The organism is Sphingomonas swuensis, from assembly GCF_039538045.1.
Classification (GTDB): domain Bacteria; phylum Pseudomonadota; class Alphaproteobacteria; order Sphingomonadales; family Sphingomonadaceae; genus Sphingomicrobium; species Sphingomicrobium swuense.
This window is the reverse complement of the sequence record NZ_BAABBQ010000001.1, coordinates 1,772,838-2,003,523: the sequence shown is the minus strand read 5'-3', so window position 1 is coordinate 2,003,523 and position 230,686 is coordinate 1,772,838. Positions and strand designations below refer to the sequence as shown.

General features: G+C 64.5%; 188 protein-coding genes and 1 tRNA gene (2 of these 189 only partly in view). 111 read left to right on the top strand and 78 right to left on the bottom strand.

Annotation, left to right across the window (positions count from 1 at the left end):
• The 6 genes from ABD727_RS09845 to ABD727_RS09820 form a co-directional block, all read right to left on the bottom strand.
• Positions 1-79, bottom strand: partial view of an enoyl-CoA hydratase/isomerase family protein gene (locus ABD727_RS09845; RefSeq protein WP_344707236.1) — the 5' portion only. 977 nt of this gene lie to the left of the window's left edge; the window shows 79 of its 1,056 coding nt (coding positions 1-79); the start codon lies at positions 77-79; its stop codon lies off the left edge, out of view.
• Positions 76-1,218: an acyl-CoA dehydrogenase family protein gene (locus ABD727_RS09840; protein WP_344707235.1), complete on the bottom strand. Its 1,143-nt coding sequence runs from the start codon at positions 1,216-1,218 to the stop codon at positions 76-78. Before ABD727_RS09840 ends, ABD727_RS09845 begins: the two co-directional genes overlap by 4 nt.
• A gap of 51 nt (positions 1,219-1,269) precedes the next feature.
• Positions 1,270-1,833: a hypothetical protein gene (locus ABD727_RS09835; protein WP_344707234.1), complete on the bottom strand. Its 564-nt coding sequence runs from the start codon at positions 1,831-1,833 to the stop codon at positions 1,270-1,272.
• Positions 1,826-2,218 (bottom strand): RidA family protein, encoded by a 393-nt coding sequence (locus ABD727_RS09830; RefSeq protein ID WP_344708065.1) that lies wholly within the window; start codon positions 2,216-2,218, stop codon positions 1,826-1,828. Before ABD727_RS09830 ends, ABD727_RS09835 begins: the two co-directional genes overlap by 8 nt.
• A complete protein-coding gene (locus ABD727_RS09825; RefSeq protein ID WP_344707233.1) occupies positions 2,215-3,441 on the bottom strand; it encodes a hypothetical protein in 1,227 nt (408 codons plus the stop codon). Before ABD727_RS09825 ends, ABD727_RS09830 begins: the two co-directional genes overlap by 4 nt.
• 119 nt (positions 3,442-3,560) lie before the next feature.
• Positions 3,561-5,060, bottom strand: coding sequence for a CoA-acylating methylmalonate-semialdehyde dehydrogenase (locus tag ABD727_RS09820; RefSeq protein WP_344707232.1), 1,500 nt, complete (start codon positions 5,058-5,060; stop codon positions 3,561-3,563).
• An 80-nt stretch (positions 5,061-5,140) separates the two neighbouring features.
• Between ABD727_RS09820 and ABD727_RS09815 the strand changes: the two genes are divergently transcribed.
• The 5 genes from ABD727_RS09815 (at position 5,141) to ABD727_RS09795 (ending at position 10,689) form a co-directional block, all read left to right on the top strand.
• Positions 5,141-6,544 (top strand): M28 family peptidase, encoded by a 1,404-nt coding sequence (locus tag ABD727_RS09815; RefSeq protein ID WP_344707231.1) that lies wholly within the window; start codon positions 5,141-5,143, stop codon positions 6,542-6,544.
• Between the two features lie 66 nt (positions 6,545-6,610).
• Positions 6,611-7,483, top strand: coding sequence for a DMT family transporter (locus tag ABD727_RS09810; RefSeq protein WP_344708064.1), 873 nt, complete (start codon positions 6,611-6,613; stop codon positions 7,481-7,483).
• Positions 7,484-7,492: 9 nt separating this feature from the next.
• Positions 7,493-9,730, top strand: a complete 2,238-nt coding sequence (gene rnr, locus ABD727_RS09805) for a ribonuclease R (RefSeq protein ID WP_344707230.1) — start codon at positions 7,493-7,495, stop codon at positions 9,728-9,730.
• Positions 9,731-9,738: 8 nt separating this feature from the next.
• Positions 9,739-10,338 (top strand): NADPH-dependent FMN reductase, encoded by a 600-nt coding sequence (locus ABD727_RS09800; protein WP_344707229.1) that lies wholly within the window; start codon positions 9,739-9,741, stop codon positions 10,336-10,338.
• Positions 10,339-10,371: 33 nt separating this feature from the next.
• The gene (locus ABD727_RS09795) at positions 10,372-10,689 is read left to right on the top strand and encodes a hypothetical protein (RefSeq protein ID WP_344707228.1); all 318 of its coding nucleotides are present in this window, start codon (positions 10,372-10,374) and stop codon (positions 10,687-10,689) included.
• Here ABD727_RS09795 and dcd read toward each other — a convergent pair whose 3' ends face one another.
• Positions 10,690-11,244: a dCTP deaminase gene (dcd, locus tag ABD727_RS09790; RefSeq protein WP_344707227.1), complete on the bottom strand. Its 555-nt coding sequence runs from the start codon at positions 11,242-11,244 to the stop codon at positions 10,690-10,692. It abuts the gene before it with no gap.
• 125 nt (positions 11,245-11,369) lie between these two features.
• On the opposite strand from dcd, the gene ABD727_RS09785 reads away from it, so the two are divergent.
• The 5 genes from ABD727_RS09785 to ABD727_RS09765 all read left to right on the top strand — a co-directional run bounded on the left by ABD727_RS09785 (position 11,370) and on the right by ABD727_RS09765 (position 15,838).
• Positions 11,370-12,854, top strand: a complete 1,485-nt coding sequence (locus ABD727_RS09785) for a replicative DNA helicase (RefSeq protein WP_344707226.1) — start codon at positions 11,370-11,372, stop codon at positions 12,852-12,854.
• Positions 12,855-12,987: 133 nt separating this feature from the next.
• On the top strand, positions 12,988-13,569 hold the full coding sequence (locus ABD727_RS09780) for a NifU family protein (protein WP_344708063.1): 582 nt from the start codon (positions 12,988-12,990) through the stop codon (positions 13,567-13,569).
• A gap of 25 nt (positions 13,570-13,594) precedes the next feature.
• Positions 13,595-14,770: an acetyl-CoA C-acetyltransferase gene (locus tag ABD727_RS09775; RefSeq protein WP_344707225.1), complete on the top strand. Its 1,176-nt coding sequence runs from the start codon at positions 13,595-13,597 to the stop codon at positions 14,768-14,770.
• Positions 14,770-15,219: a copper chaperone PCu(A)C gene (locus ABD727_RS09770; RefSeq protein WP_344707224.1), complete on the top strand. Its 450-nt coding sequence runs from the start codon at positions 14,770-14,772 to the stop codon at positions 15,217-15,219. Before ABD727_RS09775 ends, ABD727_RS09770 begins: the two co-directional genes overlap by 1 nt.
• Entirely contained in the window at positions 15,209-15,838 is a 630-nt protein-coding gene (locus ABD727_RS09765) for an SCO family protein (protein WP_344707222.1), read from the top strand. Before ABD727_RS09770 ends, ABD727_RS09765 begins: the two co-directional genes overlap by 11 nt.
• Here ABD727_RS09765 and ABD727_RS09760 read toward each other — a convergent pair.
• Positions 15,835-16,695 (bottom strand): alpha/beta fold hydrolase, encoded by an 861-nt coding sequence (locus ABD727_RS09760; RefSeq protein WP_344708062.1) that lies wholly within the window; start codon positions 16,693-16,695, stop codon positions 15,835-15,837. The two genes, ABD727_RS09765 and ABD727_RS09760, sit on opposite strands and share 4 nt — an antisense overlap.
• Before the next feature lie 44 nt (positions 16,696-16,739).
• Between ABD727_RS09760 and ABD727_RS09755 the strand changes: the two genes are divergently transcribed.
• Positions 16,740-18,104 (top strand): protein adenylyltransferase SelO family protein, encoded by a 1,365-nt coding sequence (locus ABD727_RS09755; RefSeq protein WP_344707221.1) that lies wholly within the window; start codon positions 16,740-16,742, stop codon positions 18,102-18,104.
• Between the two features lie 48 nt (positions 18,105-18,152).
• On the top strand, positions 18,153-19,580 hold the full coding sequence (astD, locus tag ABD727_RS09750; protein ID WP_344707220.1) for a succinylglutamate-semialdehyde dehydrogenase: 1,428 nt from the start codon (positions 18,153-18,155) through the stop codon (positions 19,578-19,580).
• Here astD and ABD727_RS09745 read toward each other — a convergent pair.
• From ABD727_RS09745 to ABD727_RS09735, 3 genes are all read right to left on the bottom strand, one after another.
• Positions 19,577-20,803, bottom strand: a complete 1,227-nt coding sequence (locus ABD727_RS09745; RefSeq protein WP_344707219.1) for a glycosyltransferase — start codon at positions 20,801-20,803, stop codon at positions 19,577-19,579. The two genes, astD and ABD727_RS09745, sit on opposite strands and share 4 nt — an antisense overlap.
• 108 nt (positions 20,804-20,911) lie before the next feature.
• Complete coding sequence (locus ABD727_RS09740) at positions 20,912-21,529, bottom strand: hypothetical protein (protein ID WP_344707218.1); 618 nt, start codon at positions 21,527-21,529, stop codon at positions 20,912-20,914.
• Positions 21,530-21,724: 195 nt separating this feature from the next.
• A complete protein-coding gene (locus ABD727_RS09735; protein WP_344707217.1) occupies positions 21,725-22,579 on the bottom strand; it encodes a hypothetical protein in 855 nt (284 codons plus the stop codon).
• 241 nt (positions 22,580-22,820) lie between these two features.
• Between ABD727_RS09735 and ABD727_RS09730 the strand changes: the two genes are divergently transcribed.
• Positions 22,821-23,078, top strand: coding sequence for a hypothetical protein (locus ABD727_RS09730; RefSeq protein WP_344707216.1), 258 nt, complete (start codon positions 22,821-22,823; stop codon positions 23,076-23,078).
• Between the two features lie 78 nt (positions 23,079-23,156).
• Here ABD727_RS09730 and ABD727_RS09725 read toward each other — a convergent pair whose 3' ends face one another.
• Positions 23,157-23,471 (bottom strand): hypothetical protein, encoded by a 315-nt coding sequence (locus tag ABD727_RS09725; RefSeq protein ID WP_344707215.1) that lies wholly within the window; start codon positions 23,469-23,471, stop codon positions 23,157-23,159.
• 115 nt (positions 23,472-23,586) lie between these two features.
• Between ABD727_RS09725 and ABD727_RS09720 the strand changes: the two genes are divergently transcribed.
• Positions 23,587-24,351, top strand: coding sequence for a DUF2726 domain-containing protein (locus ABD727_RS09720; RefSeq protein WP_344707214.1), 765 nt, complete (start codon positions 23,587-23,589; stop codon positions 24,349-24,351).
• A 318-nt stretch (positions 24,352-24,669) separates the two neighbouring features.
• Positions 24,670-26,454 carry a hypothetical protein gene (locus ABD727_RS09715; protein ID WP_344707213.1) on the top strand — a complete coding sequence of 595 codons (1,785 nt, stop codon included), beginning with the start codon at positions 24,670-24,672 and terminating at the stop codon, positions 26,452-26,454.
• 29 nt (positions 26,455-26,483) lie between these two features.
• Here ABD727_RS09715 and uvrA read toward each other — a convergent pair whose 3' ends face one another.
• The 3 genes from uvrA to ABD727_RS09700 all read right to left on the bottom strand — a co-directional run bounded on the left by uvrA (position 26,484) and on the right by ABD727_RS09700 (position 31,079).
• Entirely contained in the window at positions 26,484-29,546 is a 3,063-nt protein-coding gene (gene uvrA / locus ABD727_RS09710) for an excinuclease ABC subunit UvrA (protein WP_344707212.1), read from the bottom strand.
• A 282-nt stretch (positions 29,547-29,828) separates the two neighbouring features.
• Positions 29,829-30,356, bottom strand: a complete 528-nt coding sequence (locus tag ABD727_RS09705; protein WP_344707211.1) for a PRC-barrel domain-containing protein — start codon at positions 30,354-30,356, stop codon at positions 29,829-29,831.
• A gap of 75 nt (positions 30,357-30,431) precedes the next feature.
• Entirely contained in the window at positions 30,432-31,079 is a 648-nt protein-coding gene (locus ABD727_RS09700; protein WP_344707210.1) for a hypothetical protein, read from the bottom strand.
• A gap of 106 nt (positions 31,080-31,185) precedes the next feature.
• Between ABD727_RS09700 and ABD727_RS09695 the strand changes: the two genes are divergently transcribed.
• From ABD727_RS09695 to lexA, 3 genes are all read left to right on the top strand, one after another.
• Positions 31,186-32,031 (top strand): energy transducer TonB, encoded by an 846-nt coding sequence (locus tag ABD727_RS09695; protein ID WP_344707209.1) that lies wholly within the window; start codon positions 31,186-31,188, stop codon positions 32,029-32,031.
• A gap of 38 nt (positions 32,032-32,069) precedes the next feature.
• Positions 32,070-32,909, top strand: a complete 840-nt coding sequence (locus tag ABD727_RS09690; RefSeq protein WP_344707208.1) for an energy transducer TonB — start codon at positions 32,070-32,072, stop codon at positions 32,907-32,909.
• Positions 32,910-32,998: 89 nt separating this feature from the next.
• Positions 32,999-33,664 carry a transcriptional repressor LexA gene (gene lexA / locus ABD727_RS09685; protein WP_344707207.1) on the top strand — a complete coding sequence of 222 codons (666 nt, stop codon included), beginning with the start codon at positions 32,999-33,001 and terminating at the stop codon, positions 33,662-33,664.
• Between the two features lie 49 nt (positions 33,665-33,713).
• On the opposite strand, the gene ABD727_RS09680 is transcribed toward lexA, so the two are convergent.
• A complete protein-coding gene (locus ABD727_RS09680) occupies positions 33,714-34,304 on the bottom strand; it encodes an anthranilate synthase component II (protein ID WP_344707206.1) in 591 nt (196 codons plus the stop codon).
• Between the two features lie 138 nt (positions 34,305-34,442).
• Between ABD727_RS09680 and ABD727_RS09675 the strand changes: the two genes are divergently transcribed.
• A complete protein-coding gene (locus ABD727_RS09675; RefSeq protein WP_344707205.1) occupies positions 34,443-35,105 on the top strand; it encodes a hypothetical protein in 663 nt (220 codons plus the stop codon).
• A 51-nt stretch (positions 35,106-35,156) separates the two neighbouring features.
• Here the strand turns inward: ABD727_RS09675 and ABD727_RS09670 are convergent, their stop codons facing one another.
• A complete protein-coding gene (locus ABD727_RS09670; RefSeq protein ID WP_344707204.1) occupies positions 35,157-37,094 on the bottom strand; it encodes a peptidylprolyl isomerase in 1,938 nt (645 codons plus the stop codon).
• A 119-nt stretch (positions 37,095-37,213) separates the two neighbouring features.
• On the opposite strand from ABD727_RS09670, the gene tpiA reads away from it, so the two are divergent.
• The 8 genes from tpiA to trxB all read left to right on the top strand — a co-directional run bounded on the left by tpiA (position 37,214) and on the right by trxB (position 44,235).
• Positions 37,214-37,957: a triose-phosphate isomerase gene (tpiA, locus tag ABD727_RS09665; protein WP_344708061.1), complete on the top strand. Its 744-nt coding sequence runs from the start codon at positions 37,214-37,216 to the stop codon at positions 37,955-37,957.
• Between the two features lie 85 nt (positions 37,958-38,042).
• Complete coding sequence (gene secG / locus ABD727_RS09660) at positions 38,043-38,447, top strand: preprotein translocase subunit SecG (RefSeq protein ID WP_344707203.1); 405 nt, start codon at positions 38,043-38,045, stop codon at positions 38,445-38,447.
• 133 nt (positions 38,448-38,580) lie between these two features.
• Positions 38,581-40,209: a CTP synthase gene (pyrG, locus tag ABD727_RS09655; RefSeq protein WP_344707202.1), complete on the top strand. Its 1,629-nt coding sequence runs from the start codon at positions 38,581-38,583 to the stop codon at positions 40,207-40,209.
• A 76-nt stretch (positions 40,210-40,285) separates the two neighbouring features.
• Positions 40,286-40,990 (top strand): MauE/DoxX family redox-associated membrane protein, encoded by a 705-nt coding sequence (locus tag ABD727_RS09650; RefSeq protein ID WP_344708060.1) that lies wholly within the window; start codon positions 40,286-40,288, stop codon positions 40,988-40,990.
• Between the two features lie 31 nt (positions 40,991-41,021).
• Positions 41,022-41,339 carry a hypothetical protein gene (locus tag ABD727_RS09645; RefSeq protein ID WP_344707201.1) on the top strand — a complete coding sequence of 106 codons (318 nt, stop codon included), beginning with the start codon at positions 41,022-41,024 and terminating at the stop codon, positions 41,337-41,339.
• Between the two features lie 93 nt (positions 41,340-41,432).
• Positions 41,433-42,929 (top strand): hypothetical protein, encoded by a 1,497-nt coding sequence (locus ABD727_RS09640; RefSeq protein WP_344707199.1) that lies wholly within the window; start codon positions 41,433-41,435, stop codon positions 42,927-42,929.
• A 96-nt stretch (positions 42,930-43,025) separates the two neighbouring features.
• A complete protein-coding gene (locus tag ABD727_RS09635) occupies positions 43,026-43,256 on the top strand; it encodes a hypothetical protein (protein ID WP_344707198.1) in 231 nt (76 codons plus the stop codon).
• Between the two features lie 34 nt (positions 43,257-43,290).
• The gene (gene trxB, locus ABD727_RS09630; protein WP_425566809.1) at positions 43,291-44,235 is read left to right on the top strand and encodes a thioredoxin-disulfide reductase; all 945 of its coding nucleotides are present in this window, start codon (positions 43,291-43,293) and stop codon (positions 44,233-44,235) included.
• 73 nt (positions 44,236-44,308) lie between these two features.
• Here trxB and ABD727_RS09625 read toward each other — a convergent pair whose 3' ends face one another.
• The gene (locus ABD727_RS09625) at positions 44,309-44,587 is read right to left on the bottom strand and encodes an acyl carrier protein (protein ID WP_344707196.1); all 279 of its coding nucleotides are present in this window, start codon (positions 44,585-44,587) and stop codon (positions 44,309-44,311) included.
• Between the two features lie 62 nt (positions 44,588-44,649).
• Here ABD727_RS09625 and ABD727_RS09620 point away from each other — a divergent pair, with 62 nt between their 5' ends.
• Both ABD727_RS09620 and ABD727_RS09615 read left to right on the top strand, forming a co-directional pair.
• Positions 44,650-46,113, top strand: a complete 1,464-nt coding sequence (locus tag ABD727_RS09620) for an AMP-binding protein (protein WP_344707195.1) — start codon at positions 44,650-44,652, stop codon at positions 46,111-46,113.
• Positions 46,110-47,324: a pyridoxal-dependent decarboxylase, exosortase A system-associated gene (locus ABD727_RS09615; protein ID WP_344707194.1), complete on the top strand. Its 1,215-nt coding sequence runs from the start codon at positions 46,110-46,112 to the stop codon at positions 47,322-47,324. Before ABD727_RS09620 ends, ABD727_RS09615 begins: the two co-directional genes overlap by 4 nt.
• Before the next feature lie 120 nt (positions 47,325-47,444).
• On the opposite strand, the gene ABD727_RS09610 is transcribed toward ABD727_RS09615, so the two are convergent.
• Positions 47,445-48,326: an alpha/beta fold hydrolase gene (locus ABD727_RS09610; RefSeq protein ID WP_344707193.1), complete on the bottom strand. Its 882-nt coding sequence runs from the start codon at positions 48,324-48,326 to the stop codon at positions 47,445-47,447.
• Positions 48,327-48,415: 89 nt separating this feature from the next.
• Here ABD727_RS09610 and radA point away from each other — a divergent pair, with 89 nt between their 5' ends.
• From radA to ABD727_RS09585, 5 genes are read left to right on the top strand one after another with little or no spacing between them, the layout of a single operon-like run.
• Positions 48,416-49,777 carry a DNA repair protein RadA gene (radA, locus tag ABD727_RS09605; RefSeq protein ID WP_344707192.1) on the top strand — a complete coding sequence of 454 codons (1,362 nt, stop codon included), beginning with the start codon at positions 48,416-48,418 and terminating at the stop codon, positions 49,775-49,777.
• A gap of 49 nt (positions 49,778-49,826) precedes the next feature.
• Entirely contained in the window at positions 49,827-50,336 is a 510-nt protein-coding gene (locus tag ABD727_RS09600) for a CvpA family protein (protein WP_344707191.1), read from the top strand.
• Positions 50,333-51,640, top strand: a complete 1,308-nt coding sequence (gene cysS, locus ABD727_RS09595; protein ID WP_344707190.1) for a cysteine--tRNA ligase — start codon at positions 50,333-50,335, stop codon at positions 51,638-51,640. The genes ABD727_RS09600 and cysS overlap by 4 nt, the downstream gene beginning before the upstream one ends.
• Complete coding sequence (locus ABD727_RS09590; protein WP_344707189.1) at positions 51,637-52,050, top strand: iron-sulfur cluster assembly scaffold protein; 414 nt, start codon at positions 51,637-51,639, stop codon at positions 52,048-52,050. The genes cysS and ABD727_RS09590 overlap by 4 nt, the downstream gene beginning before the upstream one ends.
• The gene (locus tag ABD727_RS09585; protein WP_344707188.1) at positions 52,047-53,786 is read left to right on the top strand and encodes a cation:proton antiporter domain-containing protein; all 1,740 of its coding nucleotides are present in this window, start codon (positions 52,047-52,049) and stop codon (positions 53,784-53,786) included. Before ABD727_RS09590 ends, ABD727_RS09585 begins: the two co-directional genes overlap by 4 nt.
• On the opposite strand, the gene aroB is transcribed toward ABD727_RS09585, so the two are convergent.
• The gene (gene aroB, locus ABD727_RS09580; RefSeq protein WP_344707187.1) at positions 53,783-54,853 is read right to left on the bottom strand and encodes a 3-dehydroquinate synthase; all 1,071 of its coding nucleotides are present in this window, start codon (positions 54,851-54,853) and stop codon (positions 53,783-53,785) included. The genes ABD727_RS09585 and aroB overlap by 4 nt on opposite strands.
• Positions 54,850-55,410, bottom strand: coding sequence for a shikimate kinase (locus ABD727_RS09575; RefSeq protein WP_344707186.1), 561 nt, complete (start codon positions 55,408-55,410; stop codon positions 54,850-54,852). The genes aroB and ABD727_RS09575 overlap by 4 nt, the downstream gene beginning before the upstream one ends.
• Positions 55,411-55,459: 49 nt before the next feature.
• Between ABD727_RS09575 and ABD727_RS09570 the strand changes: the two genes are divergently transcribed.
• The 5 genes from ABD727_RS09570 to ABD727_RS09550 all read left to right on the top strand — a co-directional run bounded on the left by ABD727_RS09570 (position 55,460) and on the right by ABD727_RS09550 (position 59,409).
• Positions 55,460-55,615, top strand: coding sequence for a hypothetical protein (locus ABD727_RS09570; protein WP_344707185.1), 156 nt, complete (start codon positions 55,460-55,462; stop codon positions 55,613-55,615).
• Positions 55,599-57,404, top strand: a complete 1,806-nt coding sequence (locus tag ABD727_RS09565) for a hypothetical protein (RefSeq protein WP_344707184.1) — start codon at positions 55,599-55,601, stop codon at positions 57,402-57,404. Before ABD727_RS09570 ends, ABD727_RS09565 begins: the two co-directional genes overlap by 17 nt.
• Positions 57,405-57,420: 16 nt before the next feature.
• Entirely contained in the window at positions 57,421-58,326 is a 906-nt protein-coding gene (locus ABD727_RS09560; protein ID WP_344707183.1) for a tyrosine recombinase, read from the top strand.
• 14 nt (positions 58,327-58,340) lie between these two features.
• Complete coding sequence (locus ABD727_RS09555; RefSeq protein WP_344707182.1) at positions 58,341-59,282, top strand: acetyl-CoA carboxylase carboxyltransferase subunit alpha; 942 nt, start codon at positions 58,341-58,343, stop codon at positions 59,280-59,282.
• Between the two features lie 52 nt (positions 59,283-59,334).
• Positions 59,335-59,409 (top strand) — tRNA-Val (locus tag ABD727_RS09550).
• A gap of 697 nt (positions 59,410-60,106) precedes the next feature.
• Here the strand turns inward: ABD727_RS09550 and ABD727_RS09545 are convergent.
• The 5 genes from ABD727_RS09545 to ABD727_RS09525 form a co-directional block, all read right to left on the bottom strand.
• Entirely contained in the window at positions 60,107-63,811 is a 3,705-nt protein-coding gene (locus tag ABD727_RS09545) for an AAA family ATPase (RefSeq protein ID WP_344707181.1), read from the bottom strand.
• A complete protein-coding gene (locus ABD727_RS09540; RefSeq protein WP_344707179.1) occupies positions 63,812-65,032 on the bottom strand; it encodes an exonuclease SbcCD subunit D C-terminal domain-containing protein in 1,221 nt (406 codons plus the stop codon). It abuts the gene before it with no gap.
• 267 nt (positions 65,033-65,299) lie between these two features.
• Positions 65,300-66,253 (bottom strand): sigma-70 family RNA polymerase sigma factor, encoded by a 954-nt coding sequence (locus tag ABD727_RS09535; protein ID WP_344707178.1) that lies wholly within the window; start codon positions 66,251-66,253, stop codon positions 65,300-65,302.
• Positions 66,243-66,713 (bottom strand): carboxymuconolactone decarboxylase family protein, encoded by a 471-nt coding sequence (locus tag ABD727_RS09530; RefSeq protein ID WP_344707177.1) that lies wholly within the window; start codon positions 66,711-66,713, stop codon positions 66,243-66,245. Before ABD727_RS09530 ends, ABD727_RS09535 begins: the two co-directional genes overlap by 11 nt.
• Positions 66,714-67,362: 649 nt before the next feature.
• The gene (locus tag ABD727_RS09525; protein ID WP_344707175.1) at positions 67,363-68,769 is read right to left on the bottom strand and encodes a hypothetical protein; all 1,407 of its coding nucleotides are present in this window, start codon (positions 68,767-68,769) and stop codon (positions 67,363-67,365) included.
• A 307-nt stretch (positions 68,770-69,076) separates the two neighbouring features.
• Between ABD727_RS09525 and ABD727_RS09520 the strand changes: the two genes are divergently transcribed.
• The gene (locus ABD727_RS09520; protein WP_344707174.1) at positions 69,077-69,664 is read left to right on the top strand and encodes a MucR family transcriptional regulator; all 588 of its coding nucleotides are present in this window, start codon (positions 69,077-69,079) and stop codon (positions 69,662-69,664) included.
• Positions 69,665-69,684: 20 nt separating this feature from the next.
• Here ABD727_RS09520 and ABD727_RS09515 read toward each other — a convergent pair whose 3' ends face one another.
• Positions 69,685-73,353 (bottom strand): MobA/MobL family protein, encoded by a 3,669-nt coding sequence (locus ABD727_RS09515; protein ID WP_344707173.1) that lies wholly within the window; start codon positions 73,351-73,353, stop codon positions 69,685-69,687.
• Positions 73,354-74,048: 695 nt separating this feature from the next.
• Here ABD727_RS09515 and ABD727_RS09510 point away from each other — a divergent pair.
• Positions 74,049-74,777 carry a hypothetical protein gene (locus tag ABD727_RS09510; RefSeq protein ID WP_344707172.1) on the top strand — a complete coding sequence of 243 codons (729 nt, stop codon included), beginning with the start codon at positions 74,049-74,051 and terminating at the stop codon, positions 74,775-74,777.
• 412 nt (positions 74,778-75,189) lie between these two features.
• Here the strand turns inward: ABD727_RS09510 and ABD727_RS09505 are convergent, their stop codons facing one another.
• Entirely contained in the window at positions 75,190-76,923 is a 1,734-nt protein-coding gene (locus tag ABD727_RS09505) for a class I SAM-dependent methyltransferase (protein ID WP_344707171.1), read from the bottom strand.
• A gap of 950 nt (positions 76,924-77,873) precedes the next feature.
• On the opposite strand from ABD727_RS09505, the gene ABD727_RS09500 reads away from it, so the two are divergent.
• From ABD727_RS09500 to ABD727_RS09485, 4 genes are read left to right on the top strand one after another with little or no spacing between them, the layout of a single operon-like run.
• Positions 77,874-78,281: a TPR end-of-group domain-containing protein gene (locus ABD727_RS09500; protein ID WP_344707170.1), complete on the top strand. Its 408-nt coding sequence runs from the start codon at positions 77,874-77,876 to the stop codon at positions 78,279-78,281.
• A gap of 25 nt (positions 78,282-78,306) precedes the next feature.
• Positions 78,307-79,839: a hypothetical protein gene (locus ABD727_RS09495; RefSeq protein ID WP_344707169.1), complete on the top strand. Its 1,533-nt coding sequence runs from the start codon at positions 78,307-78,309 to the stop codon at positions 79,837-79,839.
• Complete coding sequence (locus tag ABD727_RS09490) at positions 79,809-81,824, top strand: hypothetical protein (RefSeq protein ID WP_344707168.1); 2,016 nt, start codon at positions 79,809-79,811, stop codon at positions 81,822-81,824. Before ABD727_RS09495 ends, ABD727_RS09490 begins: the two co-directional genes overlap by 31 nt.
• A gap of 19 nt (positions 81,825-81,843) precedes the next feature.
• Positions 81,844-82,539 (top strand): hypothetical protein, encoded by a 696-nt coding sequence (locus tag ABD727_RS09485; protein ID WP_344707167.1) that lies wholly within the window; start codon positions 81,844-81,846, stop codon positions 82,537-82,539.
• 78 nt (positions 82,540-82,617) lie between these two features.
• Here ABD727_RS09485 and ABD727_RS09480 read toward each other — a convergent pair whose 3' ends face one another.
• Entirely contained in the window at positions 82,618-83,484 is an 867-nt protein-coding gene (locus ABD727_RS09480; RefSeq protein WP_344707166.1) for a hypothetical protein, read from the bottom strand.
• A 272-nt stretch (positions 83,485-83,756) separates the two neighbouring features.
• Between ABD727_RS09480 and ABD727_RS09475 the strand changes: the two genes are divergently transcribed.
• Entirely contained in the window at positions 83,757-84,443 is a 687-nt protein-coding gene (locus ABD727_RS09475) for a thermonuclease family protein (protein ID WP_344707165.1), read from the top strand.
• 183 nt (positions 84,444-84,626) lie between these two features.
• Here the strand turns inward: ABD727_RS09475 and ABD727_RS09470 are convergent, their stop codons facing one another.
• From ABD727_RS09470 to ABD727_RS09450, 5 genes are all read right to left on the bottom strand, one after another.
• Positions 84,627-86,513 carry a DEAD/DEAH box helicase family protein gene (locus ABD727_RS09470; protein WP_344707164.1) on the bottom strand — a complete coding sequence of 629 codons (1,887 nt, stop codon included), beginning with the start codon at positions 86,511-86,513 and terminating at the stop codon, positions 84,627-84,629.
• Positions 86,510-86,776: a hypothetical protein gene (locus ABD727_RS09465; RefSeq protein ID WP_344707163.1), complete on the bottom strand. Its 267-nt coding sequence runs from the start codon at positions 86,774-86,776 to the stop codon at positions 86,510-86,512. Before ABD727_RS09465 ends, ABD727_RS09470 begins: the two co-directional genes overlap by 4 nt.
• A 165-nt stretch (positions 86,777-86,941) precedes the next feature.
• Positions 86,942-87,502 (bottom strand): hypothetical protein, encoded by a 561-nt coding sequence (locus tag ABD727_RS09460; RefSeq protein ID WP_344707162.1) that lies wholly within the window; start codon positions 87,500-87,502, stop codon positions 86,942-86,944.
• Between the two features lie 70 nt (positions 87,503-87,572).
• Positions 87,573-88,400 carry a hypothetical protein gene (locus tag ABD727_RS09455; RefSeq protein WP_344707161.1) on the bottom strand — a complete coding sequence of 276 codons (828 nt, stop codon included), beginning with the start codon at positions 88,398-88,400 and terminating at the stop codon, positions 87,573-87,575.
• 313 nt (positions 88,401-88,713) lie between these two features.
• A complete protein-coding gene (locus ABD727_RS09450) occupies positions 88,714-89,247 on the bottom strand; it encodes a hypothetical protein (protein WP_344707160.1) in 534 nt (177 codons plus the stop codon).
• Positions 89,248-89,279: 32 nt separating this feature from the next.
• On the opposite strand from ABD727_RS09450, the gene ABD727_RS09445 reads away from it, so the two are divergent.
• The 3 genes from ABD727_RS09445 to ABD727_RS09435 are packed head-to-tail and all read left to right on the top strand — an operon-like array spanning position 89,280 to position 92,832.
• A complete protein-coding gene (locus ABD727_RS09445; RefSeq protein WP_425566786.1) occupies positions 89,280-90,689 on the top strand; it encodes a DUF6946 family protein in 1,410 nt (469 codons plus the stop codon).
• Complete coding sequence (locus tag ABD727_RS09440) at positions 90,673-92,166, top strand: ADP-ribosylglycohydrolase family protein (protein WP_344707158.1); 1,494 nt, start codon at positions 90,673-90,675, stop codon at positions 92,164-92,166. The genes ABD727_RS09445 and ABD727_RS09440 overlap by 17 nt, the downstream gene beginning before the upstream one ends.
• 24 nt (positions 92,167-92,190) lie before the next feature.
• Positions 92,191-92,832, top strand: coding sequence for an HD domain-containing protein (locus ABD727_RS09435; protein ID WP_344707157.1), 642 nt, complete (start codon positions 92,191-92,193; stop codon positions 92,830-92,832).
• A 978-nt stretch (positions 92,833-93,810) separates the two neighbouring features.
• On the opposite strand, the gene ABD727_RS09430 is transcribed toward ABD727_RS09435, so the two are convergent.
• Positions 93,811-94,959, bottom strand: a complete 1,149-nt coding sequence (locus tag ABD727_RS09430) for a cysteine desulfurase family protein (protein ID WP_344707155.1) — start codon at positions 94,957-94,959, stop codon at positions 93,811-93,813.
• Between the two features lie 94 nt (positions 94,960-95,053).
• Between ABD727_RS09430 and ABD727_RS09425 the strand changes: the two genes are divergently transcribed.
• The 5 genes from ABD727_RS09425 (at position 95,054) to ABD727_RS09405 (ending at position 102,858) form a co-directional block, all read left to right on the top strand.
• Positions 95,054-96,031 (top strand): DUF4007 family protein, encoded by a 978-nt coding sequence (locus tag ABD727_RS09425; protein ID WP_344707154.1) that lies wholly within the window; start codon positions 95,054-95,056, stop codon positions 96,029-96,031.
• A complete protein-coding gene (locus tag ABD727_RS09420) occupies positions 96,028-99,354 on the top strand; it encodes a hypothetical protein (protein ID WP_344707153.1) in 3,327 nt (1,108 codons plus the stop codon). Before ABD727_RS09425 ends, ABD727_RS09420 begins: the two co-directional genes overlap by 4 nt.
• Positions 99,351-100,181, top strand: a complete 831-nt coding sequence (locus ABD727_RS09415) for a phosphoadenosine phosphosulfate reductase family protein (RefSeq protein WP_344707152.1) — start codon at positions 99,351-99,353, stop codon at positions 100,179-100,181. Before ABD727_RS09420 ends, ABD727_RS09415 begins: the two co-directional genes overlap by 4 nt.
• Before the next feature lie 69 nt (positions 100,182-100,250).
• Positions 100,251-100,826: a hypothetical protein gene (locus ABD727_RS09410; protein WP_344707151.1), complete on the top strand. Its 576-nt coding sequence runs from the start codon at positions 100,251-100,253 to the stop codon at positions 100,824-100,826.
• A gap of 13 nt (positions 100,827-100,839) precedes the next feature.
• Positions 100,840-102,858: a DNA sulfur modification protein DndB gene (locus tag ABD727_RS09405; protein ID WP_344707150.1), complete on the top strand. Its 2,019-nt coding sequence runs from the start codon at positions 100,840-100,842 to the stop codon at positions 102,856-102,858.
• 435 nt (positions 102,859-103,293) lie between these two features.
• Here ABD727_RS09405 and ABD727_RS09400 read toward each other — a convergent pair whose 3' ends face one another.
• On the bottom strand, positions 103,294-104,502 hold the full coding sequence (locus tag ABD727_RS09400; RefSeq protein ID WP_344707149.1) for a hypothetical protein: 1,209 nt from the start codon (positions 104,500-104,502) through the stop codon (positions 103,294-103,296).
• Positions 104,499-105,746 carry a coiled-coil domain-containing protein gene (locus tag ABD727_RS09395; protein WP_344707148.1) on the bottom strand — a complete coding sequence of 416 codons (1,248 nt, stop codon included), beginning with the start codon at positions 105,744-105,746 and terminating at the stop codon, positions 104,499-104,501. The genes ABD727_RS09400 and ABD727_RS09395 overlap by 4 nt, the downstream gene beginning before the upstream one ends.
• Before the next feature lie 87 nt (positions 105,747-105,833).
• On the opposite strand from ABD727_RS09395, the gene zorA reads away from it, so the two are divergent.
• The 6 genes from zorA to ABD727_RS09365 all read left to right on the top strand — a co-directional run bounded on the left by zorA (position 105,834) and on the right by ABD727_RS09365 (position 116,833).
• Positions 105,834-107,780, top strand: a complete 1,947-nt coding sequence (zorA, locus tag ABD727_RS09390; protein ID WP_344707147.1) for an anti-phage ZorAB system protein ZorA — start codon at positions 105,834-105,836, stop codon at positions 107,778-107,780.
• Between the two features lie 11 nt (positions 107,781-107,791).
• Positions 107,792-108,589: an OmpA/MotB family protein gene (locus ABD727_RS09385; protein ID WP_344707146.1), complete on the top strand. Its 798-nt coding sequence runs from the start codon at positions 107,792-107,794 to the stop codon at positions 108,587-108,589.
• Positions 108,589-109,989, top strand: coding sequence for an EH signature domain-containing protein (locus tag ABD727_RS09380; protein ID WP_344707145.1), 1,401 nt, complete (start codon positions 108,589-108,591; stop codon positions 109,987-109,989). The genes ABD727_RS09385 and ABD727_RS09380 overlap by 1 nt, the downstream gene beginning before the upstream one ends.
• Complete coding sequence (locus tag ABD727_RS09375) at positions 109,986-112,910, top strand: DEAD/DEAH box helicase (protein WP_344707144.1); 2,925 nt, start codon at positions 109,986-109,988, stop codon at positions 112,908-112,910. Before ABD727_RS09380 ends, ABD727_RS09375 begins: the two co-directional genes overlap by 4 nt.
• 339 nt (positions 112,911-113,249) lie before the next feature.
• Complete coding sequence (locus ABD727_RS09370) at positions 113,250-115,346, top strand: ATP-dependent DNA helicase (protein WP_344707143.1); 2,097 nt, start codon at positions 113,250-113,252, stop codon at positions 115,344-115,346.
• Entirely contained in the window at positions 115,346-116,833 is a 1,488-nt protein-coding gene (locus tag ABD727_RS09365) for a DUF7017 domain-containing protein (protein ID WP_344707142.1), read from the top strand. The genes ABD727_RS09370 and ABD727_RS09365 overlap by 1 nt, the downstream gene beginning before the upstream one ends.
• 97 nt (positions 116,834-116,930) lie before the next feature.
• On the opposite strand, the gene ABD727_RS09360 is transcribed toward ABD727_RS09365, so the two are convergent.
• The 4 genes from ABD727_RS09360 to ABD727_RS09345 all read right to left on the bottom strand — a co-directional run bounded on the left by ABD727_RS09360 (position 116,931) and on the right by ABD727_RS09345 (position 122,319).
• Entirely contained in the window at positions 116,931-118,514 is a 1,584-nt protein-coding gene (locus tag ABD727_RS09360; protein ID WP_344707141.1) for a hypothetical protein, read from the bottom strand.
• Positions 118,515-118,763: 249 nt separating this feature from the next.
• On the bottom strand, positions 118,764-119,537 hold the full coding sequence (locus ABD727_RS09355; protein WP_344707140.1) for a hypothetical protein: 774 nt from the start codon (positions 119,535-119,537) through the stop codon (positions 118,764-118,766).
• Positions 119,534-120,223 (bottom strand): hypothetical protein, encoded by a 690-nt coding sequence (locus tag ABD727_RS09350; protein ID WP_344707139.1) that lies wholly within the window; start codon positions 120,221-120,223, stop codon positions 119,534-119,536. Before ABD727_RS09350 ends, ABD727_RS09355 begins: the two co-directional genes overlap by 4 nt.
• 17 nt (positions 120,224-120,240) lie before the next feature.
• Complete coding sequence (locus ABD727_RS09345) at positions 120,241-122,319, bottom strand: AAA family ATPase (protein ID WP_344707138.1); 2,079 nt, start codon at positions 122,317-122,319, stop codon at positions 120,241-120,243.
• 64 nt (positions 122,320-122,383) lie between these two features.
• Between ABD727_RS09345 and ABD727_RS09340 the strand changes: the two genes are divergently transcribed.
• Genes ABD727_RS09340 through ABD727_RS09310 form a run of 7 tightly spaced genes read left to right on the top strand, consistent with a single transcriptional unit; the run spans position 122,384 to position 132,221 of the window.
• Positions 122,384-123,388 carry a helix-turn-helix transcriptional regulator gene (locus ABD727_RS09340; protein WP_344707137.1) on the top strand — a complete coding sequence of 335 codons (1,005 nt, stop codon included), beginning with the start codon at positions 122,384-122,386 and terminating at the stop codon, positions 123,386-123,388.
• The gene (locus tag ABD727_RS09335) at positions 123,375-124,046 is read left to right on the top strand and encodes a hypothetical protein (protein ID WP_344707136.1); all 672 of its coding nucleotides are present in this window, start codon (positions 123,375-123,377) and stop codon (positions 124,044-124,046) included. Before ABD727_RS09340 ends, ABD727_RS09335 begins: the two co-directional genes overlap by 14 nt.
• Before the next feature lie 50 nt (positions 124,047-124,096).
• Complete coding sequence (locus tag ABD727_RS09330; RefSeq protein ID WP_344707135.1) at positions 124,097-125,587, top strand: DUF2779 domain-containing protein; 1,491 nt, start codon at positions 124,097-124,099, stop codon at positions 125,585-125,587.
• Positions 125,584-126,651 carry a PD-(D/E)XK nuclease family protein gene (locus ABD727_RS09325; protein WP_344707134.1) on the top strand — a complete coding sequence of 356 codons (1,068 nt, stop codon included), beginning with the start codon at positions 125,584-125,586 and terminating at the stop codon, positions 126,649-126,651. The genes ABD727_RS09330 and ABD727_RS09325 overlap by 4 nt, the downstream gene beginning before the upstream one ends.
• On the top strand, positions 126,648-129,674 hold the full coding sequence (locus ABD727_RS09320; protein WP_344707133.1) for an McrB family protein: 3,027 nt from the start codon (positions 126,648-126,650) through the stop codon (positions 129,672-129,674). Before ABD727_RS09325 ends, ABD727_RS09320 begins: the two co-directional genes overlap by 4 nt.
• The gene (locus tag ABD727_RS09315; protein ID WP_344707132.1) at positions 129,671-130,978 is read left to right on the top strand and encodes an McrC family protein; all 1,308 of its coding nucleotides are present in this window, start codon (positions 129,671-129,673) and stop codon (positions 130,976-130,978) included. The genes ABD727_RS09320 and ABD727_RS09315 overlap by 4 nt, the downstream gene beginning before the upstream one ends.
• Positions 130,968-132,221, top strand: a complete 1,254-nt coding sequence (locus ABD727_RS09310) for a hypothetical protein (RefSeq protein ID WP_344707131.1) — start codon at positions 130,968-130,970, stop codon at positions 132,219-132,221. The genes ABD727_RS09315 and ABD727_RS09310 overlap by 11 nt, the downstream gene beginning before the upstream one ends.
• 568 nt (positions 132,222-132,789) lie before the next feature.
• Here ABD727_RS09310 and ABD727_RS09305 read toward each other — a convergent pair.
• Positions 132,790-133,935, bottom strand: a complete 1,146-nt coding sequence (locus ABD727_RS09305) for a hypothetical protein (protein WP_344707130.1) — start codon at positions 133,933-133,935, stop codon at positions 132,790-132,792.
• A gap of 113 nt (positions 133,936-134,048) precedes the next feature.
• Here ABD727_RS09305 and ABD727_RS09300 point away from each other — a divergent pair, with 113 nt between their 5' ends.
• Positions 134,049-135,050 carry a helix-turn-helix transcriptional regulator gene (locus ABD727_RS09300; RefSeq protein ID WP_344707129.1) on the top strand — a complete coding sequence of 334 codons (1,002 nt, stop codon included), beginning with the start codon at positions 134,049-134,051 and terminating at the stop codon, positions 135,048-135,050.
• On the opposite strand, the gene ABD727_RS09295 is transcribed toward ABD727_RS09300, so the two are convergent.
• The 4 genes from ABD727_RS09295 to ABD727_RS09280 form a co-directional block, all read right to left on the bottom strand.
• Positions 135,047-136,108 (bottom strand): hypothetical protein, encoded by a 1,062-nt coding sequence (locus ABD727_RS09295; RefSeq protein ID WP_344707128.1) that lies wholly within the window; start codon positions 136,106-136,108, stop codon positions 135,047-135,049. The genes ABD727_RS09300 and ABD727_RS09295 overlap by 4 nt on opposite strands.
• Positions 136,098-138,179, bottom strand: coding sequence for an AAA family ATPase (locus ABD727_RS09290; protein ID WP_344707127.1), 2,082 nt, complete (start codon positions 138,177-138,179; stop codon positions 136,098-136,100). Before ABD727_RS09290 ends, ABD727_RS09295 begins: the two co-directional genes overlap by 11 nt.
• A gap of 40 nt (positions 138,180-138,219) precedes the next feature.
• Positions 138,220-138,624, bottom strand: coding sequence for a hypothetical protein (locus ABD727_RS09285; protein ID WP_344707126.1), 405 nt, complete (start codon positions 138,622-138,624; stop codon positions 138,220-138,222).
• A 79-nt stretch (positions 138,625-138,703) separates the two neighbouring features.
• The gene (locus ABD727_RS09280; protein WP_344707125.1) at positions 138,704-139,168 is read right to left on the bottom strand and encodes a hypothetical protein; all 465 of its coding nucleotides are present in this window, start codon (positions 139,166-139,168) and stop codon (positions 138,704-138,706) included.
• Positions 139,169-139,377: 209 nt separating this feature from the next.
• On the opposite strand from ABD727_RS09280, the gene ABD727_RS09275 reads away from it, so the two are divergent.
• The 4 genes from ABD727_RS09275 (at position 139,378) to ABD727_RS09260 (ending at position 141,930) form a co-directional block, all read left to right on the top strand.
• The gene (locus tag ABD727_RS09275; protein ID WP_344707124.1) at positions 139,378-140,124 is read left to right on the top strand and encodes a hypothetical protein; all 747 of its coding nucleotides are present in this window, start codon (positions 139,378-139,380) and stop codon (positions 140,122-140,124) included.
• 14 nt (positions 140,125-140,138) lie between these two features.
• On the top strand, positions 140,139-140,621 hold the full coding sequence (locus ABD727_RS09270; RefSeq protein ID WP_344707123.1) for a hypothetical protein: 483 nt from the start codon (positions 140,139-140,141) through the stop codon (positions 140,619-140,621).
• A 1-nt stretch (position 140,622) separates the two neighbouring features.
• Positions 140,623-141,459, top strand: coding sequence for a haloacid dehalogenase-like hydrolase (locus tag ABD727_RS09265; protein WP_344707122.1), 837 nt, complete (start codon positions 140,623-140,625; stop codon positions 141,457-141,459).
• A gap of 75 nt (positions 141,460-141,534) precedes the next feature.
• On the top strand, positions 141,535-141,930 hold the full coding sequence (locus tag ABD727_RS09260) for a hypothetical protein (RefSeq protein ID WP_344707121.1): 396 nt from the start codon (positions 141,535-141,537) through the stop codon (positions 141,928-141,930).
• Positions 141,931-142,040: 110 nt separating this feature from the next.
• On the opposite strand, the gene ABD727_RS09255 is transcribed toward ABD727_RS09260, so the two are convergent.
• From ABD727_RS09255 to ABD727_RS13970, 5 genes are all read right to left on the bottom strand, one after another.
• Complete coding sequence (locus ABD727_RS09255) at positions 142,041-142,742, bottom strand: 3'-5' exonuclease (protein ID WP_344707120.1); 702 nt, start codon at positions 142,740-142,742, stop codon at positions 142,041-142,043.
• Entirely contained in the window at positions 142,742-145,903 is a 3,162-nt protein-coding gene (locus ABD727_RS09250) for a UvrD-helicase domain-containing protein (RefSeq protein WP_344707119.1), read from the bottom strand. The genes ABD727_RS09255 and ABD727_RS09250 overlap by 1 nt, the downstream gene beginning before the upstream one ends.
• Positions 145,904-148,600 carry a PD-(D/E)XK nuclease family protein gene (locus tag ABD727_RS09245; protein WP_344707118.1) on the bottom strand — a complete coding sequence of 899 codons (2,697 nt, stop codon included), beginning with the start codon at positions 148,598-148,600 and terminating at the stop codon, positions 145,904-145,906.
• Between the two features lie 716 nt (positions 148,601-149,316).
• Positions 149,317-149,637 (bottom strand): hypothetical protein, encoded by a 321-nt coding sequence (locus ABD727_RS09240; RefSeq protein ID WP_344707117.1) that lies wholly within the window; start codon positions 149,635-149,637, stop codon positions 149,317-149,319.
• An 86-nt stretch (positions 149,638-149,723) separates the two neighbouring features.
• On the bottom strand, positions 149,724-150,053 hold the full coding sequence (locus ABD727_RS13970; protein WP_425566784.1) for a recombinase family protein: 330 nt from the start codon (positions 150,051-150,053) through the stop codon (positions 149,724-149,726).
• A 724-nt stretch (positions 150,054-150,777) separates the two neighbouring features.
• On the opposite strand from ABD727_RS13970, the gene ABD727_RS09235 reads away from it, so the two are divergent.
• Entirely contained in the window at positions 150,778-152,124 is a 1,347-nt protein-coding gene (locus tag ABD727_RS09235) for an MFS transporter (RefSeq protein ID WP_344707116.1), read from the top strand.
• A 7-nt stretch (positions 152,125-152,131) separates the two neighbouring features.
• Here the strand turns inward: ABD727_RS09235 and ABD727_RS09230 are convergent, their stop codons facing one another.
• The gene (locus tag ABD727_RS09230) at positions 152,132-154,411 is read right to left on the bottom strand and encodes a glycoside hydrolase family 3 N-terminal domain-containing protein (protein ID WP_344708059.1); all 2,280 of its coding nucleotides are present in this window, start codon (positions 154,409-154,411) and stop codon (positions 152,132-152,134) included.
• A gap of 123 nt (positions 154,412-154,534) precedes the next feature.
• On the opposite strand from ABD727_RS09230, the gene ABD727_RS09225 reads away from it, so the two are divergent.
• Together ABD727_RS09225 and ABD727_RS09220 are read left to right on the top strand one after the other, a co-directional pair.
• Positions 154,535-155,512 carry a LacI family DNA-binding transcriptional regulator gene (locus tag ABD727_RS09225; RefSeq protein ID WP_344707115.1) on the top strand — a complete coding sequence of 326 codons (978 nt, stop codon included), beginning with the start codon at positions 154,535-154,537 and terminating at the stop codon, positions 155,510-155,512.
• Positions 155,509-156,915, top strand: a complete 1,407-nt coding sequence (locus ABD727_RS09220) for a glucoamylase family protein (protein ID WP_344707114.1) — start codon at positions 155,509-155,511, stop codon at positions 156,913-156,915. Before ABD727_RS09225 ends, ABD727_RS09220 begins: the two co-directional genes overlap by 4 nt.
• Here ABD727_RS09220 and ABD727_RS09215 read toward each other — a convergent pair.
• From ABD727_RS09215 to ABD727_RS09195, 5 genes are all read right to left on the bottom strand, one after another.
• A complete protein-coding gene (locus ABD727_RS09215; protein WP_344707113.1) occupies positions 156,912-158,726 on the bottom strand; it encodes a discoidin domain-containing protein in 1,815 nt (604 codons plus the stop codon). The two genes, ABD727_RS09220 and ABD727_RS09215, sit on opposite strands and share 4 nt — an antisense overlap.
• A 58-nt stretch (positions 158,727-158,784) precedes the next feature.
• Positions 158,785-161,739 (bottom strand): TonB-dependent receptor, encoded by a 2,955-nt coding sequence (locus tag ABD727_RS09210; RefSeq protein ID WP_344707112.1) that lies wholly within the window; start codon positions 161,737-161,739, stop codon positions 158,785-158,787.
• A gap of 167 nt (positions 161,740-161,906) precedes the next feature.
• Positions 161,907-162,296: a hypothetical protein gene (locus ABD727_RS09205; RefSeq protein ID WP_344707111.1), complete on the bottom strand. Its 390-nt coding sequence runs from the start codon at positions 162,294-162,296 to the stop codon at positions 161,907-161,909.
• Positions 162,293-164,884, bottom strand: a complete 2,592-nt coding sequence (locus tag ABD727_RS09200) for an ATP-binding protein (protein ID WP_344707110.1) — start codon at positions 164,882-164,884, stop codon at positions 162,293-162,295. The genes ABD727_RS09205 and ABD727_RS09200 overlap by 4 nt, the downstream gene beginning before the upstream one ends.
• A gap of 99 nt (positions 164,885-164,983) precedes the next feature.
• On the bottom strand, positions 164,984-165,739 hold the full coding sequence (locus ABD727_RS09195; protein ID WP_344707109.1) for a Crp/Fnr family transcriptional regulator: 756 nt from the start codon (positions 165,737-165,739) through the stop codon (positions 164,984-164,986).
• Between the two features lie 203 nt (positions 165,740-165,942).
• Between ABD727_RS09195 and ABD727_RS09190 the strand changes: the two genes are divergently transcribed.
• Entirely contained in the window at positions 165,943-167,052 is a 1,110-nt protein-coding gene (locus tag ABD727_RS09190) for a hypothetical protein (RefSeq protein ID WP_344707107.1), read from the top strand.
• On the opposite strand, the gene ABD727_RS09185 is transcribed toward ABD727_RS09190, so the two are convergent.
• Entirely contained in the window at positions 167,004-167,519 is a 516-nt protein-coding gene (locus ABD727_RS09185) for a helix-turn-helix transcriptional regulator (protein ID WP_344707106.1), read from the bottom strand. The two genes, ABD727_RS09190 and ABD727_RS09185, sit on opposite strands and share 49 nt — an antisense overlap.
• 296 nt (positions 167,520-167,815) lie before the next feature.
• Here ABD727_RS09185 and ABD727_RS09180 point away from each other — a divergent pair, with 296 nt between their 5' ends.
• Both ABD727_RS09180 and ABD727_RS09175 read left to right on the top strand, forming a co-directional pair.
• On the top strand, positions 167,816-168,574 hold the full coding sequence (locus ABD727_RS09180; RefSeq protein WP_344707104.1) for a LuxR C-terminal-related transcriptional regulator: 759 nt from the start codon (positions 167,816-167,818) through the stop codon (positions 168,572-168,574).
• Positions 168,575-168,602: 28 nt separating this feature from the next.
• Positions 168,603-170,585, top strand: coding sequence for a glycosyltransferase (locus ABD727_RS09175; protein WP_344707103.1), 1,983 nt, complete (start codon positions 168,603-168,605; stop codon positions 170,583-170,585).
• Here ABD727_RS09175 and ABD727_RS09170 read toward each other — a convergent pair.
• The 3 genes from ABD727_RS09170 to ABD727_RS09160 are packed head-to-tail and all read right to left on the bottom strand — an operon-like array spanning position 170,582 to position 174,932.
• Positions 170,582-171,958: an O-antigen ligase family protein gene (locus ABD727_RS09170; RefSeq protein ID WP_344707102.1), complete on the bottom strand. Its 1,377-nt coding sequence runs from the start codon at positions 171,956-171,958 to the stop codon at positions 170,582-170,584. The two genes, ABD727_RS09175 and ABD727_RS09170, sit on opposite strands and share 4 nt — an antisense overlap.
• A gap of 1 nt (position 171,959) precedes the next feature.
• Positions 171,960-174,218, bottom strand: a complete 2,259-nt coding sequence (locus ABD727_RS09165) for a GumC family protein (RefSeq protein ID WP_344707101.1) — start codon at positions 174,216-174,218, stop codon at positions 171,960-171,962.
• Positions 174,219-174,236: 18 nt separating this feature from the next.
• Positions 174,237-174,932, bottom strand: coding sequence for a polysaccharide biosynthesis/export family protein (locus tag ABD727_RS09160; protein ID WP_344707100.1), 696 nt, complete (start codon positions 174,930-174,932; stop codon positions 174,237-174,239).
• 377 nt (positions 174,933-175,309) lie between these two features.
• Here ABD727_RS09160 and ABD727_RS09155 point away from each other — a divergent pair, with 377 nt between their 5' ends.
• The 4 genes from ABD727_RS09155 to ABD727_RS09140 all read left to right on the top strand — a co-directional run bounded on the left by ABD727_RS09155 (position 175,310) and on the right by ABD727_RS09140 (position 180,352).
• Entirely contained in the window at positions 175,310-176,077 is a 768-nt protein-coding gene (locus ABD727_RS09155; RefSeq protein WP_344707099.1) for a sugar transferase, read from the top strand.
• A complete protein-coding gene (locus tag ABD727_RS09150) occupies positions 176,074-177,603 on the top strand; it encodes a lipopolysaccharide biosynthesis protein (protein ID WP_344707098.1) in 1,530 nt (509 codons plus the stop codon). The genes ABD727_RS09155 and ABD727_RS09150 overlap by 4 nt, the downstream gene beginning before the upstream one ends.
• 1 nt (position 177,604) lies before the next feature.
• Complete coding sequence (locus ABD727_RS09145) at positions 177,605-178,606, top strand: NAD-dependent epimerase/dehydratase family protein (protein ID WP_344707097.1); 1,002 nt, start codon at positions 177,605-177,607, stop codon at positions 178,604-178,606.
• Positions 178,607-178,864: 258 nt separating this feature from the next.
• Positions 178,865-180,352, top strand: coding sequence for a calcium-binding protein (locus ABD727_RS09140; protein ID WP_344707096.1), 1,488 nt, complete (start codon positions 178,865-178,867; stop codon positions 180,350-180,352).
• Between the two features lie 62 nt (positions 180,353-180,414).
• On the opposite strand, the gene ABD727_RS09135 is transcribed toward ABD727_RS09140, so the two are convergent.
• Entirely contained in the window at positions 180,415-181,854 is a 1,440-nt protein-coding gene (locus ABD727_RS09135) for a hypothetical protein (protein ID WP_344707095.1), read from the bottom strand.
• A 339-nt stretch (positions 181,855-182,193) separates the two neighbouring features.
• On the opposite strand from ABD727_RS09135, the gene ABD727_RS09130 reads away from it, so the two are divergent.
• Together ABD727_RS09130 and ABD727_RS09125 are read left to right on the top strand one after the other, a co-directional pair.
• Positions 182,194-185,226 carry an Ig-like domain-containing protein gene (locus ABD727_RS09130; protein WP_344707094.1) on the top strand — a complete coding sequence of 1,011 codons (3,033 nt, stop codon included), beginning with the start codon at positions 182,194-182,196 and terminating at the stop codon, positions 185,224-185,226.
• 72 nt (positions 185,227-185,298) lie between these two features.
• Positions 185,299-185,508, top strand: a complete 210-nt coding sequence (locus ABD727_RS09125; RefSeq protein ID WP_344707093.1) for a Rieske (2Fe-2S) protein — start codon at positions 185,299-185,301, stop codon at positions 185,506-185,508.
• Positions 185,509-185,532: 24 nt separating this feature from the next.
• Here the strand turns inward: ABD727_RS09125 and ABD727_RS09120 are convergent, their stop codons facing one another.
• From ABD727_RS09120 to ABD727_RS09110, 3 genes are read right to left on the bottom strand one after another with little or no spacing between them, the layout of a single operon-like run.
• Positions 185,533-186,921, bottom strand: coding sequence for an efflux transporter outer membrane subunit (locus ABD727_RS09120; RefSeq protein ID WP_344707092.1), 1,389 nt, complete (start codon positions 186,919-186,921; stop codon positions 185,533-185,535).
• Positions 186,918-190,124, bottom strand: coding sequence for an efflux RND transporter permease subunit (locus tag ABD727_RS09115; RefSeq protein ID WP_344707091.1), 3,207 nt, complete (start codon positions 190,122-190,124; stop codon positions 186,918-186,920). The genes ABD727_RS09120 and ABD727_RS09115 overlap by 4 nt, the downstream gene beginning before the upstream one ends.
• A gap of 3 nt (positions 190,125-190,127) precedes the next feature.
• A complete protein-coding gene (locus ABD727_RS09110) occupies positions 190,128-191,345 on the bottom strand; it encodes an efflux RND transporter periplasmic adaptor subunit (protein WP_344707090.1) in 1,218 nt (405 codons plus the stop codon).
• A 192-nt stretch (positions 191,346-191,537) separates the two neighbouring features.
• Between ABD727_RS09110 and ABD727_RS09105 the strand changes: the two genes are divergently transcribed.
• The gene (locus tag ABD727_RS09105) at positions 191,538-191,990 is read left to right on the top strand and encodes a tRNA (cytidine(34)-2'-O)-methyltransferase (protein ID WP_344707089.1); all 453 of its coding nucleotides are present in this window, start codon (positions 191,538-191,540) and stop codon (positions 191,988-191,990) included.
• Between the two features lie 3 nt (positions 191,991-191,993).
• Here ABD727_RS09105 and thrC read toward each other — a convergent pair whose 3' ends face one another.
• From thrC to ABD727_RS09090, 3 genes are read right to left on the bottom strand one after another with little or no spacing between them, the layout of a single operon-like run.
• Positions 191,994-193,292: a threonine synthase gene (gene thrC, locus ABD727_RS09100; protein WP_344707088.1), complete on the bottom strand. Its 1,299-nt coding sequence runs from the start codon at positions 193,290-193,292 to the stop codon at positions 191,994-191,996.
• A complete protein-coding gene (locus ABD727_RS09095; RefSeq protein WP_344707087.1) occupies positions 193,289-194,236 on the bottom strand; it encodes a homoserine kinase in 948 nt (315 codons plus the stop codon). Before ABD727_RS09095 ends, thrC begins: the two co-directional genes overlap by 4 nt.
• Positions 194,233-195,159: an L-threonylcarbamoyladenylate synthase gene (locus ABD727_RS09090; protein ID WP_344707086.1), complete on the bottom strand. Its 927-nt coding sequence runs from the start codon at positions 195,157-195,159 to the stop codon at positions 194,233-194,235. Before ABD727_RS09090 ends, ABD727_RS09095 begins: the two co-directional genes overlap by 4 nt.
• A 52-nt stretch (positions 195,160-195,211) precedes the next feature.
• On the opposite strand from ABD727_RS09090, the gene ABD727_RS09085 reads away from it, so the two are divergent.
• The gene (locus ABD727_RS09085) at positions 195,212-196,888 is read left to right on the top strand and encodes an acyl-CoA dehydrogenase family protein (RefSeq protein WP_344707085.1); all 1,677 of its coding nucleotides are present in this window, start codon (positions 195,212-195,214) and stop codon (positions 196,886-196,888) included.
• Positions 196,889-196,939: 51 nt separating this feature from the next.
• Here the strand turns inward: ABD727_RS09085 and ABD727_RS09080 are convergent, their stop codons facing one another.
• Positions 196,940-197,293 carry a GntR family transcriptional regulator gene (locus ABD727_RS09080; protein WP_344707084.1) on the bottom strand — a complete coding sequence of 118 codons (354 nt, stop codon included), beginning with the start codon at positions 197,291-197,293 and terminating at the stop codon, positions 196,940-196,942.
• Positions 197,294-197,335: 42 nt separating this feature from the next.
• Positions 197,336-197,923, bottom strand: a complete 588-nt coding sequence (locus tag ABD727_RS09075; RefSeq protein WP_344707083.1) for a nitroreductase family protein — start codon at positions 197,921-197,923, stop codon at positions 197,336-197,338.
• A 120-nt stretch (positions 197,924-198,043) separates the two neighbouring features.
• Here ABD727_RS09075 and ABD727_RS09070 point away from each other — a divergent pair, with 120 nt between their 5' ends.
• Genes ABD727_RS09070 through thiD form a run of 7 tightly spaced genes read left to right on the top strand, consistent with a single transcriptional unit; the run spans position 198,044 to position 205,956 of the window.
• Positions 198,044-199,690, top strand: coding sequence for a peptide MFS transporter (locus ABD727_RS09070; protein ID WP_344707082.1), 1,647 nt, complete (start codon positions 198,044-198,046; stop codon positions 199,688-199,690).
• A 4-nt stretch (positions 199,691-199,694) separates the two neighbouring features.
• Positions 199,695-201,086, top strand: coding sequence for an amidohydrolase (locus ABD727_RS09065; protein ID WP_344707081.1), 1,392 nt, complete (start codon positions 199,695-199,697; stop codon positions 201,084-201,086).
• 32 nt (positions 201,087-201,118) lie between these two features.
• Entirely contained in the window at positions 201,119-202,495 is a 1,377-nt protein-coding gene (locus ABD727_RS09060) for an amidohydrolase family protein (protein ID WP_425566808.1), read from the top strand.
• On the top strand, positions 202,492-203,160 hold the full coding sequence (locus tag ABD727_RS09055; RefSeq protein WP_344707080.1) for an NnrU family protein: 669 nt from the start codon (positions 202,492-202,494) through the stop codon (positions 203,158-203,160). The genes ABD727_RS09060 and ABD727_RS09055 overlap by 4 nt, the downstream gene beginning before the upstream one ends.
• Positions 203,161-203,178: 18 nt before the next feature.
• A complete protein-coding gene (gene glmM / locus ABD727_RS09050; protein WP_344707079.1) occupies positions 203,179-204,519 on the top strand; it encodes a phosphoglucosamine mutase in 1,341 nt (446 codons plus the stop codon).
• Entirely contained in the window at positions 204,519-204,722 is a 204-nt protein-coding gene (locus ABD727_RS09045; protein ID WP_344707078.1) for a DUF1272 domain-containing protein, read from the top strand. The genes glmM and ABD727_RS09045 overlap by 1 nt, the downstream gene beginning before the upstream one ends.
• A gap of 28 nt (positions 204,723-204,750) precedes the next feature.
• Positions 204,751-205,956 (top strand): bifunctional hydroxymethylpyrimidine kinase/phosphomethylpyrimidine kinase, encoded by a 1,206-nt coding sequence (gene thiD, locus ABD727_RS09040; protein ID WP_344707077.1) that lies wholly within the window; start codon positions 204,751-204,753, stop codon positions 205,954-205,956.
• Here the strand turns inward: thiD and ABD727_RS13965 are convergent.
• On the bottom strand, positions 205,878-206,243 hold the full coding sequence (locus ABD727_RS13965) for a JAB domain-containing protein (protein WP_425566807.1): 366 nt from the start codon (positions 206,241-206,243) through the stop codon (positions 205,878-205,880). The genes thiD and ABD727_RS13965 overlap by 79 nt on opposite strands.
• 359 nt (positions 206,244-206,602) lie before the next feature.
• On the opposite strand from ABD727_RS13965, the gene ABD727_RS09030 reads away from it, so the two are divergent.
• From ABD727_RS09030 to ABD727_RS08985, 10 genes are all read left to right on the top strand, one after another.
• Positions 206,603-206,725, top strand: coding sequence for a hypothetical protein (locus tag ABD727_RS09030; RefSeq protein WP_344707075.1), 123 nt, complete (start codon positions 206,603-206,605; stop codon positions 206,723-206,725).
• Between the two features lie 12 nt (positions 206,726-206,737).
• Positions 206,738-208,594, top strand: coding sequence for an asparagine synthase-related protein (locus tag ABD727_RS09025; protein WP_344707074.1), 1,857 nt, complete (start codon positions 206,738-206,740; stop codon positions 208,592-208,594).
• 61 nt (positions 208,595-208,655) lie between these two features.
• Positions 208,656-208,928, top strand: a complete 273-nt coding sequence (locus tag ABD727_RS09020) for a hypothetical protein (RefSeq protein WP_344707072.1) — start codon at positions 208,656-208,658, stop codon at positions 208,926-208,928.
• 72 nt (positions 208,929-209,000) lie between these two features.
• The gene (gene parC / locus ABD727_RS09015) at positions 209,001-211,235 is read left to right on the top strand and encodes a DNA topoisomerase IV subunit A (protein WP_344707071.1); all 2,235 of its coding nucleotides are present in this window, start codon (positions 209,001-209,003) and stop codon (positions 211,233-211,235) included.
• 51 nt (positions 211,236-211,286) lie between these two features.
• On the top strand, positions 211,287-213,308 hold the full coding sequence (locus tag ABD727_RS09010) for a S9 family peptidase (RefSeq protein ID WP_344707070.1): 2,022 nt from the start codon (positions 211,287-211,289) through the stop codon (positions 213,306-213,308).
• A 65-nt stretch (positions 213,309-213,373) separates the two neighbouring features.
• Entirely contained in the window at positions 213,374-214,165 is a 792-nt protein-coding gene (locus tag ABD727_RS09005; RefSeq protein WP_344707069.1) for a thioesterase family protein, read from the top strand.
• Positions 214,166-214,252: 87 nt separating this feature from the next.
• Complete coding sequence (locus ABD727_RS09000) at positions 214,253-215,167, top strand: DUF4349 domain-containing protein (protein ID WP_344707068.1); 915 nt, start codon at positions 214,253-214,255, stop codon at positions 215,165-215,167.
• A 79-nt stretch (positions 215,168-215,246) separates the two neighbouring features.
• Positions 215,247-216,029, top strand: coding sequence for a phosphoribosylaminoimidazolesuccinocarboxamide synthase (gene purC, locus ABD727_RS08995; RefSeq protein WP_344707067.1), 783 nt, complete (start codon positions 215,247-215,249; stop codon positions 216,027-216,029).
• A gap of 227 nt (positions 216,030-216,256) precedes the next feature.
• Positions 216,257-216,811, top strand: coding sequence for an outer membrane protein (locus ABD727_RS08990; protein WP_344707066.1), 555 nt, complete (start codon positions 216,257-216,259; stop codon positions 216,809-216,811).
• 115 nt (positions 216,812-216,926) lie between these two features.
• Complete coding sequence (locus ABD727_RS08985; RefSeq protein WP_344707065.1) at positions 216,927-217,097, top strand: hypothetical protein; 171 nt, start codon at positions 216,927-216,929, stop codon at positions 217,095-217,097.
• Here the strand turns inward: ABD727_RS08985 and ilvC are convergent.
• Together ilvC and miaA are read right to left on the bottom strand one after the other, a co-directional pair.
• Positions 217,094-218,068 carry a ketol-acid reductoisomerase gene (gene ilvC, locus ABD727_RS08980; protein ID WP_344707064.1) on the bottom strand — a complete coding sequence of 325 codons (975 nt, stop codon included), beginning with the start codon at positions 218,066-218,068 and terminating at the stop codon, positions 217,094-217,096. The genes ABD727_RS08985 and ilvC overlap by 4 nt on opposite strands.
• Positions 218,062-218,985, bottom strand: coding sequence for a tRNA (adenosine(37)-N6)-dimethylallyltransferase MiaA (gene miaA / locus ABD727_RS08975; protein ID WP_344707063.1), 924 nt, complete (start codon positions 218,983-218,985; stop codon positions 218,062-218,064). The genes ilvC and miaA overlap by 7 nt, the downstream gene beginning before the upstream one ends.
• Between miaA and serB the strand changes: the two genes are divergently transcribed.
• Positions 218,978-219,850, top strand: a complete 873-nt coding sequence (gene serB / locus ABD727_RS08970) for a phosphoserine phosphatase SerB (protein WP_344707062.1) — start codon at positions 218,978-218,980, stop codon at positions 219,848-219,850. The two genes, miaA and serB, sit on opposite strands and share 8 nt — an antisense overlap.
• 6 nt (positions 219,851-219,856) lie before the next feature.
• Here serB and ABD727_RS08965 read toward each other — a convergent pair whose 3' ends face one another.
• A complete protein-coding gene (locus ABD727_RS08965; protein WP_344707061.1) occupies positions 219,857-220,747 on the bottom strand; it encodes an SPOR domain-containing protein in 891 nt (296 codons plus the stop codon).
• Positions 220,748-220,867: 120 nt separating this feature from the next.
• Between ABD727_RS08965 and ABD727_RS08960 the strand changes: the two genes are divergently transcribed.
• The 3 genes from ABD727_RS08960 to ABD727_RS08950 are packed head-to-tail and all read left to right on the top strand — an operon-like array spanning position 220,868 to position 223,633.
• The gene (locus ABD727_RS08960) at positions 220,868-221,587 is read left to right on the top strand and encodes an AAA family ATPase (protein WP_344707060.1); all 720 of its coding nucleotides are present in this window, start codon (positions 220,868-220,870) and stop codon (positions 221,585-221,587) included.
• A 20-nt stretch (positions 221,588-221,607) separates the two neighbouring features.
• On the top strand, positions 221,608-222,306 hold the full coding sequence (locus ABD727_RS08955; RefSeq protein WP_425566806.1) for a hypothetical protein: 699 nt from the start codon (positions 221,608-221,610) through the stop codon (positions 222,304-222,306).
• Positions 222,307-222,310: 4 nt separating this feature from the next.
• On the top strand, positions 222,311-223,633 hold the full coding sequence (locus ABD727_RS08950) for an SPOR domain-containing protein (RefSeq protein ID WP_344707058.1): 1,323 nt from the start codon (positions 222,311-222,313) through the stop codon (positions 223,631-223,633).
• 15 nt (positions 223,634-223,648) lie between these two features.
• Here the strand turns inward: ABD727_RS08950 and ABD727_RS08945 are convergent, their stop codons facing one another.
• From ABD727_RS08945 to ABD727_RS08930, 4 genes are read right to left on the bottom strand one after another with little or no spacing between them, the layout of a single operon-like run.
• Complete coding sequence (locus ABD727_RS08945) at positions 223,649-224,521, bottom strand: aspartate carbamoyltransferase catalytic subunit (protein ID WP_344707057.1); 873 nt, start codon at positions 224,519-224,521, stop codon at positions 223,649-223,651.
• A gap of 11 nt (positions 224,522-224,532) precedes the next feature.
• Complete coding sequence (gene ruvX / locus ABD727_RS08940) at positions 224,533-225,006, bottom strand: Holliday junction resolvase RuvX (protein WP_344707056.1); 474 nt, start codon at positions 225,004-225,006, stop codon at positions 224,533-224,535.
• A complete protein-coding gene (locus tag ABD727_RS08935) occupies positions 225,003-226,127 on the bottom strand; it encodes a DUF3089 domain-containing protein (protein ID WP_344707055.1) in 1,125 nt (374 codons plus the stop codon). Before ABD727_RS08935 ends, ruvX begins: the two co-directional genes overlap by 4 nt.
• 45 nt (positions 226,128-226,172) lie before the next feature.
• A complete protein-coding gene (locus ABD727_RS08930) occupies positions 226,173-226,706 on the bottom strand; it encodes a DUF4334 domain-containing protein (RefSeq protein WP_344707054.1) in 534 nt (177 codons plus the stop codon).
• Between the two features lie 118 nt (positions 226,707-226,824).
• On the opposite strand from ABD727_RS08930, the gene ABD727_RS08925 reads away from it, so the two are divergent.
• From ABD727_RS08925 to gatB, 4 genes are all read left to right on the top strand, one after another.
• Positions 226,825-227,457: a hypothetical protein gene (locus tag ABD727_RS08925; RefSeq protein ID WP_344707053.1), complete on the top strand. Its 633-nt coding sequence runs from the start codon at positions 226,825-226,827 to the stop codon at positions 227,455-227,457.
• Between the two features lie 66 nt (positions 227,458-227,523).
• Positions 227,524-227,826: an Asp-tRNA(Asn)/Glu-tRNA(Gln) amidotransferase subunit GatC gene (gene gatC / locus ABD727_RS08920; protein WP_344707052.1), complete on the top strand. Its 303-nt coding sequence runs from the start codon at positions 227,524-227,526 to the stop codon at positions 227,824-227,826.
• A complete protein-coding gene (gene gatA / locus ABD727_RS08915) occupies positions 227,826-229,307 on the top strand; it encodes an Asp-tRNA(Asn)/Glu-tRNA(Gln) amidotransferase subunit GatA (RefSeq protein WP_344707051.1) in 1,482 nt (493 codons plus the stop codon). Before gatC ends, gatA begins: the two co-directional genes overlap by 1 nt.
• Positions 229,307-230,686 carry the 5' portion of an Asp-tRNA(Asn)/Glu-tRNA(Gln) amidotransferase subunit GatB gene (gene gatB / locus ABD727_RS08910; protein ID WP_344707050.1) on the top strand. It continues 96 nt past the right edge of the window, so the window shows 1,380 of its 1,476 coding nt (coding positions 1-1,380); it begins with the start codon at positions 229,307-229,309; the stop codon falls past the right edge of the window. Before gatA ends, gatB begins: the two co-directional genes overlap by 1 nt.

The following is a 230,686-nucleotide window of genomic DNA, read 5'->3' as shown; positions in this document are numbered from 1 at the left end:
GCGCATGGATCGCCTTGGGCCGGTTGAGCCGGATCCGCCCGAGCGGACCGTCGACCAGGGTGAGGACATCGCTGGTCACTGGCGCAGCATCTCGCGGGCGGTGATCATCCGCATGACCTGGTTGGTGCCCTCGAGGATCGAGTGGACGCGAAGATCGCGCCAGAAGCGCTCCACCGGATAGTCCATCAGATAGCCGTAGCCGCCGTGCAGCTGGAGCGCGCGGTCGGCGATGCTCGATCCCGTATCGGTCGCCAGCCGCTTGGCCATCGCGGCGAAGCGGGTCTTGTCGGGCGCATTGTCGGTGACCTTGGCCGCTGCGAGGTAGAGGAGGGCGCGCGCCGCCTCGAGCTCGGTGCCCATGTCGGCAAGCATGAACTGGGTGTTCTGGAAGTCGGCGATGGCATTGCCGAACTGCTTGCGTTCCTTGGTGTAGGCTACCGCCTCGTCGAGGCAGCGCTGGGCGCCGCCGAGGCTGCAGGCGCCGATGTTGAGCCGCCCGCCATCGAGCCCCATCATCGCGATTCGGAAGCCTTCGCCCTCGCCGCCGACGCGGTTCTCGACCGGCACCCGGACCTCGTCGAAGTTGACCTGGGCGGTCGGCTGGCTGTGCCAGCCAAGCTTGCGCTCCTGCGCGCCGAAGCTGACCCCCGGCATGTCCTTTTCGATGACCAGGCAGCTGATGCCCTTGGGTCCGTCCTCGCCGGTGCGGACCATGGTGACGTAGATCTCGTTCTCGCCGCCACCCGAGATGAAGGCCTTGCTGCCCGAGACGACATAATGGTCGCCGTCGCGGACCGCGCGGGTCTTGAGCGCCGCCGCGTCCGAGCCGCTCGACGGCTCGGTCAGGCAATAGGAGCCCAGCCGCTCCATCCCGATCATGCTCGGAAGATACTTCTGCTTGACCGCGTCGGAGCCGAAGCGGTCGATCATCCACGCCGCCATGTTGTGGATCGAGATGAAGGCGCTGGTCGAAGGGCAGCCGTAGCTCATCGCCTCGAAGATCAGTGCCGACTCAAGCCGGCCGAGCCCGATTCCGCCGCTCTCCTCCGACACGTAGATGGCACCGAAGCCGAGCTCGGCCGCCTTGACGATCGTGTCGCGCGGGAAGTGGTGCTTCTCGTCCCACTCGGCGGCATTGGGGGTGATCTCGGCGGCGGTGAACGCCCGCGCCATTTCCTGGATCTGGCGCTGGTCGTCGGTCAGGTCGAATTGGGACATGGGCAAGCCCCTAGCGAGAGGTACGGCGAACTTCCAGCGTCCGCGACCGCTCTATCGCGTCGGGCAGGCGCTGTAGGTGAGGTCGACCGGCCCTTCCTCGCCGCCCTGCTCGACCCGGCGAAGCTTGCCGGCGGTGCGGGTGAAGGTGATCTCCCGCTCCCAGGTCTGGCCTTCGCCGCTGAACCCGTAATTGGCGGTGAAGACATTGGCGGGGCTGTTGGCGACCACCCGGTCGAGGGTCCCGCGGCTTTCGTAGAAGGTCAGGCGGCTGTCGTTGATCGTCAGCAGCCCCTTGGCCGCGGCGTCGCCCTTGCAGTCGGCGGGGACGAGCGCCCAGCGACCCTGAAATTGATCCGGAATGCTGGTCGGAAGCGCGCCATTCGACGGAGCCGCAGCCGGCGCGGGAGAGGCGTCATTCTTCATCCCCTCGTCGATGTCGGCAGGGATCGGACCCTTCTCCGCGCCTCTAGCGACGGAAGCTCCGCTGCGCCCGGTCGGGCGATCGCCGGTGCCGGCCTCGCGAGCAATGGTCTCGCCGGTTTCGGCCTTGTCCCCGGCGGGGGTGCAGGCGGGGAGGACACAGGCGGCGAGCAGCAGTGGGATGATGTTACGCATGAGGCACTAACGCGTCCGCCTCGATCTCGACCCGCCACTCGTCGCGCAAAAGTGCTTTTACCACGACCATGGTCGCCGCGGGGCGGATAGCTGAGAAAATCTCCCCATGCACTTCGCCGATCATGTCGGCATCGGCGGGGTCGGTGATGTACATCCGGGTCCGCACCACGTCTTCCGGCTTGCCGCCGAGGTCTGCGATGGCTGCAAGGATGATCGCGAAGCAGCGTCGCGCCTGCGCCGCCGCGTCGCCCGGCGTGGACGAGCCGTCGGCTTCGACCGGAGCGGTGCCGGAAACGAAGATCCGGTCGCCGTCACGAACCGCGCGGGCGAAGCCGAACGCCTCCTCGTAGGGGGAGGTGCCCGAGCTTCGCCGCCGGTCGGTCAGCGTCCGCCCTCGCTCGACGCCGGAGCGAGCGCCGCGATCTCGGGCGCCCCCGGCCAGTCGAACCGGTCCATGGTCACCGCCGCGCAGCTGTAGGTCGCGCGGTTGGCGACCGCCGCTTCGACGAGCTTGCCGGAAAGCTCGGGCCGAAGCCGGGCAAGCTCGGCCTGCGCCTGCGCGAAGTTGCGGGTGAAGACCATCACCGAGGTCTTCTTGCCGTCGGCGAGCGCGGCGCCCATCACCGGGGTGGCGTCGCCGACATAGGCATATTCGCCGGCCTTCACGCTCACCATCGGAGCGCCGAAGCAGTTGCTGACCTGCGGCGGCATGTTGACGCCGAGGGTCGTGCCGCCGATCACATAGTCGCCCGCGGTCACCGGGATGATCCGGAACTCGTAGACCGCGCGGCGGTCGCCGGCAGGAACGGGCACGACATAGGTCGTCTTGTCGCCCTTCTTCTTCCAGTCGCGCGGCTGGTAGGCGAGGTCGCCCTTCTCGCGGTCGTAGCGGAACATCTGGACGAGGCCGAAGCGATCCTTGGCGGCCGGATTGTTGCGATTGTAGGCGACGACGATCGCACCCTGGCCGGGCTCGAGCACGGGCATGACCGCTTTGGCCGGGTTCTTGTTCAGCCACAGGGTGCCGGTGCCGGCCACGCCCGGAGCGACCTTGAGCGCGGGATCCTCGGGCGGCGAGAAGCGGTCGAGCTTCTCGATCTCGCCCTCGACGCTGGCCGCCCCGACGATCGTGTTGAAGTAGGTCTCCTTGTCGCCATCGGCCATCGCCGCGACCTTGGCGGTCTGCGCGTCGGACAGCTTCACCATCTGCCAGCCCTTGATCATCAGGCAGCGCTTGCGGTTCTCACGCCGCTGCACGCCCTCGGCGATGGCGGCGGCGATCATTCCACCGATCAGCCCGCCGGCACCGGCGGCGACGGGCGAGATCGACGGGTTGTAGATCGCCGGATTGTAGGTCGGGATGGTGCCGTTCGCGAGTCGCGAGCCGCGGGCGATCAGTCGGCACTCCTGCCAGTCGGCGTCATATTGCGCGCGGGTCGCGCCGGGCTTGTTGTAGAAGCGATTGTCCTTGAGGTCGCGGGCGGCGTCCTTGGCGATCTCTTCAGGCGTGTCGTTGTTCTCGATCTTGGGTTGCGCCATCGCCGGCGCGGCAAACGCCACCATGCCCGCCGCGACCGCGACGAGGCTCACGCGCACAATCATGCTCATGCTTGTCTTCCCCCTGTCGGCCGCCCCCGGCCGGATGAGGCGGAAGGAAGCGCAAGCAAGGGGAAGTCGTCAAGGGTCTTGGCAGGGTCGCGCCGACACCGAAGCGTCGGCGCAACAGCTCACCCCATCGTCGGGATGACGAAGGCGTTCTCGTCACCAAGCCCCGAGCCGTCGGGCCAGCGCTGGGTGATCGTCTTGACCTTGGTCCAGAACTTGACGCCCTCCATGCCGTGCTGGTTGGTGTCGCCGAAGCCCGAGCGCTTCCAGCCGCCGAAGGTGTGGTAGGCGACCGGCACCGGGATCGGCACGTTGATCCCGACCATCCCGACATTGACCCGAGCCGCGAACTCGCGCGCCGCATGGCCGTTGCGGGTGAAGATGGCGACGCCGTTGCCATATTGATGCTCGCTCGGCAGCCGCACCGCCGTCTCGAAGTCGGGCGCGCGGACGATCTGCAGGACGGGGCCGAAGATCTCTTCCTGGTAGCTGCGGAAGTGCGGCTGGACATGGTCGAACAGGGTCGGGCCGACGAAGAAGCCCTTTTCCGAGCCCTGAAGGGTGAAGCCGCGGCCGTCGACGACCAGCTCGCCGCCCTCGTCGGCGCAGGTCTGGATCCAGTCCTCGACCCGATTCTTGTGGGCTTCGTTGACCACCGGGCCATAATGCGCCTCGGGATCGCTCGAGACCCCAACCTTGAGCCCCTCGATCGCGGGAATGAGCTTCTCTCGCAGGTTGTTGGCGGTCTTCTCGCCGACCGGAACGACCACCGGAAGCGCCATGCAGCGCTCGCCGGCCGAGCCGAAGGCGGCGCCGGTGAGGTCGCTGACCACCTGGTCGAGGTCGGCGTCGGGCATGACGATGCCATGGTTCTTAGCCCCGCCGAAGGCCTGCACCCGCTTCCCGTTCGCGGTGCCGCGGCTGTAGATGTACTGCGCGATATCGGACGAGCCGACGAAGCTGATCGCCTTGACGTCGGGATGGTCGAGGATCGCGTCGACCATCTCCTTGTCGCCATGGACGACGTTGAGGATGCCGTCGGGCAGGCCCGCTTCCTTCATCAGCTCGGCAAGGCGCACCGGAACGGTCGGGTCGCGCTCGGAGGGCTTGAGGATGAAGGCGTTGCCGCAGGCGATGGCGACTCCGAACATCCACATCGGGATCATCGCCGGGAAGTTGAACGGGGTGATGCCGACGCAGATGCCGAGCGGCTGGCGCATCGAATAGACGTCGATCCCGGGGCCTGCGCCCTGGGTGTACTCGCCCTTCAGCGCATGGGGGATGCCGCAGGCAAATTCGATGACCTCGAGCCCGCGCTGGATGTCGCCCTTGGCGTCGGCGATGACCTTGCCATGCTCGGACGAGAGGATGGCGGCGAGCTCGTCCATGTTCTTCTCGACCAGGGCCTTGAAGTTGAACATGACCCGGGCCCGGCGCTGCGGGTTGGTCGCCGCCCAGCCGGGAAGCGCCTGGTTGGCCGCGTCGATCGCTTTCTGGAGGTCGGTCGGGGTGCCGAGCCGAACGGTGGCCTGCACGTCGCCCTGGCTAGGGTTGAACACGTCGCCTTGGCGCTCGCCGCTGGCGAAGCTGCCGCCGCCAATGAAATGGTCGATCGTACGCATGGGTGATCTCCTTCTTGGCGCTGCCCCTAGCCAAGGGCGAAGAGCGATGCCAGTCAGGACCGCGATCAGGAGACCCGTCGATGCGTCAGTTTGCGTTCCTTGCCCTCGTCCTGGGTGGCACCGCCCATGCGGCCACCCCGGAGCAGCAGATGCAGGCTGCCGCCAGTCAGGTCAGCCAGGCCCGAATCCGTGCCGACATCGCCCGGCTGGTGCGTTTCGGCACGCGCCACACCCTGTCCAGCCAGACCGATCCGAACCGCGGGATCGGTGCCGCGGTGCGCTGGGCCGAGGCCGAGATGAAGGCGCTTGGGCTCGAGACCCTTCAGACCTGCGACACGGTCACCAAGCCGCCGCGCGTGCCGACCCCGACCCGGGTCTGCAACGCGGTCGCCATCCAGCGCGGGACCGAGCGCCCGAACGATGTCGTGATCATCACCGGTCATATCGACAGCCGGGTCACCGACGTGATGAACGCTACCGCCGACGCACCGGGCGCCAATGACGACGGCTCGGGTACCGCCGCGGTGCTCGAGAGCGCCCGCGTGCTGTCGAAGCGCAAGTTCCCCGGCACCATCGTCTATGCGGCGCTGTCGGGCGAGGAGCAGGGGCTTCTGGGCGGCAAGATCCTCGCCGACTATGCCAAGGCGCAGGGCTGGAACGTCGTCGCCAATCTGAACAACGACATCATCGGCAACAGCTGCGGTTCGGACGGTGTGTGCGACGCAAAGACCGTCCGGGTCTTCTCCGAAGGGCCGCGCTGGCAGGGCCGGGACGCGCTCGCCGCCGCCCAGCGCAGCCTCGGCGGCGAGAACGACAGCCCCAGCCGCAACATCAGCCGCTTCCTCGATCGCCTTGCCGAGCGCCTGCCCGGCATCGGCCTCGACGTTCGCCAGGTCTGGCGTAACGACCGCTTCGGCCGCGGCGGCGACCATACCGAATTCCTCAACGCCGGCTTCCCCGCCGTCCGCTTCTCGGTCGCGGTCGAAAACTACAACCACCAGCACCAGGACCTCAGGACCGAGAAGGGCGTCGTCTATGGCGATACGCTCGACAAGATGGACCTGCCCTATCTGACCAAGGTCATCCGCCTGAACACCGCCGCGCTGATGGCGCTGGCGAGCGCCCCTCCGCCGCCCGAGCCCAAGGCGGAAGGCGCGGTCAGCACCGACACGACGCTGACGTGGGGGACGACGTCGGCGCCCAGCTTCAAGGTGGTCTGGCGGCGAACCGACGAGGCGCGTTGGTCGAAGGCATCCCCTGCGCAGCCCGAGTGCATCGTACTGCCAGCCATAATCAAGAACGCGGCAGGAGAAGCGTTGCCGAAGAGTGCCGGGGGGCTGTGCAAGATCGTCTTGCCTCACGTTCGCGTCGACGATTGGGTCTTCGGCGTCTCCGCGGTCAGCAAGGACGGCTGGGAAAGCCCCGTCGCCAGCGCGGTTCCGGGCGGCGCCTTCAAGCCCTATGTCGCGCCTGCCCAGAAGTGACGGAGTAGGACCACGACACTCGACACCGATCGTCCGGCAGCGCAGCGGCCGCTCGCCGGGGTTCTCCTGCGCCTGCTCACCGCCGTCCTCCTCGCGATCATGTTCGCGCTGGTGAAGCTTGCCTCGACCCGCGGCGTTCATGTGGTCGAGAGCCTCTTCTACCGTCAGATCGGATCGGCGGTCTGCGCGACCGGACTGGTGCTTGCGGGACCGGGGCTGGCCTCGCTCCGCAGCCGGCGGGTCGGGGCGCATGTCGGCCGGATGGCGCTCGGGGTGGTCGCCATGGGATTGAACTTCCTCGCCATGATCCTGCTGCCGCTCGCCGACGCGACCGCGATCGGCTTCACCGTGCCGATCTTCGCCACCATCCTCGCGGCCCTTAGCCTCGGCGAGCCGACCGGTCGCTGGCGCTGGGGCGCGGTCGCGGTCGGCTTCCTCGGCGTGCTCCTGATCGTCCAGCCGGGCGGGGGAGGGGTGCCGCTCGGCGGCGCGACGGTCGCGCTGGTCGCCGCCCTGCTCACCGCCAGCGTCACCGTCGTCATCCGGCGCCTCGGCGCGACCGAGCGGGCATCGACGACGGTCTTCTGGTTCGCTTCGAGCAGCCTGGTGCCGCTCGGCCTGCTGATGATCCTCTTCGGCCGTGCGCACGATCCCGCCACCTTCGCCATCCTCTCCGGAATGGCGCTGGCAGGCGGGCTGGCCCAGCTTACGCTCACCGCTTCGCTCCGGCTGGCACCGGTCGCGGTGGTGATGCCGATGGACTATACGAGCCTGCTCTGGGCAACCCTCCTCGGCGCGCTCCTGTTCGCCGAAGTTCCTTCCGCCTCCGTCTGGATCGGCGCGCCGGTGATCATCGTCTCCGGCCTGGTGATCGTCTGGCGGGAACATCATCTCGCCCGGCGCGCTGCCCTCGAGGCGCGCGCCGAAACCTCGACCTAAGGACCCGAATTGCCCCGCACTCCCGCCCCCAAGGGCCTTCCCACCCCCAGGCAGATCCTCGACTTCATCCAGCAGTCCGGCCAGCCGGCCGGCAAGCGCGAGATCGCCCGGGCCTTCGGCCTCCACGGGCACAACAAGATCCTGCTGAAGGCGCTGCTCAAGGACATGGCCGACGAGGGTCTGATCGACAGCGCTCCCGGACGCGCCTTCCACAAGGCGGGCGGGGTCCCCAAGGTGACGGTCCTGCGCATCGTCGCGGTCGAGGATGGGGCCATCGCGGTGCCCGACAGCTGGCAGGGTGAAGGCCCGCCGCCGAGACTGCGCGTGATCGAGCAGGGCCGCCGCTCGGCGCTTGGTTTGAACGACCGGATCCTCGCCCGGACCGAGGAGCGCGGGACCGGCATGGTCGCGCACATGATGAAGAAGCTGCAGCGCTCGGCCGACCTCATCCTCGGCGTGGTCCATGAGGACGAGGACGGGCGCAGGTGGCTCAAGCCGGTCGACAAGCGCGAACGGCGGCTTCTCCCGCTGCCCGAACTGGGCGAAGCGGAGGTCGGCGACCTCGTCCTCGCCGAGCCCTCGGGCAAGCCGCCGCGAGTCTCGGCGCGGGTCGATGCCGTGCTCGGCGATCCGTTCGCGCCGCGCAGCTTCAGCCTCATCGCCATCCACAAGCACGGCTTGCCGCACGAGTTCAGGAACGAGACGATCGACGAGGCGCGGGAAGTCTCCCGGCAGCCGCTCGGATCCGACCGCGAGGACCTCCGCCACCTGCCGATCGTGGCGATCGATCCCGCCGATGCGCGCGACCATGACGATGCCATATGGGCGCAGGCGCGCGACGATGGCGGGTGGGATGCGGTTGTCGCGATCGCCGACGTCAGCTTCTACGTCCGCCCCGGAAGCAGCCTCGACCGCGAAGCGCGCCGCCGCGGCAACAGCGTCTACTTTCCCGACCGGGTCGTGCCGATGCTCCCGCACGAACTGAGCTCCGACATCTGCTCGCTCAAGGAAGGAGCCGATCGCGCTGCGCTGGCCTGCCACCTCCATGTCGCGCCCGACGGATCGCTCAAGAGCTGGCGCTTCTCCCGCGCGGTGATCCGGGTCGCGGCCAACATCGCCTATGAGGACGCGCAGCGCGCGATCGATGGCGACGGAGGGGTGGAACGGAATTTGGTCGAAGCGGCGCTCAAGCCCCTGTGGGCGTGCTGGCAGGCGCTGTTCAAGGCGCGCCAGAAGCGCGAGCCGCTCGAGCTCGACCTTCCCGAGCGCCAGGTGGTGCTCGACGAGAAGGGGCGGATCACCTCGGTTGCACCGCGCGAGCGGCTCGACGCGCACAAGCTTGTCGAGGATTACATGATCGCCGCCAACGTCGCGGCCGCCAAGGCGCTCGAGGCCAAGAAGGCGCCGGTCATGTACCGCGTGCACGAGGCGCCGAGCCGCGAGAAGCTGACCGCGCTCAAGGACTATCTCAAGACCTTCGACCTCGAGTTCGCGCTCGGGCAGGTGATCCGCCCCGGGGTCTTCAACCGCGTCATCGAGCGGGTCGGCAACTCGGACTCGCGGCCCGAGATCATGGAGCAATTGCTTCGCACGCAGATGCAGGCGCGCTACGCCCCGGATCATCTCGGCCATTTCGGCCTGGCGCTGCCGAGCTACGCCCACTTCACCTCGCCGATCCGGCGCTACGCCGATCTGCTTGTCCACCGAGCCCTGGTCAGTGCCTATCGCCTCGGCGAAGGCGGACTGCCGGCCGAGGACGCCACCGCCTTCGCCGAGATCGGCGAGCATATCTCGATGCTTGAGCGGCGGGCGATGGAGGCCGAGCGCGAGACGATCGACCGCTATGTCGCGGCCTATCTCTCCGACCATGTCGGCCAATTGCTCGACTGCCGGATCTCGGGCGTCCAGCCGTTCGGCTTCTTCGCCACCGTCGAGGGGCTTGGCGGCGACGGGCTCCTTCCAGCCGCCGAACTCGGCCAGGAATATTTCCGCTACGACGAGGCGGCGCGCCAGCTGATCGGCGACCAGAGCGGCGAAACCTATCGGGTGGGACAGCGGTTGCAGCTTCGGCTGATCGAGGCGAACCCCGTCAGCGGAGCACTCCGCTTCGAGCTTCCGGAGGGAAGCTACGGGCGCGGGAACGCACCGCGCCGCGACCGGCCGGACAGGAAGGACCGCGTCCGAGGTCCAGCTGGCGGCCGCCGCGGCCGTCCGGCCAACATCCGCCATCAGGGCCGCAAGCGCTAGGAGATCAAATGCCGCATACCATCGCCGTCCTTCGAGGAAGTCCGCGATCCGGGAGCCTGACCGAGAAGCTCGCGACCGCCATCGCGCTTTCCGCTGGTGATCGTCTCGCCTTCAGGGACGTGCCGATCCATCATCTGCCGCTCTATAATCCCGACCTCGAGAAGGACGCCGTGCACCCGCAGTGGGATGCCTTCCGCGCGGCGGTAAAGGAGTGCGATGGCCTGCTCTTCGTCACACCCGAATGGAACCGGTCGGTGCCTGGCGGGCTGAAGAACGCGATCGACGTCGGCTCGCGCCCCTATGGCGAGGGCGTGTTCCAGAAGAAGCCCGCGGCAGTTGTCACCCAGTCGACCGGCGGGACCGGCGGCTTCGGCGGCAACCATCATCTCCGCCAGAGCCTCGTCCACCTCGACGCGCACGTCCTCGGCCAGCCCGAGATGTATGTCGGCAATCTCAGCGCGGACAAGTTCGGCGAGGACGGCCGGATCAGCGACAAGGGCCTGGCCAAGCTGGTCGACGGCTTCGTCGATGCCTTCGTCGAATGGGTCGGTGTCATTCACCAAGGCCGCAAGGCGCTTGCACCCGGTGCTGCCGCAAGTCACACCTAGCGCTCGGACCATCGGCTCGGGGGAAGCGTTACCATGGCAACGGCGGCAGCGGCACTGGCGGCTCGAGCACGCCGCGAGATCCAGCACCATTTCTTCGCCGCCGATGCCGTGCGGCCCGAGCGGGCGGTGTCGTTCGTCCCCGACAACCGCTTCGAGCGTCGTCTGTTCGAGCGCTACCGGACCGAAGGGGTGCTCCACGAGGAGCAGCCCGGCCGCTACTGGATCGACCTGCCGAGCTACGATCGCGCCGTCCGCCGCCGCTTCGAGCGGGTTCGCTGGATCGTGTTCGCACTGCTCGCCTTGCTCGTCCTGCTCGCCGCCATCGGGAGCCTGACCGGGCACGTCCGCTAGTCAGAGGCGGGGCAGGGTCACTCCGCGCTGGCCCTGATACTTGCCCGCGCGGTCGGCATAGCTGACCTCGCACGGCTCATTGCCCTTGAGGAACAGGAACTGGCAGGCGCCCTCGTTGGCGTAGATCTTGGCCGGGAGCGGCGTGGTGTTGGAGAATTCCAGCGTCACATGGCCCTCCCAGCCGGGCTCCAGCGGGGTGACGTTCACGATGATCCCGCAGCGGGCATAGGTCGACTTGCCGAGGCAGATCACCAGCACGTCGCGCGGCACCCGGAAATATTCCACCGTCCGCGCCAGCGCGAAGCTGTTCGGGGGAATGATGCAGACGTCGGTCTTGCGATCGACGAAGCTGTTCGCGGCGAAGTCCTTCGGGTCGACGACCGCCGAATCGACGTTGGTGAAGATCTTGAAGTCGTCCGCCACCCGCGCGTCATAGCCGTAGGAGGAGAGCCCGTAGCTGATGCAGCCGTCGCGCCGCTGGGCCTCGACGAAGGGCTCGATCATGCCGTGGGACTGGGCCTGCTCGCGGATCCAGCGGTCGGATAGGATGCTCATGGGACGAAGGCTTAGCCGCGCGCCGAACCGTTCGTCGATTCCCCCGTGCCGGTTTTCCGCGCCTCCCACGATATCCCCGTTATCCACAGCTTGGCGGCTCGGCCAAAAGGCGTAACAGATCCGCCATGGCCGAGATCCTCAGACATCCGGGTGCCGATGCAGCGCCCGTCCAGCAGCTGCCGCACAACGTCGAGGCGGAAGCCGCGCTGCTCGGCGCGCTCCTGCTCGACAACCGGCTGGTCGAGGAGGTGCAGCTCAAGCTGCGTTCGGACCACTTCTTCGAGCCGCTGCACGGCCGGATCTACGACGCGGTCCTCCGGCTGACCGACCGCAACATGGTCGCCAATCCGGTCACCCTGCGCCCGCTGTTCGAAGCGGACGAGGCGATGAAGGAGGTCGGTGGCCCGGCCTATCTCGCGCAGCTGACCGGCTCGGGCGCGGCGCTGCTTGCGGCGCGTGACTTCGCGGCGCAGATCTACGACCTCGCGCTGCTTCGAAGCCTGGTGGCGGTCGGTCGCGACCTCGTCACGAGTGCGCTCGACACCAGCGAGGACGTCAAGCCGCTCGAGCAGATCGAGCGCGCCGAGACCGAGCTCTACAAGGTCGCCGAGCAGGGCGGGGGCGAAGGCAAGGTCAAGGCCTTCGCCGATGCCAGCCGCGAGGCGCTCAAGATCGCCGAGGCAGCGCTCAACAATGGCGGCGCGCTGTCGGGCATCACCACCGGCTTCTCCGACGTCAACGCGCGGATGGGCGGCATGCACCGCTCCGACCTCATCATCCTCGCCGGGCGTCCGGGCATGGGCAAGACCTCGCTTGCCACCAACATCGCCTTCAACGCCGCCAAGCGCATGCTCCAGGACATGGCCGACGGGATCGACACCGAGCGCTCGGCCGGCGCGGCGGTGGCCTTCTTCAGTCTCGAAATGTCGGCCGACCAGCTCGCCACCCGCGTGCTTGCCGAGCAGAGCAACATTCCGGGCACCCAAATCCGCACCGGTCAGATGAACCTGACCGAATTCCGCGAATTCGCCCGCGTCGCCGGGGAGCTGAACAGCCTCCCGCTGTACATCGACGACACCCCCGGCCTGACCATCGCCGCGCTCCGCACTCGCGCCCGGCGGCTCAAGCGCCAGAAGAACATCGGGCTGGTGATCGTCGACTATCTCCAGCTGCTCTCCGGCAGCGCGAAGGGTGGCGACGGCAATCGCGTGCAGGAGATTTCCGAGATCAGCCGCGGCCTCAAGAGCCTCGCCAAGGAGCTGCACGTCCCGGTGATCGCGCTGTCCCAGCTCAGCCGTGCGGTCGAGCAGCGCGAGGACAAGCGTCCGCAGCTCAGCGATCTGCGCGAGTCGGGCTCGATCGAGCAGGACGCCGACATGGTCTGGTTCATCTACCGCGGCGACTATTACCTGCAGGCCAAGCAGCCGCCCGACGACCATCCGGACCTCGCGGCCTGGCAGGAAGAGATGGCGAAGATCTACGGCACCGCCGAGCTGATCATCGCCAAGCAGCGCCACGGCGCGACCGGCAAGGTCAAGCTCAAGTTCGATGCGCGCATCACCAAGTTCACCGACCTCGTCGAAGAAGGCCACGCGCCCGACTTCCACTGAGCAAGCGGTGAAGTACCCGGGGAGGGGGCCGCGGGCCGGAGGATGATTTCTCCGGCCCGCGAATGCCTTGCCGGCGGCCCACGAAACGTCCGGGATGCTTGAACCTGCAGGGCTGCTCCGCCACATGGGCCCCATGCTGATCGAGACCGCGCTCACCCCCAATCCAGCGACCCGCAAGTTCCTTCCCGGCATGACCGTGATGGAAGCCGGAAGCCGCGACTTCCCCGACGCCGAAAGCGCCGCTGCCTCGCCGCTCGCCGAAGCGCTGTTCCGCACCGGCGAGGTCGAGGGCGTGTTCTTCGGTCGCGACTTCGTCTCGGTCACCGCGGTGCCCGGGGTCGACTGGGCCGGGCTCGAGATCGACGTCGTCCAGCTGATGCTCGACCATTTCGTCGCGGGCGCGCCTTTGTTCGCTCCCGGCAGCGCGGCGGGCATCCATGTCGCGGTCGACGCCGAGGAGGCGAGCTTCGGCGACGATCCCGCCGATGCCGAGATCGTCGCCCAGATCAAGGAGTTGCTCGAGACCCGGGTGCGTCCGGCGGTCGCGCAGGACGGCGGCGACATCGTCTATCGCGGCTTCAAGGAAGGAACCCTGTTCCTCGCCATGCAGGGCGCCTGCGCAGGCTGCCCTTCGTCGGCGGTGACGCTGAAGCGCGGCGTCGAGAACCTCATCCGCCACTATGTCCCCGAGGTCGAGACCGTCGAGGCGGTCTGAGCCCACCGGACACACAGGAGACATCATGCCCGCAGCCTATATTGTCGCCGCCGCCCGCACAGCCGGAGGCAAGAAGGGTGGCGCGCTCAGGGACTGGCACCCCGCCGATCTCGGCGCGCGGGTCCTCGACAGCCTCGTCGAGCGCTCGGGCATCGATCCGGCTGCGGTCGAGGATGTGATCGCCGGCTGCGTCGGCCAGGTCGGCGAGCAGAGCTTCCACATCGGCCGCAACATGGTCATGGCGAGCGGCCTTCCGGACAGCGTGCCCGCGGTCTCGATCGACCGCCAGTGCGGCTCCTCGCAGCAGTCGATCCACTTCGCCGCCCAGGCGGTGATGAGCGGGACGCAGGACGTGGTCATCGCCGCCGGGGTCGAGAGCATGACCCGCGTGCCGATGGGCCTCGCCGTCATGCTCCCGCTGCAGGCGGGGATCGGGACCGGGCCGTGGCCGCAGTCGATCAAGGATCGCTACGGAGTCACCGAGTTCAGCCAGTTCACCGGCGCCGAGATGATCGCGCGCAACTACCAGTTCAGCCGCGACGAGCTCGACGCCTTCGCCCTTGAAAGCCACCGCCGCGGTGCTTCGGCGACGACCCGCGGCGACTTCGCCGACGAGATCGTGCCGCTCACCATCGTCGATGCCGAGGGCAACGAGCATCGCCATGACCGTGACGAGGGTATCCGCTTCGACGCCTCGCTCGAAGGTCTGGGAAGCCTCAAGACGCTCAAGCCCGACGGGGTCATCACCGCCGGCAACGCCAGCCAGATCTGCGACGGCGCCAGCGGAGTCATGGTAGTGAGCGAGAAGGCACTGAAGGACCATGGCCTGACCCCGCTGGCCCGAATCGACCATCTCACGGTCACCGCGGGCGATCCGGTCATCATGCTGATGGAGCCGATCCCCGCGACCCGCCGTGCACTCGAGCGCTCCGGCCGCCGGATCGAGGACATCGACCTCTACGAGGTCAACGAGGCCTTCGCCCCGGTCCCTCTCGCCTGGCTGCGCGAAATCGGCGGCGACCCCGACCGCCTCAACGTCAACGGCGGCGCGATCAGCCTCGGCCACCCGCTCGGCGCGAGTGGGACCAAGCTGATGACCACGTTGATCCATGCGTTGCGCAAGGGCGGCAAGCGCTACGGCCTGCAGACCATGTGCGAAGGCGGCGGGATCGCCAACGTGACCATCGTCGAGGCACTCTGATGATCCTGCGTCATCTCTGCCTGGCCGCGCTGGCCCTCGCTGCACCCGCCGCGGCCAAGGCTCCTGCCATGCACGTCACGGGCTTCGCGCAGGCCGGCCTCGCCAACGCCGCGGCTTACGTCACCGTGCACAATGGCGGACCCGCCGCTGATCGCCTGGTCGGGGTGACCACGCCGGCGGCGCAGAGCGCCTCGATCCACAACAGCGTCCTTGCCGGCGGAATCACGCGGATGCGTCCGGCGGGAGCGCAGCCCATTAGTGCCGGTGGGCAGATCGCGATGCGGCCGGGGGGTCTCCATGTCATGCTGATGGGGTTGAAGGCGCCGCTGCGCCCCGGGACTCGCCTGCCGCTGACCTTGCGCTTCGCGCGGGCAGGCTCGGTGCAGGTCAGCCTTCCGGTGCTCGCCCCCGGCGCGTCTCCCGCCGGACAAGGTCACCATGGCCACTGAGGCGCCCGCGCGCTCGTCGCTGCGCATCGTCCGATGGGCGCTGTGGGCGCTCGTCGCCGTCGCCGCCGTCCTCGCCGCGATCGTCTGGCTTCGCCCGCAGCCCCAGCTTCGCGCCGAGCCCGGAATGCCGGGGTTTACGCTCGGCGGTCCGTTCACCCTGACCGGGACCGACGGCAAGCCCTTCTCCTCGGCCAGCCTCAAGGGCGAGCCCTACGCCATCTTCTTCGGCTTCACCCATTGCCCGGACGTCTGTCCCAACACGCTCGGCCGACTCGCCAAGCTGCGCAAGGAGCTCGGCAAGGGCGACGAGAGCTTCCGCATCCTGTTCGTCTCGGTCGATCCCCAGCGTGACACCGTGCCGGTCGTGCGCGATTATGTCGGCCTGTTCGGCACGCCGATCGTCGGCCTGACCGGGACCGAGGCCGAGGTTGCCGCCGTCGCCAAGGCGCACGGCACTTACCAGAAGAAGGTCGCCGACAAGGATTCGCCCGACGGCTACACCGTCGACCACGGCGCGTCGGTGCTGCTGTTCGACCGCACCGGCAGCTTCGTCTCAACCATTTCGCTGGAGGAAGGCGACGCTCCCGCGCTCGACAAGCTGCGGCGGATTACCGCCTAGCCGATCCGTGCCAGCAGTCGCTCGAGCGCGGCGATGCTTTCGGGCTCGTCGAAGCTCGGGGCGTGGCCGACGTTCGGCACCGTCACCAGTTCGGCGCCGTCGCCAAGCGCGGCGATCATCCGCTCCGCCACGTCGGCCGAGAAGAGGTCGCTGAGTTCGCCGCGAAGCACCGTCACCGGCTTGTCTTTGAAGTGGTCGAGCCACGGCCAGAGGTCGGGCTGGGTCGCGTCATTGGCCTGCGCGAAGGGCTGGGCGATCGCCATGTCATAGTCGAGGACGACCTCGCCGCCCTCTTCGCGGCAGCAGCGGCGGGCGAAACGTTCCCAATCCGCCGCGCTCCAGTCCGGGTAGACGTCGGCCGCGCGCGAGCCCATCGCCGCACCGGCCTCGGCGAAGCTTCCGAACAGCGCCGGCTTGCCGACATAGGTACGGATCCGCTCGATCCCCTCGGGCGAGACCTGCGGCCCGATGTCGTTGAGGAGGGCGCCGGCGATCCGCTCGTCCTCCATCGCTCCGATCAGCATGGTCACGAGCCCGCCGAGCGAAGTCCCGACGAATACCGCGTCGGCAATTCCGAGCTGGTCGAGGAGCTTTATGACGTCGCGGGCATAGGTCGCCGGCATGTAGCGGTTGGGCTCGGGGTCGGCGGCGCTGAGGCCACGGCCGCGAAAGTCGAGAGCGAGCACGCGCCATGCGCCGGTAAAGCGGTCGGCGACCGGCTCGAAGTCGCGGGCGTTGCGGGTCAGGCCGGGAAGGCAGAGGATCGGCGGCTGGTCGGGATCGCCGCCGGCATAATCGCGGTAATGGAGCCTCAGACCGTCGGCGCTGTTATAGTAACGATCCTCGAACGCCGCCACCGGCCACTCCTCTACCCAGCTTTTCCTCACTCTATCCGGGCAAGATGACGCTTCCGCAACCCTATCGCCCCGATCCGCGTATCCTCGAACTCGGCGACGCCTTCTACGATCCCGTGTCGGCAGCCGATTTCCCCGGCTGCACCGAGCGCTTCTGGAACGCGGCCGCGGCGGGAGAGGTGGGGCTCACCGCAGTCGATCGCGCCCGTCATTTCTGCCGGTTCGAGCCGCTCGACGGCAATCTCGGGCAGCCGCTCGCGCTGCGCTACCACGGTCACCAGTTCCGGTCCTACAATCCCGACCTCGGAGACGGGCGCGGCTTCCTCTTCGGCCAGCTGCGCGACGGACGGGGGCGGCTGCTCGACCTCGGCACCAAGGGCAGCGGCCAGACGCCCTGGAGCCGCTTCGGCGACGGCCGGCTGACGCTCAAGGGCGGGGTGCGCGAAGTGCTCGCGACCGAGATGCTGCAGGCGCTCGGCGTCGACACCAGCCGCAGCTTCGCCTTGTTCGAGACGGGCGAGCAGCTCGAGCGCAACGACGAGCCGTCGCCGACCCGCTCGGCGGTGCTGACCCGGCTAAGCCACAGCCACATCCGCATCGGCACCTTCCAGCGGCTCGCCTTCTTCGAGGAGGTCGCCGACCTCGAAGCCCTGGTCGCTTACTGTCTCGAGCATCTCTACGGAGAGCCGGCCGATGCGGGTGCGACGCGCCTGATGGAGCTGGTCACCGAGCGGACCGCGCGCCTTGCGGCTTCCTACCTGGCGGCAGGCTTCGTCCACGGCGTGCTCAATACCGACAACATCAACATCACCGGCGAGAGCTTCGACTATGGGCCTTGGCGGTTCACCCCGACTTGGGACGTGACCTTCACCGCCGCCTACTTCGACCATGCCGGGCTCTACGCCTTCGGCCGTCAGCCCGAGGCGATCCAGTGGAACCTCGCCCAACTCGCCGGCTGCCTCGCGCTGCTGGTCGACGACCACAAGGTGCTCAGTGACCAGCTGCAGCGCTTCCCCGAGCTCTTCCATCGCGCGCTCGCAGACGCGCTGGTGCGACGTCTCGGTATCGAAGCGGGCGCGGAGGCCGAGGATCGCGACCTTGCCCGGGCAATCACGCAGGCGCTCTCCGCCAGCCCTGTCGAGATCGACCGCTTCTTCTTCGACTGGCGAGGCGGGCGGCGAGCGGTCGAGGAAAAGTGGAGCGGCGAGCCCTTCGAGCGGCTGGCGCAGCTGCTCGCCGGGCGGGAGCAGCCTGCGACGCACGCTTACTGGTCGGACCAGAAGCCCTGCTCGCTCCACATCGAGGAAGTCGAGGCAATCTGGTCGGCCATCGCAAGCGATGACGACTGGTCGCCCTTCCACGCGAAGATCGCCGCCATCCGGCGGATGGGCGAGGCAATGGCGCAGGGTTGACGCCGGCAAACGCCTCCTGTCACTGACGCGACCGAAGAGGAAACGAGCTTGACGCATCTGATTTCGACGGAGCCGGCGACCGGTGCCGAGTTGTGGTCCGGCGACGTCGGCGATGCGGCGACGGAAGTGGCGGCCGCCCGCGAGGCCTTTCCGAGCTGGGCCGCGCAATCGGTCACCTTTCGCGCCGAGACCCTGCGGCGCTTTGCCAATGAGGTCCGGGCGGAAGAGGGCAGGTTCGCCGACCTGATCGCGCGCGAGACCGGCAAGCCGCTGTGGGAAGCGAAGACCGAGGTGGCTGCGGTCATCAACAAGGTCGACATCTCGATCAGCGCCTATCTCGAACGAACCCCGCAGCGGAAGCTCGAGGCGGCGCTCGGGCAGAAGATCGCCGTTCGCCACAAGCCGCATGGCGTGCTGGCGGTGCTCGGACCCTACAACTTCCCGGCGCACCTCCCGAACGGGCACATCGTGCCGGCCCTGCTTGCCGGCAACACGGTGGTGTTCAAGCCGTCGGAAAAGACCCCAGCGACGGGCGCGATGCTGGTTGCGCTGATGCATCGCGCCGGCGTTCCGGTGGGCGCGGTGCGCCTGCTCATCGGAGGTCCCGATGAAGGCCGGGCACTGGCAGGCGAGCCGGACATCGACGGCTTGCTGTTCACCGGCTCGGCTAGGGCAGGGCAGGCGCTCCACCGTCAGTTCGCCGACATGCCGCACAAGATCCTTGCGCTCGAACTCGGCGGCAACAACCCGCTGGTCGTGTGGGACGTCAAGGATGTGGAATCGGCCGCGACCATTGCCGTCCAGTCGGCCTTCCTCTCGGCCGGCCAGCGCTGCACCGCCGCTCGCCGCCTGATCGTCCGCGAGGGGGCCGAGGGCGATCGGCTCGTCGCGGCGATCCTCAAGGTGATGAACCGGATCATCGTCGACGAGCCCCACGCCAACCCACAGCCCTTCATGGGCCCGGTGATCGACCTTGCCGCCGCCGATCACCTCCAGACCCAGTTTCTCGACCTGATGATGAAGGGAGCCCGCGTCATCCGCCGGCTCGACCGCCCGTCCGAGACCCGTCCGTTCCTGACCCCCGGGCTGATCGACGTGACCGAAGTCGACGACCGTCCCGACGAGGAGCTGTTCGGGCCGGTGCTCCAGCTAATCCGCGTACCGGACTTCGAGGCTGCCATTCGCGAGGCCAACAACACCCGCTTCGGGCTCGCCGCGAGCCTCGTGGGCGGGGCCCCCCAGCTCTACGATCGTTTCTGGAGCGAGGTCCGCGCCGGGGTCATCAACTGGAACAAGCCGACCAATGGCGCTCCGTCGACCGCGCCGTTCGGAGGCGTCGGCCTGAGCGGAAACCATCGCCCGAGCGCTTTCTACGCCGCCGATTATTGCGCCTATCCGGTCACCAGCAGCGAGGCCGAACTGGCCCGGGCCTCGATCGGCGAAGGGCTTCGCGACCCCAACATGCTCGAGGACTAGGCCGCCAGCGCCTTTGCGCTCCGGTGTCCCGCGGGAGCTGTCGCCAGTCCCGCTTCGGAAGACAGCAGCTCGACATAAGCCGCGGTGGTCCTCGCCAGGTCGAAATCCGCCGCCCGGGCCCTGAGTCCATCGCTGTCGCGCGGTGCCTCGATCCGGCGCCCGATCGCAGCCGCCAGCGCGTCGGGACTCGGCTCGGCCAGTGGTCCGACCCGGCCATCGTCGAGCAGCTCGGCCGCACCGGTCGCGGTACGGGTCGCGACCACCGGGCAGCCGTTCGCCATCGCCTCGAGCGTCGCATTGCTCATCCCCTCGTAACGCGAGCAACAGACGTAGGCGGCGGCGCGTCGGAAATAGGGGTGCGGGTTGGGCTGGAAGCCCTCGAAGCGGATGTCGTCGGCGACCCCCAGCTGGCGCGCCAGCTTTTCCAGCCGATGGCGCCAGGCATTGCGCTCCTCGCCGAGGATCATCAGCCGCAGGGGTCGGGTCGCGCGAAGCCGAGCGAAGGCGGCGATCAGCAGCTCGAAGTTCTTGAACTTGTCGATCCGGCCGACGCCGAGAATGACCGGCGGCGCGCCCGGCGCGAACCACTCGTGCTCGAACGGCTGCTGTGCCTTCTCCTCGATCGCGGTGCGGTCGATGCCGTTGGGGATGACCACGATCTGCTCGGGCGCGCAGTCGGTCTCGCGGCGCAGTTCGCTGGCGATCTCCTGGCTGACGGCGATGAGCCTGGCGGCACGGGCATGGCGCCGCTCGCCCTTCCACTTCTTGTAGTGGAAGCGCATCCAAAGATAGGGATTGAGCGTGCCCTCGGGCTTGGGCAGCAGCCCGGTGCTGATCCGGAGCAGCAGCCGGGTGGGATGGCGGGCGAGCCTGGTCGCCGCCGCCGCGAAGCTGTGGAAGTGGTTGCCTGCCGACAGCAGCAGGCGCGGGCGGCGCTCGTCGATCAGCTCGGCAAGATAGGGAACCGTGGCACGGCCGGCCCGCCGCCGGGCCCCTCGCGAATAGTTGGTTCCGAGCGGATCGCCGAACTCGACCACCGGGATGTTCGCCGGGACCTCGCCCTTCATCACCCCGCTCGCCTGCACCACCCACAGCTCGACCCGCAGCCCGGCACGCGCGCTGGCGGCGGCGATCCGGAGCGCGTTGCGGACCACACCGGTGGGGCCGAAGTCGAACATGACGATCGCCACGTCGAGGCCCGAGGATTGTTCACGCCTATCCATGGCGTTCCTCATAGCACCGCCATCTTGGCAGACTCATGGCAGCCCGAAATAGGTGGCCCTGAGTGCGGGCAGGGGAGCACGGAGCACCGTGCTCCCGAACCTTCCGCTTTAGCGGGTGCGGTTGAGACGGATGTCGGTCACGCGGCCCTGATAGTCGACGTTGCAGCGGAAGCGGAGGTCGCCCTGCGCGCCGTAGCCCGACTGACCGTAGGCCGACTGGCCGTAGCGACCGGTATCGAGAAGGCCGGTAACGCGGAGATTGCCGCGATTGCGACGCTCGACATTGGTGATGGCGGTGACCCGGGCGTAGCCCGCGACCTGCTGGTTGTAGCCATAGGCATTGCCGTAGGGCGACTGGTTGTTCGCCGGGTAGGTCCGCGACGCCTGGGCCGCGGCGGCGCTGGCGCACTGGGTGATCGCGGTCCGGTCGTTCACCGCATAGCGGTTGCCGAGCAGCTGGGCGATGGCGTTGCTGAGCGGCCCGCCCTGCTGCTGGTAGCCGTAGCCCGGCTGCTGGTAGCCATAGCCCGGCTGCTGGTAGCCATAGCCCGGCTGCTGCTGGGGATAGGCGTAGCCCGGCTGCTGCTGGGGATAGTAGCCGTAGCCCGGCTGGCCCGGATAGGGCTGGGGGGCGGGCTGCTGCGGCGCCGGATAATATTGGGCCGCGGCCGGAGCGGCGACGGCGCCGAGAGCGACGGTCGCGGCGATGATGGACAGGGTTCGCATGGGAATACTCCTCGTCTCGCCCGGAACAGTACCGGCGAGTTTCTTGAGGAGGTAACGGCTGAACGCCCCGCCAGTCGCATGAACTGAAAACAACAGCCTGCGGCAGGAAAGCGACAGTTTCAGCCCGGACGAGGCCCGAAGTTCTCGAAGTTCACAGGGTGCGGGGTTTTCGCGGGGCGGCAAAGTTCCCGAAGTTCACAGGGTCGGCCCCTCCGGCGTGGCCGCGGAGCGTGGCGGCGGAAGCACAGCCGCGGGCGGGGGAGCGGCGGCCTCGAGCGCGCGGTGGCCCTTCCTCCGCTCGAGTTCGTCGACCGGCGCATAGTTCAGCGGATCGCGGACCCGCAGCAGATAGCAGCCGAGCAGGTCGTGGTGGACGGTCCTGGTCGCGACCACCTCGCCCTTGTGGACGATCGGCACCTCGTGGCCGTGGATCGCGCGGTCGAACAGCGTGTCGGCGAGGACCACGGTATTGGCCATCAGCGCCTCGTTCAGCGCTGCGGCGAAGGCCGGCGCACGCGGGCACAATTTGTAGACCGAGCGGCGGGTCATCCCCGCGGCCCTTGCGGCGGCGAGGATGCTGCCATGCTCGGCGACCCGCTCGAGGAACAGGATCCGGCGCTCGGCGGTCCAGCCATCGCGGCGGATTCCGGGCGGGACCTCGGCGATGACCGCGGCATATTCGCCCTCGTAGACCCCGCACTCGCCGTCGTCGTCCTCGCCCCTCGGACGCTCGGCGGCAGCGGCGGCGAGCCGGGTCCTGGCCGCCTCGGGCTCGGCCTTGCGGCGCTGCGCCGCGACCCACGCCTCGCGCGCGGCGGCCTCCTCGGCCCTGATCCTGGCGTTGATCTCGATCGAGGCGGCATCCATCGCGGCGACCCGCTCGGGATCGTCGGCGGGGACGTGCGGGATCGGGGTGCGGTCCTTGTGGCCGTCGCCATAGGGGTACCAGCGGTCGTCCCAGTCAAGCCGGTAGAGGAGGTCGTCGAGGACGCTGCGGACGACGTCGCCGGGGTCGGCGGCAAGCGGAAAGCGGTGCGGGTTGCTGCTCATCGACGAGGATAGAACAGGCGAAATCCTACTAGTAAAGACCTCGGGCGCAGGGGAGCATCCGCGCACCGGGCGGCGGCCAGCGCGGCGCGCGGCCGAATGCCGATCGAACCAGAACCGAGCAAGTCGAGGCGCTTCCGCACCACATCGGTGTCATGGTTAACGCGGCTGCGGCGCCTTCGTGGGCAGGATGGCCGGGCCTTCGCCGCCAGATCGTTGGCCGGCCTTGCTCGGGAGCCCCACCATGAAGATGCTGATCACCGCATTGCTGTTCCTGGCGGCGACGCCACTGTCCGCGGCCGACCACGGCCGCCGCCCGCCAGGGGACGATGGCGACGTTCAGGCTTGCGGGACCAACGATCCCGATCCGGAATGCGACGTCTATTGGGTGCGCGGGCAATGGCTGCCGCGCGAATTCATCCTCGACTGGTGCGCGAACCTGCCCGACCAGTCGAGCCAGAACGTCAACGTGCAGATGTGCCAGCGGCTCGGGCTGTTGTGAGGTCCTTTTGAGGCCGGTCGGCGCGAGCAGGAAGCGGCACCCCGGACCCGGTCCGGGGTGCCCCCTTGTAAGCCGTGTTCAGTCGCGGTCCTTGAGGATGTCGACATAGACTTTCTCGGTGCCGCCGCGGACATGGACCTTCACATATTTGTCGGGATCGTCGACGCCGAATTCGGCGTGCCAGCGATGGGGATGGCCCTTCATCCGACCGGAGCCTTCGGTCACCTCGAGGATGACGCCGAAAATGGTGGGGTTGAAGTCGCTATGGTCTTCATGCGCCTTCACCGTCGCGTCGGCGCTATGGGCCATGACCGTACCCTCGACCTTCAGAGTCGTCGGCGAGACCGGCTGCATCCGCGCCTTGGCGGTGAGAAACTTCTCCTGAACATCCATCGATACGCTCCTCGGTTATTGATCGGGTTTATCGACTGGGCATTGGCACAGTGGCACGATGGTGCCGAAAGTCGACCATCAACCCGCTGGTAAGGCGGGCATGGCAGGAGGCGGCATGGACGCGTCTTTTGTTGATTCGCTGCGCGGGGGTTCGCCCCTGTTCGTGCAGCTGGTGCCCTTCATCGTCTTCGGGCTGGTGCTGATCGGCGTGCTGAAGCTGCTCGACGTCGGCGGGCGGATGAAGCGCGAGCATGACCGCGAGGCGTGGAAGCTGCGCAAGATGCGGCGCGGCGAGTGGACTCAGCGACCGCGCAAGGGGCCGCCGCCGGGGTGGCATGGGCCGTGGGGCGCTGCCGCGGAAGGCTCGAACGTCACCAGCATGGAGACCCGGCGGCCGCTGGGCGAGGGCGCGAGCCGGGTGCCCGACGCGGCGGACCAGCTGCGGATCGTCGAGCAGAGCGCGTTCAAGGCCAAGCGGCTCCTGAACAAGGGCGAGGCGCGGGTGCTCGCGGCGCTGGAGCCGATCGTCGCCGAGCTGGAGCCCGGCTGGCGGGTGTGGAGCCAGGTGAGCCTCGGCGAGGTGCTCGACGCCGACAGTGTCGAGGCGTTCAACACGATCAATGCCAAGCGCGTCGACTTCCTGCTGGTCGACGGCCATCAGCAGCCGCGGATGGCGATCGAATATCAGGGGCAGGGCCACCACCAAGGTGCGTCGGCCGCCCGCGACGCCGTCAAGCGCGAGGCGCTGCGCCGCGCGGGCATCGGCTATGGCGAGGTGTTTGCGGGCGACGGCCCGGCGGAACTGGCGCAGGTGGTGGCGCGGGTGATGGCCGGGGCGGGTGTGAAGCAGACGTTTGGGGTGCGCGCCGAGCGCGGGTGACCCGCGCAGCCACCGGGGAGACGGCCGGATGAGCCACGAAACTAGCCAGCCAATGCCGTCGCTGCTGGCACGATCCGAAGTCTTAAGTGCGAAGGTTGGTCGGTTGCGAACTCTGCTTTCTGCTCATTCTTCTCCTTCAAAGCAGACGGCGATCCAACACTCAACCCGAAGAAGCTTGGTACGACATGTGAACTCTACTTGACAACGTCTACCGACCCTCTGGTACCTTTCGGCCGGGTTTTGCAATTGTCGCTCTTGGCCCCTCCAATTTATTTGGAACGGAGCCGATATTGCGACTGCGCTGGCTAGAGGTAATTCTTGCTTTCTCCTCCCATAAATGCGTGGCCAAACACGCCCGAACACGAAAATGCTGTGTTCTTCGCGCAAGCCATTCACGGTTTTCTCAATCAGGGAAGCTTTGAAGGCTTTAGGTCGTACTCTCTCGACACACTTGGCCGCCTTCAAGAAGCCATTCAGGTCTCGAACGCCGTATTAGGGAAGCGGATGAAGGAAGTGGTTCTGCCACCCGTCGTCGCCGAACTCGCGTGGTCTCTAGAGAATGACGAAGCAGCTCTCGCTATATCTCGACCACAAGTGATGCACTTCATCGAGATTTCTAAAGGGCAGAAGATAAAACCTCATGATGTACTATATGCTTCAACTTCTCTTCTGAATAAACTTACGAATAAATACCGTGAAGTACTTACCGGTATTCTGCTAGATGAGATCCGCGTCGGCGGAAGGAAGCACGTAATTCTGAATACGACCGGCTTCCTAGTAAGCAACCTCATCAGCAGCGGATTTGACAGGAACTTTTTGATTGATTGCGTTGAGGACCAGCTGCTTACTAAAGAGATAACTGAAAATGCTTGGGATGTTGTAAAACAATTTACTCGGCAGTTTTCTCTTACAAAAAAGAAATTCAAGGTGATTTATCTCGTAAATCGACCATTGGCTGACATACTTAAAGTCGACTCGGACTGGAGTATTGTTGAAGAAGAACAGCTGCCTGAACATGCGAAGAAGCAGATCAAAGATTGGGGAGAAGTTCGCCCCGCAGACATGGTGATTGCACAATCAGAAGTTGCCGCGGCGGATCCTTTTAGTGCAACAGTTCAAGCATTCTTGGCTCTCGATCAGGCCAAAGCGATCACGGTCTTACAAGTTGAGCAAGAAGAAAATCGACATAGTGACTTTAGCTATGTCTATCTCGCAAAGTCGGCGCGATCAGGTACCGCTTTGCGGATGTACCACGATGTGCCAGGAGTGAAAAAGGTTGACTCTATTGTTTCTGGACACAGCCGAAGAAGTTCACAGAAGATAATTAGCAATCTACAAAAGTCTTTTTCAGAGTCTTCGCGCGAAAGAATTGCTAGGGCGATGGCTACAGCGAACGTTATATCTGAAAGTCGCCAAGACGAAGTGAGTCTCATATCACTGTGGTCTACGATCGAGATACTGTTAGGGGACCCGCCCGACTTTGACTCACGTATCAGTCACTTTCTGAAGCTTCTGGTGCCGCTCGTTGTAGTACGTTATCATCGTCGTATTTTTGCAGCTCTCCACGATCAAATAACTGTAACCTATCCAAAGAGCTTTCAAGCCATTGTCAGAAAACTTAAGATCGAGACTACTGGCACTTCTCATACCTTGTTTGCGAAGCTGATGCTTTTACCAGAGCACGAGGCATTGCGAATGGAGGTGATAGGTTTGCTCGGTGAAAATCCTTTACTTCGTCATCGTCTTGGAAGGGTGCAAGGTCAGTACCGGACGCCAAGGGAAGCGCTAAAGACCGTACAGGGGCACGCAAGTCGAGTTGAGTGGCACCTGAACCGCATATATAGAACTCGCAATACGTTAGTGCATGCAGGAGAGAACCCACCGTACACGGAATCTCTCGTGCAAAATACGCTAGAGTATTTTAGAAGTGCAGTCCTCAACATAATACGAGTGGGATCGAAATCTCCATGCGATGCAGACCTAGACCAAGTTATAGCTGAGATCGGTTTCGACTGGGCAATTGTGCAGCGCCATCTAACTGCTAATCAGAAAGAGTCGGAATTTTCCAACGAACTAGTGACGGCGGTATTTAAGGAACTCTAAGTTTCATCAGAGAACTTCAAAACTGAGCCCTAATTCACCCCCTCAACCACCTTCTTCCGCCGCCCGCGCCTTGGAGCCTCTTCTTTGGCTTCGGCGGCTGGCTTCTCTTCCAAGCCCCCTCCGTCGCTTGCAGCGACACCTCCCCCTAAAGGGGGAGGGGCGAGGGTGGGGGAGCGCTCGAGCAGCGGCTTGAGATAGTGGCCGGTGTAGCTCCGCTCTTCCTTCACCACCTGCTCGGGGGTGCCCTGGGCAACGATCTCGCCGCCCTTGATGCCGCCTTCGGGGCCGAGGTCGAGGATCCAGTCGGCGGTCTTGATGACGTCGAGGTTGTGCTCGATCACGACCACGGTGTTGCCCTGCTCGACCAGCGCGTGGAGGACTTCGAGGAGCTTGCGGACGTCCTCGAAGTGGAGGCCGGTGGTGGGCTCGTCGAGGATGTAGAGGGTGCTTCCAGTCGCGCGGCGGGAGAGCTCCTTGGCGAGCTTGACCCGCTGCGCCTCGCCGCCCGAAAGGGTGGTCGCCTGCTGGCCGACCTTGATGTAGCCGAGGCCGACCTCGGCCAGCATCGCCATCTTGTCGCGGATGCCGGGGACCGCCTTGAAGAACTCGACCGCGTCCTCGACCGTCATGTCGAGCACGTCGGCGATGCTCTTGCCCTTGTGGAGGACCTCGAGCGTCTCGCGGTTGTAGCGCTTGCCGTGGCAGACGTCGCAGGTGACGTAGACGTCGGGGAGGAAGTGCATCTCGATCTTGAGCAGGCCGTCGCCGGTGCAGGCCTCGCAGCGGCCGCCCTTGACGTTGAAGGAGAAGCGGCCGGGCTTGTAGCCGCGGGCCTGGCTCTCGGGGAGGCCGGCGAACCAGTCGCGGATCTGGGTGAAGGCGCCGGTGTAGGTGGCGGGGTTGGAGCGCGGGGTTCGGCCGATCGGCGACTGGTCGATGTCGATGACCTTGTCGAGCTGGTCGAGGCCGGTGACCTTGTCGTGCTTGCCGGCAAGGATGCGCGCGCCGTTCAGGGCCCTAGCGGCTGCGGCGTAGAGGGTGTCGATGGTGAAGCTCGACTTGCCCGAGCCCGAGACGCCGGTGACGCAGGTGAAGGTGCCCAAAGGAATCGACGCGGTGACCCCGGTGAGGTTGTTCTCGCGCGCGTTGTGGACGGTGAGCTTCTTGCCGTTGCCCTTGCGGCGCTTGGCCGGAAGCGGGATCGAGCGGCGGCCCGAGAGATAGTCGGCGGTGAGGCTGCCCTCCTGCTGGAGAAGGCTGTCGAGGGTCCCCGAGTGGAGCACGGTGCCGCCGTGGACGCCCGCGCCTGGGCCCATGTCGATGACATGGTCGGCGGCGCGGATCGCGTCCTCGTCATGCTCGACCACCAGCACGGTGTTGCCGAGGGACTTCAGCCGCTGGAGGGTCTCGAGCAGGCGGTCATTGTCCTTCTGGTGGAGGCCGATCGAGGGCTCGTCGAGGACGTAGAGGACGCCCGACAGGCCCGAGCCGATCTGGCTGGCGAGGCGGATGCGCTGGCTTTCGCCGCCGCTGAGCGTGCCGCTGGTGCGGTCGAGGTGGAGATAGTCGAGGCCGACATTGTGGAGGAAGCCGAGGCGCTCGTTGATCTCCTTGAGGATCGCCCGGGCGATCTCCTGGTGCTGGGGGGTGAGCTTGGCCTCGAGGCTGCCGAACCAGGCATAGGCGTCGGCGACCGAGCGGCGGACGCCCGAGGAGATGTGCTCGCCGGCGATCTTGACCGCGAGCGCCTCGGGCTTGAGGCGAGCACCGTGGCAGGTCTCGCAGGCGTGCGCGGCCTGGTAGCGGGAGAGCTCCTCCTTCATCCACGCGCTCTCGGTCTGCGCCATCCGGCGGTTGAGGTTGCCGATGACGCCCTCGAAGGCTTGGCGGACCTCGTAGCTCCTCTTGCCGTCGATGAAGCGCAGCACGATCGCCTGGCCGCCGGTGCCATGGAGGATGGCGCGCTGGTGGGCGGGGTCGAGGTCCTTCCACGGGGTGGTGAGCTCGAATCCGTAATGGCGCGCGAGGCTCGAGAGCACCTGCATGTAGTAGGGTGAGGGCGGCTGGCTCTTGGCCCAGGGCACGACCGCGCCCTTGGCGAGGCTGAGGTCGTGGTTGGGAACGACGAGATCCTCGTCGAACTCCTGCCGCTCGCCCAGGCCGTCGCAGGCCGGGCAGGCGCCCTGGGGGGCGTTGAAGGAGAACAGCCGCGGCTCGATCTCGGCGATGGTGAAGCCGCTGACCGGGCAGGCGAACTTCTCGGAGAAGCAGATCCGCCCGGGGGGCGCGTTGGTGGCGAGGACGGCGCGGTCCTTGGCCTTCTCAAGCGCGGCGGCGACTCCGGTCTTCTCGGTGCCGGCGGGCTCGACCGGCGGGTCGGCGGGATCGAGATAGGCGAGCCCGTCGGCGAGCTTCAGCGCGGTCTCGAAGCTGTCGGCGAGGCGGGTCTGGATGCCGTCGCGAACGACGATCCGGTCGACCACGACCTCGATGTCATGCTTGTACTTCTTGTCGAGCGCGGGCGCCTCGTCGATCTCGGTGAAGGTGCCGTCGATCCGGACGCGGGTGAAGCCCGCCTTCTGCCACTCGGCCAGTTCCTTGCGATACTCGCCCTTGCGGCCGCGAACCACGGGGGCGAGGAGATAGTGGCGGCTGCCCTCGGGCAGCGCCATGACGCGGTCGACCATCTGGCTGACCTGCTGCGCCTGGATCGGCTCGCCGGTGGCGGGCGAATAAGGGATCCCGACCCGCGCCCAGAGCAGGCGCATATAGTCGTAGATCTCGGTCACCGTGGCGACGGTAGAGCGCGGGTTGCGGCTGGTGGTCTTCTGCTCGATCGAGATGGCGGGCGAGAGGCCGTCGATATGCTCGACGTCGGGCTTCTGCATCATCTCGAGGAACTGGCGGGCATAGGCCGAGAGCGACTCGACGTAGCGGCGCTGGCCCTCGGCATAGATGGTGTCGAAGGCGAGGCTCGACTTGCCCGAGCCCGACAGGCCGGTGATCACCGTCAGCTGGTCGCGCGGAATGGCCACGTCCACGCCCTTGAGATTATGCTCGCGCGCGCCCTTGACGGTGATGTGAGTCAGCATGGGTGTGGTATGTTCCGCTTCTGTTCTGGAGGCAATCCCTCGACTGCACTCGGGACGAGCGATGCGTGGGCGCGAGTGCGCGAAGTGGGTAGCGAAGGGTAAAAAGGCAAGAAGGTGAGGGGGGTTAGGCGAAGGCGTGATGGATCGTGGCAGCGTCCTTCGACCTCGCTCAGGACGAACGAGGATGGGGGCGCTTCGTGACAGGCCCTCCGCCATCCCCTCCCGCGAGGGTGAAGGGAGAAGGCAGGGGCCCCTCCCACGCGCGGGCGGGGTGCCAAAGGCTCAGTAGCGGTCGCGGCGTCCGTTGCGATCGAGGTCGCGGCTGTGTTCGCGTTCGCGCTTGTCGAGGGTGTAGCGGACGTCCTCGCCGGTAAAATCGACGCGGTAGCCCTGGCGGCGCTCGTCGTAGCGGAGGTCGTCCCACTGGACGGGGAAGTAGCGCTCGTCGAGGCCGAGGAAGCCGGTGGCGTGACTCAGCACGGCGTAGCGGACCTGGCCGCGGACCTTGTCGATCATCAGCGTCTTGATGCTGCCGAGGCGCTGGTCGTCGCGGCCGTAGACTGGGGTGCCCTCGACCTTGTTGGAGGCGATGAGGTCGCGGGTCTCGTCGGTCGGGACGGCGACGCGGCTGCTGTCGTCGCGGCCGTAACGGCGGCGGGGCTCGTCGTGATGGCGTTCGCGGTCGTCGCGGTCGCGGGCGCCGAAGAAGCCGCGCCCGGCGGGACGATGGTCGCGGTGACGTTCGTCGCGGATACGATCGCGATCGCGATCGCGGTCGTGCAGGTCGTCGTCGTAGCGGTCGTAGGCCATGGCTCGGGCTCCCTCGGGCAAGTGCCCGGTACCAAAGCGGCAGGCGGTCGAGCGTTCCCTCGCGGTGAAGGGTCGTTATTCGACCCGGAAGTCGGTGACGACGAGGCGCGCGGGGCCGGTGGCGGCGATGCCGTGGCCGAGCCCGTCGCCGCCGCCGAGCACCAGTCCGACCGCGAAGGGCTGGGCGAGGGCTGCGCGGAAGGCGGCGGGGCTCGAGCGGGCGCGCGAGGTCATGATCGCGGTCCAGTCGGCGGTGAGCGGGGCGACGATGGTCCGCTCGCCCGGGTTGCTGGCGTCGAGGGTCTGGGTGGCGAAGCTCGCATACCAGCGGAAGGTCTCGAACGGCCCGCGCGCGCTCCAGTCGTCCCCGGCGCGCTGGAGGTAGAGGGTGGCGAGCGGGGGAAGGCGCGGGTCGGTCACGGGATAGACGCGGACCCCGGGCGCGGCCTCGATGCGATAGCGGATGACGAGGCGGCGGGCGCCGGCGAGGCTCGCCCGGCCGAGCGCCTGCGGAGCGACGGTGAGGCCGTGGAGGCTGCCCGGGCGACCGGGGATCTCGACCGAGATGGCGCGCCCGGCGACGGCGCGGGGCCGCAGCGGGAGCCCGCGCGAGACGCTTTGGCCGCGGACGATCGGACCGACGGTCCAGGCCGAGGCGGGCGGAGGCGCGGCGACGAGCGGGGTGGTCGCGGCAAGGGAGGCAAGAGCGAGGAGGAAGCGCATGACGCGGGTCCTAGCGGGGGTCACGCGACTGCAGCCTGAACGGGGTGGACTGACCGGGACGCGCTGCTAGGCTCCCCGATGTTCAGGGTGGCGTTGCGAGGACGAGATGACGGGGGCGTGGAAGATTGCGGCGGGCGCCGCGGCGGGCGCGATGTTGGCGGGTCTGGCACCACCAACAGCACCCGAAGAGCCGAACCTCGCGAAACCGACATCGGGCTGGCAGGTCGACTTCGGCGAGCAGCGCTGCGTCGCGATGCGCGAATATGCGCTGGGCGAACGCAAGGTTCTGGTGGCGCTCGAGCCCGATCCCGCCAACGACGGTGCGCGCCTGCTTTTCCGGGTGCCGCTAGCCGCGAGCGCCAAGCCGGTCTTCGGCTGGAGCGAGGCCAAGGTGACCGCGGACGGGAAGGCGATCAGCAAGTTCGTCAGCAGCGCCCCGTCGGCCAAGGAAGGGCAGTTGTTCGTCGCCGGCTGGAGCGCCGACACGCTTCCCTCGGCGCCGCCGCTCGCGACGCTCGGTGAGGTCGGGATCGAGAGCAAGGCGCTGACCGGCCGCTTCCCGCTGACGGGCATGGCCAAGATCGACGTGCTGCTTCGCGAGTGCAATCGCGGCCTGCTCGAGAGCTGGGGGATGAGCAAGGCGGTGCAGGCCGAGGTGACCCGCTGGCCGACGCTCAAGGTGCCGGCGGGGCGGCTGTTCAACTATACAGACTATCCGACGGTGGCGATGATCCTTCGCCAGCAGGGCGACGTCCGGACCCGGCTCAGCATCAACGAGAAGGGCCGGGTGACGGATTGCAAGATCCGCTATTCGAGCGGGTTCGACCTGCTCGACAGCGCGACCTGTCGCGGGCTGATCCAGCGCGGGCGCTACGAGCCGGCGCTGGGCAAGGACGGGAAGCCGATGCCGGCGCTGGCCTTCCAGTCGGTGCGCTGGGTGATGCCGGACTGATGGTGGACGGTGGCGAGGGAAGGTCGGGGACGACGATGATGGCGAGATGCAACACCGTCGGCCTGCTGATGGCCGCTGCGACGGTTGCGACGGCGGCCGAGGCCAAGCCGCTCGAGCTTCGCGGGCAGCCGACGGGCTCGTGGACCATCGACTTCGCCGAGGAGCGCTGCGTCGCCCTTCGCGAATATGGCGCCGGGGACAGCAAGCTGCTCCTCGCCTTCGAGCCGGCGCCGCACGGCAAGGACATGACCGTCATCCTGCGCCTGCCGGTGAACGCGCCGCTGGAGAAGGCGATGCGTGTCGATCGTGGCGCGGGGCAGCTAGCGCTCAACGGCAAGAGGATTTCCGACCATCTGGTCTCCCGCCGCCCGGCCGACCCAGGTCTGCTGATCAGCAGCACCTACCGCCCCGCCGAGAGCGAGGCGCCGGCGCTGGACCAGCTCGTCAGCCTCGAGATGCGGTCGGCGAGCGTCGATGCGCGACTGCCACTGTCCGGGATGACAAATCTGGCGCCAGTCCTGGCCAAGTGCAACCAGTCGCTGCTGGCCTCCTTCGGCCTCGCGGAGGCCGATCAGCAGCGGCTTGCACGCTGGCCCGAGTCCAAGGCGCCGATCGTCTCCTACATCGACGATGGGGATTACCCGGCGGATGCGATCCGAAACGAGGAGCAGGGACGTGTGCTGGTCCGCTTCTGGGTCTCGGCGGAAGGGCTGGCGACGAGCTGCGCGGTCCGCCAGAGCAGCGGCTCGGCCCTGCTCGACCGGACGACCTGCGAGATACTGCAACGGCGGGCGCGGTTCGATCCGGCGCGCGACAAGGCGGGGGCTGCGATGGCGGCGCCCTCCTTCGCGGAGATCCGCTGGGTCATTCCACGCTGAGCGGACGCGGAGAGAAATGGGTTGACGGCAACCGAAACGTTCCTTAGACGTTCTCCGTCTGTTCACTGTGCTTCCAGGGGGAGCTTGCCATGCTCACGGCCAAGCAACGCGAACTTCTGACCTATATCGACGACCGGCTGCGTGCGACCGGGGTGAGCCCGAGCTTCGACGAGATGCGCGCGGCGCTCGACCTCAAGAGCAAGTCGGGAGTCCATCGGCTGATCAGCGCGCTGGAAGAGCGGCAGTTCATCCGCCGCCTGCCGAATCGCGCGCGGGCACTGGAAGTGATGCGCTCGCCCGACGGCGGCGGCGTGGCGGCCGCGGCGCACCAGGCGGGGTCGGCGATGCCGCGGCCGGTGGTGGTCGCCAACGACACGATGGAAATCCCGATGGCCGGGCGGATCGCGGCTGGAACCCCGATCGAGGCGCTTCAGGGCAATGACAGCTTCGCGGTGCCCGCCGCTTTGCTCGGCCCGGGCGAGCATTACGCGCTCGAGGTGTCGGGGGACTCGATGGTCGAGGAGGGGATTCTCGACGGCGACTATGTGCTGATCCGCAAGTCGGACACGGCACGCGAGGGCGAGATCGTGGTCGCGCTGATCGATGACGAGGAAGCGACCCTCAAGACCTTCCGCCGCGAAGGCTCGATGATCCGGCTCGATCCCGCCAACCGCGCCTACGAGCCGCAGCGCTACGAGCCGCGCCGGGTGAAGGTGCAGGGCAAGCTCGCCGGGTTGATCCGCCGCTACCATTGATTGAAGGGCGGCTACCGGCGGAAGCGCCGGCGCTGCAAGCCACGGGACTTTAGCTTTGCCGGGCCTCTTCCAGGAAGCGGCCGAGCAGGGTGAGGCCGTGCTCCGAGGCGACGCTCTCGGGATGGAATTGCACGCCGTGGATCGGCGCCGAGCGGTGGCGCAGGCCCTGGATGGTGCCGTCGCTGCCATGCGCGGTCGCGAGCAGCGGTTCGGGCAAATGCTCGGCGACAAGGCTGTGATAGCGGGTGACCGTCAGCGGGGAGGGCAGGCCGGCGAAGAGCCCGCTGCCGTCGTGGTGGATCGGATCGGTCTTGCCGTGCACCGGCGCCGCCCGGACGATCCGTGCGCCTGCGGCCAAGGCGATGGCCTGGTGGCCGAGGCAGACTCCGAGCAGCGGCTTGCCCGTCTCGAGGCAGGCGGCGGCGAGCGGCACCGAGATTCCGGCCTCCTCGGGGCGGCCAGGCCCGGGCGAGATCAGAAGCGGTCCGTCATGCGCCAGTGCATCGGATACGGTGATCTCGGTCGAGCGCACCACCGCCACCTCGGCGCCCAGTTGGCGCAGATAGTCGACCAGCGTGAAGGTGAAGCTGTCGACATTGTCGATGACGAGGACCGCGGGCACCGCCTTGCTGTGGGTCAAGTGCGGCGGGAAGGGAAGCGTCGTCTCACGGTGGGAGCAGGACAGTAGGGGGGCGGGAGGAGTAGGTCCGGTGAGCCTCTCGCGGGGCGCCCCGAAAAGGCGTATGATGCGGGTCGCACGACATTGGAGGATGATGCCATGAGTCGAGTGCGAACCTTGCTGACCCTGACCCTTTGCGGGCTCGTCGGCCTGACGGTCCCGCTGGATGCCGCGGGGGCCAAGTCCAAGACCATCGGAGCTCCCAATTTCGAGAAGGGAGAGTTCAGGCCCGATCGCTGGGCCTTCGCCCGAGACTGGGAGGAGATGCGGCTGGCGCAGGCCGGCAGCTATGGCGACGCGCTCCGCTTCGCCGAGTGCGTCCGGCGCTTCGACCCGGGCATCGCCGCCGAGGTGATGGCGCGGCCGCTCGCCGACCCGGCGCAGCGGACCGACCTCGTCAGGATCGCGCAGCAGTATCGCGGTTGCGGCATGCGGGTGGCGGTGCCGGCCATGCTGGTCCGGGCGGCCTTCGCCGAAGTCGGCCTGCGCGGCGCCACGGGCATGGGCGCACCGGGCTCGGTCGGTGTCCCGGCGCAGATCCGCGATTTCCCGGTGGCGGCGCTCGCCGGATGCCAGCTGCAGGAAGCGCCGGCGCTGGCGATGGCGCTGCTCGCCACTCGGCCGGGAGGAAGCGAGGAGGAAGCGGCGGCGCAGCGGCTGGTCGAGCAGACGCCGCGCTGCGGCGCGCTCGCCCGCGGTTCGATCACGCCGACCGCGGCGCGGCTTGCCGTCATCCAGGCGGCTGCGATGCAACGCCGCTGAGCGGCGGGTCGCAGCGGGCGGCGACATGGTCGCCCGCTGCAGTCGCCGTGATCAGCTGCCCTGCAGGATGCGCTGGCGGGCGGCCTTGATCGCGTCCTCGTTGCGGGTGACCCCGAGCTCCTTCTGAGCCGCCGAAAGCCACTGGACGGCGAGTTCCTCGGCGACCGCACGGTTGAGGACGGTCAGCTGCTGCGCGATCAGGGTCGGGTTGGAGGTGGCGTCGCCCTGGGTCACCCGGTCGAGCTTGACGAGGTAGATGCCCGACGGGCCTGCCGCACGCTGGGCCTTGCCCGGCGTGAGGGTGAACAGGATGCGGAGCGGCGGCGGGACCTCCTGGCCCTGCTGCGCGAACTGCGACAGCGCGCCGCGGCGAAGGTCGATCCCCTCAGGAGCGCGGATGCCGCTGATCCCGGCCGAGCGGACCGCATCGGCCAGCGAGCCGCCACGCGCGGCCGTCTGGAGGATGGTGGTCGCGGCGGCGTTGGCGCGATCGGCGGCGCGCTTGGCGATGAAGTCGGTGCGGACCTGCGCCGCGACGCGGGCGAAGGGCGCCGGTGCAGCGGGGATCACGTCGGTCACGTCGAGGAGGGCGTAGCCACCCTCGTTCGGGAGCGACTCGACCACCGGATCGTCGTCAACGCCGAGATCGAAGCCGAAGGCGGGCATTCCGGCATAGTCGGTGGGCAGCTTGAAGTCGGGCTGGTCGACCGCGATCCCGCTGCGGGTCAGCGCCGGGGTGACGACCACCGGGAGGCGATTGGCCTGCGCCACTTCCTCGAAGGTGCGGCCCTCGCCGAGCTGGTCCTCGACCTTGCCGACGAGGTCGGCGAGCGCTTCCTTGCGCTTGTCGACGGTGAGCTTGGCGACGATCTCGGAGCGGGCCTGGTCGAGCGAGCGGCCGGTCGCGGTCGAGATGCTCTCGACCTTGATGACGTCGAAGCCGGTGCTCGACTGGACGGGGCCGACGACGGTCCCGGCGGGGGCGGAGAAGACCTGGGCGGCGACCGCCTCGCCGGCGAGCGCGGCGAGCTGCTGGCGGCTCTGCGGCCCGAGGCTGACGTCGGCGGCCGAGAAGCCGGCGGGCGCCGCGGCCGCGGCGAAGTTGGCGGCGCCGGCCTTGGCGCGGGCGGCGATCCCGGCGGCGGCGGCCTGATCGGGAAGCGAGGCGCGCGACAGGACGCGGGTCTGCGAGCCGCCGTAGGTCGCCTGGTTGGCCTGGTAGTAGGCCGCGACTTCCTGCTCGGTCGGGGCGATGGCCCCGAGCTGCGCCTCGGTCAGGCGGGCAATGCGGAGCACCCGCCGCTCGGGGATCGTGTAGCGCGCCGCATTCTGGCGGTAGAAGGCGTCGAGCTCCTGCGGGGTCGGTGCAGCGCCGCCGGTGAAGGCCGCGAAGGGCAGCAGGCCGAGCTCGCCCTCGCGGCGCTCGAGCAGCAGGTTGGCGTAGGGACGCGCGAAGCTCTGGCCGAGGCGGGCGTTGGCGGCGACCGGGGTCAGGACCAGCCGCTGCAGAAGGGCGGTCTCGATCTCGCGGCGAAGCTGGGCGTCGGTGATACGCTGCTGCTGGAGGAAACCCTGATAGGCTTCCTCGCTGAAGCGTCCGTCGAGGCCCTGGACGCCGGGCAGCTTGACGATCTCGGCGTCGACCAGCTTCTTCGAGACGGTGAAGCCATGCTTGCGCGCATAGGCCCACAAGGTCCGCTCCTGGATCAGGCTGTTGACGACCGCGTCGAAGTCGCCGGCGAGATCGGCGTAGGTCGCCTGCGGGTTCTGCTGGCGGAGCTGGGCGAGCCGGCGCTGCATCGCGAAGTCGAGCTCGGCCGCGGTCAGCTCGGCGTCGCCGACCTTGGCCAGCGTGTTCTGCGGCAAGGAGCCACCCGAGCGCAGGTTCGAAATGTCCGACACCGCGAAGCTGGCGAGGATCAGCAGCAGGAAGAGGATCAGGATGCCGGTGCCGATCTTCGACTTGGACAGGCGGCGGAAAGACTTCATGTGCGGGGACGATCCTGATCGTGGAACAGCGTGGGAAGGCGCTTTAGGGGCGCTGCCGTCTGGCTTCAAGCGGAGCGCCTTGCTAGGCGCCGCGGCGACAACGCGGAGTGAACGACAAGATGGTCAAGCTGATCGCCGGCAACTGGAAGATGCACGGAACGGCGGACAGCCTGGCCGAAGTGCGGGCGATCGCCGAATGGGCGCGCAAGTTCGAAGGCGGGGTCGAGGTCGCGCTGTGTCTTCCGGCGACCCTCATTCACCGCGCTGCCGAAGCGGTACCGGGCTTCACCATCGGGGCGCAGGACCTGCACCACATGGAAAAGGGCGCGCACACCGGGGACATCTGCGCCGCGATGCTCCACGACGCCGGCGCGAGCATGGTAATCGTCGGGCACAGCGAGCGGCGCGAGGCGCACCGCGAGGCCGATGCCGACGTTCGGGCGAAGGCCGAGGCCGGATTGGCCGCCGGGCTCAAGGTCATCCTGTGCGTGGGCGAAAGCCTCGAGGTGCGCGAGGCCGGGCGGGCGGAGCAGACGGTCGCGGCGCAGGTCGACGCATCGCTTCCCCGGACTGCGGTCGATCCAGCCGTCTTCTCGGTCGCCTACGAGCCGATCTGGGCGATCGGGACCGGCAAGGTCGCCGAGCCGATCGACATCGAGGAAATGCACCGGGCGATCCGCGAGCGGCTGGTCTCGGCCTATGGCGAGGCGGGCACGGGCGTCCGCATTCTCTACGGCGGTTCGGTCAAGGCGAGCAACGCGGCCGAGATCTTCGCGGTGCGCGAAGTCGGGGGCGCGCTGGTCGGCGGGGCAAGCCTGACCGCGGCGGACTTCCTCCCGATCGTCGAGGCCGGCGCGGCCTGATCAAATCGGGTGCGGCGTTGATGTTTGGCACGGCGCTCGCTAAGTGCGCGCCACGCAAATTCCTGCTCTTTCCTGAAAGTCGCCGATGTTCGCCTTCCTGCTCATCGTCCAGAGCCTCGTCACGCTCGGCCTGATCGTCGTCATCCTGCTGCAGCGGTCGGAAGGCGGCGGACTGGGCGTCGGCGGCTCGTCGGCCGGCTTCATGACGGCGCGCGGCGCGGCGGACTTCCTGACCCGCGCGACCGCAGTGCTCGGCGGACTGTTCGTGGTGCTGTGCATCCTGCTGGCGGCGATCGCCGGCACCCGCGACGGGCAGAAGGTCGATGCGAGCATCGCCAACCAGCCGATCCAGCAGGCGCCGATCAGCCCGCTCGAGCCGGGCGGAAACCCGCTGTCGGCGGCGCCGGCCGGGCCGAACAATGCCAAGCCGAACGATGCCGCCCCGGCGACTACGCCGGCGAGCAACGGCGCGGTTCCGCTGGCCCAGTAATTCCGTCCATCGTCCCTGCCCAGGCGGGGACGATGGGCAGCCTTGCTGCGCGCTTTGAAAGGTGCCGGTCTTCGCCGGGACGACGCCTTTTTGCTTGCCCTTTCCCCCCTCACATCCCTAAGGCCCGACTCCCATGGCGCGGTTTGTTTTTGTCACCGGCGGCGTGGTTTCCAGCCTCGGCAAGGGTCTCCTCTCGGCTAGTCTCGCAGCATTGCTGCAGGCGCGCGGTTACGCGTGCCGGATCCGCAAGTTCGATCCCTATCTGAACGTCGATCCGGGGACGATGAGCCCCTATCAGCATGGCGAAGTCTATGTGACCGACGACGGGGCCGAGACCGACCTCGATCTCGGCCATTACGAGCGCTTCACCGGCGTGTCCGCGCGGCAGTCGGACAATGTCACCACCGGGCGCATCTACCGCGACATCATCGCGCGCGAGCGGCGCGGCGACTATCTCGGCGCGACGGTGCAGGTCATCCCGCACGTCACCAACGCGATCAAGGAGTTCGCGCTTGCCGACACCGAGGGCCTCGACTTCGTCATCTGCGAGATCGGCGGAACGGTCGGCGATATCGAGAGCCTGCCCTACATCGAGGCGCTGCGGCAGCTGAGGAACGACCTCGGGCGCGGCAATACGGTCAGCGTCCACACCACGCTGGTGCCGTGGATCAAGGTCGCGGGCGAGCTCAAGACCAAGCCGACGCAGCACAGCGTTCGGGAGATTTCGAGCCTCGGAGTCCAGCCCGACGTGCTGCTGTGCCGCTGCGAGATGCCGATCCCCGAGGCCGAGCGGGCCAAGATCGCGCAATTCTGCAACGTGCCCAAGTCGGCGGTCATCGAGGCGCTCGACGCGCGCTCGATCTACGACGTGCCGCTGCAATATCACCGCGAAGGCCTCGACGACGAGGTGCTCAAGGCGTTCGGGCTGCCGACCGACCCGCGTCCGGACCTCAGCCGGTGGGAAGAGGTGATGGACTCGGTCGATCATCCCGAGGGCGAGGTGACGATCGGGGTCGTCGGCAAATATGTCGGCCTTCCCGATGCCTATAAGTCCTTGCGCGAGGCGCTGGTCCACGGCGGGATCGCCAACCGGGTCAAGGTCAACATCAAGTGGCTCGACGCCGAGCTGTTCGAGAAGGGCGAGGACCTCGCCGGCGAGCTCGAGCCGATGCACGCGATCCTGGTCCCGGGCGGGTTCGGCGAGCGCGGAAGCGAGGGCAAGATCGCGTCCGTGCGCTTCGCCAAGGAGCGCAAGGTGCCGTTCTTCGGAATCTGCCTCGGCATGCAGATGGCCTGCATCGAGGGCGCGCGGGCGGCTGGCTTCGAGGGCGCGTCGAGCACCGAGTTCGGCGACACCAAGGAGCCGGTGGTCGGGATGATCACCGAGTGGATGAGCGAGGAGGGCCTGCAGGAGCGGGCCGCCGGCGGCGACCTCGGCGGGACGATGCGGCTCGGCGCCTATGAGGCGGTCCTCGGCGGCAACAGCCATGTCGCGGCCATCTATGGCACGACCACGATCAGCGAGCGGCACCGCCACCGCTACGAGGTCAATGCCCACTACAAGCCAGCGCTCGAGCAGGGCGGGCTGGTGTTCAGCGGACTGTCGCCGGACGGGCGCCTGCCCGAGATCGTCGAGCGTCCGGATCATCCGTGGTTCGTCGGGGTGCAGTTCCACCCCGAGCTGAAGAGCCGCCCGTTCGAGCCGCACCCGTTGTTCGCGAGCTTCATCGCGGCGGCGGTCAAGCAGAGCCGGCTGGTCTAGGACCTTCGCCCGGGGCACCTATATGGGCCCGGTGAACGCTCCCGCTTCGATCAAGCCGCGCGCGACGCTGGTCCGGATGGTCATGCCCGACCACGTCTGCCCGTTCGGGCTGAAGGCGCTGCACCTGCTCAGGAGCCGCGGCTACGAGGTCGAGGACCGGCACCTGCGCACGCGGGAAGAGACCGACGCGTTCAAGGCGGCCGAGGGGGTAAAGACGACCCCGCAGGTGTTCATCGACGGCGTTCGGATCGGCGGCCACGACGACCTTCGCCGCTTCCTCGGGCTTCGGGTCGCCGAGCCCGGCGCGACGAGCTACCGGCCGGTCGCCGCGCTGTTCGGGATGACGGCGGCGATGGCGATGGCCCTGAGCTTCGCCATGTACGGGACGCCGTTGACGGTGATGGCGGGCGAGTGGTTCATCGGCCTGTCGATGTGCGTGCTGGCGCTCTTGAAGCTGCAGGACATCGAGAAATTCTCGTCGATGTTCCTCAACTACGACCTGCTCGCGAAGCGCTGGGTGCCATATTCCTATGCCTATCCCTGGCTCGAGGGTCTCGCCGGCGTGCTGATGCTGAGCGGCGCGGCGCAATGGCTGTCGGTGCCGATCGCGCTGGTCATCGGCGGGATCGGCGCGGTGAGCGTGTTCAAGGCGGTCTATGTCGACAGGCGCGAGCTCAAGTGCGCCTGCGTCGGGGGCTCGTCGAACGTGCCGCTCGGCTTCGTCTCGCTGACCGAGAACCTGATGATGGTCGCGATGGCGCTGTGGATGGTGGCGCGGTGACCCGGCCTTGCGGGCAGAGCCCGGCGCGCGCATGGGTCCGTTGATGCGGCTGCTGCTCGCCCTTTTCGCTTTCGTCGCGCTTGCCCTGGCCCCGCTCGGGCTTCCGGCAGAGGCGCGCGCGGCCGACGACCATTGCACCGAGATGGCCGGGATGGATCATGGCCGCCAGGCCCCCGACCATTCCGCACCGGCGGGGGTGAAGAGCTGCTGCACCGCGCTTGCCGCGGCACTGCCCGCGAGCCTCGCGGTCGAGCCCAGGCCGGTTCCGAAGGTCGCCGTCATGACGATCGTCCTTCCGGCGCAGCAGGGCGTTCGCCGCGAGGTCGAAGTCCCGCCACCGCGCGGCTGATCCTGAACCAGCGCCGACGCGGCTGTCGCGTCGGGCCGACGAACAGCAGCGGATGCCGACCCCTGGCGTCCGCCGATCAGGATTATGTGACCGATGACCAAGACCTTCCTCCTGGGGGCGAGCAGCCTCCTGACCCTCCTTGCCGCCACGCCGGCTTCCGCCCAGCATGCGGGGCACGCGGGCCACGCCATGCCGATGCCCGCGCCCAAGCCGACGGCGCCGCAGCCCACGCCGCCGAAGCAGGCCGCGCCAAAGCCCGATCGGGCCGCCGCCACTGCGCCCGACCCGCACGCCGGGCATGACATGGCGACTCCGCCAGCAGCCGATCCGCACGCCGGGCACGACATGAGCGCCACGCCGGCAGCGGACCCGCATGCGGGGCACGACATGAGCGCGATGGAGCATGGCGACCATGGCGCGATGACGGGCGCGCTTGGCAGCTATCCCGCGGGCCGCGAATCCTCGGGCACCGCGTGGCAGCCGGATTCGGCCGAGCATCGCGGACTGATGACGCAGGTCGGTGACTGGCACCTGATGGGCCATGCCGACCTTTTCGGGGTCTACAGCAAGCAGGGCAGCCGCCGCGGCGACGACAAGCTGTTCGGCGCGGGCATGATCATGGGCATGGCCCGGCGCCCGGTGGGCGAGGGGACGCTGCAGTTCCGGGCGGCCTTCAGCCCCGACCCGCTGATGGGCAGGAGCGGCTATCCGCTGCTTCTGGCGAGCGGGGAGACCGCGAACGGGGTCGACCGGCTGATCGACCGTCAGCACCCGCACGACTTCGTGATGGAGTTGTCGGCCAGCATTTCGCAGCCGATCGGACCCAGGAGCAGCGTCTTTCTCTACGGCGGACTTCCGGGCGAGCCGGCGTTCGGACCGGGCGCCTTCATGCACCGCGAATCGATCATGGATTCGCCCGAGGCGCCGATCAGCCACCACTGGCTCGACTCGCAGCACATCAGCTTCGGCGTGCTGACCGCCGGGCTGGTGCTCGACCGCTTCAAGGTCGAGGCCTCTCGGTTCAACGGCCGCGAGCCCGACCAGCGGCGATGGAACATCGAGACGGGCAAGCTCGACTCGACCGCGCTCCGGGCCAGCTGGAACCCGACCGACTCGCTCTCGCTCCAGCTCAGCTGGGCGAGCCTCAAGGACCCCGAGCAGCTCGAGCCGGGGGTCGACCAGAAGCGCTGGTCGGCGAGCGGCATCTACGCGACCGACCTCGGCAGCGGCTGGCGCTCGGCGACGACGCTGGCGTGGGGCCGGAAGAGCGCCGAGGGGCACGCTTACGACGCCTTCGTCGCCGAAAGCTCGCTCAAGAAGGGGCTGTGGACGCTGTTCGGGCGCGGCGAGATCACCGAGAACAGCGAGCTGCTGCCGATCGACCACGAGGACGAGGATCATCATGGCGAGGCCTTCCGGGTCGGGAAGATCTCGGCCGGAGCGATCCGCGACTTCGCCATCGCGCCGCAGGTGAAGCTGGGCGTCGGCGGGCTGGTCGCGGTCAACTTCGTGCCGGAGGGCCTGCGCGAGGAATATGGCAAGTCGCGGCCGCTCGGCGGAATGGCCTTCGTCCGGCTGAAGGTCGGCTAGTCGATCGCCTGCGAGAGCAGGAGTCCAGTTCGTCAAACAGCAAAGACGCTGGGCTCCTGCTTTCGCAGGGGAACAGCTTGGTTTAGGAGGATCACCATGATTCAGCTTATTCTCGCGGCGCTGATCGCCGCCGCTCCCGCACCCCCCGCTCCGGCTCCGAAGACCGACCATGCCGGTCATCACGAAGGCATGAAGCACGAGGGTCCCTGCTGCCCCAAGGACGGCAAGCCGATGGACTGCTGCAAGGACAAGCCGATGCCCTGCTGCGAGAAGAAAGCCGAGACGAAGGCTCCGGCCGACGCTGGCGCCCACAATCACGCGCACTAAGTAGGCGACCATGAGCGAGACCATGCACAGCCGGATGATCGTGCTCGGCTCCGGCCCGGCGGGGCTGACCGCGGCCATCTATGCCGCGCGCGCCGGGCTGAGCCCGATCGTCATCCAGGGCATCCAGCCCGGCGGCCAGCTTACCACCACGACCGACGTCGAGAACTATCCCGGCTTCCGCGACGTCATCCAGGGTCCCTGGCTGATGGAGGAGATGCAGGCACAGGCCGAGCATGTCGGCACCCGCATGGTGTGGGATCATATCGACCGGGTCGAGCTCAACGGGCGGCCGTTCCGGCTGCATGGCGACAGCGGGACCGTCTATCTGGCCGACACGTTGGTGATCGCGACCGGGGCCCAGGCCAAGTGGCTGGGCCTGCCGACCGAGGAGCGGATGAAGGGCAAGGGCGCGAGCGCCTGCGCGACCTGCGACGGCTTCTTCTATCGCGGCAAGAAGGTGGCGGTGATCGGCGGTGGCAACACCGCGGTCGAGGAAGCGCTCTACCTCACCAACCACTCGGACGACGTGACCCTGATCCACCGCCGCGACAGCCTGCGGGCGGAGAAGATCCTCCAGGACCGCTTGTTCGCGCACAAGTCGGTCAAGGTCATCTGGAACAGCGAAGTCGAGGCGTTCCTCTCGGGCGGCGAGCCCGAGGCGCTGACCGGGCTTCGGCTGAAGAACCGCCTCACGGGTGAACTCAGCGACCTGATGGTCGATGGCGCGTTCGTCGCGATCGGCCACAAGCCCGCGACCGAGCTGTTCGCCGGGCAGCTCGAGCTCGACAGCGACGGCTATCTCGCGGTCGAGACCGGTTCGACCCGGACCAATATCCCCGGCGTGTTCGCCTGCGGCGACGTGATGGACAAGGTCTATCGCCAGGCGGTGACCGCGGCCGGAACGGGCTGCATGGCCGCGCTCGACGCCGAGCGCTTCCTCGCGGCGGAAGAGTTCGCGGAGCTGCAGGCGGCGGAGTGAATCGGCTCCTGCGCAGGCAGGGCCCAGTGACCTTGGTCTGCGAAGTTACTGGGCTCCTGCCTTCGCAGGAGCGCTAGAGTAGGCGCCCGACGAAGGCGATCAGCGCGCCGTAGGTGGCGAAGTCCTCGGCTTCGACGTCGCTGTCTTCGACCAGCACGTCGAAGCGTTCCTCGATTCCCGTGAGGAGGTTGGCGACCGCCATCGAATCGAACTCGGGAAGTGCGCCGAACAGCTCGGTCTCGGCGGAAAAGCCGGCGACCCGCTCCGGCGCAAGGCCGAGCACCTCGGCGAGCAATGCGCGCAGGGTCTGGTCAACGTCGCTGTCCGACAGGATCTGAGGCTTGGCCGCCATGGTGGCGCGGCCTCTAGGGGAGGGCTGGCCAAGGCGCAAGTTAGGCGGCATTCGGGCGGACCATGACCGGGCCCGATCCGACCCCGCTGCCGCTCGACCGCCTGACGCTGCGCGGGGGCTCGGAGGCGGCTGCGCTGCGGGTGGGCGAGCGGCGCTGGACCTATGCCGAGCTCGAGCAGGCGGTCGGAGCGATGGCGTCGGACCTGCGCGCATTAGGGCTCGAGCAAGGCGACCGGGTCGCGAGCTGGATGGGCAAGACCGCCTTCGCCTGCATCGCGCCGCTCGCCTGTGCCCGCGCCGGGCTCGTCCATGTGCCGATCAACCCGGTGCTGCGCCGGGCGCAGGCCGAGCATATCCTCGAGGACAGCGCCGCGCGGCTGCTGGTGGCCAACCGGGCCCGGCTGGAGACGCTCGAGGTACGGCCGGAACAGGCGATCGCGCTCGAGGAGTGGAAGGAGGGCGGCGAGGCCTTGCCGCCGTCGGACCATGCGCCGGGCACGCTTGCCGCGCTGCTCTATACTTCAGGCTCGACCGGGCGGCCCAAGGGGGTGATGCTGAGTCATTCGAACCTGTGGCTCGGGGCGGTGAGCGTCGCGCATTATCTCGGGCTCGGCGCGGGTGACCGGACCCTCGCCGTGCTGCCGCTGGCGTTCGATTATGGGCAGAACCAGCTCCTCTCGACCTGGTATGCGGGCGGCGAGGCCATCGCCTTCGACTATCTCCTGCCGCGCGACGTGATGAAGGCGGTCGGGCGGACGCAAGCGACCGTGCTCGCCGGAGTGCCGCCCTTGTGGGTGCAGCTGGCCGAGCAGGAGTGGGGAACGGGCGGCGCGAGCCTGCGCACGCTGACCAACTCTGGCGGGCACATGCCCGAGCCTTTGGTGCGGCGGCTGCGGACGCTGTTTCCGCAGGCGCGGCTGCACCTCATGTACGGGCTGACAGAGGCGTTCCGCTCGGCGAGCCTCGATCCCGCTCTGGCGGATGCGAAACCCGACTCGGTGGGGACAGCGATCCCATTCGCCGAGCTGTCGGTTCGGCGGGCGAACGGAAGCGAGGCGGCACCGGGCGAGGAAGGCGAGCTGGTGCATGCCGGGCCGCTGGTGGCGCAGGGCTATTGGAAGGATCCCGAGCGAACGGCGCAGCGCTTCCGCGACGGCGAAGTGTGGTCGGGAGACCGGGCCGTGGTCGGCGCGGACGGACTGCTCCGAATCCGCGGACGCGACGACGCGATGATCAAGGTGTCGGGGCACCGGGTGAGCCCGAGCGAAGTCGAGGAAGCGGCGCTGGCGAGCGGCGCGGTCGAGGAATGTGTCGCGCTTGGGGTGAAGGACGAACGGCTCGGGCAGCGGATCGTGCTGGTGGCGGTTGCGAGGGGTGGCGGGGCCGAGGAGCGGCTGAAGGGCTGGCTCGCGGCCGAGCTGCCCGCGCACCTTCGCCCGAGCGAGATCCGCTGGGTCGAGAATCTGCCGCTCTCGCCCAACGGCAAGATCGACCGGGCGGCGCTGCAGGCGGAGCTGACGCGATGAAGGCGATGGGTCCGGTGCCGGCGGACTTCCAGGCCTCTGCCGACAATTGCCTCATGGTCGGGGACTGGCGTGCTCCGGACCTCGTCGCAGAGCAGGGTGGAACGCCGCTGTTCGCCTACGACAAAGCGGTCATCACCGAACGGGTCAGGCGTTTCCGCGCGGCGATGCCCGACGCGGTCAAGCTCCACTATGCGGTGAAGGCCAATCCCTTCCCCGATTTGCTTCAGACGCTGGCGCCGCTGGTCGATGGCTTCGACCTCGCCTCCTGGAAGGAGATGACGCTTGCCCAGGAGGTCGCGGGGCGCGACTTCCCGCTGAGCTTCGCCGGGCCGGGCAAGCCCGACTTCGCCCCGGACGGCGAGCAGGCGATGGGGGTGACGGTCAACCTCGAGAGCGAGGGCGAGTTCGAGCGCTTCGTCCACGGCGGCTCGAACCGCTTCGCGGTGCGGGTCAATCCGCCGTTCGGGCTCAAGGGGTCGGGCATGAAGATGGGGGGCCTCGCGAGCCCGTTCGGGGTCGATCACGACCGCGTGCCCGCGCTGGTCCGGCGGATCCTCGAGGCGGGCGCCGAGTGGCGCGGGCTCCACGTCTATGCGGGATCGCAGTCGCTGAGCGCCGCGGCGATCATCGAGAGCCAGCGCGCGACGGTGGCGCTGGCGGCCGAGATTGCCGAGGCGGTCGGAGTGACGCCGCCCGAGGTCAATCTCGGCGGCGGGTTCGGCATTCCCTATTTCGCGGGCGACGATTCCCTCGATATCGTGGCGGTCGGCGCGGCGCTCAGGGAGACGCTGGATCAGCGGCCCGCGATCCTTCGCGACACGCGCTTTGTGATCGAGCTCGGGCGCTGGCTGGTGGGGGAGTGCGGGATCTATCTGACCCGGGTGGTCGATCGGAAGGTCAGCCGCGGCAAGACCTTCCTGGTGGTCGACGGCGGGCTTCACCACATGCTCGCGGCGAGCGGCAACTTCGGACAGCTCCTCCGGCGAAACTATCCGGTGGCGGTAGCGGGCCGGTTCGGCTCCGAGCCGGAGGAAGAGGTGAGCGTGGTCGGCTGCCTGTGTACCCCGCTCGACATCCTTGCCGACGAGGTGATGCTTCCGCGGGCCGAGGTGGGCGACCTGATCGCGATCTTCTGCGCGGGCGCCTACGGCCTCACCGCGAGCCCCCAGGCATTCCTGAGCCAGAAGGCTGCGCGCGAAGTGGTGGTCTGATTTCGGGGATTGCTGCCGAAGGCAGTGGTGGCGGGGCCAGCTTTGGAACTGGCCCCTCCGTCAGCGCTGCGCGCTGCCACCTCCCCATCACTGCGTGACGGGGAGGTCCTGCAGTCCGACCTAGCTGTTCAGCGGGATCGCGCTGGCGCTGGTGTCGGCGGTGGTGCCGCGGCTTTCCTGGGTGAGGAAGCCCACGACATCGCGGCAGAAGCGCTCCTTGTCGGTCTCGAAGATGCCGTGCGGGCTGCCGTCATACTCGATCAGCGTGGCATGCGGCAGCGCCTCGGCAAGCTTGCGGCCGGTCCCCTGGATCGGGACGTTCTCGTCGCTGGTCCCGTGCAGGATCAGCGTCGGAATGCCGTCGAAGGCGGGCAGGTCGGGGCGGAAGTCGGTCGTCGCCCAGGCCTCGGCTGCGGCGTAGGTCGGACGCGCGCCGGCCATCATCGCCTGCTGGAAGCCGGCGTCGAGGACCGCTTCGCTGACCGGACGGGCAAGCACGCCCCAGCCGTAGAACTGCTTCAGGAAGGTCTGCATGAAGCCGGCGCGATCTTCCTTCATCTGCGCCGTGATCTGGTCGAGCTTCGACTGCGGGACGCCGTCGGGCCAGTCGTCGCTCTGCACGACCTTGGGCACGACCGAGCTGGCGAACACCGCCGCGCTGACCTTGCCGCGGCCCTGCTTGGAGGTGAAGCGCGCGACTTCGCCGCCGCCCATCGAGAAGCCGACCAGCGCGACCGGCTGGTTGATCTTGGCGTCCTCGAGGATCGCCGCGACGTCGTCGGCGAAAGTGTCATAGTCGTAGCCGTTCCACGGCTGGTCCGAACGCCCGAAGCCGCGGCGATCGGGAATGATGCAGCGCTTGCCGTTCTCGACCAGCTTGACGGCGAGGTCATCGAAGGTGTCTCCGGTCAGCGGCCACCCGTGCATCAGGACCACGGGATCGCCCTGACCCCAGTCCTTGTAGTAGAGCATCGTGCCGTCTTTTGCCTTGGCGTAGGGCATGTTTTCGTCCTTCCGTTGTTTCGGTTGCTTTAACGATACCAGCTTGAAGTCGTTGCGAGGCGGAGCGCCGATCTTTAGGCCTGAACAGGATGGCCAAGCTCAAAGCGCGTTACGTCTGCCAGGCCTGCGGGTCGGTCCAGCCCCGCTGGCAGGGGCAGTGCCCCGACTGCGCCGAGTGGAACACGCTGGTGCAGGAAAGCGGCGCTCCGACGGTCTTCTCGGCCAAGCACGATCTGCAGACCGGCGGGCGGGCGGTCGACCTCGTCGGACTGGACGCGCAGGTGAAGCTTCCCGACCGGGTGGTCACCGGGGTCGCCGAATTCGACCGGGCGGTTGGAGGCGGGCTGGTGCCGGGCTCGGCGATGCTGCTCGCCGGTGATCCGGGCATCGGCAAGTCGACACTGCTGCTGCAGGTGGCGGCGGCGGTCGCGCGGAGCGGCGGCGGCTCGGTCTACGTGTCGGGCGAGGAAGCGGTCGACCAGGTCCGGCTGCGCGCGCTTCGTCTCGGCCTCGCCGGAGCGCCGGTCCAGCTGGCGAGCGTCACCAGCGTCCGCGATATCCTGACCACGCTGAGCGAGGGCCCGGCGCCGGCGCTGCTGGTGATCGACAGCGTCCAGACGATGCACAGCGACCTCATCGAGGGCGCGCCGGGAACGGTCAGCCAGGTGCGTGCCAGTGCCCAGGAGCTGATCCGCTTCGCCAAGGATCGCGGTACCGCGCTGATCCTCGTCGGGCACGTCACCAAGGACGGAAGCATCGCCGGTCCGCGGGTGCTCGAGCATATGGTCGACGCGGTCCTCGGCTTCGAGGGCGAGCGGAGCCACCAGTATCGCATCCTCCGGGCGGTCAAGAACCGCTTCGGCGGGACCGACGAGATCGGCGTGTTCGCGATGGAGGGCGCGGGGCTGGCCGAGGTGCCCAACCCGAGCGCATTGTTCCTGACCCGGCGCGACGATCCGGTCAGCGGGACCGCGATCTTCCCCGCGCTCGAGGGGACGCGGCCGGTACTGGTCGAGATCCAGGCGCTGACCGTGCGGCTGGCGAGCGGTGCGACCCCGCGGCGCTCGGCGGTCGGCTGGGACAGCGGTCGGCTGGCGATGCTGCTGGCCGTGCTCGAGGCGCGCTGCGGGATGAGCTTCGCCAGCGCCGAAGTCTATCTCAACGTCGCGGGCGGCTACAAATTGAGCGACCCGGCGGCAGACCTGGCGGTGGCCGCTGCGCTGGTGTCGAGCTTCACCGAGCGGCCGGTGCCCGCCGAAGCGGTGGTGCTCGGCGAAGTCGCGCTGTCGGGCGAGATCCGCGCGGTGGCCCACACCCCGCTTCGGCTGAAGGAGGCGGCCAAATTGGGCTTCGAGGACGCCTGGGTGCCGGGCGGGGTCGAGGCGAGCGGGATCCGGGTCGCGCGCTTCGGACAGCTCCGCCAGCTGGTCGAACGGGTGGTCGGGAGATAGCGGCCGGTTCTTGGCATTCCGGCCGCTCCCCCGTATCCCGCACCGCAGCATGACCGCGCTCGATATCTTCGTCCTTCTCCTGCTCGGCGGCGGCGCGCTGGTCGGGTTCGTGCGCGGATTCGTGCAGGAAGCGCTGGTGCTCGCGGCCTGGCTGGCCGGCGTCGCCGCGCTGGTGCTGTTCCATGGCAGCGTGTCCGCCGAGCTTGGCGGCGTGGCCAAGGGCGAGGCGGGAGCCGCGGCGCTGGCCTTCGTGCTTCTGTTCCTCCCGGCCTATCTCGCGATGCGCTTTCTCGCCTATCGGCTGGGCAAGCAGGCGCGGACGTCGCGGCTCGGGCCGCTCGACCGGCTGCTGGGCGGCGGGTTCGGGATGCTCAAGGGGCTGGTCGGGGCGACCCTCTTCTTCCTTCTCGCCAACCTTGCCACCAACCTCGTCTATGGCGAGGGCTCGGCACGGCCCGAGTGGATGCGCGACAGCCGGACCTATCCTCTGCTCGACGCCAGCGGCCGGGCGATCGTCGCCAGCTGGGAAGAAGTGAAATTGAAGCGGGTTCAACGATGATCAGGCTCTACGACACGGCTGCGCGCGAGAAGCGCGAGTTCACGCCTCAGGACCCCGAGCGGATCACCATGTATCTGTGCGGACCGACGGTCTACGGCCGCGCGCACATCGGCAACATGCGCCCGGCGGTGGTGTTCGACACGCTCGCCCGGCTGATCCGGCATAGCTACGGGCCGGACAGCCTCGTCTTCGCGCGCAACATCACCGACGTCGACGACAAGATCATGGCCGCGGCGGCGGAGGAGGGCGTCGAGACGGGGGTCATCACCGACCGCTTCGAGCAGCATTACCTCGAGGATACCCGCGCGCTCGGCGTGCGCGATCCCGACATCGCGCCCCATGCGACGCAAGAGATCGGGCCGATGGTGGCGATGATCGAGGGACTGATCGCCAAGGGCCATGCCTATGCGGCGGAAGGCCATGTGCTGTTCGATGTCGCGAGCGATCCCGATTACGGAACGCTGTCGCGCCGCGACCGCGAGGCGATGCTGGCGGGTGCCCGGGTCGAGGTCGCGCCCTACAAGCGTGCGCCCGGCGACTTCGTGCTGTGGAAGCCGTCGACCGCCGAGCAGATCGGGTGGGACTCGCCATGGGGGCGGGGGCGTCCGGGCTGGCACATCGAATGCTCGGCGATGATCCGCGCGCATCTCGGCGAGACGATCGACATCCACGCCGGGGGAATCGACCTCGTCTTCCCGCACCACGAGAATGAGGCGGCGCAGTCGCGCTGCGCGCATGGTGGGGCGAGGCTGGCGAATTATTGGCTGCACAACGGCTTCGTCGATTTCGGCGCCGAGAAGATGAGCAAGAGCCTCGGCAATGTGGTGACCCCGGGCGAGCTTCTCGAGGCGGGCCACAAGGGCGAGGTGCTTCGACTGGCGCTGCTCAGCGCGCATTATCGTTCGCCGCTGCCGTGGACCGAGAGCCTGCTTGCGCAGAGCAAGGCGACGCTCGACGGCCTCTACCGCAAGGTCGGGACGGCGGCGGCGGGCACGATCGATCCGGCGGTGCTGGAAGCGCTTGGCGACGACCTCAACACGCCGCTAGCGGTGAGCCGGCTCGGGCAGATCGACGATCCCGCGACCCTGCGGGCAAGTGCGGCAATCCTGGGCCTGCTCGGCGAGAGCGAGGACGGCTGGTTCCGCGGAGCCGGCGACAGCGGGATCGACGCCAGGGTGGCGGCGCGCGATGCGGCCAAGAAGGCGCGCGACTTCGCGACCGCCGACCGGATCCGCGACGAGCTCAAGGCCGAGGGCATTTTGCTCGAGGACGGGCCGCAGGGCACGAGCTGGCGGCGGGCGTGACTCGCGAGCCGCCCTACACCCTCGACATCCTGCGGCTGGCGGCGTCGCTTCCGGTGACAAGCGAGGTGGAAGGGGCGGACGGCATCGGCGAGGCGCGATCGATCACATGCGGCTCGACGCTTCGCTGCTCGGTCCGGATCGAGGAGGGACGGGTGGCGGCGCTGGGCCAGAAGGTCACCGCCTGCGCCTACGGACAGGCGAGCGCGGCGCTGGTGCAGGGCTGGGCGCCGGGCAGGCTCAAGGCCGAGGTGATCGTGATGCGCGCGGCGCTCAAGGCATGGCTGGAAGGCCGAGGCGATCTGCCTGAGCCGTTCGCGGCGCTCGCACCCGTGCAGGGGCGGAGCGGCCGGCACGGGGCGGTGCTGCTTCCGTTCGACGCGCTGATCGCGGCCTGGAAGGGCAGCGAATGACCGACTGGCTGACCTCGGCCGCGGTGATGCTGGGCGCGGCGCTGCTGTTCGTCGGGCTGTTCCGCAAGCTCGGGCTCGGGGCGACGCTCGGCTATATCGTCGGCGGGATCCTGATAGGGCCCTATGTGCTCGGCCTCGTCGGGGACGCGGCGGCGATCAACCAGGTCAGCGAGATCGGGATCGCATTGCTGCTGTTCCTGGTCGGGCTCGAGCTCCAGCCGAGCCGGCTGTGGCGGCTGCGCAAGGAAATCCTGGGATTGGGGCTGGCGCAGTTGCTGGCGGCGGGACTGGCGCTGTCGGTGCTGGTCTGGTGGGCGCTCGGCCTGCAACCCGCGGTGGCGCTCGCCATCGGGCTGTCGCTCGGCCTGTCCTCGACCGCCCAGGTGCTGCCGATGCTTCGCTCGACCGGCGAGCTCAACAGCCCCTATGGCGAGAAGGCCTTCTCGATCCTGCTGCTGCAGGACCTCGCGCTCATTCCGCTGATCACCCTGTTCGGGGTGCTGAGCGTGCGCCCCGATCCCGAGGCGCCCGGTGGGCTCGAGATGGCAGGGCTGACGATCGCCGCGGTGATCGGGCTGGTGCTTGCGGGCAGGTTCCTGATCGTGCCGCTGTTCCGGCTGATCGGGCGGCTGGGCGAGCGCGAGCTGTTCGTGGTGGCGAGCCTGTTCACCGTGCTCGGCGCGGCGGCGGTGATGCATTCGATGCACCTGTCGGTCGCGCTCGGCGCCTTCGTCGCGGGCGTGATGCTGGCCGAGAGCCCCTATCGCCACGAGCTGGAAAGCGATGTCGAGCCGTTCCGCTCGGTGCTGCTCGGGCTGTTCTTCCTGTCGGTGGGAATGCTGCTCGACCTGAGGGTGGTGGCGGCGCAGCCGCTGACGGTGCTCGGGCTTGCGGCGGCGGTGATCCTGCTCAAGGCGGCGACTCTTTATCCGATCACCCGCGCCTTCGGGGTGCGGCCGGGGCGGGGGATCAGCCTTGCGCTGCTGCTGAGCCAGGCGGGCGAGTTCGGCTTCGTGCTGTTCGCGGCGGGCGCGTCGGGGCGGATCATCAGCACCGAGCAGGCAAGCCTGCTCGGCGCGGTGGTCACGACCTCGATGGTCGCGACGCCGTTCCTGATGCGGCTGATCGGCTGGCTCCAGCGGCGCCGGCCCGAAGCGCATGTCGACCGCGAAGGGCCGGAATTCTCCCCGGAGACCAATGCGATCGTGGTCGGATACGGGCGCTTCGGCCAGACCGTGGCGCAGATGCTGATGGCCAAGCGGATCCCGGTGACGCTGATCGACAGCAAGCCCGACCAGATCGACCTGGCCGGGGAGTTCGGGACCAAGGTCTATTATGGCGACGGGACCCGGATCGACCTGTTGCGCACCGCGGGGGCGGCCGACGCGGAGGCGATCCTCTTCTGCCAGGACGGGGACGCGCTCACCGCCGAGCAGCTCGCGCCGATCCTCGAGGCATTCCCGCAGGCGACGGTCATGGTCCGGGTGTTCGACCGGCGGCATGCGCTTGCGCTGGCCGGGCTCGACGTCGCGCTGCTGCAACGCGAGGTGCTCGATTCGGCGGTGACGATGGGCCGCGCAGCGCTTCAGCGTCTGGGCGTCGGCGAGCGCGAGGCACTTCGGGTCGAACGCGAATATCGCGAGCGCGACGACGAGCGGCTGCAACTCCAGATGGAGAGCGGCGACCTCAAGACCGGCTTCGAGCGGAGCTTCGCCACCACACCGCTCGACGACTAGTCGGCGCGGGCGAGGAAGTCGCCGAGCGTCGCCTCCTCGACCCCGTCGCTGAGGAAGGCGTCGCCGATGCCGCGCGAGAGGACGAGGCGGAGCGCCGCGCCTTCGTTCTTCTTGTCGGTGCGCATCAGCGGGAGGAGTTGCGAGCGGTCGACACCGGTCTCGGCCAGCGTTGTCGGAAGCCCGCTGTCGGCCAGGTGCCGGCGGAGCCTCGCCGAATCCTGGTGCGAGCAGAACTCGAGTTCGGCGGAGAGCGTCATGGCGAGCACCATGCCGACCGACACGGCTTCGCCATGAAGGACCTGGCCGAGTCCTGCGGCGCTCTCGATCGCATGGGCGAAGGTATGGCCGAAGTTGAGCAGCGCGCGAACCCCGCTGCGGTCGGTGACGTCGGCCTCGACCATTCGCGCCTTGGCGGCGACGCTCTGCCAGACGGCTTCCTCGCGATATTCGCGATTGCCGGCGAGGAGCGCGGCGCCGTGATCCTCGAGCCACTCGAACAGGGTCTCGTGGCCGATCCCGCCATATTTGACGATCTCGGCATAGCCGGCGCGGAGCTGGCGGTCGTCGAGAGTCTCGAGAAGGCTGACGTCGGCGATGACCAGCGCGGGCTGGTGGAACATGCCGACGAGGTTCTTCTGGCCGAGGAAGTCGATCGCGGTCTTGCCACCCACCGCGCTGTCGGCCTGGGCGAGCAGCGTCGAGGGCAGGTGGACGACCCTGAGGCCGCGCTTGAACAGGCCGGCGGCGAGCCCGGTCAGGTCGCCGACAGCGCCACCGCCAAGTGCCGCGACCGCGGTCGAGCGGTCGAGGTTGCGCTCGGCGAAGGCGGTCAGAAGCAACTGGAGGTGGGCGAAATCCTTGGCATCCTCGCCGCGGGGGACGAACAATGGCTCGCACGGGATGACGGCGGAGACCCGCTCCCCATGCAGGCTCCACACATGCTCGTCGGTGACCAGCGTGAGGGGACGGCCCCGGGCATGGTCGCGAAGGCGGCTCCGGCAGTCCTCGAGACTGGCGACGAGCACGTCATAGCGGTCGTCGCCGGCTTGCACGGTCAGGCTCTTCACGCTTGCTCCTCGAGATGCCGACCGATCGCGGCGATGATCTTTTCCACCACCTGAGAGTGGCTGCCGCCCTCGCTCGGCACGCGGATATGCGCTTCCGCGTAGGCGGGGCGCCGCTCCTCGTCGAGCCGGCTGAGCGTGGCCGAGCGGTCGCCGTCATTGAGCATCGGCCTGGTCTCGGGACGGCGCGCGGTGCGCTCGGTCAGGAGGCCGACCGGGGCATCGAGCCAGACGGTGATGCAGCGCTGGTTGAGGAGGCTTCGGGTCTCCTCGTTGACGAAGGCCCCGCCACCGGTGGCGATCACCCGCACCGGGCCCCCCGCAAGGCGCGCGACCACCCGCCGCTCGCCATCGCGGAAGTCGCGCTCGCCGAAGCGGCGGAAGACCTCGCCGGCGGACAGGCCAGCCGCGTCCTCAATCTCCGAATCGCTGTCGACGAAGGGCAGGCCGAGCCGGCGTGCGAGCCGCCGCCCGACCGTCGACTTGCCAGCGCCCATCAGCCCGACCAGCACCACCGGCCGGTCGAGCTTGCCATGGAAGGGGGGGGCGCGCCTGGACATGCTTGGCGGGGCTATACAGCGCAGGCCCAAGTCGGCAAAAGCCCGCCTCATGGCGATACGACGCAAGCCGCCGCACCCGGCGCGAGGCCTCATCATCTGGCTGGTGATCCTGCTGCTCCTTGTCGGAGCGGCATGGTGGCTGGCGGATTCGGCGAAGGAAGTCCCGACCCGCCCGATCGAGGTGGACGTTGCCCGCCCGGCCTGACCGCCGGCTGTGGCTGGGCGCGAGCCTGGCGGCGCTGATCGCGCTTCCGGCGCTGGCGCAGGAAAGCCTGCTTCCGCCGGGCTTCAACGAGACCGCGCCGCCGCCCGAGCGCCCCGCCGGCGAGGCCAGCCTGCCCGCCGACAGCAGTGCGCGCGAGGCGGCATCGCGGCGCTCCTCCGGTCCGTCGGAGGGGAGCGGAGTCGTCGAAAGCGATTCGCTCGGCGCCGACGAGATCGCCGAGCTTCCCGCGCCGCCACCGCCGGTCGAGATTCCCGACGCTTCGCGCCGCGACCCGCGCCTGGTGGGCGCGATCGATCCCGAGCAGTGGGGCTTCGGAGCGCAGCCCTGGGGCGCGGCCAACGGCACCTTCCTGTCAGGGCTGATGCGGCGGCTCGACACGCCGATGCCGAGCCGCTGGCTCCACATTACCCTTCGCAACGCGCTGCTGAGCCGGAGTCCGGCGCCGGCCGCGGTGAATCCGGTGGACTGGGTCGCCGAGCGCGCCTGGCTGCTGCTCCGGATGGGCGAGGCCGACGCCGCGGCGATGCTGGTCGCCGGAGTCGACGTCGCCGATTATACCGACAAGATGACCCAGGTGGCGGTGCAGAGCGCGCTCGCCACCGCCGACCCGGCGGCGCTCTGCCCGCTGCGCGAGCGGATGCGGACGATCGAGGCGCGGGTGATCGCATTGACCGACTCGATGTGCGCCGCCTTGAACGGCGAGGCGAGCACGGCGGCAAGCGGGATCGAACAGGCGCGCCGCCGTGGCCGGATCGGCGGGATCGACCTGGTGCTGGCCGACAAGGTGGTCGGGGCGGGCGCCGATACCGGCCGCGCAGTCACGGTCGAATGGGACGACGTGCAGGGGCTGACCGCCTGGCGCTTCGGTCTTGCGACCGCGACCGGCATGGTGCCGCCCGAGCGGCTGATGACCTCGGCACCCGCGCGGGTGCAGGCGTGGCAGGCGCGTGCGCCGCTGCTCAGCGCCGAGCAGAGGCTGGCATCGGCGCGGGTCGCGACCGGGCTCGGGGTATTCTCCTCGGCCGCGCTCGCCGACCTCTATGCCGGCATCTATGATTCGACCGACCCGTCCGAGCTCGCCGGGACCGACGCCTGGCAGCTTCGGCTGGCCTTCACCGGCGATGACAACCGGCAGCGCGTCGGGGCGATGCGGCGCCTGTGGGGCAATGACCGCGACCCGGTGCAGCGACTGGCGGGCGAGGCCCTGGTGTCGCTCGCCGCAAGCCGCATCCGTCCCGATGCCGCGCTCGGCAGCGACGTCCCCAAGCTCATCGCCTCGATGCTCGCGGGCGGTTACGACCGGGCCGCGGGACGCTGGGCGGGGGCGGTCGCAGCGCTCGACGACGATGGCGCGGCAGACCGCTCATGGGCGATGCTGGCGCTCGGGACACGCGCTCCGGTCGACCTCAGCGAAAGCCGGATCGAGGACTTCATCGACCGCGACGAGAGCGCCGACAAGTTCCGCAGCCGGCTGCTGGTCGCCGGCCTTGCCGGGGTCGGGCGGATCGACGGCGCGCTGGCGACGCAGCTCAACGCCCAGTATCGGCTGGGCCTCGGGCGGACCAACGGCTGGACCCGGATCGCGGTGCAGGCGGCCGAGCAGCGCCAGTCGGGCAGCGCGGTGCTTCTGGCGGCGATCGGGATGCAGGCCGGGGCTCCGGATCGGATCCCCTCGGCGCACCTGTTCCGCGCGCTGACCGCCATGCGCCAGTCGGGCCTCGACTATCAGGCGCGAATGGTGGCGGCCGAGATGCTGGCGCGCACCTGACCTTGCCGCGGCCGGCGTGAGGGACAGCGACCGCGCGCTGGTCGACCGTTTCGCCGACATGCTCGCGGCGGAGAGCGGAGCGGCGCGCAACACCTTGCTCGCCTATCGCAGCGATCTCGCCGCCGCCGCCGAGGTGCTTGGCGAGGTCAACAGCGCCGGGACTGCCGAGCTCGCGAAACTGGCGGGCGCCTGGGCCGAACTCAGCCCGGCGACGCTCGCTCGGCGCTCGGCGGCGCTTCGACGCTTCTTCGCCTTCCTCGTCGACGAGGGTTTTCGCACCGACGATCCATCCTCGGCGCTGCCGCGGCCGCATACCGTCCGCCCCCTGCCGCGCCTTCTCGAACGGGCCGAGGTCGACGCCATGTTCGAGGCGGCCGAAGACCGTGCGGCGAGCGGCCAGCCGCTTGCGCTGCGCAACCTCGCGCTCCTCGAGATGCTTTACGGATCGGGACTTCGGGCGACCGAGCTGGTCAGCCTGCCGGCTCGTGCCATGGCCCGGCCCGAGCCCTTCCTGATCCTCTCGGGCAAGGGCGGCAAGGAGCGGCTGGTGCCGATCTCGGACCGGGCCCGGACGGCGGTCGCCGCCTGGCGCGAGACCCTGCCGAAGGGGGCGGCCTGGCTTTTCCCGGGTGGCAAGGCGCACATTAGCCGGGTGCGGCTGTTCCAGCTGATCCGGGCGATGGCGACGGATGCCGGGATCGCGCCCGAGCGGGTCAGCCCGCATGTCCTTCGCCACGCCTTCGCGACGCACCTCCTCGGCAACGGCGCGGACCTGCGCGTGCTCCAGGCGCTGCTCGGTCATGCCGACATCGCCACCACCCAGATCTACACCCATGTCGACAGCGCGAGGCTGGTCGAGCTGGTCAACCGCGCCCATCCGCTGGCACGGGGCGCGCTTGCCAAGCCGGGCGGTCCGTCCTAGCCGCCTCAGCCGATATGTTGACCTTTCTCGATTTTGAAAAGCCGATCGCCGAGCTCGAGGCCCGCGTCGGCGAGCTGAAGGATACGGCCCGTGGCGGCGACCTCGACCTCGACAGCGAGATCGAGCGGCTGGAGGCCAAGTCCGACAAGCTGCTGCGCGAGACCTATTCGCGGCTCACCCCATGGCAGAAGGCGCAGGTCGCCCGGCATCCCGAGCGTCCGCACTTCCGCGACTATGTCGCCGGTCTGACCGAGGATTTCACCCCGCTCGCCGGGGACCGCGCCTTCGCCGACGACCAGGCGATTCTTGGCGGCCTTGCCCGGATCGACGGGCGCAAGGTGATGCTGATCGGCCATGAGAAGGGTGCCGACACCGCCAGCCGGCTGCGGCACAATTTCGGGATGGCCAAGCCCGAGGGCTATCGCAAGGCGATCCGGCTGATGGACCTCGCAGACCGCTTCGGGCTTCCGGTGGTCAGCCTGGTCGACACGCCGGGTGCGTTCCCGGGGGTCCAGGCGGAGGAGCGTGGGCAGGCGGAGGCGATCGCCCGCTCGACCGAGCGCGGGCTGGCGCTCAAGGTTCCCTCGATCGCCGCCATCGTCGGCGAGGGCGGCTCGGGCGGGGCGGTGGCGATCGCCGCCGCCAACCGGGTGCTGATGTTCGAGCATGCGGTCTATTCGGTGATCAGCCCCGAAGGCTGCGCGTCGATCCTGTGGCGGACGGCCGACAAGGCGGCGGACGCGGCCGAGGCGATGAAGATCACCGCCGCGGACCTCCTCGGCCTCAAGGTCGCCGACCGGATCGTGCCAGAGCCGCTCGGCGGCGCCCACCGCGACCCCGCCGCAGCCATCGCCAACCTCAAGGCGGCGATCGTCGAGGAGCTCGACGGACTGGGCAAATTGTCGCCCGACGAACTGCGCGCGGCACGCCGGGAGAAGTTCCTGGCGATCGGGTGACGAATGCGCCTTGCGTGGGGGACATACCCCCGCTAGAGGCCCGTTCCAGCGTGGGCGTGTAGCTCAGTGGTAGAGCACTGTGTTGACATCGCAGGGGTCGCAAGTTCAATCCTTGCCACGCCCACCATTATAAGCCTCGGAAAACCAAACGGTTTTCTGGGGCTTTTTCTTCGCCCAGATGGTCCGGGTGAGAAGATGTCCGGGTGAAATCCGGGTGAACGCCCTTGTTGGGCGAGAACATCGTGAGGACGCGACAGCTTAAACAAGCCAGTGGTCCAGGCGACCAGGCCCCGGCCAGCCTCCTTCGACGACTTCGAGTTGCTCGCCCTTTTGCGTCTCGGCAGGAAAGACCCACTCTCAGACACTCAGGCTTCAATCGTGACTGCCCGTGAGCGGACATTGGTTCATCGGGATGCATCGCGGTCGGCAAGCTCTCGCTTAGTTTGCGCGATGGAACCTATCACGTGCTGACCAGGCTGGGACGCGGTCTCCACGGTATGGCCGGACAGCGGGCAAGGCAGCCGGGCTCAGCAAACTTCTGGGCTGCCAAGCGTTGCCGAAGTAAGCGGAATCTTGTGGAGACATAGGGTCCACTGGGTAAGCGCTGTGTAGCTCGGCCCAGGGTCGATCAGCGCTGGCATGAGCTGTCGCTTCGCGCCATGAGATCGACGCTCGCGGAACAAGGAACAGACCGGGGCGCGATGAAGGCCCGAGTGAGACAGCTGCTTGGGCCGCCCACCTTCCAAACTCCCTGACCTCCAGCGGATGTGACTGGCTGACCGCTCCCGCGCGTACCTGAGCACCTCGCTTGCGCCAATGAGTTCCTAGCTTACGCTCACCTCAATGCGGCTAGTTCCTCTACTTGTGGGTGTCACTTCAATCTTCACGGGAATGCGCTCCTTAAGCTCTTCCACGTGGCTGATGACTCCAACACGCCGGCCACTGGCCTGCAGCTGCTCAAGCAGGGCAATGGCTTGACCGAGGCTCGCTGGATCAAGGGCTCCGAAGCCCTCGTCGATGAACAAGCTCTCGATCCGCACGCCGCTCGACGTCGACATTTCTGCAAGGCCGAGCGCTAGAGCGAGGCTGATCAGGAAGCGCTCACCGCCAGAGAGGTTGTGAAGGCCACGCACCTCTCCAGCCATGTCGTTGTCGACGACTTGGATCAGCATGTCTCCGCCGAAACCCCGCTCAAGCGAGTATCGCGGCTTCAACTCCGAAAGGCGCTCATTGGCGTGCTGGAGGAGAAGATCGAGCGTCAAACCTTGCGCGAAACGGCGGAACGTGCGTCCCTCTCGGTCCCCAATCAAATCCGAGAGCTTGAGCCAGATGTCGGCCGCTGCCGCTTGCCGATCATACTCAGCTCTAAGATCGGCGTTCTGCAATCGCGCATGGTCATCCAAGCGCACCCTCATATCCGCCGCGTGCCGCTGCTCGGCTGCGGCATCCCGTGAAGCGATCGCTTCTGCGACCGCGTCAGCCAGCCCCTCGGTGAGCCGGCCGAAGGCTTCTGCCGCAAGGTGAGTGTTCAAGCTGGACTGACACTGCTCAACCACGGCGCGCCGTTCCGCGAATGTTCGATCAAGGAGGTCCAAGGCCGTCCGCTCAGCATCCAGGGCAGCCTCACCGCGTGCGGCGACATGTGCGACTTCCTCAACGCTCAACGTCGCAGCCTGCAACGCGGCCGCGAGCTGTTCTTGCAGTTGCGTATGCTGCCTATCCAACTCAGCGCGCTGGCTGTTCGCTTCAGTGCAGCGCACCTCTGCTGCCACGCGCGCTTGCTGCGCTTCCTCACGCTTGCCCCGTGCTTCTTGGGCTGCTTGAACAGCCACTTCGCTTGCCGCGGCAAGTCGCGCCTCAGTGTCGGCGACGGTAGCACCGGCGAGGCAGCCTGAGCGTTCCCGAACAAGTCCGTCGTGCTCATTGCGTGTGCCTGACGTAACAGCGTCGGCTTCCTCCTTGAGCGCCTGAGCAGCAGAACGCGCTGCACCGGTGCGCTCACAAGTGGCCCTCAGTGCAGGAAGGGCCTTCTCAGCAGAAGCACGAGCCTGCTCTTGGGTTCGCCAATCGGCCGCTTGCTTGCGGAGCCAGGAAAGAGGATCCTGGATTGCCTTCCAGTCCACCAGGCGACCAAGGCTGCGATCGAGAACAAGTGCATGCCGCTCGACAGTGTCTTGCTGCGCCGAGATACTGCGGGTCAAAGCCTCGCCTTGTAGGACCTCTGCGGCATGAGCTTCGTCCGCCGAATGGAAGGCGGCCTGAGCGCGCTCAACGCTCTGCCGAACCGCACTTTCATGTTGCCGCGCCGCTTCGACCCTACCCTGTGCCCTTCGAGAGTCTTCGATCTGCGTGAGGATCGTTGCCTTTTGTGTGGCGATTTCTGCGCCGAGGTCCTGCCCGACAGCTAAACCGAGGAGGTCGGCGGCCCTGTCCAGCCGCGCCTTCTCGATCTCGTAGCGTTCGTCTGCGGAGCTTCGTCTGCTCTCCCGATCGGCGACTTCTGGTTCAAGGCTGGCAAGCGCCTCAGTGATCGAACGGATGTCAGCCGCGTCCGCAGCAACAGCTTGCTGGAGGCTTTCCACTTCCTGCTGCAGGGCAGCAGCAGCTTCTCTTCGAGCCCGCAGATGGTCACCAAGGCGACCTTCGAAGATCGTCAGCTGATGGGTCTCTGATCCACAGACAGGGCAAGGTTCGCCTTCAACCAAGCTGGCCCTGAGCGCTTCAGCCGCGTCACTTGCCGCTGTTGTGAGAAGCTCCAATTCGCGTCTGGCGTCATCGTAAGCGACGCGTGCAGGCCGGATCTGGCGTTCCTTTTGCTCCTTACGAGCCGTGGCATCGCTAAGCTGCCGCCCGAGCAATGCTCGGCGCTCAGTTGCAGTCTCAAGATCGCGGCGCACGCTACTCAGGACGTCCGCCGCGTTGGCAACGTTGTTCGCAAGGAGAGCCAATTGCCCCAGCGCCTCGCTCCGCTCAGTGAGGTCGCCTAATTGGCCTTCGGGTGGCAGCGATTTCACTGCCTCTTGGCAGGCGACCAGCGCGGCAGCCTGCTCGGCGTTGTGCGCGTCGAGCTCTCGAAGCGTAGTCTCGCGGGTCGTAGTCAGCGCGGTAAGCCGGATCAGGTGCTCTTCTTGCTGGCTCGTCAGCGCCGTGAGGCTTTCGCGCGCTTCAGTCCACATGGTGAGGTGCTCGGCCAACTCCTCTTCCCGCTGTGCGAGTGGCTGGATTGCGGCGTTACCCTCGAGCCAAGCGACATTCTCTGCGAGCTTGCTTTCCGCCGCCGTCAAAGAGGCTCGCGCTTCGGTGTCGGCCTGCTCGGCCCCTCCAAGGCTCGAAAGCCGAGTAGCTAGGTCGGCCTCCAAGCTCGCCAGCCGGCCAGCGGTATTCACAATCTTGGCATCAAGATTGCGGGCTTGCTGCAGCTCCGGCTGGAGCTGAGCTGCTTGAGCGGCAACCGCACTCAGCTTGCTTTGCGCCGCCTCTTCGTCGCCACTGGCTTGAGTTTCTTGTTGGACAGCCTCGGCCGCTTTGCATCGCTCTTCTTCTATGCGCCGTAGGGCGCGATCCAGCGCGCTCGATACATCTCGTAAGGTCGACCAAGCAGCCACGTGCGAAAAGGCAGCACGATCACGAGCAAGCGCATCGCGCCGCGGCGCCGCGCTGGTGACCTCCGCTAGCGCTTGCGATGCTTGCTGTTCAGCGGCAGCAACGCCGTTCTTCAGCTCGTCGGCGCGCTCCTCCCAGCGTTGGACGTGCTCAAGGGCACGCACCTTCTCTGTCGCCGCTGCCTCCGCAGCCCGCGCCTCTGCCGCGGCCAACTCGATTTCAGCACGCTGCTCATCGCCAAGCACCTGATGCTCACCCATCCGGGCCTTGAGACCATCGAGCTGTGCTTGCAGTGCCGCAGCCTTTTCGCACGCCCTTTGTCCCAGCCGAGCGTAGATGGAGGAACCGGTGAGCCGCTCCAGGAGCAGAGCTCGCTCGTCTGGCGCGGCACGAATGAAGGCTTCAAAGTCGCCTTGTGCCAGCAAGACTGCGCGCCCGAACTGCTCTGCGCTAAGGCCGATTACGCGGCAGATTTCAGCCAGCGTCTCCGTTCTCGTTCCGCCTAAGCGCTCGCCGGTATCTAGGCGCTGGAATTCGTGATCGATCCCCTGCAGCCGACCGTCTGCTCGTTCGCGGGCGCGCTTGACCGACCAGCGAGCCCTATACCTGGCACCGCTCGGCATCGAAAAGTCGACCTCAGCAAAGCCCTCCCCTGCTCCATGTCGCAGGATCGCGCGGGGATCATCGGCGCTCAGGGCTTGGCCGCTGCCATCTGGTATCTGCGACCGGTTCGGCGCGGCTGCCAGGCGCGGGACCTTGTTGAACAAGGCCAACGACAGGGCGTCGAGGATCGTAGACTTGCCCGCGCCGGTCGGGCCGGTGATGGCAAAGATGCCCGAACTGGTCAGCGGCTCAGCCTCGAAGTCGATGGCGAAATCGCCGGCCAAGCTCGCCAGATTGCGGCCGCGGATCGCTAGGATACGCACTTAGGCGGCGCCTTCTGCAGTCTGTACTTCGATCAGCAAGGTTTCAAAGGCGCGGGCTAGCTCAGGCGGTGGCGCATCCTGGTAGCGCTTGCGGAACAAGGCCTCGAACACTGCTTCTGGCTTCAACTCATCCAGGTTCTCGCCGGCCAGCGGAATGCTCGTTGTTTCTGCCGTACCGGTCAAAACCCGCTGAATGCGGGTCAACCGAACGGGCTTTCCCTCGAGAGCGGCGAGCACCTGTGACTGCAGTTGCGGTTCCGGCCCCGACACCGAGACAGCTACCTCGAGGAACGGATGTGCCTCACGAGGTAGCGCCTCGTCGAGCTCTAGCCCTTCGATACAATCAAGCACTTCATTCAGAGGCTTGGGACCATCCGACGGCACAGCCAAGAAGGCGACGGGCCGTGGAATTGCCACTTCCGCGATGGCGCACTGTTCTCGGCTTAGTGTCACCACCGTGATCGAGTGGCGGTAGTCACGCTCGGTGGAGGATAGCGGAAAAGGAGATCCAGCGTAGCGGATCGGCACGTCGCCGGCGATCTGCTGCGGACGATGAAGATGGCCCAGAGCAACATAGGCCGCTCGCTGATCGAAGAGACTAGCTGACTGCGCTTCCTCGCCGCCAAGCACAATGCGGCGCTCCGAGAGCTCCGACACTTGGCCTTCTGCAACGTGCAGGTGCCCTGAGATGACCAAGGGCAGGCCATTTGCGATCGCTGCGCCCTTGGCCGCAACTTCAGCATAGAGCGTCGGCAGCGTATGCGCCCCGAGGTCCCCAGGCCGGCAGAATGGAACCGCCGCCAGCCACGCTGACAGCTCTCCGTCTTTATTCTTCAGCGGTAAGAGCACAGCCTCACAATCCGCCGTGCCGTCGCGCTTCGGGAGGGCACCCACAAATCGCACGCCGCCCACACCGAGCAATGCCGCGGGCAAGTCGATGCGAGCGGCACTATCATGATTGCCCCCGATGATGACGACCTGCAGCGTTGAACGCTGCGTGGTTACCTCATGGAGGAATCGAAACAGCCGGCGCATCGCCGAAATAGGCGGGTTGGCGACATCATAGATGTCGCCTGTGACGAGGAGCACGTCGGCATCCTGCACCTCGATCTCTGAGAGCAGCCAGGCAAGAAAGGCATCGTGCTCAGTTTCACGGGAATGGCCGGCAAGCTCATGGCCAAGGTGCCAGTCTGAAGTATGAATCATGACAAGGTCGGACATTCACCGACTGTCGCGCACGACTATCGGCCTTACAAGCGGAGAGGTAGGTGTTCGTTGGCATCTCGAGATTGTCAGGAGCGAACAGCAGACGCCCTCACACGTGTTCAGGTTGCCCATCTCACAGTCGGCAGTGGTTCGGAGACGCGCACCGATTACTAGCTGAACGAGCGTCCGCCAGCGCTTGTGCTCGCACGAAAGCGGCCGGTCTGCTTTCCACCACGAGCAGGCATTCGGAGTGAAGCCAGCCTGAGCGTTGGCAAGTGGCCGTCAGCTGGACATTGGCTTCGCGGCGGATCGGGTCGGAAACAGACGAAGCCCCTTCGGTTCGGCTCTTGCGGTTCGCCCGTCCGATCCCCCGGCTAGCATCGCCGCGACGTGCCGCAGCTTGTCTGGGTTGCGCACGATGTAGAGAGCGGTGATCTTTCCGTCCTGGACGTCGAGCGCGGTGGTCTGCAGCGCCGCCCCCCGATCGATGCTGACGAAGCCGGGAAGGCCGTCAATCATCACGGTGCGAAGCAATTGCGGCCGGTATGCCCCTTTGCGCGCCAGCCCTTGGAACAGGCGGAGGACCCGATCCATTCCTTGGACGACGTTGCGGAAAGCGAGGACTTTGCCGCCTCCGTCGGAAAAGACCGTGACCTGGTCAGCAAGGATACCGCTTAACGCTTGGGTGTCGCCTTTCGTGCTGGCCTCATGGAACGCTCGCACGAGATCCGACGCGGTTTGCGGTGATAGTGTATAGCGCGGCCGCGCCTCGCGAACGTGGTGGCGGGCGCGGGATGCGAGCTGGCGAACCGCTGCAGGCTCGCGTTCGAGCACCGCAGCAACCTCGTTCAGGGGCGTCTCGAAGATATCGTGCAGCAGGAAGGCAGCGCGTTCGAGCGGTGACAGCCGCTCCATCGCCATCATCAACGTCAGGGTGACGTCGTCGGCAACGGCCTCCTCACTAGTCTGCTGTAGTAACGGCTCCGGCAACCATGCCCCGACATATTCCTCACGTTGCGCCCGCGCCGACTTCAGTTGGTCTAGGCAAAGGCGAGTCACGATCCGGGTCAGGTAGGCCGCCGGTACATCGACCCCGCCGTTTACTGCTGCCCAGCGCGGCCAAGCGTCTTGGATCACATCCTCGGCTTCACTCAGCGATCCCAGCATGCGGTAAGCGAGGCGCAGCAATCGCGGCCGCTGCGCCTCGAACGCGGCCAGGCGCTCCTCAGGCGGCATTGGAGCGCATTGCTGCACCACGCGGCGGGTGAGCGACGTGGAAGCCGACCTGAAGCCGGTTCCAGACGTTGATCGCGCCGATGGCGAAGGTCAGTTGCACCCGCTCCTCCTCGCTAAATTGTTCGGCGAGCGCGTTGTACTCGCTATCCGGTGCGCCATCATCCGCGACCCGGGTCAGAGCTTCGGTCCACGCAAGCGCCGCCCGCTCGCGTTCGGAGAAGAGGTACGAGTCCCGCCAGGCGTTGAGCAGGTACAGCTTCATCTCGTCCACTCCGCGCTTACGCAAGTCAGTGGTATGCATGTATATGCAGAAGGCGCAGCCGTTTATTTGCGACGCGCGCAGTTTGACGAGTTCCAGCAACTCCGGATCGATAGCCTGCGCGAGCGCCTGCTCGAGTGCGACCATTGCCTTGAAGCCGGCGGGGAACAATGTGGACGGGTTGTCGAGGCGGGGGGTCATGATCGATCTCCTTGTGACGAGCATCGAAGCGCTCCAAGCCATGACGAGGCAGACCCGGCCGATGTGACATCGGCGCTGAAATTTATTGAAAACGTACGAAGCTCAAGCTTTGGAAGTCAGCGAGGGCGACCAAATGGCGCTTAGCCATCGGCGCGGCGAACGTCTGCTTTCCGCCGGTGCGGACCCGCAAGCCGCCGTTCCGCTTCCCACCAGCGGCGGGCACTCGATAGTGCGGGTATTGATCAATCAGCTGGTCACATGTCCAATATCGGGCGAGGTTGGAGCCAGAAGGCAGCCCACCAGCAGTCGGAGACTCTATGCCCAACTTTGCTCGCAGGTCTGTACGATAGCCTAACTGATTGGATGATCGCTCAACCCAGGGCACGTCTGAAAGAGGATCCTTCATCCTTGAAGTGGATCTAAAACTTACCTACGCAGGTACTTGAATCCTTAAGATCGTAGTGTCCAACTTCGCCGAGAGATATCGCTTACCCGGCTCGCGAGTGAAGCGAGCCGGCAAGCCTTAAAAAATGAATGGCCGCGCTAGATCGGTGTTCCAGCCGCTAAGATGCGGGGAGAAGTTGGCAATGATGATGCTAAGCAATCTGAGTCTCCTTCTAAGCGTTCTTTAAACTTGATCTTTAACGGCTCAGACCGCTTTCCAGAACGGCATGAGTGGTATGGCGCGCCGTGTAGGTGACTTGCTGACCGAGGCATCTATAGTACTTCTTTGTTGAGCTCCGGGTGGCGCTAGGGCTGCTGGTGAGAGGTTTCGGAGCTCGGCAATGACTTCTTCGATCGTCTCCTTGGCTTTGAGCAGATAATCTGGATCGAAGATGACGTAAGACTTCTGCGAGCCCTCCAACGCTTCATGACCCATCAGCAACTTGCGTTCGGTCTGAGGCACACGTCTGTTCGCTAAGATGGTCGCCATCGAATGACGAAGCAGCTTCGGTCCCCAACCATCAGGAAGGCCGAGATGTTGTCTTGCGGTCTCCCACCCGCTACGCACTGACGCGACCTTGTACTCCTGCCAGGCCGGTTCTGCCTTGCTCCCAACATTCCGGCGGCCGCAAACGAACCACTCGTCCGTTGCCTCGAGCCATGTCCGGAGAAGACTGGTGACCGGCACAACTGCACGATACTTGTTGGTCTGGATGCGTCCGGTTGGGTTCAGATCGAACAGGTCGGCATCTGTGTGCCACTGGACGCGAGAGGGCAGGACAGACATGTCAAATATGGCGTCGGGTCGCGCCAGAGTGCAGATAGCGGCAATGATGTAGCGGCGGAGGGGCAGTAGTCGCTCGGCGTGCCCAGCATAGCTGCCGCCACCTTCTACGGTGAAGTTTAGCAATCTCGCGATATCGGGCACGGTTAGTCGATCTGTGCGGACCGGCGTCACTTGGTCGCGCGTTTTGTGCTGGAAATCGGGAAGGTGATCGGTCCGCTTGGCCTTCTTTGCGTAATTCAGGGCAGCCTTCAGTTGGATCACCGATTCTTCGACAGTCGAAAGTGACCGCAGCCGTCGCGAAGACTCAACCCAGGCGCCCTTAGCGTCTTTCCTCAAGGCGATGATTGGGTCTGCGCTGGCCCATTCGCGAAAGTTCCGAATGAAGCCGTCATCTACTTGGGCGGGTAGGATGGGGTCAGCCATCCGACCTGCCGCAATCTGGTGTTCGACAAAACGGGTAACCAGCTTGAGTCGGGCCTTGATCGCTTCGGCACTGACTACCTTACAGCCGTGTTCCAACCAGTAGTCTGTCAGTGCTTCGGGTAACGTGTATGCCGCTCGCTGTGCTGCTGTCGGGCGGTGAACTGCGAGGAAATGCTCGTCGAGAGCGTCACAGGCTAACTGAATATTGCACTGGCGCGTGCTCTTGCGGCGGATGCGTCCTTTGTTGGGATCATACCAGCAGATATAGAGCCACGGGCTGCGAGGGACGCCGTCGGTGCCACGGTCATAGTCGAGCCAGTAACCCGCTCGTTGGTAGATGCCCCCTTTTGCCGCCACTTCGCTCTTTCCTTCAATAACTTGGCCTTCACCTCCGAAAGGCAATCTGCCGCCCCAGTGGTCGCGAGAACGTCGAGATCTTCGGGCTTGAGGGTGATGCCCGCGCCGCGCTGCATCGCGCGAGTAAGACGACGCTCCAGCTCGATGATCTTGTCACCGGCTAATGTTGGTCCATCGTCCTCAAACATTGCGATCTCCGCCACGTTCTTCCTAAATCTTCCTAATCCTACCTAGACCTTCGGGAGGCCGGCAAGATGCTGCAACAAATATTTCTGGGCTTTGAGGGCGAGATCAGGATAGTGGGACGCACTCGGTGTCGGTGCTTCGGCTACACGTAAGGAGTTCATGCCTCATGCTGGATGATCGTCTCCTGGAAATGAGTGTCGAGCTGGCTAAGGCTCACCTTGCCACCACGCAGGTACCGACCTCAGAGGTCCCGCAGCTCGTAAGAGCCATCTTCACCTCCTTAAAAGCGCTTACTAGCCCCGATCGGCCGGAAGACAGCGTTGAGGAAAGCAGGCCCATTCCTCCGCATTTTGATGAACTCGAGCCGCCGATCATCAACAAGGACGTTAGCGGAAGCGAGTTTGAGGGGCTTGATCCTTGGTTGGCAGCGCGGGTGCCCAGACGGGTGGCGAGACTTCTCGACCCGAGCTCAGCCGTGCACCCCTCGGTTCACGAAGACATCCTCATCTGTCTTGAAGACGGCGCTCGGGTGAAACTACTTAGGGCTTACCTTCGCAAGAACCATGGAATGAGTCTCGCTGACTACATGGACCGCTGGAGGCTCCCGGCGGATTACCCGTCAGCTCCGGCGGCCTACCTTGATGGTAAGCGCGCGCAGGCAAAGGCAAGCGGCCTTGGTGTGACACTCCGTGGGTCCCGCGGACCCGCGAGGGCAAAGGTCGCCGCCAGACCTCGCAAGGCTGTCCGCGGGTAGGCGCAATATACCAGAGTTCATCAGCGACATTTGCCTCGCATCTCGCGAAGCTGCCGCTCTGCGAGCCGCTGATCGTGCCCCTCGACATGGGTGTGGTAGGCGGTCGCAAGGTAGACCGTGTGCTTGTGAATGTCTTCCCGAGCGCGTGGGTTCTCGTAGATCTTGTCGGCGGCCAGGCGCAGCTGGTCAGCCGGCGCGAGCTCGCGCAGTAGCCGGGTAAACTCTGCCACCTCGGGAGTGAATGCCTGGCTTGGATCGGGGTAGATCCGCTCTGCCTCGGCGCGGCGTTCGGAGAGGTCGGACTCGGCTTTGGCTGGCTCTGGCTTTGCCACCGGCTGGTTCTTCTCCAACTCCACCCGACGATCGTATTCGGTGCGCAGGGCGGCGGTCACCTCGGGGTGCTTGCCCCAGTGACGGAATAGCGTTCTGACGCTGACCTTCACGCCAGTGCCGAGGCTCGCGGTCTTATTCTTCAAGCTGAGGTTGTCCGGGTTCTGACCCTGGGTGGCGATCCACCGGACGGCCCGCTGCACTTCCTGCTTCTGCTTGTCCATGATGGCGCCAAGACGTTGGTTGGTGCGATGAGCAAACTTGGGACTGTTCAGCGTCTCCTGCTGCTCCGGCGGGAGCGAGGGGACGGTGAAGATCAGGCGACCATTCGCCTGCTTCTCAGGGACAATCGGGATGCGGTCATCCATGACCCGCTTGATGATGGTGTCGAAGTCCACATAGGCCGCACGGCTCGTCCCCGGTTTGACCGGAGGCTCCTGTGCAGGGAGATCGAACAAGGTGGGATCTTGGACCTTCTTGCGGCCGTCGACCTTGGGCTCGGCCGGAGCCTCGGGCTGCTGGTCTGGCGAAGCCACAGGCGTCGGCTCAGCGATCGGCGGAGTAGGACCGCTGGTGTGGCTTTCAGCTGCCGGGGCAGGCTCGGTGGGAGCCGCCGCTTCAACTGCGGCAGGGGCGGTCGCCGGCTCGGCTGCGGCAGGGGTGTCGATCGCGGTCGGCTGCGCATCTTGAGTAGATGCAGGGATTGCTGGCTCGGCGTCATGCGGGGCGACCTCAGCTGCAGCAGCGGGCTGTTCGATCGTAGGCTCGGCGGCGGCTTCAGTGAGTTCGACGGCCGGGTTGTCGATGTCGACCAGGATGACCTCTGGCTCGGCTGCGACGGGCTCGACCACTTCGGCCGGGCGAAGAGGGTCGAGGCCTTCCGGGGTGCCCGCTTCGATCTCGACTTCCTCGGCCGGAATGTCCTGTCGTGGAGCGATGGTCGGCTCAACGATTGGCAGGCCTGAAATGCTGACAGGATCAGTGGACTGGGCAATCTCGTTCTCGCCCACGTCCGGCTCGGCGGCAGTTGGTTCTGCGCTCGCTTGCGCCGGTTCCATGGGGGGCACTGCGGGCGTCACCTCAGGCTCGGCCGAGGCTACAACCTCGGCTTCGGCGGAGGGATCTGTTGGCGTGGTAGTGGCGGTGCGGGCAGGGGCGGCTGGTGCAGGGGTGGCGGTTGCTTCCGGCTCTGCCGACGAACCTTGCGCGCGGCCGGTGTCAGGCACCTTCGGCTCGGCAGCTGGCGGGGTAAGAGTGGATGCAGGCGCGGCCGGCTTCTGAGCCGCCTCAGAGGCCTTGAGCTTCGTGGGGCGCACATAGTGGCCATGCTCCGCCAGGCGCTTCTCCAGCACGGCCCTGACGGGTTCAAGGGCCGTATCGATTTCGAGGATGCGGCGCTCGCGCATCTCGATGTCGCGGGCGGCTTTGGTGAGCGCCTCGCGATGGGGCTGGAGAGCGTTGTCGATCTTGGCGATATGGGCTTGCGCGTTCCTCCACCGATCCTCGATGACGAGCCGCATGGCCTTCGTGTTTCGGTCAGCCTTGCCGGTCTCGATATCGGAAAGGAAGGTCAGGCAAGTCTGCCGGGTCCGGATAGCGCGGGACTTCGCCTTGGCTTCCAGATGGTCGAAGGTCATGATCGCCTGGCGATCATCCGCGACGTCCTTGATCAGCCGCTCACGCTCGGCCGTGAGTGAGCGGAATTGCATCATGGCAGGATGATCAGGATCGCTGGCCGCCATGCCCTTGGCAATGCCGTCGAGCTCGCTCTGGGTCGCCTGATAGGCCTTGCCAGCCTGGGTGGCCTGACGCGTGATCGCGCGCTCCGCGTCTGACCAGATCGCGATGGCATTGAGCTGGCCGACTGCGGTGGGAACGCCGATCGATTCCAGGGCCGCAGCCTTGGTGCCAAGATGCTGGGTCGGAGTGCGGTCGATCCCCATCTCAGTGTACTTGCGAGGGTCGAGCCGCCGGTTGATGCCACGGGCCTTCAGGACAACGTTGTTGATCTCCGCGAACTTAGCGCGAAGGCCTGGAATGAAGTCCTTGCCCGACTTCTCCTTACCTGTCTTCTCAGTGCCCTGAGAGACCTCGCCGATCTTGTTCTGGCGGTATGGATAGTGGGTCCGCTCTTTGCGACTGCCAGGGTCGACGTAGACGACGGGAATCTCGAAATCCCATTGGTTCCTCTCGGGAATGAAGCGACAAGGACGGTCGTATGCGACCACGTGAAGGTGGTAGTTCCGACTGTCATTGTGCGCGTCAGGTGCGTGAATGACGGCCGTGTACATTAGGCCAGTTTTGTAGGCAGTGCCGTCGGGCTCACGACGCTCTTCCAAGGACGCAAGATGGTCGCAGAAATTCTGAACGATGAGGGCGCGATCTTCCGCCGATAGTTCATGGGGAAGTTCGGCCACCATGCGGAACTGGATGCGTCCCCCGCGCCCCGATTTGAATTCGAAAGGCGGCTGCGCATCATTGTATGCGGCCATCCGCTGGGCCTGCTGGATAAAGGCACCAGCCTTCTCGGCCGAAGCGCTCATCGGCTTGGCAGTGAATGGCTTGCGAACCTCGCCTTCAGCGAGCGGCTTTGCCATGTGCTGCCGGTAGGCTTCAGCTACTTGAAGCGCATGGCTCTTGGACTCGGGATCAAGCTTCGTGGTGGTCTCCAGCTCGCGCCACCAGGCAGGGCAGATGTCGGGCTCGAGGATAATCTGATGGGAGCGAGGATTGGCTTCGCAACGCTCGACAGCGCGCCAGAATTCCTGACGCTCAAAGAGGTCGTCGGAGATGTTGCTGAAGACTGACGGAATGCCTTCGGGCGCAACGTCGGCGAGGCCGAGGTATGCGGCCTCTTCAGTGGTCGGCGTTTCGTTGACAACGGCAGCGATGGTCCGCTCCATCGCCTCGCTCATTAGGGCGGATGGGTCGAGCATCTCGGCGGCGCCATCGCGCTCGATGTAGGCCGCGTGCTCAACGCGCTGGCTGTGCTCGGCAGCACCATCGCGTTCGATGTATTTGGAGTGGTCGAGGGCAGGGTTGCGAACCTTGCCCAGGTGGCCGGACACGGGCTGTCCACTGACGGTCGGAACCGCCTGCCTGGAGATGGACGAGTAAGAGAAATGGAAGCTGGTCGCGCCCGTCGTGGTGCGGGGCCGATCGACCATCGGGGTAGGAGCCTTCCAGTCCGGCTCAAGCCGCCAGCGACCGCTGCCGCCGGGCAGGCGTTCTTCGCGGGCCTGCTTGGGTTTCCGCTTGCCGATCTGGAGGATCATCTCCTCCTCTTCCTGCCGTCGCAGGAACTCAGCGATCTTGGAATTCGCAGCCGTGACGTCGGCCGAGATCGAGCTAGTTGCCATGGTTGTTTATCCCACCCCTGGATGGACAATGGATGCTTGGGGAAGAGGTGGCAAGACGTAACAAGCGCAGGCGCGAGGAGGCGACAAACTTCCACAGAAACCCTGCCGTAAGATGCGTGACACAAGTATCAGAAGGCCCACGGAGCGAAGGCGACGAAGCTGGGCAAACACGGTTCGCGGGTTTGGACGGCCACCCTCGGAGAGCGCATAAAGGGCTGTTTTCGGCTAGTTCGTAGCGAAAAAGCCCGGGTAGAATTGCCTGCGGCAAATCTACGGTATTGCGCCTATTCAGGAATACTGGGCATATGTGGGTCTGTGCCCAGAATATCCTGCGAGACTTTCTGAAGTCTCGGGGGTCTGTGCCCAAATCTGAGGGGCTTTCCCTGGCCGGTTCTCCGACAGGTGAAAATTGGGCACGACCTTGTCAGGGTCTTCTGCAGGTGCTCGTTGACCAGTCCCAAAACCGGGGATAGTTCTCGACCGGATGGGAAGAGGCCGAACAGAGTTTCGGCGGGTTTTGCCCAGCGGGGGATTTGGTCATGTCAGCGAGTAACAAGGGTGTGACGGACAGTTGCCAGAATGGTCCGTCTGGGAGTGTTGAGGATGAGCCGGATGCGATGCTTGCATTCGCACGGCACCTAGGGCCTCGGCTCATCGGTCCGGGTGGAAATCTCACGCCTCAGGCTGAGATCCAGATGGGCCTCTTCTCTGATGAGGACCGAGCGAAAATCGTCGAGGAGTTCGTAGGGTCTTTGACCCCGTCGAATGTCTCACCGGCCGTCTGGATGCGTTGGTTGAATGGCGGCCCCGGGCCTTTCGCCTCGGGGGCTATCAAGAAGCCCGTGACGGTCCAGCAGGGCATGGGCAAGACGGTCAGTCGCGGTCCCAAGTCCATCGGGACGGCACGGGAGAAAGTGGAGCGCGCGCGGGCCGAGCTGGCACAGGCGGAACGCGAGCTGGAGTATTCGGAGTCCCTCAACAAAGCGCTGCTCCAATACGTCGTGACCGACCACCTCGTGGAGGTCCTGTCGGGCGTCTTCGCCATGGGTCCGGCGTGGACTGTGATGCGGTCTTTGAGCGCTCACTTGTCGGACACTCAGGCGGAGGCAGAGACCTTCGATCTCATCGGGAAAGAGAAGGATCGGGCGGTCGAGGCGATGCGCTCAGCGCGGAAGGCTGAGACCGCTCTTCTGATGGATGTTCTCGACCTTGGAAGTGGCAACGATAAGTTCGAGGGCGATGTTCGCGCTGCGGTCGTCAAGGTCTGCAAGGACTGGGACAAGAAGCGCGATAAGCTGACCGCTGACGGGCGCAAGCGGCGCTCGCAAGACAAGATGAAGAGCGAGGTTCATCCCAAGGCTCAGAACGATATCGAGCATGTCCTGAATGGCCTCAATCAACAGGGTGAGGCTCTGGTCGCTTAGTTCATTTTCAGGGGCAACCTTGGCGGCGCCTTGGTCCACATCAGGGCCACTTCTTCGTTACTCGTATCGTAGCCAAGATGGGCGAGGGCTTCCCCATCGCTAAGAGCTTAGAGCCGCGCCTCTCGAGCAGGAACGGCGGTCGCTGCACGCCCTTTCCAAGGGCGCCTTTAGCTCGGCCGCAGACAGTGCTCGACGGCGGGGCAGCGCGGCACGAAAGGCGGCGACAAACGCGTCGGCATCGAGCAGGCCGGCGACGGCGACTTGGCGCGTAAACTTAAGCAGGCCGAACTCACTCACCAGCCAGTCGGCCATGGCTTTGTCGGGCGCTCGCACTGAGTAATCAGGCCGAGCAGAAGCTTCACCCGAGGCGTGAGGCGATCCCGCTGGTCTGTGGTGAAGTTGGGAGCTGGCGCTACCCTTCCTTCGGGGTCCACTCTGGCAATCGCTGATCTCGCGCGAGCCGAAGTCGCCGCCAGTCCAGGGCGTTGAATATCTCCGCAGCACTGGCCGTTTCCGTCACCGGGAGGGCTGCGGCCGCCTCCCGCAAGAACTTACCGCTCAGGGACAGATTGCTGAGGTAGGCCTGCTCCCACCAGCGCACAAAGCGGCTACGGCTGCTTTCCATCGCTAACGCGGATGGGAGCCGGTCGCGCTTGTCATGGCGATTCACGCGTGGGTGACATGGTGCGAGGTTCCACAGGTCACCACAAGGCCAGGCTCGCCAGGGCAGGCAATGGTCCACGTCGAACCTGGTGGCTGTGAGCTTCCGGCCTGTCCATACGCATTCGATCGGTCCGCCACTGGTGGCGCAGCTCTCCGCGGCAAGGCGTGCCAACGCGGTGGTCCGGACGGGTTCTCGCCACTCAAGCGTTGCCTCAACCACGCCGGCAGGAAGTGGCCTGTCCATCCGTTCGGCGTAGGCGCGGGTCAGTCGTGCCCACTCAGTGGTAAGCATTGGTTCGATCCAGGGACCGAAGCGGGAGAGCGCGCGCCATAGATGGCCTGGAACGGCGAGAGTGCCCCAGTCCCGCAAGTTCGCCATCGAGAGCTCGAGCCCAGGCAAGCGACGAAGGCGGCTTCGGTTTACACTGAAGACCCGCTGGTCGGAGTTCGGAATGCGGGTGAAATTAGCAGGCATGCTGGCGATGGTCGCAGCCGCCTCACTCAGTGCCCTCACGATCGCTTCGAAGCGATCAGGCGCCAAGACGGCACCGACCCGCAAGTCCGCCGGATCGGTGCTGTCGACCATCAGCCGCCGAAAGCCAGTTTTGGCGAACGCCAGGCCATCAGGTCCTGCGTTTCGCGGCGCCTGTGGAAGTTCTGCCCGGACCAGCGGCAGGAACAGCCTTACCCAGAAGAGTGCGACAAGACCGAGCGGCAGTTCGACAGCGTCGATTTCATCGCAAGCCGGGATTGCGGCTGAGGGTGCGTGCTCGGCAACACGCGCCACAGCGCGAAGGAGCGCAAGCTTGTAGGTTGACGATTTGTCATCGGAGAGTGCGATGCCGCGGATCAGTGGAAGCGCACCTGCGCCATCGTCAGGCAGTCGCAACACGGCGGTGGTCCAGCTAACGTCGGACCGGCCCTGCATGTCTGAGGAAGCCCGAATCTCAAGGATCTGCATTCCATGAGATTGGGCGAGGCTCTCGATTTCGCCGACCGATGTAGCGTGCATCGGCCGGCCCTCGGGTGAGGGCCCTGACCTCAGGGTCAGAACAAGGGTGCCGCCAGGTGCAAGGAGCGTGATCAGCTTGCGAAACGCCCTGGGCCTGTCGTCTGGGGAGACGTGTTGCCAGACAGCCGACAGCAGGATCAGATCGAAGGAGAGGGCCAGCCGGTGGACAGCTTCGAGCGAGGGCAGACAATCTGCAAGCCAGCGAACACCGGGGCTTGTTGCAGAGCCGTGTTCAAGGAGTCCGGCGGCGGGTTCCACGGCAACTACCTCGAAGCCCAAGTCATGCAGACGCCTGGCGTCCCTGCCTGAGCCTGCCCCGACATCCAGTGCCAGACCTCGGTTCGACACAAGAGCGGAGATGGCCTCCAGGGCATCGCCGGTGGGCAGCGCATCGTAGCGGCAGGCTAGCTCGTTAGCTGCAGCATCATAGGCGCGGATCGTCTGGCTATAGTCGCTCAGGGATTGCTCCATCCGCGAAAAAGCAGGCTGCAAAGGCGCGTTCAGGCATTGGGCTCAACATCTAGGCGCCCTTCCACGCTCCCCTGTCTCGCGTTCGAGGGAAAGTAAGCCCAGCTTAGGTGAGCTTATGTAGGTTGGTAAGAAGATTATCTGAGCAGCACTTCATCGATCAGGAGCGCGCCAAGCTCTTCAGGTCGAAGGGTAGAATGTCATTGCATTTCTCCTTTCCCACGTGACCTGCCACGGTCGTCACCGCATCACCGGCATGTCTTGTCTGTCACGTTCTCTGCCTCTCGGCTGCTCACCCTTTTGCAGGACTGCTGGTAAAGGCTTCGCAAGGGGACCTGAGCGGTGAGCTTCTGAGCACAGCCACGCACACCTGCGCGGAAGTCATTCGATTTGGCGCGTCATGACAGTGCCGCCTGCGTCGACTTGCCCGTCGCGCTGCTCGGCGACGGCCTCGCACGGTTTGTCACGCCCTTTCGTGACGCGAGAGGCGACTAGCACTTCGCCCATCTGAGCAGCTGCGGAGGCGAAGATCTCGTCTGTTCTGAGAGTAGCGAGCCGTCGGTGAGCGGAGCAGTGCCTCTTTTCCGCTAGCGCAGAAATGACTTTGAACGAGCGGCCTCGCTGTCCTCGGGCTCGTGACCTTCACGATGCGATCTGACGACCAAGCTGGCAAGCAGCGCGTCAGAAAGATCTTGCCCATTTGTTCGACGGCTTTGAGCAAAAAAGATGCTTGTTAATCGTCACGTTTTACGTGAACTTAATGAAGGGCGGAGACTGTGTAGGGGCCGAAGCACAGCTGTCGCTAGAAGTTGTCTTAACATGACACCTAGAGCGAGAGCTTGTTTCGAGCTTGAGTATACCGGGGGGTGTAATTGCGTTCTTTGATCCTTGTTCTCGCACTGAGTCTCTGTGCGTGTGCCGCCGAGAGCGGCCAGCGTACGTCAGGAAATCCTTTGAACGAGGCCCGAGCCGCCATTGTTGCTCGAAACTTCGGCGAGGCGGTTCTCCGCGCTTCGGAGGCAGTGGATGCTGATCCACATGATCCTGCCGCGCACTACGAGCTCGCCCGCGCAGAGGCGCTACAGGGCAATGAAGGCCGAGCGCTTCAAGCGCTGAGGACTGCGGTTGACAAGGGATTGGCAGACCCATCACGCGCACTGGCTGATCCTGCATTCGATCAGCTTCAAGGCAATCCTGAGTTCGCTGCGCTTGAGGAGCGCGCTTCGCCAATGCGGCAAGCAACCCGGTCTGCTCAATCCCAGAGGCCGGAACAGCCTGATGAGCCTGCCGTGGAGATCCGCGAAAACGGTGGGCGCGAAGTCATCCGGGCCGGCGACGTCGTCATCGACACTGACCTCTAAAACTTCTCACTTCTAGGACATCGACATGCGCAAATTGTTGCTCGCAGCCGCCATGGCTGCGTTCGGATCGTCGCCGGCTGCCGCCGAGACTGTCCGGGGGACCGGATCGGCTGCAATCACAAAAGACGTCGAGAGCGTTCGGAATGCGGCGGAACGCGCTGCGCGGCGTGAACTGATCATAGCGATGCTGCGCCAGTCGATTGGAAATGACCGGCTGCGGGAGGTGCCAGCAAGCAGCGTCGACGCGGTGGCAAGTCAAATTCGCGATGACATGATCACGAACAGGTCCAGTCGGCGCGAGGGGCAGGTGTTTTTCGTCGATCTCGACGCCGACATCGACGGTGCCTGGTTCAGCGAACAGCTGAGCAACTTCAATATTCGGCTGCCATCGGAAACGGGTTCGGCTGGCGCGACGATCCTTGTCATGCTCGATCAGGAAGAGGGCATGGCTTCCAATTTCTCGAAGCCAGCAGAAAGCACCGTCGAGTATGACCGGCAGACCGGTGCATCCTATCGCGACCACTCGGCCGAGGCGACATCGCAGCGTAGTGCATCGGCATCTAGTTCGAAGAGCGCAGTTGGGTACAGCGGCAGTTACCGGAGTGCCACTGGCGTAAGCACTGGTTACGGCAGTGGCGCCAGCGTCTCTCGCGGGAGAGCTTCGGGAGCAGCAGTAGCGAAATCAAGCAGCGCTGCGGTCAACAAGTATGATCATGCGAGCAAAACCCGCATTGACGCCGAGGTTCACGATAACGTGCGCTATCGAGAACATATTGTCTGGCAACGACCAGCTCAGAACAGCGATGCCGGCCTGATCATGGCTGCGCTCGTGGGTGAGCTTAATGGCTTTGGCATCGCCACAGCCGATAGTGCGCGCCTGCTCACCGACTTCTTTCAGAATAAGCCACCTCGCTTATCCGCCTTGGAAAGTGATGCGCGCTTTGGCCGATTCCTTGACGCCGCCTCACGCGGAGAGGCCCAGTTCTTCATGAGCGGCAAGCTCGAGGTTCGTTACCAAACTGACGTAGCAACCCAGCAGGTGGCCTGTGACGGCGCGCTACACGCCAGCGCCTTCGCTACGAGCACCCAGCGGAATGTCGGCTCGGGAGTTGCGAGCGGTAGCACGATCGGACGAAGCGAAACCGAGTGCCGCGGCAAGTTGGCTCAGATCCTTGCCAAAGACGCGGCAGGCAAGATCGGTCCGCAAGTTCAGCGTTTCTGGCGCAACCAGGCGCGCACCGCTCAAGTCATGAATGCAGCCGTTGATACCACCCAGGCGGCTGATTACTCGCTGGTGCTCCGCTCATCCAAGCTTGACATGGCTATGCAGGCCGACCTGCTTGACGCGCTCCAATCAACGCCGGGTGTGCAGAGCCAAGGTTTCATTTCTCAGAGCGGGACGGAAATGCGCTTCGCCGTGCGCTACGCCGGTAGCGTTCCGCTGCAGCTGGCTTTGTTTCAAAAGCTGCGGTCCAACCCGCAGTTCGCCAAGATGCAATCAACGGTCCAGGGCCGCAGCGTACTGCTTTGCCTCAGCGGCTGCGCGGCTGGCCAATGAGAGCCTTAGCGTTGCTAGGCGGAGCGGCGCTGATCGCCGTTCCGGCAAGCGCAGCCGAACTGTCAATCTGGGCGGTTCCTGGTCTGTACGGCTTTGAGAACACCGCGTGTAAACCACGCGAGGGTCGCGCCACTGCGATGATCGCGAAGCCGCTTTGCCCTGTCCTGGAGGGCAAGGGGCAAGTCATAGCTGCGCAGCAGTTCGTAGCCAGCATGAAACGGAACTTCCCGAAGGTAGTCGAGAAGTTCGCTGCCCAGCTTCCCAACGATGCCACTCCAAGGGCTAAGTTGTCGTCTGGGCTTATCGCGTCCCTTCGGCTGACCAGAGCCACCATTTGGACGGTCAACAAAGGCACCAGTGTCGATGGCTTTCTCCCAGTTACCCTGACCCTCGACATCACCAATCCTGCGACGGGTGAAGTAGTATTCACCCGCACTCGCAGCGAGACGGGTGAGGGGACGTTCCTCGCCGCAACGGCGGAGACTGAAATCGCTGCCAGTCTCCCGGCAAAGCTCTCAACGATGATCGAATCGTTGGTGGCGTCCGCAGCGCGCGACTGGCATCCCGAGCGACAGGTGGCGACCGTCATTGGACGCGCCGGCGATGCTTGGGTCGTGGACCGCGGACGGGCGAACGGGCTGCGCACGCACGATTCCATCGGGGCAGACGGTCGGGTGACGTTCGCTGGACCGAATTTCGCCATCGTTCAGCCGACCCTTGGTGAATACAAGGTCGGGCAAACGCTTGAACGCACCAGCGCGGCACCGGCGGCAGTGCTCGCGAGACCTTCTGTCTTGACTGCCATCGTGCAAGTTCCGGAAGGTTACTCACCAACCTACCTAGCGCAGACTTTTGAAGACGCACTTGGAGCAAAGGCGTCGCTTTCACCTATGCCTGTGAATCCAGGTTTTGCTGACCTTCGACGCTATGCGGTTGGCGAGGCGCAGATGTCTTCCAGCGACGATCGCCCGCTTCCCGACTATGTCGCTGCGGTTTCTATCGTGCATCTGCCTTCGGGCAGAATCGCAAGTAACATTCCTGGCGTCTCAATCGAACGGCACGCAGCCGCCGTCTTTGTATCGTTGATCGACCGCACGGGAAGGGTAGTTCATTCGGTCCAGGGCATGGGTCGTATACAGGACGAGGTGTCCCGTGACATGCGCTTCTCTGCCGAGCAGCGGCGCGAGACCGTGATCCGCAATGCATTGCTCGATGCTGCCGCCAAGCTCGCCACGTTCAAGCCCAAGAACCTGGAGTTGAGTGTTGCAGTTGATGGCAAATCGATCAGCATCGTCGATCCCCAAGGTGCGCTTCCGCTAGGCCAGGAAGTGACCGTCCTTCGCTCTGCGGGGCGCGTCGGCAGCGTTGATCGCGTTTACTTCCCCGTTGGCCGGCTGAGGACTTCTGAGATCATGCCCGGGGGCGTTAGCGCCAGACCGGACGATGTGGAGCCCGCCGCATTGCGAAAGGGTGATCTCGTCAATGTCGAATATACAGGATCAGGTCTCGCTTGGCGCAGAACAGTCGGCCGTTGCCTTGAGGCTCTCATCCCGAGGCTCGATGACCGCGGAAGCAACCCCGTACCAGTAGCCTCGTCTGCTGCTGATGCCTTCTTCAGCGCGAATTACGCTGCGCCGGTTCGCCGTTGGGACGTGCCGCCAGCCTTGTCTGATCTGAAGGCTGACTTTGCGAATTGGAGCCGCTTCGTTCCCGCCGGGACCTTCACAGCGGACCGCTGCTATGTGCCGGTCATAGCAGTAACGCCAGATGCGAAGACCCGCGGCTATTCGCTTCTCGCAGGCTACACACTCTTCGAGGGCGCAACCAAGATCACAGGTAGCGGCTTGCAGGCAAACCTTACGCCAACTCTCATTCCGCCAGGTACTCCGGCGGATCAGGCAAAAGCCATTCTTGACCAGGATGTGGCGCTCGCTTTGCTTCCGCTGATGGAGCGCGCCGCCAAATCGCTGAACTCAGCTCGGTAATAACAGGAAGGGGACTACAATGACTTCTGCAGCGTTCCGGACGATGGCTGGCGCCATCATTGGTAGTGTATTCTTTGTTGCGCCTGCTCAGGCACAACTGGGCGGGCTCATGGGCAAAGCAAAGTCCGCAGCCGGTCTGGGCTCCTCGGGATCACAGGCTGGCACGATGAGTGGCGACGAAGCCGACGCCTTTCTCGAAGCCTCGTTTCGTTCGACCAAAAACGTATTGATTGCGACCACTCTCATTCTTCAGGCTGTCGAAAAGCGCGGTCCCCTGACGGGGTTGAAGACCCGGATCAACGCGATCAACAGCACTAGCGACCCAAAGGAAATTGGGAGCTTCAAGAGCGCGCTCAGCGCCAATCTCCAGGCGCTGGATAATCGCAAGGAATTCGCAGGCGATTTTCAGACCGCTTATCAGGCGGCATCCGCCGAAGAGAAGAAGGTCCTCGGCATCGCTGTTCTCAATCTTGCGATTGGCATTGCTCGTAACGTCGATCTAGTGGGCAAGGCTCCGCAGGTCGTCGACGCGATCAAGGGCAATCCCAAGCTTCTGATGCGTGCGGGTCAGTTCAAGACGGCAGCCGAGCTCGTCGCTCTGCAAGGCAAGGGCTTGGCGGGAATCAGCACCAGTGTTCCCAAGCTGCTGGCAGCGGCGAAGGTGCGGGCGCCGAAGGATGCCAAGACGACCAACGAGACGCCTGTTACTTTGTAAGCGGCACCTGAGCGAAGCGGGAAGGGTACACCTGACCGCTTCGCTCGCTAACTCACAAGATAGCTCAGCCTGAAGAAGCTAATTAAGAGCATTGGCGATTAGGTAAGCTCGCAGTTGTTCGGCAGCCTTTCCATCGGATAGTAGCACCTCGATGGGCGAGCGGCCGTCAGTAATGCTTCCTGGTTTCCAGCGCCGCCTTAGCCACTTCGCGTAGCCGCGAGGCTCCATGTGAAGGCGCATGGCCTCATGAAGGCTAAGGAGGCGGTTAAGGATCTCGAACTGCTCAAGACCCATGGCAGCCTCGTGATTGCGCCATAAGGCCAGCCATCCCACAGGCACCGCTAGCAACTGCTCAACCTCAAGATCCGTCAAGTCCCAAGCCGCTTGGAGTAGGTCAAGGGTCGGCTCCAGATCCCTCCGGCGGCTCTCTCTTGCTAATACGTAGCGCCTCTCGATCGCGGCGATCAGTTTGTCACGATCGATACCGGCAGCCGTACCCTGCTCTGGTGCGAGAGCCTCGAGAACAGCGTCAGCCAGGATTTCAAAGCTGCTGGAGAACGAACTGGCCCGCCTCGTTTGCTCCAGCTCTTTCTCTCCGGATATCGCAGGGGCAACCTCCCGCAAGTTGCGAGCGATTTGGAACGACGCTTCGGGGTGGAACACCGGCTCCTCGTAGGCGAGGGGCAGGGCCTCTGGGTCGGTCCGCGGCGTGCTTCCATCGATGCCATAGAGAACCTGCAGACTGCGCACGATGGCCCACTCTTCAGGAGTGAGCTTCGGGACCGCATCGGAGGGCAAGCCAGGCGAGTTACGCAGCCCGGGAATGACGTCCGCTGCCAACCTCAGGTTGTGGGCAGCATCCAGAAAGGCCTTGGTCGCGTCGTTGATCTTGGCCGCATCCTCCTCGTCACGAAGACTGCTCCAAACGAGAAAGCCGCTCGTCAAAGTTGCTCTCCTAAGGTCACGGGGTTGTTCAAGGCCTGATCTCCTAGGTGCACAGCAGGGAGCCAGCTAACGGGATCGAGACAGACTAAGCTTTCCATTACTTTCATATCCAAATCCGACACGTTCAATTGACATTCCCAAGCCAGAACATAACGGGAACATAGAAGATGTGCCAGCTAGAAGTTGGGGCTCGCTGAACGAAGCTGGTCGGTATGCAGCCGGCCTTCGCGCCGTTTACAAGGCTCTAAGCATGTAGAAGGTACTCTCGCAGTATGTTGACCACCGTTGTCCTTGCAGCCCTTGTGGCTTCGTCGCCCATCTACGGCGTAGCGAATGCTGGAGACGGAGATTCGCTATCCATCGGCCAGACCAGGGTCAGGCTCCACGGCATCGACGCTCCGGAGTTTGACCAGCAGTGCGAACGAGGCGGCTCGAAGTGGGCCTGCGGTAAGGAAGCTGCCGACCGCCTGAGCAGACTCATTACAGGCCGCGAAGTCCGATGCGACCCGGTGGGGATTGATCAGCATGGACGCACGCTGGCCCGCTGCTCGGTTGGCTATACGGACGTGAACCGGACAATGGTGGCTATGGGGTACGCCGTTGCGTTTCGCCGCTATTCTTCCGAGTACGTAAACGCCGAAGAGAGCGCCAAGCTCTCCAAGCGCGGGATGTGGGCCGGCACGTTCGACATGCCGAGTGAGGTTCGAGCAGCGGCCAAGGAGTCACAGGGGGCGGGAGCCGGACGAACTCCATCGAGAGCAGTGACGTCGACGCAAGCTCGATCGTCCGGTGCGAGCCGATCCGGAAACTGCGTCATCAAGGGGAATAGATCTCGACGCGGCGAGTGGATCTACCACATGCCAGGCATGCCCTACTACGAGCAGACCAGGGCCGAAGACATCTTCTGTACAGAGACGCAGGCTCAGGCGGCAGGCTATCGACGGGCGCGTGTCCGCTGATACGGAGATCTTGAGCTCCGACCTTTCAGCGGAGCGTTTATGGCGCCCAGCCTTAGATCAGCGCTTCCGCCTGCCAGGCCTCGGGCTTCAGGTGGCGCCGCGGCTAAGCTGACCGCACGGGTCGTGCTCTGCATAGCCGCGGCTTGATCTTTGGGCTCAGTCTCGGGGTCCTTCTTTGCCGGCTTACTCCCGCTGCTTTGCGACGATGGAGTCGGCGGCAAGGCGAGCCAGGGCAGGCACAAGCTCCAGCGGGAACGTCCGGAGAATGCTGGCGAGCAACTGGTTCTCACTTTCCGCCCGCCGAATGAGTTCGAGGCTCTCAGGTGCGAGGGTTTCGGCGTGGCGCACATCCTCTTCCGGAAGTTCAACTCCTCTCGAGATGATCCCGTCGCGAGCAGCCTCTGCGAGCGTGATGTCGTATGGCTGGAGCAGGTCCGCGCCACACGTCAGGCACGTAGCCTCGCCAACGCGGTTGAGTGCTCCGCAGGCGCACGTTGCGAAGAAGACTTCCCGCTTCGGGAAATCAGTGCCGCAGTGAGTGCAGACCGAGGCGCCCAGCTCATTGCAGCCGTGGCAGGCACGGCAGAGCTTTTCACGCGGCTCACGCTCACCGCCGGCGTTGATAGCCGGCATGTCATCTTCGATCCGCCGCGCGAACTCGTCAAATTGCTGGACGGCCGGCATGATGACGTAGGCGCGGCTTTGGTCATGCGGACCGTAGTTGCGAACGATGCGGCCTACGGCCTGACGGAACGCGAGCTCGGTCATCGCCTTCGGCAGGTAGACGAGAACGCGGAGCCGCTGGATGTCGACTCCCTCTGCAACCATGCCGACGCTTACCAGCCAGCGAACATCCGTGTTGTGCCGGAAAGCTTCGATGCGGCGCTCGGCCGATTGCATGTCCGAGTGCACCAGCAGCGGCTTTACCCCTTCGTGACGCTCGATGATCTCGGCGAAGTACTCGGCCATGGCGATACTTGGCGCGATGACGAGACCGCCAGCCTCGGGCATCTCGAGACGGACCTGGTCGAGCTTATCGCTCGCCCAGGTGACCATGCTCAGCTGGTAGCTGTTGCGCCGGGGTGTGAGGCCATCGGCTTCCCAGGTGCGGGTGCGCGAGAGGTGGTGAAAGTCGACTGCCTGGCGGAGGATGCCCTCGGCTTCACTGCCAGCGGAAATAATCGGCGGTGCATCGCTTGCCACCTGTGCAACCTGCCCGTCGCGGAGCGTTACCGTGAACTGACCGCGATTGCGGTGGAAGATCACCGGACGGCAGTAGCCCAGCTCCACAGCCTGTCCGTAGGTGAGGGTGAACATGCCGGCTTCAGCATGCTGAAGCGCTCCAAACTCATCCTGGTCGAGCCAAACCGACCGACCCCCGTCGGAGCGGACGGGGGTACCAGTAAGAATAAGCGAGTAACTGGCATCGCGGAAAGCGCTGTCGGCAGAGGTGCCCCAGGCAGCCTTGATCGCGGCGTGGTGATGCTCATCGCAGATGACGAGCGTAGAGCTCTCCTGGCAGATTGCCTGAAACACGTCCTGCAGGTCCTTAACGGCGCTCCAAGTGGCGCAGATGTCAGACTGATAAGGTCCGCCAAGCCGATCGGCACCGGTGATCTTCATCATGTGACGGCCGGTAACCGACTGGAACTCTTTAGCCCACTGATCGACCACGGTGCGCCGCGGAGCGATCACGATCACTCGAGCGATCAGCTTTTGGGCGAGCAGGCTGAGCGCAATAGCGCACGCGAGCTTGGTCTTGCCGGCGACCGGTGCCGCGTTGACGACGAAGTGCTTGTCGCCGTCCTCGGCGGTGTAGAAGACGATGGCCTTGTCATGAGCGGTGATCTGCCAGTCGCGAAGCTTCAACATTGTTTTCTTGCCTTTGGTGAGATTGCATTTCGGGCACGTCGCCCGACCGTTTGTGAGGGTTGTGGGCCCGCCGAGCGCGAACGGGACGTGATGGTCTCCGTGGAAGTGCGCGGGCAGGGGATTGCCGCAGCTCTCGCAGGCGCCGCCTGAGCGCATTGCGAGAATGTGCCGCTGCCGCGGCGTGAACCGGCGGCTCACCGCTCGATCCAATATTCCGTGACACTGATGTCCTGGACCGGCAGGGCAGCGGGCGGGACCAGCGTGGCAATCTCGTTCACCCGGCGGAGCGCCTGGCTAAGGGGAATGGTGCGGCGCTGGACGGTTTCGCCCTGACTACGGAGATCGCTGATGACTTTGGTGAGGTCGGGGGTCGCGAACAGGACCATCGCTTCGAGGCGGGTTATCGCGTGACCCCCGAGGAGGTAATCACGGGTGGCCGTGATGCCGTAGGGATTGAGCACTTTTGGAAGAACCTTCTGCTTTTTTCATCCCCAGATTGGGATGCAATCAGCTCTCCTCTTCAGTCTCTCTCTAAATCCCTTTGTTTCTGCTCGCTCCTTCCGAGCTCGCTCACTTGCAGCCCCAGGTACTTGGAGACCAATGGTGCTACGTTGTCGTGCGCTGCTTTATCCTTGCGCCGCGGCCCTCTGGAACGCCTCCTCGGGGAGCACACCGTCCTCTATCATCTTGATGAGGTCCTCACGCTTGGTACTGATCTGCTTCGGAAGCGCTCTTTGGTGCTCTCGATAGTAATCTGCCATGAGCTTCTTTGCCGCGTCTCTGCTGAGCTTTGGACGAGAGCGCTGCACAGCCTGTTTTCGCAGCCCTGTGAGGTGCAGGTTGAACTCTGTTTCAACAGAACTCCAGTCGAAACCTGCTACGGCAGCGCGCGCCGTTTCGGGATCAGAGCCAAATGCATCACCGACTTCACCGGTGGATCCGTTTACCACCAAGCTCGTGAGGTCGGGTAAGCCCTCTTTGCTGAGGAACAAGCGAACCACATCTAATCTCCGACCGACAGAAACCGGAATGGCCGACTGGACAGCATTGACGGTGGGGAATTGCGCCTTCGCGATGCTGATAAGCTCCCCGTAGGTGACTAGCCTTGGCGGCGTCTGCCGGGCGCATGCAACCAGGATAGGATAGAAGGAGGCTGCCACGGCAACGTCGGTCTCGGTCACGTTCATTTGGTCTCGTCCGCCTTTGCCTGTGACGCTTGAACGACTGGCTCGCAACAAGCCTCTGGGTGCACAGCTTTTAATGGGCTTCCTCAGAGGATGCATCCGGCAGATCGCGATCTGTGTAGCTTCCGACCACCCAGATGAAGCTCTGCACGTCGATGTTACTTGTCGGCTTAAGATGGCTGATTGACGTCCGAGTGTCATCCGTCAGATCAAGGAGGCTCTCATAGACCTCCCGTTGGAGTGCCGACGAGTAGTCGTACTGGAACGGATGCCCAATTCGCTCTGCAAAGTCCTTGGTTACAACCGGCTTGAGAAACATGTGGCGGCTTGGGTCCCACAGAAAGGGGAAGTAGGTTACAATCGGCCATGTCGTAGGGCCGTGGGCCTTCATTGCGGCTTGCATTCCTGCACATCCTGCGTCGTACTCACCCGCAGCAAACTTCCCCGCCGCTTGCAAGAAAGCGGGGCCCGATGGTCCCTCCAGAGCCGACTTGAGGTGCATGCTCTCGTAAGGCGACAAAAGGTTGATCCAGACCGGCGCAGACCGCACTAGTGAGGCATCTTCCATGGTGGCGTCTGCAGCCTGCTCTGCACTGAGGACGGACGTCAGTGCTTCGTGGGCTGCTACCTTATACTCGCGCTCCATTCGCAGGTTTTGTTCGCCCTCGAAGCCCCCGGGCATGAACTTGTCGAACTGAGCAAGCGCCTCTTCCATCCCGAAGTAATTGGGCTCGAGCTTCCCGGCCTCGTTGTGGAGCCTGACAAGGAGCCGCCGCTCGTCCTCATCGTGAAGCAAGGAACTGATCTTGCCGTCAGCAACGACGCCCCCGGAGTAGGTGCCGTCCTGATTCCGCTGCCACTTGATGGTCTTCTTACCCAGCTTCTTGATCCAAGAAGTCAAGCTGATCTCCTGAACTTATTGCGCGCACGGCGACCTGGCGGTGCTCGCCAAGCGCCAAGGGAACAGAGGCAGGCCCCCTGGTCAATCTACATTGCCTTGTCCCCTGCCGGAAGGAGAGCCGGATTGCCGCCTACCTGGAGCTTGGGGAGGGTGCCGAGCGCAGTTTGTTACTCCCGAAGCCAATCAGGGTCCTTGATCCGCACCCGCGGCGCCCAGCTCGTATCTCGAGCAGAGCTCAACAACCAGGCGATTGCGATCGACGGGCGTCCATCGTCGGGGCTTAATCGTTTGCCGGTCACGGCAGCGGAATCGGTCAGTCGACCTTTGCGGCTTTGATGCCGATGGCCGCAAAACCGGCCGCGGCCTCGGGGTTTATGGTGAAGCTCGACGTGTCGCCTTCGAAATCTGCAAGGATGCCGCTGTAGAAGTCAGCGTCCCGAGCCTCGGACGGGGGCGCCGGCCAGAGACGAGCGCGACGGTTGAAGCACATGGTGCCGAAGTGAAGGTGCCACGCTTGGCCTCGCCAGCCGAGGGCCTCGGTCAAAGCCGTAGACGTGGAATGCGGATGGTCGAGCAACGCCTGCACCACCGCTCGTTCTGTCTCCGTCATCGGAGGATCATTGAATGCCTCCGCAACACGGGTAGCCTTTGGCAGGCCGGCAACGTGCTGCGCCAAGGTCTCCGCTTCCTGCTTCTCGATGCCTTCGAGCGCAGACACGACCGCACTGGCGCTTTTCCGCTGCTCTGTGGTTCCGGTGCGAAGCCACCGCTCGGCATTGTCGACGATGGCCCTGCGCTCTGCCGGGGTCTTGGACGGCAGCCCAGCAAGGATCTTCTCGACATTCATCTCTTTTCTCCCGCCGCAAATAGTAAGACGCTGTGCGCTGGCCGCCTAGCGTCGTTTCTGACTCAATCCCAAGGAAGGTGCGCTTGACCGACTCACGACTGTCTATTTTCGCAAAGAAGCCGGACGATGTGGTCCCTAGGCTCGGGAGTCCTCTCCACTGGCGGCAGGGGCGTTCTGCAAAGGCCCTGGCAGACCGGTGGATGCAAGCCGAAGGCTTTCCAACGTGCGTCGCGGCCATGCTGTGCCAGGCCCCCGAGTACCGCAACGCCGACCTTCTCGACGGCTGGTTCGAACGCGAGACTGATCTCCTTGATGAGCAAGGCCGGCCGTCCCAAACCGACCTCTTGGCGCTTATTACCTCTGATGACGGGCTGGCGACGTTAGCTGTCGAAGGGAAAGTGGATGAGCCGTTCGGCGACTCGGTCTCGGACTGGCTTGGCGAAGGGAACAGTGGGAAGCTGCGCCGGCTGGAGCTCTTATGTGAGCGGCTCGGGCTCTCTACCGAGAAGGTGGCAACGCTTCGGTACCAGTTGCTCCACCGGACGGTCGCGGCGCTTATCGAGGCCAAGCGCTTCCACACGCGCCGGGCCGTCATGGTTGTTCACAGCTTCTGCCCGAAGGCGAGCGGCTTCGCCGACTTTGTTGCCTTCGCCCGCGAGCTTGGCTTCGAAAACGTTGAGCAGGGGATGCTTAGCGAGCCCAGGAGCATAGGGGACATTGAGCTTCGGGTGGGGTGGGTCTCCGACAGCGTGCCGGAAGGGCAGGACCCTCCGAGCGTCAACTGGCTAACGGAGTTTGGGCGTACCCGGCTCTCGAAGAACTTCTTCATGCGAGACTTCTTGTTCTCGGAGATCGGAGCGCTCCACGGCTTCACGAACGTACCGGCCGATCCTGACCTCGCCATCGAAGCCGGCAAGAAGCTCTGCTTTGAGCTCCTGGAGCCCTTGCAGGAGACGTTCGGGCGCGTCGCAATTCGCTCATCCTACCGCAGTCCAGAACTCAATGGCTTCGGTGCGAAGATGCAGCGTAGTGGAGCCAAGGGTTACACATGTGCTTCAAACGACCGAAACGCGGCCGGCCACATTTGGGACGCGCGCGATGCCGACGGGTGCATGGGTGCGACCGCCTGCATCGTCTTGCCTGAAGTATACGACGTCCTCAGCCATGAAGAGGGTGGGTGGCAGAGGCTGGCATGGTGGATCCATGATAACCTGCCTTACTCCACCCTCACCTTCTACCCGCGCTACTGGGCGTTCAACATTCAGTGGCACGAGCGGCCGAAGCGGCAGATCACGAGCTATGTGGCGCCGAGTGGCACTCTGACGAAGCCCGGCTTTCCCTATTTCGATGGGGAACACAGCGGCGAATGGCGGCCGCTGCTGGAGGCATTGCAGCGGGCGAGATCAACCGGAGCGATAAAGGGGATTGGCATTGCGGACTAGCGTTTCTCACCCGCTGAAAATTGCAGAGATCCGCGTTGGTCCTGGCGCGGGTCGCATCGGTATCACCTTCTGCCCTGGCAAGAAGCAGGAGCATAGCTACACAGGAGGTTGGGACCGAGATCTCGATCTAGATCTAGATGCGGTGGCCAAATGGGGCGCCGCTGCCGTCATCACGCTCATTGAGGCGCAGGAGATCGAAGAGCTTCAGGTGAGCCGCATCGGTTCAGCAGTGGCCGACCGCCACATGAGCTGGTTTCACTTACCGATCGTCGACGTGTCGACGCCGTGTAATCGCTTCGAGGCTGAGTGGGCAGCGAAGTGCGAGGGTATCCGAAGCATTTTGCGCGAAGGTTTTGACGTCCTCGTCCACTGCAAAGGCGGGCTTGGGCGAGCCGGCATGGTCGCGGCCCGCCTGCTTGTTGAGCTCGGCTGGGATCCGGCCGCTGCGATAACCGAGGTACGACGAGTCCGACCTGGAGCTATCGAGACGCCAGCCCAAGTCGAGCACGTGAAAAGCTTTCCACCGCATCCCACCCCTCATCGATCGCCTGATGAGGCAGCCGTTGAGGACCGAGCGTTGGGTGCCCTGTTGGGTTTGGCCGTCGGTGATGCGCTAGGCACAACGCTTGAATTTCAATCACGAGACAAGCAGCCACGCGTGACTGGGCTGGTCGGGTGTGGCCCTTTCGGCCTTAAGCCTGGCCAATGGACGGACGACACGAGCATGGCGCTTGCGCTGGCCGACAGCCTTATTGCGCACGGCCGGCTTGACGAGACAGATCTGATGCATCGCTTCGTTCGCTGGTGGCGACAAGGCGATTACAGCTGCACTGGGCGGTGCTTCGACATCGGCGGTACCACGAGCCAAGCTCTTTCTCGGTTTGAGCAAACCGGTGACCCGATGGCCGGGTCAGCGCATCACCAGTCGGCCGGGAATGGCTCTCTAATGCGGCTCGCGCCGGTCGTACTGCATGGCTTCGGAATCGGTGAACTCGGCGCCCTTGAGGTAGCCGAAGGGCAAAGCAGGACCACACATGCCGCACCAGCATGCGTCGAGGCATGTCGGGAGTTCGCGTTCCGCCTCTATCTGGCGGCTACCGGCAAAGACCGAAGCTTTGTCTTTAGCTTCGAGGGCTCTGCTGAGGACCCGGAAGTGCAACGGGTGCTCGCCGGATCATGGCGCGGCAAGCACCGCGACGAGATACGCTCGTCAGGATATGTGGTGCACAGCCTTGAGGCCGCACTCTGGTGCGTCGCAAGGACCACGACCTTCGAAGACGCGGTCATCCTCGCGGCCAATCTTGCGGACGACGCTGACACGACGGCGGCGATCACTGGGCAGCTTGCCGGTGCGATGTACGGCATGTCGGCCATTCCCGATCGGTGGCTCCAGCAACTCGCGTGGAGAAACAAGATCGAAGAGGCGGGAAGGGCGCTGCTGTCCGGCAGAGCACAGGCTCCCGTCTTTCACTCATGAAATCTGGAGTAAGTTTGAATGCAGATGACCAACACGGACGATCACTCAAAGCGAGCTGCTGACGGCATTGCAATAACCGAAGTCACTGCTAGCGATGCGAGCAGCGGAGCTAGAGCAAACCCGGCTCTCGTAACCATCCTCGACGCAGCAGACTTTGCAGCCCACAAGCACCGCAACCAGCGCCGAAAGGGCGCCGAAGCCTCCCCGTACATCAACCACCCACTGGCGCTCGCCAGGACGCTTGCCTCTGCCGGCATCACGGAAACTACCGTCCTTTGCGCCGCACTCCTCCACGATGCGGTAGAGGATACCGAAACCAGCTTCGGGGAACTCGAGGAGCGCTTCGGCCAGCAAATCGCCTCGATCGTGAGAGAGGTGACCGACGACAAGTCGATCCTGAAATCTGAGCGTAAGCGGCTTCAGGTTGAGACCGCCCCTAAGAAGAGCCGAGAAGCCAAACTCGTGAAACTCGCTGACAAGATCAGCAACCTGCGCGATATCCTCAGCGATCCACCGACAGATTGGCCGACTGAGCGGAAGCTCGACTACTTCGAGTGGGCCGGTAAGGTCGTACATGGGTGTCGTGGCACCCATGCCGAGCTAGAAACAGAGTTCGATGCACTCCTGGCGGCGGGTCGCCAGAAGTTTGGGGGAGCGATCGCGTGAAGTCGTCGTGTGTGCATCTGCGCGACCGTTCCCTGTCGTACCGGAAGGCTTGCTAAGCGATGCCCGTGTTCAGGGTCATAGACCTTGAGACAACTGGGATCGCGCCTCCGGCCGAAGTAATTGAAGTCGGCATCACGGACGTTGAGGTCAGCCCGTCGGAGGTGAATATCGCGTCCCGCGACAGGGCTCTTCAGGCCGCTTGGCCCGATACCGCCACAGACGATGGCAGTGCACCACATCACTGAGGAGGACATTCCACCAGGTACGCCATCCTGCACGCCAGAGCTGCTTCGCGAACTACTCTGGCAGCAGCTACCCTGAATGCCTTTGTGGCGCATAAATTGTGAGTTCGAGCGCAAGTTCATCACGGATGAGGTGACCGGCGAAGCTCCTTGGATCTGCACCTACAAGGTCGCGCTGCACGTCTGGGCTGACGCGCCGCGGCATAGCAACCAAGTTCTTCGTTACTGGAGAGGACTAACCCTGGATCCGGCGCTTGCAATGCCGCCCCACAGGGCGGGACCTGACGCGTGGGTGACGGCGAACCTGCTCGCAGAACTTCTGAGTGCGGCGGATGCTTGTGAAATGATCGAATGGACTCAACAGCCGCGGCCGATACCATCGCTCACTTTTGGTAAGTATCGAGGGTTAAGCTGGGACCAGGTCCCGGCAGACTACCTTAAGTGGATGGCCAGCCAGGCAGACATGGATGTGGACGTGAGGTGGCATTCCCGCAAAGAATTGGACCGAAGTAAGGCCTCCGCGGATCCGGCTGGTTCATCCACCGGTGCCCGAGCCTGAAACTCGGAGGAGACGGCAAGAAGGGTTCTTGGGATTAGTCACGCTCCTTTCACTTCAATCGCAAAACATCTGAGCTGCTCTTCCGCCCCGTCGCAGAGAGATGCCGTCGAACAAACGCTTCGTTCATAGGATGAAGTTGTGGGGTCGGTGGTCGCTCTCTAGCGTTATTCCTTTATGTTACGCTGCTTGCTGCCGTTCGCGATTGTATCGCGAAGTTGCGTCCCGGAAGTGCTCGGTTGCGAATGTGATTTCTTCGTCAGTTGTCGTGCGTCCAGTACTGATCCGGAGCGTTCTAGCACATTCCGCCGCCGTTAACCCCATGGCCCGCAAGACGTGACTGGGCTCTGGTATGCCGGAGGTGCAAGCCGATCCACGAGAAATGGCTACATGCGGCTGCAGCATCGCGACAAGCGAATCGGCGTCCAAATTCGACGTGGTCAGACTGATAGTGCCTGGGTGACGGTAGCATTGCGAACCGTTTACCACGGCGCCCGGCAGCATAGCTAGAAGTGCCGTTTCCAGCCGTGTGGTTCGCTGCCGCCATTGATCAATTTCAGCGGAACCTGAGATGTGCCGACAGGCTTCTCCAAAACCTACGCAGAGCGGGGTAGGTAAAGTGCCAGGCCGGAGTCCGTCTTCCTGTTCGCCTCCATGCAAAAGTGGTTTGACCTTCTTGCGGATCTCTCGTCGTACCCAGAGCGCGCCGATTCCTTTCGGACCGCCCATTTTGTGACCAGACATGCTGATCATGTCTGCCCCGCTCGCATGCGCATCGATTGTGATCCAGCCAAGCGCCTGCGCGGCATCTACGTGCAACAGTGCTCCCACCGCCGCAGCGGCGAGCGCCGCCTCCGCAACTGGTTGGACGACGCCAGTCTCATTGTTCACCAACATCAAAGATACGAGGAGGGTGCGCTCGTTTATGAGCCCCTTCAGCCGGTCAGCGTCAATCATCCCATTGCGGCACACGGGCACGAAGACCACTTCAAACCCGCGTCGGGCTAGCTCTCGCGCGGGGCCAAGTACTGCTTTGTGCTCGATGGCGCTAACAACGATTCGGTTTCGTGAGCATGATGCATCCGAGACCCCGAAAATCGCCAGATTGTTTGCCTCAGTTGCACCTGACGTGAACACGATTTCGTCTGCGTCCGCTCTGATCGCATCAGCCAACGCTTGTCTCGCCACGTCGACTGCGTCAGCGGCCTTCCAGCCGGCCGCATGCTCACTTGCATGCGGGTTCGCATTATGTTCTACTATCGAAGCCAGCAGCGCCGTTAAGGCGGCCGGGTGCATCGGGGTCGACGCTTGATGGTCGAGGTAGATCACTTTCGGCCTCCGTGTAAGCTTCAGCTGGTGGTTGTCACCAGTTAGCTGCCTTGCTACCCGGACTGGGAGGTTTGTCCAGTCCGGGGAGGGCGACTTGAAAAGTTTGCTAGATAGGCCGGAGATTCGGCTGCAGGTCGCTGGACACGAGACCTTTCCGTGTCGATACGGCTGGCTAAAGAAGACCTTTGATGCTGTGCGTTCTGTCGAGCACCTCGGAATAGATCAAGTGCTCGCAGTATTCGATCCCAACTACGCCATTGCTGATTTTGGAGTTGGAAAGAACATGGTCGCTTCAATGCGACATTGGGCAATTGCTTGCGGAGTATTAGACGCGAATATACGGGCTGGTCGCATCGAATCTCTTAGACCTTCTGATCTTGGTCGCCTGATTTTCAATGATGGAGATCCTTACCTTGAGCAGGCGGCGTCGCTGTGGTTGCTGCATTGGCGACTTGTGTCGATGCCGGGGCGCGCGACAACGTGGTACTTCGCTTTCAATGAGTTCAATGACGCGATTTTTACCCGTGAGGCGCTCAGTATGCGGCTAATGGGGCGTGTCGAGGAGTTGCGGGAAGCTGGTCGACTCGCCGGCGGGCGCATTGCGCGGTCGACTATCGATCGAGACGCCGAATGCTTCGTGCGAACGTATGTCAGCAAAACTACCAAAAAGGGCCTAACAGAAGACGGGTTAGAAAGCCCGTTCGCGGAGCTCGGACTCTTGGCGCCGCTTGCAGGTGGTGCTCTTCAATTCAGGCGAGGGCCAAAACCTTCTCTTCCCGACGAGGTTTTTGCGCTGGCACTGGTAGATTTCTGGCAGGCCCATTTTCCGACGCGAGGCACCCTGTCGGTTGAGACTGTTGCCCACGAGCCTGGTTCGCCTGGGCGGGTCTTTCTCCTCGACGAAGACTCTTTGGCTGAGAGGCTGGAGCGCATCGGAGAGGTGACAGTCGGTGCAATTGAGTGGGATGAGGGTGCCGGTCTTCGCCAAGTCTCCGCGCGTCGAGAAGTGAGCAGTCTTGCTTCTCTTGACTTCGTTAGATCGACTTACGCGGCACTCGGGGAGGCCGCATGAGCAAGAAACTTTCCGATGAGGTGAGGGTCAGCCGGCGCTTCCGCCGATCGGTGCGAATTGGAGTAGACGCGGGCGCGGCAGATGTAGAGGGCTTCGTCTGCACTTCTACTGCTGCGCAAGCTCTCGAGACTACTATCGATCACATTGAGCGCTTTGAGCACACAGCGTTCACCTGGACCGGACCTTATGGTTGTGGAAAGTCAACCCTCGCCGTGGTTCTTGCTGCCGCACTTGGTGCGCCTGGGCGCGCCCGTGATCGGGCACTTGCGTCCTTCCCCCTCAAGCTGCGGAGCCGGCTCACCAAGGCTATGCGATGGACACCTCCAGGTTGGCGCGTCGTGCCAGTGGTGGGGCGGCGTGCGGACGCGGCTGAAGTGGTTCTCGAAGCCTTACCCGAATTCCATGCAGGGGACGATCCGGTCTCTGCACTCCTTAGGCTAGCTCAAGCCGAGCCCTGCGGCCTACTTCTGATCATCGACGAAATGGGCAAGCTGCTAGAGCACGCGGCGACGGGGGGCGGAGATGCCTTCTTTTTTCAAGAGCTTGCGGAAGCGGCGTCGAGATCCGAGGGGCGGCTCGTCGTAATTGGCGTGCTGCACCAAGCCTTCGATGATTACGCCTACAGGCTTGCCCGTGAGACACGCGACGACTGGCTCAAGATTCAGGGCCGATTCGTTGATCTGCCCTTGGCTCCCACTTCAGAGGAACAGGTGGAGTTGCTTTCGCGGGCCATCCGTTCAACTCCGCCGGTCAAGGTTCCTGTCGTGGACGCCGTGGCTGCAATGATGGCGCGCGGTGGCCAGCAAGATAAAGCCGCGGCGCGATTGATGCGGTGCTGGCCCCTCAATCCCGTCGTCGCCTGTCTTCTCGGTCCGCTGTCACGGCGGCGCTTTGGTCAGAATCAGAGGAGCATTTTCGGCTTCCTCGGCTCCGCTGAGCCGTATGGCTTTCAGGATTTTCTCCGCTCGACTGACGTCAATTCGAACGCACTCTATGATCCTGTCTGGCTTTGGAGCTATTTAAGAGCGAATCTCGAGCCATCCATCCTTGCGTCACCCGACGGCCATCGCTGGTCGACTGCGCTTGATGCAGTTGAGCGCGTTGAGGAGCGTAGCACAGATGAGCTCGAAAACTCAGTTCTTCGCACCGTGGCGTTGCTCGACTTATTTCGGGAGCGCTCGGGGCTGGCAGCTACGCCTGAGCTAATTGCAGCGGCACTCAGCAAAGACTTAGGTGCTGTTGAAGCTAGTCTAGATGCTTTGGTTAGGCGCTCAGCTGTCGTCTTCAGGCGTCACCTAGGCGCTTATGCGATCTACGCCGGATCCGATTTCGACATTGAGGCTGCAATCGCTGAGGTGCGTGCTGATGTGGTCTCGCGCGATTACGGGCGACTCAAAGCGACCGGCGTACTTTCACCCGTCCTGGCGAAGCGGGAATATCATGAGACGGGCGCCATGCGCTGGTTCGAAGTTGACGTGGCAACTTTACAGAGCGCCGAAGAGCGGGTGGCCCATTTCGATGCTGGCACTGGTGCAGCGGGCCTGTTCCTGCTTCTTATCAATGAAACAGGCGAGAGCGGCGCTGGACTGAGGCGCACTGTGAGTCAGCTCGTGCAGCAGATTGGCGAACGTCCAATCGCTTTTGGTATCTCAAGTGATAGCTACATGCTGCGGGAGCTTAGCGAGGAGCTTGTCGCATTAGAGCGTATTCAGGCAAGCCGACCGGAGCTTAAGGGAGATGCGGTTGCCCGCCGCGAAGTGGCGAGCCGACTTGCCCGACAGGTCGGAGACTTAGAGGAGCGGCTCCGGTCCGGCTTGGCTGCCACGTCTTGGCGAATTCCTGCGCTCGGAACCGAGGAGTTCAAGGCAACAGGAAATGCTGGGCTCTCGATAATTGCTTCTCGCATGGCCGCTGCACTCTACCCTTCTTCGCCCCGTATCCGGAATGAACTGCTTAATCGGTCGAAGCCGTCTTCGAATGCGATGGCCGCAGTTCGGACCCTAATGACCGCGATGGCACTGAGATCGACGGAGCCTCGGCTAGGCATTCGCGACTTCCCGCCTGAGGGCGGGCTCTACGCTTCAATCTTGGAGCGAACTGGTCTGCACGGTGAACTCGAGAATGGTGCTACAGGGTTTCGCGCGCCTTCGTTGTGCGACAACAAACACCGGCTGTGGCCGATGTGGAGTGTCGCGCGCGACCTGCTCGAGGATCGCGGTTCAGAGGGGGTGTCACTCGAGGACATATTCGTTCTTTGGCGAGCCCGTCCGTTCGGAGTCAAAGAAGGGCTACTCCCAATCTTGGGCTTATCCTTTCTCCTCTGCGAACGCGACCGTGTATCTATTTACTTGGACTCGGTCTTCTGTTCATCGGTCAGTGATTTGCTTGTTGACCGACTACTTCAGGACGCGGCAGCAGTTCGGCTTCGGATTAGTAGCGTCAGTGAGCGCGACGCTGCAATCTTGCGAGGGGTGGCGGATCTTGTAGCCGAGCACTCCGAGGACGCGAACATGGTCAACCCTGACCCTTTGGTAATCGGACGCCAGCTTGTTGCACTAGTGATGAACTCCCCCGGGTGGGTGCGCCGCACTTCGCGGCTTGGAAAAGCGGCACTTCGCGTCCGAGATATCGCGCAGGCCGCTCACGATCCGAACAAGTTTATGCTCGACGATTTGCCCAGAATCGCCGGCGACGATGCGAGTGTGGAGAAAATAGTTGCCGAGCTCAGGTCCGGGCTCGAGGAGCTCGCAAGTGCCTATCCCTCAATGCTTTCCGAGCTCCGACGGCTCTTAGCTCGGGAGCTGCGCGTTGGGGAGAGTGGCTTTGAGCATCTCCGACATCGTGCCAAGGGGGTGATGGGTGTCACTGGAAACTACCGTCTTGATGCGTTTGCCGCTCGCCTCTCAGCATTCGATGACAGTCGTGAAGCGATCGAAGGTCTTGCAAGCCTTGCCGCCAACAGGCCGCCGCGGGACTGGGTCGATAGGGATGCGGATGCTGCGCGGGTAGAGCTGGCCTCTCTCGCCCGCGAGTTTCTCCGAGCCGAAGGGCTTGTGCATGTTCAGGGGCGGGGTGCGGGCCGTTTCTCGCTCGCCCTGTTCATGTCTGATCCGGAAAGTGGAGGGTTGGTCACCCCTGATGTGACCGTTGATGGGGAGGAGCTGGTTCGGGCGCGTGAACTTGCGACTTCGCTTCGTGCTGCGGTGGGCAAAAAGGTATCGCGTGAGGTTGCACTTGCAGCTTCAATAGAGCTTGCCGCGGCTCTCGCTCGCGAAATCGAAGATGGCGAACGGCAAGTGGCACTTGCAGGAGGTGAGCGATGAGAGAGCGGCATGTGCTAGGGCTCTCCGGAGGGCGCGACAGCGCTGCGCTGGCGGTTCATATGGCGCAGACGCGCCCAGATCTGGAAGTCGAATACTTCTTTACCGACACCGGGAAGGAACTGCCGGAGGTCTACGAGTATCTGGGGCGCCTTGAAGGGTTTCTCGGTCGCCCAATTGAGCGTCTGAATCCTGACCGCGATTTTGATTTCTGGCTCCGGCAGTACAACAATTTCTTACCCAGCCCACGCACACGATGGTGCACTCGCCAGCTGAAAATCCGACCTTTTGAGCAGTGGCTTTGGCCAGCACTCGACCAGGGTGATCGCGTGGTGAGCTATGTCGCGATACGTGCGGACGAAAGTTTCCGGGAAGGATATGCGTCAACCCATCCGAACCTCTCTGTTGCGCTTCCTTTCCGCGAGGCGGGAATCGAGAAGGCCGGAGTGATAGACATTCTGGAAGCAAGCGGTCTCGGGCTGCCGAGCTACTATGAATGGCGTTCTCGCTCGGGTTGCACCTTTTGCTTCTTCCAGCAGAAGATTGAGTGGGTGCGTTTGATGGAGCGTCATCCAGAAAGCTTCGCGGAAGCGCGTGCCTACGAGAAGAACGCAGTTGAGAATGGCTCCCCGTTTACATGGAGTCACGGAGAGTCATTAGACGATCTCACCCGTCCGGATCGGGTTGCCCAGATCAAGGCTGACCATCAGCGAAGGCTTGAGCGCGCAGCGAGGCGGAGGATCCCGAACCCACTACGCCCGGAGGCTGACGTGATAGATATCGACGAACTTTATGGTCAGGCAAAAGTCTGCATAACCTGCCACAAATAGCCTCGAGACGCTGATCTAACAGCTCGGGCTCCTTGCGTGAATCATGCTTGGGGAAGAGAACTAGGCGGGATGACAGATTTCAAAAAAATTGATTTCGCAAGCGTGCCAGGAGGCGCGTTTGCCGCCTGCGAGCGGCTGCCTAACTCACCTGGCGTTTATGCTTTCTTCTCGCCTCCACCAGTACTGCCGACCAGCGATGCTGACGAATTTATGGGGGCTTTGAACACACTAATAGAGCAAAGGGCCTCGCCCTCGCTCAGCGCTCGCGCCGGATCCCTCCACCAACTCACTTTGGATAATTTCTCGCAGCTGTCTGATCACAAGCAAGAGAAGTTGCGGGAGTACGCTGAAGATCCTCGATTCAGAGAGGAGTTGGCTATCATCGTTTCGCGATGCCTTCCGCTGAAGGCACCATTGTACGTCGGGCAGACCACTGTTCTCCAATCAAGAATCAAGCAGCATCTGTCACCATCGTCGAATCTAGCGGTTCGACTCAGATCTACCGGCTTATCAGTCGACCGCTGCTTCGTGGCGTACAGACTCATGCCAGACATTGAGATCTTCAAGAAGGCAGATGTTCTTACACTCACGGAGGAAGTCGTGACCAGAATTCTTCGCCCGGGTTTTGTTTCAAGAATTGGTTAAAGAGGAAAAGACGATGGACGGATTCGACGTTCCGGGCTCTCAGAGCCCTCACTATACTGAAGCATGGCCAATTCTATCGGGGACGATGAACCTCTCTGGGAGTGAGATACCTTTCTATCAGGCAATGATTCCGCTCAAGAGTGTAGTTGATCAGTTAGATCTTGTAGAGAACCTGCCTTCGGATTTGAGAGCTAATTGGCGTCTCGAGGAATTGTTCCAACGTGAGATTGACTGGGAGCGGGTCCGGGAAGATCTTGTAAAAGGCTACCTGAAGCGACCGAACAAACTAAAATTCTTTAGTACACTCACGGTGGCCTTGTTGCCGCTTGATGATGAGGGGATGTTGGCGCCTAAGTACGGTGATGTGGTGTCGCCGCCTGTTCCTCTCGATTGGGCGAAGGCTCCCGTTTGGGAAACAAGAAGTATCGGTAGTGTTGAAATCGTTGCCCATGCATCGCTGCCCAACGGTGCACTTCGTTGGGATCCGAAGCGGATCTTCGCTGCGACAATCGACGGACAGCATCGACTTGCAGCTCTCAAGACCCTTGTCAAAGACGGGCATCTTCCGAGCAAGACCTTTGACAGTCGGTTGTCAGTGATGTTCTTAGTTTTGGACCCTCGTGCAGGTTTCGTACTGGCTCAAGGACAGGCAGGTGAGGACGACAATCCAATTCTGACAGTCGTCCGTGAAATATTCATTGATCTGAATATGCACTCCAAGACGGTCGCACGAGCAAGGCAGATACTCTTGTCTGACCAGGATATTGAGGCCCGTTGCCTGCGTGAACTAATCGCTACCAGAGTTGGAGTGGAGGAGGAGGGTCGTCTTCCTCTAGGCTTAATACACTGGCAAGGGAATGAGTCAGCTAAGTTCAACATCGCGGAAAGGACTGCTCCTTTCATCACCACGGTTGAGCTACTCTATGCTATCATCAAGGACCTACTCGATTTGAAGCGACCGAAAGATCCACTCGATCCAGAGCAGGTCCGCAAGTTCGTTTCCACAATTGAGTCTTCGGTATCGCTCGACGCTTTTTTGAAAGAGAAGAGTGCTAAGTATCAGTTGAAGTCTCTGGCTTCTTACGTTGAAGAACATCATCTTAAGAAGGACTTTGAGACTTCGTTTGTAAACCCATCAGCACCTTATGTGCGCGCCATAGCTGATAGCTTCTCAGCGCTGTGGCGTCCGGTTCTCCTGGACGTGCTTACCAAGTTTCGCCCGTATGCCGACTTTATCATCGAGGTAGAAAAGCGCGGTGGCATCAAGGGAGACATTGCTCACTATATGGTTCAGCCACCGGCTGCGCAGAAGCAGTTGCGCGCCCAGTGGGGTGAAGACACGCCTGTTAAGGTCGACGGGCCGCTGGCTGAACTCCACAAGATGAAGAGCTCGGATTGGGCCTTTTACGCTGTATTTCAGAAAGCCCTGTTTAGGGCAACGAAGGTCGCGCTCCAGCAATATAGCGTAATCCCAGGTTACACTCAGCAGCCGTTCAACGTAGCTTGGACTAGTTTCCTGAATGACATTGATGGGCGTGGCGGCTTCAAGGTGAAGGAGAAGCTAGGAGATAATCCGCTCTGGGCAGGCGTCGGTCTCAGCCCAATTGGTAACACAATAACCTGGTCGGAAGCTGCAGTGCAGCGGATCAGTTCTCTGATAACACTATGGTGGTACTTCTATTCCAATGATCTCAGTGCGCCGAGTCAGTTCATTAAGAAGGTAGCGGCGTCCCAAGGGGCTGAACGCTTCCCAGCAGCCAAGGGGCTGCTGGGAAGCCTCCGTAAGGGCGTTGAAGGGTTGGTGAGAGCTCATGATCCCGAGGTCTCTGAAGCGAAGCTCAAGAAGCGGGTTGATGAGCGGCTGAATGAATTGATGGCTTTTGCGCGGAGCGTGACTGCGAAGGAGTCCAACGACAAGGCGCTGGACTCTATATCAGACGAAGCTGCCGCACCTATTGCATTAGTGGTCGGCGGCGACACTGGTGATGAGAGTGACCAAAGCGAGACGCTTACGATGCCGAACAGCGAATGATGGCTTGCGGTGTAGACGATGCAACGCTGGCGCTTATCCGCTTCTTTGTAGAAACCATCAGGGCGTTGCTCGTCAGGCCCAGGTGGCCCTTCTGTTCGCAACGCTCAGGTGCGTCGAACTATCGGTCTCTTCCGCTCACGTACTTTGCCGTAGCATAGGCTTCTCGGACGAGCCCTCGACGGCCTCGAATCAGTTTGTTGGGCGATTTGCCGCAAGGCGATCAAGCGCCAGTTGCGAGCCCGGTACGTGGACTCATAGTTCTTGCGTCTGACGAGTATGCTTCCAGGTCGCGTGCAAGACGCTCAGCTGTGGTGAACCGTGCCAAGCTCGATCATAATGGAAAGGGCGGCGCTTGAGAGTTTCTAACTCAAGCGCCTGCTCCTAAGTCCTGCTGAATACGTTCCTTATGGTAAGAGTCTGCAAAGACGCTGCCTATCAAAGCAACTTATGCCGCAGCAACATTGGAGCGATCCGTCGCGCGATGTTTTCCCCAACGTTGGCTGCTGGCTTGAACCCGTCAACAGTGGGGCGTCCTGCTTCAGCCAACAAGTGTGCAATGTTCTGCCATCGCAGGGTGACCGATGCGGCGGTCCGAGCGCGAAGCGGCCCTTCCTGTAACCTTCGGATCGTCGCCGCCTTGTTGTAGGGGACACCCTGATCCTGCCATCTGAGCATCTCTGCATAGCTTGCGACTGCCGCTTGGAGTTCTGCATCGGACCAGCCGACCCCGGGCGCGGTGGTTGAGTGCTTCGTCACGCTAGGCGAGGCAACTGACCTAACATCCGGAGCACTCTCCTGTATCTTCGCGAGTATGGCGATGATCGAGTCCAGGTATGCGGACACATGTTTCTCGTTCGTCGCGCTGCGTAGATCTTCTGGAATTAGCCTGGAGTAATCTTCCAAGGTCGCAACACCCTCCTCGAGCAGCGACTGCAGCATTGCTCGCCGGAGAATGCCGAACGAAGGAGGGACGCCAGGAAAGGCAGGTTTGATTTCATCGTCCCGGAGTCGGACAAGGATTTGCCGGGCTTCTCCAGGACTGACATTCGTTTGGGGTACAAAGGCAGCTGCTCGGGCACGCGCGGCAAGGATGGGGTCAGCAGACGCTTCCGGTTGCCCGTCAAGTTCTGCGTCGGGGTGAGCTCCCTCTCCGAAGTGCTCGACGTTGAGCGGCGCTTCGGCAGTGCTCTCACTCGGCAGCTCGATGACAGATGCGTCTGCCCCTTGGATTGACTGGACCTCCGTTCCTTCTAATGGCTCAGGTGCTTTGTCCGCCTGCGATAAACTCGTAGGCCGCGGCTCCTCTGCAAACCCTGACTGAAGTGCTCGGAGTGCTGTTCGATCGTGCTTAAGAAGGCGGATCCAGATCGGACCAGTTCTGGTGGTCGACACCGCTAGCGGAGATGACAGCCAAGCGACTTCTTCGAAGTGCCACAGGCTGTAGCTTTCTTCGCCTTCTTTGGTGGCGTCACTCAATGTCGCCGTGCCGACAATGGTTCGGGCGCTCTCATGGAACAAGGCAATGCGGGCTCGAAGTTTCGTGCCAGTTCGACGGCGCAGTGGGCTACGGTAGTGCGCCTGGAGCTGCGAAACCTCACCGTCGTCGAGCACCACCGCATGAGAGATCGTCGCAAGTTCGATCATTGTCCCCCCAGCCAGCTGATGTCACTGGTTTGCGCAGCTTTATCAGACACTAAGATGGCCCAGCAAGCAGCGCCATCTATCGTCATTCGTTTGAAGTACATCCTTCCGTCTCGGCCGCGGCCGGTGCTGAAGTGCACTTCCAACCAACCGTCCGCAGTGTGGACACGCTTACCACGAAGCGAAGTCGGATCGTGGCTAAGCGCCCTGAGCTTGCTGTATAGGTCACGTCGGTCTTCGACCTCCGTAATGACGAATTCTGCCGAGCCACGTAGGAGACGGACATCTGGCAACAGAACACGCAGGGTCGTCTCCAGCTCTTCAAGGCTGCGCTGGCGAGTGCGCCGGTTTAGGGCAGGAGCATTCTGAGGCGCGAGTTTGAGTTCTTCGAGGCGCGCCGTAAGCTCTCTCAGCTCTGCCTGGTGGCGCTGCAGCTCGTCGTCCGCGAGAGCCCACCTTGCGAGAGCGTCATCTCGTTCGCTCTCCAGTTCCTCGAGTAACCTCGGAAGGTGAGGATCTGCATCGCTCGTTGATGAGGTGGTCGGTGACAGTGCCGCCGAAACACTCGCGCGCAGGAAGGCTACTTCCGTTTGAAGGTGCCGCTCACGATCTTTTGCCTGACTCGCAAACTCGCGATTGGCCGCGCCCTGTGCGTCGGCGTTGGCGAGAGCTTCGGCTAGCTGCCGTTCAGCTTCTGCCTGCCGGCGAAGCAGCGCCTCTAAGAGGCGCTGGGTTCGCGTTAGTTGATCAGCCAGTGGCAGGTGAAGCTTCGGCTCGTCTGCCTCGCTCACGCCTGCCAGAATCTGATCTATTTCCCACTTTCTAAATGTCTCCTCGATGGCCGCAGGTAATCGGATGAACCAGTCGTGGAGCCTGCCAAACGCATCTTCGCGGAAGGACGGGCCCCAATGTTCAATTTCAATCCGCGCGGACTGAAGGGCAGTGACGACCCGATCCAGGTATTCCGCGCTTCCATTCAAAAGCAGATATGAGCGAGAGGAAAGCTCCTCGAGGTGCCACTTCCTCGCGCGAGCAGAGGGGAGTTCGGGCGGCTCAAGACAGATCGGCGCCTCCGATGGATAGCACCACGTCGTCTCCAAGTTGATTTCGGCAGGACCGCTCAACGGGTATACTAGCCCCATGTACTCGGCGCCAATTCGGCCGTCGGGCAGCCGGCGTAACAGCCGCTCGATGGTGTCGATCAGCTCTCCTCCACGCTCAACCTGAATTTGTAAGGGCGTCAGCAAGGCCGTGTCTCTTAAATTGCAGATAAAAGAAGCTTCTTAACAGTTTGGTCTGTCAACAGTAGCTTAGGGCGGCAGAAAGAGGGGGCCATGTTCGAATCGCTATCGTGGATCATGTGGCCGTTCGAGATGGCCATCAAAGGGCTGTTCGGTTTCCCACCAACGCCGCTCATCCTCTCGGCGCTGATCGGCTACATTGCTTGGAAGTCATACAAGACGGCTTCCGCTAGGCTAGCCGAGTTCGAAAGCTCCCTCGAGCAGCTTGCCTCAAGCATGAGAGCGATCAAGGACCCGACGCAGTTTGCCGCGACAGTAGAGAAGCTGAATGAACGTTTCTCCGAAGATCCGTTCGTCGGCGATGCTTGGACTGCGTACTCCGCCGAGCTGTACGTGGATGAGAGCAGCGGGACACTGAAGAGCCCGCTACATCCGTCCGACTACTTCAACGAGCGCCTCTACCGCCGCGGCAAGGTCAACTTGCGCGCCTTTGAAGCGATGCCGAACATTCTTGTTGGCCTGGGTCTCTTGGCTACGTTCCTCGGACTGGTCGCAGCTTTGCTCATCGCACGCGACGGCATCACTCAGGACCTCAACGAGTCAAAGGCAGCCCTTCGGCAGCTCCTGGGGGCGTCAGCCGCTAAGTTCCTTACGTCAGTTGCAGCACTTGGCTCCTCGATCGTCTTCGCGCGAGCCATGAACAATCGCATGTCGGTTGCTGAAGAGAAGATCGAAGAGATCAACCACTGCCTGGAACGCCGCGTTCGGTTTGTGACTGCAGAGCGGCTGGCCGAAGACGCAAATTACCAACTGGTTCAGCAGACTTCTCAACTTGAGCGGTTCAATCAAGACTTTGCCGTCAGCATTGCCGAAGCGATAGATTCGCGAATGAAGGTGACGTTCGGCGCGGCACTTACGCCGGTCCGCGACGAGATCGAAGGAATGGCGAAGCGGCTCGGCGACATTAACCAAGATGCACTAGAGAGAATGGTCGATCGGTTTTCAACCGAGTTGAGCGGCGCTGCCCAGGAGCACACAACCCGTCTTGCGCAAATGCTGGAGATAGCCGCCAATTCGATCGGGGAGATACCAGCCAAGATTGAGGCGGCGGGTGAGCAGTTTCGAGAGCACATGTCGGCTGGAGCAACAGAGATCCAGAACAGCTTTGGCGCCGCTAGTGAGAACATGGATGAAGTGCTTCAGCAATCTTCCGACAAGGTTGCAGCATCGCTCCGAGCCGTGGCTACAGAGATCGAAGGCACCGGGACGGTTGTTCGCGAACAGGTTGTTGCAGGTGTGACTGCCTCGACGGGTGCTCTCGGCAAGGCTGCCGCAGAGCTCCGCGAAACGATGGCAGCTGGCGCTATTGAAATCTCGAGTGCCATGATCGCGGCAGTCGACAACCTTGACGCCGGCATAAGCCGAGCGGGAGCGAGCTTGAGCCAGTCGCTACAGGGAGCTGCCGATCGCGTCGAGGCAAGTGCTGAGGCACTTTCGCTTATTTCAGACCGCAGCGGCGCACTGGCCCAGCAGTTCGAGCAAGCGCTTTCTGGGGCCAAAGAGCTCGCCGGAGCAATGTCCACCTTGACGCAGCAGGTCTCTGAGGCAGGTGAGGCGGCGGAGAGTTTGGGAGACCTGGCGGAGCAGATGACGTCTGTGGCTGACAAACTCGAGTCCGCCGCGACGAGCGTCGCTGAAGTAGCGCAGCAAACCGGAGCCATGAGCGAGCGGACTGCAGCCTTCCTAGATGGTCTTGGCACACGTGTAGACAGCATCAACCGGGACCTTTCGACACTCAACAATGCGCTTGCGTCGACGCTCGAAAAGACTTTCGAGGGCCTGGGCCAGTTTGGTGAGCGTACGACTGGATTTGTGCGCTCTGTCGATAAGGATCTCGCTGAGGCGGTCAGCCGGCTGAGCGGCGCGATTCAGCAGCTGGATGAAGTACTCGACGACTTACCCAAGCGAGGTGACTTCAAGGCTTTCAACGAAGCAGTCCTGCGCATCGCTGTGCCCCGCGACCCGATCGCCGCCGAGTGAGAAAATAGCAGATGGCACGGCGCATCCGCCTACCGTTCCGAGGGTCCAAGGCCGAGGACAGCTATTTCGTCTCCTTGAACGATCTGCTGATCGGCATGCTGTTCGTGTTCATCATTCTCCTGATGATCTTCGCTCTCTCTTACCAAAGCGCCGAGGCTCAGCTGAAGTCCGAGATTGGTCGCCTCCAGGATGAACTGGAGGGAAGAGAGACGGTGCGCTCCAGTCTCCTTAGGCGCCTTGAGGGGGAACTGAAGGCGGCCGGCTTACCGGACGTGTCTGCAGATCCTGAGCAGGGCGTCCTCCATCTGCCCGAGTCCGCTCTCTTTGCCTCGGGGTCGGCTGACTTGGGTGCGGGCGGCCAAGCTGCGCTTACGCGACTGGCCGGCATCCTCGCGCGAGACCTGCCGTGTTACGGGTTAGGTGGTCAGAAGACGAAGAAGGATTGCCCCGAGGGGAGCGAGTCCATCCTAGAAGCGGTTTACGTCGAAGGTCACACCGACAATGTGCCAATCGCAACGGCCGCGTTCAGGAACAACTGGGAGCTCTCGTCCGCAAGAGCAATTCGCACCTACCAATTCATGGTTGCGGCGGCGCCACCACTCGAGGGCATTCGTAATGCGTCCGGAGCTGCCACTTTGTTTGGTGTCAGCGCGTACGCTGACCGTAGACCACGAAGCGCAAAGTCAAATGCTTCGGAAGTTGGCCGCAGAGCCAATCGCCGAATAGATCTTCGCTTTCTTCTTTCTCCGCCAACTCGCAGCGACTTCCAGCGGGCAACAGCAAACATCACTCGTTCCGTGGCGAAGTGATGACCGGCCGGTTCACTAAGGCCATCGAGGGCCTGAAGGGGTGTGCTGCAATAGCCGTCGACCTACCGAGGCACGTCATAGCCGATACTCAGATGTCCGCTGTTCGAGAGCGGCTTGAGAACCTGTTCGAACTGCCAGTTGCTCCGGGCGAAGAAGAGCTGCGCCGGCTCCTCCGCCTATTTATAGCTTGGTGCGAGAAGAAGGGCAGGGCACCCTCCGACGACGAATGGAGCCTCGCTCCTTGGATTGCGCTGCAAGGAACTCCCGCTCTGATTACCCGAGAGCCTTTCGGCCGGCACTTGGAGGAGCGATTGGAGCTGGAGCGTTCTCCGCGCCTGTTGCGAGCACTCATCTACAGCTACATTCGCGATTATCGCCCGGGTAACCCTGAAGCGGCTCGTGCTGGCGACCTGATCTCTCGTAATCTCACTCGACACACGAGCCCGGTGGCTATTCGGTGGCGCGAACGGACTAGCACCGTCCGACTTTTCGAGGCGGTTGGTGCACATCGAAGGATCTTTACCGCCGCCCTGAACAACGGTGGCAACGTGAAGAGCCTGATGCGGGAGCTCGGCTTTACGACGGAGCTTGTAACCCGCTCCGGATTTCACCAGCCCGTCGCTGAGGTAGTCGCTACGAGCCTAGTGGCAGAGCTGACGAGGAATCCTGAGTTTCCGGTCGAAGCAGTACAACAAGCTCTTTCATTTCTGCGGATGGGCTCAGAGCTGACGTTCCCTGGGCTACGTGTGCAGATCGCTGACACTTTTCTTTCGCCGTTTGCGCACAAGGAGTTGAGGAATCTGCCCGCAAGAGCCGCTCTCATGCAGTTCTTCGATGAGATCTATGGAGACCCTCGAAGCCACAAAAAGCAATGGGTAGGGGTGAGTCAGGAAGCGAGGAAGACCATAACGAGATGGCTCTCTCGCAAGGCCCTCGATCTATTTTTTGACATCCTTAGCGCCACGGCCGACCCGATCTGGAGGTGGCGGCGAGCGTTCTGGTTAGCACTTGAGAGACACGGAGCCATCGACGAAGCATGGCCAGTTTTCGGCATGGAAGCACGCCATTTCCTCGTTCGTCATCCCGAGAAAAAAGCAAAGGTTGTAGCTTCCGGACGACTGCAAGGTGCAGGACGACGGCAATCAGTTATGCTCATGAGGATCGGCAAATTTGTTGTCGCTGAATGGAGTCACGCAGGTTCAGCAAGGGTCTGGGCCGAAGACGATGAGCGCGCGCCTCAGCTTCAAGAGCCCTACTATTCAGCTCAGGAACTCCGAGAAGATTGCCTCTACGATCAGCGGCATGACTCGACGATGGCATACCGCTGGCAGCGTGAGTTGATGGACTTTCTGGCGCCTCGCATCGGAGTTCGGGTCAGCGTCGCGGAGATGCGGCCGTGAGTGAGACCTTGCTTCTCGAATGGTTTTCGAAGGACGAGTGGGTCGTCTTCACCGGGCGGGTGGGAGAGGTCGGCGTCCGTGTGGAGGAGTGGCCTCGCATCTGCTCACCGCAGAAGGCGTCAGCAGTCGCGAAGCTTTGGCAGCTCGTCGAAGACGAGTTGGCGCTGAGTGAGGAAAATGAACTTCATCTTCCTCCGTCCGAGGCAGCAAAACTGAGCCCTGCAGTGCGCTCGGCACTGGATTTGCCGCAGGCACCACCAGTAACACTTTTCATTCAGCACAAAGGGACGCTCGAACAGGACAACTTCCGGGTCGATTATCGGTGGGACCACGTCTCAGGACGGCGGATCATCAATCCAACGCGCGTCGGCGCCCTCTTGAAGGTCGGCACACGGCGCTACCTCCTTCCCGAGGAGCTATTCGAGATTGTTGCCGCCATGGACGCCTTCAATCAGACGCCGGCATCAGATCCAGATGCTAGAACGGAGGCCTGGCTGTCTGTCCAGCGCTTCCTCCCACAAGCGGGTGAGGGCGGGGAGGTCGATGCAAGCCGATATCTCCGAGAAGTCCGAGTTGCACACGCAGGTGCGTTCTCTCTGCTGCCGTATGAGCAGGACGGGGATCTGCAGTTCGATCCGGTCTTGTTCGCTTCATCAAGGGAGAGGCCATACGAGGATACCGGTGAGTTTGAGCTAGACAGCGCCGGAGAACCTGAGCCCCTTCTATCTAGCTACCTCCAACATGCGTTTGCGCGCGATCGCTTCCAGCGCTTCAATGAGGCTCGAAACCGCTATCCTATGCCTGGCGGTGTTCTGCTGCTGATATCTCCGCCACTCCGGAAAGCGCTCGACATTACGCGAAAAGCGCAGCGAGCGGGCAGTGAGGTCGCGCGAGAGTTCATCAAGAACCCCCGAGCCTACCTTAAAGAAGCGCTTGGAGATGAACTCGACGAGCATCTTATTGAAAGCCTCTTTAAGGAGACGAAGGAGTTCTCAGAGCGAGTTCAGGCCATCGGCCTATGGGAGAAGAAGGTCCTCCCTTGGGTCCAGGTCGCAAGCGAAGATTGGCTGCCTCCCGAGGCAGTCGGCCTGATCGTCGATGGGGCTCCACTGAGGCTACCAGCGGATCGGCTCGAAGATCTTAGCAGGCAGATCGAAAGAGCAATCGCAGAAGGCAAACCGGACGTCGAATTCGACGGTGTTCGCATACCTGCAACTAATCAGGCCTTGGCAGCTCTGGCAGAGATCGGGCGGGCCTCCTCTCCGATTGGTGACCCGGTTGAGGAAGACGAGAGATCGAAGAAGCAGGAGCGCGAGCCTGGAGCCGAGCCGCACGTTCTCTTGGTAAGAAACAACTTCGAGAGCGTTATCTTCAATAGCGATCCGCATCGACGAGACCCGCACCTCTCAAGGCAGCTACATAAAGATCTGCTCAGGTCAGAGCCGAAGCCACACCAGGTCGATGGTTTGAAATGGCTCCAGGACTGCTGGCAAGCAGGCTGGACTGGCGCACTCCTTGCTGACGACATGGGTCTCGGTAAGACATACCAAACATTGAGCTTTCTCGCATGGCTGAAAGCCGCCATGCGAGCAGGGCACATCAGTCCCGCGCCTATACTAATTGTTGCACCAACCGGACTTCTGAAGAACTGGGAAAAAGAGCACGATATTCACCTGAAGGTTCCGGGAATTGGCACCCAAATTCGTGCTTACGGGCCCGATCTTCGCGACTTGCGGCAGAGCTCGGGATCTGAGCTTGAACTGGCCCAGCCACTCCTCGACGTCGACCGCATCGAGGCGGCAGATTGGGTGCTGACAACCTACGAGACCCTTCGCGACTACCAGCACAGCTTCGGTCGGATCGCCTTCTGCGCGATCGTGTTTGATGAAGTGCAGAAGGTTAAAACACCCGGCACCCAGGTGACTGACGCAGCCAAGGCCATGCAGGCAGAATTTATCTTGGCTTTGACCGGAACGCCGATCGAGAACCGTCTTGCCGATCTGTGGTGCATCATGGACACGCTACACCCCGGCGCGCTGGGAGGGCTCAAGGACTTTAGTCACCGTTACGAAGCTGCACCGGTTGCAGAAGACCTAAAGCGCCTCAAGGATGTACTGACGTTGCCAGGTCCGCAGAGACCGCCTGTAATGCTCCGTCGAATGAAAGACGAGGTCCTTGGGGCACTGCCATCCAAGTCCGAAAAGACTATCGAGTTGCGAATGCCTGACATGCAGGCCAATGCATACGCAGCCGTGATCGAGGCTGCTCGGCAGCGCCAAGATCGTGGCAAGATGCTCGAGGCACTGCAGGCTATGCGCCGCGTCTCCTTAGCTCCGGTTGAGCGCGGCGTCGTGTCGACAGACGACGATTACATCGGATCCTCTGCTCGGTTGCAGGGCTTGGTCCAGGTGCTGGATGAGATCCATTCGCGCGGTGAGAAGGCGCTAGTTTTCGTAGAGTTCAGAGACGCGCAAAGTGACCTCGCCGGTGTTCTGCAGCGACGGTACAATTTGCCGAGAGCACCGATGATCGTGTCAGGGAATGTGTCTGGCCCCAAGCGGCAGGAGAGGGTGGACGCATTCCAAGCACAGGCTGATGGTTTTGACGTAATGATCCTCTCTCCAAAAGCTGGAGGGGTGGGCCTGACGTTAACCGCTGCGAATAACGTGGTGCATCTAACGCGCTGGTGGAATCCGGCCGTCGAGGATCAGAGCACAGACCGCTGTTATCGAATTGGACAATCGAAGCCGGTCACCGTCTACTATCCGATGGCGCTGCTGCCCGGAGGCGAAGACCATAGCTTCGATCGGCGCTTGCACTCTCTTCTAATGCGCAAACGAGAATTGAGTAGGGAGATGTTGATGCCGCCCGCCCTAACGGACGAGGATGCAAGGCAGCTGTTTGAAGAGACAATAGCCTAGACTTTGTTTTGGAACCTTCGCTTGTGAGCGCCGAGGCGCCATTTATAGTGACTAAGACCGAGCTGCAGATGCACGGGTGGGTTGGTGCATGGGTCAGCCTCAGACGGGTTTCGCAATTAGCCGGGTTATGGCCTTGGGCAGCAGGACCCTCGAACGAACTCTCCTGGAGGGGGAAAACGCACTCGCAGTCTCCTGAGGATATACGCGTGTCGCTGCGTGCACTGAATCTTAAATGGCCTGCTGCTCTAGAAGTGAGCGGTGGGGAACTGACGATCTCGCCGCAGACTGGTTAGGGCTGGTAAGAGCCATCTTGTGTGGCGTTAAGTGTCGAGGTGGCAGGTGCCTAAATCGATCCGGTTGAACGAAGAACAGCTGCTTGCGCTTGATTCGATTAAGTCATTCCTGTGCGACGACAATCTCGATCTTTTCGTTCTTCGCGGCAGCGCTGGTACCGGCAAGACCACTTTGGTGGCCGACGTCGTCGCTGCAATCACGGAAGCGCGGCTTTCATGCGTGCTACTCGCACCCACCGGGCGCGCTGCGCGGATTCTTGGATCCAAGGTTTCGCAAGCTCTGGGTGCCGACGCGACGCCGGCCTCGAAGACAATCCATTCAGAGATATACACGATCAATCGTGTGGATGTTTTCGAAGAGGCGAACACAGCGAATGATCCTGGACTCAGGATCATTCACCCCTTGAGAGAGGACGAACCCTCAGTTTCCATCTTCATCGTAGATGAGTGTTCGATGGTGGGTGACCGCACCAGCAAGGGTGATTTTGTTCAGTTTGGCTCAGGTCGGCTCCTGAACGACTTGCTGACCTATGCCAGGGTAGGGCGGTCCGGCCGACCTCAAGAAAGCATCACGAAACTGTTGTTTGTCGGGGATCCCGCGCAGTTGCCTCCAGTCGGTGAGACCAACTCGCCCGCACTTTCGGACGATTACCTTCGAACTGAGTTCGGTCTTAGGGTCGTGTCTTCCGATCTCGCGACCGTCATGCGTCAGGCAGAAGGGAGCGCCATCCTTGATCGGGCCACCGAGTTGCGTGATGCGATTGGGATTGGCAACTTCAACCGCTTTTCGCTTCAGCCGAACGACCGTGACATTCAGAAGATCGACGCTGCACGCGCCGTGCAGATGATCCTGGGTGGCCTGGCGGGAGCGGGGACGTGTGTCGCTGTCACTTACTCGAACTCGATGGCTCTCACGTATAACCAGAATGTTCGAGAGCGGCGCTGGGGAAGTGCGGAGCTTCCCATGCAGGTCGGAGACACCCTGCTCGTCAACCGCAATTCACGAAGTAGTCTCAAGAACGGTGATCTTGTAAGAGTCTTGGACTTGGCTTCCGAAGCTGAGGTCGTACCAATCGGGCTGAGTGGTGGACACTGTGTCGAATTACGCTACCGTGACCTAGTTGTCGCGTTCAGAGCAGCCGATGGTACCGTAATCAGGCTTCCTGTCAGGGCGCTTGAAAATCTTCTCGCTTCCCCGAACCGCGAGCTCAGCCCACTCGAGCAACGCGCCTTGCTCGTGCATTTCCGCCAGCGGCACCCGGATTTGAAACCGCGTACGGCTGAGTTCAAGAACGTGCTGATGGACGACCCGTACTTCAATGCTGTGCAGGTTAAGTACGGCTACGCGATGACGTGCCATAAGGCGCAAGGCGGCGAGTGGGATCGGGTGATCGTCGACTTCAATGGCTTCAGCGGTCGCCGGAACGAAACATTCTTCCGTTGGGCATACACGGCGATCACTCGGGGTTCATCGATGCTGGCGGTGGTAAACCCGCCTGAGTTCACCCCGTTCGATCTCCAGTGGCAGGGCGTTGCCAGCGAGATCGCTTCAACGGAAGCAGCAGGTGATGCGATGAGTGATCCCGACTGGGATCGCTTCTCATTCTCGACAGCAACTGCTGCGTTGATGTCCACTCACCGCCAGCTTCGTGACCTCTGGAGTGCAAAGGCAATCAAGATATCGCTGCTCCAGCACCTCCCATACTGCGAGCGCTACACGCTTTTTCGTGAAGGGCGGCAGGCCACTATACAGTACCACTACAATGGGCGGTTTGAGGTAGGTCGGGCGGCCCAAGGTCCAGGCTCGCTCACAGACCCACATCTTCTCGATGATGTGCTCGCCGCCTTTGCCACACTTACCAACGATCGGCCGGCCCCAGCCCTCGAACCTTTCCTTTTAGAGTTCCTGGACCGACTGGATACGGCTCTCGCAGAAAGTTCGATTCAGCGAACAGACGTCCGCCCGATGCCTCATCGGCTCAGAGTTGGCTTCGCAGACCCATGTCGTAAGGGTGCAATCGACTTCACCTACAAGGCATCCTCGACCTGGACGTCGGCACAAGAGGTTGGTGGACCCGGACGCAGCGGCGGCCTGTACGAGGAAGTCCAGCGCTTGATGGCTTCGGTCAGCAGGGCGAGTTGATGGGCTCACGCGAGATCTTCGCGTTACGACGGGGGGGCAAGGCGCCGGAAGCGCTCGAACTCGCGCGGACGGAGTATTCTGATCATAGCAGCGACGTCTGGTTCCTCCGAGCTTACGGATGGGTGCTCTATGACGTTGCCAACAAGGCTGTCGCAGCGTTCGAGAGCAAGAGCATCTCAGCAGTAACCCTTGCCCGGCAGCTAAGCCCGTGCCTGCAAGAGTTTGCCAAGTTTGGTGACGCTCTGCGAGGGGACGGGACTTTCAGCCAGATGGTTCGGCTAGCCACAAAGGTTTCGAAGGATTTGCCTGACTTCCTGGCGTTCGCCCGCTGGGCTGGAGTCGACAGTTTTTCCGAAGACGACAGAACACCCTTTGTAAATCGGGAGGGTAAGACCCTCGACAGCCTTGAGCGCAGATTCATGCGAGCAATCTGCCGTGAGGCCGTCAGTCTGGCAGGCGAATCACACCCCGCTAATCAGCTTGTCGGCTGGGGTCTCGGCATGCTTGAGAGAGCGCTTGAAGGCCAGCCTGGTGACCAGTGGCTGAATTATTACCAGAGTAAGCTGCATCTTTCACGAGGTGAGGCGGAACTCGCCGTGAGGCGACTGGCTCCTGTCCTTCGCCGGCAGCCTAGAGCTGCTTGGACTTGGGCACTACTCGGCGAGATACTCGAAGGGACGCGTCCTTCGGATGCGCTCACCTGCTTCGGTTTTGCGACGCAGCTCGCTCGAGAAGAGGTGGAAGTAGCGAAGACGCGTATACGTCTCGCGCGACATCTAGCCGCTTGCGGTCGATACGCGGAAAGTGCTCACCAGGTTTGGCTTGCGCTCGATTACCGCGAACGCAAGGGCTTTAGAGTACCCGACGAGCTCTCCCGGCTTCTCTCCAGCGACTGGTACCGGCAGGCTCAAGGGAGCAGTAGCGGTCCAAACCTTCCTGACCAGTCGGGCGCAGCACGAGCTCTACTCAAAGAGCTTGATCAAAAAAGCCTGACCTACACCACGGGTGTTATCGACCACATCAACTTAGCGCGTTCCCTCAGCTACGTGGCGACAAGTCTGCAAGACGGCATCGCGCTGACACACCGACAATTTCCAGATGTTGCAGCCTTGGTGCCCGGCACTGTTGTCGAGGTTGGGCGCGTTGAATCAGATGGTCGCGCTCTCGACTGGCGCATCTCTCAGCTTAAGGAGATCGCTGGCCTATGCGAGGTTCGGTCAGGGCGTCTGACGCGTCCCTTGGATAGGGATTTCGCATTTGTTGGAGCCAATGGCGATCGCGTTTTTGTGCCACCCCCATTGGCCAGAGATTTCGCGCCGGGTGAAGCTTCTGAGGTCCGGTGCGTCGCAATCAGACGCGCCGATCACAATGGTAGAGTCGGTTGGCGCGCGGTTAGCTTCTTCCCAGACGAGCCTGCTTCAGCCGGGCTGCGAGAAGCCCCTTCGGATGCGGAGAGTCTGAGACACTTTCATACGGCGGAGCCCTGAGTGAACATCTTCCAGTAGCGCAGACCTCACCGCGACGCTGGCCTTTGCTCCAGATCCCGAGCAACGGTCCACTTAGTTCATTTGGATCGAGTAGCTCTTAGATTCCGAAGGCCTTGAGAAGAGCGTCAACGGCGCCCTCCAACCCTTTCCGATGCTTACCCGAGCTAGGTCTTCCACTTGGAGCCTCCTCCAAGATGAGAAGCCCTCCGCTTCTTTCGGCGCGATCTTTCAGGAGCTCGTCGCGTCCGAAGAAGTAGGGCCAGAATGTCTCATTGCGGGCGGTGCTGTACACAACCGCAGTGGAAAACCCGACGAATTGTCGCTGCGGGAAGAGCCGGCCTTTCTCGGCAACTTCCAAGCGGACGCCGCGTCCGCCTTTGACCACGATGGAGGCTGGCCCGTGGAAAGCCAGATAGCGGAATTGGAACGTTAGCCAGGCATGGAGAGACGTGAGGCGCCAATGACTGGTGATCCTCAGCGGTTGATTGGTGTTTTGCACAACTGCAACGATGGCCCGCGGCTGCAGCACGCAGGCCGCATCGTGCGGCATGTCCAGGATAGCCACCTCTGCGAATGGATCGTCGACGGCTGAAATGCTTGCGCTCAGACCCTCTCCGCGCATCTGCGTAAGGAAAGTCAGCTTGCTTGCGGTGCTGGTGAGGAGAAAGCGCCAACTAAGGAACGCTCTGGTCTTCTTCTGCCCCGCAGTCGAGCTTGATTGCAGAAAGCCCTGACGAACGAGGAGCTCTTCCGAAGGGCCTAGCAAGATCGAGACGGTCACTGCCGAGGGCTTCGCCGTGATTCCTCTGTCGGCCTCCGCCTTTGAAGGAAGTCGAATTGGCGGTCCTCGTTGGGCCAGCGGCGCCAGCACGAAGTAGAATACAATGCGGACAGCGAAAGGCATGAGAATGATTGCAAGCAGGGCAATCACGGCTCTCAGGGCGATGTCCCGGATGGTCTGCTGAGCAAGATCTTTCGAGCTGTCGCTGATCACTCCGACGGACCATCTGTCGGCAAGCTCCAAGTGCTGCTGGGCCTGCCGGTATGCCGCTCGAGCTTTCATTCCGGTGTTCCGTGCCGTTTCGCTTTTACGCCACTGAGCACATTCCCTTCGCTGAGCCGCGTCTAGGTTTGCCCTTTCCCCCTCAAGTGTGTTCCTGATGATTTTGTCGAGGGGGTTGCGTTTGTCGAACTCCGCTAATCTCGTCTTGGCAAAGGAACATTCCTCTTTCTCCTTCGCAATCCATTGCTGCGATGGAACGACCTGCACTCGCCTGAAGGTTGCCTCGCGGGCGGTAAGTAGGGTCTTGGCTTCAGCGGCTCTCTTGGCCAGTTTTAGTGCGCGGATCTCCTGACGGAGCGCCGATATGCGAAGGTCTAGCTCGCCCCTGGCCAGAATCTTCGAAGGTCGAATAGACGCAAGAAAGCCTTGGCCCTTGAGACGCTCAGCTTTTGCTTCCTGCAATTCACGCTGGGCTGCGGTAAGCCGGAACTGAAGCTGCTCACTACCACCCGCCTTGAAGGTCTTGGCTGTTTGCTCAAGCCTGTTCTGAGTTGCTGCGCGGGAACTCGCCAAGCTCCTTTTTACGTCCGCTAAAGACATGATTTCTTGGCGGAGTTGCGTGGGGGCGAGCGCAGCACGGATGACAGGCCCGACGAAAGTAAAAGCGGCGATACCCAAGAAAAGCAGCACAAAGAGCAGTGATTTGCTGGCAAGCCACCTTAGCAAAGCTGACATTCGGACCTCAGGTTTGCGGTGCTTGGGAGCTCACTACCTTCAAGCTGCTCCTGATCGTTCGTGCAAGCGCAATAATCTTCACAATCAAGCAGATAGACTTTTCTCACGCGGGCTGGCGAACACAAGTCGGCTGGGCGCCGGTGGCGCTGCCCCGGCCAGCCGCCGCAAGGCCATGGCCCGCCTGACTTCCTTTTACGGTTCGCCTGCGTCAAATGCGCTCGGATGCGCTAACTGGCTTTCGATCAGGTCGAGATAGAAGCCCTTATTGCAACGGCTAAGATGGCTCGGATGGTAGGTGCGGAACGATAAAGGCGGCAAACCGTCGCAGATAAGTCTGCCCAGCTGTTCGCGAGGAATGTCGGGCGACAGCGGTTCGAAGCGGACGCCTGGGCAAGTTTCCTTGATGAGATGATCGCGGTGTGGGCCGGTCATGAATAGGCATATGGTCGGGGCGAGGATGGCCAGTTCGTCGCGGAGCAACTTATGCGTGCCGCTGTTCGCAATATAAGCGCGCATTTCGGGAGGGCCGTCATCGATCGCGCCGCCCTTCCATGAAGTGCGGTCGAGGTTGGTGGTGCAGGCGGCGCCATGCGCGGCGAAGCGCCTATACTGCCTCCAAAATGGGCTGCGATGATTAAGTGGTTGGTGCTGGGCGAAATCGAAGAGGCGATAGCCAGCCATAAGGGCATCAACCGAGTCAGGAGCGGTGATAAAGTCGAGCCACGATTCAATCGATGAATGCGGCCAAATCTGCGTGCCGTAATCGTATTCATCTAAACTTCGCTGTGACCAGGACCAGCCCATTTGCTCTTGTCCGACGTAGACCACTCTCGACGAAGCCTGCTCATACCCGTCGGGTACACAGACGAGGTCAGGTGGCGACAGCTGGGCCACCATCGGATCATCACCGCGAAGGCCGCATTTCCAGTCGGCGTATAGCGCACGAAGGCGGGCATTGATGGTCATTGGCCATGTACCGGCAGTGCGTTCGACGAGTCCGCCGCAGCCATAAAGCTCCCTTCGGCCGTGTCGCTAACCCCGCCGCCGCGAGCGAAGATACGGTAGCGGCTGGGATGCGGCATGGCGATGATGCGCTTGCCGTCGGGCGAGTCATAGACGTCGATCATCTGCCGGCCCCACCCAGTCGGTAGGCGGGAAATGTATCTCGCGCTCATAGTTTGGGCCAGGTAGCGGGCGGGGAGCTTGCCCATCGTAACGAAGAGCGTGGCGGGCGAAACGCTCAGCACCCAGCGCCATAGGTCGCGGGCAAACTCGACCGACTCTTCCGAATTGGCTAACTTGCTAAAAGTGGGCGACCGGAACGGCACGAATTGAGCGCACAGGGGGTCTTGGGGATTAAGCTGAAGTAGACGATGCCATTCCTTGACCTGCTTCTGGAGCGGATTATCACTCCGACCGTCTGCGCCCCACTTCTCATCATAATAGGCGTTGACCCCATCGCTGTTCCACAACAGACCGAAGGCACTGTTGTCGCCCTCGCCACCACCGCCGGGATTGAGGCCGACGATCGCGACGCGGGCCGTGCGTAAGCGCTCCTCAGGCGTCGCCATAAATGACCAGCCCCAACGATGGCCGAGCTTTTGATAAGCGCGATCGATATCGTCTTTCGTAAACTCGTCGGCGGCGCTCATACGCTGTCGCATACTCATCAAAACCCCGCCCGCACACCGTGCCCGCGATCAGCCGCCGCCTGTTCAAGCCAACGGCAGATCGTCAAGGCATCCCCGACCTCAAGAAGCTTGGCACGCCGGGCCAACTGGGCAAAGTCGCCGGGGGTTAAGGGGCCGATGGCGTCAAGACGAGCCGGCGCCTCACCTCCGAAAGTGGCCATGAACATGGCGCGCACCTGCTCGGTCGTCATCGGCTTGAATTCGACCGCCAACGAAAAACGGCGCGCCGTTGCGTTGTCGAGGATTCCGGCCCGGTTGGTTGTGGCGATGAAGCGGGTTCTGCCGCCGTCCATCTGGCGGAGCATCTCATTTACCATCGAGCTTTCCCATGAATGCTGCACCATCTCCCGGTTCAACATGAAATCGTCGGCTTCGTCGATCAGCAAGATCGCATCGCCCTCCAGTGCTTCTTCGAACGCCGAGGCGATCAACTGCTCAGTCTGCCCTACATAAGGGCCGAGCAATTCCGAGCCGTTGCGGATGATTAGATCACGGCCCGACCGATCCGAGATGAACCGCGCGAAAGCGCTTTTGCCGGTGCCAGGCACGCCATGAAGCAGCAGCGACCAAGGATCGTTACTGGCAGCCAAGCGCTCGCTGAGGCGCAGAAGGTCATAGTCGGCGCGACTGAGCAATGGATCGAATGCCTTGGGCTCACTCCGATGCGATTGTGCGTGCCGACCTGATGCGCGGGCAAGATCGTTAGCGATCCGCAGGGTCCGGTTATCGTCGGCGCCAACCCGGCGAGAGGTGCGGAAGGCGCTGTCGAGGATGGCCGGGCTGGTCTTCAGCGCGGCGAAATCCTTGACCAGCCTGTCGCTCGGCCGGTGCCGTTTGCGCGACAACACGCGCCGGGCGATCCGCGCCTGCGCCGCCTCCGAGGGCGTGGTGAATCGCAGCGCGAAGTCCATCCGACGGATTACAGGCTCGCCTAGTGCGCACAGCGAGTTGACGATCCAGACGTGGACGCCTTCGCCGTCCTCGACCATCCGGTTGAGCCACAGTTTCGATGACGACTGCATCCCCTGCGGCACGAACAGATCCTCGGCCTCGTCGATCACCAGGATTGCCCGGCTCTCGCCGACCGAGAGCCCGCGGCATAACCGAAGGTGGGCCAGCCGCTCATGACGCGAAGGCTCGTCCCCTTCTTCGTCGGCATTGCCGACCTCGACGGCCGGGACGCCTGCCTTCGCGGCGAGCAGCCGTGCCAGCTCCGTTTTGCCGGTTCCAGGCACCCCGTAGAACAGGATGTTGGCCCGTGCCCCGGTCGCAACAGCATCGCGAAACAGCGCAAGGGCATCGTCTACGGGTTCGGACAGGTGGGCGAAGTCTTCCATCGTCAGCGTAGGCGGCGCGGCCATTGGCAGCAGCACGGCGCGCATCCGGGCGAGCGATGATGCGTTGGTCTGAAGGAAGCGCTTGATCCGGTTGGGCAGGGCAAACTCGTAGCTGTCCTGTTCCTCCAGTAGACCGATCCGGACAAGACGTCCGCCCGGATCGATAATCCGCCTCAGCCTAGCAACGTCCATCCCCATCGCCAGGCTCATCGCATGCGGGTCGATGCCGTCGTGCCTGTTGTTGAAGGGGAACAGGAAATCCCGAAAGACCCGATATTCCGGAAGGAGGATGTAGCGGGCGAGGAACCCGAAGACCTCGCGCTCATCATCGTTCAGACTGACCAGATCGCCTAGGAAGGCGATCCGGCGATCGAGACCGACGAGTCGGCTGGCCTTCCTGGCCGGTAGGTTCTGGCGCATTGCTTCAAGAGTAGCCCGGCGCAGATCGATCGACTGTCGCTCGAACTTGTTCGGATCTAAATCGATCGGCGCGCCAAGCAGCTCCAAGGTTTCGACGAGGCAGTCGAAGGTGGCCTTCAATCGCGCGGCGCTGGAGCCGCGAGCGGCTAATACTCGCGAGCAGGCTGCATTGACCATTGCGCCAACCCGGGCGGTCTCGCGCCGATCGCTGGACAGGATCGGCGGTTCGACGCGCCGCCGCCGGCGTCGGCGGCGGGTATCGCTTTGGGCACGGGGTAGGGGGGCAATTTCTTCTTCCATTACACGAATCTGGACTCGCCATCCGACAGATCCGGACGCATGCTTGGGCGAAGGAGTTTGCGTTGTGGGGGATGCCCGGAAGGCACCGTTTGATCGTTTACTGCAGCTAGTCAGAGGTCTCTCTGAAACGACCGACGGGCTGACTCTGGACGAGATTGCCGAGGTGCTTGGACAGGGCCGGCGATCGGCCGAGCGGGCGCGCGACGTCATCGCGCTCAATTTCGATCTGGACGAGATTGTCGATGGCCCGCGCAAGCGGTTCCGGATCGTCGATGGCCTTCGCCGTCATTATACTCGGCCGAGCGCTGAGGAGCTTGCGGCGTTGCGCGCCGAGGTCGATGCCATGCGCAGCGGTGGGTCGCTCCGCTTCCAGCAGTTGCAATCGCTGTTGTCGAAGGTGCAGGCCAGCTTCGACGATCGAGAGAGACGGCGGATCGAACCCGACCTAGAAGAATTGCTGAAGCACCTCCGGGCATTTTCAGGGCCAGGCCCGGTCGCCATGGTTGCGCCTGAAGTGACCCGCGCTGCCCTCGATGCCATCATGTCGGGGCAGTGCTTGGAGTTCGATTACCAGACCCTTGAGGCGGACGCGCCACGGTGGCGGCGGATCGCCTGCGCCGGTCTGCTGAATGGCCCGGTGAGCTATGCGGTCGGCTTCATGCCGGGTCGCGACGGAGCCGCGGTCTATCGCCTCGACCGGATGTCCAACGCCCGAGTGTCCGACGAACTGGCGGCGTTGCCCGAGGACTTTGAGCTCGACGACTGGCTTGCCGACGGGTTCGGGATCTGGCGCGAGGAACCACGCGACATTGTCCTGCGCGTATTTGCCGAGAGTGCTGCACGCGCTCGCCAATGGCGCTTCCATCCTCGTCAGCGCATCGAGGAGCAAGCGGACGGTGCCCTGCTCATCTCCTTCCGGACTGGCGGCCTTCGCGAAATTGCTGACCACCTTTTCCAGTGGGCCGGCCAGATCGAGATCGTCGCGCCCGAGGAACTGCAGGATGTCATGGAAGACCGGCTCGAACTAGCCTGGTCGATTATGCGAAGGGATGACGATGAGGAAGAATAGCCCGCCCCTTGGTCATGCCGCCCTCAAGGACAAGCAGCGCCTGTTGCGCGAGATCTTCCCGACCGAACTCACCCTCAGGGTCCACCGCGGACTGAGCTGGTTCGGCCGGGCGTCGGAGGAGACCGACGACAGTGACGTCCGGTTCATCCTGCTCTGGATCGCCTTCAACGCATCCTACGCCTCTGAGATCGACGCCGATCTGGGCGGTGACCGAGAACAGTTCAGGCTTTTCTTCCGCACTCTCGTCCAGCTGGATGCCGGCAATCGAATCTACAACATCGTATGGAGTCGATTTCCCAGCGAAGTCCGTCTGCTGCTCGACAACCGATATGTGTTTGCCCCGTTCTGGGCACACCAGAATGGAGTGCCAGGAACCACTGACTGGGAGGCCCGTCTTAGTCGCGCCAAGCACAAGGCCAATAGTGCGATGACCTCACAAGACACGCCGCTGATCCTGTCGATCCTATTCGATCGGCTGTATGTCCTCCGAAACCAGCTGGTGCATGGGGGATCGACTTGGTGCAGCTCGGTCAACCGCGACCAAGTCCGCGACGGTGCCGCGTTACTCGGTCATCTGGTGCCGGTGTTCCTCGACATCATGATGGACAATCCACAGCACGCATGGGGCATGCCGTTCTACCCCGTGATTGCGGACTAGGACGTGACCATGCGTCCGTTTTTGTCGCCACGGCTTGTAGGATTTGGCGGATGACGCATCCGACTACAACCCGCACCTTCGGACTTTCTAAGTCGAAAATCACCATGTTCGAGCAATGCCCGAAGCGGCTCTGGCTAGCCACCCATCGCAAGGACCTCGCGGAATATGACGAGGGCGCGGAAGCGCGTTTCGCGGCGGGTCACGAGATTGGCGCCATCGCCTGCGCGCTGATCTCTGACGGCATCATGGTCGAGGCGGAACCGGATCTGCGGGCTGCGGTGGACCGGACTCGCGAACTCCTCGCTCTTCAGCAGCCGCGAACGATCTTCGAGGCCACGCTCGAGCATGACGGGGTGCTAGTCCGGATCGACATTCTCGAACCGAACAAGGGTGGCGGATGGAACCTGATCGAGGTGAAAAGCTCGGGATCGGCTAAGGATTATCATCATAACGACCTCGCAACGCAACTCTGGGTTGCGCGGCAGTGCGGGCTAACCATCCGGAGCGCCAGCATTCGTCACGTCGACACCAGGTTTGTGCTGGAAGAACCGGGCAACTATCGCGGATTGTTCCGGGACACCGAGCTTCTTCATGCCGTTGGCGATATCGTGGCCAAGCGCGAGGAGCAGGTTGGCGGTGCCCGGGCAGCCCTCGGCGGACCGCAACCCGAGAAGGAATGTGGCGACCATTGTTCGTCGCCGTTCGTGTGTGAGTTCACCGCTTATTGTCGCTCCAGCCTACCGCCCGGACCGGAGTGGACCGTCGACGTGCTCAACAATGGCGGTGGGAAGAAGTGGCGAGCGCGCGGGATCGAGGATCTGTTTGACATCGATTCGTCCATGCTGGGCAGTCCAACCCACCAGCGCATCTACCATGCCACCGTGAACAACGAGCCCTATCACGACCCGGATGGTGCGCGCGGCGCCATGAACGATTGGGATTTCCCTCGCGCCTGGCTGGATTTCGAGACGATCGCCTTCGCTGCCCCGCGCTGGGTCGGCACCCGACCTTATCAGCAGGTGCCGTTCCAGTATTCGGTGCATGTCGAGCAGCGAGATGGCACCATCGACCACCGCGAATTTCTCAGCCTTAACGGTGCTGATCCCCGCCGCGCCTGTGCCGAGGCGCTGGTCAGCGATGTCCCGGCCACTGGCGCGGTCATCGCCTACAATGCCAGCTTCGAGCGAAGTCAGGTCAAAGCGCTGGCCGACGTCTTTCCCGATCTTGCGCCGGCCCTCCTGTCCGTCGCCGACCGCTTGGTTGACCTCCTCCCCGTCACCCGCGCTCATTATTATCACCGTGACCAGCGCGGCAGCTGGTCGATCAAGGCCGTCCTGCCGACCGTTTCCGATCTCGACTATGCCACGCTCGAGATAAAGGACGGCGGTAGCGCCCAACAAGCTTACCTCAGCGCGATGTGCGCGGACTGCTCTGACGAAGAGCGTGAGATGCTGGCCGAAGAACTCAAGGCGTATTGCGGGCGGGACACCTGGGCGATGATCGTGCTGGCGCGCCGGCTCACGGGATCTGCTCAGTCATGACCGATGAGATCCTGACGCTCAGCCACGCGACCGAACGTGACGTCGACCTCCTCCTGGTCGAGGAACTGCGCTGCTCGTCGGCATTTCGTGAGCGCTTCATCGCGGAATTGGCTCGAATCCTGGGCAGACAGCTCAGCCATTGTGACGCCCGGGTCAGTCACAGTCGTCGCCGCATGCACAGCCGGCGAGAGATCGACATTTTACTCGAGGTCGAGGGGGTAGACGGGAATTATGTGATCCTGATCGAGAACAAGCTGGACACCTCCGAACAGCCCCAGCAAGCCGAATCGTATCGCTCAGAAGCATCCGCAATTGCCGCGGATGGCTTAGAATTTGCCTTGATCGTGCTCACGTGCCCTGACGCTTACGCCGCGAAAGCCACAGCCTTTGCCGCGAAGTTCGACGCGGTATTCAGCTATGAGCGGATCTTGTCCATCTTGCGCGAGAGGGCCGGGACTGAAACCGGCGAACTGACTGAAAGGCTGCGCTTCCGCGCGGACCTGATCTCACAGGCAATTGAGAAGAGCCGGCGAGGCTATCGAGCGGTTCCGCTTGCGGCTGTCGGCAATTTTACTCGCTCCTACGTCGCGATGATGAGTGAGCTGGGGATTGTTCTCCCGCCTGGGCCGAGCATGCTCAAGGAGGCTCCGGCAGAGAGCAAGACGATGATCTTCGCCCCCTCAGCGCTGCCGAAATGGGGCTTCCTTCCCCAGACGCGGCTGGTGCATCAGCTTCGGGAAGGCAACGCCAATATCTGCCTCTATGGCTGGGGAGACCACTTCTCGCGTCTGGCGGCCGACATGGCGCCAGCGTTCGCCGAGACGCCGTATCGCCTCGTGCCGACAGTGAACAAAAGGGCCAACGGCCGAAGCGGCTTGATGATCGTGGTGGATACGCCCGTAATCGACAATCTCGCGGACTTCGACACCCAGCGGGGGATGATCGAAGCGGGTGCACGGGCAACCGCAGGACTGGCCGCGTGGTTCGCCGGCAAGCGGGAAGAAATCCAGAAATGGGCCAGCAAGGTGGCCCTTCTCAGCGCAAGCAGTCAGGGTGAAGCATGAGGGAGTCCGAGTTCAAGGCGTGGATGGAATCGCAGGATTACTCCCGCAACACGATCAGCACCCAGATGAGCAAGGTCCGGAAGCTCGATCGCGCTTTCGGTGATCTCGATGAGCTTCACGCAAGCGGACGTTTCGACGAGATCGAGGCTGCATTAAAGCTCGGCACGGGATTGCCCGAGGACCTCGGCAACGATGGTGAGCGAGGCCATCTGCCGACAAGCCTCAGATATTATCGACGCTTTCTGGAAGAAGGGGCTTCAGGTCGGGATCGAGGTCATTCCGACTTGATCGCTCGCCTGACCAAAGCCGAGATTGAAGCCGCGATGGACGACTGCGATGCTGCTGGCATCGATAATTTCCTGCGCCCTTATGGCTACGTCCGACCATCGAACTGGGTTGAGCGCGCAACGAACGGCCAGCGCTATCCGGCGAAGGCTATCGTGGGAATTGCTGTCTGCAAGCTCCCCGGGGAAACCGCCAAAAGCGCCAGCGAATATTTCGGCGGCTTTGGCGAGAGCCAGTCCTATGCCCGATTGGAGGCCCTCGGCTACACGATTACCGGTCGGGGCCGGGGCCTGGCGGCAGGTGGAAGTTCCACGCTCGGCCTCAATGCTCAGGACATCCTGTCGGCGATCGAGCGATGCGACGCCGCCGGGTCGGTAGAAGCTTTCATTGCCAGTCACGAGGGTCTGGGCAATCCGGCAAAGTATTGGCTGCTCCATCGCGGCAAACGCTATCCCAGCAAGGCAATCGTTCGTGATGCGCTTGCGCATATCGGCAGCGATGCGCGCGCGGGCGGCGGGCAGTGCAAAGCTGCGCTGGACGCGCTCGGATTTGTCGTCATCGACTGGCCGGCGTTCAAGACGTTAAAGGACACCTTCCTGTCGCGCATGAGAGGGTTCGAGGATTTCCGCCGTCAGGATGGCGCTTATTGGACGATCGAGCGGCGCTACAAGGACAAGCTCATCGCAGAAGTGCGGTCGATCGCCGGATCGAGTGCCGATGATCGGGGCGCCGGCGAACAGATTTATCGCGCACTCAGCACAGGGGTTCAGGGAGCGCCGCTGAGCTGGCGAACCCTGGACGAGGCGCAGAAAGCGGAAGCCGGACTGCGCGATCGCTTCTACGAGACGATTGGCCGGACTGCGCGAAGCGAGGACGATCCGCTTGTCACCATCGCCGATGCTGCCAGAGAATTAGAACGACTGAGAGCCGACGGTCTAGCCGGGCTCCGTCGCGGGGAGGTCCTCGCGATCGCTATCAGCGTCGTGGGCACCATCCATCCGGAAGCAGCGAGCTGGTTCAAAATCAGCCGGATCGAGGCCATGGGGCAGCGTCTCTTCGGCCGAAAGCTCTTCCCCCATAGGGAGTTCAGGTCAGCGGATCTCGATGAATTCCTGCACATCATGCGCGCACTGTTCGCACTCTTCGCCAGGGAGCTCGGGTGGAACCCGGCTGATCTGTTCGATGTCCAAGGGTTCGCATGGGTCGCGCTCGAGGACAATCGGGAGGACGAGCCGATGGTCACGCCGGCGAACGATGAAGCGAGCGCCAATTCCTACGGGATCGTTCGGGAACGACCTTATTGGTTTGTCGGGGCGTCATTCGGGCGGGTTACCGACCAGCTCGAGCGCTTCATTGCCGAAGGCATATGGGAGATCGACAATCCCAGCGATCGACATCGCGAACAGGTGTTGCGGATGCAGCCCGGCGATCGGATCGCGATAAAATCGACCTATGTCCGGAAGAACGGACTGCCGTTCGATAATCGGGGTCGGCCAGCTTCGGTCATGGCGATCAAGGCGGTCGGAACCATCACGGCGAATGGCGGCGATGGCGAACGCGTTTCTGTCGAGTGGGAGCCGCTCGCCCCTCTGCGCGAATGGTATCATTACACGTATCAGCCGACGATCTGGGAGGTCTACCCAACCAATGAACTGGCGGAGCGGCTGATCCGCTTTACCTTCAAGGGAAAGGCTCAGGACTATGAGTGGTTCCTGCAGAAGTGGGGCAGGCTGACGACGGAGGAAGAAACACCCGTCGACCCCGTGAAGCGCTCGCCGTTGAATCTCATCCTCTACGGTCCACCGGGAACAGGCAAAACCTACCGAACGATGGCCGAAGCCGTGCGCCTGTGTCGTGGTCTTTCCGCCGACGATCTTCTCCTCAACGATCCCGCTCGGCGGCAGGAACTGCGCCAGGCTTACGAAGAGCTGAAAGGGCAGGGCCAGATCGGCTTCGTCACCTTTCACCAGAATTACGCCTACGAGGATTTCGTCGAGGGGCTGCGTCCGCATCCTCTCGCCGACGGGGTCGGTTTCACGCTCAAGTCGCAGCCGGGGATCCTTCGGCAGATGGCCGAGGCGGCGGAGCTCAGCGCGGAAGAGCATGTCCTCGTCATCGACGAGATCAATCGCGCCAACATTTCCAAGGTGTTCGGCGAGCTCATCACCCTGATCGAGCCGGACAAGAGGCTGGGAATGGAAGAGGGCATGCGGCTGACCTTGCCGTACAGCAATGCCCGTTTCGGCATGCCGGCCAATCTGCACATCATCGGCACGATGAACACCGCGGACCGATCGATCGCCCTGCTAGATACGGCGCTCCGTCGGCGCTTCGAGTTTCGCGAACTGATGCCCGATCCTCGGTTGCTGGAACAGGTCGACGGCATCGACCTTCCCCGCCTGCTCGCCACCATCAACGAGCGCATCGAGTATCTTTTCGACCGCGAACATCAGGTCGGCCACGCCTATTTCATCCGCTGCACCACCCGCACCCACGTAGATGAGGTGATGCGGCACAAGATCATCCCGCTTCTCGCCGAATATTTCTTCGAGGACTGGGCCAAGGTCGCAGCGGTGCTTGGTGACGGCGACGATGGCGAAGGTGACATGGAGGGTAGCTTCCTCGATCGCAACCGGCTGAAAGCGCCGAAGGGACTGGGCGGTGACGAAGCCGCAGCGCCGCGGTTTCGTTGGCAGGTCAAAGACACCTTCTCCTACGATGGCTTCACGGCGGGGTGATCCGCCGGACGATCCTGGAATGGGAGGCAATTCGCTACGGCGAGGCTCCGGACGAGATACCCGCCGTTGCGGCCGATCGGATTGCGGCGGTCGCAGCATCCTCGCCACTGGCCGGCCGGGGTGGGGGCGGAGTCCTTGAGCATGGGCGAACGGCGTTGCGAGCGCGCGGCGTTGTGGGTGTCATTGCCGCAGGCTCATCCTCTTTGGAGATCCTGCCGAAGATCGAGGTGCCCGGCGAGGAAGGGACGCAAGCCACCGGAAGCATTCGCAGGCGGTTGGTGCACATGCTCGCCGTCGCCCTCGATCTGAAGATCGATGCCGGGCAAATCACCACGCTCGATTGGCAGCGCGACACGCTTCTCGAAATCCTCATCCAGCTGTTTTCGATGAAACTGGTCGATGCGGTGCGGCAAGGAATGCCCCGACGTTACGTTGGTCGGGCAGATGACCTGCCTGCCTTGCGCGGTCGGCTCAACGTGTTGCGGCAATTTACCGCACACGCTGCTGACCCGTCGCGTCTTGCCTGCAATTTCGACGCGCTAACCCCCGATACGGCGCTCAATCAGATCATGAAGGCAGCCGTGATGCAATTGTCCCGCATCACACGCACACCCAACAATCAGCGTCGCCTTCGCGAGCTAGCCTTCGTGTACGAGCAGATCGCCGATGTTCAGGTGTCGGCACTACGTTGGGATCAAGTCGTCCTCGACCGCACCAACGATCGTTGGCGAGCACTGCTCAATCTGGCCCGGCTGCTGTTGGGAAGTCGATTTCAATCTACGTCAGCTGGAGGCGGCGAGGGTGTAGCCCTGTTATTTGAGATGAACGTGCTCTTCGAGGAGTACGTTGCGCGCATGCTCGAACGAGCTTTAGCCGACTCCGATCTGCATGTGGTCAGCCAAGGTGGAAGGCTTTATTGCCTAGAGGATACGGAACAGCGGCAGGTTTTTCAGACTAGGCCGGACATCCTTATCAAGCGAGGCGCTCAGATAGTCCAAGTGATCGACACTAAGTGGAAGCGGATTTCGTCGCGGATCGACGATCCCAAGCGCGGTGTGACTCAGGCGGACATCTATCAGATGATGGCTTATGGTCAGCTTTACGGATGCAATCAATTAACGCTTCTCTATCCGCACCATCCCTCCGCTGGATATGATGAAGGCGTCATCAATCGCTACACCGTGAACGCAAGTCAGAACCGTATCGAATTGTTCTCGCTCGACGTAGCGCGTAGCGATGGCATTGTGGGCAGATTGGCTTCCGCTTGCCGCACTCGTCACCACGAAGACGACTTTGCCGAGTGAGGTTGCTCCGATGAGAAATAAAGTCAGTAATTCGGATCTGACGGCGCGCCGGGGTGGCGGCGACAGCTTCTTTGGCTTCGTGCAGAAGCAATTGCGAGACAAGTGCTCGGGTCGATTAGTCGCTCTCATGTTGCGTGAACTCGGTCGCCACGAGCCCGAAGCGTTTCTCGTTTTGCTACAGGAAGTGCAGTTTTCAGCTGATCAACGAAAAGCCATTCGAGGCGGTGCTGCACAGATCGAGACAGAATGGGCTTACATGCCTGGTCGACGCGCCGATTTAGCCGTGATCGTCGATGGCCAGGAAATCTTGCTTCTCGAGGTCAAAGAAGACGACTTGATGTCGTCGGGCAATTCCGACCAGCTTGCCGATTACATCGCCCATGTTGCCGACCGGTCGGCAGAAATCCATTTCGTTCACTTCAGTCGATATTCTCCGCTACGCTCGTTAGGCCCGCTCCAATCAATGCCGAACGTGCACGACCTTCGCTACCGTCACTTGATTGAAGCTGTTCGAAATCACGAAAATGAGACAAGCGGTCGTGCACCATTGTCGCGAATGATACGAGAGTATTTAGAGGATATCGGGGTGGATTCTTATAAACAGATCAGTCTCGACCAAGAGCTGGACGCTCTTACTTTACTTGTTACACAAATGAGCGGTTTCGATCATTTTCATGGTTTGGGCAGATTGCATACCGCATCGAACGCCACCTTGGCACCGGACTTGCTCCGTCGCTTACTGAGCAATGCTGTCGTCTTAGGCGAGTGGTTACTTGAACCAAACGCCTCAATCATTAAGCAAAAGCCAAAGAGCAAATTTCATGTGACAAACCGTTATTCAGCTACGCTACTAAAACGTGCGATTTCGACGCCTGATCCTGACGACGGATTAGTCGATTTGCCTCGCAAAGCGGTTCAAGAAGGGATCCTTTCGGTCCACGCAAGTGCTGCTTTAGACAAGAGCGGTTCGCAGTCTTGGGTCTATGTGACCGTCGGCCAGTATGTAACCGTCAGCGCAGCAACAAGGGAAAAAGCGCGGTTTAGTCTTTTTGTAGAACTCGTATGGAAAGGCGGCGATGGCGTCCACCTTGAAAGTGAGGATTGGTTCGACATGTTCCCCTCGGAATCGACTGCCACGAAGGAGCTTCGCACACTTCTTCAAAGAGCCTTGAAGAAAGCGCGGAAGCTGGACGGATCCCCGGCGGTTTTCGACAAAGTGTCTTTGCCGGCACCTCGCACGTAACTTTCCCATCGCTAAGCGAGCGAGGTAGGAAAGGTTAGATCGGCGCGTAGCGCCAATATCGTGGCAACTCGCGAATGGCTTTCTTGTGGGCCTACCTCCAGTTCTGACGCGCGTGGCGAATACAAGGACGTGCGATGCATCCTCGGTGAAAGTGCCACAAAGATCGGGCTTGTTCCGCATACGTTTGACCAGGAAAGCACCTGAAAAGCGGACTTAAACGTCATTATTCGACGATAGACGCTGTGTTGACCTGTCGGAGGGGGGCAAGTTCGGGCTTCGTAGGCAGTGGGTCCGGCAGTTGGCCGACCTGCAGAGCATTTCTCTAAGGTGATCGGCCCGGAAGTTCGAACCCCCATCGTAATAGCCAAGAGCAAGTACACGCCAGGCAGGACGTCCTCGTGAACTCCATCCGGTTGTCATCATCCTCATCATAGAGGTGGCTTGCCCCTTTAGTGTACCTTCAAGGTGGGCCAGACCGTCAATGCGCTCAGAAAAGACCGGTCTAGAGAAGTGACTTAGTCGGCTAAGTGAGGAGCTGTCCGTCCTGCCGTTGCGGGCGCAACTGACGCTAGCCACCCGAATGCATGGCGCGATGACACACTTCTAAGATCTTTTCGGCAGCGAGTTCGCTGGTAGGTAACATCACTTCGGAAATCATCTGACCGGCGGAGCCTGCAGGGACCCCTTGAAAACCGCAGCAAAGTAGCTGCTCGGGAGCGAGTCTGGAGCGCAGCAGAAAACGCTTGCTACGCTTACGCCATTCAAGGGTGATCAGTGGACGATTGCGTTTGCGCAAATTGTTGGCCGCAGTAATCCTTGCCACGCGTCCACCGTGCGTAAAGTACAAAATAAAGCGGTTCCCGCGAAAGCAACGGTCCTGCAGAGCTATGATTGCCTCCGATGCTTCTTCGCTGGCTTGCTCAAGGAAGATCGTCATCGGCTCTAGCTCGTCCACTTCAGCCCTAGCTTGACGCGTACTGGCCGAGCTTCGTTCTGATCTCATTCGGATAGGTTGCTCATCGGTGGCTTTGACGGAGAGGCTAGATAACCTCTGCCGGATTATCTCCATCACCTCGTGCAGCCCCAGCCTACTCCCTTGCGCCTCAGCGGGCGTGGCGCTGTTCAGAGGCGGGCAGAGCTCTTGGACAAGCAACGCCTCAATCTCACACAAACCACGCTTCGCGGCCTTTTTGCTGTGCCAGCATTCATCTGGGCGGTGATCCGCCCTCACGTACCCTATAGTGAGGCGCTTCAAGACCTCATCGATCGACTGCTCGCGCAAGTCAGAGTGCTCAGCCGCAAACATGGCCTTGCGGTGAGAGGCTTCCATGCCCTGCGATCGGCGAATGTTCGGTCCTGCGGCCCCCAACTCGCCAAAAAGGGGGTGCTCGGCCATTGAGGCTGGAGGCTGAAATGCCGAAGGGCGCAGCGAGAGCTTTTTGCCGCGGAACGTTACCGTCCCGACATGCTTCAGCCATCGGTCCTTAAGTGCGGAACCTGAGTAGGGGTCGTCCTTGCTTCCGGCGTAAATGCCCAGGTAAATGAGCCGCTCATCAAGGAAAATGACATAAATCCCGGCGCCCGGAAAATCGCTGCGGGCGCTCTTCCGCGGCCGGAAAGAAACATTCAGCCACGCCGGGTTGCCTGGCCAGGCTTCGCCTTCCGTGGCTTCCACGAGCTCAGCCCCATTTTCGATAATGCTGGTAAGCTGCACAACACCCCCATCATGTTAGAAAAAGCAAACGACCTTTGTGGCAGTCAGACAAGAGGTTGCGCGTTGATTTGCTCGCGCCATACAGGGGCTCCTCGACAAGACGGACAGGTACAGTGCGCCATTACAAGGTTGTTCGGCTACTCGATCTGGCAAAGGCGCTAGCCAGCAATGCTGAAGGTCTGACGCTCGATGAGATGGCACATGTTCTTGGTGCCAATCGTAGAACTGTGGAGCGAATGCGAGACGCGCTCCGGCTGGTCTTCCCGAATGTGGAGGAGGTCTCCGATGGAAGGCTCAAGCGCTTCCGCATTAGCGGCGGTCTCGACGGGTTCATGCAGTCGCCGTCTGCCGAAGAGCTTGCCGAGCTTGAGGCCGCAGCCGACGCTTTAGAACGCGGCGGGGCGGAAGCTCGCGCTTCGACGCTGCGATCCTTGGCAAGCAAAATCCGCTCAGCGCAGCGGCCGAGTGTGCGTCGAAAAGTTGATCCGGATCTCGAGACACTTCGCGACACTCAGCTGACTGCGTCCGCTCCTCGCGTCAGTTCGGTCGTGGATGAGAGCACGCTTGCTCTTCTGCGTGAGGCAATCCTCAGCTCCCGGCGGCTCAACTTCTATTACACGCGCTCAGATGGAGACGCTCGGAGGCGCAGCGTCGAACCCTACGGTTTCTTGTGGGGCCAGGCAGCATCGTATCTCGTTGGCCCAGAAGAAGCGAAATCTGATCCAGTTCTATGGCGTTTGGATCGTATCGAAGAGGTGGCTCTTGCAGATTATTTCAGCGGCCCTCCAGAGAGCTTTAGCATCGATGCCTATGCCTCACGATCATTCGGTGTCTTCCAGGAAGAGCGGCGAAATATCCGGATTCGCTTCGATGCAGACATTGCTCCTGCCGCTCGAACCTACTTCTTCCACGAGACGCAGGAAATGAAGACGCTCAAGGACGGCTCCCTTGAGGTCTGCTTTGCAGCAGGAGGCGTCCTCGAGGTGGCGCGGCACGTTATGAGTTGGGGAGGGGGCGCCGAAGTTGTCGAGCCCGATGAATTGAGACAGCTCGTCATCAGCGAGCTCGAGAAGGTTCGAGCGCGCCATGCAGCTGACCAAACCATTTCCTCCTAGCATAGCTCGGGAACTCCCGAGTTTCCCCATTCTGTGAGAAGGGCTTCATCAATAAGCGCTTCCACTTCCAGGCTTCGAAAAACACGCTCGATGATCCACCAAGGGTCCTGAGGGGCCTGGCCTGCTAGCCGCTGTACTCCTTTCCGGTGGAAAGCCGCCTCGATCATTTGATCGGCTTTTCTGGAGAGTTGTTCGCCCTTGGGTGACTCGAGATGCGAAAGCACAAAGTTACTTCTTCCGCCTAGCTGTTGAACGTGCGCGATAACTCGCTCCGCTCCGATCTCGCCCACATAGAAATGACTTTTTCCTGCGACGGCATCGATGACGAGAGTCCCCACGCAATTTCTAAATTGCCGACCAACCCGCTTGAGCTCTTCCACTGTTTGCACATGCCGGAGTTCGCCACTGACGCCCACAGGATCAGGAGGCAGAGATGCTTTCCCAATCAGTCTATGAAGTAGCTTGGGAACGGACCCCTTGCTTGCCAGCCACTTCGAATATGAGCGTAAGTCGCCCTCCGTAAGTTCAGGCCTGAACACCTTGGCCATGCTGAGGATCGTGAGCAATTCCTCGTGATCCGCGCCCACGTACTTCTTGAGGAGGCGAGGCCTTCGGAATGATGTCGGCAGTTTCACGCAAAGCTCGATCGTACGAGGCACCAGGCTCTTGCATTGCATGAGCGTGCGAGCGGCTGAGCGCATCTCTGCCTGGCTGAATATGCGATAAAGCCGGGTGAATGCAGAGCGGTCCAGAGACAGCGATGTGAGCCGCCTTACTGCACCACGAAACCCTGGTGGACAGCTGCCGAACGCGTCCTTGAGCAGGTGCTTGTGCCGGCATGTGAGCAGCGTCTCGATAAGATCTGCTTTGTTCGGGTCCCGCAGTTCTCGCGCGAAACGCTCTTGCGAAAGGCATGCAGCGATCACCAATCTACGGTGATTTGATGCACGCAAAGCGGCACCGGCAAAGCCGGAGGCCTGCTCGTCAAGGCGCGTTACCTCGTCCAACCACCAGCGGCTAGGCTGACCAAGATCGATATGCAGGCAATCAGGCTGCATTCGCTGCGCTCCGAGCTTGAGCCTGCGGCAGGAACCCCATCGGTGCCCGCGCGGCGGAGGGCTTCGCTGCCGATTCTGCTTCAAGCATGCGCGTGAGAACTGCCGCACTCTCCTCGCCGAGCAACCGTGCTTTCCGGGCAACGAGCGCGAAGTCGCCCGGAGTGAGATTATCCAGCCGGTCCAAGCAGGCGGGTGGTCGTTCGCCGAAATAGTGCGAGAACAGGGCGCGTGCCTGAGGGGCATCAAGCCATCGGAATGCGATCTTGAAGACGAAGCGTCGGGAGGTCGCTGGATCGAGGCTCTCGCGCAAGTTCGTTGTGGCCACAAAGGGCGTGGTCGCCCGCTCCATCCAAGTGAGCATCTCGTTCGTCATGCTGACTTCCCAGCCGCGGCTGGCTTGTTGACGATCACGTAGGAGGGAGTCTGCTTCATCGATGATCAGCATGGCTTGTGCGTCGGCAGCTTCGCGGAAGGCAGCCGCGATCGCTTTTTCCGTATTGCCCACATACATATTGAGCAGGTCCGAAGCGCGCTTCTCAATGACCTCCATACTCAACCGGCCTGCGATGTAGCGTGCCAGCGCGCTCTTGCCGGTGCCTGGGGGCCCCGAAGCAAGAAGCGACCAGTTGGGAATGCGAGCGGTAGCAAGGCGCGAGACCAGGAACTCGAGGTCTACGTCGGCGCCGCAAAGCGACGGGTCGAAGCGCACAGCGGGTCCACATAGAGTGTTTGGCTCCGCTCCGAGTGCGCGAGCAATCGAGGAGGCGGCGGCGAGGGCCGTACTCGCGTGGCGGTCCGTCCACGCAGCCGCCTGGACAGCATTCCGCAGGACCGCAGGCGCGACCTGCACGGCCGCGAGGTTGTCGCGCTCGGCTGGCTCAAAGGACAGACGCTGCTGCTCGACCATTTCGCCCACAAGCTTGCGACGCAAGGCTCGATTAGGCATGCGGAACTCGATTGCCAGCGTCATTCGTCGCAGAACAGCGCTGCCCAGCAGATTGTGATCATTAACGATCCAGATCGTCGGGGAGGTTGAGCGCTCAACCAGGTTGTTCAGATACAATTTGGAGTGTTTGCTGGCGAGAAAGGAAGGCTGGATCATCAGGTCTTCCGCTTCGTCGACAATCAGCAGATGTTCGGACGAACGCCGCACCAGCGAGCGGCAGATGGCGAGGTGACCCAAGCGCTCGGAGCGCTCGGGTTCGGTGCCAAATTCGTCAGTCGCCCCGACCATCACCGCATACAGTCCGCAGGCTTGAGCAAGCACGCGAGCGAACTCCGACTTTCCGGTGCCTGGAAGGCCGTAGAGAAGGATGTTCAACCCACTCCGGCGACGAGAGGACTCGTGCACGAGCTTTCGAGCAAGTTCCCCCAGGTCGCCAAGGTGCGTAAAGTTATCCCAGTTGAGCGTCGAAGCAGGAGCCGAGCCAAGCAGCCCCTTTGCCAGCTTTGCAGGCTGATTGGTGGGCATCTGAGCGATACGCAGCGCCAGTGCGCTCGCTGTCCAATCGCCTCCGCGGCAATCGGTCACTAACCCTGCACTTAGAAGTGCCGAGCCTGGCTCCATCCGCTTGTGGACCGTCATCGCGCTCTTGCCGAGAAGTGCAGCAAGCACATCAATGTGCACCTCGTTGCTCACCCGAGGACCATTGACGAAGAGCTGAAGGAGCTGGCTGTAAGGTTCAAACATTCGAGCGCGCACCAGATGCCGCAGAATGTCGACGTCCAGTTGGTCCAGATCGACAGTGCGCCCGAGCCACTGCAATCGGGCATCCAAGCCGGTCGAACGCCGGCGTGGGAGCGCCGCTCGCAACTGCCCAATCCGTTCTCCAATCGCGTTTTGAAACTCCTCGTCGGTCCAACCTCGCGTGCCGGCGCGCGACCATCGCATGCCCAGCTCGCTTCCGATTTGGTCCGCGAGGTCGAGGACAGACTCTCGCATGTGTTCCGGAAGCTTGCGCGTAATCTGCGGCAGTGCCTCTACTGAAAGATGAGCTAGTAGGGCGCGCTCGCCCTTCGGCATGGTGCCCGGCAGATTTTGGCTGAAACGGCTACGGCGACGGATAAGCACCTCCTCTTGGTTGGAGATGCCAGAAGAACATCGATGTACGTCAGTTTTGGTCGTTTTGCGCGCAAGCCACTTCTTTGCTGTCCTGACCCGTTGCTGAAAGTACTCGGACTTCTATGCGCAGGTGTCCACGCGGATCGACCATACGACGCACGATGAAGCTGCCTTGAAAGCGTCCGCGGTACCCTGGTTGGGTCAGCATCGAGATGGCCTGGTCCTGCGTGTCCACAATCAAGCAGGTACTTAATCCCATACAGTCGTACAGACGGTAGCGAGCGCTCAGACCGACAAGTTGGAGCGGACTTCTATTCCGGTATTCGACCCATACGGTGAACTGTTGATCACCTTGGGTTGCATAATCGTGCTGTTCCCAATTGATGTGGTTCAGCTCAACCAGGCTTGGCGGAACGATCCTGTCCCACAAAGCCCAGTTCAGAGCCTTCTCCATTAACAGCCAGGTGAGAACCGCAAGGAGGATGAGTCCTCGGCCTATCAGTCGCAAGGCTGAGGCAGGGAGATCCAGCATTCTAGCTCCAGTCCAGAACTCCGCCCACGACCTTTATGTCGGCCTTAAGCGCGCCTACGGTTGAAGGGACATTTTCGAAATGAACCCAGCCGTCCGTTCTGCGAGACTTGCCTGAAGGCGCAAGCAGCTGCAGTCGGACAACCTTTTTGCCGACCTGCTCGCAAGCCTGATCAATTGGCTCACGGCAGTCCAGCAGGGTTACGACCACATCGATACTTTCGAGCTCAGCGGCTGCATGATTGGTAATCTGGAGCTCGATCCGGACAGGAACAGAGATTGCTGGAGCACCGATCAGACTTGCTTCGGCTTTGCGGACCTCAATGACGCCGGGTCCCACGTCGGTTTCCGTGTAGAGATTGTCCCAGACCAGATAGAGGCCCAACACAGAAGCGATCAGGGCAACAATCACCCGTGCGATCCGACTAAGGACCAGGGCAAGAAACAATAAGGCGAGAAAGATCGCCATGACAAAGTCCCCTCGGCTTAGGCGTGAGAGAACCTTGGTCTGGACCTACGACAAACCCGGTCGGGAAGGCGTGTGGTCACGGTCGTTTGCTACTTGCGCAGTTGAAGCTTGCTCCTCACAACTAAGCGTCAGCCGGCGCGAGCTGCTCAGGCGGGCAGGGGGGGGGCGACGTGCGGGGGCTGCTGACATCCGGAGAACGAAGGAGGCATGTGCCCCGTTGGCTCGCTGGCATCAGCGATCATCTCCCGGCCCAGCTTCCCCTTGACGACTTATTGCACGGCTCGCTCTACTATCCTGCAAGCGGGTTCGACGGCGATCCCATCGCACTTCTCTCCGGATCGGTCTTTTCCTTCATCTACGTAGACTATTCGTGCACCAAGGACGCGCTTGAGGTCGCGCTTCAGCAAGGAGGGTTTCGCGGTTATCACGAGCTTGCCCGCCGTGACGTCGCGAAGAGCGAACTTCAAAGCAACAACTGCTTGTCTGTTCATCCCACCGCGGCCGAAGCTGATGCGATGACGCGGCATGCGACCTTTCAGCAAACGAGCGCAGCTTTCTGCTCGTGGCATGTGTTTGAGCGAAGCGCCGCCTTTGGCCCCGAGCATGGGCCAGAGCGCTTCTCCATGCTGTTTCTGCTCGCAGATGGGGCGGCGGCGTATCAGGCGCTCTACAGCGCACGGCGGATTGCCCCGGCGATCCTCGCGCTCATCCAACCTGGTCACGCCTTCGGCGGTAATTACTCCAACTTCTTCGAGCCTAGCGGGCTGCTGCATCGCAGTGTCTGTCAGAAAGGTCAGCCCTGGCCTCAGCGCCTCCTCGCTGGTCGGTATAAAGGTCCCGAGAAATGGGATCTCGAGCCGGTCTGGCCGGAATACAGCCAGTTCGTGGCAGACGCTCGTACACAGCACCATGAGCTGTTCTTGTGGCAGCTCACCCACACCGATGACGATGTTTGAGTAGGAGTAAAGTGATGATCGCGGAGTTGCTGCAGACCGCACTTGAAGGTGCACCACTGCCGGACCGCAAAGGTGAAGATCGCGTCTTCGAATATATGCGCACTGTCCAGGAGTATGTTGATGGTCTTGACGATGCCTTACTGGGGATAGAGCTGATCCGCTCGATCGAGCTAGTCGAAAAAGCCAACCTTCCGGGCTACTGCTATTTAGATATCCACACGCCCGACTACCGAGCGGAATCGAGCTGGCATGTTGCTCGAACATGCGTTCAGTCTCTCGGTCAGCTGTACGTTCACCACCGCGGGACGGCTTATTCCCAGCCGATTCAGAATAAGCTTCTCGGTACTTGCCGCCACCGATGGCCGAACTTCCGCGCCGGAGGCATGGCTCCGATTCAAGAAGCTGAGCGAGCAACTGGCATCAGCATAGAAGCAGAGCTGAGGCGTCTCGAAGCCCTCGAAGAGCCTTGGTGGACCATGGAAGGCGAGGGATACTGAGTTGAGTGACGTCACGATTCAGGCGAACACGACGGTCGCCATCGTCTATGACTTCGACGGAACGCTGGCTCCTGGATCAATGCAGGAGCACTCCTTCATTCCGGAGCTCGGCTACTCCGATCCGCAAGTGTTCTGGGCGGAGGTGAAAGCGGAAGCGGAGCGACAAGACGCCGACGGTATACTCACTTACATGCAGCTGATGCTGCAACGGTCCGCGACCCCATTCTCAAGGGCGGATCTTGCCAAGCACGGCGCTGAACTCCCGCTCTTTGAAGGAGTGCGAGAGTGGTTCATTCGCATCAATTCATTTGCAGGATCGCTTGGGTTGAAATGTGAGCACTTCGTGGTCTCTTCGGGGCTCCGCGAGATGATCGAGGCAAGCCCGATCGGAAGCGAGTTCACGCACATCTTCGCCTCCGGGTTCAGCTATTCCGAGTCGGGCATCGCTCAATGGCCGGCCGTCGCCATCAACTACACCGGCAAAACGCAGTTTCTATTCCGGATCAACAAAGGCTTACGCACGACCTGGGACGACAGTGGTGTAAACCGCTGGATCCCCATGAAGCAGCGCCCGGTCCCTTTTGAGCGCATGATTTTCATCGGTGATGGCGATACTGACATCCCAGCGATGAAGATGGTTCGGCTCCAGGGTGGTACATCCATCGCGGTTTTCGATCCAAGGGAGTGGGCGGCGGCAAATTCCCGTGAAAAGATGGAACTGCTGATTGCGGAAGATCGCGTCAGCTATGTCGCCCCGGCCGATTATCGAGAATCTTCGCACTTGGATGTGACAGTCCGAGGAGCCCTTCGGCGAATGGCGCCCCCGGCCCACAGGTAGGCGGACGATTGGTCGCGGGAGCGTCTTAGCGTTTCGGATTAGGTAAGCTTTTAGAACGGGTCGATGGCAAGGGTCATGGAAAATCAGACGATCGCTGCGAAATGGGCTGAAAAGATCGCAGCGCAATGTGCTGCTCATCCCGATGGCGAGCGAGCCATTCCGGGGACGAGAATTGAGCCATTTGCGTTCTTAGCTTTGAGCGATCTTGCACCGGTGACGAGCGAGAATTGGACAAAGGTTGTGGAGCAGCAAAGACTGCTCGTTGCCGAAGAGATACTCGGAGCACTGCACCGTCTGAATCATGCTGCTCATCTGACTGAGCAGCCCGTGACGAACGCCGACCACTGGGTGTCGATAGCTTTGAAGAACATTCGAGTGCAGGTGAACTATCGAGGTTATGATCTCAGCGACGATGGTGATCAACTGTATGACGTCGAGTTCGATCTGATGATTTCAGTCCGACGCGACTGACTAGAGAAACTCCGCCGCAATTGTCAGTCCCATTCTCAGTCCAAAACACTCAATTCCTGCGTAAGGTGGAGTTGCGCTCGTGTGTTTAGCGTCGGTCGATTCTAATTGGCTTACCGCGTAGCTCGGCGATCGACCTCCCGCCTTGCATGCCAGAGCAGGTCAGTTTCCATGTCCTGGTTCAACATCCAGGTGAGATAGTCGGTTGGCACGTCCTTCCACTCCGCACCCCGATGCTTCCCGAACGGAAGGCTTGCGATCCTACGCGGCTGCTCTGTCCAATCGATCATCTGCTGGACCGACGCTACTTGCAGTAAATCCCGCAGGAGGTGAGCTGTTACCCAGGCGTCTGGGCCGGCCCTATGGGGCGGCATCGCCAGAGAATTATCCAGCGAGAACCCTCGCCAGTAGCGGAGGACTTGGTTGCCATGCTTGGGAGCATCGGGCCAAACATGGAGAGCAACCTTGTAGGTGCAGATCCAGGGAAGGGATCCGGTGACCTCCGCTGGCAAAAACTTGCGCTCGAACGCGCAATTATGGGCGACGAGCACATCAGGTAGAGTACCGAACGAGATGGCGGCGCGCAGGTGTCCTGCTGAGCACGGAAAGCAATCCGCACCGAAGTCCGCTTCTGTGAGGTGGTGTACAGCCATCGTTTCTGGTGGAATGCCGTTGAGGGCTCGGTACAGCCAGGCAATAGGCGGTGTTATCGAGAGGCTGTGATCATCCCAAAAGACATCGCTAAACCCGAACTCCAGAATCTCGGCCGGCGGCTCCATGCCGGTGGTCTCAAGATCGATTACACGGAAGCGCATCAGCCGTGGCTCTTCGCCGGCGCCACACGGAGTAGCGCGCCAACAAGGGGCATGTGCACGTAGAGGTCGCACATCGACCCTGGACGGGCTTTCTCTAGCGCCTCTGCATAGAGCCCCAGTTGCGGACCATAGCCGGTCGCCTTTCTGTCCCATTGGTCTCGTGAACCCGGGAAGGATTTGTGATCGATGATCGCAAAACCGCCCTCGTGCTCGACGAGGAGGTCAATGCGACCGTTCACAAGTTGATCCGCGACGTGCGCAGACACTGGGGTCTCACGATGCACACGCCCGCTCGGCCACCGCTTGCGAAGCTCAGTAGCAAGTCGGTCATGTGCAGCAAGCACATCAGGCGCCGCGATCTGATGCACTCCCCAGTTGCTCAAGACCCGTTGAGCCAGACGCAACCTATTGTCGGGTGAGGCGAGCAGGTCGTCAGCTGCAATGATCGCATGCACGGCTTCGCCCAACAGGCGCATGTCGGCCTCTCCCGCCAAGGGCAGACGCCCACCAAGCTCGATGCGTTCTACGACCTCATAGGACAGACTATCGACGGCGTAGCTTGGGCGTCGATGTAGGGGAGGGCGCTCACGCACCTCCCGTTTGCTGCTACCAAATGCGGGAGAAATCTCGCGGCACGCGGTGATCTCGTCAGCCGAAAGAACTGCCACCGCAGCTGCGAACCTCTCCTCTCCTGCTTTGATTGCTCCTTCACGGTCCCGTGGTAGGTCCACATGAGTCACGCTGTTACCATCCAGAACTGAAATCCAGTTCAGCGGACTCTTGAGAGCGGGAGCGAAAATGAGGTGGTCACGAGCTCGAGTGACTCCGACGTAAAGAAGACGCGCTTCCTCGTCTCGTGCCCGTACATAGGCTTGCTGGCCAGCAGGGGAGTTTGCCGCACTAGCGTCAAGATAAACGTCCTTGCTTTGACTGCCGTAAGGCCACGGCCAGAAGCGAATCCAACGACCATGCAGAGGGTTTTGCCAGTCGATTTCGTCGTCAGCTTCTGCGACTGGCTCGAACAGGCGAGATCGCGGTTGTTTGGCAAGACCAGTGAGGATCACGCATGGCCACTCTAAGCCTTTTGCCCCGTGATAGGTCATGACTTTCACGGCATCTTCACGCAGGCTCGGTGGCCGCTTCGGTTCCTGGGCGGAGAGTGCGAGCAGCAAGCCCGAGGACGTAGCGGGAGTGCCCGCATTGAAACAATTCGCCTCGTAGGATCGAGCGAAGCCACGCAAGGCTTCGAGGTCGTCCAGACGAGCGGCAACGTCGCCCCAGGACTCGATACGACCGATCACCTCGGGTAGGAGCGCAATAGCGTCGATGAGTTCCCCAGGCGTCAATCCTAATACCTGCTCACGCAACCCCTCGAGTTGCGGCGTGATTGGGACGGCTGCGCGCAGCGCAGCTCGCTGATCATCGCCGCCGAGCGCCTCGAGCCACGAATCGGATTCGGGATCGTTCGCTAGAAAGCGAGCGAGTTCAGCCAAGGCCAGGGTGTCAGTCGGATCTGTAACCCAGCGGAATGCCGCGACGACCAACTCAACATGCGGTGTTCGCGTAAGGCCTTCACGCTCGACCGCGACCCGGACACCTACAGCGCTAAGGGCCCCAGCGATCTTAGTGATGTCGCTCTTAGTACGACAAAGAATAGCCACATCGCCGGGCCTCATCGGCCTGACGTCATCGGACTTTGTGCCCACCCTCCACTGTGAGCCTGAGCTCACTGCATCCCGGACTGCTCCCGCCAGTGCTGCATATTGGTCGTCGAGGGAGCCCTCGAGCCACCAAACTGAAAGTGGTCCGGAGTCAAACCCATCTTCTCGGCGGGCGGTGCCGGAGAAAGCGTGCTCCTCTGGAGCGAGACCCATTACCTCGAGCGCCGGCGCGAAGGCTGCATTGGCGAAATCGACGATGCTCTCACGGCTGCGATAAGAACGGGATAGCACGTCCTGAGGATCGGATGTCTGCGCAGCCACTCCGGCAAACGCAGCCTGGGTCAACAGGCTGTCTGCGTTCCGAAAGCCGTAGATTGCCTGCTTAGGGTCCCCGACCCACGTGCTTGCGTCTACCAGTGGAGCCAGCGCGGTGAAGATTGCGATCTGCAGCGGACTGGAATCCTGGAACTCATCTACGAACAGGCGTCCGATCCGCTCGCTGAGGCGCGCCGCCGTAACCGGGTTCTGCAGCGCCTCACGTGCGAGCGCCTCTTGGTCGGTAAAGTCCAGCAAGCCGCGTTCGGACTTGTATGTCTGAAATGCAGACAGTGCTTCCGCAGCACAGGAGAATAGCTCTTGAATGAAGCGCGTACAGTCCTGGCGCAACCGTGGGTGCTCGGGATGCCGACTTGCCGCCCGGCAGACATCATCCAGGACGGCGACCAGTTGCGGCCCGTCTTTTTTCGCGCATTTCAGCTTGGACAGGCGTGCCCAATCTGGCCAGCACACTTTCTCCCCACGGCGATTGGCTGCGTCGATTTGGCGTAGGAGCTTCACCGAGGGCTTGGCGGTCGCACTAACTTCAGCGGGTATCGCGACCACAGCCGCCGAGACGGCGGTTGCAAGATCCTGATCCAGCCGATGGCCGTCTGGTGCGGGCTGGGGAAGCAACTCGAGGAAGGTCGCTATCGATTGGTCGCTCGAAGGGCTCAGGCTGTCCGCGCCAATCCCATTTGAGCGAGCGAGTTCGATGATGCGTTGAACGATGACACGCCAGTCGGAGCTCTCCCGTTCATGCGGTTGCTTTGGTTCGAAGAAGCCCATTGCCTCCGCGAGTTCATTCAGCACCGGTGCGTGGCGTTCTATGGCCGCGTCGGCAGCGACAGCGAATATCTGCTTGCTGCTTTCCTCGGCAATCACCTCGACCCGTGGCGAGCGTCCAAGCGCAATGGCATGTTCGGCCACAATCTGCCCACAGATCGCGTTGACGGTTCCGAAGCGAGCGCCAAGCAATCTGGCGGCCTGCTCGGCCTTGCCGGTCTCGAAGAGTTTGGCGCGCGCGCGCTCGATGAGTTCGTCTGCGGCCTTGACCGTGAACGTCGTCGCGACGATCTCCTCAGGCTCGCGCCGTTCAACCTCTTGCGCGATGTCGCCAACAATCCGGTATGTCTTGCCGGTGCCAGCGGAAGCGACGACGGTCTTGATCTTCAAGGCGCTCACCTAGATTGTCTCCGCAGCAACACGGCATAATCCGGTTAGCTCGCAATATTGGCATGGCTCTGTGCCAGGCATGAGGGGCAAGTCAGCGGGGATATGATCTTCCGCAGTTTCTGCCCCGGTTGCAACAAGAGCGCCTTTAAGCGCGAGGTTGCGCCAGGAGCGCCAAGTCGTGACCATCGCCGTCCAGGTGCCCTCGAGGGATCTCTCCGTTTCGATTGCTTCGTCGGCGAGAAAGCTGCCGGGAAGCCCTAGCAGGCGCCGTTGATTGAGGAGGTAGTAGGCACCTTGGGCTCGCTCGCTGCCGACGTCGTCGGCAACAGCACCATACGTGGCCAGCTGCACGGCACGACCCTCGGCAATCTCCGTGCGTCGCCGGTTCACGCTCCTGCTCCACTTCAGATCGATGACGCCAAGCCCGTGAACAGGATGGCGGACCACGAGGTCGAGGCGGCCGCTCACAGATAAGTCTTGGCCAAAATCTCGAGATCGCTCGAGCTCCGTGCCAACAATCTCGACCCCCATTTCCCTGAGCATGCCTGCGAGCTGCGCGAGTGCCTGCGGAACTCGTGAACGGGCGGCTGCAAGCTCTCCCGCATATTCGGGCTGCTGAAGAGGGGTTGCGATTGCTTCAAGAGCTCTCTCAAATTCATGTTGAGCTTCGGCAAGGATGGCCGTGGGATCATCCGGAACTCCCGGTCGCAGCACGCGGTTGGCAATTTCGTGCGCCAGGTTGCCGAGCAACTGGTCCGGCCCGGGGACGTCCGCTACTCGGCTCCGGGAAACCCTTATAACTTCCAACAACATCCAGCGCATTTGGCAGTCAGCTAGGCGCTCAAAACTGGTGGCGCTTTCGACCCGGCCGGCGAGTTTGGCGCGGGCGCCCTCTGGCAGCGACCAGACAGCACGTACCTGAGGCGGAGTGTCGACGGACAGGCGCTCGCGGCGCAGCTCGCGACCGGCAAGGAACTCGCCACTGGCCTCGAAAAGACGCTCGGCCCTCCAGGTAACCCGGTCGCGAACTGGTGCCACCATCGACTCGAGCTGATGGGCAAGTGGGTGACTGGTTGTTTGTTCGCCGCCGCACAGGGCCGGGGTCACCAGCAGGAGGCGCTCGCCCGCACGCCGTACCGCGTTCGCGTGCGCCAAGGCTGTCCTGCGAGCGAAGGTGGCCGGTGCCTCAAGGGTGCAACCCGCTGCCGCTAGGACGCCCGCTTCTGCCTTCGTCCATGGCGACAAAGGCGCCTTCTCACCAGGGCCCTTTAAATTCCACCAGATGATCCGCGGCGCCTTTTTCCAGATGGCAGCAGGACTTACGACGCAGCGCAGGCCGCCAGCCCTTGCAATATGCGCAGGGTTCTTGGCTCCGTCTGCGAGCACCTGTTCGAGCATGCGTTCAAGGACAAGAGCGGGGAGGGTATCAAGGTCGAGAAAGTCGATTGCTTCAGCAAGCGCGCGTGCTGCTCCGGCGACAGTAAGCAGAAGTGGGTCCTCGTTGCCGGCATCGGACTGAAGCGCCCATTGTCCCACGCGAGCAGCAATGGCTCTTGCACTGCTCGCAGGCATGCCCTCGGTGCGGGTGTAGCTGCCGGCAGTCGTCCATTCGCGCCAGCTGGCTAGCAGTTTATCAGCCTTAGAGCGGGTCAACTCTCCGCCGACGACGCGCGCGTCCAAGTCGGCCTCGATCTCTGCCCACGCATTTGCCCACCTGGTTCCACCAGTACCGGGTTCGCGACTGAGCGCGTAAGCGAGCTTACGTGCTTCTTTGCGCGGAATAGGCGGGCGCGGAAGCATGAGCAGGTCGAGCAATGCTTTGGCGTTGAAGGGAGCCCAGGCAGCTGCAAACGAGAGCGGCAGCACTTGAAGCGCTCCTCGCCACGGAGAAGCATTCGATTGGCCGAGGGCCGGCAAGCCGCGAGCCTCAAGGGCAAGATCAAGCAGCGCCGTGTCGCCGTCTTCGCTGATGACAACGGTGCCTTGAAGTTCTTCTTCGCTACCACGAGCGAGCCACTCGGCCACGGCCTCAGCCCCGCTCAGGGCCGTATCTGACTGAACATGCACGAAGCTGCCGTCACCCTTTAGGTGGCCGCCAGCTCCCCCCCCCATAAAGCGCTGAATCAACCCAAGGTCGCCAGGCGCGGCCTCAACTTCGAGCTGAGGCTCCCTTACGGCTACGCCGCACGATGCGAGCTGCTGGATCAAGCTCTGCAAGTGAGGAGGAAAGGTCTCAAGGTTCTCGACGAGTTGAAGGAACTCGATGGAAAGCGAGGGGCCGGTCTCAAGGGCGCGGCGGACGGATTGTAGTCTGTCCGCAACCCCGGGTGGTAGTTCGGTACCAGAGCACTCAATGGCTGCCAGCGCATCTGGGCGTTCGGACCCAGTTGGCGCCATGGTCCAGCCACCAACTACAAGCTCATCTCGCCATTGTAGAAGCGTCGTTGCTGTAGCCCATGAGTCGAGTGCGGCCGATTGTGCGAAGAAGAGCTCAGAATTGTGTTCCAGTGCGGTCCTCAGCTTGGAGGCATAGCAAGCCACGCGGGCGGCTTGGGATACCTGAGGGCCGGTAAGCCCAAGCTGCAATTCGACTGCGCTGAGAAGGCCCAAGGGCCCGACGGCTGCAGCGCCGAACACGCCTTCACTTCGACCTGGAAAATCAGGGTAGCTTTCTCCGTCGCAAGCCAAGCCAAACACCAGCTTCATTACGCGCTCCCCCGCGCCGGCACGCTTACTAAGGGGGCCGCCCCTGCATCGTCGCTTCCGGCTAGTTCATTTTGGCCGACCGAGCCGTCAACCCGCTCAACTGTCGCTACCTCTATCCAGCAATTGTTGAGAAGATCTAACAAGAAAAGGCCTCTCAGCTGCTTGCGGTAAGTAGCGGACGAACAAACTGAAAAATCATTAGAGTGCTCTGCCGCGAAAGGTGAGGCCTCCTGTCGGCGGGCCGGCACCCTCTCGGATGCTGCCGTCAGGCTCGACGCAGGTCGCATCTGAAATCGACCACAGAACACACATTCTACGCTGCCTTGCGGCGGATGCGAGGGCTACTCCCCCAATGACGTGCTCCTTGAGCCTGCGGGTTAGTCCGCCGCCCTCTTCGTAGAGAGGCCCAGGATGCCGAACAAAGCTGGATCGTAGGCCAAAGCACGTGGCTTCCTCTCCAAGCTCAACGACGATGGGCACGGTTACGTACACCGCTGGCATCACCCTGACGATCAGGAGAGGGTAGCTGGCATTAGAACGATTGAGCCTTTCGTTGTGGGCCTGTTCGGTCATTGGTCGCATGACACTCCCCTGAGCACCAAGGAGATGCTTCTGATCGGGCTGATCGCTCTACGGAACGACTGCAGTGGCACGATACTTAGGAGCTTCGTGCGACATATACGGTCGTACTCGTCTGGATGGGAGGGAGCCAGTCACTAAGCTTTCCACCATCGGATTGGTGGCCAGCCGTTTTTCGACAGGTGCTTGTAACGTGCTGGCGGGAAGTGCTGAAGGGAGTCATCAGGGGCGAGGCTGGTGCTGCTGCCGTCCGGCCAGATGAGAAGACGAGGTCGAGCATCAGCGTCACAGGCAATTTTCGCCGCGCTGATGAGCCACTCGGCACATCCCGGAGCGGGATAACCGTCGTCGTCGAGCGGCTCGGGGTAGCTGACCTCTGCACCTTCAATCGTGATCGTGGCTGATGCAGTCCCAGCATGAAAGTTCACAGCGTGCTGGACCGAGGTGCTTGCGGTCATCCGTGTTCGTAGGAGAGTTCGAGGTTGAGGTTTGGGTCTGCCAAACGAGGCCGCAGTTGGAAGCCATGGGTTCAGCGGCGGTGGGCTCATGCCTCGCACCCATGCAGATACAAATCGACGCCATGAGCCTTCAGGGCGCTACGCATAGCCTTCAACTCGGAAACGCAAGTGCCTGGTCGGCCTACGGTTGAGGCAGCTACCATCGAGAATTCAGCACGAGCGCCCGCCCGCATCAGAGCGTCAAATCCAGGCCGTTCTTCTCGCCCAACAGCCTCGCTAGGCTGATCGGCGTAGAAGGCAACGAAGTCCCAGTCCAGTTCCTCACCCACGATTGTGAGGTCGCGTATTTGGCTTTCGATAGCACTGTGGTCCTCGCTTGCGGTGAGCGAAGTGTAAATTGCGACCCGTTTGCTCATCTGGAAAGGCTCTCATGACATTTCAGATCTGTCAGCAATTATTTGCTTAGATCGACTTTAGCGGGATCATCTGGTGCGCCATCCTGAGCGCCCAAGTACTCCGCCGCCCTTATGCGCGGGGTCTGCTACAAAGTTGTGCTACAATAACGACGCTACAAACCATCTTTGTGTTGTGCTAAGTGCCTGTGCAGGCTTGGATCGTGGAAATTGGCTGGGGCTCCTGCCGCCCCAGCCATTTTCAATGCATAAGCCAACCTCTTAGTAATTAGTCCTCACGCTAAGCTGTTGGGCCCAAACCGGAATCCATCCGGGTGTAATCCGGGTGAAAATGCTCGAAATGCGGGTACAATGGGGTGAAATCGGGTGCAAACCGATATTCTCAAGTGCTGTTTTCCGCCATTTTTGCATTACGCGCTGCGTTGACATCGCAGGGGTCGCAAGTTCAATCCTTGCCACGCCCACCATTCAAAAAGCCTCGGAAAACCAAGCGGTTTTCTGGGGCTTTTTCTTTGGTCGAGATGTCCGGGCGGAGGGTGGATCCGGGTGGAGGCCAGCCCGGCGAAAACAACATTCCGTGAGCGCTGCGCGGCCCCCCTGCTGGCAGATTACGGTGAGACTTGTCAGTTGTTGAGACCGCCAGTGAAACAAGAGTAGGTCTTCGTTCTTCAAGCCTGCAGCATGCTCGAGTGCCGATGTCATGCCCTCAACGTTCGGAGCGAGATCTATGGCTGCCAACAGGGGGGAGGAGGTCGTTCCAAGAGCGAGCAAGTGGCGCCTGATCTGGTTCGCCTCGGGCGACTTCGCTTTCAATCTGTTCTGGCAGAGCAGCATGCTGTTCCTGCTCTTCTACTACACCGACGTCCTTGGCATTCCCATCGGTGCTGCGGCGACGATCTTTGCAGTCGGCGCGATCTGGGATGGTGTCGTCAGCCTCTGCATGGGGCTTCTGCTGGAGCGAAAGCCGCACCTTATCCGTCCAGCCGTCCTGCGTAGAGGCGGGCCGCTGCTGGCCCTGACCTTCGTGGCCGCTTATCTCCCTCCGATCGCGAGCGGTGTCTGGGGCATGGCCGGCCTGCTTGCCACCCACATCCTGTTCCGGACCGTCTATGCCGCAGTGAACCTGCCCTACCTTGCACTGTCGGGACGGGTCAGCCGCAACAGCGGGGACCGGTCCTTTGTCGCGGGGACGCGAATGCTGTTCGGGACAGGCGCCGCCGTGCTCGTCGCCCTGGGGACGGGGCCGCTCGGCAGGTGGCTAACCGGCGTAGAAGATGGGCCAACGAGATTTGTCGGTGCGGCGCTCGCGTTCGCCATGGCCGGAGCGCTGCTGCTGATGCTGGTTGGCCGTCTGCAACTCGAGGTCGAACCAGCCTCCTCGAAGCGCCCGGCGAGCATCAGCTCCGCATTTTCGAGCCTGCTGCACAATCGTGCCTTCGTCAGCCTCGTCGCAGCGATGGCCGCGATGGTGATCGGCGCGACGCTCCTCAACAAGTCGGTGCTCTACTTCTTCAAATATGCCGTGGGACAGCCGGAAGGCGGACAGCTCGCCTTGGCTTCCATGGCCCTCGTCAGCACGGTTGCTGTCCCCTGCTGGATGCTGCTTGCCCGGGCCGTCGGCTTGCGCTGGACCTGGCTCGTGGCCACTGCTGGCGCGGCCGCCAGCCTGCTCCTGTTCGCCTCAAGCGACGTTGCGGGCACCGGAGCGGCAACCTCCTTCCTGGTCGCGGTCCAAGCCATGCTGATGGGCCTCAACTTCGTCTTCTGGGCCATGCTGCCCAACACGATCGAATTCGGCGACCGCCATACCGGGGTTCATGTCGAGGGCATGACCTTCGGTCTCGCCACCCTTCTGCAGCGAGTCGGCATCGGCCTCGGTACCGCGTTGCTCGGCTGGACCATGGGAAGCGCCGGCTATGTCGCCAATCAGGCAGCGAGCAGCGAAACGCTGCAAGCACTTCGCTGGTCGGTCGCGCTCACGCCATTCCTGTTCCTGCTGCTCAGCGGCGTCGCGATGATGTTCAATCCGCTGGCCCGCGGAGTCCACCGCAGGATCGTGCGCGAACTGGCCTAGGGCCGCCTCAGCTGAGGACGAAGCGACCGGTGACCCCGGCGGCCTCGGCCGAGGGGGCGACCCAGACATCGAATTCCCCGGGCTCCACAACCGGCCGATTATTGCGGCCGATGAACGCGAGGTCGGCGCGGCGCAGGACGAAGCGGACCTGCTCCGACTGACCGGGCGCCAGCGCCAGCTTGCGGAAGGCCTTGAGCTCGCGGACCGGGCGGGTGATGCTTGCCGCGCGGTCGCGGATGTACAGCTGCGCCACTTCCTCCCCGGCCCGGCTGCCGCGATTGGAAACGGTCGCGGTGATGATGATTTCCTCGCCGCTTCCCGCGTTCACGGTCAGGCCGCCATATTCCATCTGGCCGTAAGTGAGGCCGTGCCCGAACGGATAAAGCGCACTGTTGGTGATGCCACGGAAATGCGCCTTATATTCTTCCAGCTTGTCGCCCGGCGGATTGGGGCGTCCCGTCGGCTTGTGCGCATAATGATAGGGCTGCTGACCGGATGCACGCGGGAAGCTGACCGGCAGACGGCCGGACGGGCCGTACGCTCCGAACAGAACATCGGCGATGGCGTGTCCCGTTTCCGTTCCGAGAAACCAGGTCACGAGGATCGACTGCGCGCCGTTCACAGCATCGTCGAGGGCAAGCGCGCGGCCATTCTTCAGCACGACGACCATCGGCTTGCCTAGCGCCGCGACGGCCTTGACGAGCGCCTGCTGCGGCGCCGGGACGACGATCTCGGTCCGGGACTGCGCTTCCCCCGACATGTTGAAGCTTTCGCCGATCGCGAGCACGACGAGGTCGGCTTGGCGAGCGGCTGCGACCGCTGCGTCGATCCCGCCGGGGATCGCTTCCTCCACTCCCGAGCCAGCGGCGACCACGAGCGAACCCTTGTCGCGCAGAGCGGCACGCATTCCCGTCGCGAGGTCGACGGACTTGGCATCGTCGCCGTAGACGACCCACGGCCCGTTGAGGTTCTGCGGCCCGCTTGCGAACGGCCCGATCAGCGCGATCCGCTTGCCCGACCGCGGCAAAGGCAACAGCCCGCCATCGTTCTTGAGGAGCACGATCGACTTGCGACCGGCTTCACGGGCGAGGGCTCGCGCCCTGGGCATCATCGAGCGGGCGGCTTCGCGTTTCTCGTCGATGCGGCGGAACGGATCGTCGAACAGCCCGAGCATGGCCTTGATGGCCAGGACCCGGCGAACGCTCTGGTTCACCCGCTCCTCGGGCACCTCGCCGGCGCGGACCAGGCTCGGCAGGTGCTTGCGGTAGAAACCGCTTTGCATGCTCATGTCGACTCCGGCGAGGAAGGCGAGCTTGGTCGCTTCGCGCGCGTCCTTGGCGAAGCCATGGGCGATCAACTCTTCGTCCCCGGTATAGTCGGAAACGACAAAGCCCTTGAACTTCCACTCGCCGCGCAACAGCCCGGTCATCAGCCATTCGTCGCCGGTCGCCGGAATCCCCGACAGCTCGTTGAAGGCCGCCATGACCGACAAAGCATTGGCATCAAGCGCTGCCTTGAAGGGCGGAAGATAGACTTCGCGCAACGTCCGTTCGGAAATGTCGACGGTGTTGTAGTCGAGCCCGGCTTCGGCGGCGCCATAGGCGGCAAAGTGCTTCGCGGTGGCGAGCATATGCTCGGTCGAGCGGAAGTCGGTTCCCTGGAAGCCCTTGACCCGCGCAGCGGCAAAGAGGTTTCCAAGCAGGACATCCTCGCCAGCGCCTTCCACGCCGCGTCCCCAGCGCTGGTCTCGAGCGATGTCGACCATCGGCGCGAAGTTCCAGTCGATGCCGGCGCCCGCCGCTTCGAAGGCGGCCATTTCGGCAGTGCGGCGGGCAAGCTCGGGCTCGAAGCTGGCGGCTTCGGCCAGCGGCACGGGGAAGATGGTGCGGTGGCCGTGAATGATGTCGGCGGCGAAGATCAGCGGGATCTTGAGCCTCGATCCGGTGACGGCCGCGGTCTGCATGATCCGCGCCATCCGGGCGCTGTTGCCGTTGAACACGCCCGTCAGCTGTCCCAGCCGCGCTTCTTCCACCTGGCCTTCGAAGCTCGGCCCTCCGCTCGGCGGGTTGAGGGAGATCGCCTTGCTGCCTCCCCAGGCCGCGGCCATCAGGCTGAGCTGTCCGGCCTTCTCCTCCAGCGTCATCCGACCGATGAGCTGGTCGACGAAGGCCGGGACGGGCAGCCCGCCCCCCGCCTGCACGAGTGCGCGCGCCGGACTGGCCAGCCATGCGCCGACCGACGCCGCACCCATCATCGCGGCCCGACGGGAAATGGCGGTATCGAGCATAGGCGTGGTCCTCATCTTTGCGTCCGGGAGCACCGTAACCGGTTACATCGTTGCCTTCTACCGGTTAGGGTGCGTTTCATCGCGAAGCCCAGCCTTTGGCGCGCGACGAGGAAAAGGAGAGCTATGGGTGCGGCGACGATCCGCGATGTGGCAGCCAAGGCGGACGTTTCCGTCGCCTCCGTCTCGCGGGTGTTGAACGGGCTCGCGAACGTGAGCGCCGGGACGCGCGAGCGGGTGGAGCAAGCCGCCCGCGACCTCGGCTATGTCCCGCATGCCGGCGCGCGGAGCCTGAGCATGGCCAAGAGCCATACCGTCGGCGTGTTGCTCCCCGACATGCACGGCGAATTCTTCTCCGAGCTGCTGCGCGGGATGGACCTTGAAGCCAACCGCCGCGGCTACCTGCTGCTCTTCTCCAACCTTCATGCTGGTTCCAGCCAGGGCGAGGCCGCGCTCCGGGCGATGCGTGGCAAGGTCGATGGCCTGGTCGTGATGGCTCCGCATCTGGATGAGGCCACCCTCGCGCAGGCTCTGCCGCCGTCGATCCGGGCCGTGCTGATCAATGCGCCGGGCGACGTGCGCAGCCACAGCAACATCCGCGTCGACAATCAGGTGGGCGTACAGGCGGTGGTCGCGCATCTGCGGGAACTCGGCAGGCAGCGGATCGCCTATATCGGTGGCCCCTCCGGCAACATCGACGCCCGGGAGCGAGGAGCGGCCTTCGCGGCGGCAGCCGGGGACAGCGCATTGATGCGCGAGGGAGACTTCTCGGTCGAGAGTGGCGAACTGGCGATCCGCGGCCTGCTCGACGAAGGTGCCGCGTTCGACGCCGTGTTCGCGGCGAACGACATGATGGCGCTCGGCGCGTTGCGAGGGCTCGAGGCTGCGGGGCGGAGGGTCCCGGGCGACATTGCCGTGGCCGGCTTCGACGACGTGCCCCTCGCATCCTACCTTCACCTCACCACGGTCAAGGTCGGCATCGCCGAGCTCGCGCGCCGGGCACTCGGGTTGCTGATCGACGAGCTTGGCGACCCGGCCCGCCCGCTGACCGCGCATCGCCACACGCCGACCCTGGTCGTGCGCCAGACAACGGTGGGTTCATGATCATCGATCGCCGAACGCTGATGAAGGGCTCCGCACTGCTTGCAGGCGGAAGTCTTGCCGGTTGTGCAACGCTGAGCGCCCCGCGCTTGCCCGCCATCTACGACGATATCGAACAACGGACGTTCGCCTTCTTCTGGGAGACAGTGAACCGGACCAACGGGCTGGTGCCGGATCGCTGGCCAACCCCATCCTTCGCGAGCATCGCCGCAGTTGGTTTCGCCCTGACGGCCTACCCATATGGTGTGGAGCGCGGCTGGATCGCGCGCAGCGCGGCGCGTGATCTGACGCTCACCACCCTGCGCTTCTTCTGGAGCGCGCCGCAGGGCCCCGAGGCCACCGGAGTGGCCGGGCACAAGGGCTTCTTCTACCACTTTCTCGACCTGCAGACCGGAAAGCGGTTCCGACGGACCGAATTGTCGAGCGTCGACACGACACTGCTGCTGCTCGGCATCTTATTCGCGGGCCGCTACTTCGACGGGAGCGATCCTGCAGAGCGGGAAATCCGGACGCTGGCGCAGCAGATCTACGCCCGGGCCGACTGGAACTTCTTCCGACAGGACGGCCGTGCCGCCATCTCGATGGGCTGGCATCCGGAAAGCGGCCTGATCGCCCGCAACTGGGACGGCTACAATGAAGGCATGGCGGTCTATCTGCTGGCGCTCGGGGCACCGGTTCATGCGGTGCCGCCGGAAAGCTGGGGGGAATGGACCCGCCCGTATCCCAAGGTCTGGCGCGGGGAGGGGCGGGCCCGCCATCTCGCCTTCGCACCGCTGTTCGGTCACCAGTACAGCCACGTCTGGGTGGACTTCCGCGGCATCCAGGATGCGCCGATGCGCGAGGCCGGGATCGATTATTTCGAGAACAGCCGCCGCGCCACCTTCGCCGCGCGAGATTATTGTGCCGCCAATCCGATGGGCTGGGACGGCTACTCGAGCGAGATCTGGGGGCTGACCGCCTGCGACGGCCCGGCTGGCATCAAGGTCGGCAGTCGGGAGTTCTTCAGCTACAGCGCGCGCGGTCCGATCGATCAGCCCGACGGGCGCGATGACGGCACCCTGGCGCCGACCGCGGCCTTGGGCTCGCTGCCCTTCGCGCCGGAAATCGTGGTGCCCTGCGCGGAAGCGATGCTCCGCAGGCACGGCAGCCGCATCTACGCACGCTACGGCTTCCTCGATGCCTTCAACCCCACGTTCCGCTTTGCCGACGTGCCTTCGCGCAGCGGGACGGTCGATCCGGTCCATGGCTGGGTGGGACGCGACTATCTCGGCATCGACCAGGGTCCCATCCTGCTGCAGGCGGCCAATCACCGGCAGGAGTTCGTCTGGCGGGTCATGCGCGGCGAGCCGGCGCTCCGGCGTGGATTGCGGCTGGCGGGCTTTCGTGGCGGCTGGCTGGAGGCCTAGCGGGCCGGGACGACCTTGCTCATCCTCGACACGCCAGTCTCGTTGAACGCCTCGACCGCGAACCAGTAAGGCACGCCGCTGTTCAGTGCCCTGATCTGCTTCTCGAGCGACCGCCCGCCGCCAAGCTCGTACGCCCAAAGTTGATAGGTCTGGACGAGCCGATCGCGACGGTGTCCCCAGCGGACATTGTAGCCGACGGCGCCCGGTACCGCCGCCCAGCGCACCGTGGCATCGCGCTGATCCGTGTCGCGAATAGCGCGCACGCTGCCGGGAACGGCCGGTGCACGGCCATTGGCCGAGCCGAACACGCGAAGATCACTGATCGCCAGGTGAGCGGCACCGACGTGACCGTGCACGTAGCGGACGAAGCGCGCACGAGCGGGGCTCGGCAGCTCGAAATAGGCATTGGGACGATCGCGTCGCGGCGGCTCGGTTTTTGCCAGTGTCGTCCAACTGCGCCCGTCGAGCGATCCCTGCAGCTCGAACTCCGTGAAGATGTCGGGCGCGTCGGCAAAGCGCCCCGACTTGTAGTCGGCGAAGTTGACCTGGAGCGCGCGCACGGTGCGGACACCGCCAAGGTCCATGGTCAGCGTTTCGCCCGCCCTGTTGGCAGCTGCGACCCAGAAGGTGCGGGGATCCTCGTCACCGGCCCGGCCCGGTGCAAATTCACCCAGGGTCGAGGAGGCGGTCAGCGGTTTCCGGTAGGAAAGCAGCATCCATCCGGCAAACAGCGTGTCGAGATCCTGTACCGTTCCGCTCGGCACCAGCCGTGGCCAGTCGCCGAACCGCGTCGAAGCGTGAAACTGCCCGTCCTGCTCGAAGCGTGCGGGATAGACGACGATCCGCCGCTCCATGCCCCAATTGTGGCCGATCCAGCTGGTCCCGCTGTTGTACCAATTGCCGTGATTGTCTGGGAAGGTGGAGCCGTGACCGACCCCTTCCGCGAACCCGCCGGGACGGTAAGCGACCGGATTCCACGGAGCGTAAGTGAAGGGCCCGAGCGGCTTGTCCGACACATAGGTGCCATTTGCGTAGGCGTTGAACTCCGAGCCTGGCGCACCGTATTGCAGGTAGTAACGGCCGCCGACCTTGGTCATCCAGGCGCCCTCCATGTAGGAGGGACTGGGCTTGCCCGGCCCCCAGCATGCGCAATGGTCCTGGCCGAATCGCTCCCACCCGTGGCGGCTCGGATCCATCCCGAGCATCGGCTTGCCGGCGCCCTTGTAGAACAGACGTCCGTCGCGGAACTCGATCTCGGTCCCGTAGAGGGGAAAGACGTTGGACGAGCCCCAGTACATGTACCAGCGGCCGTCATCGTCCTTGAACAGCGCCGGATCCCACGGCCCCGGCGGCACCTCACCCGGCTTCATCTCCTCCGCAGGCTTGTTGGTCATGCCCGGCAGCGGCGGCATGCGGCGGACGAGGAAGTCCAGCTTGCCCGTCTCGGGCGTCGAGGTGGACAGGATGGCCTCCGGCTCCATCATCGAGGGCTGAAGAACGATCTTCTCGCCGTCCGACCAGGCGGCGGGGGCGACGATGCTGTCGAACGGCCAGCGGCTTGGAGTCACGAAGCGCCACTGGATGAGATCGGTCGAGCGCCAATAGCCGTCGGCCAGCGTCTGGAACATGTAGAAGGCGCCCTTGTGGCGCACGATCGCCGGATCGGCGCCGGTGCGGTAGGAGGCACCGTCGTTGATCTGCTCGAAATTGTAGCGGTAATCGATGTCGACCGGATTGATGGTCGTACGCTGCTGCGCCGCGGCGGGTGCGGCAGCGAGCAAGGTCGCGGTCAACAGCGCGGCACGCCGCATGCTCTTCTCCATCTGCAGTCGGCGCCGGGTTTGATGCCCGGCGCCGACCAAGCTCGTCCTAGAAGCGATGCGCGAGCCTGAACTGGACCCGGCGCGGCAGGGTCACGAGGTTGTTGCCATTCGCCGGACTGCCGGGGAGCAGTGGATCGGTGGCGTTGAAGAAGCCGTCGAAATCCTTGTAGTTCTTGTTGTTGAAGGCATTCAGCAGATCGACCGCCACTTCGGTCTCGCCAAGGCCGAAGGCGCGGAAGGTCTTGGCCAAGGTCAGGTTGACTTCGCAGAAGGCGAACAGTCCGCTGATGCAGTTCTTGGTCGGGTAGGCGGCGGTCTGCCGCAGTTGCCCCGGCTCGAACCCGAGCGTCGCATCGGTGACCTGATAGGCCGCGCCGCTGCCGAGGTTGGTGAGCGTCGAGAGACGGATACCCAAAGGCATGTCGACGGTGCCCGAGATGACGAGCCGGTGGCGCTCGTCGCCGGCGCGCGGCCGGTAACCGTAGGCGTCGGGGGTCAGCCCATCGAGGCTGAACAGGTCGCCGCCATTCTGCTCGGCCTTCGACAGGGTGTAGGCGATGTTGACGCCCCAGCCCGACGCCTGCGTGTAATTCTTGTCTAGCGTCAGGTAGAGCGCCTTGTAGCGCGTATCGAGCCCGTCGTAGCCGATCAGCACGTTGGCATAGCCGAACGGAATGACCGGCGCGGTGTTGCAGCAGCCACCCAGCCCGTTGTTGGTGCGTGTCGCAAAGAGGTTCGTGTAGCCGTTGCGGCCGCGCTGGTAGGACCCGGTGATCGAGGCCTGGAAGATGCCAAGGCGCTGGCGGACACCGAGGCTGAACTGGTCGTTCACCGGCGGCCTGGCGTTGTTCTTGACCGCGAACAGTTCGGGCAGGCCGCTGGTGGCGGTGGCCCGCAGGGCGAGCAAGCCTTCGCGGGTGAGGTAGGACGGGTTGAAGGCGACCGTTGGCTGGCCGTTGCGCGGGGCACCCGTCGCCGAGAAGCGGAACAAGCCGATCGGATTGATCGTGCGCGACAGTTCGTCGACCGTGTTGTTGAAATTGTTGCGGTCGTAGTAGCGGCCGGCTCCGCCGAAGATGACGGTCGAACGATCACCCTTGAGGTCGTAGGAGAAGCCGATCCTTGGGGCGAAGGCGCCGAGGAACGGCGACCGGTCGTTGCCGTCGGTGATGTAGTCTTCGGGGTCGAAATAGAAGGTGCTCGGAAGTGCCCGAAGCGCCGCTGCCGCGTTGGCCGGGGTCACATAATTGTTGTTGAAGCCGTTGCTTTCATAATCCCAGCGCAGGCCAAGGTTGAGCTGGAGCTTGTCCGTGACGTCCCAATCGTCCTGGATGTAAAGGCCGACCAGCGTGTTCTTGCCGCGGATCTCGCCATTGCCGAGCCCCAGGCGCGCTTCGGTCGGGAAGGCAAAGCTCAGGTCGTCGGTCGGGTCGGCCGGGGTGCCGTTATCGCCGTTGTTGGTGAAGGTGTAACGCGGCTGGACGAAGTTCAGCTGGTCGAACCTGATGTTCAACAGCTCGAGGCGAGCACCGACCTTGATCGCATGACGGTCGAAGCCCGTGTAGGTGAAGTCGTTGCGGAACGACCAGCTCTTCTGCGTCTCGTCTCGGGTGCTATCCTTGCCGCCGAAGGTGATGATCCCGGCATATTCGAATTGCGGCAGGTCCGGATTCAACGAGGTCGGATTGAAGTTGTAGTTGAGGAAGCTCGCGCTCAGTTCATTGTTGAACTTGTCGGAGGTGTGCGCCCACTTGAGCAGGTAGGTGTCGACCGTGTTCTTCTTGTTCTCCGCCGCTTCGAAGGCCACCTGGTTGCCGAAGCCCTGGATGTCGGTTTCCTTGCGCCGGCTGGCCGACAGGTCGATGGTGTTGGCGCCGTCCGGCGTGAAGGTCAGCTTGCCGAAGTAGAAGTCGCCGCGGAACGGGCTGACGAATGCGCCTTCGAAGTCGGCGAGAGAGCGACCGGACGAAGCTTCGACCGCGGCGCGCAGCGCGGGCGTTCCGCCGGCGGCCACGTTGAAGGCACGGTCCTGATCATTGCCTTCGTAGGTGCCGAAGAAGAACAGCTTGTCCTTGATGATCGGGCCACCCAGCGCGACGCCATATTGCTTTCGCTCGAAATCGGGTTCGCGCTGTCCGCGCCGCTTGGTGATCGCATCCTGCTCGCTCAGGCTCTTGTCGGTATACTGACCGAAGATTTCGCCCTGGAAGCGGTTGGTGCCCGACTTGGTGACGGCGGTGATGATCGCCGCGCCGGCCTGCTCATACTCCGCCTTGTAGTTCTGGGTGAGCACCCGGAACTCCTGCACGGCGAGCTGGCCGAAGGGGTTGCCGCGGCTGTTCTGCTGGCCGGCGATGCCGCCTTCGCGCAACTTGTTCTTGAGGCTGACGCCATCGATGAAGACGTTGACCTGGCTGGCGGTCGACGCGCCTGAGCTGATGCCCTTGTCCGTCTCGCTGTCGTTGTACTTCACGCCCGGCGCAAGCTGGGCAAAGGACAGGAAGTTGCGGTCGGTCTGCGGCAGGTTCCGGATCTGCTGCTGACTGACATTGGTCGCGACTTCGCTGGTCCTCGTTTCCGTCAGGCGGCGACCCGTGACGACGATGTCGTTGCCGGGGCTCGCAGCAGCCTGCTCGCCTGCCGGCGGAGTGGCCGCAGGGGCGAGGTCCAGCGTCGCGCTTTGCCCGATCTGCACCGTGACCCGGTCGCTGACGGTGCCGTCGCCGACGGGAACGCTGATCGTGTAAGATGCGGGCCGAAGGCCGGCGAGACTGTAATTGCCGCTCGCGTCGGTCGTCGTGGTGACCGCCTGGTTCGTCCCCTCGTTGCGAGCGGTGACCACGGCTCCGGCGACGGGCGCTCCGTCGGCGTTGCGGACTTTCCCGCTGACTGTCGCGGTAACTGTCTGCGCGGACGCGGGGATTGCGGCGCCCGCGATCGCTGTTGCACTTGCAACGCTCAGCAACAGTGCGCGCATCAACGAAGTGCGAGTCATGGCCATGGTGAATTCCTCCTGCAACGAGGATTGTAATCGGTTACATTCGATCCGCAAGCGTGCTGAACCGATTGTCACCCGATGCGCAAATCGCAGGGGAGTTCGGGAGAAGGGCAAGCGGACTTCTGCGGCGTCCTCTTTGGCCGCGGCGGTTGCGGGAGTAAGGGAGCCCGTCAGCTTTCGCGGCGCAGGAAGATCCAGTAGCCGCCGGTGCTCGCCGACTGGATGCGGATCGTCAATTCGCGGTCGCGGTCCTCGAAGTCGCCGACGTGGCTGAACTCGAGGTTGAGCCTGCCGGTCCGGCGAGCCTGCTCGACCCGGCCGCGGAACTCGGGATTGTCCATGCAGGGCGCGACCTTGCTGAAGAAGTCGAGCCCCAGCCAAGCGTGGTTACCCGAGCCGGACTGGCGGCGCTCGGTCTCGCTGTAGAAGACGACCTGGCCGTCGTCGTTGAGGCGGATGGCGCCGAAGGGAAGGGTGTCGACGACCTCGCTCGGAAGCGCCTCGACCGCGAGTGCGAGCCGCGGTTCGTCGAAGTCGGGAAGTTCGCTCGCGTCGATCATTCCTCGTCTCCTGCTGGCAGTTGGTCGATGATCACCGCCCCGACGATCCGGTCGACGGTCATCCCGTCGGAGGAGAAGGGCAGCAACAGGCGTTCGAAACTCTCGACGAGACCGTTGCCGAGGTCGATCCGTGCGAATTCGTAGGAGGGGCGGGCGGTCAGTGCGCAGCGACGGTAGGCCGCTTCGCGAGCGGCGGGCGTGTCGTTGCCGCTGACGAGCAGCTCGAGCCCGGCCGCCGTCTTCCCGTAGCGTTCGCGAAGGCTGTCGCCGATGAGGGTGAAGGTGAAATCGATCGGCACCTTGCCGAGGTCGACCTCGGCCACGACGATCCGATGGGGCTCGGTGCAGGAGGCCAGATCGAAACGGTCGAACAGCGGGATGGAACGCGTCTCGCGCACTGCCAGCCAATGTTCGAACAGGGTCGTCGCGCAGGTCGACCTGAGCCGCAGGGCAAGCCGCGCGATGCGCTCGGCCTCGATGGCCTGGCGTTCGCGTTCGACCAGCATGTGGCGGATCCGAGCCTGCAATTGCAGGGCATCGAAGGGCTTGTGGAGAACCTCTTCGCCGGGCGCGTCGCTGTCCTTGCCGTGGCCGGTCATCAGCAGGCACGCCTTGTCGTGACGGATGGCGCGGACGTCCCGGACAAGCTCGACTCCGCTCATTCCCGGCATGTCGACGTCGGTGACGAGGATGTCGACCGACCTCGTCTTCAACAGCTGCAGCGCGGCCGGTCCGTCCGGGGCGGTGAGAACGTCGAACCCGCCATCGGACAGTCCGGCGGCGAGGATCCCGCACAATTCCTCGTCGTCGTCGACCAGCAGGACGGTCTCGAAGGGACGGGCCGACTGCTCGAGCTCGGTGCGGTCCTCTCCAACGGCCGCCGCCTCGCCCTCGATGCTTGCCCGCGGCAGGAAGAGGGAGAAGGTCGATCCCTCTCCGACCATGCTCTCGATCCTGAGCGCTCCTCCCGACTGCTCGATGAAGCGCTTGACCATGGCGAGCCCGAGCCCTGTTCCGCGCCCCGGCGCCTTGGTGGTGAAGAAGGGTTCGGTGATCCGCTGCAGCGTCGCCCCGTCGATCCCGGGGCCGTCGTCGACCACGTCGATGCGCACCGCGTCGCGACCGTCGAGTTCGGGCGGATGTCCGGTTGTGCTGGCGGGAGCATTGCAAACGCGGATGGTGAGATGACCCTTGCCGTCCATCGCGTCGCTGGCATTGTGCGCGAGGTTGAGCAGCGCCGACTGGAGCTGCGCGGGGTCTGCAAGCACCGGCCAGCCGTCGTCATCGCAGTCGAAGGTGACGGTCATCCGACCGCGCCCGCCGTGCTGGATGAGGTCAGATATTTCGTTGAGGGCAGCGGCCATGTCGACCACCTGCGGGACGACGTCCTCGAGCCGGGCGAACGCCAGCAATTGGCGGACCAGGCTGGCTCCGCGCTTGGCGGCGCTGAGGCCCATCGCGACGATCTGCTGGATCCGCGGATCGGTCGCGCGGTTTTCGATGATGGTGAAGCCGCCGATGACCGCGCCGAGCACATTGTTGAAGTCGTGCGCGATCCCCGAGGTCAGCTGGCCGAGCGCCTCGAGTTTCTGGCTCTGCAGGTAGGCCGACTGGATTGCTTCGCGTCTCTCGACCTCGCTGGCGAGACGGTCATTGGCCTGGTTGAGGGAGGAGGTGCGGGCGCGGACCCTCCGTTCGAGATCATCGGTGAGGATGCGAAGCTGTTCCTCGCGCTCAGCCAGCAGGCGGGTCCACTGCTCACGTTCGGTGAGGTCGTAGAAGTAGCAGACGACCCCATGAGTGTCGTCGGGCAGCAAGACCCGCTCGATCCGCCAGTCGTAGCTCTCGGTCGTCGGGATGTCGGCGCGGCGTTCGGTGGTGTCGGGCGCGGCGTAGGGAAGGCCGGTCTCGAGCGTCTGGCGGAAGTGGCCGATGAATTCCGTCGCGAACGGCTCAGGCCAGAGCAGACGGATCACTTCGGCGAAGTCGCGGCCGATGAGCGGGACGATGTTGGCGAAGACCTTCTCCGCGCCCTTGCTGGCCACGCGCAGTCGAAAGTCGGAATCGACCAGGTAGACACCGAAGGGATTGCTGGCGATCAGCGTCTCGAAGGTCGCGACCTGCCGGCGCAGGCGACGCTCCTGCGCCTTCTGCCGGGTGATATCGCGCATGACGGTGACGAAGCCGGTGACGTTGCCGGAGTCATCGCGCCGGGCATAGGTCGAGCGCTGAACGTCGACGACGTCGCCGGTTCGCGCGTTCGCAAGCTGCATCTCGCCTTCCCAAACCCCGGTTTCGCGGGCGATCGGGACCACTACCTCGTCGATAAGATGCTGCTGCTCGGGGACGAGGTAATCGGTAAGTCGAACGGGAAAGATGTCGGCCGAGTCGATGCCGACGAGCTGCTGCCCCGCTGGGTTGAGATATTCGAGCCGTCCCTGGTCGTCGCACAGGCCGATGAGGTCACCGGTGAACTCAGCGACCTCCATCAGCGCGGTCTGAGCCGACGCCACCCGGTCGATGGACGATCCACGGCGGGCCGGCGCAGCATTGGCGGCAGTTGGTCCGTTCTCGTCGGGACCGACCATGCGACATCCCTCCTACGACAGTCGATGCGTCAGCGTAACGTTACATCAACTACAAAGCTCTGACCATTTCGGGTCATTCTGGTGTCGCGCATGCTGGCTTCACGCGTCCTCGGCGGCGAGGTGCAGATAGTCGCTGGTGAAGTCGCCGACCTCGGACAGCTCGTCCCAGTCGGCGATGGTGATTGAGCGCGGGGTGACTCGGTAGATCAGTCCATCGTCCTCGAGCTGCTTGAGCGTGCGATTGACGTAGGCGGGAGCGAGCCCGATCGTGTCGGCGAGCTGCTCCTGCGACATCGGCAGGCCGCACTCGACCCCGGTGGCCAGGCCCGCGACCTTCATCCGCACCGCGAACTCGCACAGCAGGTGCGCGATGCGGCTTCGGGCGTCGCGCCGGCCGAGGCTGGCGAGCCATTCGTGCAGGACCGCGGTGTCGAGCGAGGTGTCGAACCACAAGGCTTCGGCGATGTTGGTGCGTGCCCGAACGAGCGCCCACAGGTTGCGCGACGACACCGATGCGATCTTGCCGCGGGTCAGCATCTGCACGCTGTGATCGGCGAAGCCGAGCATGCTGTTCTGAAGGTCGACGAAGTCGCCGCGGATCAGGATGGCGACGATCTGGCGGCGGTCGCCAGCGACGATCTTGTAGCGGATCGCGAAGCCCGAGAGCAGGAACGAGCAGCGCCCGGCAAGCTGCCCTTCGTGGATCAGATACTGGTTGGGATTGGCGACCTGGACCGTGCAGGGCAGATTTCTCAGCGCGTCGCGATCCTCCTCGTCCAGCGGGTGGCGGGAGGACAGCTTGTCGACCAGCAGCTGCGCGCCATCGATCCTTGCGCCTGCTATCACCGCAGTCATCCCGTGCTCCCGCTTGCCGTGACGAACCTGCCGCATGGCAACGCAGCGGTGCACGCTGTTCGTCGTTCTGCCCGAGCCAATCAGTAGCACGATGGCCGCGGCTCCGGCCTAGGCTCGGCGGGCTAGTCCCGCATGTTCGACTGTGTCGCGAACGGACTCACCATTAGGATGGTGTGCGGGAAATTCGACGGAGCGGTGGGGCGATGCTGAGGTCCGTGACGAGCGCGATCGTCGGGACGTGGATCCTTGCCGGGCAGGGGAGCCGCGACTGGTCTGCGCCCGACGACGGAGTCTCGGTGCGCAGCGTCGTGACGAGGCTGGCCGGCAACCAGGGGCTTCGACCCGTCATGCTCCGTGCACCCCCCGGCGGCCGGAGGCTCGTCGTGGACGCAAGTGCCGCGACCTTCATCCTCGCCAACAGCCGCAACCCCGCGCCGACCGCCCCAAGCGACTGCAACAACGGCATGCTCGCGGTGAATCCCTATCCGCTGCGACTGAAGGGTGGGCAGGGTAGCGTCGTGCGCGGCGGAAGGTTCGTCGGTCGCGTGCCGCAGGGTAGCGAATGGCGCGCCACCTACTGCAACAGCGCCGCCATCCTGATCGAGGAGGTCGATGGTGGCACCATCGAGGGCGTCCGGATCGCCCGGGCCTGGGACGGGGTGAGGGCGGGACGCGGAACGAGCGACCTGCACATCGCGCGAAGCTGGATCAGCGATGTCCGTGACGATGCGTTCGAGGATGATCACCTCCAGTCGCTGGTCATCACCGACACGCTCATCGACGGCGCCTTCCAACTCGTCAGCGCCAAGCCGGCGAAAGGTGCGACGGCCGGCGACGGCAGCGGACGGACGATCCTCCTGTCGGGCGTCGTCGCTCGGCTCGGAGACTATCCCTATGGCGCGGAGACGCGCTTCGGCGCGCTGATGAAGAGCGATAAGCGCTCGCCGAGGCTGCAGGTGGTGCGATCGGTGATCGCCATCTCGGGCCCGTCGCTGCGAACTTTCGACGGTTTCTGGAAGACGGGCTGGTCGAAGCTCGAGCGATCGTCGGGCAACCTCCTGCTGTGGCTTTCCGACGAGCCCATGCCGACCGAGCTGGCACGGCCTCGGCCAGGGTTCGTCATCATGCGTGGCAGGGAGGCCCGTGCCGCCTGGCGCAGCGCGCGGCGCAACTGGATCGATTGCCATCCGGACATCGGACGCATCCAAGGGGACGATCGACCGGACCCACGCCGATGCCGGAAGGGAAACTGGGGCGGCGTCGGTCAGCCGGCGAGCGAGTCGCGCTCGCTTTCCGGAGCAATCAGCGAATAGTTCTCACGGAAGGCGCGTGCCGCGCTCACGCGGTTGTGCACGCCGAGGATCCGGAAGCCGGCGTTGACGTGGCACTTCACCGTTCCCTCGGCGAGCTTGAGCCGCCGTGCGATCTCTCGGTTGGAGTGACCCTCGCTGAGCAGGCGCATGACGTCGGCCTGCCTCGCGGTGAGCTTGATCGGCTCGAACGGAGAGTGCTGCGGATCATGGTCGGGGTCGGTGGGGCGGTCACGTCCATCGTCGGCAAGCGCACTGATCTGCCGCAGGGTTTTTGCCAGCACCTCCTCGGGGGTCGATTTCGCGAGGAGGGAAGCGATGCGCAGGTCCTTCAGTCTCGCCGCATCGTCTGGGCTGAGAGAGGAGAAGAGGAAGACGAGGTACAGCCCTGGAAATTCGGCGCAGAGCGCGCGAAACCGGGAGTCCACGACGAGCTCGGGCAGTGCGAGATCGATGATCGCGAACCGCATGTCCTTGTGCGTGGTCAGCTGCTCGACCAGCTCCCTGTAATTGCAAGCTTCGAGGCAGGAACCCCGTTCGGGAGGATAATCGAGCAGGCCAATGAGGTAGCGGCGTGCCAGAGCGTCCTCATGCGCGATCAGGACACGAATTGGGTCCACCGAGTGCTCCCGTTACCGAAGTGAACGCACTCGGATGAGCCGTTGTCAGGAGCATGTCCTACTCGGTCCCCAATCCCCTGCCTTAGCTTAGATTAGTTTCAATTGCAGCTATCCAATTTTGTCTAATCCACCGGATTGGTTTGCCGATGGCCGAAGTGGGTATACATTCTGTTGAACATGAACGGCTTGGGGTGACTGGAGGAGACCCTACGAACAGGGAGGCGAGTGCACGTACGATGCTCGGTATATCCAAGAGAGCGATCGTCGCCGACGATCAGACGTTCTTCAAGGCAGGGCTTTCCGCCATGCTGGAAAACGAACTGGGCTACACCTCGGTCCTGACCGCGACTCACCACGCCGACCTGCGCGAATTGCTCAACGAATTTCAGGACGTGAGCCTGCTGGTCGTCAGCATCGATCTGCCAGGCTCGGCAGGGCTGGCCACCATCCAGGAACTGCGCAAGAAGTATCCCGAGCTTCGCATCGCCGTTCTGGCGGGCAGCGCCGAAGTCCGCGAGGTCCTCGCCGCGCTGGCAGCAGGAGCGAACGGCCTGATCTCGCGCCACATCGAGCAGACCGACGAGCTTCTCCATGCGATCAAGACGATCGACGATGCCGGCATCTTCGTGCCGGCGAGCCTGATTTCGCCTGGCGGCGGCGAGATGGCGGCGGAGCCTGCCCCCGACAATCATCTGATGGCCGGACTGACCGACCGCCAGCAGCAGGTGATCGCGCTGGTCTTCACGGGGCAGTCGAACAAGATGATCGCCCGAAAGCTCGGGATCTCGCCGAGCACGGTCAAGGTGCATGTGCATGCCGCCTTCCGGACCCTCGGCGTGCACAGCCGTCTTGGAGCAATGGCGGCGCTTCGTCCGAATAGTTTCGCCGGAGCGATGCTGACCTGATTCCGTCCATTCACAGGGGGAGGCGACCGTGGCGACACTCGAGATTGCCCGATCGGATCATCGTGCCGCCGGCAGCAGCGAAGCCGGGCGGTCGTCGAGCCATGGCGAGCAGCCCGACAAGCCGCTGACGATCGTCCATGCCATCACCAGGCTGCTGCTGAGTGGGGCCGAGGAGAATACGATGGCGACCTGCCTGCATCAGGCACGTTGCGGTCATCGCGTCGTCCTCCTTCACGGGCCGGGCGCCGATCCAAGCTGGCGGGAGCGGTTCGGGGATCGCATGACCTTCGTCGACGTGCCTTCGCTCGTCCATCCGCTGGCGCCGCTTGCGGACATGCAGGCGGTGGGCGACATGCGGCGCCTGTATCGCCGCTTCGGTGCGGACGTGGTCCATACGCATGGAAGCAAGGCCGGGATCGTCGGCCGCATCGCTGCGGCCCTCGCGGGCGTGTCGCTGGTGGTTCACTCGATCCACATCGCGCCGTTCCTTGCGGTCAGCCGCGGGCAGCGCCTCGTCTACCTTGCGGCGGAGCGCTTCTGCGGGCGATTGACCCACCTGTTCATCGCGGTCAGCCGGGGAATGCAGCAGGCGTTCATCGACGAAGGCATCGGCGAGGGCGTTCCGATCCAGATCGTCCATAGCGGCATGCCGGTGGACCGTTTCATCGCCGCCTCGCCACCCAAAAACTGGGCCGAGCGGATCGGCGGCTGGAGCGGCGCCGAGCGACCCCGCTTCCTTCTCAAGGTCGCGTCATTCGAACCGCGCAAGCGGCAGCTCGCGTTGATCCGGGCGCTTGCCGAGGGGCTCCGCGCCCGGCCCGACGTCTGCCTTCTGCTTGCCGGCGACGGACCCGAGCGGACACGCTGCGAGGAGGAAGTCGCTACCCTGGGACTGACCGGTCAGGTCCGCTTTCTCGGCCACGATCCGCGGCCGTGGGAGCTTGTCGCTCTCGCCGACATCGCGGTCCACGCGGCCGAGCGTGAGGGGCTCCCGCGGACCGCGGTGCAAGCGATCGCCGGCGGGCGCCCGATGGTCGTCGCGGCGCTTCCGGGAATCGAGGAGATCATCGAGGACGGCGTGAACGGAATCGTCGCCGATCCCGACGAGATCGGCGACATTGCGCACAAGATCTTCGCTCTGCTCGACGACCCGGAGCGCCTGGCCCGAATGAAGCGCTCGGCCGAACAGACCGACGTGTCCTCCTGGGCCGAGGACAGAATGGGCCTGAGGATCGATGCGGCCTACGCTGGCGTTACGGCGGCGCGGGAACGACGTGCGCGGATCGCATCGATCGAATTCCTCGGACTGCCCGGGGCCGGCAAGACGACCATCGCGCGCGAGCTTCGTTCGCTGCTTCGCGACCGACGGGGAGGGGTTCGCTACAGCCGCGAGATGATGGGCGACGACCTCCCGCTGTGGCGGCGGTCGGCGCGGCGAGCACTGCTCATCGCAGGCGCCTTCCTGAGGCGACCGTGGGCGCCGATTGCCGCAGCGCGCGGCCTTACTCCGGGCCAATCAAGTGTGCGCGACCGGATCAAGACCCGCTGGAACTTCTGGTCGGTCATGGCCATGCAGGCCCGGACCACGCCGCCGCGGCTGCTGATCAACGACCAGGGGCTGGCGCAGGCGCTGTGGAGCGCGCGGGTGCAGCACGGAGCCGCCGCTTCCTGCGGCAACCGACGGCTGCCGCACTGCCCGGGTTGGCTCGAGCAGACATTGTTCGTGCATGTCGCGACCCCGCCGCTGACCGCGCGGCAGCGTCTCTCGCGCCGGGTGCGGGTCACCTCGCGATTCCAGCACCCCGAGCGGCGCGACGATCTCGCTTTGTGGGAAGAGGGCCACCAGGCGATCGACCGGATCGAGCGTGATCTGAAGGACGAGCTCGAGGGTGCGGGTCTGGGCGATCGACTGTTGCGCCTCGATGCCACGATGCTGAGCGCGAGGAGCGCGGCGCTGCTGATCGACGAGCACCTCCAGCACCTTGAAGAGACTGAAGCGGAACGAAGCTAGGCTGCCCCTCGCCGAGCAGCGGGTGCCTGCATTGGCAGTCCTTTGGCCGAGCCCAGGTTGCTCCAGCGCGGCGCCGAAGCAGGCACGACCCGCTGCCGCGCTTCGAGGCAGGCGGCCAGATAGACCAGCCAGAAGGGAAAGGCCGTGGTCGGCGACAGCGAGTCGCTGAGGTAATTGCCGAGCAAGTAGAAAGCGGCGCCGATGAACATGGCGGCCGTGACGACGTCGATCGAGCGGTTGGCCGCGCTCCTGCGCCAGCTTGCGACAAGGAAGCCCGCGCTTCGCACAAGCACCGCGAGCGTCAGGAGCAGCGCGGCGGCAAGCCCGATCACCCCCATGCCGCGGAACCAGTCGAGCGCCAGATTGTGCGAGTGGCTGACGCCCAATACCTTCGCCCCGGCACCGCTTCCGAGCAGCGGGTTGGCGAGCCCCAGCCGAAGCGACTCCTGCCAGATTTCGTCGCGCGTCTGGATGCTTCGATAGTCCCAGATCCCGTGAGTGAGGATGGTGTCGATCTTGGCGAAGGTAATCGGGCTGGCGAGGCTGAGGATATAGAGCAGGATCGGCACGGCGACGATCAGGGCGCAGCTTGCCAGCGTGAGCGTGACCATGGTCTTGCCGATGCTGCCGCTCCGGCTGGCGTGATAAAGCCAGGTCAGCGCGCCCGAGGCAAAGCCGAGTGCAAGCCCGGTCTTGCTTCCGCTGAGCACCATCGCGGCGGCCAGCACGCCCACGGCAAGCACTCCAAGCAGCCGTGTCCGGAGCGTTCGTGCGTTGAGCAGGAGGGCGACGGCAACGGGCCAGACGCACAGGATCATCAGCCCGAGCTGATTGGCATTCTCGACAAAGCCGCGCAGGCGATAGTCGCGCATGACCAGCGCACGACCGCTCGCGCTCTGGCTGAGCAGGAGGGAGGCTGAAAGGACCAGCACTCCGGCGAACAGCAAGGCATAGACGAGGCGGCGGCGAAGGATCGGCGGAACCCGCGCCATGACGATCAGCGCGCAGACCGCATAGGCCATCGGAAGCAGGATCCGCGCGGCGCGGAACGGGTCGGGCGAGACAAGCATCGAGACGCTCGCCATGACGAGGACACTGCCGACTGCGAGCGCTTCCATCTGCAAGCCCTGCAAGGCCCTGCCGAACGCCTGAGGCGGTGCCGGGCGGAGCACCGCCCAGAGCGCCACCAGGAAGGGAATGGCAAAGGCAAGCGAGGCGTTGCCGCTACCCAGCGGACGCGACATCCAGACCGGCACGAAGGCGAGAAGCGCGACAACGGTTCCCGCGCCGCTGCGCGCCGGGACCGCCGCGGGCGGGACTCGGACCGCCATCGGATCGCTGCCGATCGTCAGGTGGCGAGCCGCCCGCTGCATGTCAGGAGACCAGCTCGGGCTGGCGCTCGTAGGTCACTTCATCAGGCGCTTCTTCCTCGAGCAGGTCATCCGACGGATAGTCGTAGCGATAGCCGTAACCGACATTGCCGACATCCTTCGCCGGATCATATTTGGCGATGACCAGGCCGATGCGGGTCGCGCCGGCTTCGGCGAGGCGGCGGAGGGCCATCCGGGCATGGTCCTTCGAGGTATGATTCGCCTCGACGAGGAAGATCGTGGCGTCTGCGAGGCCGCCAAGACGCGGGGCGTCGGCGAGCCCGAGTACCGGCGGACCGTCGATGATGACGACGTCGAAGCGAACCCGGGCTTCGGCAAGGATCGCGGCGAAGCGGTCGCCCGACAGCAGCTCGGCGGGATTCCGGTTCGACCGTCCGCGGGTAAGCAGCCAGATGCCTTGCGGCTCGCAGCGGTGAAGCAGCGGTCCGAGTTCCTCGTCGCTGTCGCGCGACACGAGGTTGGCGAGGCCAGGCGCGCTTGGTCGTCCGAGCAGCCGGTGAAGCGACCCACGGCGCATGTCGCCGTCAATCAGAAGCACCTTCTGGCCAGCGCCCGCCGAATGAATCGCGAGCTTGAGCGCGGTCGTCGACTTGCCTTCGCCCGGGCCCGTGCTGGTCAGCAGGATGACGCCGTGGTCGCCGATCTCGGCAATTGGTCCAAGCGCGAGGCAGATGGCGTGATGGGCCTCGGTCACCGCCGACCGCGGGCTGTCGAGCGCCGTCTGGAGGTCCTCGCCGCGACCGATCGCCGGGACGACTCCGAGCAGCGGCGCCTGCAGGTCGCGCTCCGCGTCGGACGGCCCGTGCACCTTCTGGTCCATCCGCTGCCGCGCAAATGCCGCGCCGAGCGCAAGCACGATCCCGGCCAGCCCGGCCAGCGCCATGTTGAGTGCGGGACGCGGCCATATCGGCGCGACGGGCACCTCGGCGGCGTCGATCAGCGACACCGGATTGCTTCGATTGGACGCTTGGGCGCTGATCTCATGATAGCGCTGAAGCAGCGTGTTGTAGAGGTTGCGGTTGGTGTCCGCCTCGCGCTTGAGGATGTTGTAGCGGACTTCCTTGCTCTGCTCGCCGAAGGTCGCGGCCTTGAGCGCGTTGACGTCGCTGCGAAGCGCACCCTCGTGTCCGGCCGCGATGCGATACTGGTTGCCGATCGAGGAGCGGATGCCGCCGGCGATCGCCGCGATCTGTCCGTCGAGCTCCTGAATCTGCGCCCGGGCCTGGACGATGGCGGGGTGCTCGTCCTGTCGGCGAACCCGCTCCTGCTCGAGCGTTGCGGTAAGCTCGGCCTTCTTGCGGGTAAGCTCCTGCACGGCCGGATTGGCGAGCACTTCGGGAAGGCTCATGACCGAGCTTCCCTGCGCCTGGCGCCAGCGCTGCTGCGCCTCCATCCGGTTGGCCTCGGCCTGCGACAGTGCCGCGTTGAGATTGACCAGGCTCGCCGAGACGATCGAACGCCGCTCGCCGCTGCTTCCCGCGATCCCCGCGGCGTTGCCGGCGTCGACCAGCCCCGACGCGCGGGCATAGTCCACCAGCTGCCGCTCGACGCCTTCGAGGCGGCGCTTGGTGGTGGCCAGCTGCCCTTCGAGGAAGCGCTGCGAGCCGGCATAGGTGTCGAGCCGCCGCTGCAGGCTGTCGTCGATGTAGGTTCGCGCGACCGTCGTCGCCGCCTTGGCCGCGAAGGCCGGATCCTGGCTGTCGACCCCGATCGAGATGATTCGCGTGCTGCTGGGGGACGAGATCGACAGACGGTCCTGCAACGCTCCGGCGACGAGGCTGTCGCGTGCGAGGCCGGTAGGGCGACTGGAGAGTCCGGCTTCCTCGAGGAACGGCTGACTTTCGTAGAGCGAGAGGCGATCGGCGGCGTGCCGGGCGGTCGCGCTGCTTTGGATGAGATCGACCTGCGTCTGGAGTATGCGGTCGTTCTCGGTCCGACCGGCATCGGGAATGACGTTCTCGGCACCGGTCACCCGGAAGGCCTGCGGCTGGATCTCGAGCTTGGCCTCGGCCCGGTAGACGGGCTTGCTCAGGAGGATGCTGGCGGCACCCGCGGCGAGGGCGAGCAGGACGATGCCGATCATCATCAGCCGGTAGCGCCGCATCATCAGCATGAGCGCGGCGAAGTCGACGCCCTTGCCAGTCGTTCCGAGCTCATAGTCGGTGTACCCACGAAGGTCGCTGTCCTCCACGCGTACGAAGCGGTTCGAGGACGATGACAGGGCGAGCGCTTGTCCGTGCATGGTCGGAACTCCTGACGCTTAGAAGGGCCGGAAGATGTTGAGGATGGGCATGGAATTGACCACGTCGCGCCACATCCGGCGGCTTCCCGAATAACCAACGATGATCATGTCGTTCGAGCGGATCTGCGGGTCGGGTTGCTGACCGCTGCGAATCTGGCGGATGTCGAACACGGCGCCGCGACGCTGACCGTCGACGGTGCGGAAGACGACCACGTCGTTCAGCGCTGCCAGCTGGGTCTCGCCCTTGGCCATGGAGAGCGCGCCGAGAAGGGTCGTCGGCCCCTCGATCGGATAGACACCGGGCTGGGCGACTTCGCCCTGCACCGCGACCTTCTGCGCGACCGCCTTGGCAACGACGACCGAGACCTGCGGATCGCGAAGATAGCGCGCGCCGTAACGGCTGGCGATCTCGGAGGCGAGCTGGTTGGCGGTCTTGCCGCTCGCCATCACGTCGCCGATCATCGGCAGGTTGACGTTCCCGGACGCATCGACCGGCGCGGCCTTGGGTGACAGGTCGGGTTCCTGGAGCACGGTGATGTCGAGCGCGTCGAGCGGTCCGATCCGGTAGGTCTCGGCCGCGACGTTGCTGACCGTCGGCGGAATCACCCGGTAAGCCATTCCGCCCGAGGGCAGGTTTCCTCCCATTGGCTGGCTGGCGCAGGAGGAGGCCGCCGCGAGCAGGAGGGGAAGGACGAGAAGCGAGCGCGTCTTCATGCCAGTCCTTTCAGATAAGCTTGCGTGACCTTGCCGAACGACAGTCCCCAGGGTCGGCCAAGAAGGCGAATAGTGGGCTAGCCCGATGGGAGCGACAATGGCCGGCAGGGGGTTAGGTCCAAGGGACTAGGACCGTTGCCCGGCTGTTCAGCGGGTGAGTCGCTAGTCATCTTTCTGTCACTCAGTTCGCCACCCGGACATTCGCAACCTGTACTGTTGCCACGGCCTCGCCGCGGCATCTGCGGCTCCGTGTGGCATCGTCGACTTGAGGTGAGGCGGCGTCGCTAGCGCCAGCTCACCTTCCGCTGGCCTGCCCCGCGATGCGAGGTCGGTGAACGGTCAAGCTCGACGTCTCCGCTGGACGAAGGGGCACGACCATGGCGACGCGCATCGACGATTCCCGCCTTGCTGAACGAGACCAGGAGCTGGTCGCCCCCCTGAGGGCCGAGGAGGAGCGCCCGCGACTGTTCAGCCTTGTTCGCGACGAACCGCTGGTCGTGCAGCACGAACCGCTTTTCGTGCCGTCCGCCGGCACGGGGGCGAGGCTTTGCCAGCGCTGCCTCGATGTCACGGTTGCGCTAGTCGCGCTGCTGCTGGTCTGGCCCCTGCTGCTGCTCGGAGCAGTGCTGGTGCTGGCGAGCGGTCCAGGGCCGATCTTCTACAGTCATCGCAGGCTCGGGCGCGATGGACAGGTGTTCGGCTGCATCAAGCTGCGCACGATGCGCACCGACGCCGACCGGATCCTGCAGGAGCTGCTTCGGTCTTCTCCGGCGATGATGGCCGAGTGGGTGGCGGACCGGAAACTGCGCAACGATCCGCGGATCACGCGCATCGGTCAATTCCTTCGCCGCTACAGTCTCGACGAGCTGCCGCAGCTGTTCAACGTGCTTCGCGGGGAGATGAGCATCGTCGGGCCCCGTCCGCTCGCCACCGACGAAGCGCAGCATTATGGTGCGGACTACCGGCTCTGCTTCTCGGTCAATCCGGGGATCACCGGCCTCTGGCAGGTCAGCGGGCGCAACGATGTGAGCTATCAGCGACGGGTCGAGCTCGACTGCCACTATGCAACCGTGCGCTGCCTGGCGCTGGACCTGTCGATCATGCTTCGGACCATCCCCGTCGTCCTCGGCGGCACGGGACATTGAACGCGTCGACGCAGACGGACAGGCCGGCCGGCGAACGCTCGCTGCGTTCGGAAGCGCGGCTGATCCGGCGCGGAATCGCGTGGAATGCCGTCGGTACGACACTCAGCAAGGCGTGCAGCATCCTTGCCAAGCTGATCCTCGCCCGGCTCCTGCTTCCGGAGCATTTCGGCTTCGTCAGCATGGTCATCGTCTTCACCTCGCTGACCAAGGTCATCGCCGACCTTGGCTTCCGGCTTGCGCTGATCCAGCGACGATGCGGTCGGCAGACCAAGGATCTCTACGACAGCGCCTTCTGGCTGCTGCTGGTCGCGGCCGTCCTGATGCTGGCCGTCATGTGGGTCGTGGGCGTTCCGCTGATCAGCTGGTTCTACGGCGAGCCGCGCCTTGGGCCCGTCGCCCTCGCGCTCAGCAGCGTCGTCATCTTCCAGAATCTGCAGGTGGTCCCCGAAGCCCGGCTCGCCCGCATCAGCCGGTTCAAGCAGCTCGCCTATGCGGACATCGCGGGGATGGTCGTCGGCTATACCGCCGCCATCCTGCTCGCCATGAGCGGAGCCGGCGTGTGGAGCCTCGTCACCCAGACGCTGGTCACCGCCGCGCTCACCAGCGCGCTGACCTTCGCCTACGCGGGCTGGCGGCCGTCGTTCCACTTCGACCGCGCGCTGGTCGCCGAGCTCCTGTCCTTCAGCAAGTTCATCGTCGGCAGCCGACTGCTGATCTCGCTCCAGCAGAACCTCGACTATCTGCTGATCGGCAAGCTGGTCGGGGCGCAGGCGGTCGGCATCTATTCCATCGCCTTCCTGCTGACCGAAACCCTCCGCGCCCAGGCCTACTGGCTGGTGAGCAAGGCGGTCTATCCCTTCTACAGCAGGGCGAGTGCGCGACAGGACGACGTGCGGACGGTCTATCTCGCCACCATGCGATACCTGTCGCTGGCGGTATTCCCCGCGGCAACGCTGCTGCTCTTCTTCGCGCCCGACCTCATTCCGTTCGCCTTCACCTCGAAATGGAGTGGCGCGGTCCAGCCGGTGCAGATCCTCAGTCTCGCGAGCATGATCGTGGCTTCGGGTGGAACACCAAGCGAGGTGCTGCGCGGGATCGGTCGGCCGGACGTCGACTATCGGATCAACCTGTGGGTCTCGCTGGGGGTTGCAGTACCACTCCTGTACGCCGGGACGCTGTGGCTCGGCATCGTCGGCACCGCGCTCGCCGTCGCCACGCATTCGCTGGTGGCGCGTCTGTCCTATGCGACCGCACTCCACCGCCTGTTGGGCCTGAGCGCCGCCGAGCAATTCGAGAGCCTGCGGCCGGCGCTGCTGGGCTCCGCCGCCATCGCCATCGTGCCGCTGCTGCTCGGACCCGGCAACTGGGTCCTCGAGCTGCTGCTGGCGGCAGCGGCCTATGCCGCCGTCACCCTCCCGACCGTGCTTCCGCACTTGAGAGCCATGAGCTGGTCCTGGCGGGGTGGACGAGGGGCACCGGTGCGGGGCGGATCGGCTTCAACGGTCAGTTCACGCGGAGGAGGGTGAGATGGCGATCTTGGTGACGGGCGCTGCGGGGTTCATCGGCCATCATGCCGCGAGGGCGCTGCTCGCCCGCGGCGAGGAGGTGATCGGGCTCGACAACCTCAACAGCTATTACGATGTCGGCCTCAAGCGGCGCCGCCTGTCCGAGCTCGAGCGCGACTATCCTGACAGCTTCTCGTTCAAGCGAATCGACTTCTCCAATGGTGGAGTCCTCAAGCAGGCACTCCACAAGTCGGAGATCGACCGGATCGTCCACCTCGGGGCGCAGGCCGGGGTGCGCTACAGCATCAAGAACCCCGCCGCCTACATCCGCTCGAACGTCGCCGGCCACATCAACATCCTCGAGCTGGCGCGGGCACGATCGGTCAGGCACCTCGTCTATGCCTCATCCTCGTCGGTCTATGGTGCGACCACCACGACCCCGTCGCAGATCGACGACCGTACGGACCGGCCCTGCTCGCTCTACGCTGCAACCAAGCGGGCAGGCGAGCTGATGAGCGAAAGCTATGCCAGCCTCTACCATATACCGATGACGGGCCTTCGCTTCTTCACCGTCTACGGACCATGGGGACGGCCGGACATGGCGATGTGGCTGTTTACCGACGCGATCATGCGCGGCCGCCCGCTGCAGCTGTTCAACGCAGGACAGATGCGCCGCGACTTCACCTATGTCGACGATATCGTCAGCGGCATCGTCAGGAGCCTCGACCGGCCGCCGCAGGACGACGGATCGGTGAAGAGCGGGGGAAGCCTCTGCCCGCACGCCATCTACAACCTTGGCAACCACGCCTCGGAGGACCTTCTCGACGTCGTTCACCTGATCGAGGATGCGGTCGGACGGCGGGCACGCCTAAGCGAGAAGCCGATGCAGGCAGGCGACGTGCCCGAGACCTGCGCCGACATCAGTGCCAGCAGCCGTGACCTCGGCTTTGAACCGCGGACCCGAATCTCGCAGGGCATTCCGATCTTCGTCGACTGGTTCAAATCCTATCACGCGATGGCCTGAGCGGATCGCCGCTCCGGCCTGAGGCGCGCTTAATTTCGGGCGAAACGCATCGAGTTACCGGATGGACCGAAGGCGTCCGGCGACAATCCGCGCCCTTTTCTCCGATATCGAAAGGTTTCGGGTCGCCACCTTTGCCAGTTTGCTGGCGGTGGTGACCGACCCAGCTATCCAACATCGACGGCTGAAGTCCTCACCTGGCGATCTGCTCGACCAGGAGCAGCATCGCTGCATGTTTGACTTGGAAGCCGAGGTAACTGGATGTCGATTATCACGTTGAATCAGAATTACGGTTACACTGCCTATCGCGTGTCTGGCCTCGAGGCCAATTCGACGATCAATGCGACCGGAGGGTCGTGGATCGTCGACAACAGCCGCAACGACAATCCCGATGCGGACACCTCGTACCTCGATGGAACGGGGAGCCTCAACACCTATCCCTTCGCCGTGGACAGCGCCGGCGCCAACCTGCTGATCAAGGGCGGAAGCATCTGGGGCCAGGTGCCGCAGACATCCGACTGGCAATATACCTACAACAACTCCGCCGCGGTGCGGGTCAACAATGCGCCAGGCGTGGTCATCGACGACTGGCGGCTCGACAGCACCTGGGACGCCTTCCGGGTGACGGGAACGTCGACCAACTTCCTGATCGACGACGCGCATCTCAGCAACGTGCGCGACGACGCCCTCGAGAATGACGACGCACTAAGCGGGACCATCCGCGACAGCCTGTTCGACGGCGTCTTCTCGGGCATCAGCCTCGGCGACAGCGACCACAAGGACGGGTCGATGAACACCGTCACGCTCGACACCGTGTTCATGCGCAGCGAGAGCTACCTCTACAAGGGCGAGGTCACCCACGTCTCGCCGTTCAAGACCGACAAGGCGGCGCCCGAAACCACGCCCGACATCCGCATCATCAATTCGGTGATCGCGATCGAGGATCCCAATCACGAAGGCCAGGCGCGTCTCCAGCTTGCGTGGGACAATGTCGTCGAGTCGCACGGCAACGTGTACCTCAACCTTTCGGACACCCCGCTGCCCTCGACCTATCCCAAGCCGCCGGCCGGTTTCACCATTCTGCAGGGCCAGCAGGCGCGCGACTATTGGGAAGCGTGCAAGAAGGCCTGGCTCGACAACCATGACGGGGTCGGCGACGTCGCGGTGACCGCACTTCCGCCCTTGCCCGGAGTCACCACCGGCGGGACCACTACGACGCCGGTTCCGGCTCCCGATCCCACGCCGACTCCGACGCCGACGCCTGATCCCGTTCCGGCTCCGACCGGCAGCACGTTCAACGGTACGAGCAGTTCGAACACGCTGACCGGAACGTCGCTGGCCGACACGATCAACGGCTATGGCGGGGACGACAAGATCTTCGGCAAGGGCGGTGCGGACGTGCTCACCGGCGGGTCGGGTCGCGACAAGTTCTACTTCGACACGGACCTGGTCGGCGGCTTCGATCGCATCACCGACTTCAACGTCACCGATGACGCCATCTATCTCGACAATGCCATCTTCACCAAGCTGGGCTCAGGCTCGATGAGCAGCCCGGTGCGCCTGACGGGCGGCTATTTCGAGAGCGGTGCCGGGGTGCAGGCGGACGACAGCACGGATTACATCCTCTACGACACCAAGAGTGGAATGCTGTCCTACGATGCGGACGGTGACGGAGTAGGAGCACCGGTTCCGATCGTGCAGCTCGCGCCGGACCTGGCCCTGACCAAGTATGACATATTCGTCGTCTGACATCCGATTGCGGGCGGGCCGGGGTCGCTGTCACGGTGACCCCGGCTCGCTTGCGCATGGCGTCAGATCGAGCGCCACACCTGTTCCCCGACCGTCCGGAACGTCTCGTCGATCGTTCCCGCGGTCGAGATTGGAATGACCGCCGAAAAGGCGAATTCGGCCTCACTCTCGAGCTTCCAGCGTCGCTCGATCGCCTTGGCGTCGGGGCCTCCGGCCTTGCTGCGGAAGCGGTCGCGAAGGATCGCGACCTCGAGCGGTGCCTCAAGCTTGAGGACCACCGTGGGGTGTGGCAAGGCGCGGTAGATCGAGCGCTCCCGCTCCATCATCCATCGCTTCACGCGTGAACGGGTCGACTGCACCGCGAGGTCGTCGAAGGCGCTCCCGTCGAGTCCGCTGGAACCGGTCGTCGGGCAGCGATCCGAGATGATGATCGTCCCCGATGCCATCGCTCGCGTGCAGCGCCCGAGCAACCGCCTGCGATCGAGGGCGAGCAGCAGTTTGCGGGCCACGAACAGCAACGAATAGCGTCGTTCGCTGCGGCGTTCGGGCCGCTCATATTCGCACAGGCGCTCGGACGGCAGCGCGCGCTGGAGCGCCGGCTTGAACAGATTGAGGCACGCCGAAAGCACGCCGGGCGGAGGCTTGCCGAGATGGACGACCTCGACGTCGAGCTTGGTGGCCAGGCCCTTGCCGAGCATGTTCGCGAGGGTCGACTTGCCGGTGCCCTTTGGTCCCGCGAACGCCACCCAGGCGCCGCCGGACTGGAGCGACAGGGTCCGGCGGCCGCGCGCCCTCGCCGCATAGTGGGCGACGACCCTTGCCCAGCGCGACAGCAGGACGGCGTGCGGCCTGAGCCTGCGATGACGGCGAAGTGCCCACGCCAGCCTCAGCCCGGTGAGGACGCGGACCGGCATCGGCCGCAGCACGTCGGCGGCAAGCTGCTGGACGGTGAAGGGAAGGTCCGGGAAATAGTCGCGGCGCAGTTCCTCGGCCCGCTCTAGATCGACCCGGCCGAGCAGCCAGGAGAGTTCGTCGACGGTCTGGTCGAAGCTCTTCGACACCTTGTGGAGTTCGACTGGCGCAGTGTGCTTGAGCAGGATTCGAAGGAGAAACAGGACCAGCTCGGCCGAGGGCTCCGGCACCCTACAGCCGAGCATCGTCGTGGCGTCTTCGAGCAATTTGCGCTCGAGCGGGAAGCGATAGCTCTTGGCGAAACTGTCGCCGCTGACCAGCTGATGATAAGCGTGAAGATCGATGATCCGGCCGAGTTGCGAATCCCAGGCCAGGGCATGGAAGACTCCGGGATGACCCGCTCCCCAGCGTGACACGCCAAGCTTGAAGCCGCACCGGTTGACGATCCCGATCAGCGCGTCCGAATCCTGAGGCCTGACGAGGAGGTCGAGATCCTCGACCCCGCAAAGCGCATCCGCGAGCCTGACGTTGCTCTTCCAGTGGACGTAGCCGACGCCGGCCTGGTCGAGCCGAGCGAGAAGATCGAGCACGATCCGGCTGCGAGCCGGATGACAGTCTTCAAGAGACGATGCGACCTGAGGCGGAGGCCGCTTCGCACGGTCGTCCACTCGCGGTGCAAGAGCCTCTACCGTCATGCCGATGTGCCCCTCAGAACGTGCCGATCCGTCACGTTCCCGAACGGTATAAGTCATTCGCAAGACGTGCCATTCGCAAGAAGGTCTAGACCCTCGGGCGCTTTGACTTGGAGCCGTCTTCTGGCCGAAATTCCCATCAAGCCGACCGTGTCCAGCACCTCCTGAGGATGTGCCGCGGCCGCCAGTAGCGGGAACAGGCCTGTGGTAGTCAGGGTGAAGCGGGACGCGGTCTCATTGAGTGAAGGCGCGAACCTGTCCGGTAATGCGCTGTCGAACGACTCGGGCGTCAGCAGCATCACCAAGGTTCGCTTCGGATCGGGTGCAGATGTCACCGTCACGTCGGCCGGCACCACGATCCAGGGCACGTACGGGCAGCTGACGATCTATTCCAACGGCAGCTACACCTACACAGCCACGAGCCTTCGCGCCGAGCAACTGGCGGCAGGTGCGGTGGTCAACGACTACTTCACCTACACCGCGACGGGCTCAGGTGGCACTGGTACCAACGACATCAAGGTCACGGTGACCGGGACCAACGATGCGCCCGTCCTGACCGCAACGAGCGTCAGCCTTACGGCAATCACCGAGGACCAGACCAACAACGCCGGGCAGACGGTCGCTTCGTTCCTCACGTCGAGCGACATCGACACGGGAGCGCTCAAGGGCATCGCTATCACGCAGGCCTCGCAGGCGAGCGGCGGGTGGCAATATTCACTCGACGGCGGCACCAGCTGGGTCGACTTCGGAACGCTGGCAGCGGGTTCGGGACTTCTGCTGCGCTCGACCGACCGGGTCCGCTTCCAGCCGGACACGATCGACGGCACGACCGCCGGCTTCACCTTCCGCGCATGGGACCAGAGCAGCGGCTCGGCAGGGCAGAAGGTGGCGATTGGAGCGACCGGAGGCGACAGCGCCTTCAGCGCGGCGAGTGGCCAGGCGACGCTTGCCGTCACCGCCATCAACGACGTGCCTGTCGCCCAGAATGGCTCGGCGCAGGGAGAGAAGGACGGTCCTCCGATCACGGGTGTGCTCAGCGCCTCCGACGTCGATGGCCCGGCACTCACTTACCAGCTCGTCGCCGACTCCGCGGTTGGGGGTACGGTCACGATCGATCCGGCGAATGGCGGCTATGTCTTCACCCCCGAAGCGGGCTTCAGCGGCTTCGCCTCCTTCCAGTTCCTGGCAAGCGACGGGACGGCAAGCAGCGCACCGGCCACCGTCACCATCCAGATCCTGTCGGATGAAAACAGCGTACCCGTCGCGAACGACGATGAGGCCAGTGTCTATCCGGGGAATCCCGTCCTGATCGACGTGCTCGCCAACGACAGCGATGCCGACAGCGACGCGCTGGTCATTACGGGCGTTGGCGATGCTGCGCATGGCACGGTCGCGATCCAGAGCGGCAAGATCCTCTACACTCCCGCAGCGGGGTACGAGGGGAGCGATGCCTTCACCTACTCGATCGCCGACGGGGCGGGGGGCGTGGCGCAGGGCAATGTCTCGGTGACGGTCGCGGCGCCCGCAGGAACGCCGTCGGCGGTGACGGTCACCTTCCGGCAGGGTGGCGGCGGCTACACGGGGACGGTCGATACCGTCCTTCGCGAAAGCCGCGCCACCACCTCCTATCCCGATGCCGTGACGCTCCACGGCGCGCTTGAGACAGGCAAGTCGTTCCAGCCGCTGCTGCGCTTCGACAGCCTGTTCGGGACGGGGCCGGGACAAATACCGATCGGCGCTACCATCGTCTCCGCGACGCTGCGGCTCGAGGTGACCGAGGGCTCCGCGTCTGGCGGCACGCTAAACCCGATGCTGGTCGGGTGGAGCGGGACGTCGACCTGGTCCAGCCTCGGCAGCGGAGTCCAGGTCAATGGCGTCGAGGCTTCGACCGCGAATGTAGTGACGGTCGGTGCGGTCGGTCTTGGAAGCCGCGCCTTCGACGTGACCGCGAGCCTTGCGGCCTGGAGCATGGCAGGTTCGACCGCCGGTGCGGCGAATGCCGCCAACCTCGGCTGGCTGATCAAGGCGGCCGGGCTCGACGGGTGGGACTTCACTTCGTCGGAGGGCGCGATCAAGCCGGTGCTGAGCGTGACCTACACGCAGGTCGCGGCGAGCGCTTCCAGCCTCCCGATCGTTTCGATCACCTCCTCGTCCGCGGTCGAGAATGCCGGCAAGATCGGCTTCACCCTGACGCTGAGCCAGGCGTCCACGAAGAGCGTCGACGTCGGCTGGACCACGGTCGACCATACGGCGAAGGCGGGGGCCGATTTCACCGCCGCCCTTCAATCGCTGACCTTCGCTCCGGGCGAGACCAGCAAGACCATCGAGGTCTTGATCGGCAACGACAGCGCCGGTGAGCGCGCCGAGAGCTTCTTCGTCCAATTGCTGTCCGCGACGAATGCCCGGATCGACGCTCCGGTGGCGAGCGGCCGGATCGTGGACGATGATGCGGGCACCATCCCGTTCACGCCGATCAGCGCCAGCGTGGTTGCCGTCCACAACCTTGCCGACGGCTCGAAGTATCGCGACGGCGGGACGGGCGCCTACGGCATCGGCGACCCGTCGGGCCTCGCCTACATCCCTGGCATGGACACGCTGCTGATCGGCGATTCCGAGCATGACGAGACGCCCTACAACAGCCCCACCAACCTCTTCTCGGTCCGGCCCGACGGATCTTATGCCGGCAACTACAGCCTCACTTCCTACACCAAGGAGCCGACCGGCCTCGCCTACAACAGCGCCAACGGCTTCCTCTACATCGCGGACGACGACAAAGCCGGGGTGTTCTGGACCTCTCCGAGCAACCCCGCGGTCAAGCTCGGCTTCTTCGACACCGGACGCCTCGGGTTCCTCGATACGGAGGACCTGAAGTTCGATCCGATGACCGGCCACCTCTACATTCTCGACGGGCTGATGAAGCAGATCGTCGAGCTCACCGACACGGGCCAATTCGTCGATTCGATCAAGCTGCCGTCGGTGATGACCGATGCGGAGGCGCTCGCCTACGACCCCGTTCATGACGTCTTCTTCGTCGGTTCTGGCGCGTCGGCAAACATCTGGGTGCTCGACCACCAGGGCCAGGTCCTCCAGACCTTGACCACGCTGTCGGCCTACAGCGCGAGACCCAAGCTCAAGGGCTTCGAACTCGCGCCGAGCAGCGATCCGAACGATGGCGACGCGCTGAGCCTCTACGTGCTCGACTATGGCTCGGACCAGCAGAATGACGGTCGCCTGTTCGAGGTTCATCTCGGAGGGTACTGGCTTGCCTAGCCTCCGAGCCTCGCTGTCTCCGCGAGACCGGCAAAACGACCTTTGTTTGATGAGAAGAGGGGTGGTGGATCGATGAACGACCAGCAGTATCTTCTATTTCGTTGGCGCCAGGAAACGCTTCGCGCCGAAGTCGCCCGTTGTCCCCACGCCAGTTCGGCGCACAAGAAGCTGGCCGAGCTGTTCCGCGGGCGCCTGGTCGATGCGCGCACCGATGGCCTCGAGGCAGGTCCGGTGTCGAGCGCGGCCAAGGCGGTCGTCGCCGAATGGGCGCTCAAGCACTGACGAGCAGATGGCGGCCTGCCGCCGCTAGACTCCGTCCCCGCCGAGCACCCGGTAGAGCCGGACGGCATTGCTTGCGCGACCGAGGCGCACGGCGATGAGGTTACGCTCGGCGGCGTAGGCGGATCGCTGCGCGTCGAGGGTGGTGAGGAAGGGATCGATCCCTTCGCGGTAGCGGGCCTGGACGAGCGTCAGTGCCTGCTGGGCGGCGGCGACATTGCGCTGATTGGCACCAACGCGGTCGTCATAGGTGCCCTTGTCGGCAAGTGCATCGGCGACCTCGCGGAAGGCGGTCTGGATCGCCCGTTCGTAGGTCGCGACCGCGGCCTGCTGCTCCGCCTCACGCAGGCGCACCGTCGCTCGGCGTGCTCCTCCCGAGAAGATCGACTGGCGGACGTCGGCCGAGGCCGAGAAGGCGAGCGCACCTCCGCTCAGCAGCCCGCCGAGCGTGTCGGAGGCGAGGCCGAGCAGGCCGGTCAGCGAGATGCTCGGGAAGAGCGCCGCTCGCGCCGCGCCGATCTCGGCATTGGCGGCGCGAAGGCGATATTCGGCCTCGATGATGTCGGGGCGACGGAGAAGGATGCGCGAGTCGAGCCCGGCGGGAAGGACGGCGACACTGGCGGCGGCCTGGTCGAGCGAGGTGGGAAGCAGGCTCGGGTCGACCGTTGCCCCAACCAGCAACCGGAGTAGGTTGAGGTCCTGCGCGCGGAGCGCCCGCTGCTCGGCAAGGTCGGCCCGGGCGGTCTCGAGGATCTGCTGCGCCTGGAGGAGGTCGGTACGCGGGGCGATGCCGCCGCGCAGCCGTGCCTCGGTGAGGCTTCGGCTGCGCTCGGCCGACCGGACCGTATTTTCGGCGATGGCGAGGAGGCTGCTGTCGGCGGCGTAGGTCAGCCAGGCGTCGGCGATGTCGCCGATGAGCGCGACCCGAACGCCGCGCTCGGCGGCTCCGGTGGCGAGCAGCCGGGCCTGATCGGCGCGGGTGAGCGAAGCGAGGCGGCCGAACAGGTCGAGTTCGAACGAAGGCAGCAGGCTGAGCGAGGGGCTGACGCGAACGCCGTTGATGTCGCCGTCCGCATCGCGGCGCGGGGTGACGTCGAGCCCGGCCGCGCCGTCGACTTGCGGCAGCTGGGCGCCGCGGCTGATCCGGACCTGCGCCCGGGCGGCGGCGATATTGGCGGCGGCGATGCGCAGGTCGCGATTGTTCTGGAGCGCCTGCGCAATGAGCGTCTGCAGCCGCACGTCGCGGAACACGTCGCGGTGACCGAAGGCGGGCAGGGCGGGTGCCTCGGCGCGGTAGGGGTCGCCGACCGGCCAGCCGGCGGGCACGGGCGCGACGGGTCGCACATTCGGCGGATCGAGCGAGGTGCAGCCCGGAAGCAATGCGCAGGCGGCGAGGAGGAGCGCGATCCGCCTCATGCGGTCACCTCGTTGGTAGGAGGGGGCGGGGACCGGCGGAAGCGTTCGCGGATGATGGTCAGGCCTTCCTTGGCGCCGCGCCGAACAAGGACGAAGAACAGCGGGATGTAGAACAGCGCGAGCAGCGTCGCGGTGAGCATCCCGCCGATGACCGCGGTGCCAATCGCGATCCGGCTGTTGGCGCCCGCGCCAGTCGACAGCGCGAGCGGCAAGACGCCGAAGATGAAGGCGAAGCTGGTCATCAGGATCGGCCGAAGCCGGATCCGCGCCGCCTCGAGAGCGGCTTCCATCACCGGCTTGCCGGCGCGTTCGGCTTGCTCGGCGAACTCGATCATCAGGATGGCGTTCTTGGCGGCGAGGCCCATGGTGGTGAGCAGCCCGATCTGCAGGTAGACGTCATTCTCGAGCCCCCGCAGCGACACGGCGAAGACCGCGCCGACGAGGCCGAGCGGGATGACCAGCAGCACCGCGACCGGGATCGACCAGCTTTCGTAGAGAGCGGCGAGGCAGAGGAAGACCACCAGCAGCGACAGGCCGTAGAGCAACGGCGCCTGTCCCGAGGACAGCCGTTCCTGGAAGGAGGCGCCCGACCAGGCGACGCTGACGCCCGGCACCGCGGAGGCGAGTTCCTCCATTCGCATCATCGCTTCGCCCGAGCTGACCCCCGGCGCGGGAGTGCCCTGCAGCTCGGAGGAGGGCACACCCTGGAACCGCGCGAGGCTGCTCGGCCCGGTGCTCCAGCCGGTCCGGGCGAAGGCGCTGAACGGCGTCATCTGCCCGTCCGAGCCGCGAACATACCATTGGCCGAGATCGGCGGGATCGGAGCGGTAGGGCAAGTCGCCCTGGACATAGACCCGCTTGACCCGGCCATTGTCGATGAAGTCGTTGACGTAGCGCCCGCCCCAGGCCGTCGCGAGCGTGCTGTTCACGTCCGCCGAGTTGAGGCCGAAGGCGGTAAGCCGCTGCTGGTCGACATCGACCTGCAAGTTGGCGACGTCGGGAAGCTCGCTGAGCCGCACCGAAGCGAGCTTGGGGTCTTCCGAAGCTTCGGCGATCAGCCGGTCGCGTGCCGCCTGGAACTGCTCGCGGCTCATCCCGCTGCTGTTCTGCAGCTGCATGGTGAAGCCGCTGGTCTGGCCGAGGCCGCGGATGGCACCGGGAACGAGGGCGAAGACCTGCGCGTCGCGGAAGCCGCGGAATGCGCCCGAGGCGCGCTCGACGATCGCGTCGGCGCTATTCTCCTTGCCCTTGCGCTCGTCCCATGGCGCGAGGTTGATGAAGCCCTGGCCCGTATTCTGGCCGGTCGCCCCGCCGCCGCCACCGCCACCCGCGACGGTGAAGACGGTCGCGAGGTTCTTCGCCTCGTAGCGCTGCAGATATTGCTCGATCTGGCGCTGGACCTCGATCGTGCGCTGCTGGGTCGCGCCGGCGGGAAGGCGGAACTGGATGCTTGCGGCGCCCTGGTCCTCGGTCGGCAGGAAGCTGGTCGGAAGGCGCTGGAAGAGGACGATCAGCAGTACGCAGACTAGGCCGTAGATGCCGAGGAACAGCCACTTGCGGTCGATGACGCGGGTGACGGCGCCGGCATAGCGCTCGACCCCGCGGCTGAAGCCGCCGTTGAACCAGTCCTCGAAGCGGTGCGCTGCGCGGGCCAGTGCGTTGCTGTCCTGCCGCGCCGCGCGCTCTTCTTCTGGCGGCTTGCGGGCCTTGAGCAGAGTCGCGGTGATCGCCGGGCTCAGGATCAGCGCGACCAGCACGGAGAGCACCATGCAGCTGATGATGGTCAGCGCGAACTGCTGGTAGATGACCCCGGTAGACCCCCCGAAGAAGGCCATCGGCAGGAACACCGCGGAGAGGACGACGGCGATGGCGACCAGGGCGACCTGGATCTCCTTCATCGAGATCTCGGTCGCCTCGCGGGGACTCATCCCCGGATTTTCCTCCATCAGCCGCTCGACATTCTCGACCACGACGATGGCGTCGTCGACCAGGAGCCCGATCGCCAGGACCAGTCCGAACAGGGTCAGCGTGTTGATGGTGAAGCCGACGAAGTAGAAGATGGCGAAGGTCCCGAGCAGGACCACCGGGACCGCGATCGCCGGAACCAGCGTCGCGCGCCAGCTCTGAAGGAAGACGAACATGACGATGACGACGAGGACCACCGCCTCGAGCAGCGTCTTCACCACTTCCTCGACCGACAGCTTGATGAAGGCCGTGGTGTCGTTCGCGTAGGCGACCTTGAGACCCTCGGGGAAGGAGGGGGAAAGCTCGCCGACGCGCTCCTTGATGAGGTCGGCGGTGCGCAGCGCGTCGGCGCCCGGGGCGAGGCTGATCGCCATTCCGGCGCCGGGGTGCCCGTTGACCCGGCTGATCGAATTGTAGCTTTCGGCGCCGAGTTCGACCCGCGCCACGTCCTTGACCCGGACGCTAGCGCCGCTCGCCTCGGTCTTGAGGACGATGTTCTCGAACTGGTCGGGGGTGCGCAGCCGCGACTGCGAGGTGACGGTCGCGTTGAGCAGCTGGTCGGAGGCCTGGGGCAGGCTCCCGACCTCGCCCGCCGCGACTTCGGTGTTCTGGTTCTGGATGGCGGTGATGACGTCGCTCGGCATCAGCCCGACCGCGGCGAGGCGTTGCGGGTTGAGCCAGATCCGCATCGCGCGCGATGAACCGAACACGTTGACGTCGCCGACGCCCTCGACCCGGGAGAGCGTCTCCTGGATGTTGGACGTCAGATAGTCCGAGACGTCGATATTCGAGCGGCGGTCGGTCTCGTCATAGACCGCGACGATGAGCAGGAAATCGGGGTTCGACTTGGTCACCCGGACGCCCTGTTGCTGGACCTGCTGGGGGAGCCGCGAGACCGCCTGCTGGACCTGGTTCTGGACCTGCACCTGCGCGGTGTCGGGATCGGTGCCCTTGGCGAACACCGCCGAGATGCTGACGCTTCCGCGCGACGAGGAACTGCTCGAGAAGTAGAGCAGGCCGTCGATCCCGGTCAGCTGCTGCTCGAGGATCTGGGTGACGCTATTCTCAACCGTTTCCGCCGAGGCACCGGGATAGGTCGCGCGGACATTGACCTGCGGCGGGGCGACGTCGGGATATTGTTCGATCGGGAGCTGGGTGATTGCCCCCACGCCCGCGAGCATGACGATGATCGCCAGCACCCAGGCGAAGATCGGGCGATTGATGAAGAGCTGCGACACCCTCTAGCGGCCGCCGCCGCGGGCCTGGCCGCCGCCGGCGCCCGGGCCACCGCTGCCCGGCGGACGCGGGGCGATCTTCTGCGGCGTGCTTGCCACGACCGGCCGGATCGCCGCCTTGTCCTTGAGGTTGGCGAGCCCCTGCGTGATGACCTTGTCGCCCGCCTTGAGGCCGCCCGTGATCACCCAGTCGGTCCCGTAGGTACGGTCGGCGAGCACCTTGCGCCGCTCGGCCTTGTTCTGCGCTCCGACGATGAAGACGTAGGCGTCGCCGCCGATGTCACGCTGGACGGCGCTCTGCGGGACAAGGATGGCGTCGGGCGTCACCGCCTGGGTGAAGATCGCCTTGACGAAGGTCCCCGGGAGCAGCGTTCCCTGCGGATTGGGGAAGCGGGCACGGAGGGTGACCGTCCCGGTGCTCTCGTTGACCACCACCTCGGAGAATTGGACGGTCCCGCTGAAGCCATAGTCGCTGCCGTCGTCAAGTCGCAGCCGCACCTGCGTGCTCCCGGGCGCGACCCCGCCGCTGGCGAGCGCGCGGCGAAGGGTGGTCAATTCGGCGGCCGACTGCTGGATGTCCACATAGATCGGATCGGTGCGCTGGATGACCGCCAGCGGCTCGGTCTGGTTCTGGTTGACGAGCGCGCCCTGGGTGAACAGCGAACGCCCGATCCGGCCGCTGATCGGTGCCCGCACCGTCGTGAAGCGAAGGTTGATCCGGGCGGTCTCGAGCGCCGCATTGTTCTGCGCGACCGAGGCTTGCGACTGGCGCGCCTGCGCCGCGGCATCGGTATATTCCTGCTGGCTGACGGCCTCGATCTGGGCCAGCGGCCGGTAGCGGTTGGCGCGCGCCTGGGCCGCCTGGGCCGCGGCCCGGGCACTCGCGACATTGGCCTCGGCCTGGTTGGCGGCCGCGCGGTAGAGGCTCGGGTCGACCTGGTAGAGCGGCTGCCCGCTGCGGACATAGCTGCCCTCGGCGAAGAAGCGCTTCTGGATGAGCCCGCTGACCTGCGGTCTGACCTCGGATGTCTCGAAGGCAACCGCGCGCCCGCCAAGCTCGCTGATCACCGGGACCGAAGTCGCGTTGACCGTGATGAAGCCGACCTGGGTCGGTCCGCGTCCGCCGGGCCCGCCACCGCCGGGACCGCGTTCCTGCGCACTCGAATTCTCCGAGCAGCCACCGACGGCTCCCGCAAGCAGCGAGATCGAAAGGGCAATCACCATCTTGGCTGGCAAGCGCGCCCGAGAACCGGGCAAGTATGTCATCATTCCTGTGGTCGGTCCCGTGTGTCCGGTCGCGGACATGGGTTAACGAGCCTGCCGGAAGGTTGCTCCCTGCAATCTACGAACGGGGGAACAGAGGCGGCGAGTGGCGACTGCTTGCCAGCCGGGCCACTGTCCGGCAACGCGCCGGCCATGCGGCTCGCCCTCTACGAACCCGAGATTGCCGGAAATGTCGGAGCGGTTCTTCGCCTCGCGGCCTGCCTCGGCGCTTCGGTCGACCTGATCGAGCCGATGGGATTTGCCTGGGACGACCGGCGCGTGCGGCGGGCGGCGATGGACTATATCGACCATGTCGAAGTGCGGCGCCACGCGGGCTTCGCGGCCTTCCTTGAAGCGACGTCCGGGAAGCGGCTGGTGCTGTTCACGACGCACGCGACGACCTCGGCCTACGACTTTTCGTACCAGGGCGACGATGTCCTCCTGTTCGGCAAGGAAAGCGCGGGGGTGCCGGCCGCGGTCGCGGACTGCTGCGCCGCGCGGCTGCGCATCCCAATGCGGCCGGAAGTACGCTCGCTCAACCTCGCGACGTCGGCTGCACTGGCGCTCGGCGAGGCGCTGCGCCAGACGAAACTGCTGCCAGCCTGAAGCTCAGGCGGGGAAGGGCCCCGCGTCGAGCAGTTCTCGAAGCGCATGAAGGGCGGGAGCGATCGCACGTTTGCGGACAGGCCGGCCTTCGATCCCGGCCAGCGGCGGGGAGGGCTCGAGGCGGCGGCCGATCAGCGGCTCGACGACGTCCGCGAACTTGAACGGATGCGCCGTGGCGGCTGCCAGACAAGGCCGCTCATCCCTCGCCGACGGGAGGAGACGCTCGAACGCCTCGGCCGCCGTCGCCGAGTGAGGGCACCAGACATAGCCGCTGCGCGCATAATCCTGGACGATCCGGTCGGCGATGCAGCGGTCGTCAACCTGCTCGACGACGAGATCGTCCGGCGTGACCCCGAGCGCGAGTAACCGTTCGAAATTGCTCGGATCGCCGACATCCATCGCGTTGGCGAGGGTCGCGACCGACGGTCGCGGTTCGTAGCCTTGCCCGCGTGACCAGTCGCCGAGCGTGGCGTTGGCGTTGGTGGCGAGGACGACTGGACCGATCGGGGCGCCCATCGCGCGGGCGAGCAGTGTCGCGAAGCCGTGGCCAAGATTGCCGCTCGGGACGATGAAGCCCGGCGTCGCCCCGCTCGATGCCGCCAGCCGGACGGCGGCATGCGCGACATAGGCGGCCTGGGGGAGCAGCCGGCCGAGGTTGATGCTGTTGGCCGAGGTCAGGCGATGCCGGCCGGAGAGCGCGCTGTCGGCGAAGGCCGCCTTGGCGAGGCGCTGGCAATCGTCGAAGTCGCCGTCGACCTCGATCGCGACCACGTTGTCGCCCCAGCATGTGAGCTGACGCTCCTGAAATGGCGACACGCGTCCCTTTGGGAAGAGGATGACGGCCCGGACCGACGCTCGGCCTTCCGCCGCGGCGCCGACCGCGCCGCCGGTGTCGCCCGAGGTCGCGGCGAGGACGGTCAGCGGCTCGGCCCCGGCGAGCCGGTCGAAGCAGCTCATGAGGAAGCGGGCGCCGAAGTCCTTGAAGGCGCCAGTCGGGCCGTGGAACAGCTCGAGCGCGTGCAATCGGGGCCGTGTTTCGTCCGGCATCACGATTGGCACCGGGAAGGTGAAGGCTTCGGCGCAGATGCGGTCGAGTTCGGGCGCTAGCGAGTCCTCCGCGAACAGCGGCCGAAGCCATTGGGCGGCAAAGGTGGCGAGCGGACTTTCCGGATCGAAGCCGGCGGCATCGTGCCGCGGCAAGGCTTCCGGCATGAACAAGCCGCCGTCGGGCGCGGCACCGAGCCTCAGCGCCTCCGACAGCAAATGGCCGCGAATGCCGCCACGCGTGCTGAAGAAATTCATCGCAGCTCCCGGTTGTCCGGGGTGATGATGCGCACACCCTCGCCGCCTAAGGGTGCGCGATAGGCGTCGGCGGCGATGCCTGCGGCAGCGAAGGCCGAGGCCATGGCGGTCTCCACGGCAGCGGCGCTGTGCTGCTCGACCAGTGCGAAGACCGACGGCCCCGAGCCCGAGAAGGAGCAGCCGAGGGCACCGGCGTCCCGAGCTGCAGCCTGGACGTCGGTCAGGCAGGGAAGGAGGTGGCGGCGCTGCGGCTCGGCGAGGAGGTCCTCGAAGCCCGCGCGCAGGAGAGAGAGATCGCCGAGCGTCACTCCCGCCACGAAGGCCGCCACGCGGCGGCTATGCTCGACGGCCACCCGGTGCGGTACCCGGTCGGCGAGAAGCGCCCGCGCGGCGCGGGTCTCGATGGTCAGGGCCGGGTGGAAGAGCAGGGCGACGATCCCCTTGGGCACCGGTAAACGGTGGAGTTTGAGCGGCTGCTCGCTCGCCGCGAGCACCAGCCCGCCGCACAGGCTGGCGATGACATTGTCCCACGGCGGCGGGTCGGAAGCGGCGCGCTCGCCCTCGAGCGCCATCGGCAGCAGCGCCTCCTCGTCGAAGGGACTTCCGATCAGCGCGTTGGCGGCGGCGGCGCCCGCAACCGCTGAAGCGGCGGAGCCGCCCATGCCGGCCGAGAGCGGCACGCCCTTGTGGATGTCGAGCCGAATGCCCGTCTCGACCCCCGCGGCATCGAGCACCGCCTGTGCCGCTGCAAGCGCGGTGTTGGCGCCGATCTCGGCAGGCAGGGCGGTAACCAAGCCAGAGACGGCTCCGAGCCGTACGCCGGGCTGCTCCTCGCGAACCGCGGTGACCTCGTCGCGGACGGCGTCGAACGACAGGCCCATGATGTCGAACCCGACCCCGACGTTGCCGATGCTGGCCGGGGCGCTCGCCCGGACGGCGTTCATGCCGGACGCGGCGCCGCGGCCCTGACAAGGCGGTCGCGGATTGCGGCTCCCAGGCCGTCGCAGGGAACAGGCGCGACGGCGATCCGGTCGCCCGGCGCATCATCGGCCTGATGGAGCAGGTCGAACAATCGCGCCGCCGCCTCGACGAGGTCGCCCGTGCTGCTGAGGCTGACGTTGCCCGCGACCGGGCCGAAGCCGATCAGCCATTCGCCGTCCTCGGCGGTCGCGGCGTCGAGCCGGACCGGCTTGCCCGGCGCATAGTGGCTTTCCATCATTCCGGGGGCCTCGATGCCCACGGAGTGCGTGGTGGCACCGGGGACCGAGACGGGACCTGGTCGAAGCAGGCGGAGCGGACCGCCGGTCGCGGCGACGATGGTGCTCTCGAGGCCATGCGCGGTCGCGCCGCCGTCGATCACCAGCGGAATGCGGCCGTCGAGCGAGGCAAGGACATGGGCCGCTCGGGTCGGGCTGATCCGACCGCTGGCGTTGGCGCTCGGTGCCGCGAGCGGCCGCCCGCTCGCCTCGAGCAGGGCGCGCATGGCGGGGTGGGCCGGCACCCTCAGCGCGACCGTGGCGAGGCCGGCGGTCACCAGGCTGGCGATCGGGCTGCCGGGCTGCTGCGGGACGACGAGGGTGAGCGGTCCCGGCCAGTGCGCCTCGGCCAGCGCGAGGGCCTCGGCGTCGAACTGCCCGAGCAAGCGGGCGGCGGCGAGGTCGGGCACGTGGACGATCAGCGGGTTGAAGCTCGGCCGCCCCTTGGCCTCGTAGATACGCGCCACCGCCTCGGCGTTGGTGGCGTCGGCGGCGAGGCCGTAGACGGTCTCGGTCGGGACGGCGACCGGCTGCCCGCCGCGCACCAACTCGGCCGCCGCGGCGATCGCCTCCGGTCCGAACGGCCGTATCTCGGTGCTCTTGCCCGGCATGATGCCGCCGCTATGGCAAAGCGGAAACCATCACAAGTGAGTGGCCGTCATCATGGACCTTCGTTGCCCGGTCGAGGAACAGCGCTTCGTGCTCGAGCATGTAGTGCGCATCTTCGAGCTCACCAATGACAGCGACATCGTCGACGCGGTGCTCGAGGGCGCGGCGCAATATGCCGAGGGGCAGGTCGCGTCCTTGAACCGGATTGGCGACACGGTTGGCGCCAAGTGGTCGCCGGAGGGCGTTGCGATGCCGAAGGGCTTCCACGAGGCTTATCGCGGCTTCGTCGAGGGCGGGTGGGGCACGATCAGCGCGCCGGAGGACGCCGGTGGGCAGGGGCTTCCGCTCAGCCTCGGAGCCGCGGTGATGGAGGATCTGAACGCCGCCAGCCTCGGCTTCGCGCTGTGCCCGATGCTGACGATGGGCGCGATCGAGGCGATCGAGGCGCATGGCTCGGAGAGCCAGAAGCGCGACTATCTGCCGCGGATCGTCTCGGGCGAGTGGCCGGCGACGATGAACCTGACCGAGCCGCAGGCGGGCTCGGACGTCGGTGCGCTGCGGACCAAGGCTGTGCCGAACGGCGACGGCAGCTGGCTGATCACCGGCTCCAAGATCTACATTACCTATGGCGAGCACGACCTTGCCGAGAACATCATCCACCTGGTGCTTGCGCGCACGCCCGACGCGCCGGTGGGAACGCGAGGGATCTCGCTGTTTCTGGTGCCCAAGATCCTTCCCGACGGAAGCCGCAACGACCTGCGCTGCGCGTCGATCGAGCACAAGCTCGGGATCCATGCCTCGCCGACCTGCACCATGGCCTATGGCGACCATGGCGGGGCCGTCGGCTGGCTGATCGGGCCCGAGCATGGCGGCATGCGCTCGATGTTCACGATGATGAACAACGCGCGCCTCAACGTCGGCCTGCAGGGCGTCGGGATCGCCGAGGCGGCGACCCAGCGGGCGGTCGCCTATGCGCTCGGCCGGGTCCAGTCGGCGCGCGTCGGTGGGGCGAGCCGCGACGCGGTGGCGATCCACGAGCATCCCGACGTCCGCCGGATGCTGCTGCGGATGCGCGCGCTGACGATGGGCGCCCGGGCGCTCGCCTATTACGCCTTCGGCCAGATCGATCGCGGACACCGCGGCGATGCGCAGGCATTGATGCGCGGCGACGTGCTGACCCCGCTGGTCAAGGCCTGGGGCACCGATGTCGGCTGCGAGGTGGCGAGCCTCGGCGTCCAGGTGCATGGCGGGATGGGCTATGTCGAGGAGACGGGCGCCGCCCAATATCTCCGAGATGCCCGGATTGCGCCCATCTACGAGGGGACCAACGGGATCCAGGCGGCGGACCTCGTCGGGCGCAAGCTCGGGCTCGACGGCGGGCTGGCGTTCGACACGCTGATCGCCGACATCCGCGCCGAGGTCGAGGCGCCGGCGCTGTCCGCGCTGGCCGATGCGGTCGAGATCCTCGCCACCAGCCTGCGCGCGGCGGACCATGACGACAAGCTCGCCGGAAGCTACCCCTTCCTCACCATGTGCTCGGTCCTGACCGCGGGCTGGCTGATGGAGCGGCAGGCCCGGGCGGCGGTGGGCGACACGCCCTTCGCGCAGGTCAAGCGCGCCGCGGCGGGCTATTTGGTGGCGGCGATCGTTCCCGAGGCGCTCGGCCTGGCGGCGGCGGCGGGATCGGGGGCCGAGCTCCTCTATTCGGTACCGGCCGACGCACTCGCCTGAGCGGCGCCGAAGTTCTCGAAGTTCACAGGGTGCGGGGGTGCCGCGAGGACTTCAGTTCCGTTCCATCAAGTCGGCGATGTCGATCCCGAGCCGCTCCATCCGGGCGCGGATCTGCGGCCACTCGGTACGGATGAAGGCGGTGCGCTCGCTGGTGGCGAGCCGGTCACGGGCGCCATCGGCGACGAACATGCCGACTCCGCGCCTGACCACCACCAGCCCCTCATCCTGGAAGCCCTGATAGGCCTTGGCGACGGTCAGCGGATTGGCGCCCTGCTCGGCAGCGAAGGCACGGACCGATGGGAGGGGGTCGCCATCGCGGTAATGGCCCGCAAGGATGGCTTCGGCGATGATGTCGCGCAGGCGGACATAGACGGGCTTGGTATCGGTGCGGCCGCGTAGCGTCATGCTGTCCTAATACGGTGCGTCGCGGTAAATTGCAAGGGAAAACTAGATCCGCCCGTCCCAGAAACGGACCACCGTCGCGAGCTCGGGACGCGGCCGCTCCTCGAGCGGTCGAGCGGGCGAGCCGAAGAAGAAGAAGCCGGCGATCCGTTCGTGCGGGCCGGTGCAGAAGGAATCGCGAACGAGCGGGTCATAGGCCGCCCAACCGGTCAGCCAGCTACCGACGAAGCCCTGGGCATGGGCGGCATGGAGCAGGTTCATCGACACCGCTCCGACCGACAGCTCCTGCTCCCAAAGCGGGATCTTGTGGCCATGGACGGGGGCGGAGACCAGCACCACCAGCGCCTGCCCCGAGCGGGCAAAGTCATCGGCCTTCTGGCGGTGCGCATCGGTCGATTCGGGATGGTTTGCGGCGAGCGCCTGCTGGAGCAACTCCGCGAGCTCCTCGCGCTGCTCGCCGGATACGACCACGAAGCGCCAGGGGGCGAGCTTGCCATGGTCGGGGGTCCGCGCCGCGATCGCGATCATCGCCTCCAGCTGGTCGGGGGTGGGGCCGGGACCGACCATTTCCCGCGCACGGCCGGAACGGCGGCTGGCAAGGTAGGCGAGCGGGCTGGAAAGGTCATTGAACATGGGCTGCTGCGACATAGGAGCGACACCTTACGGTCACAATGCGCTTGGCATGTCGGTTTTGCCGCTTAAGGTGCCGCCACTTTGGTCGGGCCCAGGCCCGTCGTTGACAGGAATGCTTGCATGAAGCCCATGGGTCTCTGGCAGGAGGGCGACTGGATCGCCGCCATCGCCGTCTTTCTTCTCGTCGTCTTCCTTGCCATCGGAGGCAAGATCGCCGTCCAGAAGGATCCGGAGTTCGCCGGTCATCCGAAGGGCCTCTACATGCTCTTCTTCGCCGAGATGTGGGAGCGCTTCTCCTACTACGGCATGCGCGCGCTGCTGATCTTCTACCTGACCAAGCACTGGCTCTTCACCGACAGCAAGGCGTCGCTGATCTACGGTGCCTACACCAGCCTGGTGTACATCACGCCGGTTCTCGGCGGCTATCTCGCTGACCGCTACCTAGGTCAGCGCAAGGCGGTGCTGTTCGGCGGCCTGCTGCTGGCCGTCGGCCACAGCCTGATGGCGGTCGAGGGCGTCGGCGGCCAGAACGATGCCACGATCAACGTCTTCTGGGCCGCGCTCGCCTTCATCATCGTCGGTTCGGGCTTCCTCAAGGCGAACATCTCGGTGATGGTCGGCCAGCTCTACAAGCTGACCGACGTCCGCCGCGACGGCGCGTACACGGTGTTCTACATGGGCATCAACGTCGGCGCCGCGCTTGGCACCATCCTCGTCGGCTATCTCGGCGAGACGATCGGCTGGGGCTACGGCTTTGGCCTTGCCGGCATCGGCATGCTTGCCGGCCTCGTCGTCTTCGTTCTCGGCAAGGGTGTCCTGAACGGAGCGGGCGAGGCTCCGGCTCCGCTTACCAAGAACAAGGAATTCACCCTCTACGGCATCGGCGTCGCCGCGGTCGCGGTGATTTGGGCGCTGGTCCAGTATCAGGACGTCATCCAGGGCCTGCTGGTCGTGTCGGGCGTCGCCCTTCTCGGCTACGTTCTCTACGAGAGCTTCAAGCTGCCCAAGGAGCCGCGCGAGCGCATGTTCGCGATCCTGTTCCTGATCAGCCTCAATCCTCTCTTCTGGGGCCTGTTCGAGCAGGCAGGCGGGTCGATGAGCCTGTTCACCGACAAGTTCGTCGACCGCGGTGGGGTCCCGGCCTCGCTGTTCCAGTCTATCAATCCGATCTTCATCATGATCATGGCGCCGGTCTTCGCGGCGCTCTGGGTGACGCTCGGCAAGCGCAACTCCGAACCCTCGGCGCCCGCCAAGTTCGGTCTCGCGCTTGCCCAGATGGGGATCGCCAACCTCGTCCTCGTCTACGGCGCGGAAGCCTATGGCGTGCTCGCGATGACCCCGGTCATCCTGGTGTTCGGCTACTACTTCTTCGCCACCACCGCCGAACTCTGCCTGTCGCCGGTCGGCCTCAGCGCGATGAACCGGCTTGCGCCCAAGTTCCTTGCGTCGCTGATCATGGGTGCCTGGTTCTACATGACCGCGGTCGGCAATTTCGTCGCGGGCAAGATCGGTGAAGCCACTGGTGGCGAAGGCGGCGACCTCAGCAAGCAAGGGCTGCTCGACATCTACGGCATGTTCGGCTGGATCTCGATCGGAGCCGGCGTTGTCGTGCTGCTGCTCAGCCCGATCGTGAAGCGCTGGATGCACCTCGACACGCTCGGTCAGGACGAGCTTGCCGGGCGCACCGAGATGGGCGGCGACCGCGGGCAGGACGCCGGCATGTTCCCGCAGGGTGAGACCGCGCCCAACAGCCCGCGTCAGGGCTGAGCCGATGAACAGGGGGCTGATCGGAACGTCGCTGGCGGCGCTGCTCGTGGCGGGCTGCGCCACCACCGGCGGGGCGCCGAAGGACGAGGGAACGCGAATCCGCGTTGCGGAGGACCCGTTCCCCTCGACCTACCAGCGCTATCCGGCGGCCCCCGTGCTGCTGACCAACGTCACCGTCCTCGACGGCGAGGGCGGTCGGATCGATCGCGGGCAGGTCTATCTGGCCGACGGCAAGATCCAGGCGGTCGGGCAGAGCATCGCCGCTCCGGCGGGGACGACGGTGATCGACGGGACGGGCAAATATGTCACCCCGGGGATCATCGACGTCCACAGCCACCTCGGCGACTATCCCTCGCCCGGGGTGCAGGCGCACGACGACGGCAACGAGGCGACCGGCCCGTCGCGTCCCGAAGTCTGGGCCGAGCATAGCGTGTGGCCACAGGACCCGGGCTTCAGCCGCGCGCTCGCCAATGGCGGGGTGACCGCGCTCCAGATCCTTCCGGGCTCGGCCAATCTGTTCGGCGGACGCTCGGTCACGCTCAAGAATGTGCCGGCGCGGACGGTGCAGGGAATGAAGTTCCCGGGCGCGCCCTACGGCCTCAAGATGGCGTGCGGCGAGAATCCCAAGCGCGTCTATGGCGACAAGGGCGGACCGGCGACGCGGATGGGCAATATCGCCGTGACCCGCCAGACCTGGATCGAGGCCAAGGCCTACAAGCGCAAGTGGGACGCCTATGAGGCCGAGGGCGGCGACGCGCCCGAGCAGGACCTCGCGATGGACACGCTGAAGGGCGTGCTCGACGGCAAGATCCTCGTCCACAATCATTGCTACCGCGCCGACGAGATGGCGCAGATGATCGATCTGTCGAAGGAGGCCGGCTACAGGATCGGCACCTTCCACCATGCGGTGGAGAGCTACAAGATCGCCGACCTGCTGCGCCGCGAGGGCATCTGCTCGGCGATGTGGGCCGACTGGTATGGCTTCAAGATGGAAGCCTATGACGCGATCCGCGAAAACATCCCGTTCGTCGACCGCGCGGGCGCCTGCGCGATCGTCCATTCGGACGATGCCAACGGGATCCAGCGGTTGAACCAGGAAGCCGCCAAGGCGATGGCGGCGGGCCGGCGCGCGGGCATCCCGATCAGCGAGGAACATGCCTGGACCTGGCTGGCGATGAACCCGGCCAAGGCGATCGGCATCTTCGACCAGACCGGAAGCCTCAAGCCCGGCAAGAATGCAGACGTGGTGCTGTGGAACGGCAATCCGTTCAGCACCTACACCCGGCCCGAGCGAGTGTGGATCGACGGCGCGCTGATGTTCGACGCCGCCAATCCGCGGGTGCGGCCGGTGAGCGACTTCGAGCTCGGCCAGCCGGGCGAAGGAGATGTGAAGTGACCCGGTCTCCGAAGCGCATGAGCTGGATCGGCATGCTCGGTATCATGGGCGGGCTGGCCGGCGCCTTCGTCGGCTACAAGGCCAGCGCCCAGACCGTGGCCGTGGTCGGCGGGACCGTGGCGCTCGGCGACGGTTCGGCGCCGATCCCGAACGGGAAGGTGGTGATCCGCGACGGCCGGGTGGTCGCGGCGGGCGCCGGGGTCGCGGTGCCGGCGGGCGCGCGGACGATCGACGCGACGGGCAAGTGGGTGACGCCGGGGATCGTCGCGGGCTTCTCGAGGCTCGGGCTGGTCGATGTCGACGCGGTCGCGGGGACCAACGACACCAGCTCGGACGGACCGTTCAGCGCGGCGCTCGACGTGTCGACCGCGATCAACGCCAACAGCGCGCCGATCGCGGTCAACCGCGCCGAGGGGGTCACCCGCGCGGTTGTCGCGCCGTCGGCGGGCAAGAGCATCTTCGCCGGGCAGGGCGCGCTGATCGACACCGGCGCCGATCCGCAGGCGGTGACCCGGGCGCGATTGTTCCAATATGTCGAGCTCGGCGAGGATGGCGCCGACCGGGCGGGCGGAAGCCGGGCGGCGGCGCATGTCCTGCTTCGGAACGCGCTCCGCGAAGCGCAGCAGGTCGCCGGCGGCGCCGTGCCCTCGCGTGACCAGTCGGGACGCACCGCCGAGGATCCGCGGCAGGATCCGGTGGTCGCCAATCCCAACGAGAGCCGCTCCTACGAGGCGCGGCGCAATCAGGACGTGCTGCTGACCCGCTTCGACGCGCAGGCGCTTGTGCCGGTGCTGCGCGGACGGCAGATCCTGCTCGTCCATGCCGAGCGCGCCGCCGACCTCAGGCAGGTGATCGCCTTGAAGCGCGAGTTCCCGGCGATGCGGCTGGTCATCGCGGGGGCCGACGAAGGCTGGACCGTGGCCGACGAACTGGCGCGATCGGGCATTCCGGTGATCGCCTCGGCGCTGTCGGACCTTCCCGCGAGCTTCGAGAGCCTTGCGGCGACCCAGAGCAATGTCGGGCGGATGCGCGCGGCCGGCGTGCGGGTCGCGATCGGGACGCTCAATGACGACGATCCGCGGATGGCCTTCCGGGCGCGCTGGTATGCCGGCAACCTCGTCGGCCTGACCCGCGTGCCGGGCGCGGCGGGCCTCAGCTGGGGCGAGGCGCTTCGGGCAATCACCTCGGCGCCGGCCGAAGTGCTGGGCCTGTCCGACATCGGCAGCCTCGCCGCGGGCAAGCGCGGCGATCTCGTCATCTGGAACGGGGACCCGCTGGACAACATGAGCGCGGCCGAGGCGGTGATGATCGACGGGGTCGAGCAGCCGCTGGTGACGCGCCAGACCCGGCTCCGCGACCGCTATCGCAGCCTCGAGCGGGGCATCCTGCCCGAGGCCTACCGGCGGTGAGCGCGGCGGTGAATGTCGCCGCCTTCGGGGCCGCATTCATCGCCACGCACCTCGCCCTGTCGCACCCGCTGAGAGCACCGCTTGCGAAGCGGCTCGGCAATGCCGGCTTCCAGGGGCTCTATTCGGCGATCGCCCTGGCGCTGTTCGGGGGCATGATCTGGGCTCGCAAGGGCGCCGGGGCGGAGGCCTGGCTGTGGCAGCCATCCGCCCCGGCGTGGATCGCGGCGAGCCTGCTGACCTGGCTTGCGAGCGTGCTGCTGGTCGGCTCCTTCCGGCGAAATCCGGCGATGGTCACCTTCGGGCCGGGCAGCGAGGTGGTGATCGGCGAGCCCGTCGGGGTGTTCCGGATCACGCGCCACCCGATGATGTGGGGCTTCGCCTTGTGGGCGGCGGCGCACACGCTGGTGCATCCCGAACCCTCGGCGCTGGTGCTTGCGGGGGTGATCCTCGTCATGGCGCTGGTCGGCTCGGCCGCGCAGGACGTCAAGAAGCGCAGGCACCTCGGACCCGCCTGGTCCGAATGGGTGGCCCGGACGAGCTTCGTCCCGTTCGGCCGCGGGATCCATCCGCCGGGCACCTTCGCCAGTGTCGGCGGGACGCTGCTGTGGCTTGCAGCGACCTGGGCGCATCCTTTGCCGGTTGGGCTGTGGCAGTGGCTCGCCTGACGCGCTAGGGCGGCGTCCATGGCACGCAAATTCTTCGGCACCGACGGCATCCGGGGCCTCACCAACACCGAACCGATGACCGCCGAGGTCGCGCTCAAGGTCGGGCAGGCCGCAGGGGCCCACTTCCTTCGCGGCGACCATCGCCACCGCGTCGTGATCGGCAAGGACACCCGACTGTCGGGCTACATGATGGAAAGCGCGCTGGTCGCGGGCTTCACCAGCGTCGGCATGGACGTGGTGCTCCTCGGGCCGATGCCGACGCCGGCGGTGGCGATGCTGACCCGCTCGATGCGCGCCGATCTCGGCGTGATGATCTCGGCCAGCCACAATCCCTTCGCCGACAACGGGATCAAGCTGTTCGGCCCCGACGGGTTCAAGCTGTCCGACGCCGACGAACTGGAGATCGAGCGCCTGCTCGAGCAGAAGGTCGAGCTCGTCGACGCGCGCAAGATCGGACGGGCCAAGCGGATCGAGGACGCGCGCGGGCGCTATGTCCACTTCGCCAAGTCGACCTTCCCCGACAAGCTGCGCCTCGACGGGCTCAAGATCGTGGTCGATTGCGCCAATGGCGCGGCCTACCATGTCGCCCCCGACGCGCTGTGGGAGCTCGGTGCCGAGGTCATCCCGCTGGGGGTTCAGCCCAACGGCACCAACATCAACCACGAATGCGGCTCGACCCACCCGCAGTTGCTGCAGGAGACGGTGGTCGCGAGCGGCGCCGACATCGGGCTTGCGCTCGACGGAGACGCCGACCGGCTGATCGTGGTCGACGAGACCGGCAAGGTGATCGACGGCGATCAGTTGATGGCGCTGATCGCGCTCGACCAGAAGCGGATGGGCCTGCTTCAGGGCGGCGGCGTGGTCGCCACGGTGATGAGCAACCTCGGGCTCGAGCGGCACCTCGCCGCCGCCGGCCTCGCGCTTCACCGCTCCAAGGTCGGGGATCGCTATGTGCTCGAAGGCATGCGCGAGCATGGCTGCAACGTCGGCGGCGAGCAGTCGGGGCATATCATCCTGACCGATCATGCGACCACCGGAGACGGGCTGGTCGCGGGCTTGCAGATCCTCGCAGCGATGGTCGGGCAGGGCAAGGTCGCAAGCGACCTCCTCAACCAGTTCGAGCCGGTGCCGCAGCTGCTTCGCAACGTGCGGTTCAAGGCCGGCGCCCCGCTCGAGGCGGCCGAGGTCCAGTCCTGCATCGCCGACGCCGAGCGGCAGCTCGACGGGCGTGGGCGGCTGGTCATCCGCAAGAGCGGGACCGAGCCGCTGATCCGGGTCATGGCCGAGGGCGACGACAAGAGCGAGGTCGAGGACGTGGTCGCGCGGATCTGCGCCGCGGTCGAGAAAGCGGCCGCCTGATGCTGGCGATGAAGGAGGCGTGCGAGCGGTGCGGCGAGGCGCTGCCGGCGCACCTGCCCGGGGCCTTCATCTGCAGCTTCGAATGCACCTTCTGCAGTCCATGCGCGGAAGAACTCGACGAGCGCTGTTCCAATTGCCGGGGTGAACTGGTCGACCGGCCGACGCGTTCGAAGGCGGCGGCGGCAAAGGTCGTGAAATATTAAGCATGGCCGGTGCACGGCTGGGGAACAGATGACCGGCCCGAAACCTCCGAAGATCCTGATCATCGCCGGCTCCGACAGCGGGGGCGGCGCGGGTATCCAGGCGGACATCAAGACCGTCACGATGCTGGGCGGCCATGCGATGACCGCGATCACCGCCGTCACCGCGCAGAACAGCCTCGGGGTGGATGCGGTGCATTCGGTGCCGGCGGAGATCGTGCTGGCACAGATCGATTCGGTGCTGTCAGACTTCGGGGCTGACGCGATCAAGATCGGGATGATCGGATCGGCCTTCACGGCCCGGATGGTGGCCGAGCGGCTGGCGAGCCTCGAGGAGCGCATTCCGCTGGTGTTCGATCCGGTGATGGTCGCCACCAGCGGCGCCGAACTGGCCGATGACGCCACCATCGCCGCCTTCGGCCAGCTGATGGACCTGGCGACGATCGTCACCCCGAACCTGCCCGAGCTGGTCCGGCTCACCGGGAAGGAAGACCCGGTCGAGGGCGCCCTCGGGCTGGTCTCCGACCATCGTTGCGCGGTGCTGGTCAAGGGCGGGCATGAGGAAGGCGAGGCGATCGCCGACGCGCTCATCGAGGAGGACAATCTCACCAGCTGGCAGGGCACGCGGATCGAGACGCCGCATAGCCACGGCACCGGCTGCACGCTTGCCAGCGCGATCGCGGTGGGCCTTGCCGAGGGCCGCCGACTGGCGGACGCCGTGGCCCAGGCACGCCACTTCGTCCGCCTGGCGCTTCTGGAAGCCCCCGGGATCGGCGGAGGGCACGGCCCGATGGGGCATGGCGCGGTCCGACTCGACGTCGGCGGGTCGCCGAGGCTCAACCAGGTCACGGTCACGGGGCGCGACTATGGCGCGCAGGTGTCCTTCTATCGCCGCTTCGGGCTGCGCCAGATCGTCGACAGTCCGGAGAATGGCTACGCCCGCTTCGAAAGCTGGGGAGGGGCGACCTTCTCGGTCCAGATCGATCCCGACGAGGAGGTCTCGCCGACGACCGCCATCTATTTCGAGTGCGACGACCTCGACGATCGGGTCGAGGCGCTGGCCCGTGCGGGCCTCGTCTTCGAGCATGGGCCCCGCGACCAGCCATGGCTGTGGCGCGAGGCCCGGCTTCGCGATCCCGCGGGCAACATCGTGTTTCTCTACCGCTCGGGCGAGGCCCGCCGCTTTCCACCTTGGAGGATCGATCGATCTAAAAATCCCGGATCAAAAACTCCGTGAGCACGAAACGAGTAGTTTTCCCCGTTCGCGAAGACGATATGGTCCAGCAACGTGATTTCTAATTGCTCGCACGCCTGCGAGAACTCGCGAGTTAGCTGCTGGTCTGCGCGACTGGGCTGAGCATTTCCTGAAGGATGATTGTGCGCGATGAGAATGGCGTCAGCCTCGATTCGGACTGCTTCTCGAAAGACTGCAGAAAGATCCGGCACAACCTCCCTCTCTGTACCTTGAAAAGACAGTACCTTGAGGAGGCGCAACTGCTCATCAAAAAGCGCGGCCTGGAACATTTCCATCTTTCGACCGTGAAACATCGGTTCGAAGAACTGCTTGCAAGCGTGAAGACCAACCAGTTGCACGTTGGCCCGATCAACCGCGAATTCCTGCACCTCAATATCCCCCCGGGATTGCAATGCGGCGATTCGGCAACAGATGGTATGTCTAAATGAGATTCCAGTGCAAGCGCCCATTAAGAACGAGTTCACGCGTCGTGTTCGACGAGCGTTGAACGACGTGGCGATTAGGTGACACTCACAGCGAATACCGCAAGAGCGGGAGGCCCAGCATTTAACTAAAGTTGAACATCGATGCTGGCTCTTCTACGGAGGTGACCGTAGGGGCGCGATACGTGTCCCGCTCGGGAACAGACATGACCAAGAAGATTTGGAACAAGCCGGCATTGAAGCGCATGGTTGCGGGTTCAGCTGAAGCCGCCAGCAACTCCAACAACGAGCCGGGCACCGGCGGCGGAGCAAATACGCGCCGTTCGTAAACCACTTTTCGCGTGGACTTCTTTTGCGGCGCCATCGGTCGCGAGAAAGCTACTCTAGAACGGACATGTCTAAGTTTGGCGACGCCGCTCCGGTCGCCAACCTTAGCGCTATCAATCGTTGCGACCGATGATGTCGCAATATTGTCTGCTCGCGCGAGAGAGGCGGGCGGCTTGTCGCCTGCTGTCTGGGCATGGAGCGCTGGCACCGTCCTGAGCGTCGCAACGGGACGGATTTCGGATCGCGCCGCTGTCTGTCGCAAACTAGAGTGCGACGATGCCAGCTCCGAATCGGAGTTGCTCGGTAGAGCGTGGCTGCAGTGGCGGGACGCCATTGGCCAGCAGGTGCCCGGCGATTGGGCGCTGTTTCTTTGGGATAGATCATCTCGCGAAATGGCGCTGGTTCGCTCGCCGATGGGAACCCACCCGATCTTCTTTGCCGACGGCCAAGATGGACCCCTGTTTGCTTCTCTCGCCCAGGTGCTAGCTTGGTCAGAGAAAGTGAATGCTGCTCCCGATTGGGGAGCGATGGCGACAATCGTGCACCACATGGTGGTGCCTGGCGATCGCACGGCCTTTGCTGGCGTGAGGCGAGTTCGTCCGGGGCATGCTCGCCTCTGGAACAACGGACGCTGGTCTGAAGTCGATATATGGTCGCCGGTAGTCGCTGCCGACCTTTCCGAACGAAATTGGGTGGAGGACTATCGAGCCACGGCCCTTCAAGCGGTTCAGGAGTGCCTGCCAAAAGACGGCCTCGTCGCATCTCAACTGAGCGGCGGGCGCGATAGCAGTGCGGTAACCGCCATGGCGGCACACCTCGCACCTGGACGGGTCACGGCCATCACCTTCAAGCCGCTCCCGGGCTCCGTTGGGGAGGACAATCAGCACCTTATCTTCGACGAGTCAGTTCCCGCCCTCAGAACGGCGAACTACCTAGGCATCGATCACCTTGTAGTCGATGGAGGTTCGCCTGAATCCCAGCTCGACTGGCTCAGGAAGATCCAGCGCTGGACCTTCCTTCCTCCGGTAAGCGCGGTCGGTGCTGGCCTGAGGATGGCTGTTGCAGACGCCGCTGCGAGGGCAGGTGCCGAGGTCATGCTGATCGGAGCGATGGGCAACCTCGGGCTGAGCGGCGGAGGGCTTCCATTCCTAGCGGACCTGCGGAGTGAGGAAGAGACCGTGCGGTGGTGGCGCGTCGCGCGCTACGCCGCAGAAAAGACGTCTCTGCGGACAGTCGCCAACCACAGTCTGCCGGTGCGACTGCGCCAGCGTATTTGGGCAGCCCGCTTCGGTCGACCGCGCAATCCGAGCCCACTCTGGCGCGGACCGCTGCTCGAATCGCTGGATGCGCGTCCGTTCTCAAATGGTTTCGACAGAAGCGCCCGGGAAGAGTTGCGTACAGTACTCGATCAGATGGATATGGCGGATTTTACCCCTTGGGTCTTCCATGGCATTCAGCCCCGTGACCCGACAGCTAATCTACGCTTGATTGAACTGTGCCTTCAGGTCCCCGCTCGACTTCTCGTCGACGAGACATTGGGGCGACCCTTGTTTGAGCAGGCTTTTGCGGGCCTCCTTCCTCCGGAGCTGCTGGGCAACAGGAGGAAGGGCCGCCAAGCTGCTGACTGGTGGTTAGCGCTGCGGCCCGAGCTAATCCGCGACACCTTAGAAGAGTTGAGCCAAGTGGCCGTGGTATCGGACGCTATCGATGTCCGGCGCGCTGTGCCTTTCCTCAAACATTGGCCGCGCACCTTCGCGGAGGCCTTAAGTCGCGAGGACGATTATCATGCGCTCCTCGGAACGCTTTCGTTGGCACTTTTCCTGGCCGAGAACTTCAAGGTTCGGCGGTCATTAGTTCCGGAACGGATGTAAGAACAACGCCTTAAAAAACGGCGCGCGACATCATGGGGCTCCGGTAATTAAGGAGAGTCTCGTGGACAAACTCGTCGCATCTGCATTGTTCATCGCCGCCATTGCAACGGGAGCGCTGGCGAATGCCGCTGCTCCTGACCACACCGACAGAAAGATCCAGACCGAGCCATCGTGCGTGCTGTATGACGTGGACGGCACGTGCCTAGTCAACTCGCGTGAAGCCAAGGGCAACGATCACAATTACCTGCTCAATCCGGAAATCATGGCGGACTTCTGCGCAAACCGTGCCACAACGCGCAACGAATTGCGGTGGTGCGAGCAGCTAGGCTTTTAGCGGAGGCGGTTGGGATCGTGCTAGTTGGGTGGGCGCTTTGCCAAGGAGCCGGTCCCTCGCTAGCACGCCATCATGCAGCCATCCGAAACCGAGATCGAGGTCCCGTTCGATGCCGCTCTGTCGGAGCGCTACCTCGTCTATGCCCTGTCGACGATTACCGCCCGCTCGCTTCCGGACGTCCGTGACGGGCTGAAGCCGGTGCATCGGCGGCTGCTGTGGGCGATGCGGCTGCTTCGGCTCGACCCTGCGGGGGCCTACAAGAAGTCGGCGCGCGTGGTTGGCGACGTCATCGGCAAATATCATCCGCACGGCGACCAGTCGGTCTATGACGCGATGGTCCGCCTCGCCCAGAGCTTCGCGCTGCGTTATCCGCTGGTCGACGGGCAGGGCAACTTCGGCAACATCGACGGCGATAATGCCGCCGCCTACCGCTATACCGAAGCCAAGCTGACCGCGATCGCGACCCAGCTGATGAATGGCCTCGACGAGGGCACGGTCAGCTTCCGCCCGACCTACAATGGCGAGGAAGAGGAGCCCGAGGTCTTTCCCGGGCTGTTCCCCAATCTGCTGGCGAACGGGGCGAGCGGGATTGCGGTCGGCATGGCGACCAGCATACCGCCACACAACGTCACCGAGCTGATCGACGCCGCCGCGCACCTGATCGACAATCCGGCGGCCGAAACGCGCGAACTGATGGACTTCGTCTCGGGCCCGGATTTTCCGACGGGCGGACTGGTGGTCGATGCGCGCGAGACGATCCTCAGCGCCTACGAGACCGGACGGGGGAGCTTCCGACTGCGGGCGCGGGTCGGCCAGGAGAAGGAGAAGGGCGGGGGCTGGGACCTGGTCGTCACCGAGATCCCTTATGGCGTGCAGAAGGCCAAGCTGATCGAGCAGATCGCCGAGCTCATCGCCAACAAGAAGTTGCCGATCCTCGCCGACGTCCGCGACGAGAGCGCCGAGGACTTGCGGGTGGTGCTCGAGCCGCGCAGCCGGACGGTCGACCCGACACTGCTGCTCGAGAGCCTCTACAAGCTGACCGACCTCGAGGTGCGCTTCCCGCTCAACCTCAACGTCCTCGACCAGCACCGCACGCCAGGGGTGATGGGGCTAAAGGGCTGCCTCGCGGCCTGGCTCCAGTTCCAGATCGAGGTGCTGCTCAACCGCAGTCGGACCCGCGTCGGCAAGATCGACGACCGGCTGGAGCTGCTCGACGGCTTCCTCATCGCCTATCTCAATCTCGACCGGGTGATCGAGATCATCCGCACCGAGGACGAGCCGAAGGTCGTGATGGTCGCCGAGTTCGAGCTGACCGACCGGCAGGCGGAGGCGATCCTCAACATGCGGCTGCGCAGCTTGCGCAAGCTCGAGGAGATGGAGATCGCGCGCGAGCGCAAGGGCCTCGCCAAGGAGCGCGAGGAGCTGGTCGCGCTGATCGAGAGCCCGCGCAAGCAGCGCAACCGGCTCAAGAAGGACCTCGAGGCGGTCAAGGCCAAATATGGCGACGCGCGGCGGACGACGATCGAGGAGAAACCGCTGGCGGCGCGTGCCGAGATCGACTGGTCGGCGATGATCGAGAAGGAGCCGATCACCGTCATCCTGTCGCAGCGCGGCTGGATCCGGGCGATGAAGGGACACCTCGCGGCGCAGGAGTTCAGCACCCTCAAGTTCCGCGAGGGCGACGAGCTGTCGGGCAGTCCGATCCTTGCGCAGACCACCGACAAGATCCTCATCGTGGGCGAGAACGGGCGGGTCTATACGCTGGGCGGCGACAAGCTGCCCGGCGGGCGTGGCTTCGGAGAGCCGATCCGGCTGTCGATCGACCTCCCGGCCGAGGTCGAGATTGCCGCGGCGCTGGTGGTCAAGCCGAGCGCCCGGCTGCTGGTCGCAAGCTCGGACGGGCGCGGCTTCGTGACCAGCGGCGAGGCGGTGCTGGCCGAGACGCGCAAGGGCAAGCAGCTGCTCAATCTCCGCCCCGGTGCCAAGCTCGCGGCTCTGCGCCCGGTGCCCGAGGGCGCCGATGCGGTCGCGGTGATCGGCGACAATCGCAAGCTGCTCGTCTTCAACCTGTCCGAACTGCCCGAAATGGGCCGTGGGGCCGGGGTCCAGCTGCAGCGCTACCGTGACGGCGGGCTTGCCGATGTCGCGGTGCTGAAGATGGCCGACGGATTGAGCTGGAGCATGGGCGGCGAAAGCGGGCGGACCCGCACTGAGTCCGACCTGACTGCCTGGCGCGCGATCCGCGGCGCAAGCGGCCGCATGGCGCCCCTCGGCTTCCCGCGGAGCAACAGGTTCCAGGACGCTTGATTTGGGTTAATCTCCTGTGATCGACTCGGGGTCGAACAGGGGAGAACATCAATGCGCCGCTTGCTTCTTGCTGCCACGGCAGCCGCCGCCTGCCTCGTGACCGGGAGCGCGGTCGCGCAGGGGCCGGTGCCGCTGATCCCGCGCGACGTGCTGTTCGGCAATCCCGAGCGTGCCGGCGGTCAGATCTCGCCCGACGGCAAGTGGCTGAGCTGGACCGCGCCGGTGAACGGCGTGATGAACGTCTGGCTGGCGCCCGCCTCCGACCCGTCCGCGGCCAAGCCGATGACAAGTGAGAAGGTCCGGCCGATCCGCCAGTATTTCTGGTCCCCGGACAGCCGCACCTTGCTCTACATCCAGGACAAGGGCGGCGACGAGAACTTCCTGCTCTACGGGGTCGATGTCGCTTCGGGCGGCGAGAAGCTGATGACCCCGTTTGAGAAGACCCGGGTGCAGATCGTCGGCATCTCGCCGCTGGTGCCCGGACGGATCCTCGTCGGGGTCAACAACCGCGACGCCAAGTGGCACGACGTCCACAGCCTCGACCTCGCGACGGGCAAGCTGACTCCGGTGCTGATGAACACCGGCGACTATTCGGGCTTCGTCGCCGACGGCCGGCTGGTGGTTCGCGGCGCGCTCAAGAGCCGAAGCGACGGCGGCAGCGACTATTTCCGGGTGATCGACAACAAGGTCGAGAGCAAGCCGCTCGAACAGGTCGGTCTCGACGACAGCCTGTCGACCAACCCGCTCGGCTTCACCAACGACGGCAAGACGCTCTACTGGATCGACAGTCGCGGACGGAACACCGCGGCGCTGATCGCACAGGACGTCGCGAGCGGGACCAAGCGGGTCGTCGCCGAGGACGCCCGGGCCGACGTCGGCGACATCCTCAGCAACCCCGAGACCGGCGAGGTCGAGGCCTATACGGTCGACTATCTGCGGCAGGACTGGAAGCCGATCGGGTCGGCCATCGCCGGCGACGTCGCCTTCCTCAACAAGCGTTTTCCGGGTGACTGGACCGTCACTTCGCGGACTCGGGCCGACGACAAGTGGGTGATCGCCGCGATCGCCAGCGACCGGCCGTCGACGAGCTACCTCTACGACCGCAAGGGCCAGGCGCTGACCCAGCTTTTCGAGAGCCGGCCCAAGCTTGCCGGGACCCCGCTGGTGCCGATGACCCCGGTGGTCATCAAGAGCCGCGATGGGCTCGACCTCGTCTCCTATCTGACGCTGCCCGCTGGGGTCGACGCCAACAGGGACGGAAAGGCCGATCGCGCGGTGCCGATGGTGCTGTTCGTCCATGGCGGACCGTGGGCTCGCGACAGCTACGGCTTCAATGCCTACCACCAGTGGCTCGCCAACCGCGGCTATGCGGTGCTCGCGGTCAATTATCGCGGCTCCACCGGGCTCGGCAAATCCTTCACCAACGCCGGCAATCTCCAGTGGGGACTGAAGATGCACGACGACCTGCTCGATGCCGTCAAATGGGCGGTCGACCAGGGCGTGACTACCAGCGACAAGGTGGCGATCATGGGCGGCAGCTATGGCGGCTATGCGACCCTTGCCGGCATGACCTTCACCCCGACAACCTTCGCCTGCGGAGTGGACATTGTCGGGCCATCCAATCTCGAGACGCTGCTGAAGACGATTCCGCCTTACTGGGAAGCGGGCAAGGTCCAGTTCTACAAGCGCATGGGCGATCCGACCTCGGCGGAGGGTCTCGCCCTGCTCAAGGCCGCGTCGCCGCTCTACAAGGCCGACCAGATCAAGCGGCCGCTGCTGATCGGGCAGGGGGCCAACGATCCCCGGGTCAACCAGGCCGAGAGCGAGCAGATCGTCGCGGCGATGCAGGCCAAGAACATCCCCGTGACCTACGTCCTGTTCCCCGACGAAGGACATGGCTTCGCCCGGCCGGTCAACAACATCGCCTTCAACGCGGTCACCGAGAATTTCCTCGGCCGCTGCCTCGGCGGGCGGGCCGAGCCGATCGGCGACACCGTCGCCAAGTCGACCGCCAAGGTCCCGCATGGAGCCGAATATGCGCCGGGGCTGAGCCAGGCGCTCGGCGGCAAGTAAGGCAAGGCGGCGCCGCTCGTCCCCGCCGGGGGTGACGAGCGCCGCGTTGTCCGCCAAGAGGCGGCATGTCCTCGCATCCCTCGCTCGCCCAGGTCGTCGCTTCGCTGGAGGTCGACGGCAGTGCCCTGACCCTCGAAGCACCGCCGAGCTGGAGCCAGGGCCGCACCCTCTATGGCGGGATGACCGCGGCGCTCGCCTGGGCGACGGCGGCGCGAAGCCGGCCCGGGCTTCCGCCGCTGCGATCGGTCCAGGCCGCCTTCATCGGCCCGGCCTCGGGCCGCCTGCTGCTGTGGCCCGAGGTCCTTAGGCAGGGCAAGTCGACCACCCTCGTCGGTGTCGATGTCGAGAGCGACGAGCGCCTCGCGGCGCGGCTGACCTTTTTCTGCGGCGCGGCGCGCGACAGCCGGGTCGCGCACGAGCGGGTCGCCATGAACGATGTCGCCGCACCCGACGGGCTGCCGCGAATGCTGGGCGAGGGGGCAGGGCCGACCTTCGCCGCCAACTTCGATGTCCGGCACGTGTCGGGAGGCCTACCATACAGCGGCGGGCCGCCCGAGTTCGTGATGTGGGCGCGGCTCGAGAACCATGAGGGTGCCGACCCCTTGGTCTCGCTGCTCGCGCTTGCCGACGTGCTTCCGCCGGCCGCCATGCCGGTCTTCCCCGAGCCCGGCGTGATCAGCTCGCTGAGCTGGAGCTTCGACCTCGACCGGCTGCCCGAGGACGCCGGCGCCTGGTATCTCTGCCGGGCGACGAGCGAGAGCACGGCGGACGGCTATTCGCGCCAGTCGATGGACATCTTCGACGCCTCGGGCCGCCGGATCCTCGCAGGACGGCAGACGGTGGCGATCTTCATCTAGGGCTTGCGAGCCGAAAGTTACATTGTAACATCGACCCTTCAACAAGGGGAGATTGTGATGCGTAAGTGGTTGATGGCAGGGGCAGCCGTGAGCCTCCTCGCGGGTTGCGGGCAACGGGACGAGACCAGCAAGCGCCCCTCCGAAGACCTGCGCACCTACGACGTCGCGGAAGAACCGGCACCGCCGCCTCCGATGGCACCGCCGCCGCCGCTCGTGCGCGCCGAGCAGGGGCAGGCGAGCGCCGATGGCGCGGGACCGAACATCGGAGTCAGCGCCGCGCCGGGCGTCGCCTTCAACTATCGCTACGCCTACCGCTTGGCCAATGCGCGGATCCAGGCGGCGCAGGAAGCGCATGCCCAGATGTGCGAGAAGCTGACGATCGCGCGCTGCCGGATCACCGGCATGCGATACAGCCTCGTCAACGAGCGCGACATCTCGGCAAGCCTCGAGATCAAGCTCGATCCCGCCATCGCCCGGCAGTTCGGCAAGGATGCGACTCGGGTCGTGACCGACGCCGAAGGGATGCTGGTCGACCAGCAGATCAGCGGAGTCGACATGGCTCCGACGATCGAGGGCGCCAACCGCGGCCGCGCGGCGCTGCAGGACGATCTCGAGCGGGTCACCCGCGAGCTTGCCCGGCCGGGGCTGTCGAGCGTGGTCCGTGACCGGCTGCTGAGCGAGGCCAACCAGTTGCGCGCGCAGATCCGGAGCCTTGGCGAGCAGCGCCAGGCAGCCGAGGACAGCCTCGCGACGACCCCGATGTCCTTCTTCTACGGGTCGGGCGCGACCGTCCCGGGGTTCGACGACGAGCGGCCGATCGCAAGCGCGATCGAGCGGGCAGGCGAAAATTTCCAGGCCGCCATCGGCTTCCTCATCGTGGCGTTCGCGACACTCCTGCCATGGGCCCTGCTGGTCGGCCTGCTGGTTTGGCTGTGGCGCCGCCTCGGGGTCGGCACATGGCTCATGCGGCGAAGCGACGAGGCCTTCGAGCGGCAGGCCTGACGGCGCGGGTTCGTTGCCAGTGGAGCGGCACGCCTCTATGGCGAGCCGCTCCTTCCCATTGCAATCGGACCCGTACCCTATGGCTCGACGCCGCCAGATCTACGAAGGCAAGGCCAAGATCCTCTACGAGGGTCCGGAGCCCGGCACGCTCATCCAATATTTCAAGGACGATGCGACCGCCTTCAACGCGCAGAAGCGCGGCACGATCAGCGGCAAGGGCGTCATCAACAACCGGATCAGCGAGCATATCTTCACCGCGCTGTCGACGATCGGGGTGCCGACGCACTTCATCCGCCGGCTGAACATGCGCGAGCAGCTGATCCGCCAGTGCGAGATCGTTCCGATCGAGGTGGTCATCCGCAACGTCGCCGCGGGCTCCATCTCCAAGCGGCTCGGGATCGAGGAAGGAACCCAGCTCCCGCGCACGATCATCGAATATTATCTGAAGGACGATGCGCTCGGTGACCCGATGGTCACCGACGAGCATATCGCCTGCTTCGGCTGGGCGAGCCAGGAGGAGATGAACGACATCGCCGACTTGGCGATCCGCATCAACGACTTCATGGCCGGCCTGTTCGCGGCGATCGGCATCCGTCTGGTCGACTTCAAGCTGGAGTTCGGGCGGGTGTGGGAGAACGAATACGCCCGCATCATCCTCGCCGACGAGATCAGCCCCGACGGCTGCCGGCTGTGGGACATGCGCTCGGGCGAGAAGCTCGACAAGGACCGCTTCAGACAGGGCCTGGGCGGGGAGGCCGAGGCCTATCAGGAGGTCGCGCGCAGGCTCGGGCTGCTCGAGGGGCAGGAAGGCGAGAATGCCGTGCTCGATTTCGACAGCCATCGTAAGAAGCGCGGCAAGTAAATCTCGCCACAGAATGGCCATGTCGATGAACATCCATTCAGCGATAAGCAGAAGTTAAATGAACAGTTTGTCAGATACGATGAACTGAATACGTTTTCTTCGCTTTGCATTCAGTCACTTCGCAACTTTAGCCTGGTGTGGCTCTTGGAAGCAGCAGGCGGCGCACCCAATTGGCGCCGCGGACGAGGTTTCGACCTCTGCCCAGAGAGAAAATCAGGAGAAGTTTTGTGAAGAAGTTTTTTGCGCTTACCGCCGCCTCGGTTGCCGCCCTTGCCGCCACGCCGGCTCTGGCCCAGGCGCCGCAGGGCCAGCGCGTCGAAGCGCTCGTCGGCTATGACGTGGTCAAGGTCGACCTCGACGCTGCCGGCAAGTACAAGGACGAGGGCGCGGTCTACGGCGTCGGCGCGGGTTATGACTTCGCGCTGAGCAACGGCGCCTCGCTCGGCGTCGACGTCGAAGCGACCGACTCGACCGTCAAGGACAGCAATGCCGCGGGCACCCTCAAGGCCGGCCGCGACCTCTATGCCGGTGGCCGCGTCAGCTTCCCGCTCGGCGCCGACGGCAGCAACGTCTACCTGAAGGGCGGCTACACCAATGCCCGCTTCACCGCGGACAACGGGCTGGTGAAGGCGTCGGAGAACCTCGACGGCTATCGTCTCGGCGCGGGCGCGCAGTTCGCCCTGTCGGGCAAGGCCTATGTCGGCGGCGAATATCGCTTCAGCGACTATGAGAGCGACGTGACCCGTCACCAGGTCGCGCTGAACGTCGGCACCCGCTTCTAAGCGCTTCCGACGGACTTTAAGGAAGGGCGCTCGGACGATGGTCCGGGCGCCCTTTTTCCTGTCCGCGCGCTTTGTGCTAGGATTGCTCCTATCATCCATCCGCGGGGAGGCAGACATGGAAGAGGACAGCCGCGTCTATTTCGCGCGACGCGCCGCCGAAGAGCAGGAGCGGGCGGAGCAGGCGCCGAACCCGATCGCCGCCGAGGTGCATCGCAAGCTGCAGCGCGTCTATGTCGAACGGGCGAGCATCGGCGACCGCAACGCCGATCAGGACGTCACCGGCTAGGAGCGACCCTCGGCCAGGGACCGCCGGGCCGCCTCGAGCGCGGAGCCGGCGGCGTCGCGCCGCGACTGGCGGAGACGCGGATAGTCTGCCGAGGCTTCGGCCATCAGTTCGGCCGCGAATGTAGTCCCGTCGAGTTCGGCAAGCGTGTCGCGCATCCGCTGGCGCACCGTGGCGTCGACGATCCTCGGACCGCCGCGGGCGGCGCCGAGCTCGGCGGTGTTGCTGATCGCCTCTCGCATCCCCGCGATCCCGCGCGCCTCGACCAGCTCGGCAAGCAGCTTCAGCTCGGAGACGCATTCGAGATAGGCGAGCTGGGGATCGATCCCGGCCTCGACGAGCGTCGCGAAGCCCGCCTCGAGGATCGCCGGCACCGCTCCCCACACGACCGCGGCCTCGTTGAACAGGTCCGAAAGCGTTTCCTGCGCAAAGGTCGAGCGAAGCACCCCGGCGCCGGCGCGACCGCTGCCGAGCGCATGGGCGAGGGCCAGGGCCAGCGGCCAGGCTCGGCCGGTCGAATCGCGGGCGACCGCGGCAAGCGCGACCATTCCGCGCCCTTCCTCGTAGAGCCGGCGGAGGACCGCGCCCGGCCCCTTGGGCGCGACCATGATGACGTCGAGGTCGGAGCGGGGCTCAATCAGGCGATAATGGACGCACAGGCCATGGGCGAAGCCGATCGCGGCACCCGGGCGGATCGCCTCGACAATCGACGTGTAGATGGCGGGGAGCTGTTCGTCGGGGGCCAGGAAAAGCACGAGATCGGCATCGGTCACCGCTTGGGCCGGCGGGAGGACGGTAAGGCCGTGCGCCTCCGCCTCGGCGGTGCGGGCGCTTCCGGGGCGAAGTCCGACCCGAACGGCGATGCCGCTGTCGCGCAGGTTGAGGGCCTGCGCCCGTCCCTGGTTGCCAAAGCCGATGACCGCCACGGTCTTGCCCAGCAGGGGGGCGGGATCGAGGTCGGCGTTGGTCAGCATCCGCAATCCTTGGCGGCGGCGAGAAGGTCGCGCAAGGCGCTCTCGGGCTCACTGGTCGGAGCGATGCCGAGCGGCTGGTTGCGGAACCAGGTCCGCTGGCGCTTGGCATATTGGCGGGTCGAGAGCTGCCCCGCCGCGACCGCCTGCTCGAGCGACATCTCTCCCTTCAGATGAGCGGCGAGCTCGGGAACGCCGATCGCCCGCATGACCGGAAGGTCGGGGGAAAGCCCGCGATCCAGCAGCAGGCGGACCTCCTTTAAGGCGCCCTCGTCGACCATCGCGGCGAAGCGGCGATCGATGCGCCGGGCGAGTTCGGGACCGTCACCGAGGAGGATGGTACCCGTCAGCCGGACCGAGGAGCGAATCCCGCCCGTGGTCCGGCCCTGCCACCGGCGGAGCGGGAGCCCGGTCGAGCGGACCACCTCGAGCGCGCGAGCGATCCTCGTCGTGTCATTGGGATGAAGCCGCGTCGCCGCTTCCGCATCGAGCGCGGCGAGCAGGCGGTGATTGTCCTCGACGCTTGCCGCCCGCACCTCGGCCCGGATCGCCGGATCGACCGGCGGCACTTCGGCGATGCCGTCGAGCAGCGTCCGCAGGTAGAGCCCGGTCCCGCCGACGAGGATCGGGTGCTGGCCACGCTGATGGATGTCGGCGATGGCCGCGCGCGCTTCCTCGGCCCAGGCGGCGGCACTGCAGGCCTCGGCGCCGTCTCGGGTGCCGAACAGCCGGTGCTCGATCCCGCCCATTTCCTCCAGGCACGGCCGCGCCGAGAGGATCCTGAGATCGACATAGACCTGTGCACTGTCAGCGTTGACGATCACCCCGTTCGTGCGTTGGGCAAAAGCGACGGCCAAGGCCGACTTGCCGCTGGCGGTCGGCCCTGCGATGACGGACAGAGGAGGTGCGGACTTGTTCATTGCAACCCTGATAGCAGCCGGACGGCTTGGAGACGACGCGCTCGCCCGAGCGGCGGAGATCGCCGGCGGCGGCGAAATCCGCTGGATCGATCCGGGCGATGCCGCCGACCTGCTGCTCGGCCCGGTCGACGACTGGCGCGACCTTCGCGACCGACTGGAAGAGGGGTTGCCCGGGGTCGACGTGGTCGTCCAGCAGGCGGAGCATCGGGTGCGCAAGCTGCTGGTCGCCGACATGGATTCGACCATGATCGGCCAGGAATGCATCGACGAGCTCGCCGATTTCGCCGGCAAGAAGGAAGAAATCGCCGCCGTGACCGAGCGCGCGATGCAGGGAGAGCTCGATTTCGAGCAGGCGTTGCACCAGCGGGTGGCGAGCCTCAACGGCCTCGGCGTCGGCTGCCTCGAGCGCTGCCGGACCGAACGCGTGACCCACACTCCGGGCGCGCGGACCCTCGTCCAGACGATGAAGGCGCAGGGTGCACAGGCGCTGCTGGTGACCGGTGGCTTCCATGACTTCGCCGACCCTCTGGCGTCCGAGCTCGGCTTCACCGAGCTTCGCGCCAACTACCTCGAATCGATCCACGGCCACCTGACCGGCAAGGTCACCGGCGAGATCGTCGACGCCGCAGCCAAGGCGCGCGCGCTCGTCGAGATGCGCGACCGGCTCAAGCTTCCGCCCGAAGCGGTGCTGGCGGTGGGCGACGGAGCGAACGACGCGCCGATGATCAAGGAAGCCGGGCTCGGCTTCAGCTATCACGGCAAGCCCAAGCTGGAGCAGGTTGCGGCCGCCCGGATTCGTCACAACGACCTCACCGCGCTCCTCTGGGCGCAGGGCATTCCCAAGGCGGAGTGGACGGCCGGCTAAGTCCGGTCAGCGCGCCGCGACGGGAAAGCAGGGCTGGGGACGAAGCGCGGCGCAGGCGGCGCTGGCCTGCGCCCGAGTCGCATAGGGGCCGACCTGAAGCCGGGTCATCGTGCCCGACGGGACCAGCGTCATCGATGCGCCGCCGAGCTTTGGCGAGAGACGGGCGAAGAGCGACGTCGCCGCCGAGGAATCGCGAAACGCGCCGAGCTGCACCCGGAAGGCACCCTGCGGCGCGGGCCTTGCCGCGACGGCAGGCGTGGCGGGAGTGGGGCTTCGAGCAGCAAGCTTCGCCGAGGTCCTGCGACCGGACTTCGACCCGGCGGCAGGGGCGGGGGCGGCCGGCTTCGCGACCATGACTTGCGCGAGCGCGACGCCCTTCTTGCGCTCGTCCAGCGGGATGAGCTGGTCCATCTCGCCGAGCGTCACCCTGGCCGGGGCGAGACCCTGCGCGGCGGCGCGGCTGACGAAGGCATAGGCCCGCGCCCGATCCTCCGGCACGCCGTCGCCGTTGAACAGCGCCGTGCCATAGACCAGCATCGCTCGCGGCTCGCCTGCCTGCGCCGCCTGGCCGAGCCAGCGCAGGGCACCGGCGCGATTGCCGTTCTGGAAGAGCAGCAGGCCGAGGCTGGTCTGCGCCTCGAGGTGGCCGCCACGCGCCGCCTGTTCGTAGTAGCGCTGCGCCGCCGCGAGGTCCGCCGGGACACCGCGCCCGAGCTTGTAGGCCTGGCCGAGATTGAAGGCGGCGTCGGCGCTGCCATTCTGCGCAAGCGGCTTCCAGATCGCCACTGCCTGCGGGTAGCGGCCCTCGGTCCAAGCCTGGATGCCGGTGCGAACGTCCTGCCCCAATGCTTGCGAGGCAAGCCCCAGCAGCACGCTTCCGACCACGATCCGACGCATCCACAGCCCTCCCGAAACGGCGTCATCCTAGATCAGGGTCGCAGCGCCGTTAACCTGATTTTAGGCCGGCGGCCCCATTCCGATGTCCATAGGGATAGCACCTTACCCAAGGGGATCGGAATGCGCGTTCTGGCTATGGCATCGCAGAAGGGGGGATCGGGCAAGACCACGCTCTCCGGCCACCTCGCGGTGCAGGCACAATTGGCGGGCGCGGGCCCCGTCTGCCTGATCGACATCGATCCGCAGGGCAGTCTTGCCGACTGGTGGAACGAGCGCGAGACGGAAATGCCCGCCTTCGCCCAGACCACCGTCGCCCGTCTCGCGAGCGATCTCGAGGTGCTTCGCCAGCAGGGCTTCCGCCTTGCGGTGATCGACACTCCACCGGCCATCACCATGGCGATCCAGAGCGTCATCGCGGTGGCCGAGCTGATCGTCATCCCGACCCGTCCGAGCCCGCACGACCTGCGCGCCGTCGGCGCCACGGTCGACCTGTGCGAGCGTGCCGGCAAGCCGCTGATCTTCGTGGTCAACGCGGCGACGCCGAAGGCCAAGATCACCTACGAGGCCGCGGTCGCGCTGTCGCAGCACGGCACCGTCGCCCCGGTCACGCTTCACCACCGCACCGACTTCGCCGCCTCGATGATCGACGGCCGCACGGTCATGGAAGTCGATCCCAAGGGCAAGTCGGCCAAGGAAGTGGTCGAGCTGTGGGAGTATATCTCCGACCGCCTCGAGAAGAATTTCCGTCGCACCGTGTTTGCGGCGCCGAACGCGGCGCCGGGCATCGGTCAGGCCAGTCCGCGGCCGGTCGGTGGCTTCGGCCGCCGAGTTGTCGGCTAACAAGGGGCGTATCTCCCATGATGAAGAGCGAACCCAAGCCCTTCGCCTCGCTGTCCTCCGGGCTGCTTGCCCGCAAGGGCGCGGCGCGGCCGGCAATGCGGCCCCAAGGCTTCGGCCAGATGGGCAGCAATCTCGAGGACCTCGGCTGGAACGACATGGGCTTCGAGCCGCCCAAGCCGGTGCTCGCCCCGATCGGGTCCGAGGAGGAGGCCAGCCGTCTCCGTCCGAACCCGGTCACCGGCCTCAGTCCGGCGAGCCCGGTCCACGCGGTCCATGAGGAACTGGTTCAGCGCCTCGGCAACGAGGTCGAGGACGACGAGCAGGACGAGACGGCCGAGCCGGTTCCGGCCGATTCGCCGCCGCTCGGCGAGGTTCTGGCAATGCCGGTCCGCTCCGAGCCGGCCGAGATCGTCGAGCCCGTCCAGATCGTCGAGCCCGTCGCTGCGGAGCCTGTCCTGGTCCAGCGCAAGGTTGCCGCGCCGGTCAGCGTTCCCGCTCCGGCACTGCCGAAGTCGCGACGCGCCGTTGCCGCCAAGGGTAAGGCCGCCTTCACCCTCCGCCTCGATGCGGATCGCCACCTCAAGCTGAGGCTCGCCTGTGCCGTCACCGGTACGTCGGCCCAGCAACTGGTTACCCGGGCGCTCGACGAGCTGCTCGCGTCCATGCCCGAACTCGAAGCCATGGCCCAGCGCGCCCCCGAGCGCGCACACAGGAGCTGAACCGATGCGTAAGCCTTCCAACGCTCTCCTGGTCGCCTCCAGCATCGCGCTGGCCGTCCCGATCACCGGTTGCGCGATGGGAGGCGGTCCGCGCTCCTTCGCCGGCAAGGTCGACATGGGCAATGTCGGGCTCGCCATGCGGGCTCAGGCCGCGATCGAGAAGGGCGATTCGGCAAGCGCGATCCAGCTCGCCGAGAAGGCGGTCGAGAACAGCCCGACCGACGGCGGCTTTCGCGCGCTGCTCGGCAATGCCTATCTCGCCGGCGGTCGCTTCCGCTCGGCCGAGGCCGCTTACGCCGACGCGCTTGCGCTTTATCCGAACCAGGCGGGCGTTCCGCTGAAGCTGGCGCTGGCCCAGGCGGCGCAGGGCAAGGCCGACGCCGCCACTGCGACCCTCGACAGCTTTTCCGCGATGATCGACCCGGCCGACGCCGGCCTGGCGCTGGCGCTCGGCGGGCGTCCCGGTGCGGCGATCGAACTGCTCGACCAGGCTGCCCGCTCCGCCGGTGCCGACGGCCGGGTCCGCCAGAATCTCGCGCTGGCCCATGCGCTGGCCGGAGACTGGCAGCGCGCCCGCAGCGTCGCTGCGCAGGATCTCACCGGCGACCAGCTCGAGGCGCGGATGAGCGAATGGGCGACCTTCGCCCGTCCGAGCGCCGCCGGTTCGCAGGTCGCGCTGATGCTCGGCCTCAAGCCCGCTGTCGCCGACCAAGGGCAGCCCGCAAGGCTGGCCCTCAAGGGCAAGGGTACGCCGGTTCGAATGGCGGTCGCCGAGCAGCCCAGCGTGGCCGTGGTCGCGGCCCCGGTCGCGGAGCCCGTCGCGGTCGCTCAGGCCGATGTTTCCCCGGCACCGAGCCTCTCGTCGCCGATCGCCGGACCGATGCCCGAGGTCGCCTCGGTCGAGCCGGTCGCAGCGCCGGTGGCCGTGGCCGAAGCCTCGCCCGACGTCGCAGACATGGTCGACAGCCTCCGCCGCGAGCCGATCCGTGCGTCGGGTGCGCTGCCCAAGGTAGCGCAGCTCCGCCGCTCGGCCGCCAAGCGCTTCGGCAAGAGCCAGGCGGTCGTCCAGCTCGGGGCCTATGCCACCCAGGCCGGGGTCAAGGCGGGCTGGAACAATGTCGCCAAGCGCCATGCCTCGCTCCGCAGCTACGTTCCGGCCTCGGCGCGCTTCGCCGGTCCGCGCGGAACGGTATACCGGCTGAGCCTCAAGGGCTTCGCCAGCGACTCGGAAGCCCGCAACCTGTGCATGGAGCTGAAGGCCAAGGGGGCGAGCTGCTTCGTCCGTACCGCCGCCGGCGACTCGCCGGTCCGCTTCGCCAGCCGCTAGGATTGCGCTGGTCGGCTAGCGGCCGACCAGATGCTCGAGCACGGCCATTCGCATCGCGACGCCGTTCGCCACTTGGCGGAGGATGAGCGAGCGGCCGGGCAGGTCGGCGACCTCGTCGGCGATCTCGACACCGCGGTTCATCGGGCCCGGATGGAGCACCACCGAATCCGGACGCGCCCGGGCGAGCCGCTCGAGCGTAAGTCCGTGGAGGCGGAGATATTCGCCCGGCGCGTCGCCGAGCTCCTCGTCGAGCCGCTCGCGCTGCACCCGGAGCATCATCACCGCGTCGGCACCGTCGAGCGCCGAGTCGAAGCTCATGCAGCCGGGCGGGACCAGCCGGTCGGGACCTGCCAGCCGCACTTCGACCCCGAGCCGTTCGAGCAGCTTGGCGTTGGAGCGGGCGACCCGGCTGTGGCGGATGTCGCCGACAATCGCGACGCGGCGGCCGTCGAGGCTCCCGAAATGCTGGGTGAGCGTGAGCGCGTCGAGAAGCGCCTGAGTCGGATGCTCGTTGGTCCCGTCGCCGGCATTGACGACCGGGCAGTCGACGAGGCTCGCGACCTCGGCCGCGGCGCCGTCATGCCGATGGCGGAGTACCAGCGCGTCGGGTCCCATGGCCCCCAGCGTCCGGGCGGTGTCGGCGAGCGTCTCGCCCTTCTTCACGCTCGAATGCTCGACCGAGAGGGTGATCGCCTGCGCGCCGAGACGCGCCGCCGCCTGCGCGAAGCTCATCGCGGTGCGGGTGCTGTTCTCGTAGAAGCAGTTGAAGACGGTGCATCCGGCCAGCCGGCCAGCGCCGAGGGCCGGGTCGGCGGCGAAGGCCGCGCCGCGTTCGAGAAGCTGCGCGATGGCAGCGTCATCCAGCGAGTCGATCGAGAGAAGGTGCACGAGGGCGCTTGCTAGCCCTGCCGCGGGAGATTGCAAAGCGCGTCGATCGCGCCCTGCAGGATGTGCGCCGCGGCGAGCTTGTCGACCGCGTCGGCGCGCTTCGAGCGGCTGACATCGGCGGCGATCATCGCCCGCTCGACCGCCTGCGTCGACCAGCGCTCGTCCCACAGCAGCACCGGCAGGCCGAGCGGGCCGAGGTTGCGGGCAAAGGCGCGGACCGACTGGGTGCGCGGGCTGTCGCTGCCGTCCATGTTGAGCGGAAGGCCGACCGCGAGGCCGCGCACCGCGTGCCGTGCGACGAAGGTCCGGAGCGCTTCGAGATCGAACGTGAACTTGGTCCGGCGGATGGTCTCGGCAGGGCCGGCGAAGCTCCAGCCCTTGTCGCACAGCGCGAGGCCGATCGTCTTGGTACCGACATCGAGTCCGGCCAGCACCCCGCCGTCGGGAAGCGCTGCGACGAAGTCGGCGGCCGAGGCGGTGATCATGGCCGCCAAGCGCCCAGCCGCCGCGCAAGGTCGAGCCGGACGTCGCCCCAGAACAGCGCGACGTCGTAGACATGGTAGTTGTTGCCCGGAAGCACATAGGGCCCGAGGTCGGGCAGCTTGTTGTCGGGGCCGTCGATCATCAGGAAGCCGCGCTCGCAGCGGGCGCCGACCTGACCGGGCGTGAAGGTCGCGTCGGCGAGGTTCTGATCGGTCGGGACGGTGGTCCCCGCGCTCTGGTCGGGGCGGCTCGCGGCGGCGGTGCCGGTCACCGGGTTGACGCACAGCATGTCCTCGCGCCGGCGCGGCTGGCCGTTGAAGCCGGTCGAGCCATTGTAGACCCCGGTGATGAGGTCGGTGTTGGCCGGGTCCTTGAAGCTCTGCCAGCTGAGGATGCACCCGGCCTGGTCGGCGCGGGTACAGGCCGGAAGCCCCATGGCGGGGATGTCCGCGGCGACGCTGACCGGCCAGCCGATTACATAGGCCGCGACGATCCGCCGGGCGAGCGCCGGATCCCTTGCAATCCGTTCGCGAAGCAGCCGGGTGAGGTGGAGCCCGCCCTGGCTGTGGCCGGCGAGCACGATTGGCCCGTCGGGCACCTGCGACAGGAAGCGATCAAAGGCGCGCGCCACGTCCGAATAAGCGAGGTCGAGCGCCTTGGTCGCATCTTCGCCGGTGTCGAGGAAGGCGCCGAATGCAGCCTGGCGATATTTCGGGGCGTAGACGCTGGTCTGGCCGAAGGCGCTCCCCTGGCTGCGCACGAAGAGCCGCGCCCGGTCCTGGCTTTCCTTGTCGCCGAGCGGCGCGTTCCAGCGGTCGCGCTGCAGGTAGGTGGTCGGGTGGATGTAGAAGGTCGCGGCCGGTCGCAACGCGATCGCCTGGGGCACATAGCCCTTCGGCTGCCAGCTTGCGGGACCGGGCGGGACGGTGTCGGGCAGGTTGAGCCAGTTCTCGATCCGGACATAGTCTGGACCGCTCGCCGCCGGCGGTGCCTTGAACTCGACCGTCGGAAGCGCGACCGAGCGGGCAATGAACCGCTGGCCGTACTGCCAGATGGCGAAACTTCCTCCGACCACCAGCAGGGTGAGGAAGAAGATGACGAGCAGGAAGCGGCGGGCACACATGGGCTCGCGACCTAGGGGGCGTGCTCCCGCCCCGCAACCCGCCAGTCAGGCCCGCCGAAGGGTGAATAGGTAGGGCTCAGCCTGACCGCGGATGTCCATCGCGCCGAGCAGCCGGTCCTCGTCCACCCGGCGGAAGCAGTCGACGATCGGCAGCTGGTCGTAGAGCATCGCGGCCGAGGTCACGCCGCGGTAGCTGACCGGCCGGAGCCGGGCATGCGGACGCCCGGTCCGGAGTAGCGGCAGGAGCGATCGGAACAGAGCGGCGCCCGCCGCAGACCGGGCCAGCCGCGGGAAACGCGCGACCAGGCCAAGCGGCATCAGCCCCGGATTGCCGGCGAAGCGTCTTCCGCGATGCTCGAACAGCAAGGGGTCGACGTCGTCGATCGAGCGGAACTCCTTGCCCCACCAGCCCGACGGCTCAAGCAGTCCGTCGAAGGGATGGCCGGTCGCAATCTCGGCGCCCTTCCAGCGGCCGATCAGCTCTTCCGGCAAGAGCGGCGGCAGCGCATCGTAGAGCGCGAGCGCCGCGGGCAGGGAGGCGGCCCGGCCAAGCTCCTCGAGGCGATCGGCGAAGGTCATCCAGCGCAGCCTAGCAGCCGCTCTGCCTTCTCCAAGAGGGTCGAAAATTCACCTGCCGTTCAAGCAACTTGGCCGAAGAGCGGGGGGTATAGGCCGGGGGGCAGTACGGAGCGTGTCCATGTCGCTTGTTCGCAATCTCACCCTCGCCGCGATCGGCGCCTTCGGGCTCGCCGGCTGCTCGACCTACGGATCCTATGGCGGCGTCGGAGTCGGTGTCGGCTCGGGCTATTATGATCCTTATGGCGGCTACGGCAGCTATGGCGGCTATGGCTCGCCTTACGGCGGCTACGGTGCCTACGGGTCGCCCTATGGTGGCTACGGCTATGGTTCGCCCTACGGCGGCTATTCGCCTTATGGCGGTTATGGTGGCTACGGTTCGCCTTACGGCTGGTACAACGGCTATTATTATCCGGGCACCGGCGGCTACGTCTACGATCGCCAGCGCCGCACCTACCCGCTGACCGACGCGCTTCGCCGCCGCTACGAGGAGCAGCGTGTCCTCGAGCGCCGCAGCCAGGCGACCCAGCAGCAGGTCCGGGCCTACCGGACCGAGCGCCGCGACGACCGCCGCGACTATCGCCAGGAGCGGCGCCGTGACCGTGCCGCGGTCCAGGGCGGGACGGTGACCCAGGAGCAGTATCGCGCCGACCGCCAGCAGGACCGCCGCGAATACCGCCAGGACCAGCGCGAGGACCGCCGCGTGCTCAGCCGCGCGATCCGTGACCAGCGCAAGGAGCGCAAGCCCGACTAAGCCCCTCGGGGCGGGGACAGGCGAGGGGGAGTTGAAGCACCGGCTCCCCCTCGCTAACGCGCCTTTATGTCCGTCGATACCGCCACCGTGCGGCACATCGCCAAGCTTGCGCGGCTCCAGATGAGCGACGCGGAAGTCGAGGCGCTGGTGCCCGAACTCAACAACATCCTCGGCTGGGTCGAGCAGCTCGGCGAAGTCGACACGACCGGCGTCGAGCCGCTCGCCACCGTCATCGACCAGAAGCTGCGGCTTCGCGATGACGTGATCGACGCCGACCCGCTGACCGGCGGCAACGTCCGCGACAAGGTGCTGCTGAACGCCCCCGACGCCCAGCACGGCTTCTTCGCCGTCCCCAAGGTGATCGAATAGTGGCCGACCTCACCGCCCTCACGCTGACCCAGCTCCGCGACGGCTTTCGTGCCGGTGACTTCTCCGCTCGCGAGATCGCCGAGCAGTATAATGCCGCGGTCGCGGCCGCCCGCACGCTCAACGCCTATACGGTCGAGACTCCCGAGGACGCGCTCGCCTGCGCCAACACGGCCGACGCCGGGCGCCAGTCGGGCGACCTCAAGCCGCTGTCGGGTATTCCGCTCGGAATCAAGGACCTGTTCGCGACCGAGGGCGTCGACACGACCTCGGGCTCGAACATCCTCAAGGGCTTTAAGCCGCCCTACGAGAGCACGGTCTCGGCAAAGCTCCGCGAGGCCGGCGCCGGAATGCTCGGCAAGCTCAACATGGACGAGTTCGCGATGGGCTCGTCGAACGAGACCAGCGCCTACGGTCCGGTTATCAGCCCTTGGAAGCGGAGCGACGGTGGCAACGCCTCGCTGACCCCGGGCGGAAGCTCGGGCGGGTCGGCGGCGGCGGTCGCGGCGGGGCTTGCTCCGGGCGTCACCGGCACCGACACCGGCGGCTCGATCCGCCAGCCCGCGGCCTTCACCGGGATCACGGGGATCAAGCCGACTTACGGCCGCTGCAGCCGCTGGGGCATCGTTAGCTTCGCCTCGTCGCTCGACCAGGCCGGCCCGATGAGCCGCACGGTGCGCGACTGCGCGATCCTCTTGGAAGCGATGAGCGGCTTCGATCCCAAGGACGCGACCTCGCTCGACGCGCCGGTCCCGGCGTGGGAACAGGGCCTGTCGAGCGATCTCAAAGGCAAGCGCGTCGGCATTCCGAAGGAATATCGGATCGACGGCGTTCCGGACGAGATCAACGCGCTGTGGGACCAGGGGATCGCCTGGCTCAGGGATGCAGGCGCGACGATCGTCGACATCTCGCTTCCGCACACCAAATATGCGCTTCCGACCTATTACATCATCGCGCCGGCCGAGGCTTCGTCCAACCTCGCCCGCTATGACGGGGTCCGCTACGGGCTTCGCGAGGCGCCGGAAGGCGGCAACCTCGACGCCATGTATGCCGCGACCCGCGCCGCGGGCTTCGGCACCGAGGTCAAGCGCCGGATCATGATCGGCACCTACGTCCTCTCGGCCGGTTTCTACGACGCCTATTTCACCAAGGCGCAGCGCGTCCGCGCGCTGATCAAGCAGGACTTCGCCCGCGCGTTCGAGCAGTGCGACATCATCCTGACCCCGACCGCGCCGAGCGCCGCCTTCGGAATCGGCGAGAAGATGAGCGATCCGCTGGCGATGTATCTGAACGACGTCTTCGCCGTGCCCGCCAGCCTCGCCGGCCTGCCCGCGATGAGCGTGCCCGGTGGCCTCGACAGCCAGGGCCTGCCGCTGGGCCTTCACCTGATCGGCCGCGAGATGGACGAGCAGGGCGTGCTGAACGCCGGTCTGGCGATTGAAGAACGCGCGGGCTTCACCGCGCGTCCGGGGAAGTGGTGGTAATGGCCGACGCGAACGCACCTTATCGCATCAAGGGCGAAACTGGCGAGTGGGAGGTCGTGGTCGGCCTCGAGGTCCACGCCCAGGTGACCTCCAATGCCAAGCTGTTCAGCGGCGCTGCGACCGCCTTCGGGGCCGAGCCGAACACGCAGGTCAGCCTCGTCGACGCCGCGATGCCCGGCATGCTGCCGATCCCGAACAAGGAGTGCATCCGGCAGGCGGTCCGAACCGGGCTCGCGATCGACGCGCAGATCAACAAGTGGTCGCGCTTCGACCGGAAGAACTATTTCTACGCCGATCTGCCGCAGGGCTACCAGATCAGCCAGCTCTATCATCCGCTGGTGGGCGAGGGCTCGGTCACTGTCCTCGTCGACGAGAAGGACGAGGCGAGCGCGCGTACCATCGGCGTCGAGCGGATCCACGTCGAGCAGGACGCGGGCAAGCTGATGCACGACCAGCATCCGACGATGAGCTACGTCGACCTCAATCGCTCGGGCGTCGCGCTGATGGAGATCGTCTCCAAGCCCGACCTCCGCTCGCCCGCCGAAGCCGGGGCCTATCTCCGCAAGCTGCGCGCCATCCTTCGCTACGTCGGCTCGTGCGACGGCAACATGGAAGAGGGCTCGATGCGCGCCGACGTCAACGTCTCGGTGCGCAAGCCCGGAGCCGAGTTCGGAACCCGGACCGAGACCAAGAACGTCAACTCGGTCCGCTTCGTGCAGCAGGTGATCGAGCTCGAGGCCCGCCGCCAGATCGAGCTGATCGAGGAGGGTGGCAGCGTCGTCCAGGAAACTCGGCTCTATGATCCCGACAAGGGCGAGACGCGGTCGCTGCGGTCGAAGGAAGACGCGCACGACTATCGCTACTTCCCCGATCCCGACCTGCTCCCGCTCGAGCTCGACGACCAGTTCATCGCGGACTGCCGCGCGTCGCTGCCCGAACTGCCCGACGCCAAGCGTAAGCGCTACGAGGCGAGCGGCATCACCCCCTACAATGCCAGCGTGCTGACCGCCGAGGTCGAGACCGCGCGCTGGTTCGACGCCTTGCTCGACGCCGGCGCCGAGCCGGTCCGGGCCGCCAACTGGGTCAATGCGGAGCTGTTCGGCGCGCTCAATCGGCTGGGCCGGGACATCGCCGATTGCCCGGTGACGCCGACGCAGGCCACCGAGCTTCTCGGCCTCGTCGCCGACGGCACGATCAGCGGCACCATCGCCAAGACCGTATTCGAGAAGATGCTCGAGAGCGGCGACGGCGCCAATGCGATCGTCGAGCGCGAAGGCCTCAAGCAGACCAGCGACACCGGCGCGATCGACGCCGAGATCGACCGGATCCTCGAGGCCAATGCCGACAAGGTCGCCCAGTATCGGGAGGGCAAGGTCCAG

Coding starts and splice junctions, on each gene's coding strand:
- ABD727_RS09840 (WP_344707235.1), bottom strand. CDS start 1,218: ATGTCCCAATTCGACCTGACCGACGACCAGCGCCAGATCCAGGAAATG.
- ABD727_RS09835 (WP_344707234.1), bottom strand. CDS start 1,833: ATGCGTAACATCATCCCACTGCTGCTCGCCGCCTGTGTCCTCCCCGCC.
- ABD727_RS09825 (WP_344707233.1), bottom strand. CDS start 3,441: ATGAGCATGATTGTGCGCGTGAGCCTCGTCGCGGTCGCGGCGGGCATG.
- ABD727_RS09820 (WP_344707232.1), bottom strand. CDS start 5,060: ATGCGTACGATCGACCATTTCATTGGCGGCGGCAGCTTCGCCAGCGGC.
- ABD727_RS09815 (WP_344707231.1), top strand. CDS start 5,141: ATGCGTCAGTTTGCGTTCCTTGCCCTCGTCCTGGGTGGCACCGCCCAT.
- ABD727_RS09800 (WP_344707229.1), top strand. CDS start 9,739: ATGCCGCATACCATCGCCGTCCTTCGAGGAAGTCCGCGATCCGGGAGC.
- ABD727_RS09795 (WP_344707228.1), top strand. CDS start 10,372: ATGGCAACGGCGGCAGCGGCACTGGCGGCTCGAGCACGCCGCGAGATC.
- dcd (WP_344707227.1), bottom strand. CDS start 11,244: ATGAGCATCCTATCCGACCGCTGGATCCGCGAGCAGGCCCAGTCCCAC.
- ABD727_RS09785 (WP_344707226.1), top strand. CDS start 11,370: ATGGCCGAGATCCTCAGACATCCGGGTGCCGATGCAGCGCCCGTCCAG.
- ABD727_RS09780 (WP_344708063.1), top strand. CDS start 12,988: ATGCTGATCGAGACCGCGCTCACCCCCAATCCAGCGACCCGCAAGTTC.
- ABD727_RS09775 (WP_344707225.1), top strand. CDS start 13,595: ATGCCCGCAGCCTATATTGTCGCCGCCGCCCGCACAGCCGGAGGCAAG.
- ABD727_RS09770 (WP_344707224.1), top strand. CDS start 14,770: ATGATCCTGCGTCATCTCTGCCTGGCCGCGCTGGCCCTCGCTGCACCC.
- ABD727_RS09765 (WP_344707222.1), top strand. CDS start 15,209: ATGGCCACTGAGGCGCCCGCGCGCTCGTCGCTGCGCATCGTCCGATGG.
- ABD727_RS09755 (WP_344707221.1), top strand. CDS start 16,740: ATGACGCTTCCGCAACCCTATCGCCCCGATCCGCGTATCCTCGAACTC.
- ABD727_RS09745 (WP_344707219.1), bottom strand. CDS start 20,803: ATGGATAGGCGTGAACAATCCTCGGGCCTCGACGTGGCGATCGTCATG.
- ABD727_RS09740 (WP_344707218.1), bottom strand. CDS start 21,529: ATGCGAACCCTGTCCATCATCGCCGCGACCGTCGCTCTCGGCGCCGTC.
- ABD727_RS09735 (WP_344707217.1), bottom strand. CDS start 22,579: ATGAGCAGCAACCCGCACCGCTTTCCGCTTGCCGCCGACCCCGGCGAC.
- ABD727_RS09730 (WP_344707216.1), top strand. CDS start 22,821: ATGAAGATGCTGATCACCGCATTGCTGTTCCTGGCGGCGACGCCACTG.
- ABD727_RS09725 (WP_344707215.1), bottom strand. CDS start 23,471: ATGGATGTTCAGGAGAAGTTTCTCACCGCCAAGGCGCGGATGCAGCCG.
- ABD727_RS09720 (WP_344707214.1), top strand. CDS start 23,587: ATGGACGCGTCTTTTGTTGATTCGCTGCGCGGGGGTTCGCCCCTGTTC.
- uvrA (WP_344707212.1), bottom strand. CDS start 29,546: ATGCTGACTCACATCACCGTCAAGGGCGCGCGCGAGCATAATCTCAAG.
- ABD727_RS09705 (WP_344707211.1), bottom strand. CDS start 30,356: ATGGCCTACGACCGCTACGACGACGACCTGCACGACCGCGATCGCGAT.
- ABD727_RS09700 (WP_344707210.1), bottom strand. CDS start 31,079: ATGCGCTTCCTCCTCGCTCTTGCCTCCCTTGCCGCGACCACCCCGCTC.
- ABD727_RS09695 (WP_344707209.1), top strand. CDS start 31,186: ATGACGGGGGCGTGGAAGATTGCGGCGGGCGCCGCGGCGGGCGCGATG.
- ABD727_RS09690 (WP_344707208.1), top strand. CDS start 32,070: ATGGCGAGATGCAACACCGTCGGCCTGCTGATGGCCGCTGCGACGGTT.
- lexA (WP_344707207.1), top strand. CDS start 32,999: ATGCTCACGGCCAAGCAACGCGAACTTCTGACCTATATCGACGACCGG.
- ABD727_RS09675 (WP_344707205.1), top strand. CDS start 34,443: ATGAGTCGAGTGCGAACCTTGCTGACCCTGACCCTTTGCGGGCTCGTC.
- ABD727_RS09670 (WP_344707204.1), bottom strand. CDS start 37,094: ATGAAGTCTTTCCGCCGCCTGTCCAAGTCGAAGATCGGCACCGGCATC.
- tpiA (WP_344708061.1), top strand. CDS start 37,214: ATGGTCAAGCTGATCGCCGGCAACTGGAAGATGCACGGAACGGCGGAC.
- secG (WP_344707203.1), top strand. CDS start 38,043: ATGTTCGCCTTCCTGCTCATCGTCCAGAGCCTCGTCACGCTCGGCCTG.
- pyrG (WP_344707202.1), top strand. CDS start 38,581: ATGGCGCGGTTTGTTTTTGTCACCGGCGGCGTGGTTTCCAGCCTCGGC.
- ABD727_RS09650 (WP_344708060.1), top strand. CDS start 40,286: ATGGTCATGCCCGACCACGTCTGCCCGTTCGGGCTGAAGGCGCTGCAC.
- ABD727_RS09645 (WP_344707201.1), top strand. CDS start 41,022: ATGGGTCCGTTGATGCGGCTGCTGCTCGCCCTTTTCGCTTTCGTCGCG.
- ABD727_RS09640 (WP_344707199.1), top strand. CDS start 41,433: ATGACCAAGACCTTCCTCCTGGGGGCGAGCAGCCTCCTGACCCTCCTT.
- ABD727_RS09635 (WP_344707198.1), top strand. CDS start 43,026: ATGATTCAGCTTATTCTCGCGGCGCTGATCGCCGCCGCTCCCGCACCC.
- trxB (WP_425566809.1), top strand. CDS start 43,291: ATGATCGTGCTCGGCTCCGGCCCGGCGGGGCTGACCGCGGCCATCTAT.
- ABD727_RS09625 (WP_344707196.1), bottom strand. CDS start 44,587: ATGGCGGCCAAGCCTCAGATCCTGTCGGACAGCGACGTTGACCAGACC.
- ABD727_RS09620 (WP_344707195.1), top strand. CDS start 44,650: ATGACCGGGCCCGATCCGACCCCGCTGCCGCTCGACCGCCTGACGCTG.
- ABD727_RS09615 (WP_344707194.1), top strand. CDS start 46,110: ATGAAGGCGATGGGTCCGGTGCCGGCGGACTTCCAGGCCTCTGCCGAC.
- ABD727_RS09610 (WP_344707193.1), bottom strand. CDS start 48,326: ATGCCCTACGCCAAGGCAAAAGACGGCACGATGCTCTACTACAAGGAC.
- radA (WP_344707192.1), top strand. CDS start 48,416: ATGGCCAAGCTCAAAGCGCGTTACGTCTGCCAGGCCTGCGGGTCGGTC.
- ABD727_RS09600 (WP_344707191.1), top strand. CDS start 49,827: ATGACCGCGCTCGATATCTTCGTCCTTCTCCTGCTCGGCGGCGGCGCG.
- cysS (WP_344707190.1), top strand. CDS start 50,333: ATGATCAGGCTCTACGACACGGCTGCGCGCGAGAAGCGCGAGTTCACG.
- ABD727_RS09585 (WP_344707188.1), top strand. CDS start 52,047: ATGACCGACTGGCTGACCTCGGCCGCGGTGATGCTGGGCGCGGCGCTG.
- ABD727_RS09575 (WP_344707186.1), bottom strand. CDS start 55,410: ATGTCCAGGCGCGCCCCCCCCTTCCATGGCAAGCTCGACCGGCCGGTG.
- ABD727_RS09570 (WP_344707185.1), top strand. CDS start 55,460: ATGGCGATACGACGCAAGCCGCCGCACCCGGCGCGAGGCCTCATCATC.
- ABD727_RS09555 (WP_344707182.1), top strand. CDS start 58,341: ATGTTGACCTTTCTCGATTTTGAAAAGCCGATCGCCGAGCTCGAGGCC.
- ABD727_RS09540 (WP_344707179.1), bottom strand. CDS start 65,032: ATGTCCGACCTTGTCATGATTCATACTTCAGACTGGCACCTTGGCCAT.
- ABD727_RS09535 (WP_344707178.1), bottom strand. CDS start 66,253: ATGCCGCCTGAGGAGCGCCTGGCCGCGTTCGAGGCGCAGCGGCCGCGA.
- ABD727_RS09530 (WP_344707177.1), bottom strand. CDS start 66,713: ATGACCCCCCGCCTCGACAACCCGTCCACATTGTTCCCCGCCGGCTTC.
- ABD727_RS09520 (WP_344707174.1), top strand. CDS start 69,077: ATGCTGGATGATCGTCTCCTGGAAATGAGTGTCGAGCTGGCTAAGGCT.
- ABD727_RS09515 (WP_344707173.1), bottom strand. CDS start 73,353: ATGGCAACTAGCTCGATCTCGGCCGACGTCACGGCTGCGAATTCCAAG.
- ABD727_RS09510 (WP_344707172.1), top strand. CDS start 74,049: ATGGGCCTCTTCTCTGATGAGGACCGAGCGAAAATCGTCGAGGAGTTC.
- ABD727_RS09505 (WP_344707171.1), bottom strand. CDS start 76,923: ATGGAGCAATCCCTGAGCGACTATAGCCAGACGATCCGCGCCTATGAT.
- ABD727_RS09495 (WP_344707169.1), top strand. CDS start 78,307: ATGCGCAAATTGTTGCTCGCAGCCGCCATGGCTGCGTTCGGATCGTCG.
- ABD727_RS09485 (WP_344707167.1), top strand. CDS start 81,844: ATGACTTCTGCAGCGTTCCGGACGATGGCTGGCGCCATCATTGGTAGT.
- ABD727_RS09475 (WP_344707165.1), top strand. CDS start 83,757: ATGTTGACCACCGTTGTCCTTGCAGCCCTTGTGGCTTCGTCGCCCATC.
- ABD727_RS09460 (WP_344707162.1), bottom strand. CDS start 87,502: ATGAACGTGACCGAGACCGACGTTGCCGTGGCAGCCTCCTTCTATCCT.
- ABD727_RS09450 (WP_344707160.1), bottom strand. CDS start 89,247: ATGAATGTCGAGAAGATCCTTGCTGGGCTGCCGTCCAAGACCCCGGCA.
- ABD727_RS09435 (WP_344707157.1), top strand. CDS start 92,191: ATGACCAACACGGACGATCACTCAAAGCGAGCTGCTGACGGCATTGCA.
- ABD727_RS09420 (WP_344707153.1), top strand. CDS start 96,028: ATGAGCAAGAAACTTTCCGATGAGGTGAGGGTCAGCCGGCGCTTCCGC.
- ABD727_RS09415 (WP_344707152.1), top strand. CDS start 99,351: ATGAGAGAGCGGCATGTGCTAGGGCTCTCCGGAGGGCGCGACAGCGCT.
- ABD727_RS09410 (WP_344707151.1), top strand. CDS start 100,251: ATGACAGATTTCAAAAAAATTGATTTCGCAAGCGTGCCAGGAGGCGCG.
- ABD727_RS09405 (WP_344707150.1), top strand. CDS start 100,840: ATGGACGGATTCGACGTTCCGGGCTCTCAGAGCCCTCACTATACTGAA.
- ABD727_RS09400 (WP_344707149.1), bottom strand. CDS start 104,502: ATGATCGAACTTGCGACGATCTCTCATGCGGTGGTGCTCGACGACGGT.
- zorA (WP_344707147.1), top strand. CDS start 105,834: ATGTTCGAATCGCTATCGTGGATCATGTGGCCGTTCGAGATGGCCATC.
- ABD727_RS09385 (WP_344707146.1), top strand. CDS start 107,792: ATGGCACGGCGCATCCGCCTACCGTTCCGAGGGTCCAAGGCCGAGGAC.
- ABD727_RS09380 (WP_344707145.1), top strand. CDS start 108,589: ATGACCGGCCGGTTCACTAAGGCCATCGAGGGCCTGAAGGGGTGTGCT.
- ABD727_RS09365 (WP_344707142.1), top strand. CDS start 115,346: ATGGGCTCACGCGAGATCTTCGCGTTACGACGGGGGGGCAAGGCGCCG.
- ABD727_RS09355 (WP_344707140.1), bottom strand. CDS start 119,537: ATGACCATCAATGCCCGCCTTCGTGCGCTATACGCCGACTGGAAATGC.
- ABD727_RS09350 (WP_344707139.1), bottom strand. CDS start 120,223: ATGAGCGCCGCCGACGAGTTTACGAAAGACGATATCGATCGCGCTTAT.
- ABD727_RS09345 (WP_344707138.1), bottom strand. CDS start 122,319: ATGGAAGAAGAAATTGCCCCCCTACCCCGTGCCCAAAGCGATACCCGC.
- ABD727_RS09335 (WP_344707136.1), top strand. CDS start 123,375: ATGAGGAAGAATAGCCCGCCCCTTGGTCATGCCGCCCTCAAGGACAAG.
- ABD727_RS09330 (WP_344707135.1), top strand. CDS start 124,097: ATGACGCATCCGACTACAACCCGCACCTTCGGACTTTCTAAGTCGAAA.
- ABD727_RS09325 (WP_344707134.1), top strand. CDS start 125,584: ATGACCGATGAGATCCTGACGCTCAGCCACGCGACCGAACGTGACGTC.
- ABD727_RS09320 (WP_344707133.1), top strand. CDS start 126,648: ATGAGGGAGTCCGAGTTCAAGGCGTGGATGGAATCGCAGGATTACTCC.
- ABD727_RS09295 (WP_344707128.1), bottom strand. CDS start 136,108: ATGCAGCCTGATTGCCTGCATATCGATCTTGGTCAGCCTAGCCGCTGG.
- ABD727_RS09285 (WP_344707126.1), bottom strand. CDS start 138,624: ATGGAGAAGGCTCTGAACTGGGCTTTGTGGGACAGGATCGTTCCGCCA.
- ABD727_RS09280 (WP_344707125.1), bottom strand. CDS start 139,168: ATGGCGATCTTTCTCGCCTTATTGTTTCTTGCCCTGGTCCTTAGTCGG.
- ABD727_RS09270 (WP_344707123.1), top strand. CDS start 140,139: ATGATCGCGGAGTTGCTGCAGACCGCACTTGAAGGTGCACCACTGCCG.
- ABD727_RS09260 (WP_344707121.1), top strand. CDS start 141,535: ATGGAAAATCAGACGATCGCTGCGAAATGGGCTGAAAAGATCGCAGCG.
- ABD727_RS09255 (WP_344707120.1), bottom strand. CDS start 142,742: ATGCGCTTCCGTGTAATCGATCTTGAGACCACCGGCATGGAGCCGCCG.
- ABD727_RS09245 (WP_344707118.1), bottom strand. CDS start 148,600: ATGAAGCTGGTGTTTGGCTTGGCTTGCGACGGAGAAAGCTACCCTGAT.
- ABD727_RS09240 (WP_344707117.1), bottom strand. CDS start 149,637: ATGACCGCAAGCACCTCGGTCCAGCACGCTGTGAACTTTCATGCTGGG.
- ABD727_RS13970 (WP_425566784.1), bottom strand. CDS start 150,053: ATGAGCAAACGGGTCGCAATTTACACTTCGCTCACCGCAAGCGAGGAC.
- ABD727_RS09235 (WP_344707116.1), top strand. CDS start 150,778: ATGGCTGCCAACAGGGGGGAGGAGGTCGTTCCAAGAGCGAGCAAGTGG.
- ABD727_RS09230 (WP_344708059.1), bottom strand. CDS start 154,411: ATGCTCGATACCGCCATTTCCCGTCGGGCCGCGATGATGGGTGCGGCG.
- ABD727_RS09225 (WP_344707115.1), top strand. CDS start 154,535: ATGGGTGCGGCGACGATCCGCGATGTGGCAGCCAAGGCGGACGTTTCC.
- ABD727_RS09220 (WP_344707114.1), top strand. CDS start 155,509: ATGATCATCGATCGCCGAACGCTGATGAAGGGCTCCGCACTGCTTGCA.
- ABD727_RS09215 (WP_344707113.1), bottom strand. CDS start 158,726: ATGCGGCGTGCCGCGCTGTTGACCGCGACCTTGCTCGCTGCCGCACCC.
- ABD727_RS09210 (WP_344707112.1), bottom strand. CDS start 161,739: ATGGCCATGACTCGCACTTCGTTGATGCGCGCACTGTTGCTGAGCGTT.
- ABD727_RS09205 (WP_344707111.1), bottom strand. CDS start 162,296: ATGATCGACGCGAGCGAACTTCCCGACTTCGACGAACCGCGGCTCGCA.
- ABD727_RS09200 (WP_344707110.1), bottom strand. CDS start 164,884: ATGGTCGGTCCCGACGAGAACGGACCAACTGCCGCCAATGCTGCGCCG.
- ABD727_RS09195 (WP_344707109.1), bottom strand. CDS start 165,739: ATGACTGCGGTGATAGCAGGCGCAAGGATCGATGGCGCGCAGCTGCTG.
- ABD727_RS09190 (WP_344707107.1), top strand. CDS start 165,943: ATGCTGAGGTCCGTGACGAGCGCGATCGTCGGGACGTGGATCCTTGCC.
- ABD727_RS09185 (WP_344707106.1), bottom strand. CDS start 167,519: ATGCGGTTCGCGATCATCGATCTCGCACTGCCCGAGCTCGTCGTGGAC.
- ABD727_RS09180 (WP_344707104.1), top strand. CDS start 167,816: ATGGCCGAAGTGGGTATACATTCTGTTGAACATGAACGGCTTGGGGTG.
- ABD727_RS09170 (WP_344707102.1), bottom strand. CDS start 171,958: ATGCAGCGGGCGGCTCGCCACCTGACGATCGGCAGCGATCCGATGGCG.
- ABD727_RS09165 (WP_344707101.1), bottom strand. CDS start 174,218: ATGCACGGACAAGCGCTCGCCCTGTCATCGTCCTCGAACCGCTTCGTA.
- ABD727_RS09160 (WP_344707100.1), bottom strand. CDS start 174,932: ATGAAGACGCGCTCGCTTCTCGTCCTTCCCCTCCTGCTCGCGGCGGCC.
- ABD727_RS09155 (WP_344707099.1), top strand. CDS start 175,310: ATGGCGACGCGCATCGACGATTCCCGCCTTGCTGAACGAGACCAGGAG.
- ABD727_RS09145 (WP_344707097.1), top strand. CDS start 177,605: ATGGCGATCTTGGTGACGGGCGCTGCGGGGTTCATCGGCCATCATGCC.
- ABD727_RS09140 (WP_344707096.1), top strand. CDS start 178,865: ATGTCGATTATCACGTTGAATCAGAATTACGGTTACACTGCCTATCGC.
- ABD727_RS09125 (WP_344707093.1), top strand. CDS start 185,299: ATGAACGACCAGCAGTATCTTCTATTTCGTTGGCGCCAGGAAACGCTT.
- ABD727_RS09120 (WP_344707092.1), bottom strand. CDS start 186,921: ATGAGGCGGATCGCGCTCCTCCTCGCCGCCTGCGCATTGCTTCCGGGC.
- ABD727_RS09110 (WP_344707090.1), bottom strand. CDS start 191,345: ATGGTGATTGCCCTTTCGATCTCGCTGCTTGCGGGAGCCGTCGGTGGC.
- ABD727_RS09105 (WP_344707089.1), top strand. CDS start 191,538: ATGCGGCTCGCCCTCTACGAACCCGAGATTGCCGGAAATGTCGGAGCG.
- thrC (WP_344707088.1), bottom strand. CDS start 193,292: ATGAATTTCTTCAGCACGCGTGGCGGCATTCGCGGCCATTTGCTGTCG.
- ABD727_RS09095 (WP_344707087.1), bottom strand. CDS start 194,236: ATGAACGCCGTCCGGGCGAGCGCCCCGGCCAGCATCGGCAACGTCGGG.
- ABD727_RS09090 (WP_344707086.1), bottom strand. CDS start 195,159: ATGCCGGGCAAGAGCACCGAGATACGGCCGTTCGGACCGGAGGCGATC.
- ABD727_RS09085 (WP_344707085.1), top strand. CDS start 195,212: ATGGACCTTCGTTGCCCGGTCGAGGAACAGCGCTTCGTGCTCGAGCAT.
- ABD727_RS09080 (WP_344707084.1), bottom strand. CDS start 197,293: ATGACGCTACGCGGCCGCACCGATACCAAGCCCGTCTATGTCCGCCTG.
- ABD727_RS09075 (WP_344707083.1), bottom strand. CDS start 197,923: ATGTTCAATGACCTTTCCAGCCCGCTCGCCTACCTTGCCAGCCGCCGT.
- ABD727_RS09070 (WP_344707082.1), top strand. CDS start 198,044: ATGAAGCCCATGGGTCTCTGGCAGGAGGGCGACTGGATCGCCGCCATC.
- ABD727_RS09065 (WP_344707081.1), top strand. CDS start 199,695: ATGAACAGGGGGCTGATCGGAACGTCGCTGGCGGCGCTGCTCGTGGCG.
- ABD727_RS09060 (WP_425566808.1), top strand. CDS start 201,119: ATGCTCGGTATCATGGGCGGGCTGGCCGGCGCCTTCGTCGGCTACAAG.
- glmM (WP_344707079.1), top strand. CDS start 203,179: ATGGCACGCAAATTCTTCGGCACCGACGGCATCCGGGGCCTCACCAAC.
- ABD727_RS09045 (WP_344707078.1), top strand. CDS start 204,519: ATGCTGGCGATGAAGGAGGCGTGCGAGCGGTGCGGCGAGGCGCTGCCG.
- thiD (WP_344707077.1), top strand. CDS start 204,751: ATGACCGGCCCGAAACCTCCGAAGATCCTGATCATCGCCGGCTCCGAC.
- ABD727_RS13965 (WP_425566807.1), bottom strand. CDS start 206,243: ATGTTCCAGGCCGCGCTTTTTGATGAGCAGTTGCGCCTCCTCAAGGTA.
- ABD727_RS09030 (WP_344707075.1), top strand. CDS start 206,603: ATGACCAAGAAGATTTGGAACAAGCCGGCATTGAAGCGCATGGTTGCG.
- parC (WP_344707071.1), top strand. CDS start 209,001: ATGCAGCCATCCGAAACCGAGATCGAGGTCCCGTTCGATGCCGCTCTG.
- ABD727_RS09010 (WP_344707070.1), top strand. CDS start 211,287: ATGCGCCGCTTGCTTCTTGCTGCCACGGCAGCCGCCGCCTGCCTCGTG.
- ABD727_RS09005 (WP_344707069.1), top strand. CDS start 213,374: ATGTCCTCGCATCCCTCGCTCGCCCAGGTCGTCGCTTCGCTGGAGGTC.
- purC (WP_344707067.1), top strand. CDS start 215,247: ATGGCTCGACGCCGCCAGATCTACGAAGGCAAGGCCAAGATCCTCTAC.
- ABD727_RS08985 (WP_344707065.1), top strand. CDS start 216,927: ATGGAAGAGGACAGCCGCGTCTATTTCGCGCGACGCGCCGCCGAAGAG.
- ilvC (WP_344707064.1), bottom strand. CDS start 218,068: ATGCTGACCAACGCCGACCTCGATCCCGCCCCCCTGCTGGGCAAGACC.
- miaA (WP_344707063.1), bottom strand. CDS start 218,985: ATGAACAAGTCCGCACCTCCTCTGTCCGTCATCGCAGGGCCGACCGCC.
- ABD727_RS08965 (WP_344707061.1), bottom strand. CDS start 220,747: ATGCGTCGGATCGTGGTCGGAAGCGTGCTGCTGGGGCTTGCCTCGCAA.
- ABD727_RS08960 (WP_344707060.1), top strand. CDS start 220,868: ATGCGCGTTCTGGCTATGGCATCGCAGAAGGGGGGATCGGGCAAGACC.
- ABD727_RS08955 (WP_425566806.1), top strand. CDS start 221,608: ATGAAGAGCGAACCCAAGCCCTTCGCCTCGCTGTCCTCCGGGCTGCTT.
- ABD727_RS08950 (WP_344707058.1), top strand. CDS start 222,311: ATGCGTAAGCCTTCCAACGCTCTCCTGGTCGCCTCCAGCATCGCGCTG.
- ruvX (WP_344707056.1), bottom strand. CDS start 225,006: ATGATCACCGCCTCGGCCGCCGACTTCGTCGCAGCGCTTCCCGACGGC.
- ABD727_RS08935 (WP_344707055.1), bottom strand. CDS start 226,127: ATGTGTGCCCGCCGCTTCCTGCTCGTCATCTTCTTCCTCACCCTGCTG.
- ABD727_RS08930 (WP_344707054.1), bottom strand. CDS start 226,706: ATGACCTTCGCCGATCGCCTCGAGGAGCTTGGCCGGGCCGCCTCCCTG.
- ABD727_RS08925 (WP_344707053.1), top strand. CDS start 226,825: ATGTCGCTTGTTCGCAATCTCACCCTCGCCGCGATCGGCGCCTTCGGG.
- gatC (WP_344707052.1), top strand. CDS start 227,524: ATGTCCGTCGATACCGCCACCGTGCGGCACATCGCCAAGCTTGCGCGG.